The sequence below is a fragment of the Streptomyces sp. NPDC001513 genome (assembly GCF_042894695.1).
Taxonomy (GTDB): Bacteria; Actinomycetota; Actinomycetes; order Streptomycetales; family Streptomycetaceae; genus Streptomyces.
This window is the reverse complement of record NZ_JBIAVU010000014.1, coordinates 56727-281374: the sequence shown is the minus strand read 5'-3', so window position 1 is coordinate 281374 and position 224648 is coordinate 56727. Positions and strand designations below refer to the sequence as shown.

At 71.2% G+C, this 224648-nt stretch carries 207 protein-coding genes, 2 tRNA genes and 5 pseudogenes (2 of these 214 cut by a window edge); 87 read left to right on the top strand and 127 right to left on the bottom strand.

What is annotated here, in order from left to right:
* From ACFYZ4_RS29995 to ACFYZ4_RS29960, 8 genes are all read left to right on the top strand, one after another.
* Positions 1–275: the end of a phosphatase PAP2 family protein gene (locus ACFYZ4_RS29995; RefSeq protein WP_390785319.1), read on the top strand. It extends 367 nt beyond the left edge of the window; 275 of the gene's 642 nt are visible here — the last part of the coding sequence; the start codon falls outside the window, past its left edge; its stop codon occupies positions 273–275.
* Complete coding sequence (locus ACFYZ4_RS29990; protein ID WP_351299082.1) at positions 272–1189, top strand: A/G-specific adenine glycosylase; 918 nt, start codon at positions 272–274, stop codon at positions 1187–1189. Before ACFYZ4_RS29995 ends, ACFYZ4_RS29990 begins: the two co-directional genes overlap by 4 nt.
* Positions 1190–1463: 274 nt before the next feature.
* Positions 1464–2024 carry a SigE family RNA polymerase sigma factor gene (locus ACFYZ4_RS29985; RefSeq protein ID WP_319727094.1) on the top strand — a complete coding sequence of 187 codons (561 nt, stop codon included), beginning with the start codon at positions 1464–1466 and terminating at the stop codon, positions 2022–2024.
* Positions 2012–2707 carry a hypothetical protein gene (locus ACFYZ4_RS29980; RefSeq protein ID WP_390785318.1) on the top strand — a complete coding sequence of 232 codons (696 nt, stop codon included), beginning with the start codon at positions 2012–2014 and terminating at the stop codon, positions 2705–2707. The genes ACFYZ4_RS29985 and ACFYZ4_RS29980 overlap by 13 nt, the downstream gene beginning before the upstream one ends.
* A 29-nt stretch (positions 2708–2736) precedes the next feature.
* Positions 2737–3450: a two-component system response regulator CseB gene (cseB, locus tag ACFYZ4_RS29975; RefSeq protein ID WP_351299085.1), complete on the top strand. Its 714-nt coding sequence runs from the start codon at positions 2737–2739 to the stop codon at positions 3448–3450.
* On the top strand, positions 3447–4763 hold the full coding sequence (cseC, locus tag ACFYZ4_RS29970; RefSeq protein WP_351299087.1) for a two-component system sensor histidine kinase CseC: 1317 nt from the start codon (positions 3447–3449) through the stop codon (positions 4761–4763). Before cseB ends, cseC begins: the two co-directional genes overlap by 4 nt.
* A 177-nt stretch (positions 4764–4940) precedes the next feature.
* Positions 4941–5087 carry a hypothetical protein gene (locus tag ACFYZ4_RS29965; protein ID WP_351299090.1) on the top strand — a complete coding sequence of 49 codons (147 nt, stop codon included), beginning with the start codon at positions 4941–4943 and terminating at the stop codon, positions 5085–5087.
* A gap of 10 nt (positions 5088–5097) precedes the next feature.
* Positions 5098–6288: a LamG-like jellyroll fold domain-containing protein gene (locus tag ACFYZ4_RS29960; RefSeq protein ID WP_390785317.1), complete on the top strand. Its 1191-nt coding sequence runs from the start codon at positions 5098–5100 to the stop codon at positions 6286–6288.
* A gap of 81 nt (positions 6289–6369) precedes the next feature.
* Here ACFYZ4_RS29960 and ACFYZ4_RS29955 read toward each other — a convergent pair whose 3' ends face one another.
* Entirely contained in the window at positions 6370–7023 is a 654-nt protein-coding gene (locus ACFYZ4_RS29955) for a M23 family metallopeptidase (RefSeq protein ID WP_351299096.1), read from the bottom strand.
* A 341-nt stretch (positions 7024–7364) separates the two neighbouring features.
* On the opposite strand from ACFYZ4_RS29955, the gene ACFYZ4_RS29950 reads away from it, so the two are divergent.
* Positions 7365–10391 (top strand): NACHT domain-containing protein, encoded by a 3027-nt coding sequence (locus ACFYZ4_RS29950; protein ID WP_390785316.1) that lies wholly within the window; start codon positions 7365–7367, stop codon positions 10389–10391.
* 74 nt (positions 10392–10465) lie between these two features.
* On the opposite strand, the gene ACFYZ4_RS29945 is transcribed toward ACFYZ4_RS29950, so the two are convergent.
* Positions 10466–12991 (bottom strand): ATP-dependent Clp protease ATP-binding subunit, encoded by a 2526-nt coding sequence (locus tag ACFYZ4_RS29945; protein WP_351587361.1) that lies wholly within the window; start codon positions 12989–12991, stop codon positions 10466–10468.
* 463 nt (positions 12992–13454) lie between these two features.
* On the opposite strand from ACFYZ4_RS29945, the gene ACFYZ4_RS29940 reads away from it, so the two are divergent.
* A complete protein-coding gene (locus tag ACFYZ4_RS29940) occupies positions 13455–14054 on the top strand; it encodes an SCO3374 family protein (protein WP_351302762.1) in 600 nt (199 codons plus the stop codon).
* Here the strand turns inward: ACFYZ4_RS29940 and ACFYZ4_RS29935 are convergent.
* The 7 genes from ACFYZ4_RS29935 to ACFYZ4_RS29905 form a co-directional block, all read right to left on the bottom strand.
* A complete protein-coding gene (locus ACFYZ4_RS29935; protein ID WP_351302760.1) occupies positions 14033–14374 on the bottom strand; it encodes an Lsr2 family protein in 342 nt (113 codons plus the stop codon). The two genes, ACFYZ4_RS29940 and ACFYZ4_RS29935, sit on opposite strands and share 22 nt — an antisense overlap.
* A gap of 164 nt (positions 14375–14538) precedes the next feature.
* Complete coding sequence (locus ACFYZ4_RS29930; protein WP_351302758.1) at positions 14539–15069, bottom strand: amino-acid N-acetyltransferase; 531 nt, start codon at positions 15067–15069, stop codon at positions 14539–14541.
* A gap of 11 nt (positions 15070–15080) precedes the next feature.
* Positions 15081–15593: a BlaI/MecI/CopY family transcriptional regulator gene (locus ACFYZ4_RS29925; RefSeq protein WP_390785315.1), complete on the bottom strand. Its 513-nt coding sequence runs from the start codon at positions 15591–15593 to the stop codon at positions 15081–15083.
* A gap of 108 nt (positions 15594–15701) precedes the next feature.
* Positions 15702–15866, bottom strand: coding sequence for a hypothetical protein (locus ACFYZ4_RS29920; RefSeq protein WP_351302752.1), 165 nt, complete (start codon positions 15864–15866; stop codon positions 15702–15704).
* A gap of 14 nt (positions 15867–15880) precedes the next feature.
* Positions 15881–16480, bottom strand: coding sequence for a hypothetical protein (locus ACFYZ4_RS29915; protein WP_351302749.1), 600 nt, complete (start codon positions 16478–16480; stop codon positions 15881–15883).
* 48 nt (positions 16481–16528) lie between these two features.
* Entirely contained in the window at positions 16529–16720 is a 192-nt protein-coding gene (locus ACFYZ4_RS29910) for a DUF397 domain-containing protein (protein WP_030720495.1), read from the bottom strand.
* Between the two features lie 141 nt (positions 16721–16861).
* Positions 16862–17992 carry a beta-eliminating lyase-related protein gene (locus tag ACFYZ4_RS29905; protein ID WP_351302746.1) on the bottom strand — a complete coding sequence of 377 codons (1131 nt, stop codon included), beginning with the start codon at positions 17990–17992 and terminating at the stop codon, positions 16862–16864.
* Between the two features lie 111 nt (positions 17993–18103).
* Here ACFYZ4_RS29905 and ACFYZ4_RS29900 point away from each other — a divergent pair, with 111 nt between their 5' ends.
* The 5 genes from ACFYZ4_RS29900 to ACFYZ4_RS29880 all read left to right on the top strand — a co-directional run bounded on the left by ACFYZ4_RS29900 (position 18104) and on the right by ACFYZ4_RS29880 (position 23542).
* Positions 18104–19015, top strand: coding sequence for a DUF2520 domain-containing protein (locus tag ACFYZ4_RS29900; RefSeq protein WP_351302743.1), 912 nt, complete (start codon positions 18104–18106; stop codon positions 19013–19015).
* Between the two features lie 65 nt (positions 19016–19080).
* A complete protein-coding gene (gene panC / locus ACFYZ4_RS29895) occupies positions 19081–20001 on the top strand; it encodes a pantoate--beta-alanine ligase (RefSeq protein ID WP_390785327.1) in 921 nt (306 codons plus the stop codon).
* On the top strand, positions 19998–21758 hold the full coding sequence (locus ACFYZ4_RS29890; protein ID WP_351302737.1) for an L-aspartate oxidase: 1761 nt from the start codon (positions 19998–20000) through the stop codon (positions 21756–21758). Before panC ends, ACFYZ4_RS29890 begins: the two co-directional genes overlap by 4 nt.
* A 2-nt stretch (positions 21759–21760) precedes the next feature.
* Positions 21761–22729: a carboxylating nicotinate-nucleotide diphosphorylase gene (gene nadC / locus ACFYZ4_RS29885; protein WP_351302734.1), complete on the top strand. Its 969-nt coding sequence runs from the start codon at positions 21761–21763 to the stop codon at positions 22727–22729.
* Between the two features lie 3 nt (positions 22730–22732).
* On the top strand, positions 22733–23542 hold the full coding sequence (locus tag ACFYZ4_RS29880) for a type III pantothenate kinase (RefSeq protein WP_351302731.1): 810 nt from the start codon (positions 22733–22735) through the stop codon (positions 23540–23542).
* A gap of 505 nt (positions 23543–24047) precedes the next feature.
* On the opposite strand, the gene ACFYZ4_RS29875 is transcribed toward ACFYZ4_RS29880, so the two are convergent.
* On the bottom strand, positions 24048–24257 hold the full coding sequence (locus tag ACFYZ4_RS29875) for a hypothetical protein (protein ID WP_351298321.1): 210 nt from the start codon (positions 24255–24257) through the stop codon (positions 24048–24050).
* 209 nt (positions 24258–24466) lie between these two features.
* On the opposite strand from ACFYZ4_RS29875, the gene ACFYZ4_RS29870 reads away from it, so the two are divergent.
* Together ACFYZ4_RS29870 and ACFYZ4_RS29865 are read left to right on the top strand one after the other, a co-directional pair.
* Positions 24467–25591: a DUF5937 family protein gene (locus tag ACFYZ4_RS29870; RefSeq protein ID WP_390785314.1), complete on the top strand. Its 1125-nt coding sequence runs from the start codon at positions 24467–24469 to the stop codon at positions 25589–25591.
* A 260-nt stretch (positions 25592–25851) separates the two neighbouring features.
* Positions 25852–27402, top strand: coding sequence for a M28 family metallopeptidase (locus tag ACFYZ4_RS29865; protein WP_390785313.1), 1551 nt, complete (start codon positions 25852–25854; stop codon positions 27400–27402).
* 90 nt (positions 27403–27492) lie between these two features.
* Here ACFYZ4_RS29865 and ACFYZ4_RS29860 read toward each other — a convergent pair whose 3' ends face one another.
* On the bottom strand, positions 27493–28476 hold the full coding sequence (locus tag ACFYZ4_RS29860) for an SAM-dependent methyltransferase (protein WP_390785326.1): 984 nt from the start codon (positions 28474–28476) through the stop codon (positions 27493–27495).
* A gap of 154 nt (positions 28477–28630) precedes the next feature.
* On the opposite strand from ACFYZ4_RS29860, the gene ACFYZ4_RS29855 reads away from it, so the two are divergent.
* Positions 28631–29833 (top strand): sensor histidine kinase, encoded by a 1203-nt coding sequence (locus ACFYZ4_RS29855; protein ID WP_351298314.1) that lies wholly within the window; start codon positions 28631–28633, stop codon positions 29831–29833.
* A 17-nt stretch (positions 29834–29850) separates the two neighbouring features.
* A complete protein-coding gene (locus ACFYZ4_RS29850; protein WP_351298311.1) occupies positions 29851–30525 on the top strand; it encodes a response regulator transcription factor in 675 nt (224 codons plus the stop codon).
* 75 nt (positions 30526–30600) lie between these two features.
* On the opposite strand, the gene ACFYZ4_RS29845 is transcribed toward ACFYZ4_RS29850, so the two are convergent.
* From ACFYZ4_RS29845 to ACFYZ4_RS29835, 3 genes are all read right to left on the bottom strand, one after another.
* A complete protein-coding gene (locus ACFYZ4_RS29845; RefSeq protein ID WP_351298308.1) occupies positions 30601–31221 on the bottom strand; it encodes a hypothetical protein in 621 nt (206 codons plus the stop codon).
* Between the two features lie 175 nt (positions 31222–31396).
* Complete coding sequence (locus ACFYZ4_RS29840; protein WP_384349220.1) at positions 31397–32782, bottom strand: PH domain-containing protein; 1386 nt, start codon at positions 32780–32782, stop codon at positions 31397–31399.
* Complete coding sequence (locus tag ACFYZ4_RS29835) at positions 32779–33270, bottom strand: PH domain-containing protein (protein WP_390785312.1); 492 nt, start codon at positions 33268–33270, stop codon at positions 32779–32781. Before ACFYZ4_RS29835 ends, ACFYZ4_RS29840 begins: the two co-directional genes overlap by 4 nt.
* 31 nt (positions 33271–33301) lie before the next feature.
* Between ACFYZ4_RS29835 and ACFYZ4_RS29830 the strand changes: the two genes are divergently transcribed.
* From ACFYZ4_RS29830 to ACFYZ4_RS29815, 4 genes are all read left to right on the top strand, one after another.
* Positions 33302–34444, top strand: coding sequence for an NADH-quinone oxidoreductase subunit D (locus ACFYZ4_RS29830; protein WP_390785311.1), 1143 nt, complete (start codon positions 33302–33304; stop codon positions 34442–34444).
* Positions 34445–34509: 65 nt separating this feature from the next.
* A complete protein-coding gene (locus ACFYZ4_RS29825) occupies positions 34510–35454 on the top strand; it encodes a nucleoside hydrolase (protein ID WP_390785310.1) in 945 nt (314 codons plus the stop codon).
* Between the two features lie 80 nt (positions 35455–35534).
* Positions 35535–36386: an arylamine N-acetyltransferase gene (locus ACFYZ4_RS29820; protein WP_390785309.1), complete on the top strand. Its 852-nt coding sequence runs from the start codon at positions 35535–35537 to the stop codon at positions 36384–36386.
* A 29-nt stretch (positions 36387–36415) separates the two neighbouring features.
* Positions 36416–36631 (top strand): hypothetical protein, encoded by a 216-nt coding sequence (locus ACFYZ4_RS29815; RefSeq protein WP_384349234.1) that lies wholly within the window; start codon positions 36416–36418, stop codon positions 36629–36631.
* A gap of 1 nt (position 36632) precedes the next feature.
* Here ACFYZ4_RS29815 and ACFYZ4_RS29810 read toward each other — a convergent pair whose 3' ends face one another.
* The 4 genes from ACFYZ4_RS29810 to ACFYZ4_RS29795 form a co-directional block, all read right to left on the bottom strand.
* Positions 36633–37664 carry a hypothetical protein gene (locus ACFYZ4_RS29810; RefSeq protein ID WP_390785308.1) on the bottom strand — a complete coding sequence of 344 codons (1032 nt, stop codon included), beginning with the start codon at positions 37662–37664 and terminating at the stop codon, positions 36633–36635.
* A gap of 108 nt (positions 37665–37772) precedes the next feature.
* A complete protein-coding gene (locus ACFYZ4_RS29805; protein ID WP_390785307.1) occupies positions 37773–38750 on the bottom strand; it encodes an ABC transporter substrate-binding protein in 978 nt (325 codons plus the stop codon).
* A 33-nt stretch (positions 38751–38783) separates the two neighbouring features.
* Positions 38784–39452: an ABC transporter permease gene (locus ACFYZ4_RS29800; protein WP_351298291.1), complete on the bottom strand. Its 669-nt coding sequence runs from the start codon at positions 39450–39452 to the stop codon at positions 38784–38786.
* Between the two features lie 3 nt (positions 39453–39455).
* Positions 39456–40154 (bottom strand): ABC transporter permease, encoded by a 699-nt coding sequence (locus ACFYZ4_RS29795; protein ID WP_351298288.1) that lies wholly within the window; start codon positions 40152–40154, stop codon positions 39456–39458.
* 149 nt (positions 40155–40303) lie between these two features.
* Between ACFYZ4_RS29795 and ACFYZ4_RS29790 the strand changes: the two genes are divergently transcribed.
* On the top strand, positions 40304–41266 hold the full coding sequence (locus ACFYZ4_RS29790) for an ABC transporter ATP-binding protein (RefSeq protein WP_390785306.1): 963 nt from the start codon (positions 40304–40306) through the stop codon (positions 41264–41266).
* Between the two features lie 69 nt (positions 41267–41335).
* On the opposite strand, the gene ACFYZ4_RS29785 is transcribed toward ACFYZ4_RS29790, so the two are convergent.
* The gene (locus ACFYZ4_RS29785) at positions 41336–42445 is read right to left on the bottom strand and encodes an alpha/beta hydrolase-fold protein (protein WP_351298283.1); all 1110 of its coding nucleotides are present in this window, start codon (positions 42443–42445) and stop codon (positions 41336–41338) included.
* Positions 42446–42597: 152 nt separating this feature from the next.
* On the opposite strand from ACFYZ4_RS29785, the gene ACFYZ4_RS29780 reads away from it, so the two are divergent.
* From ACFYZ4_RS29780 to ACFYZ4_RS29755, 6 genes are all read left to right on the top strand, one after another.
* Positions 42598–44445 carry a phosphatidylglycerol lysyltransferase domain-containing protein gene (locus ACFYZ4_RS29780; protein ID WP_351587397.1) on the top strand — a complete coding sequence of 616 codons (1848 nt, stop codon included), beginning with the start codon at positions 42598–42600 and terminating at the stop codon, positions 44443–44445.
* A gap of 85 nt (positions 44446–44530) precedes the next feature.
* Positions 44531–45403, top strand: a complete 873-nt coding sequence (folP, locus tag ACFYZ4_RS29775; RefSeq protein WP_351298276.1) for a dihydropteroate synthase — start codon at positions 44531–44533, stop codon at positions 45401–45403.
* 82 nt (positions 45404–45485) lie between these two features.
* Positions 45486–45872 (top strand): nuclear transport factor 2 family protein, encoded by a 387-nt coding sequence (locus ACFYZ4_RS29770; RefSeq protein WP_051837907.1) that lies wholly within the window; start codon positions 45486–45488, stop codon positions 45870–45872.
* Positions 45873–46002: 130 nt separating this feature from the next.
* Complete coding sequence (folB, locus tag ACFYZ4_RS29765) at positions 46003–46362, top strand: dihydroneopterin aldolase (RefSeq protein WP_030010912.1); 360 nt, start codon at positions 46003–46005, stop codon at positions 46360–46362.
* Positions 46359–46967: a 2-amino-4-hydroxy-6-hydroxymethyldihydropteridine diphosphokinase gene (folK, locus tag ACFYZ4_RS29760; protein ID WP_351298273.1), complete on the top strand. Its 609-nt coding sequence runs from the start codon at positions 46359–46361 to the stop codon at positions 46965–46967. The genes folB and folK overlap by 4 nt, the downstream gene beginning before the upstream one ends.
* A gap of 54 nt (positions 46968–47021) precedes the next feature.
* The gene (locus tag ACFYZ4_RS29755) at positions 47022–47510 is read left to right on the top strand and encodes a DUF3180 domain-containing protein (RefSeq protein WP_351298270.1); all 489 of its coding nucleotides are present in this window, start codon (positions 47022–47024) and stop codon (positions 47508–47510) included.
* A 4-nt stretch (positions 47511–47514) separates the two neighbouring features.
* Here the strand turns inward: ACFYZ4_RS29755 and ACFYZ4_RS29750 are convergent, their stop codons facing one another.
* The 7 genes from ACFYZ4_RS29750 to dacB form a co-directional block, all read right to left on the bottom strand.
* Complete coding sequence (locus tag ACFYZ4_RS29750) at positions 47515–48372, bottom strand: hypothetical protein (RefSeq protein WP_390785305.1); 858 nt, start codon at positions 48370–48372, stop codon at positions 47515–47517.
* Positions 48373–48574: 202 nt separating this feature from the next.
* Positions 48575–49183, bottom strand: a complete 609-nt coding sequence (gene folE / locus ACFYZ4_RS29745) for a GTP cyclohydrolase I FolE (RefSeq protein ID WP_351298265.1) — start codon at positions 49181–49183, stop codon at positions 48575–48577.
* Positions 49184–49295: 112 nt separating this feature from the next.
* Positions 49296–51332, bottom strand: a complete 2037-nt coding sequence (ftsH, locus tag ACFYZ4_RS29740) for an ATP-dependent zinc metalloprotease FtsH (RefSeq protein WP_351286450.1) — start codon at positions 51330–51332, stop codon at positions 49296–49298.
* A 225-nt stretch (positions 51333–51557) separates the two neighbouring features.
* Positions 51558–52118: a hypoxanthine phosphoribosyltransferase gene (gene hpt, locus ACFYZ4_RS29735; RefSeq protein ID WP_030010907.1), complete on the bottom strand. Its 561-nt coding sequence runs from the start codon at positions 52116–52118 to the stop codon at positions 51558–51560.
* A gap of 65 nt (positions 52119–52183) precedes the next feature.
* Positions 52184–53218: a tRNA lysidine(34) synthetase TilS gene (gene tilS, locus ACFYZ4_RS29730; RefSeq protein WP_351286448.1), complete on the bottom strand. Its 1035-nt coding sequence runs from the start codon at positions 53216–53218 to the stop codon at positions 52184–52186.
* Positions 53219–53459: 241 nt separating this feature from the next.
* Complete coding sequence (locus ACFYZ4_RS29725) at positions 53460–54596, bottom strand: zinc-dependent metalloprotease (RefSeq protein WP_351286446.1); 1137 nt, start codon at positions 54594–54596, stop codon at positions 53460–53462.
* Positions 54597–54656: 60 nt separating this feature from the next.
* A complete protein-coding gene (dacB, locus tag ACFYZ4_RS29720) occupies positions 54657–56144 on the bottom strand; it encodes a D-alanyl-D-alanine carboxypeptidase/D-alanyl-D-alanine-endopeptidase (protein WP_390785304.1) in 1488 nt (495 codons plus the stop codon).
* Between the two features lie 132 nt (positions 56145–56276).
* Here dacB and ACFYZ4_RS29715 point away from each other — a divergent pair, with 132 nt between their 5' ends.
* Positions 56277–56771, top strand: coding sequence for an inorganic diphosphatase (locus ACFYZ4_RS29715; RefSeq protein WP_214947725.1), 495 nt, complete (start codon positions 56277–56279; stop codon positions 56769–56771).
* Positions 56772–56949: 178 nt separating this feature from the next.
* Complete coding sequence (locus tag ACFYZ4_RS29710; protein WP_351286443.1) at positions 56950–58590, top strand: threonine/serine exporter family protein; 1641 nt, start codon at positions 56950–56952, stop codon at positions 58588–58590.
* Between the two features lie 171 nt (positions 58591–58761).
* On the opposite strand, the gene ACFYZ4_RS29705 is transcribed toward ACFYZ4_RS29710, so the two are convergent.
* From ACFYZ4_RS29705 to ACFYZ4_RS29665, 9 genes and pseudogenes are all read right to left on the bottom strand, one after another.
* On the bottom strand, positions 58762–59472 hold the full coding sequence (locus ACFYZ4_RS29705) for a DedA family protein (protein ID WP_390785303.1): 711 nt from the start codon (positions 59470–59472) through the stop codon (positions 58762–58764).
* 156 nt (positions 59473–59628) lie between these two features.
* Positions 59629–60387: a MerR family transcriptional regulator gene (locus tag ACFYZ4_RS29700; protein ID WP_390785302.1), complete on the bottom strand. Its 759-nt coding sequence runs from the start codon at positions 60385–60387 to the stop codon at positions 59629–59631.
* A gap of 82 nt (positions 60388–60469) precedes the next feature.
* Entirely contained in the window at positions 60470–61270 is an 801-nt protein-coding gene (locus ACFYZ4_RS29695; RefSeq protein ID WP_390785301.1) for an ABC transporter permease, read from the bottom strand.
* Entirely contained in the window at positions 61267–62202 is a 936-nt protein-coding gene (locus ACFYZ4_RS29690) for an ATP-binding cassette domain-containing protein (protein ID WP_390785300.1), read from the bottom strand. Before ACFYZ4_RS29690 ends, ACFYZ4_RS29695 begins: the two co-directional genes overlap by 4 nt.
* Before the next feature lie 102 nt (positions 62203–62304).
* Positions 62305–62919 (bottom strand): PadR family transcriptional regulator, encoded by a 615-nt coding sequence (locus ACFYZ4_RS29685; protein WP_351286435.1) that lies wholly within the window; start codon positions 62917–62919, stop codon positions 62305–62307.
* A gap of 24 nt (positions 62920–62943) precedes the next feature.
* Positions 62944–63456 carry a DinB family protein gene (locus tag ACFYZ4_RS29680; protein WP_390785299.1) on the bottom strand — a complete coding sequence of 171 codons (513 nt, stop codon included), beginning with the start codon at positions 63454–63456 and terminating at the stop codon, positions 62944–62946.
* Between the two features lie 108 nt (positions 63457–63564).
* A pseudogene (gene mrdA, locus ACFYZ4_RS29675) lies at positions 63565–65640 on the bottom strand (penicillin-binding protein 2); the annotation flags it as partial.
* Between the two features lie 41 nt (positions 65641–65681).
* The gene (locus ACFYZ4_RS29670) at positions 65682–67139 is read right to left on the bottom strand and encodes an aldehyde dehydrogenase family protein (RefSeq protein ID WP_351286431.1); all 1458 of its coding nucleotides are present in this window, start codon (positions 67137–67139) and stop codon (positions 65682–65684) included.
* An 89-nt stretch (positions 67140–67228) separates the two neighbouring features.
* Positions 67229–68107, bottom strand: coding sequence for a helix-turn-helix transcriptional regulator (locus ACFYZ4_RS29665; protein ID WP_351286430.1), 879 nt, complete (start codon positions 68105–68107; stop codon positions 67229–67231).
* Between the two features lie 340 nt (positions 68108–68447).
* On the opposite strand from ACFYZ4_RS29665, the gene ACFYZ4_RS29660 reads away from it, so the two are divergent.
* A complete protein-coding gene (locus ACFYZ4_RS29660) occupies positions 68448–68957 on the top strand; it encodes an ATP-binding protein (protein ID WP_351286429.1) in 510 nt (169 codons plus the stop codon).
* Between the two features lie 123 nt (positions 68958–69080).
* Here ACFYZ4_RS29660 and ACFYZ4_RS29655 read toward each other — a convergent pair whose 3' ends face one another.
* Positions 69081–69326 (bottom strand): DUF397 domain-containing protein, encoded by a 246-nt coding sequence (locus ACFYZ4_RS29655; protein WP_069920830.1) that lies wholly within the window; start codon positions 69324–69326, stop codon positions 69081–69083.
* A 305-nt stretch (positions 69327–69631) separates the two neighbouring features.
* On the opposite strand from ACFYZ4_RS29655, the gene tatA reads away from it, so the two are divergent.
* Complete coding sequence (gene tatA / locus ACFYZ4_RS29650; protein WP_351286428.1) at positions 69632–69802, top strand: Sec-independent protein translocase subunit TatA; 171 nt, start codon at positions 69632–69634, stop codon at positions 69800–69802.
* A 30-nt stretch (positions 69803–69832) separates the two neighbouring features.
* Here tatA and ACFYZ4_RS29645 read toward each other — a convergent pair whose 3' ends face one another.
* A complete protein-coding gene (locus ACFYZ4_RS29645; protein ID WP_351286427.1) occupies positions 69833–71011 on the bottom strand; it encodes a DUF2786 domain-containing protein in 1179 nt (392 codons plus the stop codon).
* Between the two features lie 167 nt (positions 71012–71178).
* Here ACFYZ4_RS29645 and ACFYZ4_RS29640 point away from each other — a divergent pair, with 167 nt between their 5' ends.
* Positions 71179–72879: a bifunctional 3'-5' exonuclease/DNA polymerase gene (locus ACFYZ4_RS29640; protein WP_384340855.1), complete on the top strand. Its 1701-nt coding sequence runs from the start codon at positions 71179–71181 to the stop codon at positions 72877–72879.
* Positions 72880–72931: 52 nt separating this feature from the next.
* Here ACFYZ4_RS29640 and ACFYZ4_RS29635 read toward each other — a convergent pair whose 3' ends face one another.
* From ACFYZ4_RS29635 to ACFYZ4_RS29620, 4 genes are all read right to left on the bottom strand, one after another.
* Positions 72932–74227, bottom strand: coding sequence for a hypothetical protein (locus tag ACFYZ4_RS29635; RefSeq protein WP_390785298.1), 1296 nt, complete (start codon positions 74225–74227; stop codon positions 72932–72934).
* Between the two features lie 105 nt (positions 74228–74332).
* Positions 74333–74857, bottom strand: coding sequence for a SigE family RNA polymerase sigma factor (locus ACFYZ4_RS29630; protein ID WP_390785297.1), 525 nt, complete (start codon positions 74855–74857; stop codon positions 74333–74335).
* A gap of 90 nt (positions 74858–74947) precedes the next feature.
* Positions 74948–75469 (bottom strand): GNAT family N-acetyltransferase, encoded by a 522-nt coding sequence (locus tag ACFYZ4_RS29625; protein ID WP_390785296.1) that lies wholly within the window; start codon positions 75467–75469, stop codon positions 74948–74950.
* A gap of 114 nt (positions 75470–75583) precedes the next feature.
* Complete coding sequence (locus tag ACFYZ4_RS29620; protein ID WP_390785295.1) at positions 75584–76852, bottom strand: serine hydrolase domain-containing protein; 1269 nt, start codon at positions 76850–76852, stop codon at positions 75584–75586.
* Positions 76853–76994: 142 nt separating this feature from the next.
* Between ACFYZ4_RS29620 and ACFYZ4_RS29615 the strand changes: the two genes are divergently transcribed.
* The 3 genes and pseudogenes from ACFYZ4_RS29615 to ACFYZ4_RS29605 form a co-directional block, all read left to right on the top strand.
* Positions 76995–78662 (top strand): PQQ-binding-like beta-propeller repeat protein, encoded by a 1668-nt coding sequence (locus ACFYZ4_RS29615; protein WP_390785294.1) that lies wholly within the window; start codon positions 76995–76997, stop codon positions 78660–78662.
* Between the two features lie 25 nt (positions 78663–78687).
* Positions 78688–79515, top strand: a complete 828-nt coding sequence (locus ACFYZ4_RS29610; RefSeq protein WP_390785293.1) for a hypothetical protein — start codon at positions 78688–78690, stop codon at positions 79513–79515.
* A gap of 324 nt (positions 79516–79839) precedes the next feature.
* A pseudogene (locus ACFYZ4_RS29605) lies at positions 79840–80013 on the top strand (integrase); the annotation flags it as partial.
* Between the two features lie 397 nt (positions 80014–80410).
* Here the strand turns inward: ACFYZ4_RS29605 and ACFYZ4_RS29600 are convergent.
* Together ACFYZ4_RS29600 and ACFYZ4_RS29595 are read right to left on the bottom strand one after the other, a co-directional pair.
* Positions 80411–81046 (bottom strand): Eco29kI family restriction endonuclease, encoded by a 636-nt coding sequence (locus ACFYZ4_RS29600; RefSeq protein ID WP_390785292.1) that lies wholly within the window; start codon positions 81044–81046, stop codon positions 80411–80413.
* Between the two features lie 539 nt (positions 81047–81585).
* Entirely contained in the window at positions 81586–82425 is an 840-nt protein-coding gene (locus ACFYZ4_RS29595) for a GIY-YIG nuclease family protein (RefSeq protein ID WP_390785291.1), read from the bottom strand.
* A gap of 116 nt (positions 82426–82541) precedes the next feature.
* Here ACFYZ4_RS29595 and ACFYZ4_RS29590 point away from each other — a divergent pair, with 116 nt between their 5' ends.
* The 3 genes from ACFYZ4_RS29590 to aspS all read left to right on the top strand — a co-directional run bounded on the left by ACFYZ4_RS29590 (position 82542) and on the right by aspS (position 86378).
* Entirely contained in the window at positions 82542–83867 is a 1326-nt protein-coding gene (locus ACFYZ4_RS29590) for a DNA cytosine methyltransferase (protein WP_390785290.1), read from the top strand.
* Between the two features lie 140 nt (positions 83868–84007).
* Positions 84008–84652 (top strand): very short patch repair endonuclease, encoded by a 645-nt coding sequence (locus ACFYZ4_RS29585; RefSeq protein WP_241848041.1) that lies wholly within the window; start codon positions 84008–84010, stop codon positions 84650–84652.
* A 409-nt stretch (positions 84653–85061) separates the two neighbouring features.
* Complete coding sequence (aspS, locus tag ACFYZ4_RS29580; protein ID WP_390785289.1) at positions 85062–86378, top strand: aspartate--tRNA(Asn) ligase; 1317 nt, start codon at positions 85062–85064, stop codon at positions 86376–86378.
* 61 nt (positions 86379–86439) lie between these two features.
* On the opposite strand, the gene ACFYZ4_RS29575 is transcribed toward aspS, so the two are convergent.
* Genes ACFYZ4_RS29575 through ACFYZ4_RS29560 form a run of 4 tightly spaced genes read right to left on the bottom strand, consistent with a single transcriptional unit; the run spans position 86440 to position 89696 of the window.
* On the bottom strand, positions 86440–87222 hold the full coding sequence (locus tag ACFYZ4_RS29575; RefSeq protein ID WP_390785288.1) for a hypothetical protein: 783 nt from the start codon (positions 87220–87222) through the stop codon (positions 86440–86442).
* A gap of 14 nt (positions 87223–87236) precedes the next feature.
* Positions 87237–88115 carry a radical SAM protein gene (locus tag ACFYZ4_RS29570; RefSeq protein ID WP_390785287.1) on the bottom strand — a complete coding sequence of 293 codons (879 nt, stop codon included), beginning with the start codon at positions 88113–88115 and terminating at the stop codon, positions 87237–87239.
* On the bottom strand, positions 88112–89413 hold the full coding sequence (locus tag ACFYZ4_RS29565; RefSeq protein WP_390785286.1) for a radical SAM protein: 1302 nt from the start codon (positions 89411–89413) through the stop codon (positions 88112–88114). Before ACFYZ4_RS29565 ends, ACFYZ4_RS29570 begins: the two co-directional genes overlap by 4 nt.
* A gap of 4 nt (positions 89414–89417) precedes the next feature.
* The gene (locus tag ACFYZ4_RS29560; RefSeq protein WP_390785285.1) at positions 89418–89696 is read right to left on the bottom strand and encodes a hypothetical protein; all 279 of its coding nucleotides are present in this window, start codon (positions 89694–89696) and stop codon (positions 89418–89420) included.
* Positions 89697–89713: 17 nt separating this feature from the next.
* Here ACFYZ4_RS29560 and ACFYZ4_RS29555 point away from each other — a divergent pair, with 17 nt between their 5' ends.
* A complete protein-coding gene (locus tag ACFYZ4_RS29555) occupies positions 89714–90223 on the top strand; it encodes a transcriptional regulator (RefSeq protein WP_390785284.1) in 510 nt (169 codons plus the stop codon).
* Positions 90220–91816 (top strand): annotated as a pseudogene (locus ACFYZ4_RS29550) (tyrosine-type recombinase/integrase). Before ACFYZ4_RS29555 ends, ACFYZ4_RS29550 begins: the two are co-directional and overlap by 4 nt.
* Before the next feature lie 186 nt (positions 91817–92002).
* On the opposite strand, the gene ACFYZ4_RS29545 reads toward ACFYZ4_RS29550, so the two are convergent.
* Positions 92003–94528 carry a hypothetical protein gene (locus ACFYZ4_RS29545; protein WP_390785283.1) on the bottom strand — a complete coding sequence of 842 codons (2526 nt, stop codon included), beginning with the start codon at positions 94526–94528 and terminating at the stop codon, positions 92003–92005.
* Between the two features lie 434 nt (positions 94529–94962).
* Between ACFYZ4_RS29545 and ACFYZ4_RS29540 the strand changes: the two genes are divergently transcribed.
* Entirely contained in the window at positions 94963–95130 is a 168-nt protein-coding gene (locus ACFYZ4_RS29540; protein WP_390785282.1) for a hypothetical protein, read from the top strand.
* Positions 95131–95320: 190 nt separating this feature from the next.
* On the opposite strand, the gene ACFYZ4_RS29535 is transcribed toward ACFYZ4_RS29540, so the two are convergent.
* Positions 95321–95394, bottom strand: a tRNA-Thr gene (locus ACFYZ4_RS29535).
* Between the two features lie 186 nt (positions 95395–95580).
* Between ACFYZ4_RS29535 and ACFYZ4_RS29530 the strand changes: the two genes are divergently transcribed.
* Positions 95581–97074 (top strand): MFS transporter, encoded by a 1494-nt coding sequence (locus tag ACFYZ4_RS29530; RefSeq protein WP_390785281.1) that lies wholly within the window; start codon positions 95581–95583, stop codon positions 97072–97074.
* Between the two features lie 36 nt (positions 97075–97110).
* On the opposite strand, the gene ACFYZ4_RS29525 is transcribed toward ACFYZ4_RS29530, so the two are convergent.
* The 9 genes from ACFYZ4_RS29525 to bldG all read right to left on the bottom strand — a co-directional run bounded on the left by ACFYZ4_RS29525 (position 97111) and on the right by bldG (position 112773).
* Complete coding sequence (locus ACFYZ4_RS29525) at positions 97111–98709, bottom strand: alpha/beta hydrolase (RefSeq protein ID WP_390785280.1); 1599 nt, start codon at positions 98707–98709, stop codon at positions 97111–97113.
* A gap of 164 nt (positions 98710–98873) precedes the next feature.
* Positions 98874–100085: a DNA polymerase III subunit delta' gene (locus tag ACFYZ4_RS29520; protein ID WP_390785279.1), complete on the bottom strand. Its 1212-nt coding sequence runs from the start codon at positions 100083–100085 to the stop codon at positions 98874–98876.
* Between the two features lie 71 nt (positions 100086–100156).
* Complete coding sequence (gene tmk / locus ACFYZ4_RS29515; RefSeq protein ID WP_390785278.1) at positions 100157–103396, bottom strand: dTMP kinase; 3240 nt, start codon at positions 103394–103396, stop codon at positions 100157–100159.
* Positions 103397–103613: 217 nt separating this feature from the next.
* On the bottom strand, positions 103614–106415 hold the full coding sequence (topA, locus tag ACFYZ4_RS29510; RefSeq protein WP_384340812.1) for a type I DNA topoisomerase: 2802 nt from the start codon (positions 106413–106415) through the stop codon (positions 103614–103616).
* A 440-nt stretch (positions 106416–106855) separates the two neighbouring features.
* A complete protein-coding gene (locus ACFYZ4_RS29505) occupies positions 106856–108370 on the bottom strand; it encodes a methyltransferase (protein WP_390785277.1) in 1515 nt (504 codons plus the stop codon).
* 108 nt (positions 108371–108478) lie between these two features.
* Positions 108479–109045: a small secreted protein gene (locus ACFYZ4_RS29500; protein ID WP_351286401.1), complete on the bottom strand. Its 567-nt coding sequence runs from the start codon at positions 109043–109045 to the stop codon at positions 108479–108481.
* A gap of 163 nt (positions 109046–109208) precedes the next feature.
* Positions 109209–111611: a sodium-translocating pyrophosphatase gene (locus tag ACFYZ4_RS29495; RefSeq protein ID WP_351286400.1), complete on the bottom strand. Its 2403-nt coding sequence runs from the start codon at positions 111609–111611 to the stop codon at positions 109209–109211.
* 257 nt (positions 111612–111868) lie between these two features.
* Complete coding sequence (locus tag ACFYZ4_RS29490) at positions 111869–112309, bottom strand: ATP-binding protein (RefSeq protein WP_351286399.1); 441 nt, start codon at positions 112307–112309, stop codon at positions 111869–111871.
* A gap of 122 nt (positions 112310–112431) precedes the next feature.
* Positions 112432–112773 carry an anti-sigma factor antagonist BldG gene (bldG, locus tag ACFYZ4_RS29485; RefSeq protein WP_008743037.1) on the bottom strand — a complete coding sequence of 114 codons (342 nt, stop codon included), beginning with the start codon at positions 112771–112773 and terminating at the stop codon, positions 112432–112434.
* Positions 112774–112854: 81 nt separating this feature from the next.
* On the opposite strand from bldG, the gene ACFYZ4_RS29480 reads away from it, so the two are divergent.
* Positions 112855–115359, top strand: a complete 2505-nt coding sequence (locus ACFYZ4_RS29480; protein WP_351286397.1) for a DEAD/DEAH box helicase — start codon at positions 112855–112857, stop codon at positions 115357–115359.
* A 28-nt stretch (positions 115360–115387) separates the two neighbouring features.
* Here the strand turns inward: ACFYZ4_RS29480 and ACFYZ4_RS29475 are convergent, their stop codons facing one another.
* The 6 genes and pseudogenes from ACFYZ4_RS29475 to ACFYZ4_RS29450 form a co-directional block, all read right to left on the bottom strand.
* The gene (locus ACFYZ4_RS29475; RefSeq protein WP_351286396.1) at positions 115388–115729 is read right to left on the bottom strand and encodes an Rv3654c family TadE-like protein; all 342 of its coding nucleotides are present in this window, start codon (positions 115727–115729) and stop codon (positions 115388–115390) included.
* Positions 115726–116112 carry a TadE family type IV pilus minor pilin gene (locus ACFYZ4_RS29470; RefSeq protein ID WP_390785276.1) on the bottom strand — a complete coding sequence of 129 codons (387 nt, stop codon included), beginning with the start codon at positions 116110–116112 and terminating at the stop codon, positions 115726–115728. The genes ACFYZ4_RS29475 and ACFYZ4_RS29470 overlap by 4 nt, the downstream gene beginning before the upstream one ends.
* Positions 116099–116296 carry a DUF4244 domain-containing protein gene (locus ACFYZ4_RS29465; RefSeq protein WP_351286394.1) on the bottom strand — a complete coding sequence of 66 codons (198 nt, stop codon included), beginning with the start codon at positions 116294–116296 and terminating at the stop codon, positions 116099–116101. Before ACFYZ4_RS29465 ends, ACFYZ4_RS29470 begins: the two co-directional genes overlap by 14 nt.
* Before the next feature lie 50 nt (positions 116297–116346).
* Entirely contained in the window at positions 116347–117126 is a 780-nt protein-coding gene (locus tag ACFYZ4_RS29460; protein WP_351286392.1) for a type II secretion system F family protein, read from the bottom strand.
* Entirely contained in the window at positions 117126–118010 is an 885-nt protein-coding gene (locus ACFYZ4_RS29455; protein WP_390785275.1) for a type II secretion system F family protein, read from the bottom strand. The genes ACFYZ4_RS29460 and ACFYZ4_RS29455 overlap by 1 nt, the downstream gene beginning before the upstream one ends.
* Positions 118007–118438: pseudogene (locus tag ACFYZ4_RS29450) on the bottom strand (ATPase, T2SS/T4P/T4SS family); the annotation flags it as partial. The gene ACFYZ4_RS29455 and the pseudogene ACFYZ4_RS29450, both read right to left, overlap by 4 nt.
* A gap of 773 nt (positions 118439–119211) precedes the next feature.
* Here ACFYZ4_RS29450 and ACFYZ4_RS29445 point away from each other — a divergent pair.
* Positions 119212–119874: a hypothetical protein gene (locus ACFYZ4_RS29445; protein ID WP_390785274.1), complete on the top strand. Its 663-nt coding sequence runs from the start codon at positions 119212–119214 to the stop codon at positions 119872–119874.
* A gap of 143 nt (positions 119875–120017) precedes the next feature.
* On the opposite strand, the gene ACFYZ4_RS29440 is transcribed toward ACFYZ4_RS29445, so the two are convergent.
* The 3 genes from ACFYZ4_RS29440 to ACFYZ4_RS29430 all read right to left on the bottom strand — a co-directional run bounded on the left by ACFYZ4_RS29440 (position 120018) and on the right by ACFYZ4_RS29430 (position 123644).
* Positions 120018–121337: a UDP-glucose dehydrogenase family protein gene (locus ACFYZ4_RS29440; RefSeq protein WP_390785273.1), complete on the bottom strand. Its 1320-nt coding sequence runs from the start codon at positions 121335–121337 to the stop codon at positions 120018–120020.
* Between the two features lie 74 nt (positions 121338–121411).
* A complete protein-coding gene (locus ACFYZ4_RS29435; protein ID WP_390785272.1) occupies positions 121412–121849 on the bottom strand; it encodes an NUDIX domain-containing protein in 438 nt (145 codons plus the stop codon).
* A 28-nt stretch (positions 121850–121877) separates the two neighbouring features.
* Positions 121878–123644 carry an asparagine synthetase B family protein gene (locus ACFYZ4_RS29430; RefSeq protein WP_390785271.1) on the bottom strand — a complete coding sequence of 589 codons (1767 nt, stop codon included), beginning with the start codon at positions 123642–123644 and terminating at the stop codon, positions 121878–121880.
* Positions 123645–123974: 330 nt separating this feature from the next.
* Here ACFYZ4_RS29430 and ACFYZ4_RS29425 point away from each other — a divergent pair, with 330 nt between their 5' ends.
* Positions 123975–125369 (top strand): sporulation protein, encoded by a 1395-nt coding sequence (locus ACFYZ4_RS29425; RefSeq protein ID WP_390785270.1) that lies wholly within the window; start codon positions 123975–123977, stop codon positions 125367–125369.
* A 181-nt stretch (positions 125370–125550) separates the two neighbouring features.
* Here the strand turns inward: ACFYZ4_RS29425 and ACFYZ4_RS29420 are convergent, their stop codons facing one another.
* From ACFYZ4_RS29420 to ssd, 7 genes and pseudogenes are all read right to left on the bottom strand, one after another.
* Positions 125551–126777 (bottom strand): PIN domain-containing protein, encoded by a 1227-nt coding sequence (locus ACFYZ4_RS29420; protein WP_390785269.1) that lies wholly within the window; start codon positions 126775–126777, stop codon positions 125551–125553.
* 65 nt (positions 126778–126842) lie between these two features.
* Positions 126843–127241, bottom strand: a complete 399-nt coding sequence (locus tag ACFYZ4_RS29415) for a hypothetical protein (RefSeq protein ID WP_390785268.1) — start codon at positions 127239–127241, stop codon at positions 126843–126845.
* Entirely contained in the window at positions 127241–129613 is a 2373-nt protein-coding gene (locus ACFYZ4_RS29410; RefSeq protein ID WP_390785267.1) for a hypothetical protein, read from the bottom strand. The genes ACFYZ4_RS29415 and ACFYZ4_RS29410 overlap by 1 nt, the downstream gene beginning before the upstream one ends.
* Positions 129610–131586: a hypothetical protein gene (locus ACFYZ4_RS29405; RefSeq protein WP_390785266.1), complete on the bottom strand. Its 1977-nt coding sequence runs from the start codon at positions 131584–131586 to the stop codon at positions 129610–129612. The genes ACFYZ4_RS29410 and ACFYZ4_RS29405 overlap by 4 nt, the downstream gene beginning before the upstream one ends.
* Positions 131586–133043, bottom strand: a complete 1458-nt coding sequence (locus tag ACFYZ4_RS29400) for a site-specific integrase (protein WP_390785265.1) — start codon at positions 133041–133043, stop codon at positions 131586–131588. Before ACFYZ4_RS29400 ends, ACFYZ4_RS29405 begins: the two co-directional genes overlap by 1 nt.
* Before the next feature lie 97 nt (positions 133044–133140).
* Positions 133141–133863 (bottom strand): annotated as a pseudogene (locus tag ACFYZ4_RS29395) (CpaF family protein); the annotation flags it as partial.
* Positions 133860–135008: a septum site-determining protein Ssd gene (ssd, locus tag ACFYZ4_RS29390; RefSeq protein ID WP_390785325.1), complete on the bottom strand. Its 1149-nt coding sequence runs from the start codon at positions 135006–135008 to the stop codon at positions 133860–133862. The gene ssd and the pseudogene ACFYZ4_RS29395, both read right to left, overlap by 4 nt.
* A gap of 487 nt (positions 135009–135495) precedes the next feature.
* On the opposite strand from ssd, the gene ACFYZ4_RS29385 reads away from it, so the two are divergent.
* Positions 135496–136371, top strand: a complete 876-nt coding sequence (locus ACFYZ4_RS29385; protein ID WP_351286387.1) for an HAD-IB family hydrolase — start codon at positions 135496–135498, stop codon at positions 136369–136371.
* Between the two features lie 405 nt (positions 136372–136776).
* Here ACFYZ4_RS29385 and ACFYZ4_RS29380 read toward each other — a convergent pair whose 3' ends face one another.
* Positions 136777–137598 (bottom strand): oxidoreductase, encoded by an 822-nt coding sequence (locus ACFYZ4_RS29380; protein WP_351286385.1) that lies wholly within the window; start codon positions 137596–137598, stop codon positions 136777–136779.
* A gap of 109 nt (positions 137599–137707) precedes the next feature.
* On the opposite strand from ACFYZ4_RS29380, the gene ACFYZ4_RS29375 reads away from it, so the two are divergent.
* Positions 137708–138748 carry an ATP-binding protein gene (locus ACFYZ4_RS29375; protein WP_390785264.1) on the top strand — a complete coding sequence of 347 codons (1041 nt, stop codon included), beginning with the start codon at positions 137708–137710 and terminating at the stop codon, positions 138746–138748.
* Here the strand turns inward: ACFYZ4_RS29375 and ACFYZ4_RS29370 are convergent.
* Positions 138702–140006 (bottom strand): hypothetical protein, encoded by a 1305-nt coding sequence (locus tag ACFYZ4_RS29370; protein ID WP_390785263.1) that lies wholly within the window; start codon positions 140004–140006, stop codon positions 138702–138704. The two genes, ACFYZ4_RS29375 and ACFYZ4_RS29370, sit on opposite strands and share 47 nt — an antisense overlap.
* A 236-nt stretch (positions 140007–140242) precedes the next feature.
* On the opposite strand from ACFYZ4_RS29370, the gene ACFYZ4_RS29365 reads away from it, so the two are divergent.
* The 6 genes from ACFYZ4_RS29365 to ACFYZ4_RS29340 all read left to right on the top strand — a co-directional run bounded on the left by ACFYZ4_RS29365 (position 140243) and on the right by ACFYZ4_RS29340 (position 148286).
* Complete coding sequence (locus ACFYZ4_RS29365; RefSeq protein ID WP_390785262.1) at positions 140243–142702, top strand: SulP family inorganic anion transporter; 2460 nt, start codon at positions 140243–140245, stop codon at positions 142700–142702.
* A gap of 160 nt (positions 142703–142862) precedes the next feature.
* Positions 142863–144863, top strand: coding sequence for an acetate--CoA ligase (gene acs, locus ACFYZ4_RS29360; RefSeq protein ID WP_351286379.1), 2001 nt, complete (start codon positions 142863–142865; stop codon positions 144861–144863).
* 202 nt (positions 144864–145065) lie between these two features.
* Positions 145066–146499 carry a Na+/H+ antiporter NhaA gene (nhaA, locus tag ACFYZ4_RS29355; RefSeq protein WP_390785261.1) on the top strand — a complete coding sequence of 478 codons (1434 nt, stop codon included), beginning with the start codon at positions 145066–145068 and terminating at the stop codon, positions 146497–146499.
* A gap of 55 nt (positions 146500–146554) precedes the next feature.
* On the top strand, positions 146555–147013 hold the full coding sequence (locus tag ACFYZ4_RS29350; RefSeq protein ID WP_351286376.1) for a phage holin family protein: 459 nt from the start codon (positions 146555–146557) through the stop codon (positions 147011–147013).
* On the top strand, positions 147010–147969 hold the full coding sequence (locus ACFYZ4_RS29345; protein WP_351286374.1) for an alpha/beta hydrolase: 960 nt from the start codon (positions 147010–147012) through the stop codon (positions 147967–147969). Before ACFYZ4_RS29350 ends, ACFYZ4_RS29345 begins: the two co-directional genes overlap by 4 nt.
* Positions 147970–148112: 143 nt before the next feature.
* The gene (locus tag ACFYZ4_RS29340; protein WP_351286372.1) at positions 148113–148286 is read left to right on the top strand and encodes a hypothetical protein; all 174 of its coding nucleotides are present in this window, start codon (positions 148113–148115) and stop codon (positions 148284–148286) included.
* Positions 148287–148307: 21 nt separating this feature from the next.
* Here the strand turns inward: ACFYZ4_RS29340 and ACFYZ4_RS29335 are convergent, their stop codons facing one another.
* The 3 genes from ACFYZ4_RS29335 to nth form a co-directional block, all read right to left on the bottom strand.
* Positions 148308–149510: a MarP family serine protease gene (locus ACFYZ4_RS29335; RefSeq protein WP_351286370.1), complete on the bottom strand. Its 1203-nt coding sequence runs from the start codon at positions 149508–149510 to the stop codon at positions 148308–148310.
* 13 nt (positions 149511–149523) lie between these two features.
* Complete coding sequence (locus ACFYZ4_RS29330; protein ID WP_390785260.1) at positions 149524–150252, bottom strand: NUDIX hydrolase; 729 nt, start codon at positions 150250–150252, stop codon at positions 149524–149526.
* Between the two features lie 90 nt (positions 150253–150342).
* Complete coding sequence (gene nth / locus ACFYZ4_RS29325) at positions 150343–151209, bottom strand: endonuclease III (protein WP_390785259.1); 867 nt, start codon at positions 151207–151209, stop codon at positions 150343–150345.
* Between the two features lie 252 nt (positions 151210–151461).
* On the opposite strand from nth, the gene ACFYZ4_RS29320 reads away from it, so the two are divergent.
* Together ACFYZ4_RS29320 and ACFYZ4_RS29315 are read left to right on the top strand one after the other, a co-directional pair.
* Positions 151462–152136 carry a Crp/Fnr family transcriptional regulator gene (locus tag ACFYZ4_RS29320; RefSeq protein WP_003981529.1) on the top strand — a complete coding sequence of 225 codons (675 nt, stop codon included), beginning with the start codon at positions 151462–151464 and terminating at the stop codon, positions 152134–152136.
* A 121-nt stretch (positions 152137–152257) separates the two neighbouring features.
* Positions 152258–153067, top strand: coding sequence for a nucleotidyltransferase domain-containing protein (locus tag ACFYZ4_RS29315; RefSeq protein WP_390785258.1), 810 nt, complete (start codon positions 152258–152260; stop codon positions 153065–153067).
* Between the two features lie 16 nt (positions 153068–153083).
* On the opposite strand, the gene ACFYZ4_RS29310 is transcribed toward ACFYZ4_RS29315, so the two are convergent.
* The 5 genes from ACFYZ4_RS29310 to ACFYZ4_RS29290 all read right to left on the bottom strand — a co-directional run bounded on the left by ACFYZ4_RS29310 (position 153084) and on the right by ACFYZ4_RS29290 (position 155926).
* Complete coding sequence (locus tag ACFYZ4_RS29310; RefSeq protein ID WP_351286363.1) at positions 153084–153383, bottom strand: hypothetical protein; 300 nt, start codon at positions 153381–153383, stop codon at positions 153084–153086.
* The gene (locus ACFYZ4_RS29305; RefSeq protein ID WP_390785257.1) at positions 153380–154225 is read right to left on the bottom strand and encodes an MBL fold metallo-hydrolase; all 846 of its coding nucleotides are present in this window, start codon (positions 154223–154225) and stop codon (positions 153380–153382) included. Before ACFYZ4_RS29305 ends, ACFYZ4_RS29310 begins: the two co-directional genes overlap by 4 nt.
* Complete coding sequence (locus ACFYZ4_RS29300; RefSeq protein ID WP_351584907.1) at positions 154222–155130, bottom strand: NUDIX hydrolase; 909 nt, start codon at positions 155128–155130, stop codon at positions 154222–154224. The genes ACFYZ4_RS29305 and ACFYZ4_RS29300 overlap by 4 nt, the downstream gene beginning before the upstream one ends.
* Before the next feature lie 164 nt (positions 155131–155294).
* Positions 155295–155768: a RidA family protein gene (locus ACFYZ4_RS29295; protein WP_390785256.1), complete on the bottom strand. Its 474-nt coding sequence runs from the start codon at positions 155766–155768 to the stop codon at positions 155295–155297.
* The gene (locus ACFYZ4_RS29290; protein ID WP_007264966.1) at positions 155765–155926 is read right to left on the bottom strand and encodes a DUF4177 domain-containing protein; all 162 of its coding nucleotides are present in this window, start codon (positions 155924–155926) and stop codon (positions 155765–155767) included. Before ACFYZ4_RS29290 ends, ACFYZ4_RS29295 begins: the two co-directional genes overlap by 4 nt.
* A gap of 100 nt (positions 155927–156026) precedes the next feature.
* Here ACFYZ4_RS29290 and ACFYZ4_RS29285 point away from each other — a divergent pair, with 100 nt between their 5' ends.
* The gene (locus tag ACFYZ4_RS29285; protein WP_351286357.1) at positions 156027–157010 is read left to right on the top strand and encodes an ArsA-related P-loop ATPase; all 984 of its coding nucleotides are present in this window, start codon (positions 156027–156029) and stop codon (positions 157008–157010) included.
* Positions 157007–158386 carry an ArsA family ATPase gene (locus ACFYZ4_RS29280; protein WP_384340791.1) on the top strand — a complete coding sequence of 460 codons (1380 nt, stop codon included), beginning with the start codon at positions 157007–157009 and terminating at the stop codon, positions 158384–158386. The genes ACFYZ4_RS29285 and ACFYZ4_RS29280 overlap by 4 nt, the downstream gene beginning before the upstream one ends.
* 29 nt (positions 158387–158415) lie before the next feature.
* Here ACFYZ4_RS29280 and ACFYZ4_RS29275 read toward each other — a convergent pair whose 3' ends face one another.
* Complete coding sequence (locus ACFYZ4_RS29275) at positions 158416–158766, bottom strand: WhiB family transcriptional regulator (protein WP_030709359.1); 351 nt, start codon at positions 158764–158766, stop codon at positions 158416–158418.
* Positions 158767–159151: 385 nt separating this feature from the next.
* Here ACFYZ4_RS29275 and ACFYZ4_RS29270 point away from each other — a divergent pair, with 385 nt between their 5' ends.
* Positions 159152–161446, top strand: a complete 2295-nt coding sequence (locus ACFYZ4_RS29270; protein ID WP_351286353.1) for a transglycosylase domain-containing protein — start codon at positions 159152–159154, stop codon at positions 161444–161446.
* 91 nt (positions 161447–161537) lie between these two features.
* Here ACFYZ4_RS29270 and ACFYZ4_RS29265 read toward each other — a convergent pair whose 3' ends face one another.
* Positions 161538–161999, bottom strand: coding sequence for a GatB/YqeY domain-containing protein (locus tag ACFYZ4_RS29265; protein WP_351286351.1), 462 nt, complete (start codon positions 161997–161999; stop codon positions 161538–161540).
* Between the two features lie 68 nt (positions 162000–162067).
* Here ACFYZ4_RS29265 and ACFYZ4_RS29260 point away from each other — a divergent pair, with 68 nt between their 5' ends.
* Together ACFYZ4_RS29260 and ACFYZ4_RS29255 are read left to right on the top strand one after the other, a co-directional pair.
* On the top strand, positions 162068–163006 hold the full coding sequence (locus ACFYZ4_RS29260) for a metallophosphoesterase (protein ID WP_351584915.1): 939 nt from the start codon (positions 162068–162070) through the stop codon (positions 163004–163006).
* A 100-nt stretch (positions 163007–163106) separates the two neighbouring features.
* A tRNA-Pro gene (locus tag ACFYZ4_RS29255) sits at positions 163107–163180 on the top strand.
* Positions 163181–163265: 85 nt separating this feature from the next.
* Here the strand turns inward: ACFYZ4_RS29255 and ACFYZ4_RS29250 are convergent.
* Positions 163266–163865 carry an SgcJ/EcaC family oxidoreductase gene (locus ACFYZ4_RS29250; RefSeq protein ID WP_351584938.1) on the bottom strand — a complete coding sequence of 200 codons (600 nt, stop codon included), beginning with the start codon at positions 163863–163865 and terminating at the stop codon, positions 163266–163268.
* A 128-nt stretch (positions 163866–163993) separates the two neighbouring features.
* On the opposite strand from ACFYZ4_RS29250, the gene ACFYZ4_RS29245 reads away from it, so the two are divergent.
* Positions 163994–164470, top strand: coding sequence for a MarR family transcriptional regulator (locus ACFYZ4_RS29245; RefSeq protein ID WP_351584940.1), 477 nt, complete (start codon positions 163994–163996; stop codon positions 164468–164470).
* Between the two features lie 33 nt (positions 164471–164503).
* Here the strand turns inward: ACFYZ4_RS29245 and ACFYZ4_RS29240 are convergent, their stop codons facing one another.
* The 5 genes from ACFYZ4_RS29240 to ACFYZ4_RS29220 all read right to left on the bottom strand — a co-directional run bounded on the left by ACFYZ4_RS29240 (position 164504) and on the right by ACFYZ4_RS29220 (position 167574).
* Complete coding sequence (locus tag ACFYZ4_RS29240; protein ID WP_390785255.1) at positions 164504–164779, bottom strand: hypothetical protein; 276 nt, start codon at positions 164777–164779, stop codon at positions 164504–164506.
* Between the two features lie 76 nt (positions 164780–164855).
* A complete protein-coding gene (locus tag ACFYZ4_RS29235; protein ID WP_390785254.1) occupies positions 164856–165371 on the bottom strand; it encodes a DUF5956 family protein in 516 nt (171 codons plus the stop codon).
* 107 nt (positions 165372–165478) lie between these two features.
* Positions 165479–166063: an HD domain-containing protein gene (locus ACFYZ4_RS29230; RefSeq protein ID WP_390785253.1), complete on the bottom strand. Its 585-nt coding sequence runs from the start codon at positions 166061–166063 to the stop codon at positions 165479–165481.
* A gap of 6 nt (positions 166064–166069) precedes the next feature.
* Positions 166070–167371 carry a cytosine deaminase gene (gene codA, locus ACFYZ4_RS29225; RefSeq protein WP_390785252.1) on the bottom strand — a complete coding sequence of 434 codons (1302 nt, stop codon included), beginning with the start codon at positions 167369–167371 and terminating at the stop codon, positions 166070–166072.
* Positions 167372–167406: 35 nt separating this feature from the next.
* Positions 167407–167574, bottom strand: a complete 168-nt coding sequence (locus ACFYZ4_RS29220) for a hypothetical protein (protein WP_158754341.1) — start codon at positions 167572–167574, stop codon at positions 167407–167409.
* Positions 167575–167662: 88 nt separating this feature from the next.
* Here ACFYZ4_RS29220 and ACFYZ4_RS29215 point away from each other — a divergent pair, with 88 nt between their 5' ends.
* Positions 167663–169468 (top strand): prolyl oligopeptidase family serine peptidase, encoded by a 1806-nt coding sequence (locus tag ACFYZ4_RS29215; RefSeq protein ID WP_390785251.1) that lies wholly within the window; start codon positions 167663–167665, stop codon positions 169466–169468.
* Positions 169469–169502: 34 nt separating this feature from the next.
* Positions 169503–170264 (top strand): SURF1 family protein, encoded by a 762-nt coding sequence (locus ACFYZ4_RS29210; RefSeq protein ID WP_390785250.1) that lies wholly within the window; start codon positions 169503–169505, stop codon positions 170262–170264.
* A gap of 52 nt (positions 170265–170316) precedes the next feature.
* On the opposite strand, the gene ACFYZ4_RS29205 is transcribed toward ACFYZ4_RS29210, so the two are convergent.
* The 7 genes from ACFYZ4_RS29205 to ACFYZ4_RS29175 all read right to left on the bottom strand — a co-directional run bounded on the left by ACFYZ4_RS29205 (position 170317) and on the right by ACFYZ4_RS29175 (position 176518).
* The gene (locus ACFYZ4_RS29205) at positions 170317–171399 is read right to left on the bottom strand and encodes a hypothetical protein (RefSeq protein ID WP_390785249.1); all 1083 of its coding nucleotides are present in this window, start codon (positions 171397–171399) and stop codon (positions 170317–170319) included.
* A complete protein-coding gene (locus tag ACFYZ4_RS29200) occupies positions 171396–172190 on the bottom strand; it encodes a SigE family RNA polymerase sigma factor (protein WP_390785248.1) in 795 nt (264 codons plus the stop codon). The genes ACFYZ4_RS29205 and ACFYZ4_RS29200 overlap by 4 nt, the downstream gene beginning before the upstream one ends.
* A gap of 171 nt (positions 172191–172361) precedes the next feature.
* Positions 172362–173435 carry an aspartate-semialdehyde dehydrogenase gene (locus ACFYZ4_RS29195; RefSeq protein ID WP_384340777.1) on the bottom strand — a complete coding sequence of 358 codons (1074 nt, stop codon included), beginning with the start codon at positions 173433–173435 and terminating at the stop codon, positions 172362–172364.
* Positions 173432–174706, bottom strand: a complete 1275-nt coding sequence (locus ACFYZ4_RS29190) for an aspartate kinase (protein ID WP_351286307.1) — start codon at positions 174704–174706, stop codon at positions 173432–173434. The genes ACFYZ4_RS29195 and ACFYZ4_RS29190 overlap by 4 nt, the downstream gene beginning before the upstream one ends.
* 146 nt (positions 174707–174852) lie before the next feature.
* On the bottom strand, positions 174853–175500 hold the full coding sequence (locus ACFYZ4_RS29185) for a DUF5063 domain-containing protein (protein ID WP_351286305.1): 648 nt from the start codon (positions 175498–175500) through the stop codon (positions 174853–174855).
* Positions 175493–176092 carry a recombination mediator RecR gene (gene recR / locus ACFYZ4_RS29180; protein WP_351286304.1) on the bottom strand — a complete coding sequence of 200 codons (600 nt, stop codon included), beginning with the start codon at positions 176090–176092 and terminating at the stop codon, positions 175493–175495. The genes ACFYZ4_RS29185 and recR overlap by 8 nt, the downstream gene beginning before the upstream one ends.
* A gap of 81 nt (positions 176093–176173) precedes the next feature.
* Positions 176174–176518: a YbaB/EbfC family nucleoid-associated protein gene (locus ACFYZ4_RS29175; RefSeq protein WP_351286302.1), complete on the bottom strand. Its 345-nt coding sequence runs from the start codon at positions 176516–176518 to the stop codon at positions 176174–176176.
* A 279-nt stretch (positions 176519–176797) separates the two neighbouring features.
* Between ACFYZ4_RS29175 and ACFYZ4_RS29170 the strand changes: the two genes are divergently transcribed.
* Positions 176798–177544 (top strand): SLATT domain-containing protein, encoded by a 747-nt coding sequence (locus ACFYZ4_RS29170; RefSeq protein WP_351286301.1) that lies wholly within the window; start codon positions 176798–176800, stop codon positions 177542–177544.
* Between the two features lie 132 nt (positions 177545–177676).
* Here the strand turns inward: ACFYZ4_RS29170 and ACFYZ4_RS29165 are convergent, their stop codons facing one another.
* From ACFYZ4_RS29165 to ACFYZ4_RS29155, 3 genes are all read right to left on the bottom strand, one after another.
* Complete coding sequence (locus ACFYZ4_RS29165) at positions 177677–178327, bottom strand: hypothetical protein (RefSeq protein ID WP_030709288.1); 651 nt, start codon at positions 178325–178327, stop codon at positions 177677–177679.
* Positions 178328–178491: 164 nt separating this feature from the next.
* A complete protein-coding gene (locus ACFYZ4_RS29160; RefSeq protein ID WP_351286297.1) occupies positions 178492–179157 on the bottom strand; it encodes a GntR family transcriptional regulator in 666 nt (221 codons plus the stop codon).
* 158 nt (positions 179158–179315) lie between these two features.
* Positions 179316–180677 (bottom strand): aspartate aminotransferase family protein, encoded by a 1362-nt coding sequence (locus tag ACFYZ4_RS29155; protein WP_390785247.1) that lies wholly within the window; start codon positions 180675–180677, stop codon positions 179316–179318.
* A 223-nt stretch (positions 180678–180900) separates the two neighbouring features.
* Between ACFYZ4_RS29155 and ACFYZ4_RS29150 the strand changes: the two genes are divergently transcribed.
* From ACFYZ4_RS29150 to ACFYZ4_RS29130, 5 genes are all read left to right on the top strand, one after another.
* A complete protein-coding gene (locus ACFYZ4_RS29150) occupies positions 180901–181530 on the top strand; it encodes a DJ-1/PfpI family protein (protein WP_351286293.1) in 630 nt (209 codons plus the stop codon).
* Complete coding sequence (locus ACFYZ4_RS29145; RefSeq protein WP_390785246.1) at positions 181523–182065, top strand: MarR family winged helix-turn-helix transcriptional regulator; 543 nt, start codon at positions 181523–181525, stop codon at positions 182063–182065. Before ACFYZ4_RS29150 ends, ACFYZ4_RS29145 begins: the two co-directional genes overlap by 8 nt.
* 163 nt (positions 182066–182228) lie before the next feature.
* The gene (locus tag ACFYZ4_RS29140) at positions 182229–183815 is read left to right on the top strand and encodes a serine/threonine-protein kinase (RefSeq protein ID WP_390785245.1); all 1587 of its coding nucleotides are present in this window, start codon (positions 182229–182231) and stop codon (positions 183813–183815) included.
* An 80-nt stretch (positions 183816–183895) separates the two neighbouring features.
* Positions 183896–184285, top strand: coding sequence for a nuclear transport factor 2 family protein (locus ACFYZ4_RS29135; RefSeq protein ID WP_351286287.1), 390 nt, complete (start codon positions 183896–183898; stop codon positions 184283–184285).
* A 5-nt stretch (positions 184286–184290) separates the two neighbouring features.
* A complete protein-coding gene (locus ACFYZ4_RS29130; RefSeq protein WP_384340770.1) occupies positions 184291–184914 on the top strand; it encodes a LysE family translocator in 624 nt (207 codons plus the stop codon).
* A gap of 6 nt (positions 184915–184920) precedes the next feature.
* On the opposite strand, the gene ACFYZ4_RS29125 is transcribed toward ACFYZ4_RS29130, so the two are convergent.
* A complete protein-coding gene (locus ACFYZ4_RS29125; RefSeq protein WP_390785244.1) occupies positions 184921–185400 on the bottom strand; it encodes an HIT family protein in 480 nt (159 codons plus the stop codon).
* 203 nt (positions 185401–185603) lie between these two features.
* On the opposite strand from ACFYZ4_RS29125, the gene ACFYZ4_RS29120 reads away from it, so the two are divergent.
* From ACFYZ4_RS29120 to ACFYZ4_RS29090, 7 genes are all read left to right on the top strand, one after another.
* Positions 185604–186659: an alpha/beta hydrolase gene (locus tag ACFYZ4_RS29120; RefSeq protein ID WP_390785243.1), complete on the top strand. Its 1056-nt coding sequence runs from the start codon at positions 185604–185606 to the stop codon at positions 186657–186659.
* Positions 186652–187854 (top strand): acyltransferase, encoded by a 1203-nt coding sequence (locus tag ACFYZ4_RS29115; protein WP_390785242.1) that lies wholly within the window; start codon positions 186652–186654, stop codon positions 187852–187854. Before ACFYZ4_RS29120 ends, ACFYZ4_RS29115 begins: the two co-directional genes overlap by 8 nt.
* Before the next feature lie 10 nt (positions 187855–187864).
* Complete coding sequence (locus ACFYZ4_RS29110) at positions 187865–189202, top strand: sensor histidine kinase (RefSeq protein WP_390785241.1); 1338 nt, start codon at positions 187865–187867, stop codon at positions 189200–189202.
* Entirely contained in the window at positions 189199–189870 is a 672-nt protein-coding gene (locus ACFYZ4_RS29105) for a response regulator (RefSeq protein ID WP_390785240.1), read from the top strand. Before ACFYZ4_RS29110 ends, ACFYZ4_RS29105 begins: the two co-directional genes overlap by 4 nt.
* 106 nt (positions 189871–189976) lie before the next feature.
* Positions 189977–191308, top strand: a complete 1332-nt coding sequence (locus ACFYZ4_RS29100) for a sensor histidine kinase (RefSeq protein WP_390785239.1) — start codon at positions 189977–189979, stop codon at positions 191306–191308.
* Entirely contained in the window at positions 191305–191964 is a 660-nt protein-coding gene (locus ACFYZ4_RS29095; protein ID WP_030709262.1) for a response regulator transcription factor, read from the top strand. The genes ACFYZ4_RS29100 and ACFYZ4_RS29095 overlap by 4 nt, the downstream gene beginning before the upstream one ends.
* A gap of 216 nt (positions 191965–192180) precedes the next feature.
* On the top strand, positions 192181–193389 hold the full coding sequence (locus ACFYZ4_RS29090) for a cytochrome P450 (RefSeq protein ID WP_390785238.1): 1209 nt from the start codon (positions 192181–192183) through the stop codon (positions 193387–193389).
* Between the two features lie 49 nt (positions 193390–193438).
* On the opposite strand, the gene ACFYZ4_RS29085 is transcribed toward ACFYZ4_RS29090, so the two are convergent.
* Complete coding sequence (locus ACFYZ4_RS29085) at positions 193439–195013, bottom strand: ABC transporter permease (RefSeq protein ID WP_390785237.1); 1575 nt, start codon at positions 195011–195013, stop codon at positions 193439–193441.
* Positions 195010–195987, bottom strand: coding sequence for an ATP-binding cassette domain-containing protein (locus tag ACFYZ4_RS29080; RefSeq protein ID WP_390785236.1), 978 nt, complete (start codon positions 195985–195987; stop codon positions 195010–195012). Before ACFYZ4_RS29080 ends, ACFYZ4_RS29085 begins: the two co-directional genes overlap by 4 nt.
* A gap of 84 nt (positions 195988–196071) precedes the next feature.
* Here ACFYZ4_RS29080 and ACFYZ4_RS29075 point away from each other — a divergent pair, with 84 nt between their 5' ends.
* Positions 196072–196590 (top strand): GbsR/MarR family transcriptional regulator, encoded by a 519-nt coding sequence (locus ACFYZ4_RS29075; protein WP_390785324.1) that lies wholly within the window; start codon positions 196072–196074, stop codon positions 196588–196590.
* Here the strand turns inward: ACFYZ4_RS29075 and ACFYZ4_RS29070 are convergent.
* Together ACFYZ4_RS29070 and ACFYZ4_RS29065 are read right to left on the bottom strand one after the other, a co-directional pair.
* The gene (locus tag ACFYZ4_RS29070; RefSeq protein WP_390785235.1) at positions 196587–197147 is read right to left on the bottom strand and encodes a hypothetical protein; all 561 of its coding nucleotides are present in this window, start codon (positions 197145–197147) and stop codon (positions 196587–196589) included. The genes ACFYZ4_RS29075 and ACFYZ4_RS29070 overlap by 4 nt on opposite strands.
* Complete coding sequence (locus tag ACFYZ4_RS29065; protein ID WP_351286455.1) at positions 197123–197992, bottom strand: diacylglycerol kinase; 870 nt, start codon at positions 197990–197992, stop codon at positions 197123–197125. The genes ACFYZ4_RS29070 and ACFYZ4_RS29065 overlap by 25 nt, the downstream gene beginning before the upstream one ends.
* 182 nt (positions 197993–198174) lie before the next feature.
* Between ACFYZ4_RS29065 and ACFYZ4_RS29060 the strand changes: the two genes are divergently transcribed.
* From ACFYZ4_RS29060 to ACFYZ4_RS29050, 3 genes are all read left to right on the top strand, one after another.
* Entirely contained in the window at positions 198175–199458 is a 1284-nt protein-coding gene (locus tag ACFYZ4_RS29060) for an adenylosuccinate synthase (protein WP_052870390.1), read from the top strand.
* 161 nt (positions 199459–199619) lie between these two features.
* Entirely contained in the window at positions 199620–200468 is an 849-nt protein-coding gene (locus ACFYZ4_RS29055) for a PP2C family protein-serine/threonine phosphatase (protein WP_351286265.1), read from the top strand.
* Between the two features lie 4 nt (positions 200469–200472).
* Positions 200473–201429 (top strand): MASE1 domain-containing protein, encoded by a 957-nt coding sequence (locus ACFYZ4_RS29050; RefSeq protein ID WP_351286453.1) that lies wholly within the window; start codon positions 200473–200475, stop codon positions 201427–201429.
* A gap of 43 nt (positions 201430–201472) precedes the next feature.
* Here ACFYZ4_RS29050 and ACFYZ4_RS29045 read toward each other — a convergent pair whose 3' ends face one another.
* The 13 genes from ACFYZ4_RS29045 to ACFYZ4_RS28985 form a co-directional block, all read right to left on the bottom strand.
* Entirely contained in the window at positions 201473–203122 is a 1650-nt protein-coding gene (locus ACFYZ4_RS29045; RefSeq protein WP_390785234.1) for a PKD domain-containing protein, read from the bottom strand.
* A 149-nt stretch (positions 203123–203271) separates the two neighbouring features.
* Positions 203272–203628 (bottom strand): hypothetical protein, encoded by a 357-nt coding sequence (locus ACFYZ4_RS29040; protein WP_390785233.1) that lies wholly within the window; start codon positions 203626–203628, stop codon positions 203272–203274.
* A 57-nt stretch (positions 203629–203685) separates the two neighbouring features.
* The gene (locus ACFYZ4_RS29035; RefSeq protein WP_384343537.1) at positions 203686–204567 is read right to left on the bottom strand and encodes an alpha/beta hydrolase; all 882 of its coding nucleotides are present in this window, start codon (positions 204565–204567) and stop codon (positions 203686–203688) included.
* A gap of 171 nt (positions 204568–204738) precedes the next feature.
* Positions 204739–205944 carry a kynureninase gene (kynU, locus tag ACFYZ4_RS29030; protein WP_351286259.1) on the bottom strand — a complete coding sequence of 402 codons (1206 nt, stop codon included), beginning with the start codon at positions 205942–205944 and terminating at the stop codon, positions 204739–204741.
* Positions 205937–206785: a tryptophan 2,3-dioxygenase family protein gene (locus ACFYZ4_RS29025; protein WP_351286258.1), complete on the bottom strand. Its 849-nt coding sequence runs from the start codon at positions 206783–206785 to the stop codon at positions 205937–205939. The genes kynU and ACFYZ4_RS29025 overlap by 8 nt, the downstream gene beginning before the upstream one ends.
* A 166-nt stretch (positions 206786–206951) precedes the next feature.
* Complete coding sequence (locus tag ACFYZ4_RS29020; protein ID WP_351286256.1) at positions 206952–207365, bottom strand: DUF3151 domain-containing protein; 414 nt, start codon at positions 207363–207365, stop codon at positions 206952–206954.
* Positions 207366–207558: 193 nt separating this feature from the next.
* Positions 207559–208581, bottom strand: a complete 1023-nt coding sequence (gene fbaA, locus ACFYZ4_RS29015; protein ID WP_030012792.1) for a class II fructose-bisphosphate aldolase — start codon at positions 208579–208581, stop codon at positions 207559–207561.
* Between the two features lie 314 nt (positions 208582–208895).
* Positions 208896–209435 carry an orotate phosphoribosyltransferase gene (gene pyrE, locus ACFYZ4_RS29010; RefSeq protein WP_030817422.1) on the bottom strand — a complete coding sequence of 180 codons (540 nt, stop codon included), beginning with the start codon at positions 209433–209435 and terminating at the stop codon, positions 208896–208898.
* 21 nt (positions 209436–209456) lie between these two features.
* Positions 209457–210245: an aldose 1-epimerase gene (locus ACFYZ4_RS29005; protein WP_390785232.1), complete on the bottom strand. Its 789-nt coding sequence runs from the start codon at positions 210243–210245 to the stop codon at positions 209457–209459.
* 32 nt (positions 210246–210277) lie between these two features.
* The gene (locus ACFYZ4_RS29000) at positions 210278–211102 is read right to left on the bottom strand and encodes an SRPBCC family protein (RefSeq protein ID WP_351286252.1); all 825 of its coding nucleotides are present in this window, start codon (positions 211100–211102) and stop codon (positions 210278–210280) included.
* Between the two features lie 32 nt (positions 211103–211134).
* Positions 211135–212778 carry a polyamine aminopropyltransferase gene (locus ACFYZ4_RS28995; RefSeq protein WP_351286251.1) on the bottom strand — a complete coding sequence of 548 codons (1644 nt, stop codon included), beginning with the start codon at positions 212776–212778 and terminating at the stop codon, positions 211135–211137.
* A 133-nt stretch (positions 212779–212911) separates the two neighbouring features.
* Positions 212912–213460, bottom strand: a complete 549-nt coding sequence (locus ACFYZ4_RS28990; RefSeq protein ID WP_351286249.1) for a DUF2617 family protein — start codon at positions 213458–213460, stop codon at positions 212912–212914.
* Positions 213461–213830: 370 nt separating this feature from the next.
* Positions 213831–214037 (bottom strand): hypothetical protein, encoded by a 207-nt coding sequence (locus ACFYZ4_RS28985; RefSeq protein WP_351286247.1) that lies wholly within the window; start codon positions 214035–214037, stop codon positions 213831–213833.
* A gap of 129 nt (positions 214038–214166) precedes the next feature.
* On the opposite strand from ACFYZ4_RS28985, the gene ACFYZ4_RS28980 reads away from it, so the two are divergent.
* Both ACFYZ4_RS28980 and ACFYZ4_RS28975 read left to right on the top strand, forming a co-directional pair.
* Positions 214167–215357: a pyridoxal phosphate-dependent aminotransferase gene (locus ACFYZ4_RS28980; protein ID WP_384343553.1), complete on the top strand. Its 1191-nt coding sequence runs from the start codon at positions 214167–214169 to the stop codon at positions 215355–215357.
* 151 nt (positions 215358–215508) lie between these two features.
* A complete protein-coding gene (locus ACFYZ4_RS28975) occupies positions 215509–216699 on the top strand; it encodes a hypothetical protein (RefSeq protein ID WP_351286244.1) in 1191 nt (396 codons plus the stop codon).
* Here the strand turns inward: ACFYZ4_RS28975 and ACFYZ4_RS28970 are convergent, their stop codons facing one another.
* Complete coding sequence (locus ACFYZ4_RS28970; protein WP_351286242.1) at positions 216700–217251, bottom strand: YbjN domain-containing protein; 552 nt, start codon at positions 217249–217251, stop codon at positions 216700–216702.
* 111 nt (positions 217252–217362) lie between these two features.
* Entirely contained in the window at positions 217363–219948 is a 2586-nt protein-coding gene (gene clpB, locus ACFYZ4_RS28965; protein ID WP_384343558.1) for an ATP-dependent chaperone ClpB, read from the bottom strand.
* A 120-nt stretch (positions 219949–220068) separates the two neighbouring features.
* On the opposite strand from clpB, the gene ACFYZ4_RS28960 reads away from it, so the two are divergent.
* Positions 220069–220473, top strand: coding sequence for a pyridoxamine 5'-phosphate oxidase family protein (locus tag ACFYZ4_RS28960; protein WP_390785231.1), 405 nt, complete (start codon positions 220069–220071; stop codon positions 220471–220473).
* A gap of 134 nt (positions 220474–220607) precedes the next feature.
* Here ACFYZ4_RS28960 and ACFYZ4_RS28955 read toward each other — a convergent pair whose 3' ends face one another.
* Together ACFYZ4_RS28955 and ACFYZ4_RS28950 are read right to left on the bottom strand one after the other, a co-directional pair.
* Entirely contained in the window at positions 220608–220889 is a 282-nt protein-coding gene (locus tag ACFYZ4_RS28955; RefSeq protein ID WP_051762453.1) for a (2Fe-2S)-binding protein, read from the bottom strand.
* A 29-nt stretch (positions 220890–220918) separates the two neighbouring features.
* The gene (locus tag ACFYZ4_RS28950) at positions 220919–221179 is read right to left on the bottom strand and encodes a hypothetical protein (protein WP_351286237.1); all 261 of its coding nucleotides are present in this window, start codon (positions 221177–221179) and stop codon (positions 220919–220921) included.
* A gap of 102 nt (positions 221180–221281) precedes the next feature.
* On the opposite strand from ACFYZ4_RS28950, the gene ACFYZ4_RS28945 reads away from it, so the two are divergent.
* Positions 221282–222355, top strand: coding sequence for a helix-turn-helix transcriptional regulator (locus tag ACFYZ4_RS28945; RefSeq protein ID WP_351286235.1), 1074 nt, complete (start codon positions 221282–221284; stop codon positions 222353–222355).
* 59 nt (positions 222356–222414) lie between these two features.
* On the opposite strand, the gene ACFYZ4_RS28940 is transcribed toward ACFYZ4_RS28945, so the two are convergent.
* The 3 genes in view from ACFYZ4_RS28940 to grpE are tightly spaced (at most 39 nt apart) and all read right to left on the bottom strand, a layout consistent with a single transcriptional unit that may run on beyond the window.
* The gene (locus tag ACFYZ4_RS28940) at positions 222415–222885 is read right to left on the bottom strand and encodes a heat shock protein transcriptional repressor HspR (RefSeq protein ID WP_319725175.1); all 471 of its coding nucleotides are present in this window, start codon (positions 222883–222885) and stop codon (positions 222415–222417) included.
* A 2-nt stretch (positions 222886–222887) separates the two neighbouring features.
* Positions 222888–224072 (bottom strand): molecular chaperone DnaJ, encoded by a 1185-nt coding sequence (gene dnaJ / locus ACFYZ4_RS28935; protein ID WP_351286233.1) that lies wholly within the window; start codon positions 224070–224072, stop codon positions 222888–222890.
* A gap of 39 nt (positions 224073–224111) precedes the next feature.
* Positions 224112–224648, bottom strand: partial view of a nucleotide exchange factor GrpE gene (gene grpE / locus ACFYZ4_RS28930; protein ID WP_351286231.1) — the 3' portion only. 114 nt of this gene lie beyond the right edge of the window; only the last 537 of its 651 coding nucleotides appear in the window; its start codon lies off the right edge, out of view — the gene reads right to left on this strand; it ends in the stop codon at positions 224112–224114.

Sequence of the window (224648 nt, the reverse complement as noted above, 5' to 3'; positions counted from 1 at the left end):
CCCTGGCCGTACGCCGGCTCGCGCTGCTGACCGTGCCGCTCGCGCTGCTGATGGCCTTCTCCCGCGTCTTCGTCGGCGTGCACTACCCGCACGACGTGGCGATCGGCCTGCTGCTGGGCGGTTCGGTCGCCGCCCTCGTCGTCCTCGCGCTCGCCGGTCCGATGAGTACGATCATCGCCGCCCTGCGGGCGAGCGGGGTCCGCGCGGCCGTCTGGTTCACCGGCCCGGGCCCGGCGGCGCGGGCCCGAAACGTGCCAGGATGCCGTCTGTCATGACTGCATCCCCCGCTTCCGCCAAGGCCGTATCCCCCGACTCCTCCCACGCGCTGCACTCCCCCGTCATCGCGTGGTTCGACGAGCACGCCCGCGACCTGCCCTGGCGCCGCCCCGAGGCCGGCCCCTGGGGGGTCATGGTCAGCGAGTTCATGCTCCAGCAGACCCCGGTCAGCCGGGTCCTCCCGGTCTACGAGCAGTGGCTCGCCCGGTGGCCCCGCCCCGCGGACCTGGCCACCGAGGCCCCCGGCGAGGCCGTACGGGCCTGGGGGCGGCTCGGCTACCCGCGCCGCGCCCTGCGGCTGCACGGCGCGGCCGTCGCCATAACGGAGCGGCACGGGGGCGACGTACCGCGGGATCACGCGCAGCTCCTCTCGCTGCCCGGGATCGGCGAGTACACGGCGGCCGCCGTGGCCTCCTTCGCGTACGGGCAGCGCCACGCCGTCCTCGACACGAACGTCCGGCGGGTCTTCGCGCGCACCGCCACCGGGGTCGAGTACCCGCCGAACGCCACCACCGCCGCCGAGCGGCGCCTGGCCCGGGCCCTGCTGCCCGAGGACGAGGCGACGGCGGCGCGCTGGGCGGCGGCCTCGATGGAGCTCGGCGCGCTGGTGTGCACCGCGAAGAGCCCCGACTGCGCGCGCTGCCCGGTGGCCGGGCTGTGCGCGTGGCGCCTCGCGGGGAAGCCGGCGCACGAGGGGCCGCCGCGGCGCGGGCAGACGTACGCCGGGACCGACCGGCAGGTGCGCGGCAAGCTCCTCGCGGTGCTCCGGGAGGCGGTGGGCGCCGTTCCGCAGGCCGTGCTCGACACGGTGTGGGACGAGCCGGTGCAGCGGGCCCGGGCCCTGGACGGGCTCGTCTCCGACGGGCTGGTGGAACCCCTCGACGGCGGCTTCTACCGGCTTCCGCAGACCTGACCGGAACCGCCGCCGGGCGGGGTCCGGGTGACCTTCGGATGGCCATCCGGAGAGCGCTCGGCGACGGCTCCGCGACCACCCGTAGTCGACCTTGAAACTGAGTCGACCATTCCGCTTCTCGCCGGGAAACCGCAGCTCACGGCACTGTTACACAACCTATGGGTGTCCGTGCGCCCACCGAAGGCTGGCTCGCACAGGCCCGTGACAAGCCCTCCGTACCTTCGAATCCGTAAGGCAGCGGATGAGCGGTGGACGGCAGCGGAGGCGGTCTCAGATGGCGCACGGTGAGGTACTCGAATTCGAAGAGTACGTACGCACCCGGCAGGACGCGCTGCTGCGCAGCGCCCGGCGCCTGGTCCCGGACCCCACCGACGCCCAGGACCTCCTGCAGACCGCGCTCGTGCGCACCTACGGCCGCTGGGACGGCATCGCCGACAAGTCCCTGGCCGACGCCTACCTCCGGCGCGTCATGATCAACACCCGTACCGAGTGGTGGCGCGCCCGCAAGCTCGAAGAGGTCCCCACCGAGCAGCTCCCCGACGCCTCCGTCGAGGACGGCTCCGACCAGCGCGCCGACCGCGCCCTGCTGATGGACATCCTCAAGGTGCTCGCGCCCAAGCAGCGCAGCGTGGTCGTGCTGCGACACTGGGAGCAGATGAGCACCGAGGAGACCGCCGCGGCGCTCGGAATGTCTGCGGGTACGGTGAAGAGCACTCTGCACCGCGCGCTGGCCCGCCTGCGGCAGGAACTGGAGAGCCGGGACCTGGACATGCGGGCGCTGGAGCGCGGTGACCACACCATGCGGTACGAGGGGCGTGAGCGGTGCGCGGCCTGAACGGCCAAGTTCTGACCGGCGGAAGATCGCTGGTACTCGTGTCGGCGGGGACGGTCGTCCTCGTCGGCACTGCCGTGTTCGCGGTCGGTTGCGCGACCGGCGGCACCGGCCTGCGCGACGGCGGCCCCGCCCGCTCCGACGCGGTCGCGAAAGCCAGCCCGGTCGCCCCGTCCACCCCCTCCGATCCCTCCCCGGGCGCCGCCTCCGCTTCCGGCCGGCCGTTCAAGAAGGTCGACCCCGTCGCACTGCTCAAGGCGGACCCGAAGGTCAGCGCCGAGATCAAACGGGACCTCAAGCCCTGCGCGGGCAAGGAGTACCCGGTGGACGTGAGCTACGGGAAGGTCACCGGCAGCCCCGCCGTCGACATCGTCGTCAACGTCCTGTCCTGCGCCGACGCCCTGGGCCGCGGCTCGTACGTGTACCGGGCGGACGGCGGCTCGTACGAGAATGTGTTCTCGGACGAACAGCCACCCGTCTACGCGGAGATCGACCGGGGCGACCTGGTGGTCACGAAGCAGGTCTACGGAAAGAGCGACGCGCTCGCCTATCCGTCGGGCGAGGACGTGATCACGTACCGCTGGAACGGAGAGGCGTTCACCGAGCAGGACCGAGTGCACTCGGAGTACAGCAACGTGGTCGACGGCGGTCTCCAGCCCGCCCCGGCCACGAGTCAGAAGAACTGAGCACAGAAGAACCGAGGCGAGGCTTCCGCATGGCCGAGACCCATGTCCTGTTCGTGGAGGACGACGACGTCATCCGTGAGGCCACGACCCTGGCGCTCGAACGCGACGGGTTCGTGGTCACGGCCATGCCCGACGGCCTGTCCGGTCTGGAGTCCTTCCGCGCCGACCGGCCGGACATCGCGCTGCTCGACGTGATGGTCCCCGGCATGGACGGCGTGAGCCTGTGCCGCCGCATCCGCGACGAGTCCACCGTCCCCGTGATCATGCTGTCGGCGCGCGCCGACTCCATCGACGTGGTGCTGGGCCTGGAGGCGGGCGCCGACGACTACGTCACCAAGCCCTTCGACGGCTCCGTGCTCGTGGCCCGGATCCGCGCCGTACTGCGCCGCTTCGACCACTCCGGCGGACCGCAGAACGGCGGACCGGGCTCCGCCCACGACGCGGCGGACCCGGAGCGCGGCGTGCTCTCCTTCGGCGACCTGGAGGTGGACACCGAGGGCATGGAGGTCCGCAGGGCGGGCGCCGCCGTGGCGCTGACGCCGACCGAGATGCGGCTGCTGCTGGAGTTCTCCTCGGCGCCCGGCACCGTACTGTCGCGCGACCGCCTGCTGGAGCGGGTCTGGGACTACGACTGGGGCGGCGACACCCGCGTCGTCGACGTCCACGTACAGCGGCTGCGCACCAAGATCGGCCAGGACCGGATCGAAACGGTCCGAGGCTTCGGATACAAGCTCAAGGCATGAGACGGTTCACCCTCCGTACGGGGATCCGCTGGAAGATCACGCTCGCCATCGCCGCCGTGGGCGCCCTCGTCACGATCGCCCTGAGCCTGGTCGTGCACAGCGCTGCCCGCGTGTCCATGCTGGAGAGCGCGCGCGAGGTCCAGCTGGACCGCGTGCAGTTCATCTCCCGCAACGCCGAGGCCGGGCGCAAGCCGCCGATGGGGGCCAAGCTCAACGACCCCGAGCTCCCCGCCGAGCTGCGGCACAAGGCGCAGTCGGGGCGGCGCGGGACCTACATCCAGGAGCGGCCGCACGGGCTGCCCGAGGTGTGGGCGGCCGTGCCGCTCGGGAACGGGCAGGTGCTGTCGCTGCACACGCAGTTCCGGGAGAGCGCCAACCTGATCCCCGACCTGGACCGGGCGCTGGTCGTCGGCGGGCTCGCCGCCGTGATCGGCGGATCCGCGCTCGGCGTGCTCATCGGCGGACAGATCTCGCGCAGGCTCCGCAAGGCCGCGGCCGCCGCGCAGCGGGTGGCGCACGGTGATCCCGACGTACGGGTGCGGGACGCGGTCGGCGGCGTCGTACGGGACGAGACCGACGACCTGGCGCGGGCCGTGGACGCCATGGCCGACGCCCTGCAGCAGCGGCTGGAGGCCGAGCGGCGGGTGACGGCGGACATCGCGCACGAGCTGCGTACCCCGGTGACGGGCCTGCTCACGGCGGCGGAGCTACTGCCGCCGGGGCGGCCGACCGAGCTGGTCCGGGACCGGGCGCAGGCGCTGCGCGCGCTGGTCGAGGACGTGCTGGAGGTGGCCCGGCTGGACAGCGCCTCGGAGCGGGCGGAGCTGCAGGACGTGGCGCTGGGCGAGTTCGTCAGCCGGCGGGTGACGGCGCTGATGCCGGAGGCGACCGTACGGGTCGTCGCGGACGAGATCGTCAGCACCGACCCGCGACGGCTGGAGCGGATCCTGGGGAACCTGCTGGCCAATGCGGCGCGGTACGGGCAGCCGCCGATCCAGGTCGACGTCGAGGGCCGGGTCGTACGGGTGCGGGACCACGGGCCGGGCTTCCCGGACGCACTGCTGCGCGAGGGGCCGAGCCGCTTCCGCACCGGGTCGACGGATCGCGCGGGCGTGGGGCACGGCCTGGGCCTGACCATCGCGGAGGGCCAGGCCCGGGTCCTGGGCGCCCGGCTGACCTTCCGCAACGTGGCGGCCCCGGGCGGCTTCGACCGCGAGGGCACGGCAGCGGGCGCGGTGGCGGTCCTGTGGCTGCCGGAACACGCGCCGACGGCGACGGGCAGCTTCCCGGTGATCAAGCTGCCGCAGGGCTAGGCCGTCTCTTTCGGATCCTGCCGGGCCGCCGGACTGTCAAGCCCCGAGTTCCCGTGCCGTGACGTGCACGCCGGTTCGGGGCGCAATGGAAGTCCGGGATGACGCTGCAGGAGGCCGGACGGCCCGCCCGCCGCATCCGCAGCCCGCACGCCTCGACGCGCCCAAGGAGCCCCGCCCATGACCGCCCTCAGGACCCGACGCCTCGTCCCCCTCATGATCGTCACCGCGCCGGCCGCCGTAGGCGCCTCCCCCGCCACCACCGCGCACGCCGCAGCGGCTGTCGGACCGGTACCGGGCGGTACGAGCACGGGGGTCGTGTTTTAGCATCCCTGGCATGACCGACGCCGTGAATCCCCCGAGCAACCCGCAGCCCGAGCCCGCCCCCGGGAGCGGCGGATACGGGTTCCCGCCGGGGCCGCCCGCGCAGGGCGGCGGCTACGGCTTCCCGCCCGGCCAGCCCGGGCAGGGCGCCGGCGGCGACCAGGGCGGCTACGGATACCCGGCCGGTGGCGAAGGGTACGGCTACGGCTACCCACAGCAGGGGCAGCAGCCGAACCCGTACCAGCAGCAGGACGCCTCGGCGGGATGGGCCCCGACCCAGCCCGCCCAGCCGCTCATATCCTCGTCCTCGCAGCCCGACTGGGAGGCCATGGCCGACCGGTCCGCCGCCGAGCGGCGCAAGAAGCGGCGGTGGATGCTGGGCGGCGGGGTGACCGTACTGGCGCTGCTGGCCGGCGGCGGAACGTTCTTCCTGCTGGGCGACGGCGGTGACGGGCCGGGCGGGGCCGATGCCCAGCCCTCCACGTCCGCCTCGCCGGAGCCCGTCGATTCGAAGTCCCCCGCGGCCTACACCGCGACCGTCGAGGGCGACGCGACCCTGCTGCGCGACAGCTACGGCAAGACCGGCATCCGGCTCGGCCCCGACTTCCAGGTCGGCCCGCTGGGCAAGCGGTTCCAGATCGTCGGGAAGGGCAACGCGAACTCGTACGCCCAGTCCGCCGAGCCCGTCGTGGACGTGAGCAAGAGCTTCACCGTCACGGCCCGCGTCTACAGCTCCGGCGCCAAGGGCTCGCGGATCGCCATCAGCCAGGGCGACGGGGAGTCGTTCTCCTTCGAGCTGGGCGTGAACGAGGTGGGCGGCAAGCAGGCCTGGATCTTCCGCGTGCAGACCGGCGACAAGGGCGCCGCGGCGACGACGCGGACCGTGACCGCCGAGGGGCCCACCGTGCTCAAGACCCCGACGATGCTGATGGCCACCTACGACGCCGAGAAGAAGACCATCGCCCTCTACGTCGAGGGCAAGAAGGCCGGGGAGACCACCCAGGTCCCGCCCATCTGGCAGGCCCCCGGTCCGCTCCAGCTGGGCCGTTCCAAGCACCACAACATCTGGACCGGCGCCTGGCAGGGCGCCCTGCACAACATCAAGTTCTACGAGACGGCCTTCACTCCGGAGCAGGCCGCCGCGTACAAGGAGGGCAAGCTCGGTCCGGAAACGAAGCCGGCCCACGCCTGGCTGCTCACCTGAGCAGCCGGCCGGGCCGGGTCGTGGGGCCGGTCACGGGGACCGGCCGGGTCAGACGGTGATCAGGCGCTGATCAGGTGGCGATCAGATGCTGACGCCGACGGTGCGCAGGAAGGCCACCGGGTTGACGGCCGAGCCGTAGTTCGGGGTGGTGCGGATCTCGAAGTGCAGGTGCGGGCCGCTGGAGTTGCCGGTGTTGCCGGACAGCGCGATGCGCTGGGAGGCGCCGACCTTCTGGCCGATCTTGACCTGGATCTTCGAGAGGTGCGCGTACTGCGAGTACGTGTTGTTCGCGTGCTTGATCACGATGGCGTTGCCGTACGCGGGGCCGTCGCCGCCGCCGTTCGGGCCGGCCTTGACGACGACGCCGGCGGCCGCGGACTTGACCGAGGTGCCGACCGGAACGGCGAAGTCCTGGCCGGAGTGCTTGTGCGACCACATGCTGCCGCCCTTGCCGAAGGTCGCGGACAGCGTGTACTTCTCCAGCGGCTTGTCCCACAGACCGGTCTTCGAGGCGGTCTTCGCGGCGGGCTTCGCCTGGGCCTTGGCGGCCGCGGCGGCGGCACCGGCCTGGGCGGTGGCCTGCTGGGCGACCAGCTCGGCGGTACCGGTGAGGGCCGTCTGCGCGGTGTCGGCGAACGCGGCGGTCGTCCCGGCCCCCAGGGCCAGCACCGCACCGAGAGCGGTGGTGCCGACGGCGATACGGGTACGACGGGTGCTGACGCGCTTCGCGGACATGTGCAGACCTCCGGGGCCGGGGACAAGGGCGGTTCACACCCGACACGGGCATGAAGTGACCCGGCACGCTGGAACGTGTGCCGGGTTGGCTCACCTTTGGTAACCCGGGGCCGGGGACTTCCCCAAATGTCCCGATTACTACCGGGGCTCGTAGCCGGGTGGGTGTGATGTGGCCGGTTGACGGCCTCCCCGCTGGGGCGAAGGTCCCTCACGAAGGCCTTTTGGATCTACGAATCCACCTAGTACGTCCGTTTTGTTCTGTGCGGCTTGTCACCGGCGGGGGACCTTCGACCGGCCCGTTCGGGACCATCGGCGAGCAACCCGCACTACGCTCCGGCGACGTGGACGCATCGGTGATCGGGATCCGGCTGGCCTCGGGGGTCGTGGGCCCCCTCGTCAAGAAGCTCTTACAGGGGGAGGGGGCGGGCGCGGGGCTGGTGGACCGGCCCGTGCGGATCGCCTCCTACGTGGCCTGGCGCGAGCAGCGCGGCCTGGGCGCGGCCGACCTGCGCAGGCTCGCCGACCGCCTGGTGCGGGAGGCCCTGCGGGCCCCCGGGGAACGGCCGCTCCCGCCCGGCGAGGAGGCCGGCGTGGCCGCGGCCCTCGCCGCGACCCTGCACGCGCTCGGCGACCTCACCCTCTCCGACGTGGAAGCCGTACGCCTCGGCCCGCAGGCCTTCGCCCGCGCGCTCCGGGCCGCCGCCCCGCACCCGGGGCTCTCCCGGGACGCCGAGCTCTTCCACGCCCGCCTGGTGGACCTGGCCTGCCTGCACATCCTGAACTTCTTCACGCAGCGCTCCACCTTCGTGGCCGCGACCCTGGTCGAACAGAGCCGGCTGCACGCCGACACCATCGCCAAGGTCGACGAGCTGCTCACCCGGATCCCCCGCCAGGACGGCCGCGACGCCGCCTTCGAGGCCCGCTACCTGTCCTACCTGGCCCGGCGGCACAGTGCCCTCACCATCTTCGGCCTGGACCTCGCCCCCGGATCCGCCCGCTGGCCGCTGGACGCGGCGTACGTGAGCCTGGAGGTCTCCACCACCCCCGGAGCCGGGGCCGGGGCCTCCGGCGGGGCCGGCGGGCTCCCCGCCCCCTCCTCCCTGCCCACCGCCCGACTGCTGGCCGAGCACCCCCGCGTCCTGCTGCGCGGCGAGGCCGGATCCGGCAAGACCACCCTCATCCAGTGGCTGGCCGTCACCGCCGCCCGGGACCGCGGCGACGGGCTCGTCCCGTACGTCCTCCCGCTGCGCACCCTGACCCGGCACGGCGAGCGGCTCCCCGCCCCCCGCGACTTCCTCGCCGGCTCCCCACTGGCCGGTGAGGCCCCCGAGGGCTGGGAGGGCCGGGTCCTGCGCGACGGGCGCGCCCTGCTGCTGGTCGACGGCATCGACGAGATCCCCGAGGCCGAACGGGAGCCCGCCCGGGACTGGCTCACCGACCTGATCACCGCCTATCCCGGCAACCGCTGGCTGGTGACCTCCCGCCCCTCCGCGGTCCGGCAGGACTGGCTCGCGGGCGAGGAGTTCACCGAGGTGACCCTGGCCCCGATGAGCACGGCGAACGTACGGGCCTTCATCGAGCGCTGGCACCTCGCGGCCGATGACGCCCCGCGGCAGTACGGGGAGCAGCTGCTGGACTCCGTACGCAGGAAGCCGGACCTGGCCCGCCTGGCCACCAATCCGCTGCTCTGCGGCATGATCTGCGCCCTGCACCGGGAGCGCCGGGGCTTCCTCCCCTCGGGCCGCAAGGAGCTGTATGCGGCCGCCCTGTCGATGCTGCTCCACCGCCGCGACCGCGAGCGGGGCCTGCGCGTGCCGGAGCTGGCCGAGGAGCCGCAGCTCCAGCTGCTCCAGCGGCTCGCGTACTGGCTGATCCGCAACGGCCGCACCGAGATGGACCGGCCCCGGGCCGAGGCGCTGATCGCGGCCGCGCTGCCCGCCGTACCGGCCGCCGCCGCCCTCGGCGACGCACCGGCCGTCTTCGGCCACTTCCTGGAGCGCACCGGCCTGCTGCGGGCCCCGACGGCGGACACGGTGGAGTTCGTCCACCGGACCTTCCAGGACTTCCTGGGGGCGCGGGCGGCCCTGGACGAGGGCAGCCTGGGCGAGCTGACCGCGCACGCGGAGGACGACCAGTGGGAGGATGTCATCGCCATGGCGGTGGCCCAGGGCCGCCCCCGCGAACGCAGCGAGATCATCGAGACCCTGCTGGCCCGCGACTCGCACCGGTCGATCCTGCTCGCCCTGGCCTGCCTCGGGTACGCGGCCGAGCTGGCACCCGCGCTGCGCGCCGAGGTCGAGCGGCGGGCCGGCAGGCTGATCCCGCCCACCAGCGTGGGTGCGGCGCGCGAGCTGGGGCGCATCGGGCCACTGGTCCTGGGACTGCTCCCGCCGCCCGAGGAGATCCCCGCCGGCCCGGCGGCCGTGCACACGGTCCAGGCCGCGGGCGGGGTGCTGTCCGAGCTCGCCATCCCCTTCCTCGCCGGCTACAGCGGCCACCCGTCCTACGAGGTCCGCGCGGAGCTGGCCAGGCTCTGGCCGCGCTTCGAGACGCGCCGGTACGCCGCGGAGGTCATCTCGCTGCTTCCCCCGGACCAGAACGTGACGGTCGTGTCGGACGCGGAGCTGGCCGCCCTGGCCGAGTTCTCACCCCGCCGGGACCTGAACGTGGTCGGCGATGTGTCGGGCGAGGCCCTCACGGCCTATCTGGGCGCGGTCCGGGCCGAGTACCTCGCCGTGCGCGGCAACCCCCTGCTCACCCACCTCCGCTTCCTGGAGGGCCAGGACGCGCTGCATTCCCTGGAGGTCTCCCACTGTTCCGGGATCCGGGACCTGGCGGGGTTGACGGGACTGCCGGTCCGGACGGCCGTGCTCGACCTGCGCGGCGACCTCCTGCCCCTCGGGCCCGTCCTCGCCGGCTGGGCCTCCCTGCGCGACCTCGTGCTCCGCGGCGCCCACGCCAACTGGTCTCTGGACGGCTTCGCCCCCGGCGTGGAGCTGGAGAGCGTCAACCTCTACTCGGTGACGCCCGACGCCGCCGGACCCGTCGGGCTGTCCCGGCACCGCCGTCTCCGGTCCGTCTCCCTCGGGGAGTGCTGGGCCCCGCGTCATCCCGCCGAGTGGGAGGAGCTCGCCCTGCTCCCCGGGCTGACCGAGCTGGCCGTACCGGCCGCGGCCCTCGCTCTCGTCCCCGACGGCCTGTGCATGCCCTCGGTGGAACGGCTCCACGTGCCCCGCAGCCCGGGCACGGGCCCGGAGGGCGCCCGACGGATTCCCGCGGTCTTCCCCGGCCTGCGGACCCTGTCCGGGAACTTCGACGAGTCGGCCGTCCGCGCCCTCCCGCCGCACATCGGCGTGACCCACGCGTAGCGAGCACCCACGGAAAAAGGGGCGGCCCCGGGACTTCTCAGTCCCGGGGCCGCCCCTTTGGTGCTCGGTCGCGCCTACGCGCCCTTCGACAGGTCCGGGCCGGAGCCCGTGGCCTCGATCGGCGGGAGGTCCGGCAGCGCCGACTTCTCCTCGCCGCGGAAGGTGAACTTGGCGTCGTCGCCCTCACCCTCCTTGCCGACGACCACGATCTGACCGGGACGCAGCTCGCCGAAGAGGATCTTCTCCGACAGCAGGTCCTCGATCTCGCGCTGGATGGTCCGGCGCAGCGGCCGGGCACCCATGATCGGGTCGTAGCCGCGCTTGGCGAGCAGGAGCTTCGCGTCACCGCTCAGCTCGATGCCCATGTCGCGGTCCTTCAGGCGCTCGTCGACCTTCGCGATCATCAGGTCGACGATCTGGATGATGTCTTCCTCGGTGAGCTGGTGGAAGACGACCGTGTCGTCGACACGGTTGAGGAACTCGGGCCGGAAGTGCTGCTTGAGCTCTTCGTTGACCTTCGCCTTCATCCGCTCGTAGCCGGTCTTGGTGTCACCCTGTGCCGCGAAGCCCAGGTTGAAGCCCTTCGAGATGTCCCGGGTACCCAGGTTGGTCGTCATGATGATGACCGTGTTCTTGAAGTCCACGACCCGGCCCTGGGAGTCGGTCAGACGACCGTCCTCCAGGATCTGGAGAAGGGAATTGAAGATATCCGGGTGGGCCTTCTCGACCTCGTCGAAGAGGACGACGGAGAACGGCTTCCGGCGCACCTTCTCGGTGAGCTGGCCGCCCTCTTCGTAGCCCACGTAGCCGGGGGGCGAACCGAAGAGACGGGAAACCGTGTGCTTCTCGCTGAACTCCGACATGTCGAGGGAGATCAGCGCGTCCTCGTCACCGAAGAGGAATTCGGCGAGCGTCTTCGAGAGCTCGGTCTTACCGACACCGGACGGGCCGGCGAAGATGAACGAGCCACCCGGGCGCTTCGGGTCCTTCAGACCCGCACGGGTACGGCGGATCGCCTGGGAGAGCGCCTTGATGGCGTCCTTCTGGCCGATGACCCGACGGTGGAGCTCGTCCTCCATGCGGAGCAGTCGCGAGGACTCCTCCTCGGTGAGCTTGAAGACGGGAATGCCGGTCGCGGTCGCGAGGACTTCGGCGATGAGCTCGCCGTCGACCTCGGCGACGACGTCCATGTCGCCGGCCTTCCATTCCTTCTCGCGCTTGGTCTTCCCCGCGAGCAGCTGCTTCTCCTTGTCGCGGAGAGAGGCCGCCTTCTCGAAGTCCTGGGAGTCGATGGCCGACTCCTTGTCGCGGCGCACGGCCGCGATCTTCTCGTCGAACTCGCGGAGGTCCGGCGGTGCGGTCATCCGGCGGATGCGCATCCGGGAGCCGGCCTCGTCGATCAGGTCGATCGCCTTGTCCGGGAGGAAGCGGTCCGAGATGTACCGGTCCGCCAGCGTCGCCGCCTGGACGAGGGCCTCGTCCGTGATGGAGACGCGGTGGTGGGCCTCGTAGCGGTCGCGCAGGCCCTTGAGGATCTCGATCGTGTGGGGGAGGGAAGGCTCCGCCACCTGGATCGGCTGGAAGCGGCGCTCGAGGGCCGCGTCCTTCTCGAGGTGCTTGCGGTACTCGTCCAGCGTCGTGGCACCGATGGTCTGGAGCTCACCACGGGCCAGCATGGGCTTGAGGATGCTGGCGGCGTCGATCGCGCCCTCGGCGGCGCCCGCACCCACGAGGGTGTGGAGCTCGTCGATGAACAGGATGATGTCGCCGCGGGTGCGGATCTCCTTGAGCACCTTCTTCAGGCGCTCCTCGAAGTCACCGCGGTAGCGGGAACCGGCGACCAGGGCGCCGAGGTCAAGCGTGTAGAGGTGCTTGTCCTTGAGGGTCTCGGGGACCTCGCCCTTGACGATCGCCTGCGCCAGGCCCTCGACGACGGCGGTCTTGCCGACGCCGGGCTCGCCGATGAGGACCGGGTTGTTCTTCGTACGGCGGGACAGCACCTGCATGACCCGCTCGATCTCCTTCTCGCGCCCGATGACCGGGTCGAGCTTGGATTCGCGGGCCGCCTGGGTGAGGTTGCGGCCGAACTGGTCCAGGACGAGCGAGGTCGAGGGCGTGCCCTCGGCCGGGCCGCCGGCCGTGGCCGACTCCTTGCCCCCGCCGGTGTAGCCGGAGAGCAGCTGGATGACCTGCTGCCGGACTCGGTTGAGATCGGCGCCCAGCTTCACGAGGACCTGGGCGGCGACGCCCTCGCCCTCGCGGATCAGGCCGAGCAGGATGTGCTCGGTGCCGATGTAGTTGTGGCCGAGCTGGAGGGCCTCTCGGAGCGAAAGCTCCAGGACCTTCTTCGCCCGCGGGGTGAAGGGGATGTGGCCGGAAGGGGCCTGCTGCCCCTGTCCGATGATCTCCTCAACCTGCTGGCGAACAGCCTCGAGCGAAATCCCGAGGCTCTCCAGGGCCTTAGCGGCGACACCCTCACCCTCGTGGATCAAGCCCAGGAGGATGTGCTCGGTGCCGATGTAGTTGTGGTTGAGCATCCGGGCTTCTTCCTGAGCCAGGACGACAACCCGCCGCGCGCGGTCGGTGAACCTCTCGAACATCGTTTATCGCTCCTCAGAGCGGTCGGGCAGTTCGGGGTCGGTCCCCGCCCTGTCCTTCCGCATGCTAGTCCCGCGGGGCGGGACAGCTCATTCCAACTGCCGACATCCGTCCTCGGCTCACCCCTGCATCGGCGGGGAAAACCGGCTTGAAGAGCCGACACCTGCTCCAACTCGATGGTGCGAGACGATGTTCCCGCAGGCCAGGCAGATACCCGTCATGCGTGTACGCCGATGGCGAACGGAAGCCCGTCAAATCAGCGTGTCGCCCCGATCCACTAGGAATGTCTTACCCGTAAGGACTGACACTCCATGCCCCCGGCACCGGTCCCCTCAGCTAAGGGCGAACACAGTTCCGTCCCGAATGCGGGACTCCGCCGCCGCGGATGTTTACGTTCCGCATATGAGTGAGTGCGGTGTGTCACGACGACCGTAACCCCGGGGCGTTTCGCGAGTTGCTCCGGGCATGGCCCTCACCGTCGTGCCGACCGTCCCGCCGCCCCGCGTCGCGCCCGAGGAGCGTGCGTACGCCTCCTGGTACGAGCGGGTGCTCGGCTGGACCGTCACGGGCGGGCCGCCCGGCCTGCTCTCGACCGGGATCCGGTTCGACGTGCTGGAGCTGCCGTCCGACGCGGGAGCGGCCCTGCTGCGCAGGCCGGTCGCCACGGGCCCGGTGGCGCTCATGGGACGCCGGATGCGGTTCCTGGTGGCCGCGGGGAGCGCAGACGAGCTGGAGGGGCTGCTCGACTGGCTGGAGTGGGGCGGGGTCGCCCTGGACCTGACCGCCCTGGGTGCGGGTGGCCGGATCACCGCCCCGGCTCCCCCGGGGCAGCCCCTGGGAGAAAGCCCTCGGGGGGCCGCTGTGTGGCTGCGACCCCCCGAGCAGGGGTGTGAGGCACTGCTGCCGGCCCTGCCCGGTCCCGGGCGGGCCGTCGGACCCGGCCCCGGAAGGGGCACCGCCGGGCCCGATCTCGTACGCCTGGTGGCGGCGGCGGCGACGGAATGCCACCGGGCCCGCCTGGGCCGGCGTACGGCGGGGATCCGTCAGCCCTTGGCCTTTTCGTAGGCCTCGCGGATCTCGGCCGGGACGCGGCCGCGGTCGTTCACGTTGTAACCGTTCTCCTTGGCCCACGCGCGGATCTCCGCGGTGTCCGGGTTGCCGGTCGTCGCGGAGGCGCGGCCACCCTTCGCACGTGCCGCGGCGGCACGGCCACCGGTGCGGCGGCCGCCCTTGGTGTACGGGTCGAGCAGACCGCGGAGCTTTTCAGCGTTGGCGGTGGTGAGGTCGATCTCGTAGGTCTTGCCATCCAGAGCGAACGTCACCGTCTCGTCCGCCTCGCCACCGTCGAGGTCGTCGACAAGAAGGACCTGAACCTTCTGTGCCACCGGGATTTCCTTTCATCGAAAAGCAGTACGTGGAAAGGAAACCGCTTTTGCCTGGAAAACACAAACCCCCGGGGAGAGGTTCAGGACCGCAACAGGGCGGGAAACGTACGCGATTCGGACATAGGCCTCAGGTTGCTGATCGACGGAAAAGCGTAGGCCATCGATCAGAGGTGCAGAAGCATCCGACTGTTGCCCAAGGTGTTCGGCTTCACTCGTTCGAGACCGAGGAACTCGGCGACTCCCTCGTCATAGGAACGCAGGAGCTCCATGTAGACATCGGTGTCGACCGGGGTCTCGCCGATCTCGACGAAGCCGTGCTTCGCGAAGAACTCGACTTCGAAGGTCAGGCAGAAAACCCGGCTCACCCCGAGCGTGCGGGCGGTCCGCAACAACTGCTGCAGCACGTTGTGGCCGACGCCGCCGCCCTTCAAGTCGCGGTCCACGGCGAGAGTACGCACTTCGGCAAGGTCTTCCCACATCACGTGGAGAGCGCCGCAGCCGACCACCTGACTGTCGGAGTCGCGTTCCGCGACCCAGAACTCCTGGATGTCCTCGTAAAGGACGACCGGGGCTTTGTCCAGCAGGATCCGCTGCTGCACGTACTGGTCGAGGAGGCGGCGCAGCGCGGGAACATCACCGGTGCGGGCACGGCGGATCGTCACTGATTCTGCATGTGCAGAGGAAAACTCTCCCATGCCTGCGGACGCTATCGCCCCGGCTCCTGCGGGCGCTCGGCGGAGTCCCCTTCGGCTTCCTGCGGAGCGGCGGGTTCGGCGGCGGCTTCAGCGGAGGGTTCGGCGGGAGCTTCAGCGGGTGGTTCGGCGGGGGGTTCGGCCGCGGCCTCGGCGCCGGACTCGCCGTCGTGCTGGACGACCCGTACGGCGTCCCTGAGTGCTTCCCGCTGTTCCGCGGACATCATGCCGAAGAAGGCGACGAGGGCGGCCGCGGGGTTGTCGCTCGTCGACCAGGCTTCGTTCATCAGTGCGGCCGAGTAGGCGGCGCGGGTGGAGACCGCCGTATATCGATAGGCGCGGCCTTCGGCTTCCCGGCGGACCCAGCCCTTCTGATGAAGATTGTCCATAACGGTCATGACCGTGGTGTACGCGATGGACCGTTCCTGCTGGAGGTCTTCCAGAACTTCACGAACGGTGACCGGGCGGTTCCACTGCCACACCCGCGTCATGACGGCGTCTTCGAGTTCTCCCAAGGGGCGAGGCACAACAGCACGATAGTGCTGCTTGTGCGGAATTGCCCGACTATTCGCTCGGCAACGCGCGACAAAATCGGGAGTGCGGCCGGTGCGGCCGCACTCCCGTCGCCCGGAGGGCTACTGCTGCTGGCGCGCCGCCTCGGCCCGGGCGATCACGGCGTCGACCGCGGCGTCTTCCTTGGCCTTGTTGGCGCCGCCCTGGCTCTTCACGATCGTCACCACGAGAGCGATGAAGAACGCGGCCATCACGACGGGGGGCACGAGCGCGGAGACGTAGTCCATGCCCCACAGCGTAGCTACCCGACGGCCCACCCGGCCGCCGGGGGCGGGGTGGGCTTGCGGCGCGGCGGGAACACCTCGCCGGGGGTGGGAACCGGCCGCTCGGGACGCGGCGACTCGGGGCTCGGCGGCTCCTTGGGCCGCGGAGCCGGCTTCGGCTGCTCCTCCCGCCCGCCGGCCAGCGCCAGCAGCCGGGTCCGGGGCGCGGGGGTCGTCGACAGCCGCCGGCGTACGGAGCGCTCCGCGACGACCTGGGCCCGTTCCAGCAGCGCCGCCGCGACCGGATTGGCGCGGAGCGCGCGCAGGGCGGCGAGGTCGTCGGGAGCCGGTTCGTAGCCGGCGGCCAGGGCGTCCTGAAGCAGCTCCAGGTAGCCGGAGAGGCTGCCGGGCAGGGCGCCCCGGTAGCGGGCGAGGTCGTCGAGGAGGAACGCTCTGAGCCGGCCCGCCTCCTGGACCGCGTCGTCCACCGCCTGCGCGAGGTGCAGGCAGTCCTGGACCTCCGCGGCCGCCAGGGGGGCCGGGGAGGACTGAAGGGCGTGGGCGAGGAGACGCCTGAGCACGTGCAGCTCAGCAGCGCTGAACGCCATGCCGCCGCGGGATCCGTAGGGCGTGGGCATGGGCCGAAGATACGCGCTAATCGGACAAAATCCCCTGAGGGTGAGCAATTACGGCGCGGCGGTTTCCTTGACGGCGCGGATGAAATCGGCCCAGGCGGCCTGGGTCGTGGCGAGCACGAGGTGCGCGGGGTCGACGCGGTCGGCGACCTTGACGAGGGCTCCGGGAGCGGTGGCGACGTAGACGCAGGCGTCGCCCTCACTACAGAACGAGGACTTCCGCCACGTGGGCTGAGCGGTCATGGTGTCTCCTCCGGGCAACGGTGGCCGGTAATTGCCGTCGAGGGGACGGTAACTCCGACACCGGCCCGGACCGATGGCTTTCCCGGAATTCGGTGATTCGTGGCGAAGCCGTGCGTAAAGCCGCCGCACCCGCCTGAGGATCTAGATCCGCGCCACGAAGTCGGCGGCGGCCCGCTTCACGTCGGACTCCGTCCACGACAGACCCGGCTCGGCGATCTCCAGTTCCGTCACCGCGAGACCCGGCGGCCCGTCGGGGGACCACCGGCGGAACAGGACCGTGCCCGTCTCCTCCGCGAGCCGCAGGCCCGCCTCCGTCAGGCGGTCCGCCTCGTACGGCAGCCACACCTGGAACTGGTGCGTGTGCGGCTCCTCCGGGTGGATCCGGGCCCACGGGACCGCCGACTCCTCGAACGCCGAGCGCAGCGCCCCGGCGACCATCCGCGCCTGCGCCACGTACGACGGCAGCCGGGGCAGCTCCCGTTCCAGTCCGGCCAGCGCGGACAGGGCCTGCGGGAACTGCCGGAAGATCTGGCCGCCGTACCGGTGGCGCCAGACGCGGGTCTCCTCCACGAACTCCCGCGGCCCGGCCAGGCAGGCCCCGCTGAGGCCGCCCAGCGACTTGTAGAAGGAGACGTACACCGAGTCCGCGAGCCCGGCGATCTCCGGCAGCGGACGCCCGAAGTGGACCGTGGACTCCCACAGGCGGGCCCCGTCGAAGTGGACCACCGCCTCCCGCTCACGGGCCGCCTCGACCAGCGCCTCCAGCTCCTCCCAGGTGGGCAGGAGGAAACCGGCGTCCCGCAGCGGCAGCTCCAGCATCAGCGTGCCGAACGGCTCCCGGACCGCCCCGACCTCCGCGGGCGTCGGCTGGCGGGCCTCCGTCGTCGTGTGCACCACCCGCAGCCCGGAGACGTTCGACAGCGCGTCGCCCTCCCAACGCTCCGGATGGCTCATCGGGTGCAGGGCCACCACCGGGTTCCCGGTACGGCCCGCCCAGCAGCGCAGCGCGATCTGCTGGGCCATCGTCCCGCTGGGGAAGAACGCCGCGTCCTGCGTGCCGAGCAGCTCCGCGACCCGGCGTTCCAGCGTCTCGACGACCCCGTCGCCGTACACGTCGGCCGGTCCGTCCAGGGCGTACGGGGCTTCGGCGAGCGCGGCGAGCAGCTCCCCCACCGTGGGTTCGAGCAGGCTGCGCGACAGCCTGCGCTCCGCTCCGCGCCAGGCCGCCACCTGCCGCTTCGTACGTTCCGTGTCGTCACTGTCGTCGCTCATGGAGCCCGATCCTCACCCACGTCGTCGCCGTCCGGCCAATTGCCCCAGGAGCTAGCATGGCGGCGTATCGTCCGGTACCCCCCGCGGACTGGAACGGAAGGCCCTCCCCGCGTGAATCCATCACAGCAGCCACGCCCTGCCCGGCTCGCCGTCGGCGTCGTCGGAGCCGGCCGTGTCGGTCCGGCGCTGGCCCGCGCGCTCCAGCAGGCCGGGCACCGGCCCGTCGCCGTCTCCGGGGTGTCCGACGCCTCCGTGCGCCGGGCCGGGCGGATGCTGCCCGACGTGCCGCTCCTGCCGCCCGCACAGGTGCTGGAGCGGGCCGAGCTGGTGCTCCTCACCGTCCCCGACGACGTCCTGCCCTCCCTGGTGGAGGGCCTGGCCGAAACCGGCGCGATCCGGCCCGGCCAGCTCGTCGTGCACACCTCCGGCCGGTACGGGACCGCCGTGCTCGACCCGGCGCGCCGCGCGGGCGCCCTGCCGCTGGCCCTGCACCCCGCGATGACCTTCACCGGCACCGAGGTCGACGTGCAGCGCCTGGCCGGCTGCTCCTTCGGCGTCACCGCCCCCGAGGAACTGCGGCTCGCCGCCGAGGCCCTGGTCATCGAGATGGGCGGGGAGCCCGAGTGGATCGCGGAGGAGAACCGTCCGCTCTACCACGCGGCCCTCGCCCTCGGCGCGAACCACCTGGTCACACTGGTCGCCCAGTCGATGGAGCTGCTGGCCAAGGCCGGGGTCGAGCACCCCGACCGGATGCTCGGCCCGCTGCTCGGCGCGGCCCTCGACAACGCCCTGAGCTCCGGCGACGCCGCGCTGACCGGCCCAGTGGCCCGCGGGGACGCCGGTACGGTCGCCGCGCACGTCGCGGAGCTGCGCAGGCACGCGCCGGGCGCGGTCGCCGGGTACCTGGCGATGGCCCGCACCACCGCCGACCGGGCCCTCGCGCACGGTCTACTCAAGCCCGAACTCGCCGAGGACCTGCTCGGCGTGCTCGCCGACACGGACGCCGACGGGGGCCACCAGTGACCCACCTGCTGCACACCGCCGAGGAGCTGCACGGCCTCGCGCGCACCGGCCGCCGGGCCGTGGTGATGACCATGGGCGCCCTCCACGAGGGCCACGCCACCCTGATCCGTACCGCCCGCGAACAGGCCGGGCCGGACGGCCAGGTCGTCGTCACCGTCTTCGTCAACCCGCTGCAGTTCGGCGCGAACGAGGACCTCGACCGCTATCCGCGCACCCTCGACGCCGATCTGCTGATCGCCGAAGGGGCGGGCGCCGACGCGGTGTTCGCCCCGGCCGCCGACGAGGTCTACCCGGGCGGCGACCCGCAGGTGCGGATCACCGCCGGGCCGATGGGCGAGCGCCTCGAAGGGGCCACCCGCCCCGGCCACTTCGACGGGATGCTGACCGTCGTCGCCAAGCTGCTCCACCTCACCCGCCCCGACCTGGCCCTCTTCGGCCAGAAGGACGCCCAGCAACTGGCGCTGATCCGGCGGATGGTGACCGACCTGAACTTCCCCGTCGAGGTGGCCGGCGTTCCGACCGTCCGCGAGGAGGACGGGCTCGCCCTGTCCTCCCGCAACCGCTACCTCTCCCCCGCCGAGCGGCACACCGCCCTGGCCCTGTCCCGCGCCCTGTTCGCCGGCCAGGACCGGCTCGCCGCGCAGGCGGCCCTGCGCGCCCGCGCCGAGGCCTCCCCGGCCAGCGACGAGCGGGCCACCGCCCTGGCCCGGCTGGGCGAGATCCGCGCCTCGGCCGACGCGCACGCCGTCTCGGCCGCGGGCGGGGGGCTGCCGGACGCCGTACGGTCCGCCGCGCTGCACGTCCTGGAGGAGGCGGGCCGCCACGAGCCGCCGCTCGACCTGGACTACCTGGCGCTGGTGGACCCGCAGGACTTCACCGAGGCCGGTCCCGACTTCACCGGGCAGGCCGTGCTGGCCGTCGCCGCGAAGGTGGGCGCGACCCGTCTGATCGACAACATCCCATTGGAATTCGGAGCACACTCGTGAGCACCCCAGGCAGAGGCCCCGCAGGCAGCGACGGCGGAGACACGGCCGCGGGCACCGGCATACGCCTGCACGCGCCCGCCCCCGGCTGGTCCCTCGACGCCGATGTCGTGGTCGTCGGTTCCGGTGTGGCGGGCCTGACCGCCGCACTGCGCTGCGCCGCCGCGGGCCGCCGTACCGTCGTGGTCACCAAGGCCCGGCTCGACGACGGCTCCACCCGCTGGGCCCAGGGCGGCATCGCCGCGGCCCTCGGCGACGGCGACACCCCCGAGCAGCACCTCGACGACACCCTGGTCGCGGGTGCGGGCCTGTGCGACGAGGAGGCCGTACGGCTGCTCGTCACCGAAGGCCCGGACGCGGTACGGCGGTTGATGGCCGCCGGCGCGGTCTTCGACACCTCCGCGGAGACCGGCGAGATAGAACTGACCCGCGAGGGCGGCCACCACCGGCGACGCATCGCGCACGCGGGCGGCGACGCCACCGGCGCCGAGATCTCCCGGGCCCTCGTCGAGGCGGTCCAGGCCGCGGGCATCGAGACCGTCGAGAACGCCCTCGTACTGGACCTGCTGCACGACGCGCAGGGCCGTACGGCCGGAGTCACCCTGCACGTGATGGGCGAGGGCCAGCACGACGGCGTCGGCGCCGTCCACGCGCCCGCCGTGATCCTCGCGACCGGCGGCATGGGCCAGGTCTTCTCGGCCACCACCAACCCGTCGGTGTCCACCGGTGACGGCGTGGCGCTCGCGCTGCGCGCCGGCGCCGAGGTCTCCGACCTGGAGTTCGTGCAGTTCCACCCGACGGTGCTCTTCCTCGGCCCGGACGCCGAGGGACAGCAGCCGCTGGTGTCGGAGGCGGTCCGCGGGGAGGGCGCGTACCTCGTCGACGCGGACGGCGTCCGCTTCATGGTCGGCCAGCACGAGCTCGCCGAACTGGCCCCGCGCGACATCGTCGCCAAGGGCATCATGCGCCGCATGCAGGAGCAGGGCGCGCAGCACATGTACCTGGACGCCCGGCACTTCGGCGCCGAGATGTGGGAGCAGCGCTTCCCGACGATCCTCGCCGCCTGCCGCTCGCACGGCATCGACCCGGTGACGGAGCCGATCCCGGTCGCGCCCGCCGCGCACTACGCGTCCGGCGGCGTACGGACCGACCTGCACGGCCGGACCACCGTCCGCGGCCTGTACGCCTGCGGTGAGGTCGCCTGCACCGGTGTGCACGGCGCGAACCGGCTGGCGTCCAACTCGCTGCTGGAGGGCCTGGTCTTCGCCGAGCGGATCGCCGACGACATCGCCGCGCAGCGCTTCGGCGGCAACGGCCCTGTCGTCCCGGTCCCGGCGACCGGCCCGCTCCAGCCCGCCGCGGCCCGCCACGAGATCCAGCGGATCATGACGGAGGGCGCGGGCGTGCTCCGCTCCGCCGCCTCGCTGGCCACGGCGGCCGAGGCCCTCGAAGCGCTGTACGCGACCGCCCTGAACGACCTCGAAGCGCACGGCAAGACCGCCGAGCCGGGTGTGGACACCTGGGAGGCCACGAACCTGCTGTGCGTGGCCCGGGTCCTGGTCGCCGCCGCGCAGCGGCGCGAGGAGACCCGCGGCTGCCACTGGCGCGAGGACCACCCGGACCGGGACGATGCCGACTGGCGGCGTCATCTCGTCGTCCGGCTCTCGGCGACCGAGAAGCGGGCCCTGGTCGTCGTCCCCACCGACTCCGCGGACTTCCCGTCCGTGCATCCCCTGAGCACCCCGAGCCTGGAGCAGTGACCGTGAGCACCCCCGAACTTCCCCTGATCGACCAGAACGACGGCGGCTGCGGCGACGACTGCGCCTGCGGCGACGGCGAGGAGAGCGGCCTGGACCCGGCGCTGGCCCAGCTGCTGGCCGACGCGGGCCTGGACCCCATCGAGGTCGAGGACATCGCGCACATGGCGCTCTCCGAGGACCTGGACGGCGGCGTGGACGTCACCACCGTCGCCACGGTGCCCGAGGAGGCCGAGGCGATCGCCGACTTCGTCGCGCGCGAGAACGGCGTCGTGGCCGGTCTGCGCATCGCCGAGGCCGTGTTCTCCGTGGTCTGCACGGAAGCCTTCGAGGTCGAGCGGCACGCGGAGGACGGCGACACGGTCAAGGCCGGCGAGGTCCTGCTCTCCGTACGCTCGCGCACCCGCGACCTGCTCACGGCGGAGCGCAGCGCCCTGAACATCCTGTGCCGGCTGTCCGGCATCGCGACGGCCACCCGCCGCTGGGCGGACGTGCTGGAGGGCACCGGGGCGAAGGTCCGCGACACCCGCAAGACCACGCCGGGCCTGCGCGCGCTGGAGAAGTACGCGGTGCGCTGCGGCGGCGGCGTCAACCACCGGATGTCGCTGTCGGACGCCGCGCTGGTCAAGGACAACCACGTGGTGGCGGCGGGCGGGGTCGCGCAGGCCTTCAAGGCCGTACGGGAGGCCTTCCCGGAGCTCCCGATCGAGGTCGAGGTCGACACCCTGGAGCAGATCGGCGAGGTCCTGGAGGCCGGCGCCGACCTGATCCTGCTGGACAACTTCACGGTCGCGCAGACCGCCGAGGCCGTGGCCCTGGTGGGCGGGCGCGCGGTGCTGGAGTCCTCGGGCCGCCTCTCCCTGGACACGGCCCGTGCGTACGCGGAGACCGGCGTGGACTACCTGGCCGTCGGCGGGCTGACCCACTCCTCGCCGATCCTGGACATCGGCCTCGATCTGCGCGAGGCGGTGTAACCCGTGCTCCTCACCATCGACGTCGGCAACACCCACACGGTCCTGGGCCTGTTCGACGGTGACGAGATCGTCGAGCACTGGCGCATCTCGACCGACCCGCGGCGCACGGCCGACGAGATGGCCGTGCTGATGCAGGGCCTGATGGGCATGCACCCGATGCTCGGCAACGAGCTGGGCGACGGCATCCACGGCATCGCGATCTGCTCGACGGTGCCGTCGGTCCTGCACGAGCTGCGCGAGGTCACCCGCCGCTACTACGGCGACGTGCCGGCGGTCCTCGTCGAACCCGGCATCAAGACGGGCGTCCCGATCCTCATGGACAACCCGAAGGAGGTCGGCGCGGACCGCATCATCAACGCGGTCGCGGCGGTCGAGCTCTACGGGGGCCCGGCGATCGTGGTCGACTTCGGTACGGCGACGACGTTCGACGCGGTGTCGGCGAAGGGCGAGTACGTGGGCGGGGTGATCTCCCCGGGCATCGAGATCTCGATGGAGGCGCTCGGCGTACGCGGCGCGCAGCTCCGCAAGATCGAGCTGGCCCGGCCGCGGAACGTGATCGGCAAGTCCACGGTCGAGGCGATGCAGTCGGGCGTGGTCTACGGCTTCGCGGGCCAGGTCGACGGGGTCGTGGCCCGGATGGCGAAGGAACTGGCCGGCCCGAACGGCGACCCGGACGATATCCGCGTCATCGCGACGGGCGGGCTGGCGCCGATGGTTTTGGGCGAGTCCTCGGTGATCGACGACCACGAACCGTGGCTGACCCTGATCGGCCTGCGACTGGTCTACGAACGCAACGCACCGAACTTCGACTAGCCCTGCGTGGCCCCCCTACCGGGGCTCCGCCTCAAACGCCGGCGAGGCCAGATGGTGCGGCGGAGGCTGGAGTGGTGCGGCGCAGCTGAATCGTGCGGCTCAAAGACCGGGGCTCCGCCCCGCACCCCGCTCCTCAAACGCCGGAGGGGCTGGATTGCGCGGCAGAGGCTGAATGTGTGCGGCCAGGCCAGATTGGGGCGGCGCAGGCGAAAGGTCGCCGGGCTGGGTAGCAGCCGGGCCGGTTGGGGCGGGGTCGGGTGTGTGTCGGGGTGATCCCCGCAGGGCGCCGAACGCAACGGGGCCGATCTCTCCGACCCCTCGTCACGTTCGGCGTCCGAGGAGACACCCCGGCGCGCGCCCGGCCCCGGCACAACCGGCCCCCACCCCGCACCCCGCCCGAGCGGCGCAGCCAACCCGCGCCCGGCCCCGGCACAACCGGCCTCCACCCGAAGCCCGGTCCGGCCCGGGCCAGGCCCAGCGGTCGGGTCCATTAGCCGGTGGCGGTTCAGCATGCGCGCGGTCTGCTCAGCATCCGCCGCAAGGCCGCGCGCCACGGGTGGCCGGCCGGGCGGCCCTCCACCACCGCCTTGACCTGCTCGTACGACCGGATCTCGCGCAGCACGGCGACGTCGTCGCGGCCGGGAGGCGGGGGCATCGGGTCCCCGTGCTGGGAGGCCCGCCAGGTGTCTATGAGGTACTGCTCGATCGCGCTCATAGCTCTACCCTCACCCCGTCGGCGGCACCGCGCACGACAGTTGACGTTCCCCGTCAATCGACGGCCCCCCACGGCCGCCCCACCACCGCCCCACACGCAAACGATCACTCGTCCGGCCGCCGCGCCGGACCGCCCGCGGCCACTCGTACGGCGGCCCCGGACGGTCGCCCCGGCGCCACCCTCGGTGAGCGGGACGACAGAATGGCCTGATGAGCGTCACCATCGACATCGCCGGACTCCCCGCAGAGCGGATCACCTTCGCGCCCTCCCCGCTCGCGGAGCTCTGCATGGCGCTGCACGCGCTCTCCCAGCCCGCCCATCACCCCGCGCTCACCTCCTGGACCACGGCCACCGCCGCCTCGCTCGATCCGTGCCTCGCGGACCGGCTGCTGGAGGGCGAGTTCATGTGGCGGAGCTCGTTCTCCGACATCTTCATGGCCTTCGCCGGGATCGCCGGCGGGACCGGGCTGCCCGCCGGGACCCTGGCCGAGGAGCTCGACGTACTCGACCGGCTGGACGACGAGCAGTTCGTCATGGCCGCCCTGGAGCACTGCTGGCTGGCGCTCTACAACGAGGGCGGCGGCCCGTCCCCGCTCACGAACCCGGCGGCCCGGGCCAAGGCGCTGGAGGTGGCCGCCGCCCGCGGCCCCCACCAGCTGGAGTTCTCCCTGCGCCTGCTGGACGACACCGCCGGCGTACGGGTGTGGATGCGCCGGCTCCTGGAGGACTGCGACGAGGCCTTCTTCGCGGAGACCTGGAAGCGCGTGGAGCCGGGGCAGAGCGCCGACACCCGGCACAAGGCCGAACTGCTGCGCCGCAAGGGGCTGCCGGCCGCGCTGCGGGAGGTCTCCACGGCCCTCAGCGTCGACGAGGGCCTCACCACCATCACCGTCGACAAGATGGTCAACGGGGCGGCGACCGCGACGGACCCCCGAATAGGCAGCGGCCTCGTCTTCGTGCCGACCAACTTCGGCTGGCCGCACCTGCTCGTGGTGCACGCACCGGGCTGGCGGCCGGTGGTCCACTATCCGCTCGGCACCCCCGCACCGGTCTCCGCACCGGGCTCGGTGGAGCTGCTCCAGCGGCGGATGGAGGCGCTGGCCCACCCCATGCGGATGCTGCTGTGCCGGAGTCTGGCCCGGGCCCCGTACACGACGAGCGAACTGGCGACCGTGTACGGGATCACCGCGCCGGAGGTGTCACGGCATCTGGCCGTCCTGAAGAAGGCCGGCCTGATGCACACGCGACGGCAAGGCCGCTACGCCCAGCACCAGTTGGACCTGCGTGCGGTCGCCCGCATCGGATCCGACTTCATCGAGGGCGTCCTGCGCTAGGCGGAACCGGCGGGCGGTTGGCCGGATTTGATCGGCGCAGAGTCACCGATATACGGAATTCATAAACCGAAAACAGCGAAAACCCTGGCCTTGGCGGCCACTTGCTGTCTAACGTGCGCTCACTGTTTCCCCACCTGACGCACACCGATTCTGCGTTTCAGTGGCACCACGCTCCACCACGCCGTGCCTTGCCATGCCCGCTGTGCCTTGCTGTGCCCAGTTCCGCCCGCCCTGCTCGCCTTTGTCGTGGAAGGACCTTCATGCCCTCACGCCGTATAGCCGCAGCAACCGCCGCCCTGGCCGCAGCGGCCCTCGTCTCACCGCTGCTGCTCGCCGGACCGGCCGGAGCCACCGGGAGCCCGCAGAGCGACGCCGCCCGCGGTGACGCGCTCGCCAAGAAGCTGGTCAAGGAAGCGACCGGCAAGGGCGCCTACAACCACCTCAAGGTCCTGCAGTCCCTGGCGGACTACAACAACGGCACCCGCGTGGCGGGTTCCAAGGGCCACGAGCAGTCGGCCAAGTACATCGAGGCCGTCCTGAAGGCGGCCGGATACACCGTCACCCGCAACGAGTTCGACTTCGTCTACGTCGAGACCATCGAGCAGAAGCTGACGGTGGGCGGCGCGAACGAGCGCGACGTACCGATCCACCTGATGACCTACACGGCGAACTCCCCGGAGGGCGGTGTCACGGCCCCGGTCGCCGTCGCCCCGGTCGACGCGGACGGGACGAACGGCTGCGAGCCCGGCGACTTCGCCTCGGGCACCTTCACGGGCAAGATCGCCCTGGTCAAGCGCGGAGGCTGCACCTTCGCGGTGAAGCAGCAGAACGCGGCGGCCGCCGGCGCGGTCGGCGCGATCATCTACAACAACACCGCGGGCGCCCTGAACGGCACCATAGGCGACCCTGCGGCGGGCAAGGTCCCGACGGGCGGCATCACCCAGGCGGACGGCGAGAAGCTCGCCGCCGAGGCCGCCGCCGGTCCGGTCGAGGTCACCCTCGACATCCGCGAGCTGCGCGAGAACCGCAAGACCTTCAACGTGATCGCCGAGACCAAGGGCGGAGACGAGAACAACACCGTCTTCCTCGGCGCGCACCTCGACTCGGTCGCGGCCGGCCCGGGCATCAACGACAACGGCTCCGGCTCGGCGGGCATCCTCCAGGTCGCCCAGCGGCTCGCGAGCGAGCAGAAGAAGGTCAAGAACAAGGTCAAGTTCGCCTGGTGGTCGGCGGAGGAGTTCGGCCTGCTCGGCTCGGAGGCGTACGTCGCCGGGCTGACGGACGAGCAGAAGAAGCAGATCAAGCTCTACCTGAACTTCGACATGATCGCCTCGCCGAACTCCGCGTACTTCGTCTACGACGGCGACGACTCGGACGCCACCGGCGCGGGCCCCGGCCCGGCCGGCTCCGCCCAGCTTGAGAAGGGGATCACCGACTTCCTCGACTCCAAGAAGATCCCGCACGAGGGCACGGACTTCTCCGGCCGCTCGGACTACGGCCCGTTCATCGAGGTCGGCATCCCGTCCGGCGGTACCTTCACCGGCGCCGAGGGCATCAAGACCCCGGAGCAGGCCGCGAAGTTCGGCGGCCAGGCGGGCGTCGCCTACGACGTGAACTACCACGGCAAGGGTGACGACATCACGAACATCGACCAGAAGGCGCTCGACATCAACGTCGACGTCATCGCGGACGCGGTCGGCCACTACGCGCACGACCTGGCCCCGCTGTCGAAGCCTGTCGTCTCGACGCCGACCACCGGCTCGGGCAGCGGCGGCGGCCTCCACGACGGCCACGACGAGGTCAACCAGTAGCAAATCCAGCCTCGCCGGCGTTTGAGGCGCGGGGTCCGGGGCGGAGCCCCGGGTCCCGGCGCCAGCCGGGCTCCACACGCCGGGCCCGCGTCAGCCGCCGGCGGGCTCGGGCCAAGCCGCCCGGATCCCGACCGGCTGGCAGAGCCACAAGAAGTCGCCGAGCCCGCCGCGAGCGGTCAGCTCGGCCGCCTCACCCGCGGCGGCCAGCCCCCGTACGTACGCCACCGGATCCGCCGAGGCCAACGCCAGCGCGGGCCGGACGCCCGAGACCCCGAGCCCCGTCAGCGCCTCGCGCTGGGTCCGCAGGACCGCGTCCGGCCCCGCGCAGGAGTCCAGCGCCACGTGCGCGGTGACGTCGCAGCTGCCGTCCGGTACGGGCGGGACCTCCCGGCCCGCGCGGAAGCCCGTCAGCGTGCCGTACGGCGGCCTCGCGTCCCGGGTGTGGCCGTAGTCCACCGCCACCGCCAGCCCCCGCTCCAGGCTCGCCACGGCCGCCGCCCAGGCCTCGTCCCGCGCCCGGCCGATCTCGGCCCGGCCGCGATCGGTCCGGCCGCGATCGGTCCGGCCGCGATCGGCACCGCCACCGCCCGGCCACCACCGCTCCAGCCAGGCCCGGTCCGCGTCGTCCAGCGGGCCGCCGGGGCTTTCCGTACCGTCCGGGGCGACCAGGACGTAGCGCCCGTCCTCCGCGATCTCCAGCGGCACGTTGTCCAGCCACTCGTTGGCGAACAGCAGCCCCGTCGTCCCTTCGGGCGGTGCCTCGACCCAGCGGATCCGCGGGTCGAGCCCCGCGGGCCGCTCCGCCCGCTCCACGGCATACGGACGCACCCGCGCGGCCGTCTCCGGCTCCAGCGCGGCCAGCACCCCGGCCAGCAGCTCCCCGCGCCCGGCCCCCACGTCGACCAGGTCCAGCCCCTGCGGGTGCCCGAGCTCCGCGTCCACCCACCGCAGCAGCCGGGCCACGGCTCCCGCGTACAGCGCGGAGGCGTGCACCGAGGTGCGGAAGTGCCCGGCGGGTCCGGGTCCGCCCGGGCGCACGTAGAAGCCGCCGGGTCCGTACAGGGCGGCGTCCATCGCGTCCCGCCACCGGACCGGAGTCGGATGTCCACCCTGGGTGCTCACCCCACAAAGGCTAAGCTCAACTCCACCTTCGGGAGTACGCCCCCGAGGCCAGGTTCGAACCTCTGGTTGACTCCAGCACCTATCACTGTTCCCTACTCTGGGTGACGTGCAGCGCCTCTACGACTTCCTCCGCAGACACCCGACGGGCGTCGACAGCTTCTGGGCTGTCCTCCTCTTCGGGGTCTCGATGCTGAACGTCGTGGGCGAGCCCGACATCAGCCGACCCCTGAAGTTCGCCGCCGTCCCGGTGGTGATCGCGCTGAGCACGGCCGTGGCCCTGCGCCGCAAGTGGACGCAGGCGATGTTCTGGCTCACCCTCGGAGCGGGCGCCTTCCAGCTCTCCGTGGGGATCATCGCCGGGGTCTGGGACCTCGCCATGTTCGTGATCCTCTACACGGTCGCCGCGAGCGAGGTCCCGCGCTGGGTCTCCCGCACCGCACTGGGCTGGGGGCTGGCGGCCGCGCCGCTCTACTTCGTGCGCTTCGGCGTGGACAAGGGCACCAACGACGTCGACAACCTCCTCTTCGCCATCTTCATGATCATTCCGTTCGTGCTGGCCTGGGTGCTGGGCGACTCCCTGCGCACCCGCCGGGCCTACTACGCCCAGCTGATCGAGCGGAACCAGCGACTGGAGAAGGAGCGCGAGGCCCAGGCCAAGGTGGCCGTGGCCGGCGAGCGCGCCCGGATCGCCCGCGAGCTGCACGACGTCGTCGCGCACAACGTCTCGGTGATGGTGGTCCAGGCGGACGGGGCGGCGTACGTCATGGACGTGGCCCCCGAGCAGGCCAAGGAGGCCCTCCAGACCATCTCCGGCACCGGCCGCCAGGCCCTCGCCGAGATGCGCCGGCTGCTGGGCGTCCTGCGCACCGGCGAGCCCCAGGAGTCCGAGGACTACGTGCCGCAGCCCGACGTCGAGCAGATCGAGGTCCTGGTCGAGCAGGTACGGGCGGCCGGGCTCACGGTGGACTTCGAGGTCGAGGGCGCGCCGCGGCGGCTGCCCAGCGGGGTGGAGCTGACGGCGTACCGGATCGTGCAGGAGGCACTGACCAACACCCGCAAGCACGGCGGCCCGGAGGCGAAGGCCAGCGTCCGGCTGGTCTACTTCGACGACGGGCTCGGCCTGCTGATCGAGGACGACGGCCGGGGCGCGGCCCACGAACTGTACGAGGACGGCGGCGCGGACGGCGCCGGGCACGGACTGATCGGCATGCGCGAGCGGATCGGTATGGTCGGCGGAACCCTGGACGCGGGCCCGCGTCCGGGCGGCGGCTTCCGGATCAGCGCACTGCTTCCCCTGAAGAAGAGATGACGAGGACGAGGTAACTGATGTCCATCCGAGTGATGCTGGTCGACGACCAGGTGCTGCTGCGCACCGGCTTCCGGATGGTGCTCGCCGCCCAGCCGGACATGGAGGTCGTCGCCGAAGCGGGCGACGGCCTGGAGGCGTTGGAGGTGCTGCGGGCCACGAAGGTGGACGTGGTGCTGATGGACGTCCGCATGCCGAGGCTGGACGGTGTCGAGGCGACGCGGCGGATCTGCGAGCCGGACGAGCACCCGAAGGTCATCATCCTGACCACCTTCGACCTGGACGAATACGCCTTCTCGGGCCTGAAGGCCGGGGCGAGCGGCTTCATGCTGAAGGACGTCCCGCCGGCGGAACTGCTGGCGGCCATCCGCTCGGTGCACAGCGGGGACGCGGTGGTCGCCCCGTCCACGACGCGGCGACTGCTGGACCGCTTCGCGCCGATGCTGCCGACGACCACGCAGGAGCCGCGGAACAAGGAGATCGAGCGGCTGACGGAGCGCGAGCGCGAGGTCATGCTGCTGGTGGCCCAGGGGCTGTCGAACGGGGAGATCGCGGCCCGGCTGGTCCTGTCGGAGGCGACCGTGAAGACCCACGTGGGCCGCATCCTGACGAAGCTGGGGCTGCGCGACCGCGTCCAGGTGGTGGTCCTGGCGTACGAGACGGGCCTGGTCCGCGCGGGCGGCGGCGCCGGCTAGCAGTTTCTCCGGGTGTTCCCCCGGGCCGCCCGGCCCGGGGGGAACACGGATCCGCGCTGTGCGGGCGGACAGGGGCTAGCGGATGACGAACTCGCAGCCCGAGCCGGCGGGGACGGTGTCGAGGGCCGCCTGGTCGGCCACGAGGATGTCGAAGCCCGTACCGCAGGTGATCCGGTCGAAGCCGCCGTTCTTGCTGACGAGGGTGTCGTTGCCGCCGCCCCCCTCGAAGGTGGTGGTGGTGCCGGTGTTGGCGTTCCATCCGTCGGAGTCGGTGAGACGGTCGGCGGCGGTGCCGCCGATCAGCCGGTCCTCGCCCGATCCGCCGTCCATGTCGGATGGGACCGGGGTGTTGTTGGTGGCGATGTCGTTCCCGTTGCCCAGGGCGGCCTGGATGCGGGTCAGCCCGGTGAGCACCCCGCAGCGGACGGTGTTGGGGCCCTGCTGGACACAGCCGGGGCCGGCCGTGATCGTGCTCGTCGTGTCGGTGACGGTGACCACGCCGCCGCTCCCGATGCCGAAGGTCACGGTGTTCTGCTCGCCGGGCAGGGCCGCGAAGCGGACCTCGCCGCCCGACCGCATCACGAACGAGGGATCGGCGGCCGCGGGGCCCGCGAAGGCCATCGTCATCGCGAGCGCCGCCGCGGCGGGGGCGGCCAGTCGCGCCAGGCGCACGAGCCGTGAGGTGTTCGGGTTCATCAGTGCTGTCCCTTGGGGTTGCCGACTGCGGATCAGGTCGAGGATCCGTCGCCCCCTTCGCTACCCGGAGTGACCGATAGGCTCTTCCTGTTATCACACAGTTACCTCGTGTGCCGCAGTCGTCCCCCCGTCCGGCTCACGCACCCGGCTCACGCGTCCGACTCACGCGTCCGACTCACGCACCCGGCTGCGTCATCCAGCGGTCCGGGCGGGCCGAGGCCCGGGAGGTGCGGGCGCGGACGGCCTGGGCGGCCAGCAGGGCGGCGGCCTCGTCCGCCGCCCGCAGCCGGGCCGTGACCGTCCCGTTCGCGCCGGTGTCCACGTGTACGTCGGCCAGGCCGCAGGCGCGGGCCCACGGGCCCTGGCCGAGGCGGACGCTCTGCACCTTGGCGTGCGGGACGATCTCCGTACGGCGGCACAGGCGGCCGTGCCGGGCGGCGAACACCTCCGGGGAGACGGCCAGCGCGTAGCCCTTCCACCACACCGGGACCACCCGGCGCGAGCCGGCCCGCGGGGAGCCGGAGAAGGCCAGGGCCGCCAGGTCCACCCCGGGCAGCACCCGGGCGATCACGGCGTACGCGGCGGCCCGCGAGGCCACCGGGACCAGGACCTCGTTCTTCGAGCCCGCCACGGCCAGCTCCACGCGGACCCGGTCGCGCCGCCGCCACAGCAGCGGCTCCACGATCCGTACGGTCTGCACGCGCCCCGGCGGCACGGTCTCGTGGGCCCGGTCCAGCATTCCGTGGTCCAGCCGCAGCCCGTCCGGGGACTCCGCGACCCGCCAGTCGTACTCCGCGAGGAAGCGGCCCGCGGTGGCCGCCCAGACCGCGCCGAGCATCGGGAGCAGGGTGACGACGGCCGCCCACGGGCTGGAGCTGAACCACCACACGGCCACCGGCCCGACGATCCCGGCCGCGAGCGCGCCCAGGACGCCGAGGCTGAGCAGCAGCGACACCACGAGCTCGCGCGGGCTCACGCGCAGCAGCTCCGTGTCGGGGGCCTCGCCCAGGCGCACCGCCTCCTCGGGGGCGAAGCCCGCCGCGCGGGCGAGGAGTTCGGCGCGCAGGGCGACGGCCTCCTGCTCGCCGAGGAAGGACAGCTGGTCCTTGTCGTCGGTGCCGATGACATCGAGGCGCAGGCTGGCGACGCCGGTCAGCCGGGCCAGCAGCGGGCGGGTGACGTCCACGGCCTGGAGGCGGTCGAGGCGGATGTGCGCGGTGCGGCGGAAGAGCAGTCCCGTACGGATGCGCAGTTCGGTGTCGGTCACGGCGTAGTGGGTGAACCACCAGCTCAGGAAGCCGTACACGGCGAACACGAGGATGACGCCGGCCAGAGCCAGCAGCCGGAGCAGGACGGACAGGTCCGCCACCCACTTCTGGGCCTGGTCGCCCTGCTGGGCGACGACGCCGACGGTCGCGGCGATCGGCACCCAGGCGCGGCGCAGCGGCGTGAAGGGGTGCAGCCGCCGTCCGGCTCCGCCGGGCTCGGCGCCGGGGGCTGGGGCGGGGGCAGTGACAGGGGCGGGGGTCAGCGGGTCGCCGTCCGCCGGACCGGCGGTCACAGGCCCGCCGACCTTGCCTCGCCGAGGGCGGTGAGGCGGTCGCGCAGCCGCTCCGCCTCGGCCGGCGCCAGGCCCGGGATCTTGGCGTCGGTGGCCGCCGCCGCCGTGTGCAGCTGGAGGGAGGCCAGCCCGAAGCGCCGCTCCAGCGGGCCCGAGGTCACCTCGACCAGCTGCATCCGCCCGTACGGGACCACGGTCTCCTCCCGCCACAGCACCCCGCGGCTGATCAGCAGGTCGTCCGCCCGCTCGGCGTACCGCCAGGACCGCCAGTTCCGGCCGAGGAGCACCCAGCCCCAGCCCAGGACGGCGAGCCACACCACCCCGAGGGACGCCCACCACGGGCCGGCCGTCAGCCCCAGTACGACGGCGGTCACCACGGCGAACCCCGTGGCCCAGATCACCAGCAGCAGCCGCCGCAGAGTGAGCAGCCCGCCCGGCAGCCCCACCCACACGGGCCCACCCGTCTCACCCTCTGTCCCCGTATCCATCCACCAAGCGTAGGGCTGAGACAATGCCCGCATGACGGAGACCACGGTCGGCATCGGCGGAGCGGCGGAGAGCACCGACATGGTGCTCAACATCGGCCCCCAGCACCCTTCCACGCACGGCGTGCTGCGCCTGCGGCTCGTCCTGGACGGCGAGCGGATCGTCAGCGCCGAGCCCGTGGTCGGCTACATGCACCGCGGCGCCGAGAAGCTCTTCGAGGCCCGTGACTACCGGCAGATCGTGATGCTCGCGAACCGCCACGACTGGCTGTCCGCGTTCTCCAACGAGCTCGGTGTGGTCATGGCCGTCGAGCGGATGCTCGGCATGGAGGTCCCCGAGCGGGCCGTGTGGATGCGGACCCTGCTCGCCGAACTGAACCGGGTGCTGAACCACCTGATGTTCCTCGGCTCGTACCCCCTCGAACTGGGTGGGATCACCCCGATCTTCCACGCGTTCCGCGAGCGCGAGGAGCTCCAGGCCGTCATGGAGGAGATCTCCGGCGGCCGCATGCACTACATGTTCAACCGAGTCGGCGGCCTCAAGGAGGACCTCCCGGCCGGCTGGCTCGGCCGGGCCCGCGCCGCGATCGCCGACGTCAACACCCGCATGCACGTCTACGACGACCTGGTGCGCGGCAACGAGATCTTCCGCGCCCGCACGCGCGGCGTCGGCGTCCTGTCCGCCGAGGCGGTGCACGCGTACGGGGTCTCCGGCCCGATCGCCCGCGCCTCCGGCGTCGACTTCGACCTGCGCCGCGACGAGCCGTACCTGGCCTACGGCGAGCTGCAGGACGTCCTCAAGGTCGTCACCCGCACCGAGGGCGACTGCCTGGCCCGCTTCGAGTGCCTGCTGGACCAGACCCACAACGCGCTCGACCTGGCCGTGGCCTGCCTGGACCGGATGGCGGAGCTGCCGCCGGGGCCGGTCAACCAGCGGCTGCCCAAGGTACTGAAGGCGCCCGAGGGCCACACGTACGCCTGGACCGAGAACCCGCTCGGCATCAACGGCTACTACCTCGTCTCGAAGGGCGAGAAGACCCCGTACCGGCTGAAGCTGCGCAGCGCCTCGTACAACAACATCCAGGCCCTGGCCGTACTGCTGCCGGGGCAGCTCGTCGCGGACATGGTGGCGATCCTGGGCTCGCTGTTCTTCGTGGTCGGCGACATCGACAAGTAGAGACCTCCCGAGCGGCTCTCCGGCGGCAGACTGGACGGGTCCGCAGTCCGACGAGGAGGTCGCCCGTGCCCGTCCCGATCATCATCGACTGCGATCCCGGGCACGACGACGCGCTGGCGATCATGCTGGCGGCGGCGGACCCGGCGGTCGACCTGCTCGCGATCACCACGGTCGCCGGCAACCAGACGCTGGAGAAGACCTCCCTCAACGCCCGTCGGGTGTGCACCGTCGCCGGGATCACGGACGTGCCCATCGCCGCCGGCTGCGACCGGCCGCTGCTCCAGCCGCTGGCCGTGGCGGACGACGTGCACGGCGCATCCGGACTGGACGGACCGCGGTTCCCCGAACCCACGGTCAACCTGGTCCCCGAGCACGCGGTCGAGCTCATCCACCGGATCCTCGTGGACCACCCGGAGCCGGTCACCCTGGTCCCCACCGCCCCGCTGACCAACATCGCCCTGCTGCTGACCCGCTACCCCGACAGCGCCGCCCGCATCCGCGAGATCGTGCTGATGGGAGGCTCCACGGAGCGGGGCAACCGCACCCCGGCGTCCGAGTTCAACATCCACACCGACCCGGAGGCCGCGGACATCGTCTTCCGCAGCGGGGTCCCCGTGACCATGTGCGGGCTCAACGTCACCCACCAGGCCCTGGCCACGCCCGAGGTCCTGGCCCGCTTCGAGGCCCTCGGCACCGAACTCGGCGACATCTGCGCCGAATTGCTGGCCTACTTCGCGTCGACGTACCGCCGGCTGTGGAACATGCCCCATCCCCCGCTGCACGACCCCGTCGCCGTGGCGCGCGTGATCGACCCGGCCCTCGTGGGGTGCGTGCCGGCGAACGTCACCGTGGAGCTGCACGGCCGGTTCACGCGCGGGGCAACCGTCGTGGACCTCCACCGGTACCTGGACCGCCCGGTCAACGCGCAGGTCGCCGTGGACCTCGACACCCCGCGCTTCTGGGACCGGATGGTCGACGCCGTCGCGGCCCTCGGCAGGACCGGACCGTGAGCGCCCGCGGCCCCGGCCCGGGCCCCGGCCCCGCGGGTAATTCCCGGGGGCCGCGCGCGCCCGGCGCCTACGCTGACCGGATGATCTCCGCCATATTCGACGGTTACCTGCGCCGGCTCGGCGTCATCGATCCCGGAGCCCCCAGCGCTGAACGGCTGTTCGCGCTCCAGCGGGCGCATCTGGAGCGCATCGCCTACGACAACATCGACATCCAGCTCGGCCGGCCGCCCGGCATCGACCCCGAGCTGTCGGCCCGCCGGTTCGCCGCCGGGCGCGGCGGCTACTGCTTCCACCTCAACGGCGGCCTCGCGCTCCTCCTGGAGACCCTCGGCTACGAGGTGACCCGGCACATCGGCGGCGTGTGCGGCGAGGCCGCCTCCCGCGAGGTCGGCGGCGGGCACCTCACCCTGACCGTCCGCGTCGACGGGAGCGAGTACTGGGTGGACGCCGGGCTCGGGGACGGCCCGTACGAGCCGCTGCCGCTGCGCGAGGGCGCGTACGAACAGGGCGGCCTGCGGTACCGGCTGGAGCGGCTGGAGCCGCTCCATGGCGAGGGTGCGGGCTGGAGCCTCCTCAGCCCCGACATGCACATGCCCCGGATGAACTTCCGGGACGCCCCGGCGGTGACCGCCGACTTCGATGCCATGCACACCTGGCTGTCCACCGGCGAGGACTCGGTCTTCGTACGGACCTTCGCGCTGTTCCGCCGTGACGCGGAGGGCGCGGACGTGCTGCGGGGCCGGATCCTGACCCGGTTGGACTCCGCGAAGGGGACCAGCGAGCGGGAACTGGCCGACGCGGACGAGCTCTTCGAGGTCATCGGGAGCGTCTTCGGGCGCGACCTGGACGACCTGACCGCCGCGGACCGGGCGGCACTGTGGGCGCGGGTCCAGCAGGGCCACGAGGCCTGGCTCGCCGCCCGGCAGGGCTGATGTCGGCGGGGCAGGGCAGACTGGGCGCCATGTCCCACTCCCCCCGCCGGGCCTGCCCCTCCTGCGGCCGCGACTGCGCCGTCACCGCCGGCCGGATCGCCCGCCACGACCCGCCTGCCGGGCGCGGACGCGGCGACCTGGTGTCCTGCCCCGGATCCCGGGCCCGGGTGGTGCTCGGCGCCTCCGCGCCGACGCTGGACGGTTTCGTGCTGGCCGAACACCCCGGCCAGCTGCCGCTGTTCTGAGCTACGAGATCGCGGTGCGCAGCCGGACCACGTCGATCGGCTCGGTCTCGTCGTGGGCCGTCAGGTCGATGACCTGGCCCACCGCACGGGTCTCGGCGGTCGCCGGCTTGAACTCCGGCCCGGGGGCGGCCTCGGCGGACTCCGCCTTGTGGACCGCGAGGGCCTCGGCGCCGACCACGTCGGCCAGGTCCTCGTTCTGGACCGCCTCGATCACCGCGCGGGCCTGCGCCGCGTTCTTGGTGCCGAAGAAGTCGAAGCCGCCCTCGACGCGCGAGGCCGTACGCCGCTGGGCCGCGTACGGGGCCACCGCCGCGGCCGGGCGCCGCGCGGGGACCGACGACGCGGGGACCGAAGGAGCGGGCACCGCGGGTGCGGGGCGCGAGGGCTCGGGGGCCGCGGACGCCAGGGCCGCCGCGGCGGGGGCCGCGGGCAGGGCCGCCTGCGTCTGCTTCCTGCGGGCCAGCGCCCCCAGGGCCGCGTGGGCCCGGGCGTAGCCGACCGTGGTGGGCGCGCCCGCCGAGGTGCGCTCCTCGGAGACGGCCGGAAGTTCCTTCGGCGCGGCGGCCGGAGCCGCGGAGGAGGCCTCGATGGCCAGCAGCCGGCGGCCCTCCAGGGCGCTGGCGCGCTCGGTCTCGGCGGTCGCGTAGCGCCGCAGCAGCGCCGCGTGCTCGCCCCGCAGCCCGGCCAGTTCGACCCGCTTGGCACGCAGCTTGGCGTCGAGCCGGCCGCGCAGCACGCGGGCCTCTTCGAGATCGGATTCGAGCTCGGCTATCCGCTCGTCCGTCCGCCACTCGTCCTTGACCCGCTCGCGCGCGAGCTCCGCCACGCGGCGGCCCGCCGAACGGTCCCAGGCGCGCATCACGACGGCGCCGCCGACCCCGGCGGCCGCGGTGAGGGCCACGAGGAGCCTCAGCGGCAGGGGTTCCGCGAGCAGCCAGGCCGCTCCGGCACTGATGACGGACACACCTGCGACGGTCGTCGGCGTGAGCAGCCGGTGCAGGGGTTCGGGATTGCGGTGGCGTCCACGGGGCATGGCCCGAAATTTACAGGGCGTGGGGGTCCAGCGGGATACCCGCCCGGCAATCTCTTGACGCTCTTCCCGGGCAGGTACTCCACATTCCTCCATCAACCCCCGTGACTTCTACTTCTTGAGAAGCCCCTTGGACTCCAGGTAGGCCTTCGCGACGTCCGCCGGCTTGGCGCGCTCCGCGTCCACCTTCCGGTTCAGGTCGACCAGATCGGCCGTCGTGAGGACCTTGGTCAGCTTGTCGAGGGCGGCCGCGACCTCGGGGGCGCCGGCGTCCTTGGCATTGACCACCGGGAGCACGTTGTCGGCGTTCTGGAGCTTCTTGTCGTCCTCCAGCAGGACCAGGCCGAAGCTGTCGAGGGTGGCGTCCGTGGTGGTGGTCAGCACGAGCTGGTCGGCGCCGTCCTTGACGGCCTGCTTGGCCTGCGGGGTGCCGACGCCCTTCGGGTCAATACCGGAAACTTGAATTCCGTATGTCTTCGTCAACCCCGGTGCGCAGAAGGGCCGTACGGAGCATTCGTCGCCCGCCGCGATCTTCACCTTCAGGCCGGACTTGCCAAGATCGGAAAGCGTCTTCAGGTTGTTCTTCTGGGCGAATTCCTTGGTCACCGCGAATGCGTTCTGGTCGACGGCCCCGCCCGCGGGCAGCGCCTTCAGCCCGAGCGGGGCGGCGAGCTTCTCCAGGGCCGCCACCGTCGCCGCGACGTCGCTCGACGCCACCGGCTTCTCCTCGGGCGCCTTCGGACCGTTCACCTTGGCGTTGAGGAACTCCGCGAGCGTGGCCGCGTACTCCGGGACGACGTCGATCTCGCCCTTCTCCAGCGAGGGCTCGTACAGCTCGCGGTTGTTGACCGTCTTGACGGACGTGCCGTAGCCCGCGTCCTTGAGGACCTGCGCGTACAGCTCGGCCAGCACGTTCGACTCGGTGAACCCGGCGGCGCCGATCACCAGGCTGCCCTTGCCGTCCGCGGCCGGGGCGGACGAACCGCCGTCCTTGCTCTTCTCCAGGCTGTCGCCGCCGCACGCGGCCAGCGACACCGTCAGGGCCAGGGCGCCCAGGGACGCGCCGAGGACGCGCGTGGTCTTGGTCATGGAGTAACTCCGTTTCGAGGCGATGGACAGGAATCAGCGGTGGCCCGCGGCCCGCGGCAGCAGCCGGTCCGCCGCCACCAGCGCGCCCTCGACCAGCAGGGCGAGCGCCGCCACCAGCAGGGCGCCCGCGACGACCTGCGGGGTGTTGTACGTGTTGAAGCCGGCGGTGATGATCCGGCCGAGGCCGCCCTGGCCGACCATGGCGGCGATCGTGGCCGTGGCGATGACCTGCACCGCTCCCGAGCGCAGCCCGGTCATCACCAGCCCGCGCGCGAGCGGGAGTTCGACGCGCAGGAAGAGCTGGCCGCCGGACATGCCCATGCCCCGGGCGGCCTCCACCACCGAACGGTCCACCTCGCGCATGCCGACGTAGGCGTTCGTCAGCAGCGGCGGGAGGGCGAACAGCACCAGCGCGGCGATGGTCGGCACATAGCCGGCGTTGCGCAGCGGGGAGACCATGAACAGCGCCAGCACCGCGAAGACCGGAACGGCCCGTCCGATGTTGGAGACGTTGATCGCGAGGGCGCCGCCCTTGCCGAGGTGGCCGAGGTACAGGCCGACCGGCAGCGCCAGCGCGCAGGCGATCGCCAGCGCGACCCCGCTCACGTAGACGTGCTCGCCGAGCCGGTGCCAGACCCCGCTCTCCCCCGACCAGTTGGCGCCGTTCGCCAGCCAGTCCCAGGTCTCTCCCAGTACCCCCACGGCCTAGGCCCCCTTCCCCGAAGCCGCCGGCCGGGCTCCGGCCCGGGTCCACGGCGTGAGCAGCCGCTGTACGCCCAGCAGCAGCAGGTCGGCCACGAGCGCGAGCAGCACGCACAGCACCGAGGCGGTCAGCACCTGGGCCTTGAAGGAGCTGTTCACCGCCGGGGCGATGAGGTTGCCGAGGCCCCCCTTGCCGACGATGGAGCCGACCGTGGTCAGCGCGACCGTCGAGACCGTGGCGATCCGTACGCCGGCGAGCAGCGCGGGCAGCGCCAGCGGCAGTTCCACCTGCCACAGCAGCCGGCCCGGGCCGTACCCCATGCCGCGCGCGGCCTCCCGTACCTCCTCGGGCACGGCCTCCAGGCCGGCCAGCACGTTGCGCACCAGGATCGTCAGCGAATACAGCACCAGCCCGGTGACCACCAGCGCCGCCGAGAGTCCGAAGACCGGCAGCAGCAGGGAGAACATGGCCAGCGAGGGGATCGTGTACAGCAGCGTGGTGAGGGCCAGCACGGGCGCCGCCCAGCGGCGGCTGCGGCGGGCCAGCAGGGCGAGCGGCACGGACACGGCTATGCCGATCAGGACGGACACGCCCGTGATCCAGATGTGTTCGAGGGTGGCGTCCGTGAGCTCCTGGGAGCGGGAGGTGACGTAGTCCCAGCAGATCCAGTCGTTCGCCACCAGGCAGTTCCGCCCGGCCATGCACCCCACCCCCCGCCATTCGAACGCACGTCTTCACAGTCACCCTTCACAGCGACCCTAACCCCCACGACCCACAATGGCCGGAATCCTTCGCACGGGGGCAACACGCCCTTCACAAAACAGGGGCGCGGGTGCGGAAAGATGAGCTTGTGATCCGATTCGAGCATGTGACCAAGCGCTACCCCGACGGGACGACAGCCGTCGAGGACCTGTCCTTCGAGGTGGCGGAGGGTGAGCTGGTCACGCTCGTGGGCCCGTCCGGCTGCGGCAAGACCACCACGATGAAGATGGTCAACCGGCTGATCGACCCGACCTCCGGCCGGATCCTGCTGAACGGCGAGGACATCGCGGCCGCCGACCCGGTCGAACTGCGCCGCCGCATCGGGTACGTCATCCAGCAGGTCGGGCTGTTCCCCCACAAGACGGTGCTGGAGAACACGGCGACCGTGCCGCAGCTGATCGGCACCCCGAAGGCCAAGGCCCGCGCCCGGGCGGCCGAACTGCTCGAACTGGTGGGGCTGGATCCGGCCGTGTACGGGGGCCGGTACCCGGAGCAGCTGTCCGGCGGGCAGCGCCAGCGCGTCGGCGTGGCCCGCGCGCTCGCCGCCGACCCGCCGGTGCTGCTGATGGACGAGCCCTTCGGCGCGGTGGACCCCGTGGTGCGCGAACGGCTGCAGAACGAGTTCCTGACCCTGCAGAAAACGGTCCGCAAGACGATCCTGCTGGTCACGCACGACCTGGAGGAAGCCATCCGGCTCGGCGACCGCATAGCCGTCTACGGGACCGGCACCATCGAGCAGTTCGCCCGCCCCGCGACGGTCCTCGGCTCACCCGCCACCCCGTACGTGGCCTCCTTCGTCGGCTCCGACCGCGGCCTGAAGCGGCTCGCCGTCACCACGGTCGAGGCCGCCGACCTGGCAGCGGCCGAGGGCAAGGCCCCCGCGGCGGCCGTGGAGCTGGGCGCGACCCTGCGCGAGGCGCTCGCGGCCCTGCTGCAGGAGGACTCGGGCCGGATCGGGGTCACCGACCCGGACTCCGGCGCCCTGGTCGGCGTACTGACCCCGGAGGGCGTGCACCGGGCCCTGCGCCGGGCCCAGTTGCAGGAGGCGTAGCGCGGTACGGCGGAAGGGCCCGGCTCTCCCGAGCCGGGCCCTTCCGCCGTACCGCACGCGCCCACGGCCTCAGGCCTGGATGCGCCCGCTCATCCACACCAGCATCGGCGGGATCTCGCGGCGCCACGTGTTGAAGTTGTGGCCACCGCTGTCGAGGATGATCGAGGAGACCCGGTCCGGGCCCTGCACCTTCTTGATGAACTTCTTGGTGTCGCCGAGGTTCGGCTCGCCCTTCTCGCTGCTCGTCACGAGGAAGGACGTACCGCTCGGCTTCTTCTTGTCGATGCTGTGCAGCACGTCCGCGCGCTTCTTCAGCTTCTCGTCCCCGTGGAACAGGTCGCCGGTCGTCGGATCGTCCGGGGCGTCGTAGTACGCGGACAGACCGGCGGCGGCGCCGAAGGTCTCCGGGTAGTGCGCGGCGATCTTCAGGGCGCAGTAACCGCCCGTGGAATTGCCGATGAAGCCCATGTTCTGGGGCTTCTTGCCGACCCGGAAGGTGCTCGTGATGGCCTGCGGGAGGTCCTCGCCGAAGAAGGTCTCGGTCTGCGGGCCGCCCGGTATGTCGACGCACTCGGTGTCACGCGGCGGCGCGATGGTCGGGCGCAGCATGACCAGGATCATCGGCTTCATCTTGCCCGACTTGGACAGGCTGAAGGCCTTCATCGGGTAGTCGAGCCCCTTGATCAGGTTCTCGGCGGTGCCCGGGTAGCCCGTCAGGACGATCGAGGCGGGAAAGTTCTGGTCCTTGTGCTGCGGCTGGAAGTATTCCGGCGGGAGCCAGACGTAGCCGGGGCTCGTTATCTTCGACTTCTGCCCGGTTATGGCAACCTTCAGGATCTGACCGCCGACCTGGGGCTTGGCGCCACCGGGGACGTCCAGCTTCTGCTTGTCGACGACCTTGATGTCGTCGCTGCTCATCGAGTGGTCGACGACCTTGCCCATGGACGTCTCCTGGCCGAGCAGGTCGGCCCAGGAACCGTAGAAGAGGAACGACTTGTTGGCCGCGAGACCCACTGCCGAGAACAGCGCCAGCTGCGTCGCCAGCAGCAGCCCGATCCGGCCGGCGAAGGCGCGCCAGGTGCGGCCCGACAGCTTCGGCCACAGCCAGACCGTGGCCGCGAACAGCAGCACACCGGCCAGGATGGCCAACGCCAGAACCGTAGTACTCGTGAGACCCATGAGCAGTCAGTCGACTTTCTGATGGCAGGACTTTATTTTTTCGACGAAAGAGTGAACCCGCTCCTCGTCGATGTCGTCCTAAGGGACGCACCACACACCGGAGGCTGTCGCGGCCTTCGGCCACATGATCTCTCGCGGAGCAACGGGAAGCGATGTCTAGCAGGATAGATGGCGATAAGTCGGGACAGGTTCCGAGCGGGGTCCGCCGAATCCTCCGAGGCCCACAGCCGGAGTCGGTGCCCGGCCTGGTAGGTACGGCCGTCATGATCGTCGGCCTTCTGGACATCGCGGCAGGAGTCTTCCCGCGCTTCCGGCACAGCAGAATCCACGCCGTGGCGGAGGTGCTGCCGGTCTTCGGCCCGTTCGCGGCCGCCCTCGCCATCAGCGCGGGCGTCCTGCTCCTGCTGCTCGCGCACGGCCTCAAGCGCCGCAAGCGCCGGGCCTGGCGAGCGGCGGTAGTCCTGCTGCCGGCCGGCGCCGTGGCGCAGTTCCTGTACCGGCACTCGATCCCCGGCGTGGTCATCGCGGCAGTGCTCTTCGCACTGCTGCTGCGCCACCAGGGTGAATTCAAGGCACTGCCCGACCCGCGCAGCCGCTGGAAGGCGCTCGCGAACTTCGTGCTGATGAGCGCCGGCTCCATCGGACTCGGCCTGCTCATCGTCAACGTCCACCCGAACAAGGTCGTCGGCAACCCGGGCCTGTACGAGCAGATCACCCACGTCGTCTACGGCCTCTTCGGCTTCGAGGGCCCCGTCGACTACGCCGGCCAGGTCTCCTGGACCGTCGGCTACTCCCTCGGCGCGCTCGGCATGCTGACCGCCCTCACCACCATGTACCTGGCCTTCCGCCCCGAGCACCCGGCCGCCCGGCTCACCGCCGACGACGAGGACAAGCTGCGCGAGCTGCTCGCCAAGCACGGCGGCCGAGACTCCCTCGGCCACTTCGCGCTCCGCCGCGACAAGGCCGTCGTCTTCTCCCCCAGCGGCAAGGCCGCCGTCACCTACCGCGTCGTCTCCGGCGTGATGCTCGCCTCCGGCGACCCCATCGGTGACGTCGAGGCCTGGCCCGGCGCCATCGAGCGGTTCATGGAGGAAGCCAAGGCCCACTCCTGGACCCCGGCCGTCATGGGCTGCAGCGAGACCGGCGGCGAGGTCTGGACCCGCGAGACCGGCCTCGACGCCCTGGAACTGGGTGACGAGGCGATTGTCGATGTCAAAGACTTCTCCCTCTCGGGCCGCGCCATGCGCAATGTCCGCCAGATGGTGAAGCGCATCGAGCGCAACGGCTACACCACCAAGGTCCGCCGCGTCAGCGAGCTCACCGAAACGGAACTGGAGCAGGTGCGCGGCGCCGCCGAGGCCTGGCGCGGCACCGACACCGAACGCGGCTTCTCGATGGCGCTGGGCCGGGTCGGCGACCCGGGCGACGGCGACTGCTTCATCGCCACCGCGCACCGCGTCGAGGAGGGCGACACCAGCCCCTTCGGCGACCTCAAGGCCGTCCTGCACTTCGTCCCGTGGGGCAAGGACGGCATGTCGCTGGAACTGATGCGCCGCGACCGCGCCGCCGACCCCGGCATGAACGAACTGCTGATCGTCGCCTCCCTGGAGGCCGCCCCCGGCCTGAAGATCGAGAAGGTCTCGCTGAACTTCGCGATGTTCCGCTCGGCCCTCGCCCGCGGCGAGAAGATCGGCGCCGGCCCGGTCCTGCGCATGTGGCGGGGCCTGCTCGTCTTCCTGTCCCGCTGGTTCCAGATCGAATCGCTGTACAAGTTCAACGCGAAGTTCCGCCCCCGCTGGGAGCCCCGCTTCGTGGTCTTCCGCACCACCCGTGACCTGCCCCGCATCGGCTTCGCCGCGATGCAGGCCGAGGGCTTCGTGACGCTGGCCCTGCCCCGCCTCTTCGCGAGCCGCCGCCGCCCCAAGCCCGTCCGCACCTGCACGCACAACCACATGACGACCGTCCCGAAGCAGACGGAACGCGAGGTCCAGGCGGCGTAGCCGCCCCGTACGCCCCCAGGGGCCCCGGCGTCCGCGAGACCGCCGGGGCCCCTGCCGTATCCAGGTCAGCCCTACCCTTGGACCTATGAACACGAAGCGCGGAGCCATCGGCAGGGGCCGGGTCACAGGTCTGCCGGAGTGGGACCGCTGCGCGGTCATGGGCGTCGTCAACGTCACGCCCGACTCCTTCTCCGACGGCGGCCGCTGGTTCGACACCACCGCGGCCGTCAAGCGCGGCCTCGACCTCGTCAAGCAGGGCGCCGACCTCGTCGACGTCGGCGGCGAGTCCACCCGGCCCGGCGCCTCCCGCGTCGACGAGGAGGAGGAGCTGCGCCGGGTCGTCCCCGTGGTGCGCGGCCTCGCCTCCGAGGGCGTCACCGTCTCCGTCGACACCATGCGCGCGGCCGTCGCCGCCCGGGCCGTCGCCGCGGGCGCCGTACTCGTCAACGACGTCAGCGGCGGGCTCGCCGACCCCGGCATGATCCCGGCCGTCGCCGCCGCCGAGGTGCCCTTCGTGGTGATGCACTGGCGCGGCTTCAGCGCCGGCATGAACAGCCTCGCCGTCTACGAGGACGTGCTCGCCGAGGTCACCGCCGAACTCCGGGACCGGATCGACGCCGTCGTGGCCGGCGGGATCGCCCCCGAGCGGCTCGTCGTCGACCCGGGCCTCGGCTTCGCCAAGAACGCCGAGCACGACCTGGCCCTGGTCGCCCACCTGCCCGAACTGCGTGCGCTGGGCTTCCCGCTGCTGGTCGCCGCATCGAGGAAGCGTTTCCTCGGCCGGGTCCTGGCCGGCGCGCAGGACGCGGCCCCGCCGCCCGCCCGCGAGCGCGACGCGGCCACGGCCGCCGTCTCCGCCATCGCCGCCCACCAGGGCGCCTGGGCCGTACGGGTCCACGAGGTAAGGGCCACCGCGGACGCGGTTCGGGTGGCCCGCGCCGTGGAAGGGGCACTCTGATCCTCAACGACCGACAAGGAGCACTGTGAGCAGAACCGACATCGAAGCGGTCGAAGAGGTCAACACGGCCTTCTACGAGGCAATGGAGCGGGGGGACTTCGACGCTCTGTCGGCGCTCTGGCTGGAGGACGAGATCTCCTGCGTGCACCCCGGCTGGCCCGTGCTCTCCGGCCGCGGCGAGGTGCTCCGCTCGTACGCCCTGATCATGTCCCACACGGACTACATCCAGTTCTTCCTCACCGACACCAAGGTGGCCGTGATAGGCGACACCGCCCTGGTGACGTGCACGGAGAACATCCTCAGCGGCGGACCCGCCGAGGACGGCGGAGAGCTCGGCCCGCTCGTCGGCCAGCTCGTCGTCGCCACGAATGTGTTCCGACGCACATCCGAGGGCTGGCGCCTCTGGTCCCACCACGGTTCTCCCGTGCTCACGGAGTCCGAGGACGAGGACGAGGACGACGCCTCCTGACCCCTACGGCGGGACCCGGACTATTTCGCAGGTAAATTCGAAGACGGACGACGCCGACCGCACTCGGCGTAGGCCCATGGCCCCGGGGAGCCCCGGGACCGGAAGCACTACGAAAGCAGGAGTGATTCGCGTGGATCGTGTCGCGCTGCGCGGCCTCAAGGCTCGCGGGCACCACGGCGTCTTCCCCCGGGAGCGCGAGGAAGGCCAGACCTTCATCGTCGACCTGGTGCTCCATCTCGACACCCGCCCCGCAGCGGCCGGAGACGACTTGGCGAAGACCGTGCATTACGGGGTAGTCGCGGAGGAAGTCGTCGACGTGGTCCAGGGCGAGCCCGTGGACCTGATCGAGACCCTCGCCGAGCGGATCGCCCAGCAGTGCCTCAAGCACGAAGCGGTGGCGCAGGTGGAGGTCGTCGTCCACAAGCCGGACGCGCCCATCACCGTCCCGTTCGACGACGTGACCATCACGATCACCCGGAGCCGCGCATGAACAACGGACTGAACGCACCGAGCGACCCCACCGTCCAGCCGGTACCCGCCTCCGTCGTGGAGACGGTCGACGCGGCGGACGTCACCCTGTCCAACCCGAAATGGGCCGTCATCGCGCTCGGCGCGAACCTCGGCAACCGGCTGGAGACCCTCCAGGGCGCCATCGACGCCCTCGGCGACACCCCGGGCCTGCGGGTCAAGGCCGTCTCCCCCGTCTACGAGACCGAGCCGTGGGGCGTCGATCCCGGCTCGCAGCCCTCGTACCTCAACGCGGTCGTCGCCGTGAAGACCACGCTGCCCCCGTCCTCGCTCCTGGAGCGCGGCCACGCCATCGAAGAGGCCTTCGACCGCGTCCGCGAGGAGCGCTGGGGCCCCCGCACGATCGACGTGGACATCGTCGCGTACGCCGACCGCGTCTCCGACGACCCCGTCCTCACCCTCCCGCACCCGCGCGCCCACCAGCGCGCCTTCGTGCTGGCCCCCTGGCACGACATCGACCCGGAGGCCCAGATCCCCGGCCGCGGCCCGGTCGCCGCGCTCCTGGCCGAAACCGGCCTGAGCGGCGTCACGCCGCGCCCGGACCTGGAACTCCACCTCCCGGAGTAGTCGTTACCCTGTGGACGGCCTGACGGATCGGCGCGGAAAGCGGGGAACGGGCAAGTGAAGCAACTGAGGCCGGCGGTCCTGGCGGGCATCTTCGTGGTCGCCGGGATCCTGTCCTGGGCGGGTGCCCGGCTGTGGAACGCCTACGGCACCCTGCCGGGCGTTCCGCTGGCCGCGCCGATCGTCCTGGGCGTCATCGCGGCCGTACTGCTGGCCACGGCCCTGTCCATGCGGTCCCGGCTCAAGGCCCAGCGCGAGCGCCGGCCGGGGGCCAAGGGCGTGGAGCCCCTGATGGCCGCCCGCGCGGTGGTCTTCGGCCAGGCCAGCGCGCTCGTGGCGGCGCTGGTGGCCGGCATGTACGGCGGGGTCGGCGTCTTCCTGCTCACCGACTCCCTGGACATCCCCGCCCGCCGCGACCAGGCCTGGTACGCCGGCGCCTCGGTCCTGGCCGGGGTGGCCGTCATCGCCGCCGCCCTCTTCCTGGAGCACGTACTCAAACTCCCGGAGGACGACGACCAGACCCCCGAATCCACGGCCCGCGCCTGAGCCGTCACCCGGGCGCACGGACGAGGTGCCCGTTCACCAGGAAGCCGGGATAGGGGTCGAGGCGGTAGGTGTACAGGGTGAAGGGTTTCGCGCCGGTGGCGGTGTGGGTCCGGACCTCCAGCACCGGAACCGATGCCGTCTCGTCGAGCAGCAGGGGATGCTCTTCCGGTCGGAACGTGCCGCGTTGTCGCCAGGTATCCGAGATGTAGACGCGCGACGCCCGCCCGTGGACACCACTCGGCGTGAACCTCGCCCCGACGATCTCCGCCATCTCGCGGAGGAAGGGGACGTTGGCACTCGTCACGACCCGGCACCCCCAGGCTCCTCTGATCCGGTGCCCGTCGCCGTCCACATAGCCGTCGAGGAAACCGTCGAAGGTCACCTCGTCCCGAAGCACGATGCGGGGGAACCGCTGCCGCATGTGGTGGGCGTCCCCGCCCACGTACTGCCGCATCAGATCGGCGAGGTACGAGGCGACGACGCGCACCCGGAAGCCCGGAAGATCCCGCTGAAGGTAACCGGAGGGCCGGGTGACCGGCTCCAGGCGGGCGGTGAGGCCTGTGGCCGCTGTCAGGCACTGCGCATACCGGCTGGCGAAGCCCTCGTCGTTGACGATGAGCGACACGTAGTTCTTGCCGACCGTCCCGTCGGCACACGTCGCGCCCACCCAGTAGCCGAATTCATAGCCGGACCGGATCTCGAGGCGCCGGCGGCGCAGCTTGCGCGGCGGAGTCCAGGCCAAGGCGCTGCCTGCGGCCTCGACCGCAGGCACCCACCCCGCAGAGGTCGCCAGGAGCTGCTCGGGAGCCACGCAGAACGTCTGCCGGTCCGTGACCACATCCACCACTGTGCGGGCTTTCACGGCCCTCACCGCCGTGACGGCCGTCTGCACCGTCCGCGCCCCGGCCAGTGCCCAGAGCCGGTCCCCCACCCTGACGGTTCTCGCCTGGGCCTGCCCGTTCACCCCGTTCACCAACTGCTTGCTCGGCAGCCCGCCCATATCGCCCCCCGATCAGCGTGAATCACCTGATCAACGACGTTATCGGGCGGGTCTGACAATCCGGCTAGCGAGCCATGATCAGGGACATCGCCTCGTTGCGGGTGGCGGGGTCGCGGAGCTGGCCGCGGACCGCCGAGGTGATGGTCTTCGCACCGGGCTTGCGGACGCCGCGCATGGTCATGCACATGTGCTCGCACTCGATGACCACGATGACGCCGCGCGGGTCCAGGATCTCCATCAGGGAGTCCGCGATCTGCGTGGTCAGGCGCTCCTGCACCTGGGGGCGGCGGGCGAACACGTCCACGAGGCGGGCGAGCTTCGACAGGCCGGTGATCTTGCCGTCGATGGACGGGATGTAGCCGACGTGGGCGACACCGTGGAACGGGACAAGATGATGTTCACAGCTTGACATGACCTCGATGTCCTTCACGAGGACCATCTCGTCGTGGCCGATGTCGAACGTCGTGGTCAGGACCTCTTCGGGCCGCTGGTACAGGCCGGCGAATATCTCCCGGTACGACCGCGCCACGCGCGCCGGGGTCTCCAGGAGACCCTCCCGCTCCGGGTCCTCGCCGACCGCGATCAGGAGCTCGCGAATCGCCGCCTCGGCACGCTTCTCGTCGAACTCGCCGATCGTGCCCTCGTCGCCGGTCAGGGTCACTGGGTCGGTCATCTCTTCCTCGTTCCTGTGTGCACAGCGCTCGCGGCCACCCAAGTATGACCAGATGAAAGTGCCGCGCCCCCCAGGCTAGAACCTGGGGGGCGCGGCTTCCATTCCGGGTGGATCAGGCCTCGGGGCGGTCCTCGGGGGCCACCTCAATGCCCTTCTCCGTCGAGACCGGCGAAACGGCGGTCGTCGCCGAAGTGCCGTTCGCCGAGTTCGTCAGCTGGAGCTCCTTGGGAGAGAGCACCGGCGGACGGGTGGAGGGGGTGCGGCGGGAGGAGCCGGTCCACGCGGGGCGGGCCGGACGCTTCACGATCGTCGAGAAGATCTCGGCGATCTGCTCCTTGTTCAGCGTCTCCTTCTCCAGCAGCGCGAGGACCAGGTTGTCGAGAACGTCACGGTTCTCGACGAGGATCTCCCAGGCCTCGTTGTGCGCGGTCTCGATGAGCTTCTTGACCTCTTCGTCGACCAGCGCCGCGACCTCTTCCGAGTAGTCCCGCGGGTGCGACATCTCGCGGCCCAGGAACGGCTCGGTGTTGTCGCCGCCGAACTTGATCGCACCGAGACGCTCGGTCATGCCGTACTGCGTGACCATGGCCCGCGCCGTGGCGGTGGCCTTCTCGATGTCGTTCGCCGCGCCCGTGGTCGGGTCGTGGAAGACCAGCTCCTCGGCCGCGCGCCCGCCCAGCATGTACGCCAGCTGGTCGAGCATCTCGTTGCGCGTGGTCGAGTACTTGTCCTCGTCGGGCAGGACCATGGTGTAACCCAGGGCCCGGCCGCGGGACAGGATCGTGATCTTGTGGACCGGGTCGGAGTTCGGGGAGGCCGCCGCGACCAGGGCGTGTCCGCCCTCGTGGTACGCGGTGATCTTCTTTTCCCGGTCCGACATGATCCGGGTCCGCTTCTGCGGACCCGCCACGACGCGGTCGATCGCCTCGTCCAGCGCGTGGTTGTCGACCAGCTTCTTGTCCGAGCGGGCCGTGAGCAGCGCGGCCTCGTTCAGGACGTTGGAGAGATCGGCACCGGTGAAGCCGGGCGTACGGCGGGCGACTGCGCCCAGGTCGACGTCCGGGGCGACCGGCTTGCCCTTCTGGTGGACCTTGAGGATCTCCAGACGGCCCTGCATGTCCGGACGGTCGACCGCGATCTGCCGGTCGAAGCGGCCCGGGCGCAGCAGCGCCGGGTCGAGGATGTCCGGACGGTTCGTGGCGGCGATCAGGATGACGCCGCCCTTCACGTCGAAGCCGTCCATCTCGACCAGCAGCTGGTTGAGGGTCTGCTCGCGCTCGTCGTGACCGCCGCCGAGACCCGCACCGCGGTGCCGGCCGACGGCGTCGATCTCGTCGACGAAGACGATCGCCGGGGCGTTGGCCTTGGCCTGTTCGAACAGGTCGCGGACACGCGAGGCACCGACACCGACGAACATCTCGACGAAGTCGGATCCGGAGATCGAGTAGAAGGGGACACCGGCCTCGCCCGCGACGGCGCGCGCGAGCAGGGTCTTTCCGGTGCCGGGCGGGCCGTACAGCAGCACGCCCTTGGGGATCTTGGCGCCGACGGCCTGGAACTTCGCCGGCTCCTGGAGGAACTCCTTGATCTCGTGGAGTTCCTCGACGGCCTCGTCCGCGCCCGCGACATCGGCGAACGTCGTCTTAGGGGTGTCCTTGGTGATGAGCTTGGCCTTGGACTTCCCGAAGTTCATGACCCGGGAGCCGCCGCCCTGCATCTGGTTCATCAGGAACAGGAAGACAACGACGATGAGGACGAAGGGCAGGAGCGAGAGGAGAACGCTCAGGAACGGGCTGGTCTTGTCCGGAGTGACGGAGTACCCGTCCGGGATCTGACCGGCGTCGTACTTGGTCTGGAGGCTCTGGGCGAGCTGGACGCCCTGATCCCCGATGTAGTTGGCCTGGAACTTGGTGCCGTCATGCTTGCCGAGCTTCTGGCCGTCGCGCAGCTCGATCTTGATCATCTGGCTGTCGCCGGTGGTCAGCTTCGCTGTTTCCACCTGGCCAGTGTTGATCGCCTTGATGACCTCGCTGGTGTCCACCGACTTGTAGCCGCCGCCGGAGCCGACGACATTCATCAACACGACCACGGCGAGGACGGCCAGCACGATCCACATGACCGGCCCACGGAAGTATCGCTTCACGTCCATCCATACGGGGCGCCAGGCACCCCGTCCCTCCTGCCCGTAGGTAAATGCTGCTGTGAGTAAAGACTGTTCTTCGGAATGTACCCCTGTATTGTCACCCGCGGCCCCGTGGGACGGCTGACAGACCCGCCTTCCCCTGCTCCAACGGCGGGAATCGCCCACAGGTTCCCCGGAACCCGCGGTGCTTTCCCGCAGGGTCCCGGAGACCGGGGGCGACCGGGAGCGGGATCAGCCGCCGTAGACGTGCGGGGCGAGCGTGCCGACGAACGGCAGGTTGCGGTACTTCTCCGCGTAGTCGAGGCCGTAGCCCACCACGAACTCGTTGGGGATGTCGAAGCCGACCCACTTCACGTCGATCGCGACCTTCGCGGCCTCGGGCTTGCGCAGCAGCGTGACGACCTCCAGGGAGGCCGGCTGGCGGGAGCCCAGGTTCGACAGCAGCCAGGACAGCGTCAGACCGGAGTCGATGATGTCCTCGACGATCAGGACGTGCTTGTCCTTGATGTCGGTGTCCAGGTCCTTGAGGATCCGGACCACACCCGAGGACTGGGTCCCGGCGCCGTACGAGGACACCGCCATCCAGTCCATGGTGAGCGGGGTGGACAAGGCGCGCGCCAGGTCCGCCATCACCATCACGGCGCCCTTGAGCACACCGACGATGAGCAGGTCCTTGCCCGCGTACTCCGCGTCGATCTTCGCGGCCAGCTCGGCCAGCTTCGCGTCGATCTCTTCCTTGGTGATGAGCACCGACTGGAGGTCGTTGCCCATGTCCTTCTCGTCCACCCGCATCACTTTCGTTGTCGGCCGGGGCTCCGGGGGTGTCCCCGGAGGACTCAGCCGTGTTTCAGCACCAATCAGCCCTGCCGGATGACAAGTCTGCCACCCTGCCGCTGGGCCTCGACCCGGCCGGGCAGGTTGATGGCGCCCTGGCCGCGCCATCCGGTGATGAGCCGGTCGACTTCCTCGATGTGGCGGGCGAAGAGGGAGCCCGCGGGTGAGCCCGCGGCGACCACGGCCCTGCGCAGCACCCGGCGGCGGACGGCCGGGGGCAGGGCGTACAGCTTGGCGCACTCCAGGCGGCCGTCCGCGTCCCGGACGCCGGTCTCGGCCTCGGCGGCCCAGGCGTCGAGGGCGTCGGCGTCGTCGCGGGAGAGCTGGGCGGTGCGGGCGAGTGCCTCGACGACCCCCTTGCCCAGCGCCTTCTCCAGGGCGGGCAGTCCCTCGTGGCGCAGCCGGGAGCGGGTGTAGGCGGGGTCGATGTTGTGCGGGTCGTCCCAGACGGGGAGGGACTGGACCATGCAGGCCTTGCGGGCGGTCTGCCGGTCGATCTGGAGGAAGGGGCGGCGGTAGCGGTGGCTGCGGCCCGGGCCTCCGGACACTTCGGCCATGCCGGACAGCGAGCGGATCCCGGAGCCGCGGGCGAGGCCCAGCAGGACGGTTTCGGCTTGATCGTCCCGGGTGTGGCCCAGGAGGACGGCGGCGGCCCCGAGGCGGTCTGCGGCCTCGTCCAGGGCCCCGTAGCGGGCGTCGCGGGCGGCGGCCTCGGGTCCGCCGTCACGGCCGACGCGCACGGCGACGGACTCCACCGGGTCGAGGCGGAGTGCGGTCATGCGGGTGACGACCTCCGCGGCGCGCAGGTCGGAGCCGGGCTGCAGTCCGTGGTCGACGGTGATGCCGCCGGCCCGGATGCCGAGTTTGGGGGCCTCGAAGGCGAGGGCCGAGGCGAGTGCCATGGAGTCGGCGCCGCCGGAGCACGCGACGAGGACGAGTGGCCGGGTGCCCGCTGCGGTGCGAGGGTCGGCGGGGGTGTCGGTGAGGTCGGTGAGGACGTCGTGGAGTACGCGGCGGACCGCCAGGCGTATCGCCGCGACCGCAGGATGGGGACCCATGTCCGGTGCCCTTCGATGGAGTTCGGATGCCTCGGAGGCGTTGGGGTGTGGTGCGCTGGGGGTGGTGCCCGGTACCCCCGCGGTGCGGGGGCTGTCGTTCAGGGATGTCACTCAGAGTGCGTCGATGGTGACAGAACCGAGCCGTTCCCCGAGCATCGCACGCCCTTCCACGGCCCACGGTCCCTCGGACGGGTGACGCTGCTTCCCCCAGTGGGACATGTTTACGCCCCTTGAGTCACCCTCATTCGCTCTGTTCGCTCCCCTTGCGGTGGACTCGGGCCACCCACTCGGCTGGCTTGGCGATCTCGGCCTTCGTCGGCAATGTGTTCGGGGAGGTCCAGACCCGGTTGAAGCCGTCCATGCCGACCTGGCCGACGACGGCGCGCACGAAGCGCTCGCCGTCGCGGTACTGGCGCAGTTTGGCGTCGAGGCCGAGGAGCTTGCGCAGGGCGGAGTCGAGGCGGCCGGCTCCGCTGGCCCTGCGCTGCTGGAACTTCTCGCGGATCTCGGCGACCGAGGGCACCACCTGCGGGCCGACGCCGTCCATGACGAAGTCGGCGTGGCCCTCCAGGAGGGACATGACGGCGGTGAGGCGGCCCAGGATCTCGCGCTGCTCGGGGGTCTGCACGAGCTCCACGAGGGAGCGGCCCTCGTCGCCGTGCTCGGCGTCGGGGCGGGCTCCCGCGAAGGACTGGGCGGCCTCCCGGATGCGCTCCAGCACGGTCGCCGGGTCCACCTCGGTGGCGCCCAGGAACGTCTGGATTTCGCCTTCGAGGTGGTCCCGCAGCCACGGGACGGCCGTGAACTGTGTACGGTGCGTCTCCTCGTGCAGGCAGACCCACAGCCGGAAGTCGTGCGGGTTCACCTCGAGCTCGCGCTCGACGTGCACGATGTTGGGGGCGACGAGCAGCAGCCGGCCGCCGCCGGCGGAGGCCGGCAGGTCGCGCGAGACCGGGGCGAAGGTCTCGTACTGGCCGAGGACCCTGGAGGCCAGGAAGCTCAGCAGCATGCCCAGCTCGACGCCGGTGACCTTGCCGCCGACCGCGCCGAGCACGGCTCCGCCGGGGGCGCCCGCGCGGCGGTCCTGCATCTTGCCGAGCAGCGGCTGGAGCAGCTCGCGGAACCCGGCGACGTTGGCCTTGACCCAGCCGGCCCGGTCGACGACCAGGACGGGGGTGTCGGGGACGGCGGACCCTTCCGGGATCATCCTGGTGAACTCGCGCACGTGCCGTTCCGAGATCCTGGCGTGCCCGCGCAGCTCCGCGACGACCGCCCGTGCCTCGTCCCGGGTGACCTCCGGCCCGGGACGCACCAAGCGGGTCGCGGTCGCCACCGCGAGGTTCCAGTCGACCATCTCCGCACCACTGATGCTCGTCATGCGTCAACCGTACGTGGGCGGGGCGCCCTGCGGACCCCCTCGGGCCCGGCCCGGGCGGACCTACGAGGTGGCCGCGACGGCCGCGGCGAGCTTGTCGAGGGCCTTCTCCGCGCCCTCGGGGCCGGGGCTGTTCGCGGTCAGGAAGGCGAAGGCGAGGAGTCGGCCGGAGGAGTCGACGACGGTCCCGGAGAGGGAGTTCACGCCGGTCAGGGTGCCGGTCTTGGCCCGGAGCAGGCCCGCGGCCGGGGAGGTGCCGGCGTTGCGGCCGCGCAGGGTCCCGGTGAAGCCGGCGACGGGCAGTCCGGTCAGGACCGGCCGCAGCTCGGGGCGCTGCGGGTCGGCGGCCTTGGCGAGGAGGCCGGTGAGCAGGCCGGCGCTGACCTTGTCGGCGCGGTTGAGGCCGCTGCCGTCGGCGAAGCGGGAGCCCGCGGTGTCGACTCCGAGGGTGGCGAGCTTGGCGGCGACGGCCTTCTCGGCGCCCTCGAAGCCGGCGGGCTGCCCGGAGGCGAGGGCGGTCTGGCGGGCGAGGGCCTCGGCGATGTCGTTGTCGCTGTTGGTCAGCATCCGCTCGACGAGCCCGGCCACCGGGGTGGAGAGGGTGGTGGCGAGCGGCTGGGCGGAAGCGCCCGTACCGGGAGCGGGGGCCTTCGCCTTGGCGGGTTCGCCGGTGACCTTGATGCCGCGTTCGGTGAGCAGGGTCCGGAAGGCGCGGGCGGCGTCCTTGGACGGGTCCTCGGTCCGGTCGACGGGTCCGGAGGTGGAGTCGTCGGGGCGGCCCTCGTCGGCCGTCAGGGCGGTCACGAGAGCGATGTTGGGGTTGACGCCGATCGGGTGGCGGGCGGGGCCGGTGTAGAGGCTGTCGTCGTATCCGAGGGTCACGGTGTCGGTTCCGGCGGCCTTGAGGGCCTGCGCGGTGTCGGCGGCGAGCGCGACGAGGCTGCCGCCGGATCCGGCGGGCTTCTTCTTCTTCGCGGTGAGGGAGGGGTCGCCGCCGCCGACCAGGACGATCTGTCCGGGGGCGGCTCCGGGGACGACGGTGGTCCTGATCCGGTGCTCGGGCCCGAGCGCGGCCAGCGCGGCGACGGCGGTGACGATCTTGACGGTGGAGGCGGGGGTCATGGCGTCCCGTGCCCCGGATTCGTAGAGCACCTGCTCGGTGGCGGTGTCGACGACGGAGGCGGTACGGACGGTGCCGAGCGCGGGGTCGGCGAGCAGCGGCTTGAGGGCGGCGGCGAGCTTCGCGGAGGCGGCGGGGGCGGCCGCCTGGCCCTGGGGGACGCCGGGGCCGATCGCGCCGAGCACCCCGGGGGCGCTGGGCGCGGCCTCCGGCAGGAGCCCGGAGCCGGGCTCGCGGCCGTGATCTGCGCCACCCGTGAGGCTCCAGGAGGCGGCCCTGTCCCGCTCGGCCTTACGCTGGCCGGAGTCCCAGGGACCGGCGGCGGCCACCGCTGCCACCGACAGGGCGAGGCCGGCGACGGCCGCACCCGCGATGAGCTGCCACGACTTGACCAATGGCACCTCGGACCAGCCCCTTTCGCGATCACACATATGCGTGAGGGACACTTAACCATTGCGTCTTGCCGCGAGCATGGCACCCCACCCGGCAGGGCTGGGTCGGCCGCGCACGCAGGTGAATCGCGCAGCCCCGAAGCAATGAAGCTGATCATGGAGGAGCAGGACGTGGAGTTCGACGTCACCATCGAGATCCCCAAGGGTTCGCGGAACAAGTACGAGGTGGACCACGAGACCGGCCGGATCCGCCTGGACCGTCGCCTCTTCACCTCGACCAGCTACCCGGCCGACTACGGCTTCGTCGAGAACACCCTCGGCGAGGACGGCGACCCGCTGGACGCGCTCGTCATCCTCGACGAGCCGACCTTCCCGGGCTGCCTGATCAAGTGCCGCGCGATCGGCATGTTCAACATGACGGACGAGGCGGGCGGCGACGCCAAGCTGCTGTGCGTGCCGGCCTCGGACCCGCGGGTGGAGCACCTGCGCGACATCCACCACGTGTCCGAGTTCGACCGCCTGGAGATCCAGCACTTCTTCGAGGTCTACAAGGACCTGGAGCCGGGCAAGTCGGTCGAGGGCGCGAACTGGGTCGGCCGCACCGAGGCCGAGGCCGAGATCGAGGCCTCGTACAAGCGCCTCGAGGCGCAGGGCGGTCACCACTGAGCTCGCGCTCGGCGGTAACCGGCCGGGGGACTCCCCCGCGCCCTTTGTGACATGGCGGGCGGTACCCCTGGCGGGGTGCCGCCCGCTGTCGCGTGTCCGGGCGGGTGCTCCCTGGCTTCGCCAGGGAGCGAAGGGTTCCGCATACTGATACGGCAGGTGATCACGGACTGGAGGACGCGTGGCGGAGGCCGACGGGGCAGAGGACAGGAAGCCCCAGTCCGACGAGGCGCACAGCGCCTTCACGCCGCCGCCCGGGATGGAGCCGGAGGCCCTCGAAGACGACCAGCCCACCTCGGAGTTCGCCCGTCCGGCCGGCGCCGGGCCGGTGCCGCCCGAGCCCGAGGGATCGGCCTTCGCCACCCCGGCCACCTACAGCGCCGCGCACTCCCCGCCCGCCTACACCCCCGGCCAGGACTTCCACGTCGTCCAGCTGAAGGAATCCCCCTGGCAGGACCGCATGCGCACGATGCTGCGCATGCCGGTCGACGTGCGTCCCGTACCGGATCCCGTGCAGCGGCCGAGCGAGGCCGGGCCCGCCGTGGGCCGCGTGCTCGACCTGACGCTGCGCATCGGCGAGCTGCTGCTCGCGGGCGGCGAGGGCGCCGAGGACGTGGAGGCCGCCATGTTCGCGGTGACCCGCTCCTACGGGCTGGACCGCTGCGAGCCCACCGTCACCTTCACCCTGCTGTCGATCACCCACCAGCCCTCGCTGGTGGACCACCCGGTCTCGGCGAACCGGACCGTGCGCCGCCGCGGCACCGACTACAACCGGCTGTCGGCCGTCTACCGGCTGGTGGACGACATCAGCGCCCCCGAGATCGACATCTCGCTGGAGGAGGCCTACCGGCGCCTCGCCGAGATCCGCCGCAACCGCCACCCATACCCCGGCTGGATGCTCACGTGCTCCGCCGGGCTGCTGGCCGGCGCCGCCTCCACCCTGGTCGGCGGCGGGGTGCTGGTGTTCATCGCGGCGGCGCTCGGCGCGATCCTCGGTGACCGGCTGGCCTGGCTGTGCGCCGGCCGCGGGCTGCCGGAGTTCTACCAGTTCGTGGTCGCGGCCATGCCGCCGGCCGCGATCGGGGTGGCGCTGAACATGACCGCGATCGACGTGAAGGCGTCCGCGGTGATCACCGGCGGGCTCTTCGCGCTGCTGCCCGGGCGGGCCCTGGTCGCGGCCGTGCAGGACGGTCTGACCGGCTTCTACATCACCGCCTCCGCCCGGCTGCTGGAGGTCATGTACCTCTTCATCGGCATCATCATGGGCGTGCTGGTCGTGCTCTACGTCGGCCTGCAGTTCGACGCCTCGCCCCGGCCGGAGGAGGTACTGGAGATCCAGGAGCGGCCGCTGATCCAGATCGCGGCCTCGATGGTGCTGGTCTTCACCTTCGCGATCCTGCTCCAGCAGGAACGTTCCACCGTGCTGATCGTGACCCTCAACGGCGGGGTCGCCTGGGTCACCTTCGGCGCCCTGCACTACGCGGGCGAGATCCCGCCCGTGCCGTCCACCGCCATCGCCGCCGGGCTGGTCGGCCTCTTCGGGCAGCTCTTCTCCCGCTACCGCTTCGCCTCCGCCCTGCCGTACACCACGGCCGCCATCGGCCCGCTGCTGCCCGGCTCGGCGACGTACTACGGGCTGCTGCTGATCGCCGAGAACCGGCTGAACGAGGGGCTGGGCTCGCTGGTGAACGCGGCGGCCATCGCGCTGGCCATCGCCATCGGGGTCAACCTGGGGTCGGAGACGTCCCGGCTGTTCATGCGGATCCCGGGGGCGGCGAGTGCGGCGAAGCGCCGTGCGGCGAAGCGGACCAGGGGGTTCTAGCCCCGGCTGGGTACACGTACGCCCCCACAGGCTCTTGCGTGCCTGTGGGGGCGTACGTGACGGCTCACCGATTCGGGGCTCCGCCCCGGACCCTCCCCCAGACTCCGTCCGGGGGGACCCCCACCCCTCAAACGCCGGAGGGGCTGGATGTGGCGGCGGGGCTGGAGTGGGCTAGCGCTTCGCGTGGCGGCCGCGGGTGCCCGGGGCCTGGGGGCCCGAGCCGTCGACTGCGGCGGCCTCGGGCTGCGCCTCGGCGGCGTTCGCCTTGTTCTCCTTGCGGGCCTTGAGCACCTCGAAGATCACCGGGATGACCGAGATGAGGACGATGGCCACCAGGATCGGCTCGACGTTCGTCTTGATGAACTCGATCTGGCCGAGCCAGTACCCCGCCATCGTGACGCCCGCGCCCCAGCCGATGCCGCCGATGATGTTGTACGTGAGGAAGGTGCGGTACTTCATCGAACCGGCGCCGGCGACCATCGGCGCGAAGGTACGGATGATCGGCACGAAGCGGGCGAGCACGATGGCCTTCGGACCGTGCCGGTCCATGAACTCGTGCGCCTTGTCGAGGTTCTCCCGCTTGAAGAGCTTGGACTTCGGCCGGTTGAAGATCTTCGGCCCGAAGAACTTGCCGATCATGTAGCCGACCTGGTCACCGATGATCGCGGCGGCCACGATCAGGGTGCAGACCAGCCACAGCGGCTGCTTGATGTACTGCCCGTCCGCGACCAGCAGGCCCGCCGTGAACAGCAGGGAGTCGCCGGGCAGGAACGCGAAGAGTCCCGACTCGGCGAAGACGATGACCAGGATGCCGATCAGGCCGAAGTGCGAGATCAGGTAGTCCGGGGACAGCCACTCAGGGCCGAGCGCAATCGTGTACACGGGTTCCGGACTCTCCTGGATCGGGGGGCGTGCCGGGGGCAGCAGGCGGTTGCGGGCAGGGTAAGGACAGGAAGGTAAAGGCAGTCTCAATTATCAACGCACACGACCCCCTCCCGGTTCCAGGTACCGGAGGGGGTCGGATGCGTGACGTTCCGCTTACACCTTGCGCACCGCGTTCGCCAGGATCGCGTCCCGCAGGTGCTCGGCGAGACCGGGCTTCATGGAATCGTAGAACTCCTTGAACCGCTCGTCCGCCACGTACATCTCACCGAGGCCCGTGTGGATCTCGTACGAGCAGTCGTAGTACCAGGTGCCGATGTGCCGGCGGTGCTCCTCGGCCAGGTCCATCGCCGCCTCGCCGTCGGCGGGCTCGCCGGCGTCCATCAGGGCCGCGTACCGGACGCTCCACCCGGCGGTCTCGTCCTGGATCCGCCGCCAGTCGTCCTTGGTGTAGGTGGCGACCCGCCGCTGCGACTCCGCGTAGGCCTCGGTGTCGCCCCAGCGCTGCTCCGCCTCCTGCGCGTACTGCTCGGGGTCCTTGTCCCCGAAGACCTCGAACCGCTCCTCGGGCGTGAGGTTGATGCCCATCTTCTTCGCCTCCATGGCGTGCTCAACGGCCTTGGCCATCTGCTGGAGCCGGGCGATCCGGTCGGTCAGCAGGGCGTGCTGCCGGCGCAGATGCTCCCGCGGATCCGATTCCGGGTCGTCCAGCAGGACCGCGACCTCGTCGAGGGGGAAGCCGAGCTCCCGGTAGAACAGGATCCGCTGCAGCCGGTCCAGGTCGGCGTCGTCGTACCGCCGGTGACCCGCGTGGCTGCGGCCGCTCGGGGAGAGCAGACCGATCTCGTCGTAGTGGTGCAGGGTGCGCACCGTGACTCCGGCGAATCCGGCGACCTGGCCCACGGAGTAGCCCATCGTCCCGCCCCTCTCCTCTGGTTGGGTACGCCCTTCACTGTGGCTCCTCACGTGGCGTGAGGTGCAAGTCCCCGCCCCGGGCCTACCGGCTCAGGCCGCGGAACCTCGCCACCGCCAGCGGGAAGAAGACCGCCAGCAGCAGCACCGGCCAGCCGACGGCGAGCAGGGCGGCATGGTCGGCGGCCCAGGACGGGGAGGCCGCCGCCGGGTTGCCGAACAGGTCGCGGACGGCCGTGGCCGTCGCCGACATCGGGTTCCATTCCACCACCGTCCCCAGCCAGCCCGGCATGGCCTCCGGCGTGGCGAAGGCGTTGGAGAGGAAACCCACCGGCCACACGAGGATCTGCACCGCCTGCACCATCTCCGGCCGGCCCGCGACCATGCCCAGGAAGATCCCGATCCACAGCATCGCGAAGCGCAGCAGCAGGAGCAGGGCGAAGGCCAGCAGCGCGGCGGCCGGGGAGCCGTGCCAGCGCCAGCCGAGCAGCAGGCCGACGCCCGCCAGGACCGCGAGCCCCACGGCCGACTGGAGCATGTCCGCCGCGCTGCGGCCGACCAGGACCGCCGCGGAGGACATCGGCATGGCACGGAACCGGTCGATCACCCCCTTGCCCAGGTCCTGGGTGACCGCCGTCATCGTCGCCTCCAGCCCGAAGGCCATGGTCAGCGCGAGCAGGCCGGGCACGAGGAACTCGACGTACTCGCCGTCGATCCCGCGTCCGCCGCCGACCAGGAAGCCGAACATCAGCAGCAGCATCACGGGGAAGACGAGTCCGACGACCATCTGCACCGGCTGCCGCGCCCAGTGCGCGAGCTCGCGCCGGGTCATCGTCCAGGAGTCCACGGCCACCCAGCCCGCCGCGGTCATCGTGTGCTGCGTCATGCGGCCACCTCCGTGGTGTTCGTACGGTCCGTCAGGTGGAGGAAGACCTCGTCGAGCGTGGGCCGCCGCACCGAGAGGTCCGCCGCCTCGATCCCCGCCCCCTCCAGCGCGCGCAGGGTCAGGGCCAGGCCCGCCATGCGGTCCTCCACCGGGAAGCCCAGGGTGAGGGAGTCCGGGTCCACGGTCGGGTCCGGCAGCAGCGCCGCCGCCTGCGCGAGGCGCGCCGCGTCCCGCAGGACGACGACGATCCGGTCCGGCCCGACGCGGGACTTCAGCTCGTCGGCCGTGCCCTCGGCCGCCACCCGCCCGGCGTCGATCAGCGCGATGCGGTCGGCCAGCTGGTCGGCCTCCTCCAGGTACTGCGTGGTCAGCAGGACCGTCGTGCCGCCGCCCACCAGGGAGCGGACCGCGCTCCACACCTCGGCGCGGCCGCGCGGGTCGAGCCCGGTGGTCGGCTCGTCGAGGAAGAGCACCTCGGGTTCGGTGATCAGGGACGCCGCGAGGTCGAGCCGGCGCCGCATGCCGCCGCTGTACTGCTTCACCGGCTTGCGGCCGGTGTCCGCGAGGTCGAAGCGGTCCAGCAGCGCGTCGGCCCGCTGCCCGGCCCGGCGCGCGCCCAGGTGGTGGAGGCGGCCGAACATCTCCAGGTTCTGCCGCCCGGACAGTTCCTCGTCGAGCGCCGCGTGCTGGCCGAGCAGGCCGATCCGGGCGCGGACGGCCGCCGGGTCCTTCCGTACGTCGTGGCCGGCCACCCGGACCACGCCCTCGTCGTGGCGGAGCAGGGTGCTCATGATGCGGACCGCCGTGGTCTTCCCGGCTCCGTTGGGGCCGAGCACGGCGTGCACCGTGCCGCGTGTCACCTCCAGGTTCAGCCCGGCCAGGGCGGGCCGGTCCGCGTACCGCTTGTGGACACCTTCGACGAAGATCGCCAACGCGCTTCCAACTCCTCGGTTCCGCTTATTAGTCAAATTTGAGTAGCAGGGGGCGCCAAGGTACTGCCCGAAACCGGGCTAGTCAAACTTGATTAGACGTGCTCAGGCGTAGGGGTTCTCCTGGCCGTCCGCCAGGACCCCCACGAAGGGGTCGCCGCCCTCGCCCGCGAAGGAGTACGCGCCCGCCTCGATCCGGGCGATCAGCCCACGGGTCCACTCCGCCTCGGCGTCCGCGGAATGGACCCAGCGGTGCATGATCTCGCCGATGTGCCCCAGCGCCTGGGGGCCTTCCTCGGGCGTGTAGTAGTCCGTCACCGACGTCCGCCAGGCCGCCAGCTTCGCCAGCCGCTCCCCCAGCAGGGCCAGCACCTCCGCCCGGGGCAGGTCGACCATGAAGCCGATCGCCGCCGAGAGGAGGTCCGTCTTCTGGTCGAACGCCGCCAGGGCCTCGCGGAGCAGCTTGAAGTACTCCTCACGGCCCGCGTCCGTCACCTCGTACTCCGTGCGCGGCGGACCGCCCGCCGCGCTCGGCGCCACCTCGTGGGCGAGCAGGACGCCCTGCTTCGCCATCTGCTTGAGCGCGTGGTAGATCGAGCCGGGCTTGGTGTTGGACCACTCGTGGGCGCCCCAGTACTCCAGGTCGTTGCGCACCTGGTACCCGTGCGCCCGCCCGTGCTGGCGGACCGCGCCGAGGACGAGAAGCCTGATCGCTGACATGCGGCCAGGCTAGTGGCCGGGCCCTCAGCCCATGGCGCGGGTGCCGTCCAGGGACTCCCGGATGATGTCCGCGTGGCCCGCGTGCCGGGCGAACTCCTCCACCAGGTGCAGGAGCATCCAGCGCATCGAGACCTTGGCGTCCTTGGGGAACCAGGGCGCCGGCGGGAGCGGGAAGGTGTCGTCGAGGCTGGGCACGGCCGCGATGAAGGCCTCCGTCTCCTTCACCACCCCGTCCCAGAAGGCCAGGACGCCCGGCATGGTCTCGCCCTCGACCAGCCGGAAGGCCTCGCCCCAGCTCTCCTCGCTGCGCTCCCCCTGGTCCGGAGCCTGCCGGGCCAGCCGCAGCCAGTTCAGCTCGCAGTCCGCGGCGTGCTTGAGCAGCCCCGACAGGGAGAGCTCGCTGACGCTGGGGCGGCTCGCCGCCTGCTCCTCGGTCAGTCCCTGCGCCGCCTCGCGCAGCGCGGCCCGCTGGGCCTCGACGAAGGAGAGGAGCGTGCCGCGCTCGTCGCCGAGCACCTCGGTGGAAATCTGGGCCATGACCGGACCGCCTCTTCGTGTGGGGTGCCGGGGGCCCTCCCCCCGACACCTCACACGCTACGGAGCCTTCAGGTCAGCTCCTGTCCTAGATCCCCCTCAGTTCGGGGAAATCTCCCCGTCCGGCCGGATCGCGGGCAGCGCGCCGGCGGGCTCCGGGAGCAGGGCCTTGGAGAGGTCCTGCCGGCCCGTCGGGTCCAGCCCGTACATCGCCTCGTAGATGCTGCGGACCGCCGGTCCCGAGGCACCCGATCCGGTGCCGCCCTGGGAGATCGTCATGACGATCGCGTAGTCCTCGGTGTAGGAGGCGAACCACGAGGTGGTCTGCTTGCCCTGGACCTCGGCCGTACCCGTCTTGGCGTGCATCGGGATCTGCTTCTGCGGCCAACCGCCGAAGCGCCAGGCGGCGCTGCCGTTGGTGGCCACGCCCGCGAGGGCCTCGTCGATGTTGTCGCGGGTCTTGCGGTCCATCGGCAGCTTGCCCTGCTCCTTCGGCGCGATCTCCTGGACCGACTTCCCGTCGGCGCTGACGATCGCCTTGCCGACGCTGGGCTGGTGGAGGGTGCCGCCGTTGGCGATGGCCGCGTAGACGGACGCCATCTGGACCGGGGTGACGAGGGTGTCGCCCTGGCCGATCGAGTAGTTGATGGCGTCGCCCTCGCGCATCTGGTTGCCCTGCCGGCAGTTCTCGTAGGCGATCTTCTCGGCGAAGCTGCCGTTCTTCTTGCCGTCCCGGCACCAGGCGTCCTTGTTCGCCTCGAAGAAGTCCTGCTTCCACTTGCGGTCGGGGACCCGGCCGGGCACCTCGTTCGGCAGGTCGATGCCGGTGCGCTTGCCCAGCCCGAACTCGTGCGCGGTCTTGAGGAACCAGTCGTTCGGGTCCTTCTTCGGCTTGATGCCGCCGTCCTTCTTCCACTCCTGGTCCGCGAGGGCGTAGTAGACCGTGTCGCAGGAGACCTCCAGGGCCCGGCCGATGGTGATGTCACCGTGGCCCTGCGACTCGAAGTTCGTGAAGGTCTGGCTGCCGACCGAGTAGGAGCTGGGGCAGGGGTAGCGGTTGTTGAACGGGTACCCGGCGTTGACCGCGGCGGTCGAGGTGACCACCTTGAAGATGGAGCCCGGCGCCGCCTGGCCCTGGATGGCCCGGTTCAGCAGCGGATAGTTGGACTCCTTGTCGGTGAGGCCGGCGTAGTCCTTGGCGGAGATCCCGCCCACCCAGGCGTTCGGGTCGTAGGTCGGGTTCGAGGCCATCGCGACGATGCGGCCCGTCTTGGTCTCCATCACCACGACTGCCCCCGAGTCGGCCTCGTAGTTCCTGCGGGTGTTCTTGTCGTACGTCTTGCGCGCCTCGATCATCGCGTTGTTCAGCTCGCGCTCGGCCACCGCCTGCACCCGCGAGTCGATCGAGGTCACGATGTTCGAGCCGGGCTGCGCCGGGTCGGTCTCGCCCTGCCCGATGACCCGGCCGAGGTTGTCCACCTCGTAGCGGGTGATGCCCGCCTTCCCGCGCAGCTCCTTGTCGTACGTGCGCTCCAGGCCGGAGCGGCCCACCTGGTCCGAGCGCAGGTACGGCGAGTCCGACTTCTTGGCCTTGGCGATCTCCTCGTCGGTGACCGGCGAGAGGTAGCCCAGCACCTGGGAGGTGTTGGCCTCGTCCGGGGCCGCGTAGCGCCGCAGGGCGGTCGCCTCGGCGGTGATGCCCGGGAAGTCCTCGGGGTGCTCGCGGATCTGCAGGGCCTGTTCGGTGGTCGCCTCGTCACTGACCGGGATCGGCTGGTACGGGGATCCGTTCCAGCAGGGCTGCTTCGTCTTGGAGTCGCACAGCCGGACCTTGTCGACGACCTCCTGGGCGTCCATGCCGAGGACCCCGGCGAGCCGGGTCAGCACGGACTTGCCCCTGTCCTTCATGGTCAGCAGCTCGGTGCGGCTGGCGGAGACCACGAGGTGGGTGGCGTTGTCGGCGAGCGGGACCCCGCGCGAGTCGAGGATCGAGCCGCGCACGGCGGGCTGGACCACCTGCTGGACGTGGTTGTTCTTCGCCTCGTCCGTGTACTCCTGGCCATTGCGTATCTGGAGGTACCAGAGCCGCCCGCCCAGGGTGAGCAGCAGCGAGAAGACCACGATCTGGATGACGACGAGCCGGTTCTGGACCCGAGGGGTCCGGCCGGTCTCCGGTATGTTGCTCAACGCTGATCTCCCCCGGACGCATGCCGTACGCCCGGCTGAGTCTAGAACGGGAAGCGGCTCCGCCCGTGCTGCACCGAGATCCACTTTTGGGTGGTGAAGGCCTCGACGGTGGCCTCGCCGTTGAGTCTGCCCAGGCCGGAGGCTTTCTCACCGCCGAATGCGGCCAGCGGTTCGTCCCCGATCGTGGAGTCGTTGACGTGCATCATGCCCGTCTCGATGCGCTGCGCGAAGCGGACGCCCCGCTCCACGTCCCGGGTGTGGACGGCGCCGCTCAGGCCGTACGGGGTCGCGTTGGTCAGCCGTACGGCCTCGTCCTCGCCGTCGAAGACCACGAGGAGGGCCACCGGGCCGAAGATCTCCTGGCCCAGCAGCGGGGAGTCCTCGGGGAGCCCGGCGAGCACCGTCGGTTCGACGAGGTTGCCGCGCGTAGACCCCCGTACGAGTGCCTCGGCGCCGGATTCCACGGCCTGGTCCACGAGTGCGGTCAGGGCGTCGGCCTGGAAGGAGTTGATCAGCGGGCCGATGTGGGTGTCGGCCTCGTGCGGGTCGCCGGTCTTCAGGCCGCGCACGCGGGCGACGAACTTCTCCGTGAACTCCTCGGCGACGGAGGAGTCCACGAGGATGCGGTTGGCGGCCATGCAGACCTGGCCCTGGTAGACGAAGCGGCTGAAGACGGCCGCGTCCACCGCGTAGTCGAGGTCGGCGTCGTCGAGGACGACGAGCGCGCTGTTGCCGCTGAGCTCCAGGACCGTGCGCTTGAAGTGGCGGGCGGCGACCGCCCCGACGTGCCGGCCGACCCGGTCCGACCCCGCGAAGGAGATGACCTTGGGGACGGGGTGGGTCAGGAGCGCGTCGCCTATCTCGGCTATGTCGGTGACCAGGACGTTCAGCAGACCGGCCGGCAGTCCCGCGTCCTCGAAGATCTTGGCGATGAGCCCGCCGCCGACGACCGGGGCGTTCTGGTTCGGTTTGATGACGACCGCGTTGCCCAGCGCCAGGGCCGGGGCGATCGACTTCAGGGTCACCAGGAAGGGGAAGTTGAAGGGGCTGATCACGGTGACGACGCCGACGGGGAGCCGCTGGACGCGGTTCTCCTTGCCCTCGACGGGCGAGGCGAGGATCCTGCCCTCGGGCCGGACGGCCAGCTGGATCGACTCGCGGATGAACTCCTTGGCGAGGTACACCTCGTACTCGGCCTTGGGACGGGTCCCGCCGAGCTCGTCGATCATCGCCTCGACGATCTCCTTCTCGCGCTCCTCGGTGATCCGAAGGGCGCGCTCCAGGACCGCGCGTCTGATGTACGGGCTCGTGGCCGCCCACTCCGCCTGGGCGCGCTCGGCGCCGCGGTAGGCCTGGTCCACCTGCTCGACGGTGGCCACGGTGATGGCCGCGAGCTTCTCCCCGTTGTACGGGTTGACGTCGATGATGTCCCACGAACCGGTACCGGCCAGCCATTCGCCGTCGATGTACTGGTGAGCCAGGTCGCTGAATATGGACATGCCATCCCTTACTGCGAGCGCGCACCCGTGCGCTGCACCGGAGACCGATCGGTCATCATGCACTGATCAGACGTCATACTACGTGCGAATCAAGACAGTTGAAGCAGGCCACGGAGAAGATCCCTGGTCCGGTCGGGATCGGGGCAGTCGGCCTGGAGCCGCTCCATCGCCCGCCCGTACTGGCCCACTTCCTCGTCTTTGTCCAGGTAGAGGGCACTGGTGAGCTGTTCCAGATAGACGATGTCCTGGAGGTCGGACTCGGGAAAGCGCAGCAGGGTGAAGGCTCCGCTCTCGCCCGCGTGGCCGCCGAAGGAGAAGGGCATCACCTGGAGCTGCACGTTGGGCCGCTGGGAGACCTCGATGAGGTGCTCCAGCTGGCCGCGCATGACGTCGCGGTCGCCGTACGGGCGGCGCAGCGCGGCCTCGTCGAGGACGGCGTGGAAGACCGGGGCGTTCTCGGAGACGAGGACCTTCTGCCGCTCCAGGCGCAGGGCCACGCGGCGGTCGATCTCGGCGGCGGTGGCACCCGGCATGCCGCGGCTGACGACGGCGTGGGCGTAGGCCTCCGTCTGCAGCAGGCCGTGGACGAACTGGACCTCGTAGATCCGGATGAGCGAGGCGGCACCCTCCAGGCCGATGTACGTCTGGAACCAGCCCGGCAGCACGTCGCCGTAACTGTGCCACCAGCCCGTCGCGTTGGCCTCGCGCACCAATCCCAGCAGGGACTCGCGCTCCGTGGTGTCCGTGACCCCGTAGAGCGTCAGGAGGTCCTCTACGTCCCGTGCCTTGAAGCTCACCCTTCCCAACTCCAAGCGGCTGATCTTCGATTCGGATGCGCGGATCGAGTAGCCGGCCGCCTCACGGGTGATGCCGCGGGATTCTCGGAGTCGCCTGAGCTGGGAGCCCAGGAGGATGCGGCGCACCACAGAACCGCTTGCTTCTGCGGTCACTAGTACTGCCCTCCCCATCGCATTGGCGTGCGCGTGGTGTGCGCGTGCGTCGCGGGGCCCCCGTACCCCAGGGCCCGCAGTCTGCCACCAAAACGCATCGGCCCGTACTCGTTCTGTAACGGAATCCCGCCTCCGGGAAAAGAAGTCCGTAAGTATGCGTAGGAAGAAATGAGCAAGAACCGTCACGGGAGTGGACAGGTCCGGCGCGTGCACGTGCATCTGCCCTTGCATCCGGCTCACGCATTCGGAACGATGGTCCCCGCGCACCTGCGTGCTCTTCGCGCCGGCGCCGGACCCACCCCGCAGTTCTCTTTGGACAAAGCCGCCGCTTCGTCCGCGAATCCCGGGAGTGCCTCGCATGGGGACGAATGGATCGACCATGCTCGAGCCGTTACGGCAGGGGCTTCCCCCGGTCGACCCCACGGCTGTCTCCGGGTCCGCCTCCTGCGCTCTGCCCGCACGGTTCGACGCGGTGCGGGGCGCGCGCACTTTCACCCGGTCGACGCTCTCCCAGTGGGGCCTCGACGACCGCTTCGACGATGTGGCCCTCGTCGTCTCCGAGCTCGTCACCAACGCGCTGCGCCATGCCCTGCCCGAGGACGCGCGGTGCGCGGACGCCGAGCCGGAGCCTCCGGTACGGCTGCACCTGATGCGGTGGAGCACCCGGCTGGTGTGCGCGGTGCGCGACCCCAGCGAGGACCGGCCCGGCGGGGCCTTCTCACCGGAGCGCACGGAGGAGAACTTCGACCTGGAGTCCGGGCGCGGGCTGTTCCTCGTGGACTCGTACAGCGACAGCTGGGGCTGGCACCCGCTCGCGGGGCGGCTCACCGGCAAGGTGGTCTGGGCGCTGTTCCTGCTCCAGGACTGACCCGCCGGCCCGGGAGGCGTCGGGCGCGGCACAAGGCACGGACACAAGACAACTGGCCGGGATCGATCACTGCGATCGGTCCCGGCCAGTGCACGTGCATGGCTTGATGAATGCGCCGTTCCGTCAGCCGATCAAGTGATCGAACTCGCCGTCCTTGACGCCCAGGAGCAGGGCCTCTATCTCGGCCGGCGTGTAGACGAGCGCCGGTCCGTCCGGAAAGCGCGAATTGCGCATGGCGACGTCGCCGCCCGGCAGCCTCGCGAACTCCACGCAGGAACCCTGCGAGTTGCTGTGTCTGCTCTTCTGCCACGTCAGCTCAAACAAGGAAGCGAGTTCTGCAGCTGCCATCCCGTTGTACGCGTGGTCCACAGGAAGCCCCCGATAGTGCAGATGTCAACTCCTCCGGATCATAGCTGTGTTCAATGGCTCCTGCACGGGCAGATGCACGTGCACGCGGGGTGGTCCGTTGATCACAGACAGGTCCGTTCTCACGGCCGGAGGGCCCCCGACACCTCGTCCGGCGAGTCCGGCGGCTGCTCGGCGGCCCCGCGCAGCGCCTGCGGCTCCGGGGCGGCTCATGGCGCCAAAGGTGACGGCTTTCAGGACTTCTTCAGATTTGTCCGGACCGCCTGTCTGCCTGTTCCATGGGCCGATCGTCCGAAAGGGGAACGCCTGTGTTCCACAACGCCGTCCAGCCCTGGCACCTGCTGATCGTCCTCGTGGTCTGCCTGCTGGTGTTCGGTTCCAAGAGGCTGCCCGACATGGCCCGCTCGCTGGGCAGATCGGTGCGCATCCTGAAGTCGGAGGCCCGGGCGCTGCGGGCGGAGGACGACCCGAGGCCCTGACGCCCTGCCGCCCTGCCGCCCGGACAGGGCCTAGCGGGGCAGCGGCTTGCGCCTGCCGCCCATGTGGGCGCGGTCGGCGGCGGCCGTGCCGTCCTCCCAGCCCGCGTGGTCGGTGGCGCCGCGCAGCCGGGTGGTCGTGGTGCGGGGGAACATCTCGTCCGCCCGCGAGGTGACGGCGACGTCCCGCGCCACGAGCGCGGGGAGGTTGTCCGGGGCCTCGCTCGCCGCGTGTTCGGCCGTCTCGGCGAGCCGGTGGCCGAGCCGGCTGGCGTAGGCGAGCAGGAAGGACTGCCGGAAGGTCTTCGTCCGCTTGCGCCCGCCCGAACGCTGCGCGGCCTCGGCGCGGGTCATCGCCGCCGTGCCCTGGACGAGCAGCGAGGTGTACAGCAGCTCGACCGCCTCCAGGTCGCTCTCGAAGCCGACCACCGTGGAGAACTCGAAGCCGCTGTTCCACACCGCCCGGCAGCGGTTGGCGGTGGCCACCGCGTCGAGCAGCACCGCCTTCGCCTCCTCGTACGGCGGCTCCACGCCGATCCGGCAGGCCCCCGGCACCTGGGCCGGTCCCTTGCCGCTCGCCGCGAGCAGCGCCTCGTCGACGGTGTGCCGGGCCATCAGCTCCTGGGCCTTGGCACTGAGCGCCTCCGCCTCCTCCGGGAAGGTGGTCGCCTCGGCCTTGGCGAGCAGCGCCCGGATCCGGCCCAGCATGCGCGGCTCGATGTGCGCGTGCTCCAGGGCGTCGGCGGCCGGATCTCCGGGAACCGGACCCACCGGTTCGATGGAGGGCAGCCGGATCAGCAGCCGCAGGACCTCCAGGAAGGCGGTGGCCAGCGTGAACCGGTCCGCCCGCTCCCGCTGCGCGAGCTGGTCGGCGTACGCGTCGTCGCCCGTCCACCACACCTCGGCGTCGGTCCACCGCTCGGGAAGCCGCGCGTAGCGGCGCGCCTCGGCGGCGATCAGGTCCCCGGTGATCCGCAGGTGCCGCTCGTCGAGGTCCCGCCGGACCAGCCGCAGCACGTCCGCCGGCTGCCACCCACGCTCCCACCCCTGCCGTACGTACGCCTCCCCGCGCGCCAGCAACTCCCGCCCGACCCCGCCCCACTGCCCCTGATCGGCAACGAGCAACGAGGCCCCGGTGTCCAGCCCGGCATCGTCCTGGGCATAGAGGGCGGCGGCAAAGGCCCGATCAACGGCAGCGGCAAGGTCTCTCACACCTCCCAGCTTGGCATGTCCCCAGCCCAGCCCCGCCGGCGTTTGAGGCGCGGGGGCCCGGGGGCAGCGTCGCCGCGCCCGGCCCGGCATCCTCGGCCCGGCCCGGCAGCCCCGGCCCCGGCCCGGCCGCCCCACCCCTGTCAGACCCCGGTGGGACACTCGCACCCATGAGCGACCGCGACCCCACCCCCCGCTGGGCCCTCGCCGAGGCCGCCGACGGCTGGTGGCACGCGGCCCCCGTACCCCCCGCGGAGGGGACCCGGCTCCGCGTCCGCGACCCCGCCGACGCGGTCCGCGCCGCCCCGCCCGGCACCCGCTGGGTCTGGCGGTCCACCGCCGCCGTGTACCCCCGCCTGCTCGCGGCCGGCGCCCGCGTCGAGCGCTGCCACGACATCGAGGACGCCGAGCTGCTGCTCCTCGGCCACGAGGGCCGCTTCGGCGAGCCCCGCTCGGCGGCCGCCGCCTGGGCCCGCCTCACCAACGCCCCCGTACCGCCCGATCCGCGCCCGCGCGCCGCCGAGCCCCGCACCCAGGACTCCCTCTTCGAGCCGCAGCCGACCCCCGTCGCCCTGGACGCGCTCCTCGCCGTCCACGCCGACCAGGCGAAACGGCTCGGCGCCACCGCCCACCCCGACCGGATGCGGCTGCTCACCGCCGCCGAGTCCGCGGCCTTCCTCGTCGCCGCCGAGATGAACCGCGCGGGCCTGCCCTGGCGGGCCGACGTGCACCGCGCCCTGCTGACCGAACTGCTCGGCGAGCGGTACGCGGGCGGCGGCGAGCCCCGGCGCCTCGCCGAGCTGGCCGACCGCGTCTCGGCCGCCTTCGGCAGGCGGGTGCGCCCCGAGCTGCCGGCCGACGTCATCAAGGCCTTCGCCGAGGCCGGGATCAAGCTCAAGTCCACCCGCCGGTGGGAGATCCAGGAGCTGGACCACCCCGCCGTGGAGCCGTTGCTCGCGTACAAGAAGCTGTACCGGATCTACACCGCCCACGGCTGGAGCTGGCTCGCGGACTGGGTGCACGACGGCCGCTTCCGCCCGGAGTTCATCCCCGGCGGCACCCTGACCGGCCGCTGGGTCACCAACGGCGGCGGCGCCCTGCAGATCCCCAAGGTGATCCGCCGGGCCGTGGTCGCCGACCCCGGCTGGCGGCTCGTCGTGGCCGACGCCGACCAGATGGAACCGCGCGTGCTCGCCGCGATCTCCCGCGACCCCGCCTTCATGGAGGTGGCGGGGCGGCCGGAGGACCTCTACACCGCCGTCTCCCGGCAGGGCTTCTCCGGCGACCGGGACAAGGCCAAGATCGCCGTCCTCGGCGCCGTCTACGGCCAGACCTCCGGGGACGGCCTGAAGAACCTGGCCGCGCTCCGCCGCCGCTTCCCGCGGGCCGTCGCGTACGTGGACGACGCCGCGAAGGCGGGCGAGGAGGGCCGGCTCGTACGGACCTGGCTCGGCCGGACGTGTCCGCCGCCCGTCTCCGCCCGCGACGACGACGGGGACGGCGACCCGGGCGGGGGCGAGGCCGGGATCCCCCAGGACGGGGACGGGGACAGCTGGACCCCGAGCTACGCCTCCACCAACTCCCGGGCCCGCGGCCGGTTCACCCGTAACTTCGTGGTCCAGGGAAGCGCCGCCGACTGGGCCCTGCTGCTGCTCGCGGCCCTGCGGCAGGCGACCGCCGGGATGCGTGCCGAGCTGGTGTTCTTCCAGCACGACGAGGTGATCGTGCACTGCCCGGCCGAGGAGGCCGAGGCCGTCGTGGAGGCGATCCGCGCCGCCGGCGACCGGGCCGGCCGGATCGCCTTCGGCGACACCCCGGTCCGGTTCCCGTTCACCACGGCGGTCGTGGAGTGCTACGCCGACGCCAAATAGCGACCGGCCCGGGCCCGCGTCGCAGGGTCTGGTTCCGGGGCTGGTTCCGGGTCTAGTTCCGGGTCCGGTTCCACCCCGGGGCGAGCGCGAGCGTCTTCAGCTGGTCGAGCGTCAGCGCGGGCTCCTTGCGGGTGGACGTGCCGCTCTGGTCTGCGGTGTTGAAGGCGGAGACCACCACCCGCAGCCCGTCCGTGCGGATCGTGTCCACCTTCCACTCGGTCACGCCCCGGCCCTTCTCGCCGGGGCCCTGCGTGACCCGTACCAGGGTGCCGTCCGGCAGCGGGGGCAGGTTGGGGCCCGCGAAGCCGGCGTGGCCGGAGCCGGCGGAGTCGCCCTTGTTGTCGCTCACGTTGAGCTGGAGCAGGGACTTTCCCTTGCCGTCGTCGAACACGACGTAGCCGTAGCGGCCCTCCCCGCCCTGGGAGCTGACCGGGGTCTTGATCCCCGCCCCGGCCAGCAGGTCTTCCAGTGCTTCCACGGCCGGCCGGTCCCGCAGCGCGGTCGGCGACCCGGTCCGGATCTCCGCCCCCGTCGCGGGCTCGGCTCCCGGCTGCGCCTCCGGTTCGACCGCCGGCAGGTCGTTCAGCGCCGGGTACCAGATCTCCGAGGTGGCCACGGACTTCAACTGGTCGATGGGCAGGGGCGGGTTGGTCCGGGAGACGGCCGCGCCCTTCTCGGCGGGGGCGTTCCACTCGTTCGCCTCGATCATGAACCCCTGCGGGGTCACGCGCACGGCCCGCCAGACCTTCGTGTCCTCCCGCCGGTCCGTGTACTCGTACCCCTTGTGGAGCATTACCGTCGAGCCGTCCGCCAACTGCTCGGTCCGGCAGTAGTCGTACTGCTCCAGGTTCTTGTCCCCGCACTCGGTCCCCCCGCGGGCCTGGCTGCCGGCCGGGTCCACCCGGCTGAGGCTGATGCTGACGGCGGCCTTGCCCTTCCCGTCGTCGTACACGCCGGAGGCCGCCGGCATCTGGTCCTCCGTGCCCCGCCCCACCGGCCCGGTCAGCCGCCCGTCGGGCAGGAGCGCCCGCAGGTTCGCGATCATCTGCTCGGCCGTGACGCTGCCGGAGCCGGCCCGCGGCCCCTTGTCGTCGCCGTGCGGGGTCGGCGGCGCCGCGACGTAGACGGAGGTGTTGCCTCCGGTGTCGTCGAGGAGGCCGCCGGAGTAGGCGCCCGCCGCCGCGATCAGGGCCAGGGCCACCACCGATCCGCCGGCCAGGGCGGCCCGGCGGCGCACCACCAGCCGTCGGCCACGCTGTTCGCCGGCTTCCGCGAGGGCGTCCCGGTCGGCCGTGAAACCGTCCCCCGCACGCCGGAGGGCTACGCCGAGTTCATCTTCGAAGGGCATGAGGAAGTAGACCTTCCGTTTCAAGGGTGGGGTGAGGAAAGAGAAGGGAACGAGACGCGGGGACGCGGGGGCCCGGTCCGGCCCCGCCCGGCCGGACCGGCGCCCTCAGAGGTCCGCGAACGCGGTGAGGCTCCCGCCCAGTTGCTCCCGCAGCCGGGCCAGCGCCCGCGAGGTCCGGGTGCGGACCGCCGCCGAGCTGGCGTTCATCGCGTCCGCGGTCTCCTCGACGCTGCGGTCCTCCCAATACCGCAGCACCAGTACCGCCCGGTCCTTGGGAGCCAGCCGCCCCAGCGCCTCCAGCAGCGTCAGCCGCAGCTCCGGATCGGCGGCGCCACCGGCCGCGGCGGCCGGCGCACCCGCGTCGGGGAACTCCCCGACCGGGCGCTCCCCCGCCGACCGGCGGCGCTGGTGCGTGAGGAAGGCCCGTACCAGCACCGTCTGCGCGTAGGCCGCCGGATTGTCGATACGGGAGATCCGCCCCCAGTGCAGGTACATCCGGCCCAGGGTCTCCTGCACCAGGTCCTCCGCGAGATGGGTGTCCCCGCTCGCCAGCAGACAGGCCGACCGGTACAGATGGCCCGACCGGCCCGCCGCGAACTCACGGAACCCGTCTCTGCGACCGTGCCGCATTCGTTCCCCCTCGCGTCCGTCTCACCCCATTGACGCAGCGACCGTGCGGGAATGTTTCATCCCGCGGCCGGAGTCGGTCATGCCAGGTCGTCATCCCAGGTCGTGGAAGTACACGTGGAACTCCTCACGGACGAAGCCCTCCGCCTCGTACAGCCCCTGCGCGACCGTGTTGTCGTACGCGGTCTCCAGCTGTACGCCGGACACCCCGGCCTCGCGGGCCCGGCGCAGCACCTCGCGCAGCAACGCCCGGCCGGCGCCGGTGCGGCGGCCGGCGGGGGCGACGTAGAGGTCGTTGAGCACCCAGGCGGTGCTCAGGGAGAGGGACGAGAAGGCGCGGTAGACCTGTGCGAAGCCGACCGTGCCGAGCCCGGGGACCTCGGCGAGCAGGACGAGCGACTCGTCCTTCGCGATCCGCTCGGCGAGGAAGGCCCGCGGGCCGTCCGGGTCTTCGACGTCCACCTCGTAGAAGTCGAGGTAGCCGCGGAACAGCGCGGCCGCCGTGTCGATGTCCGCCTCGCCGGCGGCCCGTACGGCCACCGCGCCGGCGCCCGCCGCCGAACCCTCCCCCTGCGGGGGCTGGATGTCCTGCCGTGCTGCTGCCTGACCGCTCATGTACGTCTCACATCTCCCTGGAGGGTGTCTCGCGCGCCGTGACCATGGTGCACGCGCGGTGCGGATCCGCACCAGCGGTCGCGGGGCAGCCCGTCGGGTCGACAGGGCGCCCGTTCAGTGCCCGGTGACGGGCTGGGCGGGCAGGGTGAAGACGTGCTCGGGGGTCACGATCTCGGTGATCGCCCGGCCGAACAGGGTGCTGGGCTCGCTGCCCTGGTACGCGATGTCGGTGTTGAGCAGCACGACCAGCGTGGCCTGCGCCTGCGGCAGGTACACGGTCAGCGACTGGTATCCGGGCAGTGAGCCGTTGTGCCCGATCCAGCCGTGGATGTTGAAGATGCCCAGGCCGTAGCCGGCGCCCGGGAGCGCGTCGATCACCTTCAGCCGCTCGGCCTGGGTGGCGGGGGTCAGCAGGGTCCCGGTCGCCAGGGTCTTCGCCCAGCTCCGCAGGTCGGTGAGGTCGGAGATCATCGCGCCGGCCGCCCAGCCCCAGGAGGGGTTCCAGTCGGTGGAGTTCGCGGTCTTGCCGGTGGCCGTCTGGTCCGTGTAGCCCTGGGCGTGCGGTTCGGGGAACTCCGCGCCCGTCGGGAACAGCGTGTGCTTCAGCCCGGCCGGTTTGACGACCTCCCGGTTGATGTAGTCGGCGAGAGGGATCCCGCTGACCTTCTCCACCACCAGCCCGAGGAGGATCAGGTTGGTGTTGTCGTAGTAGAACTTCGCGCCCGGCTCGAAGAGCACCGGGTGCTTGAAGGAGTACGCGAGCAGTTCCTGCGGAGTGAAGGGCCGCCGGGGATCGCTGGTCAGCGCCTTGAAGAAATCCTCGTCCTCGGAGTAGTTGAACAGCCCGCTGCGCATCTCGGCCAGCTGGCGCAGGGTGATGCGGTCACCGTTCGGGACCCCCGCGACGTACTTGCCGATCGGGTCGTCCAGCCCGACCTTGCCGTCGTCCACCAGCTGCAGCAGGGCGGTCACGGTGAAGGTCTTCGTCTCGCTGCCGATCCGCATGTTCAGGCCGGGGGTCATCGGCGCGCCCGTCGCCTTGTCGGCGACGCCGAAGGCCCGTACGTACTCGCCCTTGCCCGGCGCCGACAGGGCCACGATCACCCCGGGCACCTTCGCCTCGGTCATGACCTTGCGGATGGCGTCGTCCAACTGCCGGGCCACGGCGGGGCTCAGCCGCGGGAACTCGTCGGAGACGGGGGTGGGGGACGGAACCGGGACGGTCGCCGCCGGAGCGGGCGCGGGCGGTGCCGCGTCCCGCGCGTACGCCGTCATGTCCCGCGCGTACGCCGCCGCCGGTCCGGCCCCGGCCGCGACGGGCAGTGCCAGGAGGCCGGCCGCTACCGCCGCCACGGCTGCTGACCTGCGCCGATGCGTAGTCATACCGGGCCTCCTCGCACGCCGGGACAGGAGCCCACACCATCCAACGTAGCCCTGCGCCCCCGGCCGGGCGACCCGAAGGGAATCCGCGAAGTAGTCTAAAAATCTATTCTAGAAAGGGTCCTGAACCGGCCACACTCTCCCCATGAGCGATGAGCAGTGGCGCGGCGGCTTCGGACCCCCGCCCGAACCGTTCGAACCGCAGCCGGGGCCGCAGCCGTCCGCGGAGGCACAGCCACCGGCGCAGCCACAGCCCCCGGCGACGCCGCCACAGCCACAGCCACAGCCGGTCCCGGCGCCGGGCGGCACCGCGGGGGGCGGCGGCACCGCGGTCGCCGGCCGCGACGGCCGGTTCAAGAGCGGGTTCACGGGCGGGTTCAAGGGCGGGTTCAAGGGGCGGCCGGCCGTCCTGACGGCGCTGGCCGTGGCCGTCCTGCTCACCGTCGGCGGCGGCGTGTACCTCGCGGCCGGCGGCGGCCGCGGCGAGCCGTCCGATGCCAAGCCCTCGGCCTCGCCCTCGATCGACAAGGGCGACGGCAAGGGCCCCGGCGTCGGCCCCGACACCTACGACCCCAACGCCGGCATCCAGCCCGGTGAGGCCAAGGTCTGGCTGCGCGACAACGAGATCGAGGTCGCCGGCTCGGGGACCTCCCAGTACGGCCCGTGGCGGGTGGGCGACGTGGTGGTCAAGGCGATCGCCACCGAGCTCACGGCCTACGGGGCGGCCGACGGCCAGGACAAGTGGAAGATCCCGCTCCCGACCCGGCTGTGCGCGGTTCCGCGGACCCCGACCGCGGACGGAAAACTGGTCGTCGGGCTGAAGGAGAGCACCTCGGACAGCTCGCACTGCACGCACCTCCAGCTGATCGACCTCGCCACGGGCAAGGCCGGATGGAAGGTGGCGGTGCCGGCGGAGAACGCGTACGACTCCTCGTCGGAGTTCGAGATCGCGATCAGCGGCGACACCGTGGCCCTCGCCCGGTCGGCGGTCATGAGCGGCTTCTCGGTCACCGACGGCAGGAAGCTCTTCGGCACGTCGAAGACGGAGGGCTGCACTCCTTCCGGGTTCGCCGGGGGATCCCGGCTGATCGGCCTGCGCAACTGCTTCGACCCGAAGGACGCCACCGCACGCGGGCAGGCGATGGTCGAGGAACTGGATCCGGCCACGGGCGCCTCCAAGTGGAGCTACAAGTACGACAAGGGCTGGACCGTCGGCCGGGTGCTCTCCGTGGACCCGCTGGTGGTCACCGCGCACCACGAGGACCGCAAGACCTGGAACATCACGGCGTTCGCGGCCGACGGCAAGGTCCGCTCGCAGACCGCGGCCGGGTTCGGGGTCAGCGGCCGGTGCAACGGCTTCGGCAACGCGGGCGGGTTCCAGGAGTGCTACGCCGCCGTGGCCGACGCCGACACCCTCTACGTCGGCGCGGGCAAGCCCGCCACCACCCTCGACACCGAGGACACCAACCAGGTCGTCGCCGTCGACCTGAACACGGGCAAGGAGCGGTGGCGCACCGCGGAGCAGCCCAAGGGCCGCGCCGTGTGGCCGCTGGCGATCGAGGAGGGCCGGGTCCTCGTGTACGTCTCCCCCGGCAGCGGCGCGGCGGGCTCGGTCGTCTCCCTGGCCCCGGCGGACGGCTCCTCGCAGCCCGTCCTGCAGAGCCCGGCCGTGTCGGCCGGAGCCGCGAGCGTCTTCTTCTCCCACAGCATCCGCACGACCTGGGCGGGCGGACGGCTGTTCCTGGTCAACGGCCGGGTCTACGGCCCGGAGCCGAAGAAGAAGAGCCGCGCGGTCCTCTCGTTCGGCAAGTAGCGTCCCGCAACCCCAGGAGGGGCACGTGCAGAACCCATACCAGCAGCCGAACCAGTCGGGCGCCCTGTACCAGCCGCCCCTCCACCAGCCTCCGCAACCCCCGCAACCGCCGCAGCCCCCGCGGAAGCGCACCAGTCGGCTCATGCCGGCGCTCACGGCACTGATGGCTGTCGGTGCCATCGCCGCGGTGACCGCCGTCATCATGACCAGGGACGACCAGAACGGCCCTCCGGACCCCTCGAAACCGCTCGTCGCGGGCTGGAAGACGGTGACCAACCCCAAGTACGGCACCTCGTTCGACGTCCCGCCGGACTGGGAGGTCCTCTCGCCCGACGTCTTCAGCGGCCACGCGGACGACAAGGACCCGGACAAGATCCTCATCGGACACACGGCGCCCGCCTTCTACAAGTCCGAGTGGTGCAGCATCGACGCCAACGGCGACGGCACGGTCTCCGACTTCCCGCTCGGCAGCGTCGGCACCAAGGGCGCCGAGGGCGCCAAGGACACCACCGAGATCGCCGAGAAGAACGCCCCGACCTGGGTCTACGCCGCCTTCACCCAGCCCGACAAGAGCGTCGTGAAGTGGGACAAGCCCGTGGAGTACACGACGAAGTTCGGCCTCAAGGGCACCTACGTCAAAGCCCGCTCCGAGGGCGCCAAACAACCCAACCGCTGCGCCGGCGACGGCCAGGCGATCGTCTTCGGCTTCAAGAACTCCGAAGGCGCCTTCGCCGCCTGGGACTTCTACGGCCGCACCAACGTCCCCGGCACCATCCCCGACTCCCTCATCATGCGCATCCTCAGCACAGTCCGCTTCACCCCCACCACTGCAACCCCCACCCCCACCCCCTGACCCAGCACGACGGTTACGGGTGGTCAGCACACCCATCCGTTGATCACTCTTCGTAGTGGACTACCACCCTGGGCAGAACCTCCGGGCACACAAGAGGAGTTCGTATCAACAGCCGACACCTCGACATCAACGACGTGCGCCGGTTCAGCCAGTGCCACCACGTCACGAAGTGAGCCACACATGACCACCCGGCCCTCACCCGAAGACCCCACCTGGGAAGCCAAGCGCCGACGCGTTGTGTGGTCCGAGTCTGCTGTCCTTGCTGCGGATCTTCGTGTTGCGGCGCAGCACGGATGCCGATGTGCGTGAGGCCGGTCGGTCGGCACGCAGATCAGCCAGACGCGGCGGTACGTGAAGGGGCGATCGGAGCTCTCGCGGGAGGCGATGCGCCGGATGGGTGTGGCGTTCATGCCTGGCCCCCATCCGGTGTCTGAGACCAGGACTGGGAGCGAGAGCAACCGGGCGGCCCGTGCGCGGCGGCGGCGCAAGATCCGGTGAATAGCAAAAGCCCCAGGTCACGGCGAGTGAGTCCTGGGGCTTCTACAGAGCCGCCTTCGGGATTCGAACCCGAGACCTACGCATTACGAGGCCCCACAAGATCATCCCACCTGGTGCGGGGCGGTGCCACAGAATCCCGTTTCCCCAGGTCAGACACCTACGTCCCGCAACCCACGTGCCGCCCAATCCACCCCGTGCCACCCAGTCCGCTCACGCACCGCTCACGCAAGGGACTGAATGAGAGAAGGGTGCTCCGCACTGTCGGCACGCTACCGGGCTGACCCAAAGATCGACGTCGACTACGGCTTCACCGAAGCTTCGAGACCAGCTTCTGCTGGACGCCGCCGCTATCTGAAGACTGGTGGCGCTTCGCAAGAGTGAGTGACACCCGATGTCACTACACGTTGGTGCTGGCACGACGCCATGGGAGGTCGTCGTAGGCCGCTATACGTTCGAGGATGTGCTGCTCGACCTCCGTCACGAGCTTTGCCCGATCGTGTGGCTCGCTACCGTAGGTGCGCTTTCTGCCATCGTGAATTGTGTCCCATTTACTCTTGGCGCTAGCCCGAGTCGCGCTCCCCTGTTCATTGCTGCCGAAGCCGCTGAGGATCGCGTTCCACGCCGGCCGATAGCCGCGAATCAATCCCTTCTCGCCAAGGTTGGCGTGCACATCAGGCATACGCAAGGCGCGGAAGAAAAACTCACCAAGAGGGAGTCCGGCATCACCGACAGATCGCCGATGCTGCGACATTCGCCCATGCAGCGGAGTTCTGGATTTAACACCTTTGCCCGTAGTGCTGTTATTTGAGACCGCTTGACCCACATACACCGGCATCTCATAATTCTTGAGCGGTGCATAGAGCTCAATCGAAGCCCCGCGGTAATAGATCGCGTAAAGCCCAGAGCCGCCGAATTTCTCCATCTCAAGCGTCATGGGCACGAGGGGCTGATACTCGAAGACCTCGCAGATGATATTAGTCAGTCGATCAGTCGACAGGGGATCGAAGTAGCTGGGCTCGTAGGGCGTCGTCACAGGCTCTCCCATCTAGTCAGGTCATGCGTTGACCGTGGTCCGAAGATCATAGTGACGGGGCCCGGCAGAGGTTCACCCAGGACCGCCACCTACAGGACCGGCGTTCTTCCGGCGAATTCAGCAAGGCTTGTGGGCCTGCGGGGCCTGGCCAGGCGCCTACTAACTCGCCGGCCACCCTCTCGAATGAGCCCTGGATTCGCGCCTGGAGCTCCCTGTCGCCTACGTAACGGGGCGCGGAGATCCGACAGGTGAAGGCGGGCTCCGTCCGTAGACCGGCCGGGGTCCACGAGTGCCCCAATCGCAACGCAACTGGGTTTCGGGACGAAGGTATTCCCGTTATGAGGGAACCCCGAACTCTCTCTAGCTTCGCGCGTGGACTGCTTGATCGCGAGATTGACGAATATACTCTTCCAACCTCACGCCAATTCGGGCTCTCCGAGCGTGTCTACATCTAAGACCGAAGGCGGACTCCACCACCACAGAACGCTATTCCGGCCACACCCTGACGCCTATGGGGGCGCGTCAATTACCCCAGTCGATCAATCGTCCGCTCCGGACTCATCGACCTCGACGTCCCCTGCCGGCTCCGCTTCGGGCATCGCATCGATTGACTGACCGTCGCGGTAGTAGCGCCAGGCGCTCCTGTAAGACATGGGACTGTCGTCGTACATGATCACGTAACCCATGAGCGCCGCGACCTGCCACCTGTCCGGTATCTCGACGGCGATCAGTCGGAAGACCTGGTCCGCTGTCATCTCCGCTGCGGGGATGGATACGCGGCGGGTCTTGAACGCTGCGGACTTCCCGTACCGGAAGTTGTACGGGAGGCCGGCCTTGACCTTCTCCAAGAGCTCCTGCAGGGTGATCTCGCCCGGCGTCAGGCCCTCGACCGGTCGGTCAAGGTCGATGGGGAACTCTACGTCGAAGTGGTTCTGCTTGAGGACCGTGCTGTCCCGCTGGCGCCCGGGATCCTTGTTGCCAAAGCCGTTGTTGTTCCAAGGGATGTTGCCCATCTCCTTGTGGTGGCTGATGAGCAACCGCTCCGGGGCCAGAGCGGAGAAGTCCTCCGCCACATACAGACAGGAGAAGGCCACTTCGTCCAGCGAGATCCTTCGGCGCCCCGAGATCTTGCTCAGGTGGTTGCGTAGGCGGGCCGGCAACGACTTATCGGCCTTCCCGACGTAAACGAACTCGTCGTTCAGGTAGAGCTGGTAGACCCCGGGCTTCTCCTTGAGCCGGGCGATGTTCTCCTCGTGGAGGGGAACCCTGCCCATCCCGTCGAGCGCGTCCGCCAGCTGGTCTCCGAGCGCCTTGGTGATGCTCAGGGTGAAGTCCTTGTGGTACTGCGTCCCATCGTCGGACCCCACTACCGGCGCCATTCGCCCACTCCTTTGGTCAACGTGATCTCGGAAACCCTATCGGCGGCCTGTAGACGCGGACGAATCTTCGTCTCAAAATGGCTTGAAGATCGCCAACTCCGCGGTATGCTTTTGGAATGGCTGAGCTGCAAGAAGGATCCAAGAAAGATCGCACGGGTGTCGAACTCTTCGCCGGCGCCGGCGGCCTAGCCATGGCCGTGCATCGCGCGGGTTTCCGCCCCCTGCTCTTCAACGAGTTCGCCAAGCGGGCCTGCGAGACGCTTGAGGCCAACGGGGCCGACCGACTCCCAGACGATCAGAAGCCCACCCAAGCCCCCGGACCCCACGAGAAGGTTCCCCTCGTGGCTGGCGATGTTCAGGAGCTCGATTTGAGCTACCTGGCAGGCAAGGTCGATGTACTCGCCGGTGGCCCTCCTTGCCAGCCGTTCAGCCTCGGCGGCGTCGCCAAGGGCGACGAGGATAAGCGGAACATGTTCCCGCAGATGTTCAGAGCTGTTCGCGAGATCCAGCCGAAGGCCGTCATCTGCGAGAACGTTCGAGGCTTGCTCAGGCCGTCCTTCAAGCCCTACTTCGACTACATCCAACGCGAGTTGGAGCTCCCGTTTGAGGAGCGCGGCGAAGGTACCGACTGGCAGCAGCACGACGAGTACCTGCTGGAGCGCCTGAAGGCGGAGCCGGACGACCTGAAGAAGCGGTACGAGGTCGTCATGATGGAGGTGAACGCGGCGGACTACGGGGTGCCTCAAATCAGAAACCGCGTGATCCTTGTCGCGTTCCGCCGCGACCTGGCCGTCGACAAGAAGCTCTTCGAAAAGCTCGTGCAGCCGACACACTCCGACAAGGCGCTCATCCGATCCATGAAGGACGGCAGCTACTGGGTTCGGCACTCAGCCGACCCGAAGCGTGCCGTTCCGGAACACGTGCGCGAGCGAGTCATGGCCCGCCTCCCGAAGGACATGCCCGAGGACGACGGACGCTTGCCCTGGTACACCCTCCGGGACGCGATCGCGGGCATCGGCGAGAACAAGCCCCTGCCTGAGGTCGAGGATCTCGATCGCACCGAGCACCTGCTTGGCGGATTCACGGAGCACATCGGCTGGCCCGGAGCCCGTATCTATGACGGTCACACCCCGAACGAGCTCGACCGCCCTGCGAAGACGGTCAAGGCCGGCGTGCATGGAGTACCAGGTGGCGAGTCGGTCATGCTGCTTGACGACTTGGTGGAGGACGAGACCGCTGAGGGCGGCGTCAGGTACGCGCACCGGTATATGACAGTCCGAGAGACCGCTCGCGTCATGACCTTTCCCGACACCTGGGAGCTCATGGGCCCGCGCGGAGAGAAGATGCGCCAGCTGGGCAACGCCGTCCCCGTCGTCCTTGGCGAGGTCTTCGCCAAGGCTGTCGCAGCGGTCCTGGACGAGGCGGAGGAGCGTCAGAAGTGACCCAGCCCGCCAGCAGGGCACAGCGCGGCTGGAAGCATGACTCGCCGCCCGACCGAGCGTGGAAAGGGCGGCCCGGCAGAAGCCGGGACGCTCTCGCGGCGGAACAGGATCGCGCGGCTGGCGGTCGCCATAGGCGTTCGGTGGATCTCGGCAACGGCCGATTCGCCCGAGCCTCGGTGGAACTGAAGGTACTTCCGGACACACGCCGCATCCGCGCCTATCTCCGCTGGTCCGACGCCGGAAAGTCCCCTGCCCGATACCTCGGGCAGGTGGATCACGACAGACGAGCCGCGAATCTCGTCGCGGGGTGGAAGGTGGCTTGGGAGAAGGGCCTCCTCACCGAAGAACCTCCAGTGGAGGGCTCGTGGGCGTCCTCTCCCGCTGTACGCGCCTCAATGCGGGGCAACCGGAACAAGGACACCAAGCCGGAGCTTCGGCTCCGGTCGTTGCTGCATAAGCAGGGGCTCCGCTACCGCGTGGCATCGCGTCCCTTGCCCGAGCTACGGCGCACCGCCGACGTGCTCTTCTCCAAGCAGAAGGTCGCCGTCTTCATCGACGGTTGTTACTGGCATGGATGCCCCGAGCATCTTCGGGAGTCAACCAAGAACGCCGGTTTCTGGCACAGCAAGATCGAAGGCAACCGTGCCCGCGACGCCGAGACTGATCACCTACTGCGTGAAGCGGGGTGGACCGTCATCCGTGTTTGGGAGCACGAAGATCCTGAAGCCGCCTGTGCCCGAATCTCGGAGGTCATACGCACGGCTGCTGCGAATTCACCTCGCTGAGGGCGGCACGCTCCAACGGTGAAGCGTGCCGCACTCAGCGCTGGTGTACCGAGCTGGCCTCTGCAGTGAGTGCCATGCGGCCACGTCGTTCGCAAACATCGTGATTCCGTTGCGAGGGCCTTGCCGTGTCCGTATTCTTTGCGCAACGCGTCGACGGAGACGAGTAGCCACGGATCACGCGAGCAGAGAGAGCCGCCGGCAGCTGTGAAGGCGGACTCGCACCCATGGTGAAGACCCTCCCGAGCGCGGGGAGGAAAGGCCTTCGGGCCCAATGCCCCGCCGGTTTGCCCCCGTCATCGGGCTGAATGAGGCCGCCGCTGTCTGGCGGTGGCAAAGGCGTGGTGGCACCGCGAGTACCCTTCTCGCCCACGCTTCCAAGGGATCATGACGACGCCCCTGGAGGGCTGCGATGATCCACACCACTAGCCGCGTACTGGTTTCCGACCTACGCGCACACGTCGACCAGACCGTGACCGTCTCCGGCTGGGTGAACGCGCTCCGTCTGCAGCGCAAGATGCAGTTCGTCATCCTGCGGGACCACTCCGGCATGGCCCAGGTCACCTACAAGCGCGACGGCGGCTCGCTTGAAGCCGTCATCGAGTCGCTTACCCCCGAGTCCGCCGTCCGGATCACCGGCCGCGTCGTAGAGGCGGCCCAGGTCAACCTGGGTGGCCTGGAGATCGTCCCCGAGACGATCGAGGTGCTGAACCGGGCGGAGACGCCGCTGCCGATCGACGAGCACACCGGCCCCGAGCACCGGCTCGACTGGCGCTTCCTCGACGTACGCAAGCGGGCCACCGCGCAGATGGTGTTCGCCGCGCAGACGACCCTGGAGCAGGGGCTGCGCGAGTACGCCATGCAGAACGGCTGCACCGAGATGCACACGCCGAAGTTGATGGGCACTGCCTCGGAGTCCGGAGCGGAGGTGTTCAAGCTCGGGTACTTCGACCGGTCGGCCTACCTCGCGCAGTCGCCGCAGTTCTACAAGCAGATGGCCGTGGCCGCCGGCATCGACCGAGTCTTCGAGATCGGCCCCGTCTTCAGGGCCGAGCCGTCGTACACCTCGCGGCACGCGACCGAGTTCACCGGCGTGGACGTCGAGCTGTCGTGGATCGACGACGTCGAGGACGTGATGGCGTTCGAGGAGCGGATGCTCGCTCATGCCATCGCGAAGGTCGCCGAGGTCCACGGTGAGGCGATCCGGGAGGTCTTCGGTATCGAGGTCGTGGTGCCGGAGGCTCCGTTCCCCAGGATCACGATGGCCGAGGCGCAGGAGATCCTGCGGGCCGGCGGCTGGGACCCCGAAGGGGTCAAGGAGGACCTGGACCCGGAAGGTGAGCGCACCATCGCCGCCCACATGAAGGAGCTCACGGGCCACGAGTTCGTGTTCATCACGCACTACCCGGCCAGCATCCGGCCCTTCTACCACATGCGTCCGGCGGACCGGCCGGACCTGACGCTCAGCTTCGACCTGCTCTGGAAGGGCCTGGAGATCACCACCGGGGCCCAGCGTGAGCACCGCTCCGACGTGCTACTCAAGCAGGCGGAGGAGAAGAGCATGGACACCGAGCCGATGCAGGACTACATGAACATCTTCCGGTTCGGGTGCCCGCCCCACGGCGGCCTCGGCGCCGGCCTGGGCCGGATCCTCATGGTCATGCTCGGCCTGGACTCGATCCGCGAGGCTGCGTTCCTGTTCCGGGGGCCGAACCGCCTCACCCCCTGAGCCAGGGGTAGACGCACCGCTGCCCCACCGCCTGTCTGGCGGTGGGGCAGCCGGGTCTTGCTCAGTACCGGGTGTGGCCGAGGTCGAGGGTCCACGCCTCGGCGGGGTTCTTGTCCCAGTGGCCGCGCAGGGCCAGCTCGCGGTCGGCGTATCGGCCGCGGCGGGACAGGCCGCCGTGGGAGAGGGTGACGCTTAGCGCGAGCGGCGATTCGGTGGTGACCCAGTGCGGGGTCAGGGCGTGGCTCCACAGCTGGTCGCCTGGCTGCATCGTCACCGACTGCCGCTGCGCCTCGTCGTGCGGTGGGGGATCCTCGGCTGTGGTCTCACCGAGGACCGCGGCTTCGGGGGACAGGTGCTTGTCGGGGTTGTGGTAGCTGTGGAAGGTCTTGACCCCTTGGACCTGCCACACCAGACCATGCGAGTTGTCGTTGTGGTAGGTCGAGGCCGCGCCTTCGGTGGACAGGAACAGGATGGGCGCGCACCGCTGCCACGTGAATCCCTGCGACGACAGATGGGTGCGCCAAGGCACCATGACCTCGTCCTGGAAGCCGGCCAGGATCTCGCCGTAGAACCGGGCGAGGTTGAAGTGCACCAGGCGGAACGGCCATGTGGCGATCTCCTCGACCGGGGCCGTCCGAAACGCGGCGGTGCGGTCCATGCGCACCTTCCAATCGTCCTCGCCGAGGATCGTGAACCGCACCTCCTCGTCCCGGCGGACTTGGTCGAGGATGTCGATCGCGGGCAGGAACAGGTAGTCGAATGGGACCTGTATGCGGAAGTTCGGCAGCTGCCTCCAGTGGGTGCTGAAGTCGTGAGGGTCGGTAACGGAGACCGACGGTTGCACGTGAACCCCCAAGGTCAGGCCGCCGCGCAGTCGCGGGACGCGGGGCGGCATATGGCGGCACAGTCGGGTACGACGCGGTCTGTGGCCTGCGCGTCGAGGAAAGCTCTGATCTCGGTACGTGGGGCATGAACACTGATCTCGGATGCGCCGTAGGGGCAGCGCCGCACCTCACCCTGGGCGGACATATAGAGGGTTGCCGACCGGCATGGGTGGCTCTCCTCCTTGGACAGCTGCGTCCTCCGAAGATCGTCGAGGTAGGACCGGTATCCGTTCGACAGGAGGAAGTACTGACCGAGGGCCGCCGTGTCTCGCGCCCTCTGCATCAGGGAGTCCTGAACCGATCGGCTGTCCCGGCTTAGGGCGTCTTCAGAGAGGAGGACGGGGCTCAGCTGGACGTCGATCCCCGTTCCCGCGACGAGGCTGGCGAGCTGGGCGACTTCCTCGTCGTCCACATCCCAGTAGGTCAGGTGCAGGACTTTCGACGGGGTGTCCACGGCATCCAGTGTCGCGACAGCCGAGGCCGCGCTCCGGGTGGTGCGGCCGAGCTTCATCGCGCCCTGTGAGTCCGCTGAGACGGTCACGTTGGTCAGTAGGTGACCAACCTCCGCGAGGGCGGTGACCTCAGCCTCCGAGCGTGCTGAGGTCACCATGGACACCGTCATGCCGAACTGGAGGGCGAGCCGGACGAGCTGCCTGAGGTCCGGGTGGTGGGTCGGCTCACCACCTGTCAGGCACACGCCCTCCACCCCGGCCTCCTTCAGGCGCGACAGGGCACGCATGTACGTGGCGGTGGTGAGGAACCCGCGGGCGCGGTCGGCCCGGAAGCAGAAGCTGCACGCGACCTCGCAGTGGCCGGCCGTCGAGATCAGCGCCGTACGGGCGGGGGTGCTCATTGCACCCCCGTGTTGTCCCAGACCGCGATGGCCACGGTGCTGGTGTAGAAGGCGCACATCTGCGGGTCGGGGGTGCTGCCGCCGATGAGGGCCTGTTCGTTGCGGGACGGGCCGCCGCAGATGGCCAGCGCCGGGCAGTCGCCGCACGCGGGGATCGGCGCGACTTTCTTCGTCGCCCTTGTGAGGCGGCTGGGGTCCGACCGTAGCTCGTCGAGTGTGTGGAGGAACTCGGGTTCGGTGAAGTTGATGTCGCACACGCTGACGCGGTTGCCGGGCAGGAGGGCGGCGTTGAGGCTGCGGTCGCCCTGCATGTGGTCGAACAGCATCGGCCGGCGGGTGTCGAGTGCCTGGAAGTCCCGGTCGAGGACGGAGAAGAGCATCCCGCCCTTGCCGAGTGCGGTCAGGCGGGCTTCGTAGAGCTCCCGTGCCAGGTCGGCGCCATTCACCCGCCACTTGCCCCCGGTGGGGATGGGCGTGTTGACGTAGATGAACTTGAGGCCGAGGTCGTCGATGATCCACTGCACGCTCTCGGCCAGGCGCCCGATGTTCGACGCCGTCGGGGTGAGGTTGCAGCCGACGTGCAGGCCCTTCGCCTCGACCAGGCGCCGGACGTTGCGGCGGATACGGTCGTCGGCGGGCTGCCCGCCGAGGAGGAGTCGGTTCGCCGAGTTGATCCCCGGAGGGCCGTCGATGGAGATGCCCACCCCGTACTCGCGCTGTACGAAGTGGTCGAGGGCCTCGTCCGTCAGGCGAGCGCCGTTGGTGACGACTGTGCGCCGGACCCGCTCGACGCCGTAGCGGGCAGCGAGGGTGTCGGCGAGTTCGTCGCCGTACTGCATGAGGTCGAAACGGATGGTCGGCTCGCCGCCGAACCACTGGATCGAGACCTCCTCCTGCCCCGCGTTCTGCTCGAACAGGAATTCCAGGCCGGCGGCGAGCTCCTGCTCCGTCATGTCCGGCTTGCCGCTGTTGGTGTCGACGAAGCAGTACGTGCAGGCCATGTTGCAGCGGTCGGTGAGCACCACCCGGAGGCCGCTGATCCTGCGCGGCGTCGGGTCGATGCCCAGGGTGTGGAGGCGGTGGTGGAGTGCTTCACGGCGGTCGGCCTCGGGGCCGTCCTGGGTGAAGCCGAGCCCGGCAAGGGCTAAGTGTGTCGCGGTCGGGGGGACCCCGGCGAGGTCAGAGACCTCGCCGGAGTCGAGAAGCACACTCTCCAGCGTGACCGGGTCGAGGAGGACAGCCTCCCCGTCCCGGTCGTACTGGAAGTATTTCCCCCACAGCAGCTGGGGAGTGGCCACTGGGTCAGGCCGCCGTTTCCTCTTCGGCGATGCCCAGCTCGGCCATGACGGCGCGGACCTTGTCCTCGGCGTCGGCCTGGAGCCGAGCGGAGGCCGCCGGGGAACCGCCGTCGGAGAGGACGATCACACCCGGGAGCGTCGGGTTCGGCGCGATGACCGTGAGACCGGCCGGCTCGGTGCTGATGACCATGACCGCGCCCTCCAGGCTGACCCAGTCGGTGCGGTCCTTCAGGGCCTCCAGGATGCGGCCCTGCTTGTCGCGGAAGGAAGCACGCTCACCCATCCACACGCCCGCCTTGCGTGATCGCCAACCTGGAATCAGGCCGCAGGGCCAACCTGCCGCTGGTCGACGTCATGATCCTGGCCGCAGCCCTCTACACGTCCCCGATCTGCCTGATCTTCCCGGTCGGCTACGTCGAGGAGACGCAGGAGCTTCCCTTCCACGAGCTCATCCCGACCTGGGAGGCCATGCGGAAGTTCACCGCCGAGGAGCCCAGCCACGACGCCCTCGACTCCGGGCTGATCCCCGACTTCAACCGCCACGCCAGCCTGGTCCGCACTGTCGAAGCCGCCCTACGCGAGACAGAGCGGGCTGAGTTCGCGGTGAAGACGGCGACCACACCCACCCAGTGCGAGGAAGCCGAACGCAGGAAGGACGACTACGCCAAGCGTGCCGAAGAGGCCAAGTGGAGCCTCCTTGGTCTACGCGAGGACATCCGCGAAGAGGGCGCCACTCCGCCAGAACTGCCACCGGCACTCACCGACATCGACCTACCCGACACCGACGACGAGGACGAGGACGACATTTGAAGGGCTCCACCTACCGCCGCTGCTCCTGCCGCGACTCCAAGACCGGCAAGGAACTCGGCACTTCCTGTCCCAAGCGCAACAGCAGGAACCACTGCACCTACTCCATACGCCAGGAGCTGCCGCCCCATGAGGACGGCAGCCGGCGATCCTTCGCCCGTGGCGGGTACAGCAGCCTCAAGGCGGCCCAGGCCGACCTCGACCACGTACGAGCTCTCCTGGGACTCGTAGACGCCGACGACCCCGAAGGCATACAGCTGGTCGCCGTGATGCTCGCCGAAGTCAGCGGCGAGAAACTGCCCCTGCCCGAGGTGGAGGAGACCCGGCGGCGGCTCAAGGCCGGCCAGGATCTTGTCGGCAGCCTGACCGTCGCCGAGTGGCTGGACCGCTGGCTGGCGGGCAAGCGGATCCGGAAGTCGGGCATCAGCCGGTACGAGACCGACATCCGCGTGCACCTCAAGCCGCGGATCGGGCACCGGCGCCTTGACCGGCTGCGGGTCAGCCACCTGAGCGAGATGTTCACGGCCATCGCCGACGGCAACGCCGAGGTCTTGGAGCAGAACGCCCAGCGACGTGCTGCCGTAGAGGAGTTGGCGACGATCCCGTGGAAGAGCGGCGAGAACCGTGCTCGCCGGAAGGCGCTGAAGGCTGCGCTCGACGCGATGCCGGCCTTCCGCCGGGTGACAGGTCCGGCGACGCGCCAGCACGTGAAGGCGACGCTCCGCGCGTCCCTGAACGATGCGATCGGGCAGCAGATCATCATGTTCAACCCGGCGGCCCACGTCGAGATCGATCCGGTGCGCAAGCCGAAGGCGCTGGTGTGGACGGACGAGCGGGTCGCCAAGTGGGAGCAGACCGGCGAGAAGCCATCCCCGGTGATGGTCTGGACGCCGGAACAGACAGGCGCTTTCCTCGACTTCGTCGCCGACGACCGGCTGTACGCGATGTGGCACCTGATCGCGTTCCGCGGCCTGCGGCGAGGTGAGGCGTGCGGACAGCCGTGGTCGGAGACCAATCTCGACCGGCACTCCCTCACCGTGACGGGGCAGCTCGTCCAGGACGGCTGGGAGGTCGAGGCGTCCGAGCCGAAGACGGATAGCGGCTTCCGTGTCGTCGCACTCGACGACGACACAGTCGGCGTCCTGGAGCGGCACCGCAAGCAACAGGAGGCCGACCGCGCCGAGTGGAGGTCGGCCTGGGGGGAACACCGGGCTCGTCTTCACGCAGGAGGACGGCTCCTGGCTGCACCCGGGCAAGGTGACCGACCTCTTCGAGCGGCTCGTGGCGGCCTCCGGGCTGCCGCCGATCCGGCTGCACGATCTGCGGCACGGGGCGGCCACGCTCATGCTGGCCGCCGACATCGACATCAAGATCGTGTCGGACACGCTCGGGCACAGCGACACCCGGATCACGCGCGACATCTACCAGAGCGTGCTCCCCCAAGTCGGCAAGAGCGCCGCCGAGGCCACAGCCCAGCTCGTGCCCCTCCAGCGCAAGGCCGAGCAAGAGGAACTGGCCCGCAAGGCCGCCAAGAAAGCCAGGCAGGCCTTGAAGGCGAAGGCCAAAGGGAAGAAGAGCAAGGCCAAGAAGGGCTGACAGCCAATGTGTTCACGCTTCTGGGTTGCCTGGATTCACGACGAGAACGCAAAGGGCCAGGTCAGAGGATAGTGACCTGGCCCCTCGATGCGGCCGTCTCTGGTTCTCGAACCCGGGGCTACACATCACGGGGCGCCGAGCTCACCCCAGCCGTGCGCCACGCCCTGAGCGCGAGCGGCTACCCGTCTACAGCTGCAGGATCAGCCCTTCAACCTGCGCAAGAGCGGAGACGCTGGCTTCTGCCGCGCCTCGGGCCTTCGTCAGCCTTTCCATCATCTCGATCCGCCGGTCGGCAGGGAGCGGTTCTTCTCCCAGCTCCTTGCGGAGCCGTTGGGCGGTCTCGAAATCGCTGAGAAGCGTGTCAGCAGCCCCGACCGCGCGCTCGTATGCGCCTTCGACCAGCTCGATTCGAGCGGACAGTTCGTTGCGAAGAGCACTTAGCCTGGCGCGGGGATCCTGCGATACGCCTCCCACGACACGAGCGGTGTCGGCGGTGCTTTCGTCAGCACTGCCGGCCTCGCTGTCTGAAGTGTTCGTTCCAGCCTGGATGCCACCAGCCGACGCAGAACGGTCCCAGTCCGACGGAAAGAGTTCGTCGAACCAAGCCTTGTCAGCCACGAATGCTGTCGGTTGCCCGTCGGTGCCCGGGGCAAGGACCATGCCGGGGACAATCGGGCTCTTGCTGCTCCACGTCTGCTCGCCGTAGCAGACGGGCATGCTGCCATCGGCAGCCAGCGGCGCCTGCGTGGCATCAGGTTGGCCGAGCGCTGCTACCGCGAACGCCAGCAGCAGTTCACGGGTAACACTCAGAGATTCCCGGGTGTAGGCGACCGTTAGTGCGGCGACTGCGTTCGAAGGTGTGCGGCGCACGCCCTTTCGCTGGGCACTCACCTCACTGCCCTGACCGGGCGTGATCATCGGCTCGGGGGCGTGAATCAGATTGGGCACGATCCGCCGGACGAGAGCCGCCCAAGCCGTAGCGTCTCCCGCCTGTGCCCCTAGGAACAGGTCCTTCAACGATCGAGGGTCCTGGCGAGCACCCTCCTTGGTGTCCGCGACCGTGAAGAGTCCCTGGGCGGACAAAATGTTGCCGCGCTGCATGTAGAGCTGGGCGACGGCAGCCGACCAGAGTCGCGTGCGGGCCTCGCCCGTCTTACCTCCGACCTGGCTCCAGGCCGGTTCCTGCAACGAGGCGCGTACGATCGGCCAGTACCGCCCAGTATCGCGGACCTGTCGCCGTCCCGACCCGGCAGGCGCCGGCGGCACGTCCGGGAAGACGAGCGCGGTGATGGACCGCAGCGCCAAGTCGCGAAGGGCGGCCGAAGTGGCCTCCTCGTCCACGGGCAGCAGGGGGGTCAGCGGGTCGAACGGGCCGTTGCCAGTGAGCGCCGATCGCACGCCATCCAGATCGAGGCGATCGGCACCCCGGGCGCTGGGGAAAGCATCGGCGAGAGCCATGGCGAGCAGGCCGTCCCTGGCATAGGCATCAACGAGGGTGGCGAACAAGGCGATGAGGCGCGCGTCCTCGTCGTACGGCTGGATCCCGCGCAGATGGTCGTTGACGTTCAGCGCCCGCAGCAGGTGCTCCAGGGCATCCGGGTTGCTGCAGCCGACCACAATCTCCGTCGGCACGGTAGTGACCTTGGCTGCCCGGTGGGCCGGGTGCTCCTGGTCGGTGTCCTCCTTGGCGCGGGCCTCGTTGAGATGCCATGAGACGCGGTTTAGTACCTCCCTCTGGTTGAGCAGCAGGAGGCTGGAGTCGCTGCTCTCCCTCGGGAGCGGATAGCGGGACTGCGGCATGCCAGTCACCAAGTGCTCTACCTGAAGCCCAAAGATGTCGAGGCGGGCGAGCGCCCGGTTGTTCGCGGTCACCGCGACCATCCGCCACAGCCTGGAGTTCTCGCCGTTTCGACCCTCGACCTGCCACTGCTGAAGGACGCACATACCGCGCGACAGCTGCCCTGCTGCTACCAAGGACTCGACAAGGTCGTAGCCACGAGTACGGCCCGCGCGTCGGAGGTTCTCGACCGCGTAGCGCTGCATGTGTACCGCGACCTCGTACGGCTGGGCCGCAAGCACCAGCGCAGCCTTGGGCTCTCCGCTCTCTTCCACAGACCTCACGACAGGGCGCGGCCGGCGGCTGCCGAGGGAGGCGAGCAAAGCGTCCCGGCTGCGTTGCGCATCACCCTCCAGCGCGCTGGCCGTGCTGAGCTTGTCCTCCGCGGCGGCGAGCGCAGCGGCCGCGTAAGTGTCGTCCCCGACCGCACGACGGTGGGCGTCGCGCTCCTTCATCGCCAGCCGAACGGCCTTCTGCGCCTCCTCCAGTGCGTACTCAGCATCCACCAGCGCCTTGACGCGGTCCATGGCCTCCGGGCTGGGGGGTGTCCAGAAGCTGACGGTCCGGTCGTTAAGGTCCCAGGGGACGACGGCCGCACCGTGGACATCGCAGGTCAGCAGGAGGACTCGGTCATCCCCCGCTTTAACAACCCGGTACGCGTGGGGCGCCAGCACTTTCTGACCGCGCAGGGACGTCACGAGCTTCTTGATCTCGGTGTCACCGAGGGCGGACCCCAGGCCCTCGACGATTGCCGCACGCGGAGCTGGGACAAGTCCCTCCTGGTGGCATGTGTTCTCCACCGCTTCCGCTAGGCGCTCCGACCACGCCTCTGTGCTGGTGTAGGGATAGATACCTTCGGGTCGTTTGGCAGCCATGGCTTGTTCAGCCTTCTCCCGGCCAAGCCGGGCGACGCACGCCTTCGACTATCGAGAGCGTGACACGCACTCGAAGACCGAAGCCTCGCGCCAGCGGCGAAGATCTGCTGGCCGTGGCCATGATCTTGCACGCTCCGTACGATCCAACTGCCGACGCCCGCAGAAGATCAGCCCCAACAGCACCCTTTGCGGTGCTTGGGCATCTCTCGACTGACTCCTGCTCCGCCGTCGGCGGCATGAGGCGGGCGCCGGTGGAGGACCACCGACGTGTACCCGCAACGCTGCCAGTGGTCCCCTCGGGTCCGGGCTGCGAACGGCCTGATGAGGCCCGAAGAGGTGAATTGGCCGCGAATGCCACGCTGCACTCAATTGATCATGGTAAGGAATGCGCCCGCATACCTACACCGCCCCGCTGCGGCAACCTGCGCATCGGCGTGAAGACCTCGCCGAACACGCTCAGGCACAACGACAGCCAGCTCACGCGACACATCAGAGGTCCCGTCACGTCGGGAGGACGCCTCCGAGGCCACGGCCAAGCCGGCCCCCTCCAGCGCAAGGCCGAGGAGGACAAGACCCGCAAGGCCGCCAAGAAGGCCAAGTAAGCCGCGAAGGCGAAGGCCAAGGGGAAGAAGAAGGGTAAGGCCGAGAAGGCCGCTAAGAAGGGCTGACGGCCCCTCCGCTCACGCATCGCTCACGCACGGGGTTTCGGGCCCCAGCCTCCGCACGCGCCGAGCGACCCCGGAAATAGCAAAAGCCCCAGGTCACGGCGAGTGAGTCCTGGGGCTTCTACAGAGCCGCCTTCGGGATTCGAACCCGAGACCTACGCATTACGAGTGCGTTGCTCTGGCCAACTGAGCTAAGGCGGCACCGCTGGTCAGACAAGTATTCCCTCGAAGAGGGGCGCTCATCAGCAGCGGCGCCAAGTCTACAGGGTGTGAACGGGTGCCCTGAACCGGGTTCTGCGGGGGTGAGGCGGAGGTCACATACTGGGACGGGTGCACCGCATTCGGGGCATCGTCTGCTGTGCGTCCCACGAAGGGATGAGATGTCCCGTGGCCCTTGCCGGGCGTTGGGCGATGCTCGCCGTGCTGTGCGCCAGCCTGCTGCTCGTCGCGATGGACGCCACCATCCTGAACGTCGCGCTCCCCTCCCTCATCGACGACCTGCGCCCCAGCGCCGTGCAGCAGCTGTGGATCATCGACATCTACGGACTGGTCCTCGGCGGGCTGCTCGTCACCACCGCCGCCGTCGGTGACCGGTACGGGCGGCGGAAGCTGTTCCTGATCGGCTTCGTGCTCTTCGGCGTGGCCTCCGTGGTCGCCGCGACCGCCGGGAACTCTGCGCAGCTCATCGCCGGGCGGGTGCTGCTCGGCGTCGGCGGGGCCATGGTCATGCCGTCCACCCTGTCCCTGATCCGGAACATCTTCACCGACGCCCACGAGCGGGCCCTGGCCATCGGGATCTGGGCCGCCGTCGCCGGCGCCGGCGCCGCGATCGGGCCGGTCGTCGGCGGGCTGCTCGTCGAGCGGTACGGCTGGTCCGCCGCCTTCTGGGTCAACGTCCCCGTCGTGGTCGTCACCGTCGTCGCCGGCCTGTGGCTGCTGCCCGAGTTCAAGGACCCCGGCCAGCACGCCCTCGACCTGCTCAGCGCCGTACTCTCCGTCACCGGCATCGTCGCCCTCGCCTGGGGCATCAAGCACGTGGCGAAGGGCCGCCCCGCGGCGGCGGACCTGCTGGTCCTGGCGGCCGGAATCGGGCTGCTCGCCTGGTTCGCCCGCCGCCAGCTGCGGCTGAAGGATCCGCTCCTCGACGTACGGCTCTTCCGGAACCGCCCCTTCACCGCCGCCGCGCTCGTGACCCTCATGGCCATGCTCGCCGCCGGCGCCGCGCTGTTCCTGGTCTCGCTGTGGCTCCAGTACGTCCACGGCTACTCCCCCTTCGAAGCCGGCCTGCGCACCCTCCCCACCGCCCTCGCCATGCTCGCCGGCTCGCTCCTGACGCCGACGCTGATGCACCGGATCGGCGTACGGGCCTGCATGGCGATCGGCCTGGCCGGGCTGGTGGCCGGGTTCACCCTGCTGGCCCTGGCCCCGCAGCCGACCTCGTACGCCTACATCGCCGTCTTCCTGGTCACCCTCGGCTTCAGCGACGGCCTCGCCGTCACCACCGCCGCCTCGGTGCTCGTCTCGGCGGTACCGGCGGAGCGGGCCGGACAGGCCGGAGCCGTGTCCGAGACCTCGTACGAGCTGGGCGTGGGCCTCGGCGTGGCGCTCCTCGGTTCCGTCCACGGAGCCGCGTACGCCGCACGGATGGCCGGTGCGCCGGCTCAGGCGGCGGAGTCGATCGGCGGGGCGAAGGAGTACGCCGAGAGCCTGCCGGCCGCGCGGGCGGCGGAGGCCGCCGGGCTGGTGGAGCGGGCCCGCGACGCCTTCGACAGCGCCCTGGCCACGACCTCGTACGTCTCGATCGGCATCGCGGCCGTCGTCCTGGTGCTGGTGGTGTGGATGGTGCCCGGATCCTTCAAGACCACCGGATCCGCGCACTGACCGGGGCCCGACCACCCGTTCACCCCGTCGGCAGCCTCAGCACTTCTTGCCGTCCGCCGGTGCCTTGCCGTCCAGCAGGTAGCGGTTGATCGCCGTGTCGATGCAGTCGCTGCCGCGCCCGTACGCCGTGTGGCCGTCGCCATCGTAGGTGAGGAGGGTGCCCGAATCGAGCTGGCCGGCCAGCGCCCGCGCCCACTTGTACGGGGTCGCCGGGTCCCTCGTGGTGCCCACCACCACGATCGGCGAGGCGCCCTTCGCGGTCAGCTTCTCCGCCTTGCCCGTGGCCGCCACCGGCCAGTACCCGCAGTTCAGCGAGGCCCAGGCCAGCCCCGCGCCGAAGACCGGGGAGGCCTTCTCGAAGGAGGGCAGCGCGGCATCGACCGCCGCCGGGTCCTTGAAGGCCGGCGGCTGGTCGAGGCAGTTGACGGCGGCGTTCGCGAACATCAGGTTGGCGTACTTGCCGTCCGCGTCGCGCTCGTAGTAGCTGTCGGCCAGGCTCAGCAGGCCCGATCCGTCGCCGTTCATCGCCGAGGTGAGCGCCTCGCGCAGCTGCGGCCAGGCGCTCTCGTCGTACAGCGCCGCGATCACCCCGGTCGTGGCGAGGGCCTCGCCGAGCGGGCGGTCCGCGTCCCCGCTGGGCACGGTCTGGGCGTCGACCTTGCGGAAGAACTCCTTCAGGCGCGCCGCCACCGCGTCCGGGTCGCCCTTGCCGAGGGGACAGTCGGGCTGTTTCGCGCAGTCCTTGGCGAAGGAGGTGAAGGCCGTCTCGAAGCCCGCCGTCTGATCCCGGTTCAGATCGATCGCGGACCGGGTGGGGTCCATCGCACCGTCCAGGACCATCCGGCCGACCCGGTCCGGGAAGAGGTCCGCGTACGTGGCTCCGAGGAGGGTGCCGTACGAGGCCCCGACGTACGTGAGCTTCTTGTCGCCGAGCACGGCGCGCAGCAGGTCCATGTCGCGGGCGGCCTCGACGGTGGAGACGTGCGGCAGCACCCGCTGCGAGCGCTCCTGGCAGCCGGCCGCGAACTTCTTGAAGGCGGCCACCAGCTCGGCCCGCTCCGCCGGGTCGTCCGGCGTCTGGTCCACCTGCGTGTACGCGTCCATGGCCGGCCCGGTCAGGCACTCGACGGGGCTGCTGCGGTCCACCCCGCGCGGGTCGAAGGAGACCATGTCGTACCGGGCGCGGACCGGCGCGGGGTAGCCGATGCCCGCGTACGCCTGCAGATAGCCGATGCCCGAGCCGCCCGGGCCGCCCGGATTGACCACGAGCGAACCGAGCCGCTTGCCGGGGCCGGTGGCCGCACGGCGCGCCACCGCGATGTCGATGTCCTGGCCGGAGCGGGGGTTCGCGTAGTCCAGGGGGGCCTTCATGGTGGAGCACTGGAATCCGGGGACGCCGCACTCGCGCCAGGTCAGCTTCTGCTCGTAGTACGGGCGCAGCGCGGCCGCGTCGGGGGACAGCCGCGCGACGGACGTGCCGGACTCCGCTCCGGGGGACTCGGCGGCGTGCGGGGCGTCCGATCCGCCCGGGGCGGCGCGGGGGGCCTCCAGACCGCCCGAGGTGCACCCGGAGAGCAGCAGCCCGGCGGCTGCGATCACGGTCCCGGTCGTACGCAGCACGCGCCTGGTGTCCATCCCCGGAGCGTACGGCCGCCGGAGGAAGCCGGGAGGCTCTTCCGCGGCGGACGGCTGCGGGCCTTCCGTGGCCCCCGCCGGGCGGGGCACGGACCGGGCCCATCGCGACCGCGGCGGCCGGTCCGCCCGTTCGGGTGAATCCGTCAACCTGGTGTGGACCCGGGTCAGCCCGCGCGCAGCGCCATCGTCATCGCCTCGACCGCGAGGAGGGGGGCCACGTTGCGGTCGAGGGCCTCCCGGCAGGCGATGATCGCCTCGATGCGGCGCAGGGTCCGCTTGGGACCCGAGGCCCGCGCGATCCTGTCGAGGTCCTGCCGTATCTCCTCATTGGCGATGGCCACGGACGAGCCGAGCTGCAGGGCCAGGACGTCCCGGTAGAAGCCGGTGAGGTCGGTCAGCGCGAGGTCGAGGGTGTCGCGCTGGGTCCTGGTACGGCGGCGCTTCTGCCGGTCCTCCAGGTCTTTCATCACGCCCGCCGTGCCGCGCGGCATCCGGCTGCCGGCGCCCGCTCCGGCGCCGAGCGCGGTCCGCAGCTCCTCGGTCTCCTTGGTGTCGACCTCCTCCGCGACCTGCTTGGCGTCCTCGGCGGCGGTGTCGCAGAGCTCCTGCGCGGCCTTGAGGCAGGCTCCGACGTCGTCCACCCGGAGCGGGAGCTTCAGGACCGTCGACCTGCGCTCCCGGGCCTCCTGGTCGGTGGCCAGCCGGCGGGCCCGGTCCACGTGTCCCTGCGTGGCCCTGGCGGCGGCGAGGGCCACCGTCGGCTCGACGCCGTCCCGCCGCACCAGCATGTCGGCGACGGCCGCGACCGAGGGGGTGCTGAGGTTGATGTGGCGGCAGCGGGAGCGGATGGTGGGCAGCACGTCCTCCACGGAGGGCGAGCACAGCAGCCAGACCGTACGGGGCGCGGGCTCCTCCACGGCCTTGAGGACCGCGTTGGCGGACCTCTCGTTCAGCCGCTCGGCGTCCTCGACCAGGATGACCTGCCAGCGGCCCGTGGCGGGGGACGTGTAGGACTTGCGGACGGTGTCCCGCATGTCGGCGACGAGAACCTGGCTGCCGACCGCGACGACGGTGGAGACGTCCGCGTGCGTGCCGACCATCGTGGTGTGGCAGCCGTCGCAGAACCCGCAGCCGGGCTCACCCCCGAGGGCGCGGTCGGGGCTGGTGCACTGCAGGGTGGCCGCGAAGGCCCGGGCGGCGGTGGCCCGCCCGGATCCGGGCGGGCCGGTGAACAGCCAGGCGTGGGTCATCTTGGACGCCTCGGGCGGGGCGGTCCCGTTCGTGATGGCCGTGACCAGGGCGTCGGCGTCGCGGGCGGCGGCGGACAGCTGCGTCTTGACCCGCTCCTGTCCCACCAGGTCGTCCCATACGGGCATCCCGCCCACCACCTTTCACTCTCCGTGCACCCATTGTGGCGGGCGCCACTGACAATCCGGTCCCGTCGAGGTCAGCGGCGGCGCCGCGGTCCCCGTTCGCCCTCGTCGTCCTCGTCGTCCCGGTGGCGGCCCAGCAGTTCGTCCGCCAGCGTGGGCAGATCGTCCAGCGGGGTCTCCTCGGCCCAGTCCGGGCGCGGCCGCTGCGGCCGGCCGTCCTCGCCGAGCACGGGGAGCTCCCGCGTCCGGTCGTTGGTCGCGTCCCGGAAGATGCCCGACGGCACCCGGTCGGCCGGGTTCTCCTCGGGGCGCCGGGCCGTCGGCCGCGAAGCGGACCGGGCCCGACCGGTACCGGCGCCGGCGCCGCTGCCGCCCTGCGGGGCGGCCCCCGGACGGACCGGCGGCAGCACGGCCGTCTCGTCGGCCTGGCGTACGGGCGGCAGTACGGCCGTCTCGTCGGCGGACGCCCGGTCCACCTTCGGCACCGGGACGGTCTGGGTGACGTCGTCCGGCTGGACGACCCGCTTGACCACGGGGGTCTCGACCGTCACCGCGTCGTCCGGGTGCGGCTCCTTCGTCATGGGCACCTTGGGCGCCGGAGCAGGCGCAGGTGCGGGAGCCGGTGCCGGAGCCGGTGCGGGAGCCTGAGCCGGTGCGGGTGCGGGCGCCGGAGCAGCCGCCGAAGCCGCAGCGGCCTCCGCCGCGGCAGCAGCGGCCGCGGCCTTCGCCGCCGCCTCGGCCGAAGCCGCCTCCACCAGCCGGCGTGCCTCCTCGGCCTTCAGCAGGGCCTCCTCGGCCCGCCGCTGCTTCTCCAGCCGCCGCTCCTCGGCCTCGGCCCGCAGCCGGGCCTCTTCCTCGGCCTGCCGGCGCAGCCGCTCGGCCTCCGCCGCACGGGCCTTCTCCTCGGCCTCCGCGCGCAGCCGCTCGGCCTCGGCCCTGGCCCGGGCCTCCTCCTCGGCGCGCTGCCGCTCCTCGGCGGCCTTGCGCGCGGCCTCGGCCTCCGCCTTGATCCGTGCTTCCTCGGCCTCGCGGGCCAGCCGGGCCTCTTCCTCGGCCCGGAGCCGCGCTTCCTCCGCCTTGCGGGCCGCCTCTTCCTCGGCCTTGCGCCGGGCCTCCTCCTCGGCGAGGCGCCGGGCCTCCGCCTGGGCGGCCACCTCGGCCTCGGAGAGCGGGAGCATCCGGTCCAGGCGGTGGCGTACGACGGTGGTCACCGAGTCCGGGTCCTGGCCCGCGTCGACCACCAGGTAGCGACCGGGGTCGGACGCGGCGAGCGTCAGGAACCCGGACCGCACCCGCTGGTGGAACTCCGCCGGCTCCGACTCCAGCCGGTCCGGCGCCTCCGTGAACCGCTCCCGCGCCGCCTCCGGCGACACGTCGAGCAGGACGGTCAGGTTCGGCACGAGCCCGTCGGTCGCCCAGCGCGAGATCCGCGCGATCTCCGTCGGGGAGAGGTCGCGGCCGGCGCCCTGGTAGGCCACCGAGGAGTCGATGTAGCGGTCCGAGATGACGACCGCGCCGCGTTCCAGGGCCGGGCGCACCACGGTGTCCACGTGTTCCGCCCTGTCGGCGGCGTACAGCAGCGCCTCGGCGCGGTTCGAGAGTCCGGCGGAGGACACGTCGAGCAGGATCGAGCGGAGCCGCTTGCCCACGGGCGTCGCCCCGGGCTCGCGGGTCACGACGACCTCGTGGCCCTTGTCCCGTATCCAGGCGGCCAGCGCCTCGACCTGAGTGGACTTGCCGGCTCCGTCGCCGCCCTCCAGGGCGATGAAGAACCCGGTGTCGGACGCGGCCTGCACCGGCTCCCCGCCGCGCAGTGCCTCGCGCAGGTCGCGCCGCAGGGGTACGCCGCTGCGGTCGTCGGCCTTGGTGAGCACCACCACGGCGACCGGCAGCAGCAGAGCGCCGACCAGCATCAGGGTGAAGGCGGCGCCGCCATGCGCGAAGACGACCTCGGCGCCGGTCAGCCGGTGCGGGCCGATCAGGGCGGCCAGAGCCGGGGCGCCGACGGCGCCGAGCGCCACGGCCACCCGTACGACCGCCTGGAGGTGCTCGGTGACCCGGGCCCGGCGGAATTCCTCGGTCTCCTGGTCCAGCAGCGTGTGGCCGGCGTTGGCCGCGACGCCCGCGGCGATGCCGGCGAGCAGCGAGAGGAAGAGCACGGTCGCGGTGTCCGGGACGAGCCCGGTCAGCAGCAGCGCGAGCCCGGTCACCGCTATGGCGAGGGCGAGCAGCCGGCGCCGGGACAGGCCGGGCAGCACCTTGCCGGCCTGGGTGGCGCGGATGCCGACGGCGGTGCCGCCGACCAGCGCGAGCACGAACAGGGCGAAGGCGGCCGGCCCGCCGCCCAGGTCGAAGGCGTGCAGGACGGCCACGGCCACGGCGCAGGACACCGCTCCGGCGACCGCGGCGCAGCTCAGGACCAGCAGGGGGATGGCGCCCGTACGGCCCTTGTCGGGCAGGTCGCCCGCCTTGGGGGCGCGCAGGCCCTCCAGCGGCGAACGCGGGCGCGGGGTCGCCCCGGTGGGCAGGACCAGCGGGAGCAGCAGCGAGACCGACGCGGCGAACAGGCCTGCGGCCACGTACGAACCGAGGGCGGCCTGGTTCGCGGCGAACCAGTCCACGCCGAGGCCGAGCGCCTTGCCCACCAGGGTCGCGGCGAGCAGCGCGGCCGCCGCGACGGGGAGCGCCGCGAAGGCCGTACGCAGGGTCAGCCGCCGCAGCGCGTCCAGGTGGTCCGGGAGCGGCCGTACGGTCGCCCCCTCCGGCGGCGGCGCGGGCAGCAGGGCGGGCGCCGCGCTCTCCTTGGCCAGGGTCCACAGCCGCTCGGCGGCGCCGGAGACGAAGACGGTGGCCAGCAGCGCGGTGAGCGCGTGGGCCGGGATCCAGTCGAGCCAGAGCGGGGCGACGACGAAGAGGCCGATGCGGACTCCGTCGGCGCCGACCATCGTCCAGCGGCGGTCCAGCTTGCCGCCGGATCCGAGGAGCCCGGCGAACGGGCCGAGGAGGACCGCGCCGAAGAGCAGGGTGGCGAGGATCCGGACCCCGAAGACGGCGGCGACGGCGAGGGCCGCGCCGCGGTATCCGCCGCCGAACGCCCCTTCCGTGGCCGCGGCCTGGAGGGCCAGCAGCACCAGCACCAGCAGGGCGAGGGCGTCTCCGATGCCGCTCACCAGCTGGGCGCTCCACAGCCGGCGCAGCCTGGGGGTGCGCAGCAGTGCGCGCACCGCACGCTCGCGGGAATCCGCGGCTAGGGCTTCGTCGTAGGTGGGGTTCGCCGGGGCGGTCACGACCGTTGGCTGCTCGGCTCGCGTCATCCGCCCAGCCTATCCGCTGCGCTTGGCGGGTGCGGAAGCCTGTGGACAAGGCCGGGTGTGACTCCGGACCCACCTTCCGGGAATCAGCCCGGCGCCGTCGCGGGGCTCTGCCCCGGACCCCGGGCTGCAAACGCCGACGAGGCTGAATGTGGCGGGGCGGAATGTGGCGGGGCGGACGCACAAGAGCCCCACGCGAAGCGTGGGGCTCTTGTCGCGCCTACTCGTCCGCAGCCGGGGCCGCGGCCGTCTTCTTGGCGGCCGTCTTCTTCGCGGTCGTCTTCTTGGCCGCCGTCGTCTTCTTCGCGGCGGCGGTCTTCGTCGCCGTCGCCTTCTTCGCCGGGGCCTTCTTGGCGGGAGCCTTCTTCGCCGTCTTCTTGGCCGGGCCCTTCGCACGCTTCTCCGCGAGCAGCTCGTAGCCCCGCTCCGGCGTGATCGTCTCGACGTCGTCGTCCCGCCGCAGCGTCGCGTTCGTCTCGCCGTCCGTCACGTACGGCCCGAAGCGGCCGTCCTTGACGACCACCGGCTTCTCGCTCACCGGGTCCGTGCCCAGTTCCTTCAGCGGCGGCTTGGCCGCAGCGCGGCCCCGCTGCTTCGGCTGCGCGTAGATCGCGAGCGCCTCGTCGAGCGTGATCGAGAAGAGCTGGTCCTCGGTCTCCAGGGACCGCGAGTCCGTGCCCTTCTTCAGGTACGGGCCGTAGCGGCCGTTCTGGGCCGTGATCTCCACGCCCTCCGCGTCCGCGCCGACCACGCGCGGCAGCGACATCAGCTTGAGCGCTTCGTCCAGGGTCACCGTGTCGAGGGACATGGACTTGAAGAGGGAGGCCGTGCGCGGCTTGACCGCGTTCTTGCCCGTCTTCGGGGTGCCCTCGGGCAGGATCTCCGTCACGTACGGCCCGTAGCGGCCGTCCTTGGCGACGATCTCGTTGCCGCTGACCGGGTCCTTGCCGAGCTCGAACTCGCCGCTCGGCTTCGCGAACAGCTCCTCCGCGTACTCGACCGTCAGCTCGTCCGGAGCCATGTCGTCGGGCACGTCGGCCCGCTGGTGGCCCTCCGCGTCCTTCTCGCCGCGCTCCACGTACGGCCCGTAGCGGCCGACGCGCAGCACGATGCCCTCGCCGACCGGGAAGGAGGAGATCTCCCGGGCGTCGATCGCGCCCAGGTCCGTGACCAGCTCCTTCAGACCGCCGAGGTGGTCCCCGTCGGCCGGCACGACCTCGGTCGCGTCCTCCGAGCCGAAGTAGAACCGCTTCAGCCACGGCACGGACTGGGCCTCGCCCCGCGCGATGCGGTCGAGGTCGTCCTCCATCTTCGCGGTGAAGTCGTAGTCGACGAGCCGGCCGAAGTGCGTCTCCAGCAGGTTGACCACGGCGAACGACAGGAAGGACGGCACGAGCGCCGTGCCCTTCTTGAAGACGTATCCGCGGTCGAGGATCGTGCCGATGATCGACGCGTAGGTCGACGGGCGGCCGATCTCGCGCTCTTCGAGCTCCTTGACCAGCGAGGCCTCGGTGTAGCGGGCCGGCGGCTTGGTCGAGTGCCCGTCCGCCGTGATCTCCTCGGCGGCGAGCGCGTCGCCCTCCGCGACCTGCGGCAGCCGCTTCTCGCGGTCGTCGAGCTCGGCGTTCGGGTCGTCCGCGCCCTCGACGTACGCCTTCATGAAGCCGTGGAAGGTGATCGTCTTGCCGGAGGCGGAGAACTCGGCGTCCCGGCCGTCCGAGGCCCGGCCGCCGATCTTCACGGTGACGCTGTTTCCGACCGCGTCCTTCATCTGGGAGGCGACGGTCCGCTTCCAGATCAGCTCGTACAGGCGGAACTGGTCGCCCGTCAGACCCGTCTCGGCCGGCGTGCGGAAACGATCACCCGAAGGACGGATCGCCTCGTGCGCCTCCTGGGCGTTCTTGACCTTGCCGGCGTAGACGCGCGGCTTCTCCGGCAGGTAGTCGGCCCCGTACAGCTGGGTGACCTGCGCCCGCGCCGCCGACACCGCGGTGTCGGACAGCGTGGTGGAGTCGGTACGCATGTAGGTGATGAAGCCGTTCTCGTACAGCTTCTGTGCCACCTGCATCGTCGCCTTCGCACCGAAGCCGAGCTTGCGCGAGGCCTCCTGCTGGAGCGTCGTCGTACGGAAGGGGGCGTACGGGGAACGGCGGTACGGCTTGGACTCGACCGACCGGACGGCGAACGCGGTGTCGGCCAGGGCGGCGGCCAGCGCCCGGGCGTTCGCCTCGTCGAGGTGCAGCACCTCGCTCTTGAGCTGCCCGTTCGAGCCGAAGTCACGGCCCTGCGCGATGCGCTTGCCGTCCACCGTGTTCAGGCGGGCGACCAGCGTCGAGGGGTCGGACGGGTCACCCGCACGCCCGGTGGAGAAGGTTCCGGTCAGGTCCCAGTACTCGGCGGAGCGGAAGGCGATGCGCTCGCGCTCCCTCTCGACGACCATGCGCGTGGCGACCGACTGGACACGGCCCGCCGACAGCTTCGGCATGACCTTCTTCCACAGGACCGGCGAGACCTCGTAGCCGTAGAGGCGGTCGAGGATGCGGCGGGTCTCCTGGGCGTCGACCATGCGCTGGTTGAGCTCGCGCGGGTTGGCGACGGCGTCGCGGATCGCGTCCTTGGTGATCTCGTGGAAGACCATCCGGTGGACAGGGACCTTGGGCTTGAGGACTTCCTGCAGGTGCCACGCGATGGCTTCGCCCTCGCGGTCCTCATCGGTGGCGAGGAAGAGTTCGTCGGACTCGGCCAGCAGCTCCTTGAGCTTCCTGACCTGGGACTTCTTGTCCGCGTTGACGACGTAGATCGGCGCGAAGTCGTGCTCGACGTCCACGCCGAGGCGGCGGACCTCACCGGTGTACTTGTCGGGAACCTCGGCCGCGCCGTTCGGGAGGTCGCGGATGTGCCCGACGCTCGCCTCGACGACGTATCCGGGGCCGAGGTAGCCCTTGATCGTCTTCGCCTTGGCTGGGGACTCGACGATGACGAGTCGGCGGCCGCCCTTTGCGGTCTCGCTAGTCGGGGACAACTTGGCTCTTCTCTCCGGTCGGCACTCGGTCGCAGTACGGCGACGCTGCGGAGTGTGACGGTACAACCCGCCCCCGTGTCAAACGGCAGAAGCCCGCAACGGCCACTCGAACGGTAACCCGACAAGTGCCGTTTCTGCCGCCCGGATGCCGCGCCGGGGCGTTCCCGATCACCGGGCCGGGTGGCCGCGGGGCCGTCTGGCCCCGCTCCCGCACCCCGTCCCACGTCGGCTTTCGCACCCGGATCCGGGCCGGACCGGACCCTCGTACGGACCCTCGCACTCCGGTGTCGGAGCCGGGCGAGGCAGCACGCCCCGAGGGCCGGCGGCGCCGTTCCGCTTACCCCCGGGCCATCCTCCGGATTTCCCCCGGAGCCCGCTGCGCAGGAGGCCGCCGGCCCCCGGGGCACGGCGGGCGGACCCCGGGTTACATCCCGGCGCCGCTACCGCGCGGGGCCCTTCCCCGGCTCCAGGAAACCCTGCTCGACGAGCGTCCGGATCGACTCGGGCGTCCGGTCCCGCAGCACCACCGGATCCTCCTGGACCAGCTGCGCGATCGCGTCCAGGATCCGGCCCGCGGTGAGTGAGCCGTCACACACTCCGGCGAAGCCCGCGCCGACCGTGTCGACCTTGGTGGCGCGCCGCATCCCGCGGTTCTGCCGGAGCACGACGTGCTCGGGATCCTCCGCGCCGGGCGCGCCGACCTGCTCCTGCACGACTTCCTCGGCCAGCACGAAATAGGCCTCCAGCAGGGCCGCGTCATCGTGTTCCCGCAGGTAGTCCTGGCGGGCGAAGTGGGCGAGCACCGCCTCGCCGAGCGGCTGCTCCACCGTGTGCGGCCACTCCTCGACCACGATCGAGGGCTCGGCGGCGTCCGACCGGCGCAAGGTGATCCAGCCGAAGCCGACGGACTTCGTCTTGCGGGCCTCGAACTCGTCCAGCCAGTCCTCGTACCGCCGCGCGTACTCCTCGGGGTCGGTGCGGTGGTCGCCCGCGTCACGCAGCCACAGCTCCGCGTACTGCGTCACGTCCTGCACGTCACGCTGCACGATCCAGGCGTCGCAGCCGCGCGGCACCCAGGAGCGCAGCCGGTCGTGCCAGTCCTCGCCCTCGACGTGCTGCCAGTTGCCGAGGAACTGCGCGTACCCGCCCGGGTTGAGCCGCGCTCCGGCCTGCTGGACCAGGGTCCGGCACAGGTCGTCGCCGCCCATTCCGCCGTCCCGGTACGTCAGCCGGGCGCCCGGGGAGATCACGAACGGCGGGTTCGACACGATCAGGTCGTACGTCGCCTCGCCGACCGGTTCGAAGAGGGACCCGGTGAGCAGCTCGGCCTCCGGGGCGCCCGACAGGGCCAGCGTCAGACGGGTGAAGTCCAGGGCGCGCGGGTTGACGTCGGTGGCGGTGACCCGGGTGGCGTGGCGGGAGGCGTGCAGCGCCTGGATGCCCGATCCGGTGCCGACGTCGAGGGCCGAGCCGACGGGGGTGCGGACGGTGATCCCGGCCAGCGTGGTGGAGGCACCGCCGACACCGAGGACCACCCCCTCCTCGCGGCTGCCGATCCCGCCGGCCCCGCCGACGGCGCAGCCGAGGTCGGACACGATGAACCAGTCCTCGCCGTCCGGACCGCCGTACGGACGCACGTCGACGGTCGCGTGCACCTCATCGCCTTCCTGCCGGAGCCAGCCGTCGGCCAGGGCCGCGTCGGCGGGCAGTGCGGCGGCGGCGTGCACGTACGGCTCGGGCTGCTGGAGCAGGAACAGCCGGACCAGGCTCGCGAGCGGGCCGTCGCCGGCGCCACGGGTGGCCCGCAGGGCGGGGACCGTCTCGCTGCGGGCCAGGGCGGCGTAGGCGGGGGCGCCGAGCAGGTCGAGCAGGCCGTCGGCGGTGAAACCGGCGGCCAGCAGGGCACTGCGGAGTTCGGCGGCGTGGTCGGACGTGGGAAGGCTGCTGGTACTCACGCGTCCATTGTGTCCGGTGGGACCCGTCCTGCCGATCAGCCGGGGCCCGTGCGTACGAAAGGGCGGCCGCGGCCCCTTCCGGGACCCCGGCCGCCCTGATCGGACGCCCTACTTCGCCGAGGGCGACGGCGCCGCGACCTGACAGCCCTTCTGGCCGTTGATCGCCTTGTCCAGGCCTCCCGCATTGAGCGTGGCGAGGGCGTCCTGGCCGCCCTTCGTCGCCTCCTGAAGGCCGCCCGCGACCTCCTTCAGGCCGTCGGCGAACTTCGTCTGCTCCTTGGGGTCGAGGGCGTCCATCTTCGTCTTCAGGTCGGCGTACCCCTTGGACGTCGCCTCGAAGCCCTTGGCGGCCGCTTCCTGGGTCGCCGCACCGTCCTTGACCGGCGGAACTCCCGCCGACTGCAGGGCGGCCCCCATGGTCTTGTACGACTCCGACATGGTCGCGAAAGCCGCGGAATCGGTCTGCTGGACCTCCTCGGGCTTGCTGCTCTCCGTCGCCACGCGCTTGATGTCCGCGTTGGCGGTCTCGATCTTCTTCAGTTCGGGCTGCCACTTGTCGCAGACCTTCTTGGCCCAGGCGCTGGCCTTCTCGTCGGTCTCGTCCCCGCCGCAGCCGGACAGGACGAGCATCATCACCGCACCGCCCGACAATGCGGCCGCAAGCTTCTTGTTCACCGGATTGGTCCCTTCGAAGGCTCTCGGCCCGGAAGATACACGTCTGCCATCCGGGGACGCACAAAGGCGGACAGACGGCGCGTCAGTCCGCGCTGCCTGTCCGCCCTTCGGGCGTACGGCCGGCCCTGCCCGGCCCTGCCCGTCCTGCCGCCGGGACCTCGGGTCAGGAGACCGTCGCGGGGTCGGCCGGCTGGGCCACCCGCTCGGCGGCTCCGCCCTCGGTCTCGTCGCCGACCGCGATGCCGCGGCGCTTGGAGATGTACACCGCGCCGATGATGACGGCGATCGCGAGGACCGCGACGATCGCCCGCACCGTCGGGTTGGTGTCCGGGCCGTAGCTGAACTGCACGACGGCTGGGGCGATCAGCAGCGCCACCAGGTTCATGACCTTGAGCAGCGGGTTGATCGCGGGACCGGCGGTGTCCTTGAACGGGTCGCCGACCGTGTCGCCGATGACGACCGCGGCGTGGGCCTCGCTGCCCTTGCCGCCGTGGTGGCCGTCCTCGACGAGCTTCTTCGCGTTGTCCCACGCGCCACCGGAGTTGGCGAGGAAGACCGCCATCAGGGTGCCCGTGCCGATGGCGCCGGCGAGGAAGGAGCCGAGCGCGCCCACGCCGAGGGAGAAGCCCACGGCGATCGGGGTGAGGACGGCGAGCAGGCCGGGCGTGGCGAGCTCGCGCAGCGCGTCCTTGGTGCAGATGTCGACGACGCGCCCGTACTCGGGCTTCTCGGTGTAGTCCATGATCCCGGGGTGCTCGCGGAACTGGCGGCGCACCTCGTAGACCACGGCGCCCGCGGAGCGGGAGACCGCGTTGATGGCGAGGCCGGAGAACAGGAACACGACCGCCGCGCCCAGGATCAGCCCGACCAGGTTGTTGGGCTGCGCGATGTCCAGGCTGAGGTTCATCTCCCCGGCCTTGGCTCCGACCTCCTTGACCGCGGTGGCGATCGCGTCGTTGTACGAGCCGAAGAGCGCGGCCGCGGCGAGCACGGCCGTGGCGATGGCGATGCCCTTGGTGATGGCCTTGGTGGTGTTGCCGACGGCGTCCAGGTCGGTCAGGACCTGCGCACCGGCGCCCTCGACGTCGCCGGACATCTCGGCGATGCCCTGGGCGTTGTCGGAGACGGGCCCGAAGGTGTCCATGGCGACGATGACGCCGACGGTGGTGAGCAGGCCGGTGCCGGCCAGGGCCACCGCGAACAGCGCGAGCATGATCGACGTACCGCCGAGCAGGAACGCGCCGTAGACGCCGAGGCCGATGAGCAGCGCCGTGTAGACGGCGGACTCCAGGCCGACGGAGATGCCGGCGAGGACGACGGTGGCCGCGCCGGTCAGGGAGGACTTGCCGATGTCCCGGACGGGACGGCGGCTGGTCTCGGTGAAGTAGCCGGTCAGCTGCTGGATCAGGGCCGCCAGCACGATGCCGATGGCGACGGCGACGACGGCCAGGATCCGCGGGTCACCGGAGTGGTTGGAGATCGCCGGGTCCTCGACGCCGACGAGCTCCTTGTAGGTGGCCGGCAGGTAGGCGTAGACGGCGATCGCGACCAGCACCAGGGAGATCACGGCGGAGATGAAGAAGCCGCGGTTGATGGCGGTCATGCCGCTGCGGTCGGAGCGTCGCGGGGAGACCGCGAAGATGCCGATCATGGCGGTGACGACGCCGATCGCGGGGACGATCAGCGGGAAGGCGAGGCCCAGGTCGCCGAAGGCGGCCTTGCCGAGGATGAGCGCGGCCACGAGGGTGACGGCGTAGGACTCGAAGAGGTCGGCCGCCATTCCGGCGCAGTCTCCGACGTTGTCGCCCACGTTGTCGGCGATGGTCGCGGCATTGCGCGGGTCGTCCTCCGGAATGCCCTGCTCGACCTTGCCGACCAGGTCGGCGCCGACGTCGGCGGCCTTGGTGAAGATGCCGCCGCCCACGCGCATGAACATCGCGATCAGGGCGGCGCCGAGACCGAAGCCCTCCAGGACCTTGGGGGCGTCGGCGGCGTAGACCAGCACGACGCAGGAGGCGCCGAACAGGCCGAGGCCGACGGTGAACATGCCGACCACGCCGCCCGTGCGGAAGGCGATCTTCATCGCCTTGTGGGAGACCTCGGTCAGGTCCTTGGCGGGCTCGCCCTCGGCGGGGGTCGCCTCCCGCGCGGCGGCGGCGACGCGGACGTTGGCGCGGACCGCGAGGCGCATGCCGATGTAGCCGGTGGCCGCCGAGAAGATGGCGCCCACCAGGAAGAAGGCGGAACGTCCCGCCCGCTGCGTCCAGTCGTCTGCCGGGAGCAGGAAGAGCAGGAAGAAGACCACGACGGCGAAGATGCCGAGGGTGCGCAGCTGCCGGCCGAGGTAGGCGTTGGCGCCTTCCTGGACGGCCGCGGCGATCTCCTTCATGCTGTCGGTTCCCTCGTCGGCGGCGAGGACCTGGCGGACCAGGATCTGCGCGACGACGAGTGCGGCCAGTGCCACGACCGCAATGACGATCACGATGAGCCGATTGTCATCGGTGAGTACTGCGGATGCCAGATCTGTGGTGCGATCCGGCGCGATAGGGGTGAAGAGCCCCGTCATTCGTCCTCCTTGACGTGATGAGCTCAAGATGTGGACGGATTGTAGGGAGCGCGCCCCGATCAAAACAGTGCGCAGGAAACGCAATTGGCGTGCTCTTGCTCCTCAGCAATAGATCGCGTCACTCCATTACCCTCGAAAGTGGTAATGGGGCAAAGGCATTGACGGCCGGTCATTGATCTAGGGAAATGAAAAAGGCCCTGCTCAGCAGGGCCTTGATAAAGATCGGAAGATATGACGGACCGTGCGCCCGGTGGATCTTACGGAAGGTCGGAGGACCCCGAGACGGGCCAGCTCATCCGGATCGTCCCGCCCGATTCCCCACTGGTCACCTCGACGTCGTCGACGAGCCCGCTGATCACGGCGAGACCCATCTCGTCCTCCGTGTCGGCGTCGGGGTCCAGGGCGGCGTCGAGTCCGGACACGGCCTCGCCGGCGCCGCCGCCCGGCCCCGGCACCTCGTCGCCGACCTCGATGGAGAACGTCTTGTCCTCCTCGGTCAGGACCACCCGGACGGGCCCGGTCAGTCCGTAGCTGCGATGGAGTCCGACGGCACGCGAGCAGGCCTCGCCCACGGCGAGGCGGACCTCGTCGAGGACGGCTTCCTCCACACCGGCCCGGCGCGCCACGGCGGCCGCGACGAGGCGGGCCGTACGGACGTGTTCGGGCTGGGCGCTGAAGCGCAGTTCAACGGTGGCCATGCGCGTCCCCCTCGGACTACGGGCGTGCCTTGACAGGGGCCCTGGCCATCCATGGCCGGGTACCCCTGCTCTCCTTGCCGGCTCCCGGCCGCCCGAAGGCTGCCGGAAGCCGCCTGGAGACGTCAGTCGGTGGCGTTGACGGCGTCTTCCACCGTGGTGTGGATCGGGAACACCTTGGTCAGACCGGTGATGCGGAAGATCTTCAGGATGCGCTCCTGGTTGCACACCAGGCGCAGCGAACCCTCGTGCGCACGGACGCGCTTGAGACCTCCCACGAGCACACCAAGTCCGGTGGAGTCGAGGAAGTCCACTCGCTCCATGTCGACAACCAGGTGGTAGCTGCCGTCGTTCACCAACTCGACCAACTGCTCGCGCAGCTTGGGCGCGGTATACACATCAATCTCGCCACCGACCTCCACGACCGTACGGTCGCCGACAGTGCGAGTCGACAGGGACAGGTCCACGGATCCTCCAGCACCTTGCTATCGAGCGGCGCCCCCTAGGGGCCTCCCCACCCGAAGGTAGGCGAGGGATTGGCTGCCGCGATGGCATTCAATCACTTACCGGCAGGCGCGCACGACGCCTTCGGACCATTGTCCCGCACGCCGGTGACACACTCGGTTCCAATGGCCAATACTCACGGTCCCGGACGGCCCAAGCCACCCGTGGACCCAAGACCCACTCCCGGCACGGTCCTGGACCGCCTGTCACGGGGACCTTCCCGAGCTGCGCGCATCACCCATACGGAGCACTTGCCCCCTCGGGCGGGTCGTCATGCAGTCTGGCCCGATCGCATCCGAACGGATGTCGTAGCCGCGATCCAGGCCGCCGGCATCGACCATCCGTGGGAGCATCAGGCCGCGGCGGCCGAGCACGCCCTGGACGGCGAGTCCGTGGTCGTCGCCACCGGCACCGCCTCGGGCAAGTCCCTGGCCTACCTCGCGCCCGTGCTCTCCGCCCTCGCGGACGGCGCCGAGGCCGCGAACGGCCGGGGCGCCACGGCCCTGTACCTGGCCCCCACCAAGGCCCTGGCGGCCGACCAGCGGCGCGCCGTACGGGAACTGGCCGCCCCGCTGGGCAACGCCGTCCGCCCCGCGGTCTACGACGGGGACACGCCCGTCGAGGAACGCGAATGGGTGCGCCAGTACGCGAACTACGTCCTCACCAACCCCGACATGCTGCACCGCGGGATCCTCCCGGCCCACCCGCGCTGGTCCTCCTTCCTGCGCGCCCTGCGCTACGTCGTGATCGACGAGTGCCACACCTACCGCGGGGTATTCGGCTCCCACGTGGCCCAGGTCCTGCGCCGGCTGCGGCGGCTGTGCGCCCGCTACGGCTCCGAACCGGTCTTCCTGCTGGCCTCCGCCACGGCCAGCGACCCCGCGGCCGCCGCGTCCCGGCTGACCGGCGTACGGGTGATCGAGATCACCGACGACGCCTCTCCGCGCGGCGAGGTGGTCTTCGCCCTGTGGGAGCCGCCGCTGCTCACCGAGCTGCGCGGCGAGAAGGGCGCTCCCGTCCGCCGTACGGCCACCGCGGAGACCGCCGACCTGCTGACCGACCTGGTGGTCCAGGGGGTCCGCACGGTCGCCTTCGTCCGCTCCCGGCGCGGCGCGGAGCTGATCTCCGTGATCGCCCAGGAGCGGCTCGCCGAGGTGGACCGTTCGCTGGCCCGGCGGGTCGCGGCCTACCGGGGCGGCTACCTGCCCGAGGAGCGCCGGGCCCTGGAGCGGGCCCTGCACTCCGGCGAGCTGCTGGGACTGGCCGCGACGACGGCCCTGGAGCTGGGCGTGGACGTCTCCGGGCTGGACGCCGTACTGATCACCGGGTACCCCGGCACGAGGGCCTCCCTGTGGCAGCAGGCCGGCCGCGCCGGGCGGGCCGGCCAGGGCGCCCTGGCCGTGCTGATCGCCCGCGACGACCCGCTGGACACCTATCTCGTCCACCATCCGGAGGCGCTGTTCCGCCAACCGGTGGAAGCCACCGTCCTGGACCCCGACAACCCGTACGTCCTCGCCCCCCACCTGTGCGCGGCGGCGGCCGAGCTGCCGCTGACGGACGCCGACCTGGACCTGTTCGGCCCGGCGACCAAGGAACTCCTCCCCCAGCTGGAAGCGGCGAAGCTGCTGCGCCGCCGGGCGACCGCCTGGCACTGGACCCGCCGGGAACGGGCCTCGGACCTGACCGACATCCGGGGCGGCGGCGGCCGCCCGGTGCAGATCGTCGAGGCCGCCACCGGCCGGCTGCTGGGCACGGTCGACGAGTCGGCCGCCCACACCGCCGTCCACGACGGGGCCGTCCACCTCCACCAGGGCCGCACGTATCTCGTGAAGCACCTGGACCTGGAGGATTCGGCAGCCCTCGTGGAGGAGGCCGATCCGCCCTTCTCCACCACCGCCCGCGACACCACCTCCATCTCCATCCTCGAGACCGAGACCGAGATCCCGTGGGGCTCGGCCCGGCTCTGCTTCGGCTCCGTCGAGGTCACCAACCAGGTCGTCTCCTATCTGCGGCGCAAACTGATCACCGGCGAGGTCCTCGGCGAGGCCAAACTGGACCTGCCGCCCCGCACCCTGCGCACCCGGGCCGTGTGGTGGACGGTGACCGAGGACCAGCTCGACGAGGCCCGGATCAACCCGGAGATCCTCGGCGGAGCCCTGCACGCCGCCGAGCACGCCTCCATCGGCATGCTCCCGCTGTTCGCCACCTGCGACCGCTGGGACATCGGCGGCGTCTCCGTGCCGCTGCATCCCGACACCCTCCTCCCCACGGTCTTCGTCTACGACGGCCACCCTGGCGGCGCCGGCTTCGCGGAGCGCGCCTTCCACACCGCCGCCGCCTGGCTGACGGCGACCCGTGACGCGATCGCCGCCTGTGAGTGCGAGGCCGGCTGCCCTTCCTGCATCCAGTCCCCCAAATGCGGCAACGGCAACGACCCCCTCCACAAACGCGGTGCCATCCGCCTCCTCACCCGTCTCCTCGCCGAATCCCCACCGACCCCGCCCACCGGCCCCGACCCGGGCCCTGAAGCGGGCCCTGGCACGTCCTGAGCCCCGGCCCGGCCCCCTGGGCCCGGCCTCAGTCCGGCGACGCCCGAGGCGGGCCCGCACGGGCCGCGACGGCGGGGGTGAAGGGGCCCGCCGCCACCCGGGCCGTCACCTCGGCGACCTCGCCGTGCAGACGGCACCCGGCGAGCGCCGCCCCTTGCGCCCGGGCCACCCGCAGCGCCGTGGCACAGGCGGTCTCCGGTCCGTGCGCCCAGGTCGCCGCCGCCGCGAGCGCCGCCAGGTCGGCGGCCGAAGCCGCCCGGTGCCGGGCCACCACGGCCTGACCGAGCAGCAGCACCCCGCCGAACACCGCGCCCAGGACCGTGGCCACCAGAGCCGCCCAGACCGTGGCCGAGCCCCGGTCCCGGCTCACGGCGGCGGCCCCACGGTGTCCTCCGCCAAGGCCACCGCCTGCGCCCCGAGCCGTACGGGCAGCCCACCCGGCCCCGGCGCCGGCGCCGCCACCCGGACCCGCCAGAGGTCGCCCACCCGCTCCAGCTCCACCCGCGCCCCCTGCGGCGCGGCCGCCAGGGCCGCCGCCACGGCCACCTCGGCCGGCTCCGAGCGGGACGCCGCCCGGGCGCCGGCCCGGGCCGCGTCCACACACCGGATCTGCGCGGCCGCCGCCATCAGAGCCCACACCAGCAGCGCCGCGAACAGCACCAGCGCCGGGATCACCAGGGCGGCCTCCGCCGTCACATATCCCCGGTCACCCCTTTTCCAGGCCCCCGGCGACTTCCCCTCAGAACGGCACATCGAGCGCCTTCCCGATGGTCGACTGAAGGGCCGTCGCGACGACTTCGCTCGTCACCACCTTGTAGAGAACGGCCGCGAATGCACAGGCCGCGATCGTGCCCATGGCGTATTCCGAGGTGGACATCCCCGCGTCGCCCCCGCGACCGCTCAGTGCCGTCCGCAGCCGAAACCAGATGATCCTCATGGCAAACCTCCTGTGGATTCCCGTTGTTGATGTGTGTGGTCAATGCGACGTCAGGTGTTCGAGAGAAGTCCCGAGGCCATTCCGATCACCACCGGCGCCACCCCGATCGCGAGAAAAGCGGGGAGGAAACACAGCCCCACCGGCGCGGTGACGAGTACCGCCGCCCGCTGCGCCCTGGCTCCCGCCCGGCGGGCCCGGTCCTCCCGGAGGCCCGACGCGAGCCGGGAGACCGGTTCCGCCGCGGGCGCCCCCGTACGGGCGGCCCGTTCCAGGCATTCCGCGAGCGCCCGGGCGCCCGGTATCTCCGCCAACCTCCCCCACCCGGCGCCCGGTTCGCCGCCGAGCCGCAGCTCCGCCCCGGCCCGTGCCAGCCGCTCCCCCACCGGGCCGCCCAGTGACTCCCCGACCACCTCCGCGGCCTCCACCGGCCCGGCCCCGGCCGCCAGACACGCGGCCAGCAGATCCGCGGCGAACGGCAGCTGGCGCTCCGCCTCCCCCGGATCCACCGCGGCCGGCGGCCGCGCCCTGGCCCGCCACCGCCACACGCCGAGCGCGGCGAGCCCGCCGACCACCACGCCCACCGGCCCGCCGACGAGCACCCAGCCCGCCAGCAGCGCCCCGGCCGGCGGGGCCCACGCCGCCAGTACGCCCCGCGCGGCGGAGGCGAACGCCGGCCCGCGAGGACCCTGTTCCACCCCGAGCAGCGCCGCGATCCTGCGCCGGGCCGCCCGCTCCCGGACCCGCGCCACCACCGCCGACCCCACCACCCAGAGGGCCGCCACCGCGAGGCACAGCGCGATCCCCAGCCTGTGGACGAGGACGCCGCCCATCACCGCTCCCCCGCCCGTACGATCCGCCGGCACCACAGCAGCCCCAGCGCCTCCAGCAGCGCGCCCGCCAGCAGGCACCCCCAGCCCATCGGGGTGTGCAGCAGCACCCGCAACGGATCCGCCCCCAGTCCGGTGCCGATCAGCAGGCCCACCAGCGGCAGCAGGGCGAGCACCAGCACCGTCGAACGCGCCCCCGCCAACTGGGCCCGCAGCGATGCCTGTCGGTCCCGCTCCGCCCGCAGGGCCCCCTCCAGCCGGTCCAGCCCGGCGGCCAGCCCCGCACCGCCGTCCACCGACACCCGCCAGCAGGCGGCCATCCCGGCCAGACCCTGCGCGCCGGGCTCCTTCGCCGCCTGACGCAGCGCTCCCGGCACGTCCCCGCCGAACGCCGCGGCGGCCAGCACCCCTGCCTCCGCCGCACCGGGCCCGCCCGGAACCGCGACGGTGCGCCGCATCGCCGCCGTCAGCGCCTGCCCGGGCTGGGCGCCCGCCCGCAGCTCGCCGACCACCGCCCCGCACAGGGCCACCACCTCGGCGGCCCGCGCCGCCCGGGCCCGCTCCCGCTCCCGTACCCGCAGCCACCGCCGTAGCAGCGGCAGGGCGGCCGCGCCCGCCAGCAACGGGATCACCGACCCGCCGAGCACCGCGACCAGGAGACCGGCCCCGAGGCAGGCCCACTCCCGCCACCGCCCCGCCCGCACCCGTACCGTGATCAGCAGCCGCTCCCAGCGCAGCGGCCCGCCCGGAACCGCCGGAGCGCCCGCGGCCAGCACCAACCGGGCCCGCCGGGCCACGCGGTCGCCCCCGGACAGCCCCCAGGCGGCCGCCCCGGCACAGAGCACCCCGGCGAACACCGGCACCGGCAGCCCCGCCGCGGCGCTCACCGGACACCTCGCAGCAGCGGACGCAGCCGGTCCCAGCCCCGCTCCCGCACGAAGCCGCGGGCGGCCCAGCGCAGCGCCGGTACGGTGACCACCAGTCCGGCGGCGTCCCGCTCCAGCACGTGCACCTCGGCCAGCCGGCGGCGCCCCTCACGGTCCCGGACCAGGTGGAGCACCAGGGTCAGCGCGGCGGCCAGTTGGCTGTGCAAGGCGGCCCGGTCGAGCCCGGCGGCCGTCCCGAGCGCCTCCAGCCGGGCCGGGACGTGGGCGGCGGCGTTCGCATGGACCGTGCCGCAGCCCCCCTCGTGTCCGGTGTTCAGCGCGGCGAGCAGATCCGCCACCTCGGCGCCCCGCACCTCGCCGACCACCAGCCGGTCGGGCCGCATCCGCAGCGCCTGCCGGACCAGATCCGCCAGGGTGACCAGACTCGACTTAGGAACAGTTCGGCTGTCTCAGTGCCTGTGCTGTCTCAACTGGATGCCTCAAGCTAGCCCACGCGCGCCTCCTTGGATCAGCGGCCAACCGTCTCACCCTTTTTGCCATTTCTTTACAAACTGGCCGAAGGAGCCTCGCCGCCCTTAGAGCATTCAAGCGACATGTGGCACTGAGCAGCCGAATCACCCTGAATGTGCGAATCAGCCCAATGGAGTGCACCCTGGGATGGTGAACCCGAGGCACCAGGGAGCGGTGAGCCGGGAGTTGCTATGGATGATGGTCCGCTTGCCCTATACCGAGGGCAGAAAATGTGGAACCCGGACATGGTGATAACAGCGCCGTCTCTGCGTAATGGATACGGCCACAACGCCGCCATGCTCACCGATCTACACTTGCAGATGATAAGAGGGATGATAGAGAGCGCCGATCTAGGGATCGCGCACGCTCGAAACCATCTCGAGAACCAGCTACTCCTGATCCAGACATCTCGACCCGATAGCCCGTACGTATCATGCACCTACGAATGGTCTATCGCGCAAAGCTTTGCCACCAAGGGGGATACTCCCGGTTACATACTAACCGTGAATGGAGACGGGCCAGACGATGGGTTGGATTTCGATGCCCTTCGCTCAAGACACCACCTCTGGGGTGACACAGTCGACCACCTTCGAGAGTTCGGCATTCCCCGTCACCTTGGCACCGGATTTTTCGTCTCTAAAGTCACGTTGATCCCCCCATTTTCCAGCGAATGCAAGGTGGTGTGGGAATCATGAGGGCCCAAGTGTATGACCGAAGCGAGGAGGTCGGATACTTCGCCTGGGCGTTGGAAAACTCGGCTTTCACGCAGCGAGTAGCCGAGTCGCTCCAGTTCATGCCATGGGATACCTACGAGGCAAGGGAAGCAGTGATTGACACGGTTAGCGGCTCCATAAGGAACGGATTCTCTGCCGAAACAGGGTCTGCCGCTGATGCCAAAAGTTATTTGAGCAGGCTGGACGGGCCTGCATTCGCTTCAGCTCTCGGGCCAAGGTATGTAGACCTGACACCGGCAGGCCATTGGCAGACTCTTCACTACCCTGAGCAAGCCTATGCAGTCGAGGACATCATTTCCGAGCCGGAGATTGAACGGGCGGCTTACCGACTGATGCTCATCAGCTTTCTGGCTACCTTCACCCCTTACGCGAAGCAGTCTCTTCCTATGCTTGGCATGCTTATGGTGCGTGGGCCGCAAAATAGACAGCTGACCATTTCCCGCTTTTTGGCGATAGCCACAGACGGCCTAGTCGGCCGGACTCATTCCGCCTTGCCCTCACGAGCCGAAATCTTGGAATGGGCGCCAGCAATCCCTGAGCGAAGTGAACTTTCTCTTGTCGATACCGTCGGCGAGTACATCGCCGCCAGTCGAGACAACGGGCGGCCATTCGCCGCCTAGAAGCGGAACATCATCCACTCGAGTTGCGGGAACCGCTGGCCTGGGAGGTGTATTCCCTCAGGTATCGGCTGCATTCGCTTTACTACCCTCAACTCATTGCGCCGGGCGCGGACCAATGTCCGCGCCCGGCGCAATGAGTTGCGTCAGATGCGTCCCAAGCCTCGGGTAATCCATCCGGCTTCGCGCCACTGGCCGGTGTTGAGGGTGCCGCGGGCGTCGATGACCTTGGGGGTGGTGGTGCGGGTGGCGAGCCGCTTGGGATCGATGGTGGTGAAGTGGTGCCACTCGGTGAGGTGGAGGAGGAGGTCGGCGTCGTCGACGGCGGCGATGGGGTCTTCGACGTAGTCGAGCTCGGGGTGAAGCTTGCGGGCGTTGTCGAGGGCCTTGGGGTCGGTGACGGTGACGGCGGCGCCGAGGTCGTGGAGGGCCTGGGCGACGGCGAGGGCGGGCGAGTCGCGGATGTCGTCGGTCTCGGGCTTGAAGGCGGCGCCCCAGACGGTGATCCGCTTGCCTCGCAGGTCGGCGCCGAGTTCTTCGTGGGCGAGGTCGATGACGCGCTGGCGGCGGCGGGCGTTGACGGCGGCGGCTTCACGGAGGATGCCGACGGCCTGGCCGGAGTCGAGTTCGTCGGCGCGGGTGACGAAGCCCGCGAGGTCCTTGGGCAGGCAGCCGCCGCCGAAGCCGAGGCCGGGCCGCATGCCGTGGCGGCCGATGCGGTGGTCGTGGCCGAGGATGTCGGCGAGTTCGGCGACGTTGGCGCCGGAGGCTTCGCAGACCTCGGCCATCGCGTTGATGAAGGAGATCTTGGTGCCGAGGAAGGAGTTCGCGGCGCCCTTGGCGAGCTCGGCGGTGGCCCAGTCCGTGACGATCGTCGGCGTCCCCGACTCGATGATCTTCTCGAACGCCTGCCGCAGCAGGGCCTCGGCCCAGGAGTGGGTGGTGTTGAAGCCGAGGACGAGGCGGTCGGGGCGGAGGGTGTCGTCGACCGCGAAGGACTCGCGGAGGAACTCGGGGTTCCAGGCCACCTCGACGAGCTCACCGGCGGGCGCGTACTCGCGCAGGATCTCGGCAACGCGGGGTGCGGTGCCGACCGGGACGGTGGACTTGACCGCGACGACGGCCGGGGTGGTCAGGCCGGGGGCCAGGCGGCGGACGGCGTCGAACAGATGGGTGAGGTCGTAGGCATCGCTGCCGGTCTGCGGTGGGGTGCCCACTCCGATGAAGTGCAGGTCGGCGAAGTCGGCGGCCTCGCCGTAGGAGGCGGTGAACTTCAGCCGGCCGGTCGCGGTGTGCTTGGCGAGGAGGCCGTCGAGGTCGCGTTCGAAGAACGGGGCTCGGCCGGAGTTGAGGGTGTGGACCTTGTCGATGTCGGAGTCCATGCCCAGGACCTCGTGGCCGAGCTCGGCCATGCAGGCGGCGTGGGTGGCGCCGAGGTAGCCGCATCCGATGACGGTCATCTTCATGCTCGGGGTCGTCCCTTCGGGTGGGGCCGCCGCTGGCGGCCCCACCCTTGCCCCGCCCGGAAAGGGTGGGGTGATCAGGAGGGCCTGGCGGCCAGATAGCGGTAGATCCCGTCCCGGATGAACGGCGGGATCGTGAGGATGTCGAGGTAGTCGGGGGCGAAGAACTGGAGCTTGACGCCCTCGGCGAGAAGGAGGTCCGTCTCGTCGCCGTCCCAGAAGCCGGAGAAGAAGGTGATGATCTGGCCGGAGCCGCGGTTGTCGGTGATCTCGAACAGCTCGGTCAGGTTCTCGGGGGTCAGGCCCGCTTCTTCGTCGAGCTCGCGGACGATCGCGTCGGCAGGGGACTCTCCGGGGTCGCAGCCGCCGCCCAGGACGGACCAGTGGGCGGGCCAGGCGATCTCGGGGAGGTCGTCGCGGAGGTGGAGGAGGAGTTCGCCGCGGCGGTTGGTGATGACCGCGACGGCTCCGCGGGCGGCGGCCGGCTCCTCGATGGGGGTGTTCTCGGAGTGCATTCCCTCACCGTAGTAACGGAGTTAGGGATCACGCGGCAGCCCTCACCGTCTGGTCCGAAAACCAGGCGGCTGCCATGAGGGCCTGCATCCGGGTGCGGTCGAACCGGCCGCCGGGCTTCAGACCCCCCTCGAGGAGGGGGCGGAATCCAGGCGGGGCATCGGTGAGGGCCATGCGGATCTGGGAGTCGGCCCAGGCCGCGAGGTTGTCGTTGAGCCAGGACGGGACCGGGGAGGCGAAGCCGAGCTTGTCCCGGCTGGCCCAGACCTCGCGGGGCAGGCCCATGGCCTTGGCCGCGTCCCGCAGGATCCGCTTGCCCTGGGCCGGGTCGGTGATCTTGTGCTCGACCGGGAGGCGGTAGGACAGCTCGACCAGGTCGCGGGCGAGGTAGGGGGACCGGCGTTCGAGCGCGTAGGCGGAGGCGAGTTTGTCGCTGGTCATCACCAGCGGCCTCCAGGCCGTCGCCAGGTCCGCCAGGGTCAGGCCGCGGGCCAGGTCCCCGCCCGCGCGGGCCATCGCGTCGGCCACCAGGTCCCGGAGGCGGCCGTCGGGGTCGGGGCCGCGAAGGATGAGCCGGGTGACGGCCTCCGCCGGGTCGAGGGGTTCGTCGGCGGTGTGCATGAGCTTGGCGGCCAGCGGCCGGTATGCCTCCAGCCCGGCGCTCAGGACAGCATCGGGGCTGAAGAGGACCAGGGCCTGGCGGACGTAGCCCATCAGGAACTCGTCCGGTCCGAGCCCGCCGATCACGACCCGAAGGCCCATGTCGGCGATCTTCCGGTAGGCCATGTGCTCCGAGAAGGTGCTGGCGTTGCCCATTGGGTAGTCCAGGGCCCGCATCATGTGCGGCAGGGCCCGGGTGAAGTCCCGGTGATCCGGTTCGACCACGACCAGCTCTGCCCCGATGTCCCGGGCGATCACGGCGGCCGTGGAGGACTCGTCCAGGCGGTCCTGGCCCGGATAGCGGACCGTGACGCAGACCGGGGGCCGCATCAGGTAGGCCAGCACCGCTGAGTCCAGCCCGCCCGAGAGGAGGAGGGCGAAGTCGCAGGCCGGCGACCTGAGCGGGATCTGCTCGGCCAGGATCGTGGAGAACCTGGCCAGGGCCTCGTCGTAGGTGCCGGTGAAAGGGGCCCGGTCCTCCAGATGCCACCAGGTCATCTGGTCGATCGACCCGGTCGTGACGTCGAACGTCAGCAGCGTGGCCGGGGCCAGCAGCTGGATGCCCTGGAACGGAGTGTCCACTCCGACGGGGGTTTCGATCGCGGTGACCTCGGGCCGTAAGACCAGCGGGGCCGGCCCGTAGCCGGTCAGGGTGGTGACTTCGGAGGCGAACGCGAGCCGGCCGCCGTCCAGGCGCCAGTAGAGCGGCTTCTCCCCGAGCCGGTCGCGGGCCAGGAACAGCTTCGCGGCCCGCGGGTCATAGACGGAGATGGCGAACATGCCGTCCAGGCCGTCCAGGCAGGACGGGCCGATCTTGGCCCAGGCCCGCAGCAGGAAGTGGGCGTCCGACTCCCGCTCGCTGATCTCGATGCCCCAGGCGGCGGCCTGCTGCCGCCAGTTGTAGATCTCTCCGTTGAAGGCCAGCAGGATCCCGGTGTCCCGGTCCAGGTAGGGGCCGGGCATGGCCTGCGGGTCGACGATCAGGAGGGTGTTCATGGCCAGCACCGCCCGCCCGTCCCGGGCGGCGGCGTGCATGGTGCCGTCCGGGCCGCGGTAGTGCTGCGAGTCGCCCATCGCGGCGACGGTCTTCTCGTGCCGGAGAGCATCCCCTCCGGCCAGTCCTGCGATTCCGCACATCTGGTTCACCCCCGAGCGTGAAGTCGTGGTGCCTGGCGGCGGCCGGCGCCGGAAGCCCTTCCTGGCGTCCCGGCGGCGGCCTGTGCCCTCATCACACCGGCCGGGCCCTCATGCCTGGCAGGGCTCGCAGGGGGGCTCACAACTCGCAAAGCAGGTTCACCCAGGGTCCGCAGGGCAATACCCTCGGTGGCTCCAGACGCGGAGAGGCGAACAGCCTCCCCGTGCCCTGCCGGAATGCGTACGACTGAAAATGCCCAGTCGACAGGCCCGGCCTCGTGGCGTTTCCTCGTCAGCAGCCCTGCTGCTGACCTGGTGGAAAAGGGGATTCGGGTGGCGTCGACCAGCCGCCGGAAGCGTCCGCCGAACGCGGACCTGGACCGGCTCATCGAGACATGCGGCGCGAGCCACAAGTCTCTGGCCCTGCGGGTCAACCAGCTCGCCCAGCAGGCCGGGCTGGAGACGGACTACTCGCATACCTCCATCGCGAACTGGTGCCAGCGAGGCATGATCCCCAAGTGGCCGGTGCCCACATTCCTCGCGCAGGCGATCTCCGAACGGCTCGGCCGTCCGGTGGCACTTGGCGAAATCGGTATGGGCGATGCGGAGACACCGGACACGGATGTGGGGTTGGATTTCCCGCGGGACCGTGCTGACGCGGTCCGAGTGGCCACCTCGTTCTGGAGCTTCGTGAACCGCCGCGACTTCTTAACCGGATCCGGCTTCGCCGTCTCCGCGTTCACCACCCCCGTGACCCGCTGGCTGGTCACCCCCGCCGACGAGGCGGCCGACGTAGCCGGCGGCAAGAAGCAGGTCGGCCGGGCCGACCTGGAAGAACTCCGCGACGCAGCCGACGAGGCTCGCCGCTGGGACTCCAAATACGGCGGCGGGAACTGGAAGGCCAACTCCGTCACCGTCTGCCTCCAGGAACGGGCCGCCCCGCTGCTGCGGGGCTCCTTCACCGACGCAGTCGGCCGCGACCTGTTCTCCGTCACCAGCGAGCTGTCCCGCCTGGCCGGGTGGACGGCCTTCGACGTGGGCCAGCACGACGTCGCCCAGCGGCACTTCATCCAGGCCCTCCGCCTGGCCCGCGCGGGCGGAGACGTCCAGCTCGGCTGCTATGTCCTGACCACCATGGCCATGCAGTCCCTGCTGCGGGGCTTCGGCTCCGAGGCAGTCGACATGGCCCAGGGAGCCTTCGAACGCGCGAAGGGCCAGGCCGCCCCGCGGGTTCTCGCGTTCACCAAGCTCATCGAGGCCCGTGCCCATGCCCGCGAGAGGGACGCCAGGGCCGCCTCACGGGCCCTCGCGGCCTCCGAGGACCTCCTGGTCCAGGCAGACACTGCCAGCGGCTCAGAGCCCGCCTGGATCGACTTCTATCACCACGCCAGGCTGTCGGCGGACGCCGCCGAGGTCTTCCGGGACCTGAAAAACCCCAAGGCAGCCCTCGCCTGGAACCAGCGGGCGGCCGCAATGCCGTCCGGAGTGTTCACCCGCTCCGTCGGGATGCGGCTGGCGATCGTGGGGACCGCCCACCTCCAGGCCCGCGACCTCGACCACGGCCTCGAGCTGGGCAACAGGTCCGTGGACATCCTCGCCCGCGTCCAGTCCTCCCGGGCCAAGGACTACGTCCGCGAGTTCAACACCGCCCTCGGCCCCTGGCGGCGCGAGCCGGCCGTCCGCGAGTTCATCCACCGCACCCGCACCGAACTCGGAATCGCCGCCTGAACGCGCTCGGCCGTACTTCCCCACCTCCTCGAGGGGAAAGTACGGCCGAACGTCCCCGGTCGCGTTACGACTTCGTCGTGCACCACCGCGTACGGATATCTGTGCTCAGTTCTCCGCCGCTTCGGCTTGCACCGCCACGGCCTCCTTGTGACTGCCGCAATAGGCCAGGGCCACTGACCAATCACTCACCTGATCCGTGGCCGCCGTAGAAGTATCGGGGCAGCCGTTCTGCCAGGTAGCCGTAGTCCTCATCCGCAATAGGCGCCGAGATGACGGGCACGAGCGGGTGGCGGTTGTTCACAGCTCGCTCGTCCATGGCACTCCGCAGCACAGCGACTGCAGTCGCGGTCCAGTCTCCCGAAGAGTCGACCGCTTCGTCCGTCAGCCGACGGGGAGGCTCGCCCCGCAGGACTACCAAACGCGGATCGTCACCGACGCTCAGCAGCAGACGCGTGTCCCACCAGCACGAAGCGAACTGGAAGTGGTCTCCTCGACCGCCATCCGACGGGAAAGCCAGCCCGCTCAGACGCCACCGAACGCTGACTGTGCACCATACGTGATCCTTGATCTTGTATGCCTGGGGATCAGTCATGGATACGAACTCGGCGACCGGCGACGACAGCCACCCGTCTGCCCAGATCCCGTATGGGCCTTCGCCAGGACGTCCGCGGAACGCAGTCGCCGCGAACCCTGCGTCACGGGACACGCTGCCGTCCCGCGTATTGATGTGCTGAGAGATCTCCGGAGAGACCTCGTTGCCGGTCAAAACGGTCCGAAGGTACTCCTCGTCCGCATCCGTCGCTTCGGTGAACCGTGCCAGGACCTGATCGAGCGAGGTGAGATGAACAAACTCACCCTTCAGGCGGCGTAGGTCATCGCTCATCGGGGACCCGTGAGTGGTTCCGTCCCCGAAGTCGTCGGTGTTGGAGCTGACGAAGTAGACCGTCTCGTCAGGGTGGCTCTCGGCGTAGTTGATCGCCGACATCCAGACAGCCACGTCTCGGTAGCCCGTCTTCACCGACCGCTTGCCGTTCAGCACGATCTTGGCGGGAGCGAGGCCATTCGCCTCCCGGAACGCAGCCTCACGCAGGGCCTGCTCAGTGGTAGGGATCACCTCCACCAGCTCGCCGTACTTCTTGCGCCAGTGCTCGCGGACCTTATCGGGATTGGGCCACTCGACATCGGTGTCCAGCGGCCAGGGAGTCGCTCGTTCCAACTGCTCGATGGCCTGCTTGACCGAATCGTGTGCCGCCTTGTGCTTGACGGCTTTCTGGGCGACAAGCTCTTCCATCACGACCCAGGGAACAGCCACCTGCTCCGTTCCAGACTCCCTGATGGTCCGCAAGAGCTCGGCACTACTACTGCTCAGGCCGCAGCCGTAGAGGATGCAGGTATCCAGAATGATCACGTGATGCTCCGTCTCTCCAGCTGCCGCCGTCGCGGCCCAAATACGGCTCTTTGGTGGGCCAGCTGTCAATCTTGCGATGGAATGACAGCCAGCCGCTGTCGGCCGCCGAGCTTCTTCTTCAGGGCAAGGTTCTCGTGGTAGAGGTTCGCGGTCACCGCCGCAAGCGCGTCCAGCTTGCCGTTCACCTCGGTGACCTGGGCTTTCGCCTCTCGTAGCTGCTTGCGGAGCTCCGCGATCGTTTCGTCCCGCTGCACTTCGCCGGGGCTGCGGAGGACCGGTCTGGCGACCTTGGCGTCCCATTCGGCCAGGATCTCCTCGGCGCGGTGGACGGTCGCGTGGCTGACCTGGGCCTCGCGCGCGAGGGTCTCCTTGGTCAGGGCGCCGTTGGTGTGGAGGGGCTGACCGGCCAGCAGCCGGGCCATGGCCTCACGAAGCTTCGTTGCGGTCGCGGCGGATACCGGCATCAGCGGTCACCTTCCAGGTTGGCGAATTGTGCGGTGACCGACTGGACCTCGGCGAGACGGATCCCTATGGATTCGCGCCGTGGCGGGGACAGCCGTTCGCGTCGCAGGGTGTCTTGCAAGTCGTCCTCTTCGGCGATCCAGTAGGGGGCGTTCTTCAAGGTCAGTACCGAGTTGCGGCACTTTCCGGGCTGGCAGGCACCGAGCAACGGCTGCTTGCCCCGTTGCTCGGCCGGCAGCTGGTTTTGGCACTCGGCGGTCGATGCCTGCCACATGCAGTGGTTGATCGTGCCGAAGTGGAGCTGGGCGAACTCGTCCCGCAGCAAGCTCACCTGCATGCGTTCGTCCGCGATCTGTGCTTGGAGGTGCGGGTCGCTGTCCATGGTCTTGAGGACCTTGTCCAGGCCGGCGTGGAACTTGGCGGCGCCGGGGCCGACGGCGACCGGGCCGCCCTGCCGGCGGGCTTTGAGGAGGTCGACGAGCTTGCGGGCAGCGGCCAGCTCGAGCTGGTTGTCGAACTCCTTGCTCCAGTTCTTGTCCATCCTGCCGTAGCCGGCGGTGACCCGGTTGGCGAGGGCTCGGCGGGCAGCGTGCTTGAGCTGGATTCCGAGCGCGATCTCGCCGTCGGGCTGCTGGGCGGTGATGATCGCCATGGTCTTGCGGAACATGTGCGGCCGCACCAGCCCTTCAGGGATGGGCTCCAGTCCGGTCCGGTCCAGCGTCTTGTTGATGCTCTCGATGAAGAAGTCGATGTCGCGGAAGGCGTCGAAGCCCGCGCGGCCTCGTGTTCCCTCCGGTAGGAACCCGCTGGGTGGGGCAAGGGTCGCGAAGATGTGGCTGTCGTGCCAGGAAAGTCGTTCGGCGACGGCCACAGCCTGCGCGACCGGCTCGATGATCCACCACTTCAGGCGGGGGCGGGATGCGTCGTGCTTGGTCTTCGTCGAGGCGATCGCGGGAGATCCGTAGTGCTGGACGATGGACTTCCTCTCGATCTCCTGCAGTTCACTGTCGCGCATCAGTGAAAATGCGGCGATGAAGACGTAGCAGGCCGCTCTGACCATTCGCAGGGCGTGCTCGAGGTCGCCTTCCTCGATGAAGTCGGTGCGGTCTTCGGTGATCGCCTCACGCACCCACTGCTGTCGCTGCCGGGTGCGGGCGGTGCCGCTCGTGAAGACGTTCGCCCTGGTCACGGTGCCGAATACGCGGCCTTCCAGGGTCAGCCAGACCGGCTCCCCGGCCGGCCCGTGGACGCTGGTCTCCCGGCGGACCGGGATGAGGTTGGCCGGGTCGGCCAGCCACTTCTTGACCTCTGCATCGAGGTCATCGGGCCGCCGGTTGCGGCCGCGGACGGGCCGGTCAACGACGCCCATCGCACTCCGGCCGTCCTTGGCCGTGACGGGCCGGACCCGGCCCGCATCGACCAGCTGCTGCACCATCCTCCGCCTCATCTGGTGGCGGTCTGATTCCCGGCCGGCCTTGAACACGCCCTGGCTAACGCCGCCCGTCAGCCACAGGCTCAGCGTTGACCACATCACCGCGCCAGCCGGGTATCCGCGGAAGGTCCTGGCGTGGACCGGCACCAGGGAGGCGGGGTCCCGCACCCAGGCGGCGAGTTTCACGTCGGTGTCCTGAGCACGATGGGTCTGGCGCCGTTTCCCCTCAAAGGCCGCCAAGGCTGCGGCCTGCTGGTCGCGGCGTTCAAGGATCTGCGGGGCCATCTCGTCGATGTAGAACCAGGCGGCCCGCAGGAGCGGCCACCAGATGGCCGGGGGGATGGAGGGCGTGGACAGCTCGCCGGTAAATGTCCGGTCGGCCACCTCCGCGGCTGTCTTCCCAGGCCACGGGTCCTCCAGCAGGCCGCCTCCGGTCAGCAGCGGGGCGAAGTCCAGCAGGCGGCGAATGGTCAGGACATCGTTGGCCAGGGTCGATGTTCCGGACGTCTCGGCGTGGTGGTCGAGGTAGTCCTGCCAGTCCTCCGTCGCCCAGGCCGCCAGATCGTGGGGCATCTCCTGCTCGACCGCCCATTTGGCAATGAGCCGCATCTTGTTGCACATCTCCTTGACCGAGGACAGGCCCCAGTTCTCGGCCCGGAAGAACAGACCGGCATCCCGAAGGATCTTGTGGCTGGAGTTGAGCATCCCGAAGGCGAGCTCGCGGGTCCGCAGGTTCCAGAGCGGATCGGCCGGGAACGACACCTGCCAGGCGCTCTTCACCCGGTTCGCCGGGCGTCGAAGGCAGTCACCGGGCCAGAACCCGGCCTGCCCGAAGAGCGGGACCTCCACTCCAGGTATGAGGTTGCGGCGACCACCGAGGACGGGTGTGTCGTCGGGGATGGTCTGCGAGGGCAGGGCCTGGAAGGCGGCGGCGGTGGTCATCGGTCGTACTCCGTTCGCATTCCGAGCGGCAGGTCGAGTCGGAACTTGCCGTCCTCGATCTGCTGGCGGGCATCGGGAAGCTGGTCCGCGCACTCGGCGAACACTTCCTTCAGCGCGGCCGCCTGAACGGCCCAGGTGGCCTGCCAGACCGGTGGGGCCAGCACGTTACGCATGTGGGCGATGTGGTCGTCGAGCATCAGGAGCCGGGGCAGCTGCGAGGTGAACACCACCGCGTTCGGGCAGATCATGCACATCGCCGGCGCGACGTGGCAGAGCCTGCCCTTGGGCGTGTGCGGGGAATCGTGGGGATCACGGCAGTTGACGACACCCATGTCGAGTTCTCCGTGCTGCAAGGCTTTCCCCTGCTCAGGCGAGATGCCCAGCTCCGCGGCCGCCTCCGGCTCCGCGAGCATGGCCTCGGCTCCCTCGGTGACCAGCACTGGCTTTCCAGGCTTGATCTTGCTGAAGACTCCCCGCTGGGCCCGGTTGACCGCTCGGCCTGCCAGGACGTGCGCCGTCGTGCCGTGCGCGTAGTGGCCTCGGAACACCTCGATGTGGTGGTCGTCCCCGGCCAGGTCGCTCAGGCTGCCGCCCAGAGCGGCGACGCGTGTGGTCTTCGACGTCTTCCGCAGCCGACGCACATCGTGCGGCTCGGAGATCTTCACCGGGTCGCCTTCCATGTCCGGATGGGTGGCGATCCAGTCGGTGAACCGGCGCCCGGAGCGCTTGAACAGCGCCCGCCCCACGGCCATGCGCTGGCGGTAGTCGGCGGACTCGACGGCAGTGAACAGCCACGGATCGGTCTCGAATGCCTCCCGGGTCAGGGTGTTCACCGCGATCAGGCGACGCAGCAGTCCGGGAACGTCCCAGTTGCCGGTGCCGGGGTAGGCGGACTCGCCGGGGGCCTCGCCCTCGTCCAGGGGCCGATCGCTCTCCCGCGGCCCGTCGTTGCCGTGCAGATGCGGGCGGACCCGCTGAGCCCGCAGCTTCGTCTGCAGCACTCGGACTCCCTCGTCGCTGAAATCCAGGTCATCCAGCCGGAGATCGTGAACCTCCTCGGATGTGGCGTCACCCATAGTCAGCAGGAGCAGGACCCGGAACGGCTGCAGATCGAGTTCGCTGGGGAACAGCAGTCCACTGACGGCGGTCATCACGCCGTACTTCCCGCCGAAGCGGGCCATGTAGAGGGGGTCGGCCACTGCCTCCCTCAACGGCTCCGGCCACCATTTGAACTGTGCCGGAAGGTTAGTCAGCAGCGCGGGCATGTCGAGTACGCCGTGGCGGGCCGCCCAGACCAGATTGGGCAGCGACCGCCAGCCTCCACTGCGCGGGTCCTGGCCCTCGGCCAGAAGCCTCCGGCCAACGGCGAGCCTCTTCTCCAGAGCCCGGACGTCAGCCTGGGCGCCATCCCGGATGAGCAGACGTTCGTGGTTGGCGAACTCGTCCAGCGGCTCGTTCGTGCCACCCCGGTATGTCGGCGGTCCTTCCGCCCGCCGCCGCAGACGCTCGGGGACCTTCGCGTCCCGGACCGCTCTGTGCTCCACCAGGGTCAGCAGTGCACCGGCCAACGTATTCGGCTGATTCGAGGTCGGCTTGTAGCGGGTAACAAGATCTTCCTCCCACTGGCAGATGACCTCGGCCAAGTCGATGGGGCCGCCGTCCAACCGGGCTTCATCCGGGTCGACGCCGGCGGCCGCCAGATGCGTGCCGGCGAACGTCAGAAAGCTGCGGATCGCGGCGATGTAGTTGCCGCTCGAGGCCAGAGCTGCCTTGCGGTGATAGTCCAGCCAGACATCAGCCAGCTGGCCCGCCAGCTCCGAGCACTGGAACTCCGCCGGATCGATCCGGTGGTTCATCGGCTGGTGCCGGTAGACATAGGCGAGTTCCCGGATGCCGATCCGACCAGGCGGCGCGGGCGGCTTGGCGGCAACGGTGGGACGCGGTCGGCTCTTGCGCTCTCCCCGGCGCGGCATCAGGCGGCCCTCCCCTGCGCCAGCCGGGCCGCGTAGTCGGCGTAGGTGGTGTCCTGGGCATTCCAGTCCGCGATCGCCCGGGCGACCAGCAGGTTCGTCTTGCGGATGTAGCGCAGGTAACGCATGGTCGACGTCGCCTGACGATGGCCGAGCAAACGCTGAACCGTCAGCTGCGGCGACTTGCTGATGTGATCGGCGAGGTAGGCGGTGTGCCCGCCCAGCCGCCGCAACTCCGACTCTTGCTCGGCTACCAGCTCAGTCAGCAGCTGGAGCATGAAGATCGCGAATGTGTGACGCAGATCGTGGATCTTGAAGGCCCGCGGCACCACCGTCTCGAGCTTGTGCTCCTTGCTGATCCGCAGGGCCCGCACGTGAACGTCCTCGAAGATCTGATGCCAGCGCTGTGCGGAGAGCATGCGCCCGCCGCGGCCGACGAACAGCGCCATCGGCTCCAGACCCCGGTCGCCTTCGATGACCGCGATCCGGCGGGTGGCCACGTCCATGTCCTTGATCGTGAAGGTCCGCCGGCGGCCGTGCAGGACCCCGCTGACCTTGCCCTGCCGGGAGTTGATGTCGTCGACGACAAACAGCTCCGCCCGGCGGCGGTGCAGTGTGCGGGCGGCGGCATTCACGATCTTGGCCCGCTCAGTGCGCCGGTAGAAGTCGATCTCCCTCAACGTGGCGTGCTGGATCTCCACCGTGCGGGGCAGCTTGTACTTGGCCATCGCCCTCAGGTCCACCAGGGCGGCCGAGCCGTCCCGGTGCGGCGTCCCCACCTCGATGTCGAGGAGGGTGCTGAACTCCCGCAGGCGCATCCCGGTCGTCACCGCCAGCTCCGCCGCCGCGCTGTTGCGCAACGGTGCCGCCCCGCGGAACGACCGGTCCGCCCTCTCGTCCGGCAACAGGCCACGGAGCCCGACCTGCTTCAGGAACCGCCACTGCGAATAGGTCAGATGGCGGACATCGAGATCGTTGACGACGCTCACGGACAGCACATCCCTGCCGTTCCTGCGGCGGTGATACGGGCGTCGGTCCAGCAGGTTCGCGTCCTCGACAGCCCAGTCGTAGAAGTTGTTGATCGCTGCCCGCCGGCGCATCCACGTGGCCGCCGACACCGGCTCGTCCCGGTACTCCATGAGCTCGTCCCTGTACGCGACGAGGTCGTCCTCCGTCGCTGAGAGCAGATCCGTCGGCGGATCCAACTGCTCGAGGAAGTCGACCAGGTCCATCACGTCGTAGGTGTAGTCCTGGAGCGACCCCGCATCCAGGCGCTTGGCCAGATCGAAGAAGAACGAGGTCAACGGCTCCAGCGGGCGCATGTCCGCCCCCAGGAAGAACGGTGTGCCCTCCTTGAGCGCCCCCTTGCGGGTCACGTACTCGACCCCGTCCAGATCCACGCCATCCACGGCACCCGCGTACCGGCGCACCTTGGCGTGCGACACGAAGAAGTGCTCCACGAAGCCCTCAACTCTGAGACATCAGCAGTCACTTGAACCTAACAGTCACCCGTGGTGTACCGCTGAGACAGAGAGACATCCATCAACTCTTGTCCTAACCCGCCCCCTCCTGATTGGCCGGCCGGGTCTCCAGCCGCACCACGTGCGGATGGTCGGGGCGCAGCTCGGCCGAGTCCTCGGCCAGCACGATCCGCTCACCGGGCCCGACCAGCCCCAACAGGGCGCTGAGCAGGGTGGTCTTGCCGGTGCCGGTGCCCCCGGAGACGAGGAACGACAGCCGGGCCTCGACCATGTCCCGGAGCAGCCGCTGTCCGCCGGGCGGCAGCGTGCCCGCCACGACGAGCTCCTCCAGCGTGAACGCCCGGGGCCGTACCACTCGCAGCGAGAGGCAGGCCGAGCCGACCGCCACGGGCGGCAGCACGGCGTGCAGCCGGGTGCCGTCCGGCATCCGGGCGTCCACCCAGGGCCGGGCGTCGTCGAGGCGCCGCCCCGCCACGGCGGCCAGCCGCTGGGCGAGCCTGCGCACGGCCTCGGGGTCGGCGAAGGTCACCCCGGTCAGTTCCAGCCCGCCACCGCGGTCCACCCACACCCGGTCGGGGGCGGCCACCAGCACATCGGTGACCTCCGGGTCGGCCAGCAGCGCCTCCAGCGGGCCCGCGCCGACCAGCTCGGACCGTAACTCGGCCGCCACACCCAGCACTTCGGCATCCCCGAGCAGCCGGCCCTGGGCCCTCAGGGCCGCCGCGACCCGCGCCGGGGTCGGCTCCGCCCCGCTCTCGGCGAGCCGCCGGCGCACCGCGTCCAGCAGTACCGCGCTCATGCCGGCACCCCCTGGGCCGGACCGAGCGCCCGCTGCCAGAAGCCGTCGCAGAAGCGGGCCAACGCGCCCCGCCCCTGCGCTCCCGGCGGTTCCCCCTCGGCCACCCGCCCCGGCAGCCCCACCTCGACCGGCACCTCACCGGCCAGCGGCGCCCCCAGCAGCCCCGCCACGGCCTCCGGCTCCAGACCGCCCGGGCAGCGGCCCCGTACGACCACGCGCACGTCCCGGGCCACCATCCGCACTCCGGCCGCCACCCGGCCCGCGGCGGCCACCGACCGCAGCTCGCCCGGCACCACCATCAGCACCAGGTCGAGCTGGGCGAGCACCTCGGCCACGGCTTCGTCCACCCGCCGCGGAAGGTCGACCACCACGACCCCGCCCCGGCGGCGCGCGGCGGCCACCACCGACCGCATCGCGGCGGGCGGCACCACCACCCGGTCCCCGCGGTCCCAGCTGAGCACCCGCAGGGCGTGCAGCTCGGGCAGGGACTCCTCCAGGGCTCCGGCGCCGACCCGCCCCCGCGAGGCCGCGAAGTCCGGCCAGCGCAGCCCTTCGGCGCTCTCGCCGCCGAGCAGCACGTCCATGCCCCCGCCCAGCGGATCACCGTCGATGAGGATGGTCCGCTCCCCGGCGCGGGCGGCCCGGACGGCGAGCGCGCAGGCGAGGGTGGAGGCTCCGGCCCCGCCGGCACCGCCGATCACCCCGACGGCGAGGGCGGGCCGTCCGGCCCCCTCCACGACGTCGGCGATGCGGTCGACGAGCAGGCTCTCGGCTTCGGGAAGGCGCAGCACCTCCTCGGCGCCGATCTCCACCGCGCGCTGCCACACGAGGGGGTCGTCCAGGTCCCGGCCGACGAGGAACACCCCGGTCCTGCGCGGCGCCCCTCGCACCCGCCTCGCGGCGTCGTCCCCGACGAGCACGAGCGGGGCGGAATCCCAGCCAACGCCGCCGGTGGTCCCGTCACTTGCGCGGTCCGAGCCGCCCGCTCCGCCCTGCTCGGGCACCGCGTGGTGCACGTGCGGCTCGGCGCCCGCGGCGGCGCACAGCCTCAGCAGGTCGTCGAGGAGCACAGGGTCCTCGGTGATGATCAGCGGCCGCCCGCCGCCGGGCACGGCCACGGCCCCCGCTCCGGCCCCCGCCACCACGGACTCCGGCGTTTCACACGACTTCGATCGAGCCACGATCTCCGCCCCCTTCTCACTGCAAATCCAGCACCGCGGACTTCGCGGCTGGAATCACCGTGCAGCGATCAGGAAAAAGAAGTGGATCTTGCTCGATAACTGTGGACAACCCGCCGATTGTGAATAACCCGGTCACCCTCCCAGGTGAGTTCCGGAGCGCGGCGGAACCACTACGCACCGTCACGAGTCTGATGGGGTGAGGGCCTTCGCCGCGTCGGCCCGGGAGAAGAGGAGGGCCGCAGGGATGGTCACTTGGGGCCGAAGGCAGGGACGCAAACCGCGTCCGGACATGCGACGACCCCCGCCGGGGGGGAGAGCGGGGGTCGTCCCCACGGTCCGACTCGGGGGGGGAGGAGCCAGACCGGGTTAGCACGGTCGCGAACGATCCGTGACTTCCATGGTGTACCCGAGAGCCTTCTCAGGCAAACCCACGCGCCACACCTTACGCCGAATGGTGGGCGCATATGCTCGAGGCGTGGAAAATCAGCCCTTGCCGCACTCCTCGCCTCGCACCGCAGCCTTCTTCGACCTGGACAAGACGGTCATTGCGAAGTCGAGCACCCTGACGTTCAGCAAGTCCTTCTACCAAGGCGGCCTGATCAACCGGCGAGCCGTGTTGCGCACCGCGTACACGCAGTTCATCTTCCTGGCCGGCGGAGCCGACCACGACCAGATGGAACGGATGCGGGAGTACCTGTCCGGCCTCTGCAAGGGGTGGAACGTGCAGCAGGTACGGGAGATCGTCGCGGAGACCCTGCACGACCTCATCGACCCGATCATCTACGACGAGGCCGCCTCCCTGATCGAGGCCCACCACACCGCGGGCCGCGACGTGGTGATCGTGTCGACCTCCGGCGCGGAAGTCGTCGAGCCCATCGGCGAGATGCTCGGTGCGGACCGGGTCGTCGCCACGCGCATGGTCGTGGGCGAGGACGGCTGCTTCACCGGCGAGATCGAGTACTACGCCTACGGGCCCACCAAGGCGGAAGCCGTGCGCGAACTCGCGGAGTCCGAGGGGTACGACCTCGCCCGCTGCTACGCCTACAGCGACTCGGCCACCGACATCCCGATGCTGGAGGCCGTGGGGCACCCGCACGCGGTCAATCCCGACCGGGCGCTGCGGCGGGAAGCCGTGGCCCGCGAGTGGCCGGTCCTGGTGTTCAACCGGCCGGTGCGGCTCAAGCAGCGGCTGCCCGGGCTGTCGATGCCCGCGCGCCCGGCCCTCGTCGCGGCTGCCGCCGTGGGCGCGGCCGCCGCCACGGCAGGGCTGGTCTGGTACGCGAGCCGACGCCGGGCCAATGCGCTCGCCGCCGCCACATCTGCCTGAATGTCCTGACCTGCACCAATACGGGCTGTCCGGTTCACCCGAACTCGTCCCGGATAGTAAAAAGTGGAGCAAGGGGTTTCGCATGGCTCCGAAGCGGAGTACAAATAAAGCAACGGCCCGCGAGACCAAAGAACATCCGAGAGGATCATCTTTAAAACGCAGTAAGGCCCACGGACCGAAGCATGAACGCCGAGCACCCACGCGACGTCGACCCGTCGATTACGGGCCAGCCGCACCAGGTAACGGGCAAAGTCCCCGACCTGATGGGCAACCATCGAGGACGCTTGGTAACTGGGCGTAAATGCCAGCGGCGACACCAAAGCAAGACGGTGTCGCCGCAACCCATGTCCGGGGCCGATCCGCCTCCCGGCGTCCGGCCCCGCTTCCGCGCGGGGTCAGGCCGGGTCAGGCCGCGCCGCGCTGCAGGGCTTCGCAGACCGCCGTCGACTCGCGCACCCCGAGCTCGATCGCCCGCCCGCAGTGGGCGATCCACGCGGACATTCCCTCCGCGGTGCCGGAGACGTAGCCCTCGAAAGCGGCCAGGTACGCCTCCCGCCCCTGCTCCGCGTGACCGGCCTCCGCCGGACAGATCGCCTTGGGGTCCAGACCGCTGTTGATCAGGACGATGCGCTCGGCCGCCCGCGCGACCAGCCCGTTGTACGAGGCGAACGGGCGCAGTGCGAGCAGCTCGCCGTGCACCACCGCCGCCGTGACCAGGGCCGGGGCGGAACCACCCGCGATGATCAGGCGGGACAGCCCGTCCAGCCGGCCCGCGACCTCCTCGGCACTCGGCAGCGGAAGGTCCACCAGGGGCTCCACCACCTGCTCGCCCGCCAGACGGGGGCGGCCGACCACGTCACCCTCGGCCGTCGACCCCGATGCCACCAGGTGCAGCCGCGCGAGGACCCGCAGCGGCGACTGGCGCCAGATGCTCAGCAGCTGCCCGGCCTCCGCGGTGAGCCGCAGGGCGGCACCCACGGTCAGCGCCTCCGGCTCCGATCCGAAGTCGGTGCGGCGCCGCACCTCTTCCAGCGCCCAGTCCGCACCGGAGAGCGCCGCGCTCCCGCGGGCCCCGCGCAGCGCGGCTTCCGAGGTGATCTCACCGCTGCGGCGACGCATTACCCGGTGCCCGTAGACCCGGTCCACGGCCTTGCGTACGGAATCCACGGACTCGGCAACACCCGGCAGCCCGACCAGGGCGACCAGCGGGTCAGAAGCGCTACTCATAAGTAGGGAGCCTACGCACTGCGCACCCATAGCACCGACCCCTCCTTGGAGTGGTCTTCTTCACTCACCTTGACAACACAGTGCTACTTACCCACTACGCTTGGTGAACATGAAGATCGCTTTCGTGGGAAAGGGCGGCAGCGGCAAGACGACGCTGTCCTCCCTCTTCATCCGCCACCTCGCCGCCAATGAAGCCCCCGTCGTCGCGGTGGACGCCGACATCAACCAGCACCTGGGCGCCGCGCTCGGTCTCGGCGAGGACGAGGCCGCCGAACTGCCCGCCCTGGGCGCGCACCTCCCCCTGATCAAGGAGTACCTGCGGGGCTCCAACCCGCGCATCGCGTCCGCCGACACGATGATCAAGACCACCCCGCCCGGCCGTGGCTCGCGCCTGCTGCGGGTCACCGAGGACAACCCGGTGTACGAGGCCTGCGCGCGCACGCTCCTGCTGGACGGGGAGCCCGTACGGCTCATGGCCACCGGGCCGTTCACCGAGGCCGACCTCGGCGTGGCCTGCTACCACTCCAAGGTCGGGGCGGTCGAGCTGTGCCTCAACCACCTGGTCGACGGCCGGGACGAGTACGTGGTCGTCGACATGACGGCCGGATCCGACTCCTTCGCCTCGGGCATGTTCACCCGCTTCGACATGACCTTCCTGGTGGCCGAGCCGACCCGCAAGGGCGTCTCCGTCTACCGCCAGTACAAGGAGTACGCGCGGGACTTCGGGGTCACGCTGAAGGTCATCGGCAACAAGGTGCAGGGCCCCGAGGACATCGAGTTCCTCCAGGACGAGGTGGGCGAGGACCTGCTGGTCACCGTCGGGCACTCCGACTGGGTACGGGCGATGGAGAAGGGCCGTCCGGCCGCCTTCGAGCTGCTGGAGGCGACCAACCGGTTCGCCCTCCAGGCGCTCCAGGACGCCTCCGACGACTCGTACGCCCACCGCGACTGGGACCGGTACACCGAGCAGATGGTGCGGTTCCACCTCAAGAACGCGGAGAGCTGGGGCAACGCCAAGACTGGGGTCGACCTGGCGGACCAGGTCGACCCCGATTTCACCCTGCGGGAGGGCGTCGCGGGGACCGCCGCGGGCGAGTCCTTCGTCAGCCCTCGTCCGCACTCTCATCAGCCGGCTCCGCAGCCGGCTTGACGCCCGCGGGGGCGGCCGGCCGCGCCGGCGGCCCCGCGGTCAGGAACTTCGCCCAGCCCTGCTTCGGCGCCTCGCCGACGTCGAGGGTGCGCATCCACTCCAGGGCCTTCGGGTCCTGGGCGTCCAGCCAGTCCACGAGCTCGCGGAACGGTACGCAGCGGACCTCGGGCTTGGTGCACATGGTCTTGATGGACTCCTCGACGGCACGCATGTAGGTGCCGCCGTTCCAGGACTCGAAGTGGTTGCCGATGATCAGCGGCGCGCGGTTGCCCTGGTAGACGCGGTCGAAGGCCTCCTGCAGGCCGTCGCGCATCTGGTCGCCCCAGTACGCGTGCTGCGAGGGGTCTCCCTGGGAGGTCGTCCCGGACTGGTTGACCATGTAGTTGTAGTCCATGCTCAGGGTGTCGAAGGCACGGCCCGGCATGGGCACCAACTGGAGCGGGACGTCCCAGAGCCCGTCCGTCTTCTTGGGCCAGATCTGCTTGCTGATGCCGCTGGAGTCGTAGCGGAATCCCATGGTCTTCGCCGCCAGCATGAAGTTCTTCTGGCCTTCGAGGCAGGGGGTGCGGGCGCCGATGAGCTCCTTGTCGTAGTCGAAGGGGAGCGCCTCCATGGCCTTCAGGCCCGCGTTGGTCTTCCAGTTCTTGACGAAGGACTTGGCCTGGTTGATCTCGCTCTTCCACTCGTCCACGGACCAGGTGCCGACGCCGCCGTCGGGCCCGCAGAAGTGCCCGTTGAAGTGGGTGCCGATCTCGTTGCCCTCCAGCCAGGCGGCGCGGACCTGGGTGGCGGTGTCCTTGATGCCCTGGAGGTCGCCGAAGCCGATGTCGGAGCGGCCGGGCGAGTGCTGCGGCGCCGTATAGAGGGAACGCTTCTCCTCCGGGAGCAGGTAGACGCCGCTGAGGAAGTACGTCATGCGGGCGTTGTACTGCTTGCCGACCTCGCGGAAATGCGAGAAGAGCTTCTGGCTGTCCTCGCCGGCCCCGTCCCACGAGAACACCACGAACTGCGGCGGCTTTTCGCCGGGCTTCAGCTTCTGCGGCTTCTGCACGTTCGGCTGGGGGCCGGTGTACGCGGTCGAACCGTCGCCGATGGGCCGGTTGACGCTGCCGGGGGCCTCCGCCTCGGCGCCCTTCCGTGCGTTCGGCGCCCCGGGAGCCGGTGACTTGGCGGGCCCCGAGGCGCTGCACCCGGCGACTCCCAGGACCAGTGCCGTGGCGACCAGCCCACCGGCGATCTTCTTCGTGGCGGCGATCATCCGCCCCACCTCTCCCTCGCAGTTCCATCGCAGGACTTCCGCGCCGCAACGTCCCACGCGGTCAGCTTTGAGGAAGGTATGACAAGCCGTACAAAATGCTTAATCACTCTTGAGTGCTAATTTATAGGCCATTTGCCCGTATTATTCACCGCTCACCTTTACTCTCCATTACCATCCATTTACCGAGTGTTGAGACTCCCGCCGCTTCATCCCTCCCCCAGAGGAGACGGGAACCCATGACAGCCACCTCCCCCACCCGCACGACCCGGGAGGCCCGCAAGGACCTCCCGGCGGACTTCTCCGCCTCCATCGCCGTCTTCCTGATCGCTCTGCCGCTCTCGCTCGGCATCGCCCTGGCCACCGGCGCCCCGCTCCAGGCCGGGCTGGTGGCCGCCGCGGTCGGCGGGATCGTCGCCGGCCGGCTGGGAGGCGCCCCGCTCCAGGTCAGCGGGCCCGCCGCCGGACTCACCGTGGTCACCGCCGAGTTGATCCAGCACTACGGCTGGCGCACCACCTGCGCCATCACCGTGCTCGCCGGCTGCTGCCAACTCGGGCTCGCCGCCCTGCGCACCGCCCGGTCCGCGCTCATGGTCAGCCCCGCCATCGTGCACGGCCTGCTCGCCGGGATCGGCGTGACGATCGCCCTCGCCCAGCTCCACATCGTGCTCGGCGGCAACCCCCAGAGCTCTGCCGTGGCCAACGTCCTCGGGCTGCCCGCCCAATTGGCCGATCTGCATCCCGCGGCACTCGGTGTCAGCGCCCTGACCCTGACCGTCCTGCTGGCCTGGCCGTGGCTGCCCGGACGGGCCGGCCGGGTCCTGCGCAAGGCCCCCGCCGCGCTGGCCGCCGTGGCCGCGGCCACCGCCGCCGCCGCACTGTCCGGGCTCGCCCTGCCCAGGGTGGACCTGCCGTCCTGGCGCAGCCACGCCCTGCCCGAGCTGCCCGAGGGCCCGGTCCTCGGCATCCTCGCCGCCGTCCTCACCATCGCCCTGGTCGGCAGTGTGCAGTCCCTGCTCTCCGCGGTCGCGACCGACAAGCTGATCGCCTCCGAGCGGCGAACGGACACCCGCCCGCCGCGCACCGACCTCAACCGCGAGCTGTGGGGGCAGGGCGCGGCGAACATCGTCTCCGGCGCGCTCGGCGGACTGCCCGTCTCGGGTGTGGCCGTCCGGAGCGTGGCCAACGTCAAGTCCGGTGCGGTCAGCCGGAGATCGACCATGCTGCACGGCCTCTGGGTGGTACTGGCGGCCGGCCTTCTCGTCCCCGTCCTCGACCTGATCCCGCTCGCCGCACTCGCCGCCCTGGTGATGGCGGTCGGCGTGCAGATGGTCAGCATCACGCACCTGCGCAGCGTCACCCGGCACCGGGAGATCGTGGTCTACGGCACGACCATCGTGGCCGTGGTCCTGGGCGGGGTCCTGGAGGGCGTGGCCATCGGTATCGCGGTGGCCGTCGCGCTGGCCCTGCACCGGCTCGCCCGGACCAGGATCACCGTGGAGCGGCAGGATGACGGGACCCACCGGGTGCGGGCGCGCGGGCAGTTGACCTTCCTCGCCGTGCCCCGGCTGAGCCGGGTGCTGAACCAGATTCCGCACGACGGGCACGTGGTGATCGAGCTGGACGGCTCGTTCATGGATCACGCCGCCTACGAGACGCTGCAGGACTGGCAGGATTCCCATCTGGCGCACGGGGGCACGCTGGAGGTGACCGGCCGGGCCGGATCCTCGGCGCGGCTGCCCGGAGCCACCTCCGCCGACGAACCCGACGGGTCCGGGGGCTTCGGGGGGCCCGGGGAAGCCGGGGGAGCCACCGCAGCCGGTGCCACCGGCGCTGGCGTCCCGCACAGCGGAAACCACCACGCGGACCGGTCCCGACGCGGGACTCACCACTGCTGCCGGCCCTGGACCCCCTGGCAGAACCACTGCGACCACCGCCCCGCAGGGACCCGTACGCCCACGGCCGCGGCCATGGCGGCAGCGGCCGCCGAGACCCGTGCGGACGAGGCCCCGCCGGCGCCCCGGCGGCGCGGCGCCGGCCAACTGGCCAGCGGGATCGGCGCCTTCCAGCGGGACACCGCACCGCACGTGCGGGACGAGCTGGCCCGGCTGGCCCGCGAGGGGCAGCGGCCCTCCCAGCTCTTCCTCACCTGCGCGGACTCCCGCCTGGTGACCAGCATGATCACGGCCAGCGGACCGGGCGACCTGTTCACGGTCCGCAATGTCGGCAATCTCGTCCCGCTGCCCGGCGCGGAGTCCACGGACGACTCCGTCGCCGCGGCCATCGAGTACGCCGTGGACGTGCTGAAGGTCGACAGCATCACGGTGTGCGGGCACTCGGGCTGCGGGGCCATGCAGGCCCTGCTCAGCTCCGCGCCCGGGATTCCGATGACGCCGCTGCGCCGCTGGCTGCGGCACGGGCTGCCCAGCCTGGAGCGGATGGCCAGTCGCCACCACGCCTGGGCGCGGATCTCCGGCCGGCTCCCGGCGGACGCGGTGGAGCAGTTGTGCCTGACCAATGTGGTCCAGCAGCTGGAGCACCTGCGGGCCCACGAATCGGTGGCCAGGCGGCTCGCCGAGGGCACCCTGGAGCTGCATGGGATGTACTTCCACGTGGGCGAGGCGCAGGCGTATCTCCTGTCCGAGGGCGAGGACTTCTTCGACTGCCGGGTCTTCGACAGCGTGGGCCAGCACGCCTGAACCGATACCCTCCCGTATTCGTGCAATCGTTTGGCCCCTTCCCGCCCCCTGCGGCGGGGAGGGGCCATTCGCACTCCGTTCTCGCGCGGGCCAGGTCGTGATATAGGTCTAAACCAATTCTCGGCTACCCCTTGTCACCTGGGCCGCTGACTGATGAGCTATGCCCGGGGACACAACGGACACCCTGGGAAAGGGAGATGTCGTGAGCAATGAGAGCCTGGCCAATCTGCTCAAGGAGGAGCGGCGGTTCGCACCGCCCGCCGATCTGGCCGCCGCCGCCAATGTGACCGAGGCTGCGTACGCACAGGCCGACGCGGACCGGCTGGGCTTCTGGGCCGAGCAGGCCCGGCGGCTGACCTGGGCCACCGAGCCGACCGAGACGCTCGACTGGACGAACCCGCCCTTCGCGAAGTGGTTCGCGGACGGCAGCCTGAACGTCGCGTACAACTGCGTGGACCGCCACGTCGAGGCCGGCAACGGCGACCGCGTCGCCATCCACTTCGAGGGCGAGCCCGGCGACAGCCGCGCGATCACCTACGCCGAGCTCAAGGACGAGGTCTCCAAGGCCGCGAACGCCCTGACCGAGCTGGGTGTCGAGGCGGGCGACCGCGTCGCCGTCTACCTGCCGATGATCCCCGAGGCGGTCGTCGCGATGCTCGCGTGCGCCCGCGTCGGCGCCGCGCACTCCGTGGTCTTCGGCGGCTTCTCCGCCGACGCCGTCGCCTCCCGCATCCAGGACGCCGACGCCAAGCTGGTCATCACCGCCGACGGCGGCTACCGCCGCGGCAAGCCCAGTGCCCTGAAGCCCGCCATCGACGAGGCCGTCGCCAAGTGTCCGCAGGTCGAGCACGTGCTCGTCGTGCGCCGCACCGGCCAGGACACCGCCTTCACCGAGGGCCGCGACGTCTGGTGGCACGAGGTGGTCGGCCGCCAGTCCGCCGAGCACGCCCCGCAGCCCTTCGACGCCGAGCACCCGCTCTTCATCCTCTACACCTCGGGCACCACGGGTAAGCCGAAGGGCATCCTGCACACCTCCGGCGGCTACCTCACCCAGGCCGCGTACACCCACCACGCGGTCTTCGACCTGAAGCCCGAGACCGACGTCTACTGGTGCACCGCCGACATCGGCTGGGTGACCGGGCACTCCTACATCGTCTACGGGCCGCTCGCGAACGGCGCCACCCAGGTGATGTACGAGGGCACGCCGGACACCCCGCACCAGGGCCGGTTCTGGGAGGTCGTGCAGAAGTACGGCGTCACCATCCTCTACACGGCGCCGACGGCCATCCGTACGTTCATGAAGTGGGGCGACGACATCCCCGCGAAGTTCGACCTGTCGAGCCTGCGCGTGCTGGGCTCGGTCGGCGAGCCGATCAACCCCGAGGCCTGGATCTGGTACCGCAAGCACATCGGCGGCGACCGCTGCCCGATCGTGGACACCTGGTGGCAGACCGAGACCGGCGCGATGATGATCTCCCCGCTGCCGGGCGTCACGCACACCAAGCCGGGCTCCGCGCAGCGCGCCCTGCCCGGAATCTCCGCCACCGTCGTGGACGACGAGGCGCGCGAGGTCCCGAACGGCGGAGGCGGCTACCTGGTCCTCACCGAGCCGTGGCCGTCGATGCTGCGCACCATCTGGGGTGACGACCAGCGGTTCATCGACACCTACTGGTCGCGCTTCGAGGGCAAGTACTTCGCGGGCGACGGCGCCAAGAAGGACGACGACGGCGACATCTGGCTGCTCGGCCGGGTGGACGACGTGATGCTCGTGTCCGGCCACAACATCTCGACCACCGAGGTGGAGTCGGCGCTCGTCTCGCACCCCTCGGTCGCCGAGGCGGCCGTGGTCGGCGCCAACGACGAGACCACCGGCCAGGCCATCGTGGCCTTCGTCATCCTGCGCGGCAGCGCCTCCGAGACCGATGGCCTGGTCGCGGACCTGCGCAACCACGTGGGCGCCACGCTCGGCCCGATCGCCAAGCCGAAGCGGATCCTGCCGGTCCAGGAGCTGCCGAAGACCCGCTCGGGCAAGATCATGCGCCGTCTGCTGCGCGACGTGGCGGAGAACCGCGCGGTCGGTGACGTCACCACGCTCGCCGACTCCTCGGTCATGGACCTGATCCAGAGCAAGCTCCCGGCCGCCGCCGGCAGCGAGGACTGACACGGGCCGGAACACATCGAAACGGGCACTCGGCGCGGCGCGCCGAGTGCCCGTTTCGCACATAAAGTGATGATCACCGGATTCGCCCTCGCGTGCACCCTGTAAAATATTGAAAGCGTAAAGAAATACACAGGGTGCGCCGGGAAGTCTGGTCGGCAATGAGCTTCGCCATGCCGTCCAACGACCCCGGAGGTGTCACCTCGTGGCCGCGCCCAGCCCCACCGACCACCAGGGCCGCAAGCTGCTCGGCCGGCTCTCGCTGCCCGAGCGCCGCTTCGTCGCCGACGCCCTGCGCACCGAGACCGTCGGCGGCGTGCTCCTGCTCGTGGCCGCCGTCGCCGCGCTGATCTGGGCGAACACCCCGCCACTGGCCGAGAGCTACCAGGCGGTCCGGGACTTCCACATCGGCCCCAGCTCCCTCGGCCTGGACCTGTCGATCCAGCACTGGGCGGCCGACGGACTCCTCGCGATCTTCTTCTTCGTCGCCGGCATCGAGCTCAAGCGCGAGCTCGTCGCGGGCGACCTGCGCGACGCCAAGGCGGCCGCCCTCCCGGTGATCGCCGCCCTATGCGGCATGGCCGTGCCCGCGCTGGTCTACGTCGTGGTCAACACCCTCGGCAACGGCGCGATGGACGGCTGGGCGGTCCCGACCGCCACCGACATCGCCTTCGCGCTCGCCGTTCTCGCCGTCCTCGGCACTTCCCTGCCCTCGGCCCTGCGCGCCTTCCTGCTGACGCTCGCGGTCGTCGACGACCTCTTCGCCATCATGATCATCGCGGTGTTCTTCACCAGCGAGATCGACTTCCTTGCGCTCGGCGGCGCGCTCGTGGGCCTGGCCCTCTTCTGGTTCCTGCTCCGCCGGGGAGTCCGCGGCTGGTACATCTACGTCCCCCTCGCCCTGGTCATCTGGGGCCTGATGTACAACAGCGGCGTCCACGCCACCATCGCCGGCGTCGCCATGGGCCTGATGCTCCGCTGCACCCGCCGGGACGGCGAGGAGCAGTCCCCCGGCGAGCACATCGAGCACCTGGTCCGGCCCATCTCGGCCGGTCTCGCCGTGCCCCTCTTCGCACTGTTCTCCGCCGGGGTCTCGCTCTCCGACGAGGCCATCACGCAGGTCTTCACCCGGCCCGAGACCCTCGGCGTCGTCCTCGGCCTCGTCGTCGGCAAGGCCGTGGGCATCTTCGGCGGCACCTGGCTGGCCGCCCGCTTCACCAAGGCCGAACTGAGCGACGACCTCGCCTGGCCCGACGTACTGGCCGTGGCCTCGCTCGCCGGCATCGGCTTCACCGTCTCCCTCCTGATCGGCGAGCTCGCGTTCGCCGGCGACCCGGTCCTCACCGACGAGATCAAGGCCGCCGTCCTGATCGGCTCGCTCATCGCCGCCGTGATCGCGGGCGTCATGCTCAAGCTCCGCAACCGCAAGTACCTGGCGCTCACCGAGGCCGAGGAGCGGGACGAGGACCTCGACGGCATCCCGGACATCTACGAGGAGCACAACCCCGAGTACCACCTGAGGATGGCGAGGATCTACGAGGAGCGGGCCGCGGAACACCGCCGCAAGGCCGAGAGCGCGGCTGCCGCGGCGCTCCAAAGCGCAGCCGGGTCCACCACCGAGGGCGACCGTCCGGCATGATCTGACTGACGACGCAGGACAGCCGCACGGCAGCAGACGACAGAGGGAGAGAGCGATGAGCGCAGTGGACCAAGAGGCGCAGGGAGCCGAGCGCACACTCGGCCAACTGGTCGCCTCGGCCACCGCCGAGATGTCCGCCCTGGTTCACGACGAGATCGCCCTGGCGAAGGCGGAGATCCGCGAGGACGTCAAGCGCGTGGGCAGCGGCTCCGCCTCCCTCGCCGTCGCAGGTGTGCTCGCGGTCTTCTCGCTCCCGGTGCTGACCTTCGCCGCGGCGTACGGGATCCACAACCTCGGGCTCGGACTCGCCTGGTCCTTCCTCATCGTGGGCAGTGCGTTCCTGCTCATCGCGGGTGTGCTCGTGCTGATCGCGGTGCGGAAGTTCAAGAAGGTCAAGCCGCCGGAGAAGTCCATCGCCTCCGTCAAGCAGACCGCCGCGCTGGTCGGGACCGTCAAGCCGCACCCGCGGCCGGTGAGTGACAAGGCTGTGGGTGTGGCACGCTCGTCCTCATGACAGCGCCCACGCCGGACTCCAGCGTTCCCCCCACGGCTGCCACGGCGGTACGGCTCGACCTCCCCGGCGGGCAGGCGGTGACGCACCGGGACGTCGCCGCCAACGGCGCCCGCTTCCACGTCGCCGAACTCGGTGACGGGCCGCTCGTGCTGCTGCTCCACGGCTTCCCGCAGTTCTGGTGGACCTGGCGGCACCAGCTGACCGCGCTCGCCGACGCCGGGTACCGGGCGGTCGCGATGGACCTGCGCGGGGTGGGCGGCAGCGACCGCACCCCGCGCGGCTACGACCCGGCCAATCTGGCCCTCGACATCACCGGGGTCGTACGGTCCCTCGGCGAGCCGGACGCCGCCCTCGTCGGGCACGACCTGGGCGGGTACCTCGCCTGGACGGCGGCCGTGATGCGGCCCAAGCTGGTGCGCCGGCTCGTCGTCTCCTCCATGCCGCACCCGCGCCGCTGGCGCTCGGCGATGCTGTCGGACTTCGGTCAGACGCGGGCCAGTTCGCACATCTGGGGCTTCCAGCGGCCGTTCGTGCCGGAGCGTCAGCTCGTCGCCGACGGCGGGGCCCTCGTGGGGGACCTGATCCGGGACTGGTCGGGGCCGCGGCCGCCCGAGGAGGAGGACCTCGCCGTGTACCGGCGGGCCATGTGCATCCCGTCCACCGCGCACTGCTCGATCGAGCCGTACCGCTGGATGATGCGGTCCATGGCGCGGCCAGACGGGCTGCAGTTCAACCGGCGGATGAAGCGCCCGGTGCGCGTTCCGACGCTGCACCTGCACGGCTCGCTCGATCCGGTGATGCGGACGCGGAGCGCGGCGGGATCCGGGGAGTACGTCGAAGCCCCGTACCGCTGGCGGCTGTTCGACGGGCTCGGGCACTTCCCGCACGAGGAGGACCCGGTGGCCTTCTCGACGGAGCTGGTGAACTGGCTCAAGGATCCCGAACCGGACCGCTGAGCCGGGCGGCCCCCGACCCCCCTGTGAAAGTCGGGCAGTTCGCTCATACGCTCGTCTTACGAGCATTCAATTGCCTGGCGCATAGGCCAATTGGCCGCCCCTGACGGGGTTACCGACCTTGGGGCACGGGCACAGCTCGGAGTATGAGCTGGACGCACGACTACGGTGACACCGCGCACGAACGCCGCTCGGCAGCTACGCCGGGCACCCACGAGAGGGCCGGCCGGCACGGCCACGACCTCCACCTCGGGATTCCGCGCATCCTGCGCCGCCGGGCCCGCTGGGTCTCGGCGCGCCTGCGCCATCCACGGACGTAGGGCCCCGGCGGGCGCGGTTGTTCAGAGGGCGCAGCCCTGGCTGTGGACCCGCTGGGTGGCGACCTTGCCGGTCTGGATGTCGTCGCGGATCTCGTCCACCGTCAGCGCGTAGCCGGTGTTCGGGTCGTCGAGGGACTTCGCGAAGACGACCCCGTACACCTTGCCCTCGGGCGTCAGCAGCGGGCCGCCGGAGTTGCCCTGCCGGACGGTCGCGTACAGCGAGTAGACGTCCCGTCGGACAGTACCGCGGTGGTAGATGTCCGGTCCGTTGGCATTGATCCGGCCGCGGACGCGGGCGGCGCGGACGTCGTACGCGCCGTTCTCCGGGAAGCCGGCGACGATCGCGTCGACACCGCTCGTCGCGTCCTTGTCGGTGAACTCCAGCGCCGGCGCCTTCAGCTTGGGCACGTCCAGTACGGCGATGTCGCGCTCCCAGTCGTAGAGCACGACCTTGCCGTCGTAGAGCTTGCCCTCGCCGCCGACCTGCACGGTCGGCTCGCCGACGCCGCCGACGACGTGCGCGTTGGTCATCACCTTGCCGGGCGCGAAGACGAAGCCCGTGCCCTCCAGCACCTTGCTGCAGCTGGGCGCGGTGCCGACGACCTTCACGATCGAACGCTTGGCCTGCTCGGCGACCGGGCTGATCGCGAGCGCCGGGTCGGGCGCCCGGACCTCGGTGATCGGCTCGTTGGAGAACGGGGTGAAGACCTGCGGGAAGCCGTTGCGCGCGAGGGTGGAGCTGAAGTCCATGAACCAGCTGTTCGCCTGGTCGGGCAGCACCCGCGACACGCCGAGGAGCACCTTGGAGTTGCGGACCTCCTTGCCCAGGGTGGGTATCGCGGTCCCGGCGAGCAGCAGTCCGATCAGCCAGGCCACCAGCAGCATCGCGACCACGTTGACCAGGGCGCCGCCGGTCGCGTCGAGGGCGCGCGCCGGTGACCAGGTGATCTGGCGGCGGACGCGGTTGCCCAGGTGGGTGGTCAGGGCCTGGCCGATCGAGGCGCAGACGATGATCACGACGACGGCGATGACGACCACGGTGGTGGACACCTGGGTGCCGTTGTCCGTCACCCGGTCCCAGATCAGCGGGATGAGGGACACGGCGATGAGGCCACCGCCGAGGAATCCGATCACCGACAGGATGCCGACGACGAACCCCTGGCGGTAGCCGACGATCGCGAACCACACGGCGGCGAGCAACAACAGGATGTCCAGCACGTTCACGTGGGCCACCGTCTCATGCGCGCCAGTCGAGCGGGACCTGGCGCGTGCGGTCCCAGGGCCGCTCCCAGCCCGCGAAGTGCAGGATCCTGTCGATCACCCCGGCGGTGAATCCCCAGACCAGAGCCGATTCGACGGTGAATCCGGGCCCCTGGTGGCCGGCCGGGTGAACGGCCATGACCCGGTGCTCGGGATCCGTGAGATCGGCCACGGGAACCGTGAAGACCCGGGCCGTCTCGGCCGGGTCCACGGCGCCGAACGGGCTGGGGGTGCGCCACCAGCCGAGGACCGGGGTCACCACGAACTCGCTGACCGGGATGTAGAGCCGGGGCAGCACCCCGAAGAGCTGCACGCCGGAAGGATCAAGTCCGGTTTCCTCCTCGGCCTCGCGCAGCGCGGCGCGCAGCGGGCCGGTGGTCTGCGGATCGCCGTCCTCCGGATCCAGCGCGCCACCGGGGAAGGACGGCTGCCCCGCGTGCGAGCGCAGGGTGCCGGCGCGTTCCATGAGGAGCAGCTCGGGGCCCCGGAGGCCCTCCCCGAAGAGGACGAGCACGGCGGACTGCCGCCCGCGGCCGTCCTCGGGCGGCAGGAACCGGCTCAGCTGCCGCGGCTGCACGGTCCGGGCGGCCTCGACGACGGGGTCGAGCCAGGCGGGAAGGCCGTGCGTGCTCAGCGCGATGTCATCGCCCTCGCGGGCTCCCACCGCCGTCTCGTCCCGTGTACCGCTACCGCGCGTCATAGGCATCCCCGTCCGTGATCTCCCACATCGCCAAACGCGGTGCGGGTACCGATTGGTTCCTCAGGTGCGGCGCCGCCGCGGGTCCGCCCGGACCGCTCAGGACGGCGCCGGAGCACCGCCCAGCGGCAGCGCGGGGAGGCCCGGATAGTCCGGGGGCGGGGTCAGCCGCTGGCCCGGCTGGCCGCCCTTCTCGTACTTGAGCAGCTTCCGCGCCTTCTCCGGGTCCGTCTCGCCCTCCCCGTACGCCGGGCAGAGCGGGGCGATCGGGCAGGCCCCGCAAGCCGGCCGCTGCGAGTGGCAGATGCGGCGGCCGTGGAAGACGACGCGGTGCGAGAGCATCGTCCACTCGCTCTTGGGGAAGATCGCGCAGATCTCCGCCTCGACCTTCTCCGGGTCCTGCTGCTCGGTCCACTTCCAGCGGCGCACGAGCCGGCCGAAGTGGGTGTCGACGGTGATCCCGGGGACGCCGAACGCGTTGCCGAGGACCACGTTCGCCGTCTTGCGGCCCACTCCGGGCAGGGTCACCAGGTCGTCGAGCCGGCCCGGCACCTCCCCGCCGAAGTTGTCCCGCAGGGCCTGCGAGAGGCCGAGCAGGGACTTGGCCTTCATCCGGAAGAACCCGGTCGGCCGGATCAGCTCCTCCAGGTGCTCGGGAGCGGCCGCGGCCATGTCCTCGGGGGTCGGGTAGGCGGCGAAGAGGGCCGGGGTCGTCTGGTTCACCCTCAGGTCGGTCGTCTGCGCGGAGAGCACCGTCGCGACGAGCAGCTCGAAGGGATTCCGGAAGTCGAGTTCCGGATGGGCGTACGGATAGATCTCGGCCAGCTCACGGTTGATGCGCCGCGCCCTGCGCACCATGGCCAGGCGCGATTCCGGCTTGGCCGCCTTCGGTTTCTTGGCCGAAACTTTGCCCTGGAGGGTGGCTGCCCCCTTCACGGACGCCGCCTTGGAGGCTTGTTCGCCCACGGCTGAATTTTGGGGCGCCGTCACTCCTGCGGACCCCTTGGCCTGTGCTCTCACCGGCTTATTGGACACCCGGCCAGCCTAAGGCCGGCCGCTGACACCCGCCCGGACCTCAGGTAACACCACTCCGATTGACCTCTCGCCGCACAGCACGCCCATCCGTCCGGCATCCTTGTGATTGATCGCACTGTTTGAGCCGTCCGGCAAAATGGGGAGCACGGTCCCCGTGAGCTGGTCGACATAGGAGAGAGACTCGTGGACGACGTTCTGCGGCGCGCCCCGCTCTTCGCGGCGCTCGATGACGAGCAGGCCGCGGAGCTCCGCGCCTCCATGGGCGAGGTGACCCTCGCACGCGGTGACGCCCTGTTCCACGAGGGCGACCCCGGCGACCGGCTGTACGTGGTGACCGAGGGCAAGGTGAAGCTGCACCGCACCTCCCCCGACGGCCGCGAGAACATGCTGGCCGTCCTCGGCCCCGGCGAGCTGATCGGTGAGCTGTCGCTCTTCGACCCCGGCCCGCGCACCGCCACCGCCACCGCCCTGACCGAGGTCAAGCTGCTCGGCCTCGGCCACGGCGACCTCCAGCCCTGGCTCAACGCCCGGCCCGAGGTCGCGACCGCGCTGCTGCGCGCCGTCGCCCGACGCCTGCGCAAGACCAACGACCAGATGTCCGACCTGGTCTTCTCCGACGTTCCCGGCCGCGTGGCGCGGGCGCTCCTCGACCTGTCGCGCCGCTTCGGCGTGCAGTCGGAGGAGGGCATCCACGTGGTGCACGACCTCACGCAGGAGGAGCTCGCGCAGCTCGTCGGCGCCTCCCGCGAGACCGTGAACAAGGCCCTGGCCGACTTCGCGGGCCGCGGCTGGCTCCGCCTGGAGGCGCGCGCGGTGATCCTGCTCGACGTGGAGCGCCTGGCGAAGCGCTCGCGCTGACCGCCGCTCCCGGCTGTTTCGGAGGGGGTCCTGCCCGAGAGGGCGGGGCCCCTTTCGCATGTCCGGGACAAGCCCCCCGCGCCTCGGACACCGGCGGGGCCGCACGAGGCACAGTGGAAGCATGGAGCACAGAGGGCTGGACACGGACGGCTGCTTCGAGCGCGAGGGCTCCCTCGGGCAGGTCCCGGGCGCGTTCGCGGGCGTCGTCGCGGCCGCCCGGGGGCGGATCCGCGACGCGTACGGGCGACGGCTGCACAGCGCCTACCTGTACGGGTCCGTGCCGCGCGGGACGGCCCGCCCCGGACGCTCGGACCTCGACCTCCTGCTGGCCCTGCACCACGAGCCCGCCGACGAGGACCGCGACGCCGCCGAGGTGCTGGCGCGCGGGCTCGACGAGGACTTCCCCGAGGTCGACGGCGTCGGCATCCTGCTGCACGGCAAGGACACCCTGCTGAGCGAGGCGGAACGATTCGACCTGGGCTGGTTCCTCGCCTGCCGGTGCACGCCGCTGCTCGGCGCGGATCTGGCCGAGCACCTGCCGCGCTACCGTCCGGACAGCCTGCTCGCGCGCGAGACCAACGGCGACCTGGCCGACGTACTGCCCCGGTGGCGCCGGCAGATGCGGGAGGCGTCGGGCCCGGACGAGTACCGGAGGCTGTGCCGGCTCTTCTCACGACGCCTGGTGCGCACCGGCTTCACGCTGGTCATGCCGCGGTGGGGCGGCTGGACCAGCGACCTCACCGAGTCCGCGGAGGTCTTCGGCGAGTACTACCCGCAGCGCGCGGACCAGATGCGCGCCGCGGCCGCCGCGGCACTGGACCCGGTGGCCGACCCGGCCATGCTGCGCGCGTACGTCGAGGACCTCGGGCCCTGGCTCGCGGACGAGTACACGGCCCGGCACGGCACGAAGACCCCGCGGGTGGCGGGATAGGGGAAGCCGGAGAGGGCTAGGGCTTCCGGGCTTCGGCCAGGGCCTCTACGGCCAGCTTGGCCTCGGCCAGGCCCGCGCCGGTGATCCGGCGGTAGGCCTTGATCGCCGAGATCTGCCGGTCCTCCCCGAGCAGGGCGCGCACCTCGTCCAGGCCGGCCGGCTCCGGCTCCTCGATGCCGAAGTGGTCCAGCAGGAGGGCCATGCGGCGCTCCATCCGGTCCGCCTGCAGCTGGAGGCTCTTCACCCGCAGCGACACCGTCGACGTGATCCATCCGGCTGTGCCTATCAGCATGACGAGCAGGAACACGGTGTTCATTCGGGCCCTCCAGGGATCAGTCCGTGATCTTGAAGGTACTCGAGCTGCGCCCGGACGGACCATTCCGCCGCCGGCCACAGGGAGCGGTCCACCTCCGCGTAGACCTGGGCCACGACCGCCTCGGGGGTCGTGAAGCCGTTCTCGACGGCGGTCTCGACCTGGGCGAGCCGGTGCGCGCGGTGGGCCAGGTAGTACTCGACGGCCCCCTGCGCGTCCTCCAGGACCGGACCGTGCCCCGGAAGGACGGTGTGCACCCCGTCGTCCACGGTCAGCGAGCGCAGACGGCGCAGGGAGTCCAGGTAGTCGCCGAGCCGGCCGTCGGGGTGGGCGACGACGGTGGTGCCCCGGCCGAGGATGGTGTCGCCGGTCAGCACGGCCCGGTCGGCGGGCAGGTGGAAGCAGAGCGAGTCGCTGGTGTGGCCCGGGGTCGGGACCACCCGCAGCTCCAGCCCGCCGGTGCGGATCACGTCCCCGGCGGCCAGGCCCTCGTCGCCGAGCCGCAGGGCCCTGTCCAGGGCGCGGACCTTGGTCCGGGTGAGCTCGGCGAAGCGGCCCGCGCCCTCGGCGTGGTCGGGGTGGCCGTGGGTGAGCAGGGTGAGGGCGATCCGCTTGCCGGCCTGTTCGGCGGTGGCGATGACCGCCCGCAGGTGTACCTCGTCCAGCGGGCCGGGATCGATGACGACGGCGAGATCGGAGCCGGGCTCGGACACGAGCCAGGTGTTGGTGCCGTCCAGGGTCATCGCGGAGGGGTTGGGGGCCAGGACGTTCACCGCGCGGGCCGTCGCCGGCCCGGAGGTGACGACTCCGCGGGGGTGTCCGGGCAGTGCCACGGCGTCGCTCATGCGGTGCCTCCCGGACGGCCGAGGCGGACCCGCTTGGTGAACTCGTCGTGGCCCGGCCAGCTGAGCACCACCTCGCCGTCCTCCAGCACGGCCTCGGCCAGCACCGGGGTGAGGTCCTGGGCGGCGGCCGCGGTGAGCGCGTCGGCGGCGCTCCCGTACGGCTCCAGGGAGCGCAGGGTGGAGATCGTGGGCGGCATCATCAGCAGCTCGCCCTTGTCGTAGCCGGCGGCCGCGTCGGCCGGGCGGATCCAGACGGTCCGGTCGGCCTCGGTGGAGGCGTTGCGGGTGCGCTGGCCCTCGGGGAGGGCGGCGACGAAGAACCAGGTGTCGTAGCGGCGCGGCTCGAACTCGGGGGTGATCCAGCGGGCCCACGCCCCGAGCAGGTCGGAGCGCAGCCGCAGGCCGCGGCGGTCGAGGAAGTCCGCGAAGGACAGCTCGCGGGCGACCAGGGCCTGCCGGTCGGCCTCCCAGTCGTCGCCGGTGGTGTCCCCTACGACGGTGTCCGGGGTCTCCCCGGCGAGCAGGACGCCCGCCTCCTCGAAGGTCTCCCGTACGGCGCCGCAGACGATGGCCTGGGCGGTCAGGACGTCCGTTCCGAGCCGGTCCGCCCAGTCCTGCTGCGAGGGGCCCGCCCAGCCCACCTGGTGCTCCTCGTCGCGGGGATCGACCCCGCCGCCCGGATAGGCGTACGCGCCCCCGGCGAAGGCCATGGAGGCCCGTCTGCGCAGCATGTGCACGGCGGGACCGGCGGGGGTGTCGCGCAGGAGCATGACGGTGGCGGCGCGGCGTGGTGGCACCGGGGTGAGGGAGCCGTCCGCGAGCGCGCGGATGCGGTCGGGCCACTCCGGCGGGTACCACTGGCCTCCGGCGGGAGGCTGCTGCTGACCATGCTGACCATTCGGCATGGCCGGATGCTACGGCCATCCGGCCCGATGTTCGAGGGTCACCCGTCGCCGAGGCCGCGTCCCGGCCTGTGGCCGGCTTCACGGGGCTCCGCCCCGTACCCCGCTCCTCAATCGCCGGAGGGGCTGACCTTGCCCTGCGGCAGTCCAGCCCCTCCGAAGACGAGTCAGGCTCCTGCGACCAGTTCGACCTGGATCTCGATCTCGACCGGGGCGTCCAGCGGCAGGACCGCCACGCCGACCGCGCTGCGGGCGTGGACGCCCTTGTCGCCGAGGACGGCGCCCAGGAGCTCGCTCGCCCCGTTCAGCACGCCCGGCTGGCCCGTGAAGTCGGGGGCCGAGGCGACGAAGCCGACGACCTTCACGACACGCGCGATCTGGTCGAGGTCGCCGACGACCGACTTGACGGCGGCCAGGGCGTTCAGCGCGCACGTGGCGGCCAGCTCCTTGGCCTGCTCCGGCGAGACCTCGGCGCCGACCTTGCCGGTGACCGGCAGGTTGCCCTTCACCATCGGGAGCTGGCCCGCGGTGTAGACGTACACGCCCGAGCGCACGGCCGGCTGGTACGTGGCCAGCGGCGGAACGACCTCGGGCAGGGTCAGGCCGAGCTCGGCCAGCTTCGCGTCGACAACGCCGCTCATGCCTTCTCCCGCTTCAGGTAGGCCACGAGCTGCTCGGGGTTGTTCGGGCCGGGCACGACCTGGACGAGCTCCCAGCCGTCCTCGCCCCAGGTGTCCAGGATCTGCTTGGTGGCGTGAACCAGCAGCGGGACCGTCGCATATTCGAACTTCTTGGTCATGGGAGCGAGGGTAGTGCCTGCGGTGCCGCGCCTCCCCCAGGGCCGGGTCCGGGGGAGGCTCATGCGTGTTCCGGGAGGCGAGTGGTTAGGCTCGGACGCTGTGAGCAGGCTCCAGGTGGTCAGCGGCAAGGGCGGCACCGGCAAGACCACGGTCGCCGCGGCACTCGCGCTTGCCCTCGCACGCGAGGGCAAGCGGACTCTTCTGGTGGAGGTCGAGGGCAGGCAGGGGCTCGCGCAGCTCTTCGGTGCCGAGGCGCTCCCGTACGAGGAGCGGAAGATCGCCGTCGCGCCCGGCGGGGGCGGCGAGGTCTTCGCGCTCGCCATCGACGCCGAACGGGCGCTGCTGGACTACCTCCAGATGTTCTACAAGCTCGGCTCGGCCGGCCGTGCGCTCAAGAAGCTCGGCGCCATCGACTTCGCCACGACCATCGCCCCCGGACTGCGCGACGTCCTGCTGACCGGCAAGGCGTGCGAGGCGGTGCGGCGCAAGGACAAGGCGGGCCGGTACGTCTACGACCACGTGATCATGGACGCGCCGCCGACCGGGCGGATCACCCGGTTCCTGAACGTGAACGACGAGGTGGCGGGTCTGGCCCGGTTCGGGCCGATCCACAACCAGGCGCAGGCCGTCATGAAGGTGCTCAAGTCCCCCGAGACGGCCGTCCACCTGGTCACCCTCCTGGAGGAGATGCCCGTCCAGGAGACCGCCGACGGCATCGAGGAACTGCGGCAGGCCGGGCTGCCCGTCGGCCGCGTCGTCGTCAACATGGTGCGGCCGCACCACCTGGACGAGGACACCCTGCGCACCGCGGCCGGCGACCACCGCGCCGAGGTGGCCAGGGCGCTGTCCCGGGCGGGCCTCGGCGGCGCGCGCCGCGGCGGGCTGGCCGAGCGGCTGGTGGACCCGCTGCTCACGCAGGCCGCCGAGCACGCGGGCCGGGTGGAGCTGGAGCGCGCGCAGCGCACCGTACTGACGGACCTGGACCTGCCGACGTACGAACTCCCCCTGCTCGGCGCGGGGGTGGATCTGGCCGGGTTGTACGAGCTGGCCAAGGATCTGCGGAAGCAGACGGTGGCCGAATGAGCGAGGGGGTGGACACCGTGGGGCTGGACACTCCGCCGCGGCTGGCGGTCGACCGGCTGCTGGACGACCCGGAGACCCGGATCGTCGTGTGCTGCGGGGCGGGCGGGGTCGGCAAGACCACCACGGCCGCGGCACTGGGCGTACGGGCGGCCGGGCGCGGGCGGAAGGCGGTCGTGCTCACCATCGACCCCGCACGCCGGCTCGCGCAGTCGATGGGCATCGACTCGCTGGACAACACCCCGCGCAGGGTGGCGGGCGTGGGCGCCGACGGCGGCGAACTGCACGCGATGATGCTGGACATGAAGCGGACCTTCGACGAGATCGTCGAGGCGCACGCGGACGGCGAGCGGGCCCGGGCCATCCTCGCCAACCCCTTCTACCAGTCCCTGTCGGCCGGCTTCGCGGGCACGCAGGAGTACATGGCGATGGAGAAGCTGGGCCAGCTGCGGGCCAAGGACGACTGGGACCTGATCATCGTCGACACCCCGCCGAGCCGGTCCGCGCTGGACTTCCTGGACGCGCCGAAGCGCCTCGGGTCCTTCCTGGACGGGAAGTTCATCCGGGTGCTGATGGCTCCGGCGAAGGTGGGCGGCCGGGCGGGGATGAAGTTCCTCAATGTCGGCATGTCGATGATGACCGGGACCCTCAGCAAGCTGATGGGGGCCTCGCTGCTGAAGGACGTGCAGACCTTCGTGGCCGCGATGGACACGATGTTCGGCGGCTTCCGCACGCGCGCCGACGCGACCTTCCGGCTGCTCCAGGCGCCCGGTACGGCCTTCCTGGTGGTCGCTGCGCCCGAACCGGACGCCCTGCGCGAGGCGGCGTACTTCGTGGAGCGGCTGGCCGCGGAGAGCATGCCGCTGGCCGGGCTGGTACTGAACCGGGTGCACGGCAGCGGCGCCGACCAGCTGTCCGCCGAACGGGCGTTGGCCGCCGCAGAGAATCTTGAAGAAGGCGGCATTGTCGATCAGGAGTCCGGGAAAGCTGGACTTCGTGACACGGCCGCGGGACCGACCGAGGCGGCCGGGACCACAGGGACGACGACCACACGGACGACGACCACATCGACGGCAGACGCGACAGACACGGCACGCACCGCAGACACGGCACCGACCGCGAACCCTCCCGAGACAGGCTCCCCCGGCACCGAAGGCGATACCGCGGTCGTCGACCGGATCACGGCAGGACTGCTGCGCCTGCATGCCGAACGGATGCAGGTGATCGCGCGTGAACAGCGCACACGCGATCGCTTCACCTCATTGCACCCCGAGGTGGCGGTGGCCGAAGTGGCCGCCCTGCCCGGCGATGTGCACGACCTCGCCGGGCTTCGGGCCATCGGAGAACGACTCGCGGCCGGGGTTCCGGCCGGAGCGTAGGCGTTCGTACGTCGTGGCGTCCGCGGGGTCTACCCGACTGCCGCGTATGTCTCGTACGGAACGTCGATCTCCGCGTCTGCATCCATGGTGAGGATGCCCGTGCTGCGCTCGTACTCCGTACGGGCGGTTTCGAGCAGCCGTCGCCACGAGGTGACGGTGGGACGCCGGCGCAGCAGCGCACGTCGTTCCCGCTCGGTCATTCCGCCCCACACGCCGAACTCGACGCGATTGTCGAGCGCATCGGCCAGGCATTCGGTCCGCACCGGACATCCGGTGCACACCGCCTTGGCCCTGTTCTGTGCCGCTCCTTGAACGAACAGTTCATCCGGATCGGTAGTGCGGCAGGCTGCCTGCGCACTCCAGTCGGTAACCCAGCCCATCCCGGCGCCGTCCTCTCCCGAATCGAGGCTCCCCCACGGCGGTAGCGGCATATTCACCGCTGCCAGTTGAGGACGTTACGGAAGGCGGGCACAGTGCAACACCCCCGTCGGGCCCAATCTTGAATGGTCCGAACGGACTATGGGTAAGCGGCAGATCACCCGACGGAGTGATCCGACGACATGCCCGACCATTCCGGCAATTCGGGTGGAATCGGCGGATGAGCTTCAGCCGAGGGGCGAGATTCGGACATGCGTCCACCCCATTCGGGAAGGGTGAAAATCAAGCCGAGGGGTTGATGTCGCACCACACTGCTGTGACAGTTGGGGACAGCTTAGGCCAAGGCATTCGCGTGTGTCCGGCGAATGAGAACGTAGGCTGCCCTCTATGGGAAAGAAGCGCTCGGGCGGCGGGCTCACGGGGAGCCAGCAGGCCGCCAAGTTCCTCGGGGTGTCCGTTCTCTCCGGAGTTGTGCTGGCCGGCATGGCGATTCCGGCTGCAGGCGCCCTGGGGCTGGCGGCCAAGGGCACGGTCGAGGGATTCGATGAGATCCCGGCCAATCTCAAGACTCCGCCGCTCAGCCAGCGGACCACGATTCTGGACGCCGAGGGTGGCTTGATCGCCACCGTCTATTCACGCGACCGTCAAGTGGTCCCGCTCACGGCGATCTCCCCGTACATGCAGAAGGCGATCGTCGCCATCGAGGACTCCCGTTTCTACGAACACGGAGCCGTCGACCTCAAGGGCATCCTGCGCGCGGTCAACCGCAACGCGCAGGAGGGCGGCGCCGCACAGGGCGCGTCCACGCTCACCCAGCAGTACGTGAAGAACGTGTTCGTCGAAGAGGCCGGCGACGACGAGACCAAGGTGCGCGAGGCCCAGGAGAAGAGCCTCGGCCGCAAGATCCGCGAGCTGAAGTACGCGATCCAGGTCGAGGAGGAACTCGGGAAGAAGAAGATCCTCGAGAACTACCTCAACATCACGTACTTCGGCCAGCAGGCGTACGGAATCGAATCCGCGGCCCAGCGCTACTTCAGCAAGCCGGCCAAGGACCTGACCCTGGAGGAGTCCGCGATGCTCGCGGGCATCGTGCAGTCGCCGAGCCGGTACGACCCGGTGAACGACACCCAGGAGGCGACGAAGCGCCGCAACATCGTCCTCCAGCGGATGGCCGACACCAAGGACGTCTCGCAGGCGGAGGCGGACGCGGCGAAGGCGAAGCCGGTCACGCTGAAGGTGACCAAGCCGAAGAACGGCTGCATCACCGCGGTCAAGGGCGCGGGCTTCTTCTGCGACTACGTGCGCAACACCTTCCTGACCGACGCCGTCTTCGGCAAGACGCGCGAGGAGCGCGCGAAGGTCTGGAACCAGGGCGGTCTGACCGTGCGCACGACCCTGGACCCGCAGTCGCAGGACGCGGCCAACGAGTCGATCAAGGACCACGTCTACCAGGAGGACTCGATCGCCACGGCGGTGACCATGGTCCAGCCGGGCACCGGCCGGGTGCTGGCGATGGGTCAGTCCAAGCCGTACGGCTTCGGGAAGAACGAGACGCAGATCAACTACTCCGTGGACAAGCGGATGGGCGGCTCGAACTTCGGCTTCCAGGTCGGCTCGACCTTCAAGCCGTTCATCGCGGCGGCCGCGCTGGAGCGGGGCCTGCCGCCGACGAAGGTGTACCCGGCGCCGAACAAGATGGACTACCCGAGCGGGATCCCCCGCTGCGACGGGTCCCAGTACGTCAACGTCAACAAGGAGTCGGCGGAGAACGAGACCGAGGACGAGATCGGCCCCTACGCGCTGCGGACGGCGATGGAGAAGTCGATCAACACCTACTTCGTCGACATGATCTCCGAGATCGGGCTGTGCCCGGTGTCGGAGATGGCGGCGAAGCTCGGTGTGGTCCCGGCGAGCGGGGCGAAGCTGGCCGACGGCCCCGCCATCGCGCTCGGCTCGGAGGAGATGTCCCCGCTGACGATGGCCAACGCGTACGCGACCTTCGCCAACCGCGGCGTCTACTGCACCCCCGTCGCCATCGAGTCGATCACCGACGCGCACAACAAGGCCCTCTCGGTGCCGAAGAGCAAGTGCGACCGGGCGATGTCGGAGTCGACCGCCGACACCATCAACACCCTGCTGGGCGGAGTGGTCGACTCCGGCACCGGTGAGCGGGCCGGTCTGACCGACCGCGACAGCGCGGGCAAGACGGGTACGACGGACAACCGCTACAACGCCTGGTTCGTGGGCTACACCCCGAACATCTCCGGCGCGGTGTGGGTCGGCTCGGGTGGGGCGAAGAAGATCACGATGGAGAACATCGTGATCGGCGGCAAGCCCTACCTGAAGGTCTTCGGCGGCGGTCTGCCCGGCCCGATCTGGAAGGACGCGGTCACGGGCGCGCTGGACGGCCGCGAAGCCCTGCGCTTCGTCACCGTCAGCATCCCGGAATCGAATGTTCCGTCCGGCGGCCCCCGCGGCAACAAGCCGCCCACCACCACCCCGAGCAGGCCCGGCAAGCCGGGCGGCGACGGAAAGCCCGGCGGGCGGCCCGGCGGTCAGACCGCCGGAGCCACCGGGGGCGCCACGGGCGCGGCCACGGGCGGCGGCGATCCGCAGCAGCCCCCCTTCCCCGGGATCTCGATCGACCCGGGCGCCGTGATCGGCGGCCGCGACGACCAGTAGCGGTCGGCGCACCACGCAAGGGAGGGCCCCAGCCGGAACCGGCTGGGGCCCTCCCTTTTCTCTGTTCCCGGATCTACCGGCTCTACCGGATCTAGGAGAGCTGCTGCTTGACGACGGCGGCGACGCGCCCGCCCTCCGCCAGCCCGGCGACCTTCGGGTTCACGATCTTCATGACGGCACCCATGGCCCGCGGCCCCTCGGCACCCGCGGCCTTGGCCTCCTCGACGGCCTGCGCCACGATCGCGACGAGCTCGTCGTCGCTGAGCTGCTTGGGCAGGTACGTGTCGAGGAACTCGCCCTCCGCGGTCTCCCGCGCGGCCTGCTCGGCACGGCCGCCCTGGGCGAAGGCCTCCGCCGCCTCACGGCGCTTCTTCGCCTCCTTGGCGATCACCTTGAGGACTTCCTCGTCGGAGAGCACACGTGCCACCTTGCCCGCGACCTCCTCCTTGGTGATGGCGGAGAGGGTCAGGCGCAGCGTGGACGAGTGCAGCTCGTCACGCGCCTTGATGGCGGTCGTGAGGTCTTCCTGGAGCTTGGCCTTGAGCGTGGTCATGGAGGTGAGTCTGCCAGGTACGGGGGCAGTGGCGCTCACCGGTTTTCCGGGTCTGCGACGATGGGTCCATGCGTGCGCGTTACGGAGTACCCCTGAAAGCGGCTGCCGGAATCGCTGCGGTGGGGGCCGCGGGTGTGGCCTATGCCGCCGGTTTCGAGGCGAGGTCCTTCCGCCTGCGCCGGATCACGGTGCCGGTCCTTCCCCGGGGGATGCGCCCGCTGCGCGTACTCCAGGTGTCCGACATCCACATGGTGGGCGGACAGCGCAAGAAGCGCGCCTGGCTGCAGTCCCTCGCCGGCCTGCGCCCCGACTTCGTCGTCAACACGGGCGACAACCTCTCCGACACCGAGGGCATCCCCGAGGTGCTCGACGCGCTGGGCCCCCTGATGTCCTTCCCGGGCGTGTACGTCTTCGGGTCGAACGACTACTACGGGCCGCGGCTGCGCAACCCCGGGCGCTACCTGCTGGAGAAGGCCCAGGGCCGGCACGGGCTGAACGGCAACAAGCCGGTCGTCGGCGCCGTCCACAACCCGTGGGAGGAGCTGCGGGACGCCTTCGACGCGGCGGGCTGGCTGAACCTCACCAACACCCGGGGGCGGCTCAAGCTGGAAGGCCTGGAACTGGCCTTCACCGGGCTCGACGACCCGCACATCAAGCGGGACCGCTACGAGATGGTCGCCGGCGGCCCGGAGGAGGACGCGGACTTCTCGATGGCCGTGGTGCACGCCCCGTACCTGCGCGTCCTGGAGTCCTTCACCGCGGACCGGTACCCGCTGATCCTCGCGGGCCACACCCACGGCGGGCAGCTGTGCATCCCCTTCTACGGGGCGCTCGTCACCAACTGCGACCTCGACACCAAGCGGGTGAAGGGCCTGTCCACGCACGAGGCGGCGGGGCAGCAGGCGTACCTGCACGTCTCGGCGGGCTGCGGCACCAACCGCTTCACCCCGGTCCGCTTCGCGTGCCCGCCGGAGGCGACCCTCCTGACGCTGACCCCGCAGGCCTAGCGCCGCGGGACGGCTCCGCGAAAACCGGATTTCGTCTCCGGCGTGCGGTCCGCTAAAGTAATCGATGTCGCCAGGACAGCAAGCGCTGCAAGGCGGCGATCGGGGTGTAGCGCAGCTTGGCAGCGCGCTTCGTTCGGGACGAAGAGGTCGTGGGTTCAAATCCCGCCACCCCGACTTCGTAAGACAGGAAGGGCCTGATCCGCATTGCGGATCGGGTCCTTTTTGCGTTTCCGGCTGTGCGTGGCCGGGCGCAGGGGCGTCACTTCTCCGCCTCGGGGGTCGTCGCGGGTGAGTAGAGGAAGGAGAAGCGTTCCATCACGTTCTGGCGCTGCGTGTTGTGGAAGGCCGCGATGCGCCAGGCGCCGTCGGTGTCACGGACCAGGGTGTACGTCTGGACCTTGGACAGCTCGGCGAGGGCGGGCTTGGTGCCCGTGTAGTCGTCGCCGCGGCCGGTCAGGATCGCGGCGTCCTTCCCGAGGAAGCGCAGGTCGAGGTAGCTCGCGGCGAGCTTGCTGCCCTTGACGAAGTCCTTGAAGAGAGCGCGGTGGCCTTCGGTGATGTCGGCGCGGCCCTCGTAGTGGCTGCCGACGTAGGTGGTGTAGGTGCCGTCCTCGGTGAACTGGCGGCCGTACGCGTCCGCGTCGCCGCGGGCCCAGGCGTCGGTGAGGGCGTCGAGGGTGGCGCAGATGGCCTCGCCGTCGGCGCGGTCGGCGCCGGCCGGAATGACGTCGGCGCAGTTCTCGGAGCCGGTGCGCCGGATGCCGGAGGTGGTGTCGAGGTAGAGGTAGGCGCCGGCGGCGCCGAGTGCGAGCACGGCGGCGGTGGCGAGAGCGGCGCGCTTGACGGTCTTCCTGTTCACGGGAGGGCCTCTCGATCGGCGGAACGGGCGGATGACGGCAGCCGGCGCGTTGACTACACTGGCGCAACAACTGCACACGTGCATTATCTGCATGCATGCAGATAAATGGCAAGGGGAAGGGTTTCGCGATGACGGAGCAGGACGACCGCCGGGCGGTCTTCCGGGACTACATCGATGCCGTGGGGCTGCACGGCATGGCGGGCGCGGAGGCCGCGGGCCTCCAGGCGTCCGAGTGGTACGCGCTCAGCCGCATCACCCTGGCGGGCGGGCTCACCTCGGGCGAACTCGCGGCCGGGACGGGGCTCACCACCGGGGCGACGACGCGGCTGATCGACAGGCTGGAGCGGGCGGGGTACGTACGCCGTACCGCCGACCCGGCCGACCGGCGCAAGGTCGTGGTCGAGGCGGTGCCGGACGCGCTGGCAGGGGTGGAGGCGGCCGTGGGCCCGGCCCGCAAGCGGATCGGCGAAGTGCTCGCCGGCTACACCCCGGACCAACTGGACCTGCTCTTCGACTACTTCTCCCGCGCGGCCCCCGCGTTCCGTGAGGCCACGGAGGAGATCCGGGCGGCGACGCAGGAGCGCAAAGGCGGCCGGCAGCCGTAGGAGGGAGGACGGCGGAGCACGCGGGCGGGGCCGTCAGTACGGGCGGGGGGCCATCGGCTGGGGGGCGGCGGACGGGCTTTCGAAGACGCACGCGGGCTCCGGGCGGGCGGTCGCGCGCACCGACACGGGTGTGGGCGGCTCCGTCGGCAGCTCGACGTGGACGGTCACGGGGTGGTCGGCGTGGGTCGTGGCGTAGCCCGTCTCCTTGCCGTCGACGAGCACCTCGACGACGGCCGTGTGGCCGGTCTGGACCGTGGCACTGACCGAGTGCCCGGCGTGGTCGATGTGGAAGTGATGGCGCCGCCTCATGAGACCGCCTCCCGCGGTGACCCCCTCACGTCAAGCGTAGCCACGAGAGCCGGGCACGGCCCGGGAGAGTCAGGGGCTAAGGGGCCTCGGCCGCGGGGAGTGCCGAGAGTTCGGTGCGTACCAGGGCGAGGAAGGCCGGGGAGGGGAAGGCCTCCACGGCGTGTTGTGCGGCCAGGGCGTCGAGGTGGTCGAGGACCGCGCCGACGGTGGTGAAGGGGCCGATCGGGCGGAGCAGCCAGAGGCGTCCGCCGGGGCGGGGCGGGAGGCCGAGGCCGGCGAGGGCCGCGTCGGCTTCCTCGTCGAGGCCGCGCACGTCGGGCTCGGTGAGCGGGGCGCACTCCACGCCGGTGATGTGGCCGTGCCCGTCGAGCGAGGTGTCCACCGCCCAGTGGGTGGAGCGGTCGGGGATCCAGGTCCGGGCCGCCGGGGGCCAGACGTACGGGAGGAACACCCAGCGCAGGTCCTCGGGCGCGGGCTCCCAGCCGAGCACCTCCAGCTCCCGGATCTCGGGCAGCCGGTCCGGCTCCAGTTCGCTGCGGCCGGTGCGGCGCAGTGCGAGCGGGTGCGGTGTTCCGTCCTCGTCCCACGACATGCGGGCACGCTATCCGACGCGGTGGCGGATGTGGCGGATGTGGCGGATGTGCGTGACCTCGGCCCCGACCCCGACCCCGACACCGCCCCCGGCCTGGCCCCCGGCCTTCACGCCCCCAGTGGGTTGGCCGCGATGCGGGTCGCCGCGCCGCTCGCGACGTAGGCGGCGGCCGCGCAGTCCGGCTTGCGCTTCGCCTGGTCCTCGACGAGGGCGGTGAAGGCGGCGCCGAAGCCGGCCCGCGGGTGGGCGGCGAGCAGGGCGGTCGTGAAGGCCGGGTCGAACTCGGACAGGCGCAGGCCCGAGACGTCGGCGCTCGTGCCGACCTGCAGGAGGTGGCTCTCGACGTCCTCGGCGGCCGTCACGTCGTCCCGCATGTGCAGGACGATCACCTCTTCGGCGCGGGCCCGGCGGGCCGCCGGCCAGCCCAGGCCCGCCGTCAGGACGCGCGCGACATGGCCGCCGGCCTCCTCGAACGGGAGGGTGTGGCTGTCGAAGGGCGCGGTCAGGCCCAGGTCGTGGAGGAGGGCCGCCACGTAGAAGAGCTCCTCGTCGTACGCGAGGCCGTGCCGGTCCGCGTACTGCGCGCCGAAGGCGTAGGAGCGTACGGAGTGGTTCAGCAGCGCCGGATCCGCGTACTCCGAGGCGATCTGCAGGGCGGTACGGGCCGAGTTGGTGTCAAGAGTCCACGTCATGGGGCGTCAGCGTAGGCGGCGGCTGAAGTCCACCTCGGACGGGGCCTCCCCCGGCCAGTTCAGCCTGGCCGGGGCGGGCGGGGTCTCGGCGAGGACGGTGCCGCGCGAGACGACGTACCGGGGGCGGACCTGACGGCGGATCGCCTCCTCCGGCGACGGGACCGGGAGCAGGACGAAGGAGGCGGGGGCGCCCTCCGTGATGCCGTACTCCGTGTCCGAGAGGCCGAGGACGCGCGCCGCACGGTCCGTCACCATCGAGAAGGCCACCGGGATCTCGTCCGCGCCGGTGAGCTGGGCGGCGTACAGCCCGACGAGGGCGGTCTGGAGCGGGTTCGCGGTACCGAGGGCGTTCCAGGGGTCCATGACGTCGTCGTGGCCGAAGGCCACGTTGACCCCGGCCGCCAGCATCTCCTTGACCTGGGTGAGGCCACGGCGCCTGGGGTAGGCGTCGAAGCGGCCCTGGAGGTTGAGGTTGGCGAAGGGGTTGGCGACCAGGTTGATGCCCGAACGGGACAGCAGCCGCTGGAGTTTGAAGCTGTACGCGCCGTTGTAGGAGCCCATGGCCGTCGTGTGCGAGGCGGTGGCGCGTTCGCGCAGCCCCGAGCGCAGGGCCAGCGTGGCCAGCACCTCCACGAACCGGGACTGCTCGTCGTCGATCTCGTCGCAGTGCGCGTCCACCCGCAGCCCGTGCTCCTCGGCCAGCGCGAAGGCCGTCTTCAGGGAGGCCACCCCGTCCTCGCGGGTGTCCTCGAAGTGCGGGATCGCGCCGACGACGTCGGCCCCGCGGGCGATCGCCTCCCGCAGGAGCGCCTCGCCGTCCGGGAAGGAGACGATGCCCTCCTGCGGGAACGCCACGATCTGCAGGGTCATGACGTCCCGCACCCGGTCGCGCACTTCGAGCAGCGCGTCCATGGCGGTGAGGGCCGGGTCGGTGATGTCGCAGTGCGTCCGCACGTGCAGCACCCCCTGGGCCGCCTGCCAGCGCAGCACCTCGCTCGCCCGCGCGATCACGTCCTCGCGGGTCAGGGTCCGCTTGCGCTCGCTCCAGCAGGCGATGCCCTCCCACAGGGTGCCGGAGACGTTGGGCCGCGGCTCCCCGGCGGTCAGCGCCGTGTCGAGGTGGATGTGCGGCTCGACGAAGGGCGCGCTCAGCAGGGCGCCATGGGCCTCGACGAGGATGCCGGTGGCCGGCGGTTCCTTCTGGTCGTCGTGCGGGACCACGCGCGCGATCCGGCCGTCCTCCGCGACCTCGACGTCGGACAGGCCTGAGGTGTGCAGCAGCCGGGCGCCCCGGACGATCATCCGCATGGCGCCAGCCTACGGACCGGCGCGGAGCCGCGGCCTCAGCCGCGCTTGGCCTGGGCCTTCTGCTGCATCCCGCGCGTCTTCGCGGCGGACGACTGCACGTCCCTGGTCGCGGCCTTGGCCCGGGCCTCGGCGGCCGTGTTCTTCGCCAGCGCGCGCTCGGAGTCCTGGTGGATGTGGTGGCCGGTGTGCGCCTTCTTGGCCATGATCGTTCCTCCTTGGGCTACGGGTTCCACTCTGCGCCCGTTCGGAGCAGTCGGCATCCCGGGGGCCACTGCGGCCACAATGGGGCGCATGACCAGCGACAGCGAGATCACCCCCGAGACGCCCGACTGGGAGAAGCGGTTCCGGGCACCGCGCGTCGGACTGCCCGACTGGGCCGAGGACGCCCCGGACCGTTCCCTCTTCGTCTCCAACGCGACCGGAACCTTCGAGCTCTACGCCTGGGACCGCGCCACCGGCGCCCAGCGGCAGGCCACCGACCGCCCGAACGGCACCACCGACGGCGCCCTCTCCCCCGACGGCGCGTGGATCTGGTGGTTCTCCGACACCGACGGCGACGAGTTCGGCACCTGGGTGCGCCAGCCCTTCGGGGGCGGCCCGGACGAACCGGCCACCCCCGGCCTGGAGCCCTCGTACCCCGCCGGTCTGGCCATCGGCCGCGACGGCACCGCCGTCGTCGGACGCTCCACGGACGAGGACGGATCCACGGTCCACGTGGTCCGCCCGGACGGCTCCGCGCCCACCGTGATCTACCGGCACCGGGAGTCGGCGGGCGTCGGCGACCTGTCCCACGACGGGACGCTCGTGGCCGTCGAGCACACCGAGCACGGCGACGCGATGCACTCCTCCCTGCGCGTGCTGACCCTCGACGGGTCCACCGTCGCCGAGCTGGACGACTCCCGCGGCGGCACCGAGGAGCTCGGCCTGGAGGTCCTCGGCTTCGCGCCCGTTCCGGGCGACACCCGCCTCCTCGTCGGCCACCAGCGGCGCGGCCGCTGGGAGCCGATGGTGTGGGACGTGGCCACGGGCGCCGAGGAGGAGCTCGCGGTCGACCTGCCGGGCGACGTCAGCGCCGAGTGGTACCCGGACGGATCCGCGCTGCTGATCGCGCACAGCTTCGAGGCGCGCAGCGAGCTGTGGCGCTACGACCTGGCCGTGCGGGAGCTCGTACGGGTGGACACGCCGCCGGGTTCGGTGTCGGGGGCCGGGGCGCGGCCCGACGGGACCGTGGAGTACCTGTGGTCCTCGGCGGCCGAGCCCTCGACCGTACGGTCCACGGCGGGCGGGGTCGTCCTGGACCCGCCCGGTTTCAAGGCACCCGGGTCGGTGCCGGTGGAGGACGTGTGGGTGGAGGGTCCGGGCGGACGGATCCACGCGCTCGCGCAGCGGCCGGCCGGCCACGGCGAGGGCCCCTTCCCGACGATCTTCGAGATCCACGGCGGGCCCACCTGGCACGACAGCGACGCCTTCGCGGCGACCCCGGCGGCCTGGCTGGACCACGGCTTCGCCGTCGTGCGGGTCAACTACCGCGGCTCGACCGGCTACGGCCGCGCCTGGACGGACGCCCTCAAGCACCGGGTCGGCCTGATCGAGCTGGAGGACATCGCGGCGGTCCGGGAGTGGGCGGTGGCTTCCGGCCTCGCGGACCCGGCGCGCCTCGTGCTGTCGGGCGGTTCCTGGGGCGGGTACCTGACGCTGCTGGGCCTGGGCACGCAGCCCGACGCCTGGGCGGTGGGCCTGGCCGCCGTACCGGTCGCGGACTACGTGACGGCCTACCACGACGAGATGGAGGCGCTGAAGGCCCTGGACCGCACCCTCTTCGGCGGTACGCCGGAGGAGGTCCCGGACCGTTTCGAGGTCTCCTCGCCGCTCACCTACGTCGACGCGGTGAAGGCACCCGTCCACATCGCGGCGGGCGTCAACGACCCGCGCTGCCCGATCCGGCAGATCGACAACTACGTGGACCGGCTGGTGGCGCGCGGCGCGGAGCACGAGGTGTACCGGTACGACGCCGGGCACGGCTCGCTGGTCGTGGAGGAGCGGATCAAGCAGGTCCGGATGGAGCTGGAGTTCGCGCTGAAGCACCTGCCCCGCTAGTCCCGCTCCGGTGCACCCCCCGTACGGTGGTGGGGTGCACCGGTTTCTCCTGACCCCGCGCTGGTGGGGGATCAACGTCTTCGTCGCGCTCGCCGTCCCCTTCTGTCTGTTCATGGGGTCCTGGCAGCTCGGCCGGTTCGAGGACCGTGTCGACAGCCACCGGGAGGCGACGGCCGAGCAGCCCGCCGACCAGGCGGCCGCCCCCCTGGACTCGCTGCTTCCGGTGGACACGAAGACCTCCGGACGGATGGCTTCCACGGCCGGGGAGTACGCCGATCAGATGCTGGTGCCCGAGCGGCGGCTCGACGGCGCGTCCGGCTTCTACGTGCTGACCCTGCTGAAGACCGACTCCGGCAAGACCGTCCCGGTGGTCCGGGGCTGGCTGCCTGGGGTGGCGGACCCGGCGAAGGCCCCGGCCCCGCCGAGCGGCCGGGTCGAGGTCACGGGCGCCCTGCAGGCCCCGGAGAACTCCGGTACGAAGGGGGTCCACTCCCAGGGCGGCCTGCCGGCCGGGCAGCTCGGCGTGATCGGGGCGGCCTCGCTGGTCAACATCGTCCCGTACGACCTGTACGACGCCTGGCTGACCGTGCAGACCCCGGCGGACGGGATGGTTCCGGTGCCCGCGCAGGCGCCGGCCAACACCGGGCTCGACCTGAAGGCCTTCCAGAACCTCGGCTACACCGGCGAGTGGTTCGTCTTCGTCGCCTTCGTGCTCTTCATGTGGTTCCGGCTCTACCGCCGCGAGGTGGAGACCCTGCGCGACGCCGAGGCGGGACTGCTCGAACCCGCCGCGTAGGGCGGGCTCGCCGACCCCTGCTCGACGCTCGCTCGACGGACTGCCGGCCGGCCTACTTGTCGAGCGGGATCGCACCCGTCCGGTAGACCGTTCCGCCGCAGGCCTCGGGAAGCGTCGTCCGCGTGGTCGCGGATCCCGGCTGCGGGGTGTGGGACACCGAGACGCCCGCCGTCGCCGGGGGCGTCCCCGTCTGCGGCTCGGTGACCGCGCCGTTCGCCGGAGCGCCCGCGCTGCCCGCGGAGTCCGTCTGCGGCGGCTTGCCGCCCGCGTCCGGGTTGGTCGCCGTACAGGACTCCTTCGAAGGCACCCAGGCGAAGCGGACCTCGTACGCCGTGTTCGGCGGGAGCACCAGCACCGGCGCCTCCGCCGACGGATCGGGCAGCAGCCCGCTCGCCGGGTCCCCCGCCGTGTGGCCGACCACCGCGACCGAGGGGCCCTGGCCGGCCGACGCACCGGGCGCCGGGGCCGCCGAGACGGCGTCCTGGCCGGTGACGGCGCAGCCCTGCGCCGAGACGTTGGTGACCCGGAAACTGCCGTACACCCGGCCGTCGGTCTCCGGGGCGCGGGCCGAGCCCACCACCCCGAGCTGGTCCGCGCCGCATCCGGGCACGCCCGGCGCGGCCACCGGCGGCATCGGGCCGGAGCCCGGCACCGAACCGGCCGTACCGGCGGACGCGCCCGCGGTGCCGGTGGGGCCGGCCGTCAGACCGCCCACCGGGGAACCGCCCAGCGTGGCGTCCGGCTGCCCGGTGGCGCCGCCCACGGCCGGGGAGCCTCCGGAGGAGCGGGTGGACCTGGGCTGGTTCCCGTATCCGTTCTGGTGCGGGTCGGAGCCGACCGCGCCCGGCTTGTCGCCAGCGCGCTCGCCGTGCCCGGCCATCGCCGGGTGGTCCGTGGCCGCGCCCTCGCCGCCCGCCAGGTGCATGAGGGCCGGGATGGCGGTGCCCGCGAGCAGGGCCACCGCGGCGGCCCCGACCAGGGCCTGGCGCTTGCGGGCCCGACGGGCGGGAACGGCGTGCCGCAGCCGCTCCAGGGCGCCCTCGGAGGGCTGCAGGCCCTCGACGGCCCCGTGCAGCAGGCCCCGGAGCGCCTCTTCCTCGCTCGCTCCGCCCGGCGGAGTGTGGTCGTCCATCATGACTGCGCAGCCTCCATCGCCACCCGCAGCGCGGCAATGCCCCGCGATCCGTACGCCTTGACCGAGCCGAGCGATATCCCGAGCGTCTCGGCGACCTGGGCCTCCGTCATGTCCGCGAAGTAGCGCAGCACCAGCACCTCGCGCTGGCGGCGCTGGAGTCCGCGCATCGCCTTGATCAGATCGTCCCGTTCGAGCTGGTCGTACGCGCCCTCTTCGGCGCTCGCCATGTCCGGCATCGGCTTCGACAGCAGCTTGAGGCCGAGGATGCGCCGGCGCAGGGCGGAGCGCGAGAGGTTCACGACGGTCTGGCGCAGGTACGCCAGGGTCTTCTCCCGGTCGCGCACCCGGTTCCGCGCCGAGTGCACGCGGATGAACGCCTCCTGGACCACGTCCTCGCAGGAGGCGGTGTCGTCGAGGAGCAGGGCGGCCAGGCCGAGCAGGGAGCGGTAGTGCGCCTGGTAGGTCGCCGTCAGGTGGTCGACGGTGGTCCCCGCCACCACTTCGACCGTCACCTCGGCCGTCGCCTCGGACGTCGTCTCGTCCGTCGCCTCGGCCGTGACCTCGGATGGCTCGGTCCGGCTGCTCCCCGCCGCCTCAGCGCTGTCGCGCGGCGGGGGCACGAGACCGCCCGGGATCGGTGCGGCAGTGAGTACGGGCGCCTCGGACGGCCCCGCCGGCGGAACGGGCACGATCACGGGGAGACCGCCGCCGGACGCACGGAAACCCCGGCGCGACGGGATGATCCCGAGGTGCGCCGGGAGGATGGTCGATTCGAGCAGTGCCTCTGCCACGCCTGTAGGACACGCGTCCCCCCGTCAGGGTTGTACGCGCGAGGCAGCCTCACCAGCCATATCCCCATTGCCCTCATGCGTACCCGCTCTTCCCGATTTGCCCCGTCTTATCGAGACGGCAGTCGGGCCATCACCTTGATCAAGGGATCAGCACCGATCCTACAAAGCGAATTACGCAAATTCACCTGCGATCAGTTCCGCGATCAGCGTGGCATTCAGCGCGGCACCCCTGCGGAGATTGTCGGCGCACACGAAGAACTCCAGGGCGCAGGGGTCGTCGAGCGAGGCCCGCAGCCGCCCCACCCAGGCCGGATCCGTTCCGGCGGCGTCCGCGGGGGTGGGGAACTCCCCCGCCGCGGGATCGTCCACGAGCACCACGCCCGGCGCGGCCTCCAGGACATCCCGGGCGTGCCGGGCGGTCACTTCGTTCTCGAACCGGGCCCGCACGGTCAGCGAGTGCCCGGTCAGCACCGGCACCTGGACGCAGGTCACCGACACCGGGAGCCGCTCCAGCTGGAGGATCCGGCGCGTCTCGGCCCGTACCGCCAGCTCGTGCGAGGACCAGCCGTCCTCGCGCAGCTCTCCGGACCAGGGCAGGACGTTGAGGGCGAGGGGACCGGCGAAGGGGCCGGTGTCCTCGCCCACGGCACGGCGGACGTCACCGGTCTGCTCCCCGAGGGAGGTCCCCGCGACCAGCGACAGCTGGCGGCGCAGCGCCTCGGAGCCGGGCCGGCCGGCCGCGCTCGCGGCCTGGTACGAGGAGACCACCAGCCCGGTGAGGGAGTACTCGGCGTGCAGCGCGCCCAGGGCCGCGATCATGGCGGCGGTCACGCAGTCCGGGCCGGCGACGATCCCGCGCGGCCGGATCCGTACGGCGTGCCCGTTGACCTCGGGCGCCACCAGCGGGACCTCGGGGTCCGCCCGGAAGGCGGCGGACTGGTCGACGACGACCGCGCCGCGCGCGGTGACGACGGGCGCCCACCGGGCCGAGACCTCGGCCGGGGTGAGGAAGAGTGCGACGTCGCCCGGACCGAGGCCGTCGAAGGCGTCCTCGGTGAGGGCGAGCACCTCGGTCTCCTCCGCGCGGACGGCCAGCCTGCGGCCGGCCGAGCGCGCGGAGGCGATCAGGCGGATGTCGCCCCAGATGTCCGCTCGCTGGGACAGGATCTGGAGCAGGACCGAACCGACTGCTCCGGTCGCCCCGACCACGGCGAGTGCCGGGGCGGAGGACCGGGTCGCGGTCATCGTCCGGTGCCTCCGTAGACGACGGCTTCGTCGCTGTCGGAGTCGAGGCCGAAGGCCGTGTGCACGGCGCGGACGGCCTCGTTGACGTCGTCCTGGCGGGTGACGACCGAGATGCGGATCTCGGAGGTGGAGATCAGCTCGATGTTGACGCCCGCGTCGGACAGCGCCTGGAAGAACGAGGCGGTGACGCCCGGGTTCGTCTTCATGCCGGCGCCGACCAGGGAGATCTTGCCGATCTGGTCGTCGTAGCGCAGGGAGTCGAAGCCGATCTGGCCCTTCGCCTTCTCCAGCGCGTCGATGGCCTTGTGGCCCTCGGCCTTCGGGAGCGTGAACGAGATGTCGGTGAGGCCCGTGGAGGCCGCCGAGACGTTCTGCACGATCATGTCGATGTTGATCTCGGCGTCCGCGATGGCGCGGAAGATCGCCGCGGCCTCACCCGGCTTGTCCGGGACGCCGACGACCGTGATCTTGGCTTCGGAGACGTCGTGAGCGACTCCGGAGATGATGGCGTGCTCCACCTGCTCGTCCCCTTGCGGATTCTCGTTGCTGACCCAGGTGCCCGGCAGTCCCGAGAAGGACGAGCGGACGTGGATCGGGATGTTGTATCGGCGTGCGTACTCGACACAGCGGTGCAGCAGCACCTTGGAACCGGAAGCGGCGAGCTCCAGCATGTCCTCGGAGGAGATCCAGTCGAGCTTCTTCGCCTTCTTCACGACGCGGGGGTCCGCGGTGAAGACGCCGTCGACGTCGGTGTAGATCTCGCAGACCTCGGCGTCCAGGGCAGCCGCGAGCGCGACCGCCGTGGTGTCCGAGCCGCCCCGGCCGAGGGTGGTGATGTCCTTGGAGTCCGCGGACACGCCCTGGAAGCCGGCGACGATGGCGATGTTGCCCTCGTCCAGCGCGGTGCGGATACGGCCCGGCGTGACATCGATGATGCGCGCTTTGTTGTGGACCGAGTCGGTGATCACGCCTGCCTGGCTACCGGTGAACGACTGGGCCTCGTGGCCCAGGTTTTTGATCGCCATGGCCAGCAGGGCCATGGAGATCCGCTCTCCGGCGGTCAACAGCATGTCGAATTCGCGCCCGGCAGGCATCGGCGAAACCTGCTCGGCGAGATCGATCAGCTCGTCCGTCGTGTCGCCCATCGCGGAAACCACGACGACCACCTGGTGGCCGTTCTTCTTGGCGTCCACGATCCGCTTGGCGACACGCTTGATGCCTTCGGCATCGGCTACGGAGGAGCCTCCGTACTTCTGCACGACAAGGCCCACGTGCGCTCCTCGCTCAGTCCGTCTCATTGCTGGTGCAGTGTAACGAGCGACCGGGATCCGACCGCTTCGTACCACATCATGAGACGAAAAGATCAAAGACAAGGTTCCCGCGCCGAGGGTCTACTTGCCGTGGACTTGCCGTGGCCTCACTTGCGGCCGAGGCCGCCCAGCTCCTCGGCCATGACCTGCCCGGCCTGCTCCGCGAGGTCCTCTTCCGTCAGGTCCTCGTCCGTGTCCAGGCCGTCCAGGGCGGCCAGCGGCTGGTTCAGCCGCACGTGCGCGATCAGCGACTGGAGGGCACGCAGGGTGGCCGAGGCCGTCGGTCCCCAGTTGGTGAAGTACGAGAACTGCCACCACCACAGGGCCTCCGTGATGCGGCCCGACTGGTGGTGGATGAGCCCGTGCCGCAGGTCGGCGACCACATCGGCCAGGTCGTCGGAGATCCGGTGCGCCACCGGGGTCTTGCGCGGCTCGTACGGGTCGAAGACCTCGGAGTAGACGTCGACCGGCTCCAGCATGATCGCGAACCGCTCGCGCAGGTCGTCCACGTCCGGCTCCGGGCCGAGGTCGGGCTCGTAGCGCTCGTCCGGCATCACGTCCTGGTACGCGCCCAGCCGGCCGCCCGCGAGCAGCAGCTGCGAGACCTCCAGCAGGAGGAACGGCACCGCACTGTCCGGGTCCTCGCCCTTGGCCACCTCGGTGACCGCAACGATGAACGACTCGATCTGGTCCGCGATCGAGGCGGCGAAGTCGTCCGGATCCTGGCCGAGAGCGTGCAGTGTTGCGTCAGACATCGAGAAGTCGCCTTCCTTCAAAGGCCCGCCCGAGCGTGACCTCGTCCGCGTACTCCAGATCTCCCCCGACGGGGAGCCCGCTGGCCAGGCGGGTGACCTTCAGGCCCATGGGCTTGATCATGCGGGCGAGGTAGGTGGCGGTCGCCTCGCCCTCCAGGTTCGGGTCGGTGGCGAGGATCAGCTCGGTCACCTCTCCGTCCGCCAGCCGCGCCAGCAGCTCGCGGATGCGCAGGTCGTCGGGGCCGACGCCCTCGATCGGGCTGATCGCGCCGCCGAGGACGTGGTACCTGCCCCGGAACTCACGCGTCCGCTCGATCGCGACGACGTCCTTCGGCTCCTCGACGACACAGATGACCGTGAGGTCGCGGCGCGGATCGCGGCAGATGTTGCACCGCTCCTCCTGCGCCACATTCCCGCACACCGCGCAGAACCGGACCTTGTCCTTGACCTCCAGCAGCGCGTGCGCGAGGCGGCGGACGTCGGTGGGCTCGGCCTGCAGGATGTGGAAGGCGATCCGCTGCGCGCTCTTGGGCCCGACGCCGGGCAGCCTGCCCAGTTCGTCGATCAGGTCCTGAACCACGCCTTCGTACAACGGACTGCCTTCTCTCTCTGCGTCTGACTGTGGGTACTGCGGGTCTGCGCGGTACTACGGGTCCTGCGGGGTACTGCGGTACTAGAACGGAAGACCGGGAATGCCGCTTCCGCCGCCCAGTCCCTGGGCCAGGGGGCCCAGCTTCTGCTGCTGGAGCGCCTGTGCATTCTCGTTGGCCGCCTGGACCGCCGCCACCACCAGGTCGGCGAGCGTCTCCGTGTCCTCGGGATCCACGGCCTTCGGGTCGATCACCAGTGCGCGCAGCTCGCCGGAGCCCGTGACGGTCGCCTTCACCAGGCCGCCGCCGGCCTGGCCCTCGACCTCGGCCTGCGCGAGTTCCTCCTGGGCAGCCGCGAGATCCTGCTGCATCTTCTGGGCCTGCTGGAGCAGCTGCTGCATGTCGGGCTGGCCACCACCGGGAATCACAGGACACTCACTCCGTTCGTCGGGGCCATCCGGCCTTCGGGACCTCGCAACGCTTGGTCAATCCGAGCCTACGTGCTCCCCGCGCGCCGCGCCCTACGCCGTGAGGACCAACTCTTTCGAGTGAGAGACGGGGCGTACGCGTACCTGCTGGAGACCTCCTTGCGGGCGGAAATCCCGGGATTCGGCGCCCATCGCCCGTCATTCGAAGGTAGGAAGAGCATGCGCATCATTGCGCACACGCGCACCACCACACGTCAGCGCAGGCAGAGGGAGTGCCGGGTGAGCCAGCCGGAGATGCAGCCCGAGGGGCCACCCCGGGATCCCCGGGAGGAAGGCGGCGGACCGATGGCGGCGGGCGATCTGACCGGCCGGCCGTTCCCCCTCGGGGACTGGGGCGAACCCGCGGAGCGGCTCGACGAGCTCTACCGGCGGGTCGAGGCCGATGCGCTGCGCACTGCCGAGTGGTACCTGTCCGACCGGGCGTGGAAGCGCCGGGGTGCGCGGGCGCTGCGCGTCGGCGCGGCCGTGGGCGCCGTCACGGGCGCCGCGATGCCGCTGCTGGAGCTGACGGGCTCGGCGCCGGGCGCCTCGACGTACGGGTACCTGGCGCTGCTGCTGGGCGCGGCCGCGCTGGCCTGCGACCGGTTCTTCGGGCTGACGTCCGGCTGGATGCGGGACGTGGCCACGGCGCAGGCGGTGCAGCGGCGACTCCAGACCCTCCAGTTCGACTGGGCGTCGGAGAACGTGCGCGAGGTGCTCGGACCCACCGAGGGCACGGCGAGCGAGGCCGCCGAGCGGTGCCTGACCGTGCTGCGGCGCTTCTCGGAGGACGTGACGGAGCTGGTGCGCTCCGAGACGGCGGAGTGGATGGTGGAGTTCAGCTCCGGCCCCGCCCCCCTGGTGATGCAGTCCCTGGGCGCCGCCGGAGCCCGCGCGGACACGAGCATCCCCCCGGCCCGCTTCCCCCTCCCCCCGGGCACCCGCCCGAACATGCCGCGCCAACGCCCCCCGGAACAACCCCGCTGACGGCCGGCCGTCACGAGTCCGGCCCCGCCGGCTTGTGAGGCGTGGGGCTTGGGGCGGGAGGCGTGAGGCTTGGGGCGGGAGGCTTGGGGCGGGAGGCCCCGATCCGCCGGCCCCGCGCCTCACACGCCGGCGTCAGCTGAAGATGATCATCGAGCCCTGGCCCAGACTGCGGGTCGCCGCCGCGTGCAACCCGAGCCACACGTGCCGCTCCCGCGCGAAGGGACTGTCGTCGTACGGAATCGGCCCCGCCGGCTCCTCCAGCAACGTCGGCCGCCCCGGCGGAGCCGGCGCCGCCGGCGGGTTCCCCGGGTCTATCCCGATCGCGGGAGCCACGAACGCCAGCTCCCGCAGCAACCCCTGGGCGGACCCCAGCGGACCGCCCCCGGCCAGCAGCTCCTCGTTCGCCAGCGGAGCCGCGAAGTCCACCGGCACGTACGCGCCCGCGTGGTCGTAGTGCCACACCAGGTGCGACTGCTGCGCCGTAGGCTCGAACATCTCCAGCAGCTGCTCGTAGTCCCCGCCCAGCTCGTCCACCGGGGTCACCGGCAGCCCGCAGAGTTGGAGCAGGTACGCCCGCCTCAGGAAATGCAGGGCGTCGTAGTCGAAGCCGGCGACCGGGGCGACGTCCCCGCTCAGGCCCGGCATGTAGGCGAACACGGGCACGGACGGCAGTCCGGCCGCGCTCAGCGCCTTGTCGTACGAGGCGATCTCTTCCGCGAAGGGGTTGTCGGGGCTGTGGCACAGCACGTCGACAAGGGGGACCAGCCACAGGTCACAGGCCACTCGGCCTCCGATCAGTCGTTGCCGCCGATCCGGCCAGCGTAGTGCGCCGAACACCCTCCGCGAAGGGGTGCGCAGAACCTGCGGTCACACCCGCGTCACACCCGCGGTCACACCCGCGGTCAGAGTGCAGGCGTCTCGGGACGTCTCCGGGCACGTCGGGGCCCTCAGATGCGGGACGCCCAGTCCAGCGCGTGCTCGTTGTAGCCCTGCACGATCCGCCGCACCGCGTCGGCGTCCGCCAGCGTCACCGCGTCGACCAGATCGCCGTGCCCGTCCCACAGCGCCTCCCGCAGCTCCGGCTCGCGCTGGAGGTGGGGAACGGCGAAGACCCAGCACTGCACGCGGATGCGGTGCAGGAACTCGGAGATGTACGTGTTGGCGACCAGCTCGCTCAGCTCGCGCCAGAAGCGCAGGTCGTAGCCGATCAGCACTTCGAGCGAACCGCTCTGCGCGGCCCTGCGCGCCTCTTCGCCGCGGCGCCGCACCGACACCAGCATCTCGCCGGATCCGGGCGCGGTGCCGCGCTCGGCGAGCCGGCGGAAGATCCCGTCCACGACCAGCGAGCGGGCCTCGATCATTCCCCTGAAGTCGTCGACGGAGAAGATCCGGACCCGGAAGCCCCGGTGCTGGACCAGTTCGAGCAGCCCCTGGGCCGAGAGGTCCACGAGCGCCTCGCGCACCGGGGTCGCGGAGACCTCGTACTGCTCGGCTATCTGCTTGACGGTGAACTCGGTCCCCGGAGGCAGGCGTCCCGCGAGCACCTCGTCACGCAGCGCGTCCGCGATCTGCTGGCGAAGTGTGTTGCGGGTGACAGCTCCGCTGCCTGGCATAGGGGTCCGTCTCCTGTCGTAGAGCTCCGGACACCATAGGCCAGACAGCGCGGCCGAAACCGAACGGTTAACGGCCGGTATGCGGATCTACACCAACCCGTCATACGTCCGCGAACCGGCCACCATCGCGTTCGCCGGGGCCCGCGGGCCCCGCGGGCCTATCCGGCCGTGGTGTGGCGGTCGGCGACCGTCAGCGCCTCGTCCAGCAGGGCCAGCCCCTCCTTCGCCTCCGCTTCCGTGATGGTGCACGGGGGGACGACGTGGGTGCGGTTCATGTTGACGAACGGCCACAGGCCGGACGCCTTGCAGGCCGCCGCGAATTCGGCCATCGGCGCGTTGTCCGCGCCGGCCGCGTTGTACGGGACGAGCGGCTCGCGCGTCTCCTTGTCCCGTACGAGTTCCAGCGCCCAGAAGGCGCCCAGGCCGCGGACCTCGCCGACCGACGGGTGCCGCTCGGCGATCTCGGCGAGCGCCGGGCCGATCACGTTCGCACCGAGGTGGGCGGCGTGCTCGACGATGCCCTCCTCCTCCATGGCGTTGATCGTCGCGACGGCCGCGGCGCAGGCCAGGGGGTGCCCGGAGTACGTCAGTCCGCCCGGGTAGGGGCGGGTGGCGAAGGTCTCGGCGATGGCGGCCGAGATCGCGACGCCGCCGAGCGGCACGTAGCCGCTGTTCACGCCCTTGGCGAAGGTGATGAGGTCGGGGGTGACGTCCCAGTGCTCCGCGGCGAACCACTTGCCGGTGCGGCCGAAGCCCGCCATGACCTCGTCGAGGATGAAGACGATGCCGTGGCGGTCGCAGAGCTCGCGCACGCCCGCGAGGTAGCCGGGCGGCGGGGTCATGATCCCGGCGGTGCCGGGCACGCTCTCCAGGATGATCGCCGCGATGGTCTGCGGCCCCTCGAAGGCGATGGTGTCGGCGAGGTGGGCGAGGGCTCGGGCGCACTCCTCGGCCTCGGTGGTGGCGTGGAAGGCGGAGCGGTAGAGGTACGGGCCCCAGAAGTGCACGACGCCGGCGGCGGCCGTGTCGGAGGGCCAGCGGCGCGGGTCGCCGGTCAGGTTGATCGCGGCGGCGGTGGCCCCGTGGTAGGAGCGGTAGGTGGAGAGCACCTTCTGCCGGCCCGTGTGCAGACGGGCCATGCGGACGGCGTTCTCGACGGCCTCGGCGCCACCGTTGGTGAAGAAGATCTTGTCCAGGTCGCCGGGGGTCCGCTCGGCGATGAGGCGTGCGGCCTCGGAGCGGACGTCGACGGCGAAGCCGGGCGCGAGGGTGCAGAGCCGGGCGGCCTGCTCCTGGATCGCGGCGACGACCTTGGGGTGCTGGTGGCCGATGTTCGTGTTGACCAGCTGGGAGGAGAAATCGAGGTAGCGCTTGCCTTCGTAGTCCCAGAAGTACGACCCCTCGGCCCCGGCGACGGCGAGCGGGTCGATCAGGGCCTGGGCGGACCAGGAGTGGAAGACGTGCTTCCGATCTGCGTCCTTCACTGCGGCAAGGGTGTGCGAGGTGACATGAGGGGTCATGACCTCACGCTAGAAGTGCGCAGGTGGGGAGGGATATCGGCGGACTGTATGGGGGTGGGGGGCCGGTCTCGGCAGTCTGTCGGCCCGTCCGCCCGCACGAATGCGCCGACCACGTTCATTGACAGCATCCTGTCGACATGACAGTCTCTTGTCATGAGGGTTCGCCGGACGAGCCCTTGTGACACGAGCAGCCGGATCCGATTCGACGCTGGAGGCGACCACCATGAGCGAGACCCCGCGCAAGCCCGTCCACCTCGCGGTCTACGACACGTACGCGGACTGGGAGACCGGACACACCACCGCGCACCTCACCCAGCGCGGCCACGTCGTGCGCACGGTCGGCCTCGCCGCCGACCAGCCGGTCACCACCATGGGCGGCGTCCGCGTCCTGCCCGACCAGGCCCTGGCCGACCTGCGGCCGGAGGACTCCTCGCTGCTGATCCTCACCGGCGCCGCGCTGTGGGACACGGGCGAGGAGCTGGCGCCGTTCGCGGCGAAGGCGAAGGAGTTCCTGGCCGCCGGGGTACCGGTTGCGGCGATCTGCGGGGCCACCGCCGGCCTCGCCCGCGCGGGCCTGCTGGACGGCCGGGCCCACACCAGCGGAGCCTCCTTCTACCTGGCCTCGCAGCCGGGCTACGGGGGCGCCGAGAGCTACGTCGAGGCCGACGCGGTCACCGACGGCGACCTGATCACGGCGGGGCCGACGGAACCGGTGGCCTTCGCCCGCGAGGTCTTCGCCCGCCTCGACGTCTACAAGCCGGACGTGCTGGACGCGTGGTACCGGCTCTTCCACGACTCCGACGCGAGCGCGTACCCCGTCCTGATGGCGGCGGCGGAGGCCGGCGATGCCTGAACCGCAGCCGGCCGCACCGCAGCCCGCCGAACCGCAGCCGGCCGGCTCCACCCGGGCCCGCCAGGACCTGCTGAGCCGCACCGCGCTCGGGGTGTTCCGGCTGAACGGCCAGTTCCTCTCCGTCTCGGAGGAGCTGGCCCGGCCGGCCGGGCTCACGGCCGCCTGGTGGCAGGTCCTGGGGGCAGTACTGCGGGAGCCGCTGCCCGTCGCGGGCATCGCCCGGACCATGGGCATCACCCGGCAGAGCGTGCAGCGCATCGCGGACCTGCTCGTCGCCAAGGGCCTGGCCGAATACGCCCCGAACCCCGCCCACCGCCGGGCGAAGCTGCTGCGCCCGACCCAGGAGGGACGCGCGGCGGTGGCCCGCATCGGCCCGGGCCACGCCTCCCTGGCCACCCGCCTCGCGGCAGAACTGGGCGACACCGCCTTCGCGGAAACGGTCCAGGTCCTCGAACGCCTGGCCAAGGCCTTGGACACCTTGGCGGCGCCCGATGACTCCAGCCCCGCCGCACCCTCCAGCCCCGCCGGCGTTTGAGGCGCGGGGTCCGGGGCGGAGCCCCGATCTCTGAGCCCCGCCGGCCGAGGCGCGGGGCCGGCGGGGCGGACCCGGGCCCAGGCGGTGGCAACCGCCCGGCACCCCCAACCGTCCTTCCCTGCGGAGCCGTTCGGCCAGTGCTCGGCACGGGAGGGACCCCGGCATGGAACACCTGTATCCGCACGATCCCCACCACATCGGCCCCTACCGCCTGCTCTCCCGCCTGGGCGCCGGCGGCATGGGCCAGGTCTACCTCGCCCGCTCCGACCGCGGCCGCACCGTCGCCGTGAAGCTGGTCCACCACGAGCTCGCCACCCGCGAGGAATTCCGCATCCGGTTCCGCCACGAGGTCGCCGCCGCCCGGCGGGTCGGCGGCGAGTGGACCGCCCCGGTCCTCGACGCCGACACCGAGGCCGCGACGCCCTGGGTCGCCACCGGCTACGTCGCCGGGCCCAGCCTGCGCGAGGTCGTGGCCCACGACTTCGGGCCGCTGCCGGCCCGTTCCGTACGGATCCTGGCCGCGGGCCTTGCGTACGCCCTCCAGGACATCCACCGCGCCGGCATCGTCCACCGCGACCTGAAACCGTCGAACGTCCTTGTCACCCTCGACGGCCCGCGCGTCATCGACTTCGGCATCGCCCGCGCCCCGGCGGAGCCCGGCGACACGGCCGGAGGCGGCCTGACCCGCGTCGGCGAACTCATCGGCTCCCCCGGTTTCATGGCGCCCGAGCAGATCCGCGGCGAGCCCGTGACCGCCGCCTGCGACATCTTCTGCCTCGGCGTGGTCCTCGCGTACGCCGCCACCGGCCGGCTGCCCTTCGGCGACGCGGAGCAGCCCGGCGGCCTGGCGGGACTCCTGCTCCGCAGCACCGAGGCGCCGCCGGACCTGGCCGGCGTACCGGCCGAACTGCGCGACCTCGTACGGGACTGCCTGCACCGGGATCCCACCGCGCGGCCGGGGCCCGCCGAGGTGCTGGCACGGGTCGGCGCGGGCGACACCGTGGCCGACGGCAGGGCCCTGGAGCCCTGGCTTCCGGGCCCGCTGGTGGCCCGGCTCGGACGGCACGCCGTACAGCTGCTGGACCGTGAGGACGCAGGTCCGGACCGGCCGACGCCCACCGCCCCGGCGCAGCCGCCGATGGCGGTGCCCATGCCGCCCGCCTACTCCGCGTACGCGCCGGTGGCGGCGGAGCCCGCGCCCCGCCCCTGGACGGCGTCGACCGCCCTGCTCCTGGCGGTGGCCGCGGTCGTCGCCACCCTGTCCGCCGGCACGGTGTATGCGGTGATGAGCGGGGCCGATGATCCCCGACCGCCCGTCGGCAGCACCCGTACGCCGACCGCGCCGGCGCCCGGCACCCCGTCCGCCCCCACTCCGGCTTCCGCCTCCGCTTCTACTTCCGCTTCGGGTTCCGGTTCCGGTTCTGCGGCCGGCGGACTGCCCGAGGCGTACCTCGGCACCTGGTACGCCACCCACGGCAGCCAGACCTGGCGGCTCACCCTCACGCGCGGCACGGTCGGCGACCCGGTGATGTCCCTCGCCGTCGATGCCCCGGGCTTCGCCTGCGCCTGGACGGCGCCCCTGCGCTCCGCCCCCGATCCCGTGGAACTCGACGCCTCCACCGTCACCTCCGGCGCCCCGCCGACCTGCACGGCGGGCACCTGGAGCCGGCTCCGGCTGCTGCCCGACGGCATCCTGCAACGGGAGCTGGCGGGCAGCGACAACCCTCCGCTCAGCTACCACCGGCAGTGACCGGGAACGATTGTGTCGAGGTCAATAAGCCTGCAAGCAAAGCTTGTTACGTATAACGGGGCTGTCGGACACTGCGGCACATGGAGCCGTTGAAGGTAGTGGCACAGCTGTGGGAGCGGATCGAGGCGCGCGACTGGGACGGCGTGGGCGGGCTCATCGCCGAGGACGCGGTCATCGAGTGGCCCGTGAGCGGTGAACGCATCGTGGGGCGCGCCAACTTCATCGCCGTGAACAGCGACGACGGCTACGCGGACGAGAGATCCGTGGAACTGATCCGGATCCTGGCCGACGGCGACCTCGTCGTCACCGAGGTGGAGATACCTCAGGACCACGTCGTCTACCGGGCCGTCTCCCTGTGGACCGTACGGGACGGGGAGATCGTGGAGGCGAGGGAGTACTGGACCTGCCCCGGCCAGGACCCCGCCCCCCGCTGGCGGGCAGGCTACGTCGAACCCCTGGTGGCAGACTGAGCCGCGTGCTCACCGCTCTTCTCGGCGCGACCGGGGTACTGGCGCTCCTCACCCTCGTCCCCGGCCCGGACATGGCGATCGTCACCAGGCGGGCCGTCACCCGCGGGCGCGGCGACGGCCTGCGGACCGTCGCCGGCATCGCCGTCGGGCTGCTGATCTGGGGCGCCCTGACCGTGGCGGGGCTCGCGGCGCTGCTCGCCGCCTCGGCCGAGGTGTACCTGGCGGTCAAGGTCGCGGGCGCCGCGTACCTCTGCTGGCTCGGGATCCGCTGCCTGTGGCGACCAGGCGCGGAACCGGAGGCCGAACTCCCGGAGGGTGATCGGCCGGGGGCGCGTCGCATCGGCGGGGCCTGGCGGACCGGTCTCGTCGCCAACGTCCTGAACCCCAAGATTGCCGTTTTCTACACGGGTCTGCTGCCCGCCCTCGCCCCGCCCGGCCTGCGCCCGGCGGCCGGGATGGCGCTGCTGGTCCTGGTCCACGTACTGCTGACGCTCGTCTGGCTGGGCACGTACGTGTACGTCCTCTCGCGTGCCCGGCGGTTCTTCGCCCGGCCGCGCGTGCGGCGGGCACTCGACCGGGCGACGGGGGTCGTCCTGATCGGCTTCGGAGTGCGGGTGGCGACGACCTGACGGCCCTCAGGCCTCGCCCAGCCGGTCCAGCTCCGCCCCGATGTCGGCCCGCAGGGCGTCGTGGCGGGGGCCCAGCGCGTGCTGCTCGGCGCGCCGGTGCTCCTCTTCGTACAGCCACACGGGCAGCCGGACGCGATCGGCGGGCTCCCAGTCGTAGCGGGGCCAGATGTGGGCGTGGAGATACGGATCGGTGTTGCCGAGGATCTCGATGTTCACGCGGCGGAAGGCCGGGTCGAGGCGTGCGCAGGCCCGTTCGACGGCCTCGGCGAGCCGTTCCAGGTCGCCGAGGTACGCGGTCCTGCGCGCCCGGGGCAGGTCGGAGAGCCGGGTCACGGCCGGGTCGTCCGTCAGGAGCACCGAGTACCCGGGCAGGAACTGCCGGTCGCCGATGACGGCGAAGCCGGAGTCGAGGCGGCGGAGGACGGTCGGGTTCTCGCCGCGGTGCGCGCTGCCGATGCGGTCGTCGCGCCAGTCGTCGTCGGTCACGTACGGACCCTAACCGAGCGTCGTTGCGGGGCTGTTCGCTGTGCTCCTCGTCTCTCAAGTAACCCAGCAAGTAACCCATGTCATACCTGAGAGCTACGTGCGGATACGGCTCCATGGCGTGACGCCGACCATGGGCTCGGATTTCTAACTTCGGTAACAGAGAAGAGCGCTGACGGCTCTTCCGGATACCGGGGGAACGCACCATGAAGACGGGGACGGCGGGCACGGCAGGTACGGCGGGGACGGGCGGCGCGGCTGGCACGGGCGGCGCGGCGGGGACGGCTCTCGCCACCGGGGCGGCCGGGGCGGGGGGCGGGGGTGGTGGCGGCCGGTTGCGCCGCACCCTGCTGGCGGCCCTGGTCGCGGCGGCCGTGGTGTTCCCCATATCCGCAGCCGCCTCCGCCCAGGCCCCTGCCCCCGCGCCCGTCACGTTCGCGGAGGGGGCCACGCCCCAGGTCCGGTACGCCGCCAACCGCGCCAATCTCGCCGAGGCGGCCCGCATGGCCCAGGAAGGCGACCGCACCGGCCGGGCCGCCCGGCTCCGCACCATGGACGCTGCCGGAGCGGCACAGTTCCTCGCCTTCGACGGCCGCGGCAAGGGCCGGGCGGTCGAGGTGTTCGGCGAGCTGGAGACCGCCGACCGCGTCACCGTCCTGGTGCCCGGCTCCGACACCACGCTCGACACCTATGAGCGGTTCCGCGCCGGGGCCGTCGCCCTGCGGCAGCGCCTCCAGGCCGAGCATCCGCACTCCGCCGTGGTCGCCTGGCTCGGGTACGACACGCCCGGCACGGTCAGCACGACCGTCCTGACCGCCGCCCGCGCCGACGCGGCCGCCGGCGAACTGGCGCCCTTCCTCGAACGGTTGGGGGCCATGGCGGCGCCCGGCGCCCGGCTCTCCCTGCTCTGCCACTCCTACGGTTCCGTGGTCTGCGCCCGGACCACGACCGGGACCGCGGTCAGTGACATGGCCCTCTTCGGCAGCCCCGGCACGGGCGCCTCGGCCGCGCGGGACCTGCCGACCGGCGCCCGCGTCTGGGCGGGTCGGGGCAGCGGTGACTGGGTGGCGAACGTCCCGCACGTCCGGCTCGGCCGGCTCGGCTTCGGCACCGACCCCGTCGACCCGGCCTTCGGGGCGCGGCCCTTCGCCGCCGGCTCCGCCGGCCACAGCGACTACCTCAAGCCCGGCACCGAGTCCCTGGAGAGCCTGGCCGCCATCGTCCTCGGCACCACCCCCGCTTCGGAGGCCCCCCATGCGTAAGCTCCGTGCCCGCTGGTCCGCGCTCGCTGCGGGCATCGACGCGGCCACCCCGGCCGGCCGGGACCGGACCGTGGACGCGCTGCGGGCCTTCGCGATCCTCGGCGTGGTCCTCGGGCACTGGCTGGTCACCGCCCTCACCGCCACCGACGGCCGGCTGAGCACCACCAGCCCGCTGGCGTACATGCCCTGGCTGGCCCCGGTGTCCTGGGTGTTCCAGACCCTCGCCGTCTTCTTCCTCGTCGGCGGGCACGTGGCCGCCCGCGGCTATGCCACGGCGCGCGAGCGGCAGGTCTCGTACGGCACGTGGGTCCGGCAGCGGCTGGGCCGGCTGTTCCGGCCGGTGGCCGCGGTGCTCGTCCTGTGGGCCGTCGTGGCGGGCGGGATGCTGGTCGGCGGGGCGGAGCTGGACACCGTCCGGGCGCTGGTCAAGCTGGTGCTGTCGCCGATGTGGTTCCTGCTGGTGTTCGCCGCGCTCACCGCCGCGACCCCGCTCGTGGCCCGGCTCAACCCGCTGTGGCCGCTGGCCGTGGTGGCCGGCGTCGACGTGTGGCGCTTCGGCCTCGACGGGCCCGAGTGGATCGGCTGGGTCAATGTGGCGGCCGGCTGGCTCGTTCCCTTCACCCTGGGCGCCGCCTGGTCCCGCGGGGCCTTCGCCCGGCGGCGGCCCGCGCTGCTCCTGCTCGGCGCGGGGACCGTGGCCACGGTCGTGCTGGTCCTGTGGGGCGGGTACCCGGCGTCCATGGTGGGTGTCCCCGGGGCCACGGTCTCGAATCTGAACCCGCCGACACTGGCCGCGGCCGCGTTCGGACTGGCCCAGTGCGGGCTGGCCCTGCTGGTGCGCGAACCGCTGGCCCGGGTCATGCGGCGGCCTTCGGCCTGGGCGAAGGTGGCCCTGGTCAACCTGTCCGCCATGACGGTCTTCCTGTGGCACCAGACCGCCATGATGGCCGTCACCGCGCTCGGGCTGCTGCTCTCGGCCGATCTGCCCGGGCTGCACACCGTGCCCGACTCCGTGGGCTGGATAGCGGCGCGGTTGCTGTGGCTGCCGGTGTTCGCCGCCGCGCTGGCGGTGTGTTGGGCCGCGTTCCGCACGTACGAGCGGGGCTCCCGCCGTCCGAAGTCCGAGGGCACCGCCCGCATCGTCGTCGGCTCCCAGCCGACGACTGCCCCCGGCAAGGAGATCACCCATGCCTAGGCTGGAGCCCGTGAGCGATCCGAGCGAGTCCCCGGTACCCGACACCAGAGAAGGCCGCAACGGTCGTCCCGCGCAGCGCGGCCTGGCCCAGGAGCTGTTCACCCTCAGGCGGGATCCCCTCCCGAAAATGTCCCGGCCGCGCTGGCTGGCCTGGCTGCCGCATGTGGTCCTCGGCTACGCGGCCATTCCCTGCGGTGTCCTGACGGGCATGCAGCTGAACGACCACTACAAAGTCTTCGGCGGCGCCGTGCTGGGACTGTCGCTGCTGACGTCCGCGTCCGTCCTGCTCAGCATGTTCCGGCCGATCGCTGCCTGGTGGCTCGGCCTCGTCACCACGGGCCTCATCGCCTGGGTCATCCACGACCACGTCGGTCAGGGACAGTCATGGCACTGGACGCCCGCCGGGCCGTTCACCTTCGCGCCCCTCATCCTGATGGTCGCGCTGCGGGTGCCACCCCGGGTGACCGTCTGGGTCATCGGCATCACGCTCAGCCTCTCCGCGCTGACCGACGTCGTCCTCAGGCCGCCCCAGAGCCAGACGATCATCGGGGGCGTCGCCATCCTCTTCGGCTTCGTCGGCGTCCTCGGCTACGCGCTCCGCGCGACGCGACTGGCCCGCGGCAAGCTCGTCGAACAGGAGACCCTCACCGAGGAGGAGCGGGCCCGGCGCACCCTCCTGGAGGAGCGCAGCCGGATCGCCCGCGAGCTGCACGACGTCGTCGCGCACCACATGTCGGTGATCTCCATCCAGGCGCAGGTCGCCCCGCACCTGGTGGAGAACCCGTCCGAGGAGCTCAAGGAGAATCTGGCCGGCATCCGGGCCAACGCGCTGGAAGCCCTGACGGAGCTGCGGCGGGTCCTGGGGGTCCTGCGCTCCGAACAGCCCGACGATCCGGCGACGCTGCAACATCCGCAGCCGACCCTGGCCGAGCTGGACGGCCTCGTGGACAACGTGCGGGGGGCCGGGCTGGAGGTGACCACCGAGACGGCGGGCATCCGGCGGCCGTTGACGCCGGGCGTGGAGCTCACCGCGTACCGGATCGTGCAGGAGGCGCTGAGCAACTGTCTGCGCCACGCGCCCGGTTCCCGGGTCGAGGTCGGCATAGCCTACGGACCGCGCGAGCTGCACCTGTGCATCGCCAACTCCGCGCCGACCCGGCCGGCCCCGCCGTCCCCGGGTGCGGGACACGGGCTGCTGGGGATGCGGGAGCGAGCAGGCATGCTGGGAGGTGAACTGGCCGCCGGCCCGCGCCCCGACGGCGGGTACGAGGTCAGCGCCGTACTGCCGATGGACCCCCAGCATCCGCCCGCCGGCACCGCCGCCCCCGAGACGAAGAAGGCCTCATGAGCACCCCGATCAAGGTGATGATCGCCGACGACCAGATGATGGTGCGGCAGGGCTTCACCGTGCTCCTCAACGCGCAGCCCGACATCGAGGTCGTGGGACAGGCGGTGGACGGGGCCGACGCCGTGGCGAAGGTCTCCGAGCTGGATCCGGACGTGGTGCTGATGGACATCCGCATGCCGGGGATGGGCGGCATCGAGGCCACGTCCGTCATCACCAGCGTCCCCGACGCCACCGTGAAGGTGCTGGTGCTCACCACCTTCGATCTCGACGAGTACGTGTACGAGGCGCTGCGGGCCGGGGCCTCCGGGTTCCTGCTCAAGGACGCCTCGGCCGACCAGCTCGCCGAGGCGGTGCGGGTGGTGGCGGCCGGTGAGGCGCTGCTCTCGCCGAACATCACCAAGCGGCTGATCACGGAGTTCTCCCGGCTGGGGGCGCCGCGGGCGCCGTCGCGGGCCCGGATCGACGAACTGACCGAGCGGGAGACCGAGGTCCTGTCGCTCGTGGCCCAGGGCCTGTCGAACGCGGAGATCGCGGCCCATCTGACGGTGGCGGAGCAGACGGTGAAGACGCATGTCGGACGGATCCTGGTGAAGCTGGGCCTGCGCGACCGCACGCAGGCGGCGGTGTTCGCGTACGAGACGGGGCTGGTCCGGCCGGCCGGATACTGAGGCGGCCTGGTCGGTCTTCGCGGCCCTCGTAGTACTTGAGGGGGATGCCTGGATATCCCCTTCAGCGGCGACGCGGACGACGGGACCGCCGCCCTACGGTGGGGGTATGACCGAGACGACCACCGGGGGGACAGCCCGGCCGCCTGAGTTCCGACTCGCTTCGGGGCTCTTCAAGAGCCTCCGCGACGACCTGATCACCGATGCCTTCGCCTACCGGCCACTGCCGCCGATCCGTACGGACGGGCGGCTCGCCCGGTGGTTTCCGCGGGCGCTGCGCCCCAGGACGGCGTTCCTGCCGCATGCCGTGGTGGTCCTGCTGTCCGTGATCACGGTGTTCGTCACCATCGTCAACAACAGGATGGTCCCTTCCGGGCTGTCGCTGCTGTTGGGGCTGCTGGCTGCGACACCGGTGCTGATGACGCTGGTGCGGCCGATCGGCGCCGTGTGGGTGCTGCTCGGTGTGACCCTGCCGCTGGCCATGGTGGAGAGCACGGGCATGACCTGGCCGTGGTCTCCGGGCACCTTCTTCGCCCACCTCGTCGTGATCACCATCGTGGCGTTGCGGAGCCGGCCGCGGGTGGCCGGCTGGCTGTGGCTGATCACCGTGGCGACCGGGTCCTTCCTGCCCTCGCTGATAGGCCAGCCCCTGGAACCCGGACCGATGGCCTTCCTGTCCGCGGTCTCCCTCCTCGCGGTGACCGTCCGCAACACCCGCAAGGAGGCACGGCAGGAGGTCACGGCGCAGCAGGAGGTCACGGCCGTCGAGCGGGACAGGCGGACCCTGCTGGAGGAGCGGACGACGATCGCGCGGGAGCTGCACGACGTGGTGGCCCACCACATGTCGGTGGTGGCGATCCAGGCGGAGGCCGCGCCGTACCGGGTGAAGAACCCGCCGCCGGAGCTGGAGGCGGCGTTCGTCACCATCCGGGAGAACGCCGTGGCGGCCCTGACGGAGCTGCGGCGGGTGCTGGGTGTGGTGCGCTCCGCGGACTACGAGGCTCCGGACGCCCCGCAGCCGACGCTGGCCACGCTGGACGGGCTGCTGGGCAATGTGCGGGAAGCCGGGCTGAGCGTGGAGAAGACGATCACAGGCGCGGTGCGGGAGCTGCCGCAGGGCGTGGAGCTGTCGGCGTACCGGATCATCCAGGAGGCCCTGAGCAACACGCTGCGGCACGCGCCGGGCGCGGCGGCCGGGGTGGAGGTCTCGTACGTGCTGGGCGGCCTGGGGGTACGGATCGTCAATGAGGCGGCGACCGGGGACGCGCGGCCCTCGGCGGGGGCCGGGCACGGGATCACCGGAATGCGGGAGCGGGTGGCCATGCTGGAGGGGGAGATGACGGCCGGACCGACGGCCGCGGGCGGGTACGAGGTGGCGGTGTTCATACCGGTGCGCAATCGCCAGGAGGCGGAGCCGGTGGCGGCGGAGGGGGCGGCATGACGATCAGAGTGCTGATCGTCGACGACCAGATGATGGTGCGGGAGGGGTTCTCCGTCCTGCTGAACGCCATGGACGGCATCGAGGTCGTGGGCGAGGCGGTGGACGGCCGGGAGGCCATCGCGCAGGTGGCGGCGTTGCGGCCGGACGTGGTGCTGATGGACATCCGGATGCCGCAGATGAACGGTCTGGAGGCGACGCGGGAGATCGTCGCCGCGGACACGGACGCGAAGGTGCTGGTCCTGACGACCTTCGACCTCGACGAGTACGTGTACCAGGCGCTGCGGGCCGGGGCCTCCGGGTTCCTCCTGAAGGACGCCTCGGCCCGTCAGCTGGCGGACGGGGTACGGGTGGTGGCGGCCGGGGAGGCTCTTCTGGCGCCTTCGGTGACGAAGCGGCTGATCGCGGAGTTCTCGAAGATCTCCGAGACGCGCAAGCTGGCGGATCCGGCGGGCGTGGGTGAGCTGACGGAGCGGGAGACGGAGGTGCTGGTGCTGATCGCACAGGGGCTGTCCAATGCGGAGATAGCGTCCCGGCTGATCGTCGCGGAGTCCACGATCAAGACCCATGTGAGCCGGATCCTGGTGAAGCTGGGCCTGCGCGACCGCACCCAGGCGGCGGTGTTCGCCTACGAGACCCGGCTGGTGACACCGGCGTAGGGGACGGCGAAGCCTAGGGGGTGTCTTGTCGATCGGGCCGGATCAGGGAGCGGCGTCTGGTGCCGTGCATCGCAAGGCGGACGAGGGAGGCGACGCGGTGGGGGCACCTCCCAGCGGTAGCTGGGGGACGTCGTCGAGTGAGGACAACGCGGCGAGGTGCGGCACCAGACGCCGCGAGCCCGGCCTGATCGGCAAGACACCCCCTAAGGTGCGGGGATGGGCTTTGATCCGTGGGATGCCGCGTTCGTCGCCGATCCGTATCCGGCGTACCGGGAGTTGCGGGAGCAGGGGCGGGCCGTGTGGTGGGAGGCCACCGGGCAGTGGCTGGTGCCGCATTACGCCGATGTGAGTGCGCTCCTGCGGGACCGGCGGCTGGGGCGGACCTATCTGCACCGGTTCTCGCACGAGGAGTTCGGGCGGGAGGCGCCGCCGCCGGAGCACGAGCCCTTCCACGTGCTCAACGGCAACGGCCTGCTGGACCTGGAGGATCCTGCGCACGCGCGGGTGCGCCGGCTGGTGGCGAAGGCCTTCACTCCGCGGACGGTGGAGCGGCTCGTGCCCGCCGTGGAGCGGATGGCTCGGGGGCTGGTGGGGCAGCTGCGCGCGGACGGGGGCGGGGATCTGCTCGCGACCGTCGCCGAGCCCCTGCCGGTGGCCGTGATCGCGGAGCTGCTGGGCGTGCCGGAGGCGGACCGGGGGCTCCTGCGGCCGTGGTCGGCGGACATCTGCGGGATGTTCGAGCTCCGGCCGGACGAGGAGACGGCGCGACGCGCGGTGCGGGCGAGCGTCGAGTTCAGCGCCTACCTGCGGGAGCTGATCACCGAGCGCCGCACGCGCCCCGGCGAGGATCTGATCTCCGGCCTGATCGCCGCCCACGACGAGGAGGGCCGGCTCAGCGAGCAGGAGATGATCTCCACCTGCGTGCTCCTGCTGAACGCCGGACACGAGGCCACCGTCAACACCACCGTGAACGGGTGGTGGGCGCTGTTCCGCAATCCCGCGCAGCTCGCCGCGCTCCGCGAGAGCCGCGATCCCGAAAAGTTGTCCACAGCTGTGGATGAACTCATGCGGTACGACACACCTCTGCAGATGTTCGAGCGCTGGGTGCTCGACGACATCCGGATCGGGGACACCGACATCCCGCGCGGCGCCGAGGTCGCGCTGCTCTTCGGGTCCGCGAACCGGGATCCCGCGCGGTTCGAGGAGCCCGACGCGCTGGACCTCGTACGGGCCGACAATCCGCACCTGAGCTTCGGGGCGGGGATCCACTACTGCCTGGGGGCTCCGCTGGCGCGGCGGGAGCTGGAGGCCTCGTTCGGGGCGCTGCTGGCGGACGGAGTCCCGCCACTGCGCCTCGTCGAGGAGCCGCAGTGGCGGGACGGGTACGTCATCCGGGGGCTGGAGCAGTTGCTCGTGGAGTTCTAGCCCGGAGAACGGAGCACGGAGCACGGAGCCCACGCTTACGGTCATGCGCTCACGCCGTCATGTCGCGGCGGCGCAGGGCCGCGAGGCCGGCAGCGGTCAGGGCCCCCGCCAGGGCGGTCAGGGTCAGCAGCGGGGCCCAGGCCAGGGCCTCCGCGCCCGGCAGTTTGGGCAGGTGGGCGAAGGGCGAGAGGTCCAGGACGGCCTGCGGGAGGTTCAGCGCCGGGCCGACCCAGCCCAGGGCCAGCGCGGTCCCGGCCACCGCCCAGGCGGCCGTCGCGTACGCGGGCGCCACGCCGTACAGCAGCGCCGCCAGCGCCCCGATCAGCCACACCGCCGGGAGCTGGGCGAGCGTGGCGCCGACCGTGGCCCCCACGTCGCGGCCGTGCCCGATGCCGAGGCCCAGCCCCGCCAGCAGCAGGATCAGCGCCGAGCCGCCGAAGGCCACGGCCAGGTGGCCGCCGGCCCAGCGCAGCCGGCCGACCGCGTTCGCCAGCAGCGGCTCCGCTCGCTGCCCGGACTCCTCACCGGGCAGGCGCAGCACCGACGAGACCACGTACAGGCCGGCGATCAGGCCGAACATCCCGGCCAGCGTGGCGAGGAAGGCGTCGGTGATCCCGCTCTGCCCGCCCATCCGCTCGATGATCTCGCGGGTCTTCTCGTTGCCGCCGACCAGGTCCGCGGCGCCGTCCGCCATCCCGCCGAAGACGACGCCGGCGAGCAGGAATCCGGCGCTCCATCCGGCGACGCTGCCGCGCTGGAGCCGCCAGGCCAGCGCGCCGGCCGTGCCCAGGCGCCCCTCGGCCGGCCCCGGCCGGGTCGGCAGGAAGCTCATGCCCAGGTCGCGCCGTCCGGCCAGCGCGTACGCCGCGACCGCCTGCACCGCGACGGCGGCGGCGAGCAGCAGGAGCACCCACCAGCGTTCGGTGGCGAAGGCCCGTACGTACTCGACCCAGCCGAGCGGCGAGGCCCAGGTCAGGGCCGAACTCCCCCCGGCGGTGCCCGAGTCGCCCGCGGCCTTCAGGACGAAGGCCGCGCCGAGCACGGCGGCCGTGATCCCCTTGGCGGCGCGGGCGCTCTCGGTCAGCTGGGCGGCGATGGCCGCCAGGGAGGCGAAGACCATGCCGCTGCCGGCCATGGCCAGGCCGAGGGCGAGTGCTCCCGGCGCGCCCTGCCGCGCGAGGCCGCCCGCGACGACGAGGGCGACGCACGCGTTGGCCACGAGGGCGGCGAGCAGGGCGGCGGTCAGCGGGGCGCGCCGCCCCACCATCGCTGCGGAGAGCAGTTCCTGACGGCCCGTCTCCTCTTCCTCGCGGGTGTGCCGGACGACGATGACCAGGCTCATCACGGCCGCGAGCAGCGCGCCGTAGACGCCGGCCCGCCAGGCGGTCAGGCCGCCGAGGGAGTCGCTGAAGACGGGCCCGTACAGGGCGCGCATCGAGCTGTTGGCGTTCATGGAGGCCGCGACCTGGGCGCGTTCGGCGGCGGTGCCATACACGCCGGCCAGCGAGCCGGGCATGCTCACCACCAGGAGGGAGGTGACGAGGACCCAGACCGGCATCATCACGCGGTCGCGGCGCAGGGCCAGCCGGAGCAGGACGCCGGTGCCCGCCAGTTGTCGCCTCATCGCCCGCCCACCCGACTCGCCTCGGCCGCGTGGGTCGCCTCGGCCGCCTCGTTCGCCGCGTTCGCCGCGTTCGCCTCGGTCGGCTCGTTCGCCTCGCCCGCGTAGTGGCGCAGGAAGAGCTCTTCGAGGGTGGGCGGCGTCGCGGTCAGCGACCGCACCCCTGAGGTGACGAGGGAGCGCAGTACGGCGTCCAGCTTGTCGGTGTCGGCCTGCAGCCGGACCTTGAGCCCCTGCACCTGCACGTCGTGGACACCCGGCAGGTGCGCGATCCCGTTCGGCGGCCCGGCGAGCTCGGCGCTGATGGACGTACGGGTGAGGTGGCGCAGTTCGGCGAGGGTCCCCGTCTCCACGGTGAAGCCCTTGCGGATGATGCTGACCCGGTCGCAGAGGGCCTCGACCTCGCTCAGGATGTGCGAGCTGAGCAGGATGGTGCGCCCGGCCGCGCGGGCATCGGCGACGCAGCTCTGGAACACCTCCTCCATCAGCGGGTCGAGGCCGGAGGTGGGCTCGTCGAGGATGAGGAGTTCGACGTCGGAGGCGAAGGCGGCGACGAGCGCGACCTTCTGCCGGTTGCCCTTGGAGTACGTACGCCCCTTCTTGGTGGGGTCGAGCTCGAACCGCTCGACGAGCTCGGCGCGGCGGGTCCGGTTGAGGCCGCCGCGGAGCCGCCCGTAGAGGTCGATGACCTCACCGCCCGAGAGGTTGCGCCACAGGGTGACGTCTCCGGGGACGTACGCGACCCGGCGGTGGAGGGAGACCGCGTCGGCCCAGGGGTCGCCGCCGAGGAGCTCGGCGGTGCCGGAGTCGGCGCGCAGCAGCCCCAGCAGGACCCGGATGGTGGTGGACTTGCCGGCTCCGTTGGGGCCGAGGAAGCCGTGGACCTCGCCGGTGGCGACCGAGAGGTCGAGTCCGTCCAGTGCGCGGGTGCGGCCGAACGCCTTGTGGAGTCCGGCGACGCTGATTGCCTTCGTCATGTTTCCGAACGTACGCTACTTTCACAAGTTTGCGAATATTGGGAACATCAAGAATCGCGTAAAGTCGGGGAGGTGGCGGACGACATGGTGGACACGGACGTGGGCGCGAACGCGCGGGACCGGCAGGACGACAGGAACGGCGAAGCGGTCTCGCGCTTCGTGGAGCGGTTCGCCGCGCAGCTGACCGACGCGGGCATGCAGCGGATGGCCGCGCGGGTCTTCGCGCAGCTGCTGGCGAGCGACGGGGGCGCGATGACCTCGGCCGAGCTGGGCGAGGCACTGCGGATCAGCCCGGCGGCGGTGTCGGGGGCCGTGTCCTACCTGACCCAGGTCAACATGGTCAGCCGCGAACGCGAACCGGGCTCACGGCGCGACCGGTACGTCCTGCACAACGAGCTCTGGTACGAGACCTTCACCCGGCGCGACCAGGTCCTGACCCTGTGGGAGAAGACCCTGCGCGAGGGCGCCGCCACTCTCGGCGCGGACTCGCCGGCCGGCGCGCGGATCGCGGAGACCGCGGCCTTCTTCGAGTTCCTGCAGGGCGAGATGCTGGCCATGATGGACCGCTGGCGGGACCACAGGAAGAAGCTGGGCCTCGACTAGGGCCTGTCCGGGGGCCGCCTGGTGCGGCGTACGGGACGGGCGAGTCCCAGGCCGCCGGAGAGCGGGGCCCACAGGATTCCGCCCGCGGCCGGGTCCCCCACGAGCTGCACCACCTGCACCACCCGCCCCGCACCGCCCGACGCGCCCGGCCCGGCCGGTGCGGCCGGAGCGGCCGGCTGTTCCGGCGCCGTACGGGGCCACGGGCGCTGCGGCAGCACCCGCCGACCCAGCACGCCCAGGGTGAGCGCGTGCCGCCCGTCCGCCAGGACCAGCACCGGCGGGCGCCACCGCGCGCGGACCACCACGGCCTCGTACGGGATCCAGCGCACCGCCGGGTCCCGCAGCGCGCGCCGGGCCCGCCGGGCGGCGTGGAGTTCCCGCACCCCCAGCAGCACCGGGCTCAGCAGCACCACCAGCACCAGCGGCCGGGTGAGCACGGCCGCGACCACCGCCGGCCACCAGAACACCGGCAGCAGGCAGAGCAGCAGCCCGTCCCGCCGCCAGTCGCCCAGGGCGTCGTCCGTCGCCCCCGTCAGCGGGGCAGGGTGAGCGTCCATGCCCCGGGTCTCAGGGTCCACGTACGACGGCGGACCGGCCCGGTCATCGCCGCGTCGGCGCGGTAGCGGAAGTCCGCGCCCGACACCGTCACCGTCATGGCCCGGGCCGTCACCGTGGAGCCGGAACCGGAGCCCGAACCGGAACCGGAGCCGGCCGGGCCGCCGCCGCCCGTGCGGACCACGACCTCCGCCGGACCTCCGTCGTCGCACGTGCGCACCGACACGTCCTCCACGGGCTGGTCCACATCCGCCAGGAGCACCCCGTCGGCCTCGACCCGCAGCCGGTGGTACCCCTCGTTCCCGCTCCCGCCGCCGCCCGCCGCCACCGGGCGGACCAGCGTCCGGACCAGCGAGCGGTACGCGCTCCACACCGACGGCCCGGCCGGCCGCGGGATCCCCCGCACCGGCGGGATCCGCAGCGCGCCCAGCACCACCCCGTCGCTCTCGTCGACCAGCAGGTCGCACGTCCGCACCGCCCCGTCGAGCACCGCCCGGGCTGCGGAAACGGCCGAAAGCGGAACGCCGAGGGAACCCGCCAGCCCGAGGGACCCCACGGGTCCCACCGGAACCAGCGCGAGGGCGCCCTCGCCCAGCGCCCGCTCCCGGTACAGCAGCCCCACGGCCCGGACCAGAGCCCGGTCGTCGCCCACGATCACCGGCTGCCGATGACCCCGGCGGGCGAGAGCCCGCGCAAATTCCTCCTGCGAGTCCGGGAGGCAGATTTTCGCCGCCGCGCCCGCTGACAACACATCCTTCGCGATCCGCACGGACTCGCCGTCAAGACGGCGGGCGACCGGGTCGACGAGCACGAGCAGGCCGCCTACCGGCGCGCCCGCATGGCTCATGGTGGGCTCTGGAGCCGACACCTCGGTCCTTCCTCGGGTAGCATCTTTGTGCAAGAGGCCCTTGCGCTATTGCGCCAGGGCCTTCGTCTATTCCGGGGCACCGGTCCGACGGCTCAGCCTGCGTACATCGTCGTACGCCCCCCTGACCTTGGACATGCCCCATCCGGAAGAGGTGTACGCCTGTGCCCGCTCTTGTGCTGCTCGGAGCTCAGTGGGGTGACGAGGGCAAGGGAAAGGCCACCGACCTGCTCGGTGGATCCGTTGACTATGTAGTGCGCTACCAGGGTGGCAACAACGCCGGCCACACGGTCGTCGTAGGCGACCAGAAGTACGCGCTGCACCTTCTCCCGTCCGGCATCCTCTCCCCCGGATGCACCCCGGTCATCGGTAACGGCGTCGTCGTCGACCCGGCCGTCCTGCTCTCCGAGCTGCGCGGTCTGAACGAGCGCGGCATCGACACCTCCAAGCTGCTCATCAGCGGCAACGCGCACCTGATCACGCCGTACAACGTCACCCTCGACAAGGTCGGCGAGCGCTTCCTCGGCAAGCGCAAGATCGGTACGACCGGCCGCGGCATCGGACCGACCTACGCGGACAAGATCAACCGCATCGGCATCCGCGTCCAGGACCTCTACGACGAGTCGATCCTCATCCAGAAGGTCGAAGCGGCGCTGGAGGGCAAGAACCAGCTGCTGGCGAAGCTCTACAACCGCCGCGCGATCGACGCCGCGCAGATCGTCGAGGAGATGCTCCAGTACGCGGAGCAGATCAAGCCGTTCGTCGCCGACACCACCCTGATCCTCAACAACGCGCTGGACGAGGACAAGGTCGTGCTGTTCGAGGGCGGCCAGGGCACCCTGCTCGACGTCGACCACGGCACCTATCCCTTCGTCACCTCGTCGAACCCGACCGCGGGCGGCGCCTGCACCGGCACCGGCGTGGGCCCGACGAAGATCAGCCGGGTCATCGGCATCCTCAAGGCCTACACGACCCGCGTCGGCGCGGGCCCGTTCCCGACCGAGCTGTTCGACCAGGACGGCGAGGACCTGCGCCGCATCGGCGGCGAGCGCGGTGTGACCACCGGCCGTGACCGTCGCTGCGGCTGGTTCGACGCGCCGATCGCACGTTACGCCACCCGGGTGAACGGTCTGACGGACTTCTTCCTCACCAAGCTGGACGTGCTGACCGGCTGGGAGCAGATCCCGGTGTGCGTCGCGTACGAGATCGACGGCAAGCGCGTCGAGGAGCTCCCCTACTCGCAGACCGACTTCCACCACGCGAAGCCGATCTACGAATACCTCCCCGGCTGGTCCGAGGACATCACCAAGGCCAAGACCTTCGAGGACCTGCCGGCGAACGCCCAGGCCTACGTCAAGGCCCTGGAGGAGATGTCGGGCGCCCCGATCTCCGCGATCGGCGTCGGCCCCGGCCGCACCGAGACGATCGAGATCAACTCCTTCCTGTAGGCAGGAGGGGCACCACCGAGCGAGGGTCCTGCCCGGACGGAAGTCCGGGCAGGACCCTCCGCGTTTTCGGGGGGCGCGTTCCCGGTGCCCGGAAATATGATGTCCACGGGCTCGTGAGCGGAGCGGAAGCAGGGACGAATGGATGCACCTCGGAGCGTTCCATGAGTCCGCGCCGCCCCCCGCGCGTGGCCAGCGCCGACCTGCTCAGCATGCTCGGACGACTCACCGCCCAGGCGCGGCAAGGGGTCGAGCTGCAGCAGGCCCGGGTCGAGCTGGCCGAGGCGCTGCAGCGCGAGATGCTGCCCACCACCCTGCCCGTGCTGCCCGGACTGCGCGCCGCGGCCCGGTACGCGCCCGCCCGGCACGGCCTGGACATCGGCGGCGACTGGTACGACGGCTTCCAGCTCCCCGAGGGCGCCCTCGCCTTCTGCATCGGCGACGTCCAGGGACACGACGTGGACGCGGCCGCCTTCATGGGGCAGATCCGGATCTGCCTGCGGGCGGTGTCGGCCGTCGTCGCCGATCCGGGCGAGGTGCTGAGCCGGGCCAACGAGGTGCTGCTCTCCATGGACCGCGATCTCTTCGCGACCTGCAGTCTGCTCCGCTTCGATCCGCGGACGTGGGAGCTGGAGAGCGCCCGGGCCGGCCACGTGCCCTCGGTCTGGGCCACCGTCGACGGCCAGTACGGGATCACCGAGGACGACGGCGGACTGCCGCTGAACCTGCAGTCCGGATCGGCGTACGGCGTGACCCGGCGCCGGCTGACGACGGCGGGATCGATCGTCCTGCTGACCGACGGCGTCGTCGAGGGCCCGAGGTTCCCCATCGAGGTGGGGCTGGAGCGCGTCGTCCGTGTCGTACGGGACGCGGCGGGCGCCGATCCCGACGAGCTGGCCGCCGAGGTGATGAAGGTGGCCGACTCCACCGGCCATGCCGATGACGCCGCAGTGCTCGTCCTGACCCACGACGCGGCGCGTCACGCCCCGCCCGGACGCGGGCCTGTTGTCTGATGCTGTGGTGCGCACCGAGGAATGGCGACGTCTGTCCACAGCTGTCCTGCTGATCCTCGTCGTCGCCGTCGCCTACTACGCGGGCGGCCGGATCGGCCTGCACCAGTCCGTGGTCGTCAACGGAGCCGAGGTCACTCCCCTGTGGCCGCCCACCGGCATCGCCCTCGCCGCCCTGCTCTGGCTGGGCCTGCGGACATGGCCGGGGATCGCCCTCGGCACGTACCTCGCGATCGAGCGGATCAGCGACTTCAACCTCTCCGGTCTCGGCATCGTCGCGGGAAACACCCTGGCGCCCGTGTGCGCGTACCTGATGCTCCGCCGGGTGGGCTTCCGCAGCGAGATCGACCGGCTGCGGGACGCCCTGGCGCTGGTCTTCCTGGGCGGTCTGCTGCCGACGCTCCTCAGCGCCACCATCGGGACGTGGACGCTGGTGCTCAGCGGCGACCTGCCCTCGGACCGGTTCTGGCCCGTGTGGTCGGCCTGGTGGGCCGGGGACGCAATGGGCGTGCTCGTGGTGACGCCGCTGCTGCTCGTCCTGCGGCGGGTCCGCCGCCCCGGGGAGGGCAGCTACCGGGTGCCCGAGGTGACGGCCCTGGTGCTCACGTCCGTCGTCGTCACCGTCGTGGCCACCCGGAGCTCGCTGTCCCTGCTGTTCCTGGTCTTCCCGCTGATCATCTGGGCGGCCGTACGCTTCCAGCTCGCCGGGAGCGCCCCGTGCATCCTGTTCGTGTCCGTCCTCGCGATCTCGGCGGCGAGCGACCGCACCGGACCGTTCGACGGGCAGACCCTCCTGGGGACCATGATCAACCTCCAGGCCCTCAACGGGGCGGCGGCCCTGACCGGGCTGCTGCTGTCGGCGATGGTCACCGAGCAGAACAACGTCCGCCTGAAGATCGAGCAGGTCTGCGAGGACCTGGCCGAACTGGTGGAGCACCTCGCCCGGGGCAGACCGGAACGCTGAGCGCCCGGGGACGGCGGACCGTCCCCGGGGGCTCAGCGGTGGATCACTTGGACTCGTAGTAGCCGAAGATGTCGACGACGAGGTCGACGTCCTCCCAGCCCTGGTTCCAGTAGTCGACGATGCCGTTCTTGCCGGCGCTCGCCTGGACCAGGTTCGGGACGGTCTTGCCGGCCGTCCAGTTCAGGGTCGAGGCGCTGGGGCGCTCCGGGAAGACCGCGGTGTTGTCCTTGTACTGCTGGACCGTGTTCGGGTCCGGCGCGACCGACAGGAAGCCGGTGCCCTTCGTGTTGGTCACCGTGGTGTTCAGCACGTACCCGTCGACGCCCACCTCGCCGGGCGACTTCCCGTTGTAGGTGTAGATGTAGTTCCGGGCGCGCAGCGGGCCGTAGGGCCAGGCCGGGTCACGGGTGTCGAGGATGCGGCCCGGCGCGAGCGGCATGAAGGACGCCTTGCTGTCCTTGCTGTAGAAGCCCACGACGTCGACGATCACGTCGGTGCCCGCCCAGGCGCCGTTGAAGACGCTGATCTTCCCGTCCGCCCCGACGGGCACGATCACCGAGTTGGCGATCGTCTGGCCGGGGGTGAAGTTCAGGTTGGACGCGGTCGGGGTGGCGCCGCCGCCCGGGAAGACCGACAGGTGGCCGGCCTCCTTCGGGTTGGTGACCGTCACGTTGAGCGCCACGGCGGTGATGCCCTCGGGCACGCCGCGCAGGCCGCCGATCCGGGTGGAGAAGGTCTTCCGCCCGCCGAGCTGGCCCTTGTTCGTGCCGAGGCCGTCACGGGTGTCGACGAACCGGACCGGGGTCATCGGCGCGTAGCCGCTCGCCTCGGTCCGGGTGAAGTAGCCGGTCACGTCCGCGATCAGGTCGACGGACTGCTCGCCGCGGTTGGCCAGCTCGACGTAGCCGTTCTTGCCGACCGGCACGATCACCAGGTTCGGGACGGTCTGGCCCGCCTCGAAGTTGACGTTCGACGTGGTCGGACGGTCGGTGCCCTCGGGGAACGCCGTGACGTGCCCGCCGGCGGTGGTGTTCGTGACGGTCAGGTTGAGGGCCACGGCGGTGACCCCGGCGGGGATCGCGCCGTTGCCGCCGACCTTCACGCGGGTGGAGCCGTACGGGGCGACCTTGCCCTTGGCGGCGCCGGTCCCGTCACGGGTGTCGAGGAGGCGGGTGGGCGCGTACGGGACGAAGTCCGAGCCTGCGGTCATGACCTGGAACTCGTTGACGACCTCGGCCTGGTTCGCCGGGTCCGTCACGGTGACCTTGACGGTGTACTCGCCCAGCTCGGCGTAGGTGTGGCTGCTCTTGAGGACGGTCGAGCCGTAGGCGTCCATCCCGTCCGTGTTGCCGTCGCCCCAGTCGACGGTGACCTTCAGCGTGGAGTCCGCGCTGATGACGGTGGTCTCCAGGTCCAGTGCGTGCGCGGAGGTGCTCGCCGCGTTCAGCACGATGGCCAGGTCCGGGTTGCCGGCGGCCCGCGCGGCACCGGCCGCGGCCTTCCCGCCGGGCAGGCCCTTGCGGACCGAGCGCTCGGCGGGGCTCTTGAAGGTCTTGAAGTTCGACGCCGCGGCCTTCCCCAGATCCACGGCGGGAGCGGCCACGCCCTGCGCGCCCGGTGCGACCGGAGCGCCGGGACCGGCCGCGTGGGCCATCCCCGGGACGAGACCGACCGTGGCCGCTATGACGGCCACGGAAATTACGAGACGGCGACTGCGCACCGTTCCCCCCATTTTTTTGAACATGCTCAGGAACTGTCTGGGCCACAGTACATAGATCCTCGTCGCATGATCAGCCGATATCCCCTCGAAGAGGGGGAGTTGGCGAGATCCCGCCCCGCTCGTCAGACCGCGCTGTCGTACAGCTGCTCCGCCACCATGAACCGGCAGTGGAAGACCTGCCAGCTCCCGTCCTGGACCAGCAGGAAGGAATCGCCGTCCCGGTACAGGGCCCGCCGCTTCGGCCGGAGCGGATGCTGTGGCTTGTACTTCTCGGCGTGTTCCCGCAGGGCGGCGACCGCCTCCTCGCGCGTCCCCTCGACGTGGCCCAGGACCTTGATGGACCAGTCCCGGCCCTCGCCCGTGCCTATGTGCTGCTCGGCGAGCAACGCCCACCGGGCCATTACGCGCGCCCCCCGGACCACCGCGGTGTGCTGCTGCCCATATCCGCTCTCTCCCGCCAACCGCTCGATGAGCCCCACGACTTCACGGGGAATCAGTTCCTGCGCGGATCCTCGCACACCGCCGGATCGCGGCCGCTACCAGGCCAGTTGGGCGATCTCCTCCGACACCACCGCGCACGCGTCCGCCGCCGGGTCGATGAGCGGGAAGTGCCCGACGCCGTCGAGGAGCGTCAGCCCCACCATCTCGCCCGCCTTCGCCGCGGCCGCCACGTACGCCTCGGCCACCTGCTGCGGGACCACGACGTCGGACCGCCCCTGCACCACCGCCGTGGCGATCCCCGTCGGCAGCAGCGCCGCCGGGTCCGCGTACGGCAGGCGGTCCGCGAAGTACTCCTCGCCGCCCAGCAGCTGCGCGCTCGCGCCGCCGCACACGCCCAGCTCCTCCGCCACCGTGAAGTCCGCGATCGGCGCCAGCGCCACCACGCCGCGCAGCACCGGCGGGGAGGACAGCCTCCACGGGGAGTCGTACGGGAGCACGTGCCGGGCCGCGGCCCACAGTGCGAGGTGCCCGCCCGCCGAGTGGCCGGTGACGACCAGGCGGCGCACGTCGGCCTGCGGGAGCGCGGTGGCGGCCAGCTCCGGGAGGGCGTCCATCGCGGCGGCGACGTCGTCGAAGGTCTCCGGCCAGCGCCCGGCGACCGGCCCGTCGGCGTGCTGGTGCGGGAGGGAACTCCCCCGCCGGTACTCGACGTTCGCGACGGCGAAACCCCGCCGGGCCAGGAAGTCCGCGAAGGGGGTGATGTGCCGCCTGTCGTACGGGGCCCGCCACGCGCCGCCGTGCAGGACGGCCACCAGCGGCACCGGGCCGTCGGGGGCCTCGGCGCGCGGGGCGTAGAAGTCGACGACCTGGTCGGGGTGTTCCCCGTACGCGCCGGTCGCGTCCGGCGCGACGGCCGGGTGGGAGAAGGCCGAGGCAGCCTCGGCGGCGTCCCGTTCCACGGCGGCGGGGTCCGTCATCGGCTCAACCTCTCGGTAACGCGTGGGACAGCGGGGACAGATGTTCCGGTGTTCCGGCAGAGCGGGACCGTATCAGTCTGGAACGAGGGCTTCCGTGCAGGGTCCGGGATGTGACCGGGCGGACGGAGCCGTAGCCCCGCCCGCCCGGTGATGTGACGTTTCGCTACCGAGTCACCCGAAAATGTGACCCAGTGTGCGTGCGGCGCGCTCGGCATCGGCGAAACCGACGTAGAGCGGGGTGAAGCCGAAGCGCAGGACGTCGGGCGCCCGGAAGTCGCCGATGACGCCCCGCGAGATGAGTTCCCGCATGACCTCACGGGCGTTCTCGGTGCGCAGCGAGATCTGGCTGCCGCGGTGCCCGTGCTCGTCCGGGGTGACCGACTCGACCCGGCCCTGCGGGACGTACGCCGCCACGCACGCGAGGAAGAAGTCGGTCAGGGCGAGCGACTTGGCCCGTACGGCCTCGACGGAGACGCCTTCCCAGGCGTCGAGCGCCGACTCCAGCGCCAGCATGGACAGGATGTCCGGGGTGCCGACGCGGCCCCGGGTCGCGCCCTCGGCCGCCTCGAAGGCCGGGGTCATCGCGAAGGGGTCCGCGTGACCGTTCCAGCCGGGGAGCGGGGAGTCGAAGCCGGCCTGGTGGCGCGCGGCGATGTACAGGTACGCGGGGGAGCCGGGGCCGCCGTTGAGGTACTTGTAGGTGCAGCCGACCGCGAGGTCGACGGCGTGCGCGTCGAGGCCGACGGGGAGCGCCCCGGCGGAGTGGCAGAGGTCCCAGACCGTGATCGCCCCGGCGGCCCGGGCCGCCGCGGTGAGCGCGGGCAGGTCGTGGAGCCGCCCGGTGCGGTAGTCGACGTGGTTGAGGAGGACCACGGCGGTCTCCTCGTCCATCGCCTCGGCCGCGTGCGAGGGGTCCACCGGGGTGACGGTCAGGCCCGTCATCCGGGCCGCCGACTCCGCTATGTAGCCGTCGGTCGGGAAGGTGGCCGCGTCGACCAGCATCCGTGTCCGGCCGGGGGCGGCGAGGCGGGCCGCGCCGACCAGGGCCTTGAAGAGGTTGACGCTGGTGGAGTCGCCGACGACGACCTGGCCGGGGGCCGCGCCGACCAGCGGGGCGATCTTGTCGCCGATCCGCTCGGGCGCGGTCCACCAGCCGCTCTCGTCCCAGGACCGGATGAGGAGCTCGCCCCACTGCCGGGAGACGACGTCCGCGGTGGTGTCGGCGACGCCCGCCGGGAGCGCGCCGAGGGAGTTGCCGTCCAGGTAGACGACGCCGTCGGGGAGGGTGAAGCGCCCGCGGAGCTTGGCCAGCTCGTCGGCGGCGTCCAGGGATGCCGCGCGGGCCGCCAGGTCGGCGGGGCCGGAGGTCTCAGACATGGCTGCGGGCCGTCCAGAGCTCCGGGAAGACGTTCTTCGTGGCGCGCTTCTCCAGCCAGGTCACGCCGGCCGAGCCGCCCGTGCCCGTCTTCGCGCCCATCGCGCGGCGGGTGGCGACCAGGTGGTCGTTGCGCCAGCGCCAGACGAGCTCGGCGACGTCGGTGAGGACCTCGCCGAGGCGGTGCAGGTCCAGGTGCTCGTCCGGGGTGGCGTACAGGCCCGTCCAGACGGCCTCGACCTCGGCCGAGGGCTCGTAGCGCCGCGAGAGGTCGCGGTCGAGGACGGCGGCCGGGACCGGGAGGCCGCGGCGGGCGAGCAGGCGCAGGACCTCGTCGTAGAGGCTCGGCTCGTGGAGGGCCTTCTCCAGCTCCGCGTGGACGCGCGGCGCGCCGCGGTGCGGGACCAGCATGGAGGAGGACTTCTCGCCGAGCAGGAACTCCATCCGGCGGTACATCGCCGACTGGAAACCGGAACCTTCGCCGAGCGCCGAGCGGTAGGCGTTGAACTGTCCCGGGGTGAGCTGGGCGAGCGGGCGCCAGGAGGCGTTGAGGGCTTCGAGTTCGCGGAGGGAACGTTTCAGCGCATCCATCGCGACCGGGATGCGGTCCTCGCCCAGGGCCTTCGCGGCGGTTTCCCACTCGTGGACGATGACCGTGAACCACAGCTCCATGACCTGGGTCGTGACCAGGAAGACCATCTCGCCCGGGTCGTCCGAGCGGAGGTGCTGGAGGTGGGTGAGAACGTCCGCCTGGACGTAGTCCTCGTAGGGGGTGGTGCCGTCGAAGTCGAGGTTCGGGGTGTCCGACCCGCCGACTCCGGAGGCATCAAGGGTGTTCGACATTTCTGTCTCCTCGACACGTGCTTCCGGGTAGCGGTCCGCTCCTTCCGTGAGGTGAGTGGAGCCCCGGTCCCCTGCCCGCAGCATAGGACACCCTCGCGCCGGCGCTCCAGCGGGGAGTGACGCAGACCACACAAATGCGGACCGCGTCACTCCGCGCCGTACGGGATCAGGCGCTCAGCGTGTCCGCCGCCGTCGGGGAGGAGTCGCGCAGGAAGGTCGAGCAGCGCTCGTACTCCTCCTTCTCGCCGATCGTCCCGGCCGCGCGGGCCAGGGCGTGCAGGGCCCGCAGGAAGCCGCGGTTGGGCTCGTGCTCCCACGGCACCGGGCCGTGGCCCTTCCAGCCGGCACGGCGCAGGGCGTCGAGGCCGCGGTGGTAGCCCGTGCGGGCGTAGGCGTACGACTCGACCGTGCTGCCGGCGGCGAAGGCCTCGTCGGCAAGGATCGCCCAGGCGAGGGAGGACGTCGGGTGCGCGGCGGCCACCTCGACGGCGGGGGTGCCGGCGGCGATGGCCTCGCGGCCCGGCTCGTCGGGGAGGTGGGTGGGGGCGGGGCCCCCGAGCAGGTTCTGGTGAATGGACATGCCCCCAGTCTGCCGGGCCGCTGCCGCCGGGCCGCGCAGTGGTGGTCGCGCTCCGGTGCGGGAGTTGCGCCGTACGGCGCCCCGGCACGTGCACAGGCGCCGTACGGCGCCCCCGCACGTGCACGAAGGGCCCGACCTCCGTCGCTGGACGGGGGCCGGGCCCTCCGGTGGTGCGGGTGACCGCTGGGGCCGACTACTTCAGCTTGGTACCGGTGGAACGCAGGTTCGCGCACGCCTCGGCGACACGCGCGGCCATGCCCGCCTCGGCGGCCTTGCCCCAGGTGCGGGGGTCGTACTTCGACTTGGTGCCGACCTCGCCGTCGACCTTCAGGACACCGGCGTAGTTGCTGAACATGTGGTCCACGACCGGGCGGGTGAAGGCGTACTGGGTGTCGGTGTCGAGGTTCATCTTCACGACGCCGTTCTCCAGCGCGGTGGCGATCTCCTCGGCCGTGGAGCCCGAACCGCCGTGGAAAACGAAGTCGAACGGTGAGGCCTTGCCGTACTTCTCGGCGACACCGGCCTGGAGGTCCTTGAGGAGCTCGGGGCGCAGGACGACGTTGCCCGGCTTGTAGACGCCGTGGACGTTGCCGAAGGACGCGGCCAGCAGGTAGCGGCCCTTCTCGCCCAGGCCCAGGGCCTCGGCGGTGCGGATGGCGTCGTCGACGGTGGTGTACAGCTCGTCGTTGATCTCGTGGCTGACGCCGTCCTCCTCGCCGCCGGTCGGGGTGATCTCGACCTCAAGGATGATCTTCGCGGCGACGGCCTTGGCGAGCAGCTCCTGGCCGATGGCCAGGTTGTCGGCCAGGGTCTCGGCGGAGCCGTCCCACATGTGCGACTGGAAGAGCGGGTTCAGACCGCGAGCCACGCGCTCGGCGGAGATGTCGAGCAGCGGGCGGACGTAGCCGTCCAGCTTGTCCTTGGGGCAGTGGTCCGTGTGCAGCGCGACCGTGATGTCGTACTTGGCGGCCACGATGTGGGCGAACTCGGCCAGGGCTACCGCACCGGTGACCATGTCCTTGTTGTGCTGGCCACCCAGGAACTCCGCACCACCGGTGGAGATCTGGATGATGCCGTCGCTCTCGGCCTCCGCGAAGCCGCGCAGTGCAGCGTGCAGGGTCTGGGAGGAGGTCACGTTGATGGCCGGGTAGGCGAACTTGCCTGCCTTCGCCCGGTCGAGCATCTCGTTGTAGACCTCGGGGGTTGCGATGGGCATCTGCCGGCTCCTTGGATGTGCGGGGAGTGTGCTTATTGCGGGCCCTGACCTGGGGGCGACGTCATCGTCGCGCCTATCTTTCCAGACTCAGCGCGAGGGTCCAGCCTGCCGGTCTCACGTGCTGGGCGAACGGCCCGGGATGTTTCACGTGAAACATCCCGGGCGTGCACGAAAGGGCAGGTCAGGGCCGCCTCAGAGGTCGGCGAGGACCTTCGTCACCAGTTGTCGTGGTGGCCGGTCCGGCGCCCCGGGGTCCCGAAAGGAGACCCGGAAGAGGCCTGGAGGGGACCCCGAAGAGGCCCGGAAGAGGCCCCCTAGGACAGGCCCAGGTCCTCGAGGCGGTAGCCGGTGAGGTACGGGAGACCGGCCTCGGCGATGGCGTCGGCCGCACCGCGGTCGACGATCGTGGCGACGGCGACGACCTCGCCGCCGGCCTCGCGGACCGCCTCGACGGCGGTCAGCGGGGAACCGCCGGTGGTCGAGGTGTCCTCGACGACCAGGCAGCGCTTGCCCTTCACGTCGGTGCCCTCGATGCGGCGCTGCATGCCGTGGGCCTTCTGCGCCTTGCGGACGACGAAGGCGTCCAGGCGCTGGCCGCGCGCGGCGGAGGCGTGCAGCATCGAAGTCGCGACCGGGTCGGCGCCCAGGGTCAGACCGCCGACGCAGTCGAAGTCGAGCTCGGCGGTCAGGTCGAGCATGACCTGGCCGACCAGCGGGGCCGCCTCGCCGTCGAGGGTGATCCGGCGGAGGTCGATGTAGTAGTCGGCCTCCCGGCCGGAGGAGAGGATCACCTTGCCGTGCACGACGGCCTTGTCCTTGATCTGCTGCAGAAGCGCATCCCGTACGTCACTCATGGCCCTGAGCTTAATTGCGCCCTAGCGCAGCCGCCGCCACGTCCACGTCGTGGAGACCTCCAGCGGATCCACGGGGGTGACCAAGCGCGGCAGGGTGTTCAGCCCGTTCGGCGGACCGGACTGCGGCTCCACGCAGACCGCCTCGGCCTCCTCGTCGTAGACGACCACCCATTCGGCCCGGCTGGTGAGCCGCAGTTCCAGGGCGCCGGGCCAGGTGAGGGTGACGTCGACGCCGTGCGGCATGCCGAAGCAGTCGTCCCAGGGGCCGGGCTTCGGGTCGATGCGGTGGCCGGTGGGGAGGTGGTCGGCGCCTCGCTCCTCCTGCCAGGCGGGCTCGAAGGAGAGCTCCGCCGCTCCGCCGCCGGTCCCGAGGTCGCGCCGGAACCAGGGGTGCCAGCCGGCCTGGGCCGGGAAGGAGTCCCCGTAGGTCTCGACACCCAGGGAGAGGGTGAGCGCGTTCTCGGTGAGCGCGAAGACCTGGGTGACGCGGCCGGGGTAGGGCCACGGCTCGGCGAGGTCGTAGGTGAACGCCGCCTCGGTGGCGGTGGCCCCCGCCGGGCGCCAGGGGGCGTCGCGGCCGAACCCGTGGAGGGCGTGCGGCGGGTGGTTGACCGGCATCTGGTGGACGGTGCCGCCGTCGCGGAACCGCCCGTCCTCGATCCGCCCGCACCACGGGACCATCGGGAACGCCCCGTACCGCGGGCTCTGGCGCAGCAGCTCCGTCCCGTCGATGCGCAGGCTGCTGATGCGGCAGCCGTTCTCCTGGTCGACCGTCACCTCGGCGCCGCCGGCGCTCAGTTGCGTACTCATGCGGTCGACCCTAATGCGGGCGCGGCCGCAGGTCAGCGACGGCGGCGCAGCGCCCGGCCGATGACGACCGCCGAGGCCAGCGCGAGGGCGGCGGCGGGGGCGATCCAGCGCAGGCTGTCTCCGGCGGTGGTGGCGGCGGGCGCGGGGACCGGGGCGTACCGGCCGCGCGGCGGCGCGTGGTCCACCTCCTCCGCACTGCGGCCGATCATGGTGCGGCGGGCGTGGGCGGCCTCGGCGGGGGGCCGCGGGGCCCCGTCCAGCTCCTCGAACCCGCCGGCCAGGAACGGGTCCAGCGACGGGGGCGGCACCTCGGCATCGAAGAGGGAGGCGCTGACCTCGGTGACGTCGTCCTCGACGAACCCCGGGCCGGCCTCGGCGGTCTTCTCCGCCTCCTCGGCCTCCTCCGCCTCGGCGACGGGGTCACCGAGGGCGGATCCGGCGCTCAGCTGGCCGGCGGCCCGGTCCAGCAGCCGCTGTACGGCGGCGGCCGCGGCCTCGGGGGTGAAGGCGGCGGCGCGCCCGTCGGCGGTGGCCCCGGCCGTGAAGTCCAGCCGGGTCCCGTCCTCGGCGGGGGAAAGCCGCAGGTCCACGGAGAACTTCACCGTCCCGCTGCCGCGGACCTCCGTGCCCTCACCCTCGAAGGTGAAGTGGCCGGGGTCCCGCTCGATGACGGCCAGGGCCCCCCGGTAGGTCACGGTGCTCCCGCCGACGCGGACCTTCAGCCGGCCGGAGACCGGCCCGGCGTCGGTGTCGGCGTCCTGCTGGAGTCCCGGCACGCACCGGGCGACCCGGGCGGGGTCGCGCAGCACGGCGCGGAGATCGTCTGCCGGTACCGGGACGAACACCTGATGCTCCATGCGGTCGAGCCTACCGACGACAGCGCACCGGGTCACGAATACCGCGGGTGCGGAAGGGTCGACGGCGGGAGACCGGGCACCCGGGTGCGTTCCGCGTCGCGCGCGGCATCCTGCAGCGAGCGCGTCGACAGCGAGCGCAGGGCGGGCGTGTCGCGGTCCACGTGCAGCGGGGGGATCCCGTCGCGGGAGGCCAGGACGAAGCCCCAGTCCTGCGGCGGTGCGTCGGCCACGCCGAGGGGGGTGCGGTCGGGTCCGGCGGCGAAGCCCGACAGGCGGCCGCCCGCGCTGTACGGGGCGGTCCGCAGGCCGGCCGCGCGCAGGGTGGAGTCGACGGTCCAGTACGTCCGCGGGCGCGTGGCCAGCGGCCCGGCGTGCACGGCGATCCGGCCCCCGGGGCGCAGGGCCCGCGCGGCCAGCCCGTAGAACTCCTGCGAGTACAGCTTCGTGCTGGGGGTGATGCCCGGGTCCGGGAGGTCGGAGACGATGACGTCGAAGCGGCTGGAGGCGGCCGGCCCGCGCAGCCAGCGGAAGGCGTCCTGTGTGACCACGGCCAGGCGGGGGTCCTCGTACGCCCGGGCGTTGAGCGCGGAGAGCATCGGATCGGTGCGGGCGAGCCCGACCACGCCGGGGTCGAGCTCGACGACGGTGACGGAGGCGACGTCCCGGTAGCGGAGCACCTCGCGGGCGGCGAGCCCGTCGCCGCCGCCGAGGACCAGGACGCGGGCGTGCGGGCCGGTCATCGCGGGGTGGACCAGGGCCTCGTGGTAGCGGTACTCGTCGTAGCCGCTGACCCGCAGCCGTCCGTCGAGGTACAGGTCGAGGGAGCGCGGGGAGCCGGTCGGGGGGCCGGTGAGCACCAGTTCCTGCACCCCGGTCTGGACGGCGACGCGCACCTCCCCGCCGTAGACGGCGCGTCGGGCCACCCGCTCGAAGTCGTCGGCGAGGACGGTCGCCGAGGCGAGCACGGCCAGCACGGTCACGTTGGCGGCGATCAGCAGCCAGCGGCAGCGGCGGCTCAGGTCGCGGCGGAACAGCCACAGGACCAGCCCGCCGCCGACGGCCGCGTTGACGGTGCCGGTGAGCATGGCGCCGGTGAGCTGGCCGAGCATCGGGAGCAGCAGGAACGGGAAGGCGAGGCCGCCGACGAGGGCGCCGACGTAATCGGCGGCGAACAGGTCGGCGACGGCCCCGCCCGCGTCCTGTCTGCGGATGCGCTGGATGAGGACCATCAGCAGCGGGATCTCCGCGCCGATGAGCACCCCGATGGCGAAGGAGAAGGCGACGAGGGCGGGGCGGGACTCCCCCAGCCAGGCGAAGCTCGCGTAGAGCGCCATGGCCGAGAGCCCGCCCAGGAGGGCGAGGCCGGCCTCGATGGCGCCGAAGCCGAAGGCGGGCCGGTGGCGCAGGCGCTTGGCGAGCAGGGAGCCGACGCCCATGGCGAAGACCATGACGGACAGCACGACCGACGCCTGGGTGACGGAGTCGCCGATGAGGTAGGTGCCCAGGGCGAGCAGCTCCAGTTCGTACACGAGCCCGCAGGCGGCGCAGACGAACACGGTGGCCAGGACGAGGAGTCGGCCGGTCCGGGGCCGTACGGGCAGGGCGGCCGGGACGGTCGCGGCGCCCCGCGGCTCCGGAGCCGGGAGCACCCGGCGCGGCACGGAACGGTCGATCATGAAGCGAACCGTACGTCACCGCTCACCTACATCCGGTCACCCACATGGGTGCAAGTGGCGCATCGATCCAGCCAGTTGGCGTAATGGCGATGGGCCTTCCGCGCCCCGGAGGCGCCCGTCGGTCCCGCGGCCGCTACAGCAGCGCCGGTGATTCCAGCGCCGCGGCCGCCGGGGCCCCCGCCCGTACGCCCACCCGGGTCCGGGTGGCCACCAGCTGGCCCTCCTGCGGGTACGCGTGCCAGGTCCGCCAGCGCACCTGGCCCTCGTAGCGCTGCGCGAGCATGGCCGTGAAGGCGTGCGGACTTCCGGGAAAGGTCCCCGCTAGCCCGTTCGGGTGGTCAGCCACCAGTGCGAGCAGCTCCTGCGCCCGCCCCGCGAAGGACCCGCGGGACAGCGTCTCGACCCGCGCGGCGAACTCGTACTCCCAGTCACCCACCCGCTTGGCCACGCCGAGCGGCAGCGGCGTACTGCTGCCGGGCATACAGGCGACCGTCTCCGAGCAGAGCACCTCGGCCTCTTCCAGAAGAACCTGGTGGGAGGCCCCGAGCAGGCGCAGTTCCACCTTGGCTCCGGACAGTTCGAGGTTCAGTACGGCCAGGGCGGGCAGCCGCTCCCGACCCAGGGCCCAGGCGAGATCGGCGGCACGCGTGTCGGTGTAGGAGGTCTGGAGGGTCGTGAGCATGAGTCGGCTCCGCAAACGCGCGAGGGAGATGGGCCGGGGCCCGCCAGCGGTAGTCAACGGGTGGGGGACACCGGCACGGGTCCACTGGGGGTCCCCCCAGCGGTAGCTGGGGGAGAAGTCCAGGGAGGTCCGAGGACTGGTCTACTCAACCGAGGGAATCATGAAAGGCACGGCACTCACAGCGTTTTTACCCAACTTGCTGGGGTTTACATCCCCCCGGGGGCTCCACAGTTCACGTGTTCAACGGGTTGCGTCCCGCGCGTCGTCATGCATCGACGAACGAGTCGTCACGCAGGGGCGAACGACGAGGACGCCCGACGGAAACGGAACCGTCGAACGCCCTCCCCCACGCGGTGCCGGCTGCCCCGTGTCAGCTGGAACCGCACCCCCCGCCGCCACACGAGGACGACGAGCCGCAGGACGAGGAAGAGCCACAGCCGGAGCTGCCGCCCCCGTCCACCCACGAGCTGCCGCGGCTCTTGCGGCGGCCACCGGTCTGCCCGCTCTTGGCCGAGCGGGCCGCGATCACCACGACGAACGCGACGATCAGAAATGCGCCAACGATGAAGACGAACATGCGGTCCGCCCTTCTCTCACGCCCCGGTCTTCCCGGGGAGCGGGATCCCCTCGTCCCGCGTGAAGGGGGGATGCCCCCGCGCCGCACGGCCCAAAGCACACTTGAGGAACTCCAGAGGTTGACCCCAGGATGACGCCCATGAGCGCACCCGTGAGCAGCGACCGCCCCTTCCTGAACCGCCGGCTGGCGGCCTTCGGCACGACGATCTTCGCGGAGATGTCGGCGCTGGCCGCCCGCACCGGCTCGATCAACCTCGGCCAGGGCTTCCCCGACACCGACGGCCCGGCCGAGATCGCCGAGGCGGCCTCCCGCGCGGTCCTCACGGGCCGGGGCAACCAGTACCCGCCCGGCCCCGGCGTCCCCGAGCTGCGCACCGCGATCGCCGCACACCAGCAGCGCTTCTACGGCCTGTCCTACGACCCCGACACCGAGGTCCTCGTCACGGCGGGCGCCACCGAGGCCATCGCCGCGTCCCTCCTCGCCCTCCTGGAGCCGGGTGACGAGGTCATCGCCCTGGAGCCGTACTACGACTCGTACGCGGCCTGCATCGCGATGGCCGGCGCCGTACGCGTCCCGGTCACCCTGCGCCCGCACGCCGGGGCCTTCACCCTCGACCTGGACGAACTGCGCGCCGCCGTCACCCCGCGCACCCGGCTGCTCCTGCTGAACACCCCGCACAACCCGACGGGCACCGTCCTGACCGCGGCCGAGCTCGCCGCGATCGCCGAACTGGCGGTCGAGCGCGACCTGCTGGTCGTCACAGACGAGGTGTACGAGCACCTGGTCTTCGAGGGCGCCCACATCCCCCTGGCGGGCCTCCCGGGCATGCGCGAGCGCACGGTCACCATCAGCTCGGCCGGCAAGACCTTCTCCTTCACGGGCTGGAAGGTCGGCTGGGTCACGGCGCCCCCGGCGCTGGTCTCGGCGGTCCGCTCGGCGAAGCAGTTCCTCACCTACGTCTCCTCGGGCCCCTTCCAGTACGCGATCGCCGAGGCCCTCGCCCTCCCCGACACGTACTACGACGCCTTCCGCGCCGACCTGGCCGCCAAGCGCGACATCCTCGCCGACGGGCTCACAGCGGCCGGCTTCGAGGTCTTCCGCCCGCAGGGGACGTACTTCATCACCACCGACATCACCCCCCTCGGCGAGAAGGACGGCCTCGCCTTCTGCCGCGCCCTGCCCGAGCGCTGCGGCGTGGTCGCCATCCCGAACCAGGTCTTCTACGACGACAAGTCCGCCGGAGCCACCCAGGTCCGCTGGGCCTTCTGCAAGCGCGAGGACGTGCTGCGGGAGGCCGCCTCCCGGCTTCGCGGGCTCTGACACCCGGGCCCCGGGCGCCTGGCGGGCGGCGCCGGCCGAGCGGGGTGCTTGCGGGCCGGCCGAGGGCGGTGTGAAGCTGTCGCCCGCACAAGTGCCCGAAGCCCTCACCTCCCGGTGAGCGGACCTCACCGAGAGACGGAAGTCGGGATTCATGGCAACGGGCAGAGCGACCGTGTCCGCGTCGCCCCTGGAGATGCGCGCGGTCCGGGCCATCCGGTCGGCCGCGCCGACCACGGTGATCGCGCTCGGCGTGTTCGCCGCCGTACGCGGGGCCGGGGTGCTGGTGCTCGCCCTCGGGTCCTGGTGGGCCGGGCGGGATCCGCTGCGGGTGCTCGGCCGGTCCTGGGACGCGGACTGGTACCTCCGGATAGCCACCAACGGCTACGGGCGCACCCTGATGTTTCCCGACGCCGTCACCGGCACCGGCCCCGTCCAGAGCGACCAGGCCTTCTTCCCGCTCTACCCGGCACTGATACGGGCCGTCTCCGGCATCCTGCCCGGCGGGCCCGTCCCCGCCGCGCTCCTCGTCACCTGGACCGCCGCCGCCGTCGCCGCCGTCGGGATCTACCGGGTCGGGGAACGGGTCATCGGGCCGCGCGCCGGACTGCTGCTCGTGGGGCTGTGGGCGGCCCTGCCGCACTCGGTGGTCCTCACCCTCGCCTACACCGAGGCACTGCTCGCCGCCTTCGCCGCCTGGGCCCTGCACGCCCTGCTGCGCGGCCGCTGGCTGTGGGCCGCCGGCCTCGCCGTACTCGCCGGGCTGACCCGGCCCACCGGGCTCGCCGTCGCGGCCGCCGTGTCGGCCATGGCCCTCCACGCGATCCTCGTCCGAAGATCCCGGGCACCCGAGGTGTGGGTGGCCGGGCTGGTGGCGCCGGCGGGCTGGGCGGCGTACGTCCTGGCCGTCGGGGTGAAGGTGCGCGACCCCTTCGGCGGCTATTTCGCCGTGCAGCGCAGCTGGGGCTCCCGCTTCGACTTCGGCGCCGGGGCGCTGCGCTCGGCGGAGCGGGTGCTGACCGGCGGGCACGTGGCCCTCGCGACCACGGTGACGGTGGTCCTGCTGGCCGCGGCCGGGCTGCTGGCGGTGCTGCTGGTCCTGGACCGCACCCCGCTCGCGCTCCTCGTGTACACGGCGGTCCTGCTGGTGATGGCCTTCGGCGGGGCCGGGTTCTTCGAGTCCAAGCCGCGCTTCCTGCTGCCGGCCTTCCCGCTGCTCCTGCCGGTGGCCGCCGTCATGGCACGAGCCCGGCCCCGCACCGCGGTCGTGGTGACCGCGGTGGTGGCCGGGCTCGGTTACGGCTACGGGCTGTACCTGCTTCTGGTGGCCCGGGTACCGCTCTAGTCAGTTGCTGCTGTCGGCGTCGCCTTCGCCGTCGTTCTCGCCGTCGGTGGAGTCGATGTCCTTCTCCAGACCGAGCTGCTCGACGAGCCACTTGTCGAACTCGATGGAGGCGCGGACCCAGCTGACCGTGGAGGACACGAAGTGCTCCAGGTTGACGCCGGTGCCGATCAGCATCTGCGCCTCACCGATCAGGCGGACCGAGCCGTCGTCGTGCGTGTGGCTGTAGACCTTCGGCCACAGGGTGCGGCGGTTCCAGTCGTCGATCGACTCGAGAAGCTGCGGCTTCTCGTCGATCTTGTGCGGACGGTCGTAGAAGGTCCGCACCGAGAAAACCTGCTGCTCGTCCTCGCCGCGGAACATGAAGTACGTGCGGAACTCCTCCCACGGCGCCGCGAGGTCACCCTCGTCGTCGACGACGTACTTGAGCTCCATCTGCTCCAGCAGCTGCTTGACCAGATCCTGGTCGGGGACGACGGGGCCCGCCGGTCCTGTGGCCTGCGGATCGGGCTGCTGCCCTCCGAAGTTCGGAATCGAGGCCGGGTCGATGCTCACCGTGTTTTTCCCTTCGTGCGGATACATGCATCCTCCCCCATCCCGCCTACCCCGTGTCCAGCCCCGCAGCGCCGATCCGCTGCGGGCGGACACGGGGTCCGCCCGGCCGGGTCAGAGCACCTTGCCGACCAGCAGGTCCTCGCCCGCCACGTCGACCCGCACGGTGTCGCCGTCGCGGACCTCGCCCGAGAGGATCTCCTTGGCCAGCCGGTCGCCGATCGCCGTCTGGATGAGGCGGCGCAGCGGGCGTGCGCCGTACGCCGGGTCGTTGCCCTTGTCGGCCAGCCAGGCCAGGGCCTCGGGCGTGACGTCCAGGGTGAGGCGCCGGTCGGCCAGGCGCTTGGCCAGGCGGCCGATCTGGAGCTCGGCGATGTGCGCGAGCTCGTCGCCGGACAGGGCGGAGAACACCACCAGGTCGTCCAGGCGGTTCAGGAACTCCGGCTTGAAGGAGCTCCTGACCACGTCCAGGACCTGCTGCTTCTTCTGTTCCGCCGGGGTGGTGGGATCCATCAGGAACTGGCTGCCCAGGTTCGAGGTCAGGATCAGGATGGTGTTGCGGAAGTCCACGGTCCGGCCCTGGCCGTCCGTGAGGCGGCCGTCGTCCAGGACCTGGAGCAGGATGTCGAAGACCTCGGGGTGAGCCTTCTCGACCTCGTCCAGGAGCACCACGCTGTACGGGCGGCGGCGGACGGCCTCCGTGAGCTGGCCGCCCTCCTCGTAGCCGACGTAGCCGGGCGGGGCGCCGACGAGGCGGGACACGCTGTGCTTCTCGCCGTACTCCGACATGTCGATGCGGATCATGGCCCGCTCGTCGTCGAAGAGGAAGTCGGCGAGGGCCTTGGCCAGCTCCGTCTTGCCCACGCCCGTCGGGCCGAGGAAGAGGAACGAGCCGGTCGGGCGGTCGGGGTCGGCGATGCCGGCGCGGGTGCGGCGCACGGCGTCCGAGACGGCCCGTACGGCCTCGCCCTGGCCGATCAGGCGGCGGCCCAGCTCGTCCTCCATGCGCAGGAGCTTCTGGGTCTCGCCCTCCAGCAGGCGGCCCGCCGGGATGCCCGTCCAGGCGCCCACCACGTCCGCGATGTCGTCGGGGCCGACCTCGTCCTTGACCATCGTCCCCTTGGACGCCTCGGCCTCGGCCTCGGTGGCCTCCGCCAGCTCGCGCTCCAGGCTCGGGATCTCCCCGTAGAGCAGCTTGGAGGCGGTGTCGAAGTCGCCGTCGCGCTGGGCGCGCTCGGCCTGGCCGCGCAGGTCGTCCAGGCGCTCCTTGAGCTCGCCGACGCGGTTGAGGGACTGCTTCTCCTTCTCCCAGCGGGCGGTCAGGCCGCGCAGGTCCTCCTCCTTGTCTGCGAGGTCCTTGCGGATCTTCTCCAGGCGCTCCATCGAGGCCGGGTCGGACTCGTTCTTCAGCGCCAGTTCCTCCATGCGCAGCCGGTCCACGGAGCGCTGGAGCTCGTCGATCTCCAGGGGGGAGGAGTCGATCTCCATGCGCAGCCGGGAGGCGGCCTCGTCGACGAGGTCGATGGCCTTGTCGGGGAGGAAGCGGGAGGTGATGTAGCGGTCGGAGAGGGTCGCGGCGGCGACGAGCGCGCTGTCGTTGATGACGACCTTGTGGTGGGCCTCGTAGCGGCCCTTGAGCCCGCGCAGGATGGCGATGGTGTCCTCGACGGACGGCTCGGCGACCAGCACCTGCTGGAAGCGGCGCTCCAGCGCCGGGTCCTTCTCGATGCGCTCGCGGTACTCGTCGAGGGTGGTCGCGCCGACCATGCGCAGTTCGCCGCGGGCCAGCATGGGCTTGAGCATGTTGCCCGCGTCCATGGCGGAGTCCCCGCCGGCGCCCGCGCCGACGACCGTGTGCAGCTCGTCGATGAAGGTGATGATCTGCCCGTCGCTGGACTTGATCTCGGCGAGTACGGTCTTCAGCCGCTCCTCGAACTCGCCGCGGTACTTGGCGCCCGCGACCATCGCGCCGAGGTCCAGGGAGACCAGGCGCTTGTTCTTCAGGGACTCGGGGACGTCGCCCTTCACGATGCGCTGGGCCAGGCCCTCGACGACGGCCGTCTTGCCGACGCCGGGCTCGCCGATGAGCACCGGGTTGTTCTTGGTGCGGCGCGAGAGCACCTGCACGACGCGGCGGATCTCGTGGTCGCGGCCGATCACCGGGTCGAGCTTGCCCTCGCGCGCGGCCGCCGTGAAGTCGGTGCCGAACTTCTCCAGGGCCTTGTACTGACCCTCGGGGTCGGGGGTGGTCACCCGCCGTCCTCCTCGTGCGTTCTCGAAGGCGGCCAGCAGCTTCTTCGCGCTCGCGCCCTGGGCGGAAAGGACCTCACCCGCCGCGCCGCCCTTGGCGGCGATGGCGATGAGCAGGTGTTCGGTGGAGAGGTACTCGTCGCCGAGCTTGCCGGCCCGGGCGTCCGCCTCGGCGAGTACGGCGAGCAGGTCGCGGGTGGGCTGCGGGGGCGCGACCGTGGAGCCGGTGACGCTGGGGAGGGCGGCCAGCAGCCGCTCCGCGCCGGCCCGCACCTCGGCCTGGTCGGCATCGGTGGCGGCGAGCAGGTCGGTGATGTTCTCGTTGTCCTCGCCGGCGAGCAGGGCCAGCAGCAGGTGCGCGGGGGTCAGATCGGCGTGACCGTCCTTGACGGCCCTGCCGGTGGCCGCGTTCAGCGCGTCCCGGCTCTTGTTGGTCAGCTCGGCGTCCACTGCGTCTTCTCCTCTCCCCGAGGGGTAAATCCGACGAATCTGACAGGGTCAACCTATGCAAAGTTGAGTCTATTCCACTCAAGGCAAGTGAGGGCACCATCGGCCCGTACCCTTCGGCGCATGTCCCATGACGTACTCAACCCGACGCCCGAGTACCTCGCCTTCTGGCGGGAGCGGCACGTCTGCACGCTGACCACCCCGCGCCCCGACGGCACGCCCCACGTGGTGCCGGTGGGCGTGACGTACGACCCGGAGGCGGGGCTGGCACGGGTGATCAGCAACAAGCACAGCAAGAAGGTGCGCAACGTCCTGGCGGCGCAGGCGGGCGGGGCCCGGGTCGCGGTCTGCCAGATGGAAGGGCGCCGCTGGGCCACCCTCGAAGGGCGCGCGGTGATCCGTACGGACGAGGCGTCGGTCGCCGACGCCGTGGCGCGCTACGCGGTGCGGTACGGCCGCACGCCGTCGCCCAATCCCGACCGCGTGGTCATCGAGATCACCCTGGACCGGGCCATGGGGCGCGCGTGAGCCGTTGATTCTTCATCTTGTCCGGTTCAGGCACTGGACGCGGGCATCACAACGGCGCCATCGTGGTCAGGTCCACGATGGCGCCGTTGTGTGGGGGTAGCGCCTGAGCGATCTGCAACGACGGGGGAATCGCTTCAGGCACTGCGGGGGGTGGCGGTGGTGATATCGGGTTCGAAGAGCTGGTGGTCGCGCTGATCGAGATTGACGAAGACCATTCCGTAGCGCACCTCGCAGCGGACGGGCTGCGGCGCGCCCCGCGGGCGGCGCAGGCACCGGTAGGCACGTACGTCCTCGTCCTCCTCGCGCACGACGACGATCGGTTGGCCGAACAGGGTGACCATCAACGAGTCGCCAGGGTGGGGGATGGCCGTGGCGAGATCGATGAACTGCCAGCCCGAGCGGTATGCGGATGCCATCTCGCGGCGGAAGCCGCGGTCGTCGGGGGTCACGCGGACACCGTCACAGGAACCTCGGTCCACCCCGTATCGCCGCCGTTACCGCCCAGCTGGCCGCTGGTCCAGCCGGTGTCCGCGTACTTGCGCACGGGCGCCGTGGTCCAGCCGGTGTCGAACTCCGTGCTCGTCAGGTTGGTGCCCTGACCGCCCCTAGCGCTCCCCGCGTCACTTTCGACGGCGCTGACTGCCCCAAAAACCGCAACGGCGGAGAAACCTATGGCAAGCACCGAGCGAAGCATTCTCTTGAACATGGTCGGCTTCGTCCTCACTTGATGGAATCCTCTCCCCCGCGTGTCAGACGATGGCTCATTCAGGCACGTCAATGCCACAGGGACGATGCATCATGTTCTTGCATGTTCAGGACCCTGGGGGGTGGAGATTTGACGCGAAACGAGACAAAGGCGACACATCCCCACCCCGTCACGTCCATGTGCACCGAGGGAACGCGGCTCTACGCCACCGCACTGAGTACCGGCCGGATCGCCCGGGGCGAGATCCAGAACGCCCCCTGCCTGCTTGAATTCGCCCTTCTGCAGCCCGACCCGGATGACGCGAACCAACTACGCCCGGTTCCCCCGTCCGTCGCATTGGCTCAACGGCTCCACCCGATTGAACGCGAGATCCAAGACCGCCGACGCAGCGCTGTAGATCTCACCGACACTTTCGAGCCTTTCCTCGCCATCAGCGCGCAAAGCCCGGCCAACACCCATGCCATCACCGTGCTGGAGGGCTTCGAGCGGATCAACGCCGCCCTCAACCTCGCGACGGCCGAATGCCACACCGAGGTGCTGACGGTACAGCCGGGCGGGGCCCGCCCCTCCGAGGCCCTGACCCAGGCCCTGGAGCGCGACCAGCCGCTGATCGACCGCGGGGTCAGCATACGGACCCTCTACCAGCACACCGCCCGGCACAGCCAGGGCACGCTCGCCTACGTGGACCGCATCTCCACGGGCAAGGTGGAGATCCGCACGCTCGAAGAGCTGATAGAGCGGCTCATCATCTTCGACCGCACGGTCGCCTTCATCCCGGTGAGCGACGACCGCCGGGTCGCACTGGAGCTGCGCCACCCGGGCCTCGTCGACTACCTCATCAAGGTGTTCGAGCAGCTGTGGCACCGCGCCGTGCCCCTGCAGGAGGAGGTGACCTACCGGAGGACCCCCGGCGGGATCACCGGCGTGCAGCGGACCATCGCCCAGCTCCTCATCGAGGGCCACGTCGACGAGGCCATCGCCCGCCGCCTCGGCATGAACGTCCGCACCTGCCGGGCCCACATCGCCAAGCTCGCCACGACCCTCGGCAGCGGCAGCCGCGCCCAGCTCGGCTACCTCATCGCCCAGTCGGGCATCCTGGGCCGGCCCTCCGCCCCTGACCCGGACTGCGACGAGGAGCTGGGCCGGCACCCCGACGAGGACCCGGAAGGCCTCTAGAAAGCCGTCAGGCCCCGCCCTGGAGGGCGGAGCCTGACGATGTGGAACGGGGGACCGGGTCAGTCCATCGGGCGCTTGGGGCTGGGCCGCCAGACGACCAGGGCACTGCCCGGCTGCGGGGGCTGGTACTTGACCAGGTCGCGCCGGTACGAGGCGTGCACCTGGGCCTCGCGGGCCTGCAGCGTGGCCGCCGCGCCGTCCACCGCCGCGGAGAGCTCGGCCACGCGCTGCTGGAGCGCGGCGACCTGGTTCTCCAGTTCGATGATCCGCTTGATGCCGGCCAGGTTGATGCCCTCGTCCTGGGACAGCGCCTGCACCGTGCGGAGCAGTTCGATGTCACGGGCCGAGTAGCGCCGGCCGCGGCCGGCCGTACGGTCCGGGGAGACCAGGCCGAGACGGTCGTACTGACGCAGGGTCTGCGGATGCAGACCCGAGAGCTGGGCGGCCACCGAGATCACGTAGACCGGGGTCTCGTCGGTGAGCTGGTAGCCCCCGCCCAGGCGGGAGGACTGTCGTCGGCGGCCGTCCATGGTCATGCTCCCTTCGCGGACTCGAACAGCGCGGAGCGCGGGTCCTCGGACTCCGTCGCCTCGCGGTAGATCTCCAGCGCCTCACGGGCCTTGTCCGACAGCTCGGTCGGGACCGCGACCTCCACTGTCACCAGCAGGTCGCCGCGGGTGCCGTCCTTGCGGACCGCTCCCTTGCCGCGGGCCCGCATGGTCCGTCCGTTGGGGGTGCCCGGCGGCAGCTTCAGCGTCACCGAGGGGCCGTTCAGGGTCGGGACCTTGACGTCGGCGCCCAGCGCCGCCTCCGCGAACGTCACCGGCACGGTCACCGTCAGGTTGTCGTCCTTGCGGCCGAACACCGGGTGCGAATCGACGTGCACGACCACGTAGAGGTCACCGGCGGGACCGCCGCGCTCGCCCGGCGCGCCCTTGCCGCGCAGCCGGATCCGCTGGCCGTTGGAGACGCCCGCCGGGATCCGGACCTGCATGGTGCGCGAGGAACGGGCCCGGCCGCTGCCCTTGCAGACGTCGCAGGGGGTCTCCGCGATCAGGCCGCGGCCCTTGCAGTCCGCGCAGGGGTCGGTCAGCGAGAAGCCGCCGCCGCTGCCGCGCGAGACCTGGCCGGTGCCGACGCAGGTCGGGCAAACACGGGGCGTGCCGTTCTTGTCGCCGGTGCCCGAACAGGCCTTGCAGGGTGCCTGGGAGGACATCCGGAGCGGGACCGTGGCCCCGTCCACCGCCTCCGTGAAGGAGAGGGTGACCTCCGACTCGATGTCCTGGCCGCGGCGCGGCTGGGTACGGGTGCCCGTACCCGGGCCGGCGCCGCGGTTGAAGAGGCCGCCGAAGACGTCGCCCAGGCCGCCGCCGAAGCCGCCGGCCTGACCGCCGCCCTGCTGGGTACCGCCGAAGAGGTCGCCCAGGTCGAAGTTGAACGAGCCGCCGCCCCCGCCCGGCCCGGGGCGGAAGCCACCGTTGCCGAACAGGGCGCGCGCCTCGTCGTACTCCTTGCGCTTCTTGGCGTCGCCGAGGATGTCGTTCGCCTCGGAGATCTCCTTGAAGCGCTCCTCGGCGGAGGCGTCGCCCTTGTTGGCGTCCGGATGGAACTCGCGCGCGAGCTTCCGGTACGCCTTCTTGATCTCGGCCTCGGTGGCGTCCTTCGGGACACCGAGGACCTTGTAGTAGTCCTTCTCGACGAAGTCCTTCGTGCTCATCCCCGGTGTCCCTCCTCTCGTGCCTCTACGTGTACTGCGTCAGCCCTGGTCGGCTGCATCCGCGTCCTCGCCGGACGGCTTGTCGCCCTCGGCGGACTCGGACTTGGGGGCCGCGCCCGGCTGGGGCTCGGCCACCGCGACCCGCGCGGGACGGATCGTACGCTCGCCGATCCGGTACCCCGGCTGCAGGATCGCCACGCAGGTGTCCTCGGTGATGTCCGGCGCGTACGAGTGCATCAGGGCCTCGTGGATCGTCGGGTCGAAGGGCTCGCCCTCCTTGCCGAACTGCTGCAGCCCCATCTTGGCGGCCACCGTCTCCAGCGACTCGGCCACCGACTTGAAGCCGCCGACCAGCTCGCCATGCTCCCGCGCCCGGCCGATGTCGTCCAGGGTCGGGAGGAGCTCCGTCAGGAGGGACGCGACCGCGATCTCCTTGACGGTGATCCGGTCCCGCTCCACCCGGCGGCGGTAGTTCTGGTACTCCGCCTGGAGCCGCTGGAGGTCCGCGGTGCGCTCGGAGAGCGCCGTACGGGCCTGGTCCAGCTGCGCGAGCAGCGCCACATCCTGTGCTGCGTC

Excerpts from the sequence above, each read along its gene's own strand:
- ACFYZ4_RS29275 (WP_030709359.1), bottom strand. The coding sequence starts at position 158,766 with ATGGGCTGGGTTACCGACTGGAGTGCGCAGGCAGCCTGCCGCACTACC.
- hpt (WP_030010907.1), bottom strand. The coding sequence starts at position 52,118 with ATGCGGGTGGACGAGAAGGACATGGGCAACGACCTCCAGTCGGTGCTC.
- acs (WP_351286379.1), top strand. The coding sequence starts at position 142,863 with ATGCCCGGGGACACAACGGACACCCTGGGAAAGGGAGATGTCGTGAGC.
- ACFYZ4_RS29665 (WP_351286430.1), bottom strand. The coding sequence starts at position 68,107 with ATGGGGAGGGCAGTACTAGTGACCGCAGAAGCAAGCGGTTCTGTGGTG.
- ACFYZ4_RS29445 (WP_390785274.1), top strand. The coding sequence starts at position 119,212 with ATGAGGGCCCAAGTGTATGACCGAAGCGAGGAGGTCGGATACTTCGCC.
- ACFYZ4_RS29635 (WP_390785298.1), bottom strand. The coding sequence starts at position 74,227 with ATGCCCTTCGAAGATGAACTCGGCGTAGCCCTCCGGCGTGCGGGGGAC.
- ACFYZ4_RS29990 (WP_351299082.1), top strand. The coding sequence starts at position 272 with ATGACTGCATCCCCCGCTTCCGCCAAGGCCGTATCCCCCGACTCCTCC.
- ACFYZ4_RS29795 (WP_351298288.1), bottom strand. The coding sequence starts at position 40,154 with ATGGCCGGGCGGAACTGCCTGGTGGCGAACGACTGGATCTGCTGGGAC.
- ACFYZ4_RS29375 (WP_390785264.1), top strand. The coding sequence starts at position 137,708 with ATGAAGATCGCTTTCGTGGGAAAGGGCGGCAGCGGCAAGACGACGCTG.
- ACFYZ4_RS29370 (WP_390785263.1), bottom strand. The coding sequence starts at position 140,006 with ATGATCGCCGCCACGAAGAAGATCGCCGGTGGGCTGGTCGCCACGGCA.
- ACFYZ4_RS29020 (WP_351286256.1), bottom strand. The coding sequence starts at position 207,365 with ATGTCCATTCACCAGAACCTGCTCGGGGGCCCCGCCCCCACCCACCTC.
- ACFYZ4_RS29595 (WP_390785291.1), bottom strand. The coding sequence starts at position 82,425 with ATGGCGCCGGTAGTGGGGTCCGACGATGGGACGCAGTACCACAAGGAC.
- ACFYZ4_RS29415 (WP_390785268.1), bottom strand. The coding sequence starts at position 127,241 with ATGCCGGTATCCGCCGCGACCGCAACGAAGCTTCGTGAGGCCATGGCC.
- folK (WP_351298273.1), top strand. The coding sequence starts at position 46,359 with ATGAACAACGGACTGAACGCACCGAGCGACCCCACCGTCCAGCCGGTA.
- ACFYZ4_RS29590 (WP_390785290.1), top strand. The coding sequence starts at position 82,542 with ATGGCTGAGCTGCAAGAAGGATCCAAGAAAGATCGCACGGGTGTCGAA.
- tilS (WP_351286448.1), bottom strand. The coding sequence starts at position 53,218 with ATGGGTCCCCATCCTGCGGTCGCGGCGATACGCCTGGCGGTCCGCCGC.
- ACFYZ4_RS29000 (WP_351286252.1), bottom strand. The coding sequence starts at position 211,102 with ATGGAGCATCAGGTGTTCGTCCCGGTACCGGCAGACGATCTCCGCGCC.
- ACFYZ4_RS29055 (WP_351286265.1), top strand. The coding sequence starts at position 199,620 with ATGAGTCCGCGCCGCCCCCCGCGCGTGGCCAGCGCCGACCTGCTCAGC.
- ACFYZ4_RS29490 (WP_351286399.1), bottom strand. The coding sequence starts at position 112,309 with ATGGCCACCGTTGAACTGCGCTTCAGCGCCCAGCCCGAACACGTCCGT.
- ACFYZ4_RS29155 (WP_390785247.1), bottom strand. The coding sequence starts at position 180,677 with ATGACCCCTCATGTCACCTCGCACACCCTTGCCGCAGTGAAGGACGCA.
- ACFYZ4_RS29120 (WP_390785243.1), top strand. The coding sequence starts at position 185,604 with ATGAAGACGGGGACGGCGGGCACGGCAGGTACGGCGGGGACGGGCGGC.
- ACFYZ4_RS29815 (WP_384349234.1), top strand. The coding sequence starts at position 36,416 with ATGTCCCACTCCCCCCGCCGGGCCTGCCCCTCCTGCGGCCGCGACTGC.
- ACFYZ4_RS28985 (WP_351286247.1), bottom strand. The coding sequence starts at position 214,037 with ATGTTCGTCTTCATCGTTGGCGCATTTCTGATCGTCGCGTTCGTCGTG.
- ACFYZ4_RS29495 (WP_351286400.1), bottom strand. The coding sequence starts at position 111,611 with ATGACGGGGCTCTTCACCCCTATCGCGCCGGATCGCACCACAGATCTG.
- ACFYZ4_RS29230 (WP_390785253.1), bottom strand. The coding sequence starts at position 166,063 with ATGACGTGGACTCTTGACACCAACTCGGCCCGTACCGCCCTGCAGATC.
- ACFYZ4_RS29960 (WP_390785317.1), top strand. The coding sequence starts at position 5,098 with ATGACCGACGCCGTGAATCCCCCGAGCAACCCGCAGCCCGAGCCCGCC.
- dnaJ (WP_351286233.1), bottom strand. The coding sequence starts at position 224,072 with ATGAGCACGAAGGACTTCGTCGAGAAGGACTACTACAAGGTCCTCGGT.
- ACFYZ4_RS29240 (WP_390785255.1), bottom strand. The coding sequence starts at position 164,779 with ATGAGGCGGCGCCATCACTTCCACATCGACCACGCCGGGCACTCGGTC.
- ACFYZ4_RS29620 (WP_390785295.1), bottom strand. The coding sequence starts at position 76,852 with ATGACTACGCATCGGCGCAGGTCAGCAGCCGTGGCGGCGGTAGCGGCC.
- ACFYZ4_RS28940 (WP_319725175.1), bottom strand. The coding sequence starts at position 222,885 with ATGGACGGCCGCCGACGACAGTCCTCCCGCCTGGGCGGGGGCTACCAG.
- ACFYZ4_RS29260 (WP_351584915.1), top strand. The coding sequence starts at position 162,068 with ATGCGTGCGCGTTACGGAGTACCCCTGAAAGCGGCTGCCGGAATCGCT.
- ACFYZ4_RS29385 (WP_351286387.1), top strand. The coding sequence starts at position 135,496 with ATGGTGGGCGCATATGCTCGAGGCGTGGAAAATCAGCCCTTGCCGCAC.
- ACFYZ4_RS29380 (WP_351286385.1), bottom strand. The coding sequence starts at position 137,598 with ATGAGTAGCGCTTCTGACCCGCTGGTCGCCCTGGTCGGGCTGCCGGGT.
- ACFYZ4_RS29660 (WP_351286429.1), top strand. The coding sequence starts at position 68,448 with ATGGGGACGAATGGATCGACCATGCTCGAGCCGTTACGGCAGGGGCTT.
- folP (WP_351298276.1), top strand. The coding sequence starts at position 44,531 with ATGAACACGAAGCGCGGAGCCATCGGCAGGGGCCGGGTCACAGGTCTG.
- ftsH (WP_351286450.1), bottom strand. The coding sequence starts at position 51,332 with ATGGACGTGAAGCGATACTTCCGTGGGCCGGTCATGTGGATCGTGCTG.
- ACFYZ4_RS29080 (WP_390785236.1), bottom strand. The coding sequence starts at position 195,987 with ATGACGAAGGCAATCAGCGTCGCCGGACTCCACAAGGCGTTCGGCCGC.
- ACFYZ4_RS29945 (WP_351587361.1), bottom strand. The coding sequence starts at position 12,991 with ATGTTCGAGAGGTTCACCGACCGCGCGCGGCGGGTTGTCGTCCTGGCT.
- ACFYZ4_RS29480 (WP_351286397.1), top strand. The coding sequence starts at position 112,855 with ATGGCATTCAATCACTTACCGGCAGGCGCGCACGACGCCTTCGGACCA.
- ACFYZ4_RS29465 (WP_351286394.1), bottom strand. The coding sequence starts at position 116,296 with ATGAGGATCATCTGGTTTCGGCTGCGGACGGCACTGAGCGGTCGCGGG.
- ACFYZ4_RS29140 (WP_390785245.1), top strand. The coding sequence starts at position 182,229 with ATGGAACACCTGTATCCGCACGATCCCCACCACATCGGCCCCTACCGC.
- ACFYZ4_RS29570 (WP_390785287.1), bottom strand. The coding sequence starts at position 88,115 with ATGAGCACCCCCGCCCGTACGGCGCTGATCTCGACGGCCGGCCACTGC.
- pyrE (WP_030817422.1), bottom strand. The coding sequence starts at position 209,435 with ATGAGTGACGTACGGGATGCGCTTCTGCAGCAGATCAAGGACAAGGCC.
- ACFYZ4_RS29770 (WP_051837907.1), top strand. The coding sequence starts at position 45,486 with ATGGAGCGGGGGGACTTCGACGCTCTGTCGGCGCTCTGGCTGGAGGAC.
- ACFYZ4_RS29820 (WP_390785309.1), top strand. The coding sequence starts at position 35,535 with ATGATCTCCGCCATATTCGACGGTTACCTGCGCCGGCTCGGCGTCATC.
- ACFYZ4_RS29270 (WP_351286353.1), top strand. The coding sequence starts at position 159,152 with ATGGGAAAGAAGCGCTCGGGCGGCGGGCTCACGGGGAGCCAGCAGGCC.
- ACFYZ4_RS29105 (WP_390785240.1), top strand. The coding sequence starts at position 189,199 with ATGAGCACCCCGATCAAGGTGATGATCGCCGACGACCAGATGATGGTG.
- ACFYZ4_RS29330 (WP_390785260.1), bottom strand. The coding sequence starts at position 150,252 with ATGCCTATGACGCGCGGTAGCGGTACACGGGACGAGACGGCGGTGGGA.
- ACFYZ4_RS29910 (WP_030720495.1), bottom strand. The coding sequence starts at position 16,720 with ATGACCGCTCAGCCCACGTGGCGGAAGTCCTCGTTCTGTAGTGAGGGC.
- ACFYZ4_RS28990 (WP_351286249.1), bottom strand. The coding sequence starts at position 213,460 with ATGCTCACGACCCTCCAGACCTCCTACACCGACACGCGTGCCGCCGAT.
- ACFYZ4_RS29560 (WP_390785285.1), bottom strand. The coding sequence starts at position 89,696 with ATGGGTGAGCGTGCTTCCTTCCGCGACAAGCAGGGCCGCATCCTGGAG.
- ACFYZ4_RS29085 (WP_390785237.1), bottom strand. The coding sequence starts at position 195,013 with ATGAGGCGACAACTGGCGGGCACCGGCGTCCTGCTCCGGCTGGCCCTG.
- ACFYZ4_RS29780 (WP_351587397.1), top strand. The coding sequence starts at position 42,598 with ATGTCTAGCAGGATAGATGGCGATAAGTCGGGACAGGTTCCGAGCGGG.
- ACFYZ4_RS29520 (WP_390785279.1), bottom strand. The coding sequence starts at position 100,085 with ATGCCCGTATGGGACGACCTGGTGGGACAGGAGCGGGTCAAGACGCAG.
- ACFYZ4_RS29310 (WP_351286363.1), bottom strand. The coding sequence starts at position 153,383 with ATGAACACCGTGTTCCTGCTCGTCATGCTGATAGGCACAGCCGGATGG.
- ACFYZ4_RS29295 (WP_390785256.1), bottom strand. The coding sequence starts at position 155,768 with ATGAGCGGCGTTGTCGACGCGAAGCTGGCCGAGCTCGGCCTGACCCTG.
- ACFYZ4_RS29095 (WP_030709262.1), top strand. The coding sequence starts at position 191,305 with ATGACGATCAGAGTGCTGATCGTCGACGACCAGATGATGGTGCGGGAG.
- ACFYZ4_RS29115 (WP_390785242.1), top strand. The coding sequence starts at position 186,652 with ATGCGTAAGCTCCGTGCCCGCTGGTCCGCGCTCGCTGCGGGCATCGAC.
- ACFYZ4_RS29090 (WP_390785238.1), top strand. The coding sequence starts at position 192,181 with ATGGGCTTTGATCCGTGGGATGCCGCGTTCGTCGCCGATCCGTATCCG.
- ACFYZ4_RS29160 (WP_351286297.1), bottom strand. The coding sequence starts at position 179,157 with ATGCCAGGCAGCGGAGCTGTCACCCGCAACACACTTCGCCAGCAGATC.
- ACFYZ4_RS28960 (WP_390785231.1), top strand. The coding sequence starts at position 220,069 with ATGTCCCATGACGTACTCAACCCGACGCCCGAGTACCTCGCCTTCTGG.
- ACFYZ4_RS29025 (WP_351286258.1), bottom strand. The coding sequence starts at position 206,785 with ATGTCGAACACCCTTGATGCCTCCGGAGTCGGCGGGTCGGACACCCCG.
- ACFYZ4_RS29830 (WP_390785311.1), top strand. The coding sequence starts at position 33,302 with ATGACGGAGACCACGGTCGGCATCGGCGGAGCGGCGGAGAGCACCGAC.
- ACFYZ4_RS29955 (WP_351299096.1), bottom strand. The coding sequence starts at position 7,023 with ATGTCCGCGAAGCGCGTCAGCACCCGTCGTACCCGTATCGCCGTCGGC.
- cseC (WP_351299087.1), top strand. The coding sequence starts at position 3,447 with ATGAGACGGTTCACCCTCCGTACGGGGATCCGCTGGAAGATCACGCTC.
- ACFYZ4_RS29345 (WP_351286374.1), top strand. The coding sequence starts at position 147,010 with ATGACAGCGCCCACGCCGGACTCCAGCGTTCCCCCCACGGCTGCCACG.
- ACFYZ4_RS29410 (WP_390785267.1), bottom strand. The coding sequence starts at position 129,613 with ATGACCACCGCCGCCGCCTTCCAGGCCCTGCCCTCGCAGACCATCCCC.
- ACFYZ4_RS29695 (WP_390785301.1), bottom strand. The coding sequence starts at position 61,270 with ATGACGCAGCACACGATGACCGCGGCGGGCTGGGTGGCCGTGGACTCC.
- ACFYZ4_RS29810 (WP_390785308.1), bottom strand. The coding sequence starts at position 37,664 with ATGCCCCGTGGACGCCACCGCAATCCCGAACCCCTGCACCGGCTGCTC.
- ACFYZ4_RS29235 (WP_390785254.1), bottom strand. The coding sequence starts at position 165,371 with ATGTCGTGGGACGAGGACGGAACACCGCACCCGCTCGCACTGCGCCGC.
- kynU (WP_351286259.1), bottom strand. The coding sequence starts at position 205,944 with ATGTCTGAGACCTCCGGCCCCGCCGACCTGGCGGCCCGCGCGGCATCC.
- ACFYZ4_RS29845 (WP_351298308.1), bottom strand. The coding sequence starts at position 31,221 with ATGAACCCGAACACCTCACGGCTCGTGCGCCTGGCGCGACTGGCCGCC.
- ACFYZ4_RS29195 (WP_384340777.1), bottom strand. The coding sequence starts at position 173,435 with ATGACCGCGACCCGGTCCTCCGCCCCGGCACTCGCCGTGGTCGGGGCG.
- ACFYZ4_RS29100 (WP_390785239.1), top strand. The coding sequence starts at position 189,977 with ATGACCGAGACGACCACCGGGGGGACAGCCCGGCCGCCTGAGTTCCGA.
- ACFYZ4_RS29670 (WP_351286431.1), bottom strand. The coding sequence starts at position 67,139 with ATGTCCATATTCAGCGACCTGGCTCACCAGTACATCGACGGCGAATGG.
- ACFYZ4_RS28950 (WP_351286237.1), bottom strand. The coding sequence starts at position 221,179 with ATGTTCAAGAGAATGCTTCGCTCGGTGCTTGCCATAGGTTTCTCCGCC.
- ACFYZ4_RS29145 (WP_390785246.1), top strand. The coding sequence starts at position 181,523 with ATGCCTGAACCGCAGCCGGCCGCACCGCAGCCCGCCGAACCGCAGCCG.
- ACFYZ4_RS29640 (WP_384340855.1), top strand. The coding sequence starts at position 71,179 with ATGAGCGACCGCGACCCCACCCCCCGCTGGGCCCTCGCCGAGGCCGCC.
- ACFYZ4_RS29625 (WP_390785296.1), bottom strand. The coding sequence starts at position 75,469 with ATGAGCGGTCAGGCAGCAGCACGGCAGGACATCCAGCCCCCGCAGGGG.
- ACFYZ4_RS29525 (WP_390785280.1), bottom strand. The coding sequence starts at position 98,709 with ATGGACACCAGGCGCGTGCTGCGTACGACCGGGACCGTGATCGCAGCC.
- ACFYZ4_RS29435 (WP_390785272.1), bottom strand. The coding sequence starts at position 121,849 with ATGCACTCCGAGAACACCCCCATCGAGGAGCCGGCCGCCGCCCGCGGA.
- tmk (WP_390785278.1), bottom strand. The coding sequence starts at position 103,396 with ATGACGCGAGCCGAGCAGCCAACGGTCGTGACCGCCCCGGCGAACCCC.
- ACFYZ4_RS29075 (WP_390785324.1), top strand. The coding sequence starts at position 196,072 with ATGGTGGACACGGACGTGGGCGCGAACGCGCGGGACCGGCAGGACGAC.
- aspS (WP_390785289.1), top strand. The coding sequence starts at position 85,062 with ATGATCCACACCACTAGCCGCGTACTGGTTTCCGACCTACGCGCACAC.
- ACFYZ4_RS29680 (WP_390785299.1), bottom strand. The coding sequence starts at position 63,456 with ATGGCCCAGATTTCCACCGAGGTGCTCGGCGACGAGCGCGGCACGCTC.
- ACFYZ4_RS29430 (WP_390785271.1), bottom strand. The coding sequence starts at position 123,644 with ATGTGCGGAATCGCAGGACTGGCCGGAGGGGATGCTCTCCGGCACGAG.
- ACFYZ4_RS29545 (WP_390785283.1), bottom strand. The coding sequence starts at position 94,528 with ATGGCTGCCAAACGACCCGAAGGTATCTATCCCTACACCAGCACAGAG.
- ACFYZ4_RS29350 (WP_351286376.1), top strand. The coding sequence starts at position 146,555 with ATGAGCGCAGTGGACCAAGAGGCGCAGGGAGCCGAGCGCACACTCGGC.
- ACFYZ4_RS29305 (WP_390785257.1), bottom strand. The coding sequence starts at position 154,225 with ATGAGCGACGCCGTGGCACTGCCCGGACACCCCCGCGGAGTCGTCACC.
- ACFYZ4_RS29460 (WP_351286392.1), bottom strand. The coding sequence starts at position 117,126 with ATGGGCGGCGTCCTCGTCCACAGGCTGGGGATCGCGCTGTGCCTCGCG.
- ACFYZ4_RS29280 (WP_384340791.1), top strand. The coding sequence starts at position 157,007 with ATGAGCGAGGGGGTGGACACCGTGGGGCTGGACACTCCGCCGCGGCTG.
- ACFYZ4_RS29245 (WP_351584940.1), top strand. The coding sequence starts at position 163,994 with ATGACGGAGCAGGACGACCGCCGGGCGGTCTTCCGGGACTACATCGAT.
- fbaA (WP_030012792.1), bottom strand. The coding sequence starts at position 208,581 with ATGCCCATCGCAACCCCCGAGGTCTACAACGAGATGCTCGACCGGGCG.
- ACFYZ4_RS29905 (WP_351302746.1), bottom strand. The coding sequence starts at position 17,992 with ATGAGCGACGACAGTGACGACACGGAACGTACGAAGCGGCAGGTGGCG.
- ACFYZ4_RS29725 (WP_351286446.1), bottom strand. The coding sequence starts at position 54,596 with ATGACGAGCATCAGTGGTGCGGAGATGGTCGACTGGAACCTCGCGGTG.
- ACFYZ4_RS29405 (WP_390785266.1), bottom strand. The coding sequence starts at position 131,586 with ATGCCGCGCCGGGGAGAGCGCAAGAGCCGACCGCGTCCCACCGTTGCC.
- ACFYZ4_RS29985 (WP_319727094.1), top strand. The coding sequence starts at position 1,464 with ATGGCGCACGGTGAGGTACTCGAATTCGAAGAGTACGTACGCACCCGG.
- codA (WP_390785252.1), bottom strand. The coding sequence starts at position 167,371 with ATGCGGATGATCGTCCGGGGCGCCCGGCTGCTGCACACCTCAGGCCTG.
- dacB (WP_390785304.1), bottom strand. The coding sequence starts at position 56,144 with ATGTGTGATCGCGAAAGGGGCTGGTCCGAGGTGCCATTGGTCAAGTCG.
- ACFYZ4_RS29965 (WP_351299090.1), top strand. The coding sequence starts at position 4,941 with ATGACCGCCCTCAGGACCCGACGCCTCGTCCCCCTCATGATCGTCACC.
- ACFYZ4_RS29315 (WP_390785258.1), top strand. The coding sequence starts at position 152,258 with ATGGAGCACAGAGGGCTGGACACGGACGGCTGCTTCGAGCGCGAGGGC.
- ACFYZ4_RS29205 (WP_390785249.1), bottom strand. The coding sequence starts at position 171,399 with ATGATGGACGACCACACTCCGCCGGGCGGAGCGAGCGAGGAAGAGGCG.
- ACFYZ4_RS29915 (WP_351302749.1), bottom strand. The coding sequence starts at position 16,480 with ATGCCCACGCCCTACGGATCCCGCGGCGGCATGGCGTTCAGCGCTGCT.
- ACFYZ4_RS29135 (WP_351286287.1), top strand. The coding sequence starts at position 183,896 with ATGGAGCCGTTGAAGGTAGTGGCACAGCTGTGGGAGCGGATCGAGGCG.
- ACFYZ4_RS29785 (WP_351298283.1), bottom strand. The coding sequence starts at position 42,445 with ATGGGTCTCACGAGTACTACGGTTCTGGCGTTGGCCATCCTGGCCGGT.
- ACFYZ4_RS29365 (WP_390785262.1), top strand. The coding sequence starts at position 140,243 with ATGACAGCCACCTCCCCCACCCGCACGACCCGGGAGGCCCGCAAGGAC.
- ACFYZ4_RS28980 (WP_384343553.1), top strand. The coding sequence starts at position 214,167 with ATGACGCCCATGAGCGCACCCGTGAGCAGCGACCGCCCCTTCCTGAAC.
- ACFYZ4_RS29835 (WP_390785312.1), bottom strand. The coding sequence starts at position 33,270 with ATGGATACGGGGACAGAGGGTGAGACGGGTGGGCCCGTGTGGGTGGGG.
- ACFYZ4_RS29185 (WP_351286305.1), bottom strand. The coding sequence starts at position 175,500 with ATGTCTGACGCAACACTGCACGCTCTCGGCCAGGATCCGGACGACTTC.
- ACFYZ4_RS29860 (WP_390785326.1), bottom strand. The coding sequence starts at position 28,476 with ATGGACGCCGCCCTGTACGGACCCGGCGGCTTCTACGTGCGCCCGGGC.
- ACFYZ4_RS29700 (WP_390785302.1), bottom strand. The coding sequence starts at position 60,387 with ATGGGCTACTCCGTGGGCCAGGTCGCCGGATTCGCCGGAGTCACGGTG.
- ACFYZ4_RS29005 (WP_390785232.1), bottom strand. The coding sequence starts at position 210,245 with ATGAGTACGCAACTGAGCGCCGGCGGCGCCGAGGTGACGGTCGACCAG.
- panC (WP_390785327.1), top strand. The coding sequence starts at position 19,081 with ATGACCATGGGCGCCCTCCACGAGGGCCACGCCACCCTGATCCGTACC.
- ACFYZ4_RS29340 (WP_351286372.1), top strand. The coding sequence starts at position 148,113 with ATGAGCTGGACGCACGACTACGGTGACACCGCGCACGAACGCCGCTCG.
- ACFYZ4_RS29615 (WP_390785294.1), top strand. The coding sequence starts at position 76,995 with ATGAGCGATGAGCAGTGGCGCGGCGGCTTCGGACCCCCGCCCGAACCG.
- ACFYZ4_RS29215 (WP_390785251.1), top strand. The coding sequence starts at position 167,663 with ATGACCAGCGACAGCGAGATCACCCCCGAGACGCCCGACTGGGAGAAG.
- ACFYZ4_RS28945 (WP_351286235.1), top strand. The coding sequence starts at position 221,282 with ATGTTCAGGACCCTGGGGGGTGGAGATTTGACGCGAAACGAGACAAAG.
- ACFYZ4_RS29470 (WP_390785276.1), bottom strand. The coding sequence starts at position 116,112 with ATGTGCCGTTCTGAGGGGAAGTCGCCGGGGGCCTGGAAAAGGGGTGAC.
- ACFYZ4_RS29940 (WP_351302762.1), top strand. The coding sequence starts at position 13,455 with ATGGCCCTCACCGTCGTGCCGACCGTCCCGCCGCCCCGCGTCGCGCCC.
- ACFYZ4_RS28975 (WP_351286244.1), top strand. The coding sequence starts at position 215,509 with ATGGCAACGGGCAGAGCGACCGTGTCCGCGTCGCCCCTGGAGATGCGC.
- ACFYZ4_RS29265 (WP_351286351.1), bottom strand. The coding sequence starts at position 161,999 with ATGACCACGCTCAAGGCCAAGCTCCAGGAAGACCTCACGACCGCCATC.
- ACFYZ4_RS29930 (WP_351302758.1), bottom strand. The coding sequence starts at position 15,069 with ATGGGAGAGTTTTCCTCTGCACATGCAGAATCAGTGACGATCCGCCGT.
- ACFYZ4_RS29805 (WP_390785307.1), bottom strand. The coding sequence starts at position 38,750 with ATGACCAAGACCACGCGCGTCCTCGGCGCGTCCCTGGGCGCCCTGGCC.
- ACFYZ4_RS29630 (WP_390785297.1), bottom strand. The coding sequence starts at position 74,857 with ATGCGGCACGGTCGCAGAGACGGGTTCCGTGAGTTCGCGGCGGGCCGG.
- cseB (WP_351299085.1), top strand. The coding sequence starts at position 2,737 with ATGGCCGAGACCCATGTCCTGTTCGTGGAGGACGACGACGTCATCCGT.
- ACFYZ4_RS29150 (WP_351286293.1), top strand. The coding sequence starts at position 180,901 with ATGAGCGAGACCCCGCGCAAGCCCGTCCACCTCGCGGTCTACGACACG.
- ACFYZ4_RS28955 (WP_051762453.1), bottom strand. The coding sequence starts at position 220,889 with ATGGCATCCGCATACCGCTCGGGCTGGCAGTTCATCGATCTCGCCACG.
- ACFYZ4_RS28995 (WP_351286251.1), bottom strand. The coding sequence starts at position 212,778 with ATGATCGACCGTTCCGTGCCGCGCCGGGTGCTCCCGGCTCCGGAGCCG.
- ACFYZ4_RS29440 (WP_390785273.1), bottom strand. The coding sequence starts at position 121,337 with ATGAAGATGACCGTCATCGGATGCGGCTACCTCGGCGCCACCCACGCC.
- ACFYZ4_RS29300 (WP_351584907.1), bottom strand. The coding sequence starts at position 155,130 with ATGCCGAATGGTCAGCATGGTCAGCAGCAGCCTCCCGCCGGAGGCCAG.
- ACFYZ4_RS29685 (WP_351286435.1), bottom strand. The coding sequence starts at position 62,919 with ATGTCAGCGATCAGGCTTCTCGTCCTCGGCGCGGTCCGCCAGCACGGG.
- ACFYZ4_RS29875 (WP_351298321.1), bottom strand. The coding sequence starts at position 24,257 with ATGAGCGCGATCGAGCAGTACCTCATAGACACCTGGCGGGCCTCCCAG.
- ACFYZ4_RS29035 (WP_384343537.1), bottom strand. The coding sequence starts at position 204,567 with ATGACGGACCCCGCCGCCGTGGAACGGGACGCCGCCGAGGCTGCCTCG.
- folE (WP_351298265.1), bottom strand. The coding sequence starts at position 49,183 with ATGACCGACCCAGTGACCCTGACCGGCGACGAGGGCACGATCGGCGAG.
- ACFYZ4_RS29290 (WP_007264966.1), bottom strand. The coding sequence starts at position 155,926 with ATGACCAAGAAGTTCGAATATGCGACGGTCCCGCTGCTGGTTCACGCC.
- ACFYZ4_RS29065 (WP_351286455.1), bottom strand. The coding sequence starts at position 197,992 with ATGAGCCATGCGGGCGCGCCGGTAGGCGGCCTGCTCGTGCTCGTCGAC.
- ACFYZ4_RS29070 (WP_390785235.1), bottom strand. The coding sequence starts at position 197,147 with ATGGACGCTCACCCTGCCCCGCTGACGGGGGCGACGGACGACGCCCTG.
- ACFYZ4_RS29920 (WP_351302752.1), bottom strand. The coding sequence starts at position 15,866 with ATGGACTACGTCTCCGCGCTCGTGCCCCCCGTCGTGATGGCCGCGTTC.
- ACFYZ4_RS29865 (WP_390785313.1), top strand. The coding sequence starts at position 25,852 with ATGCCCTCACGCCGTATAGCCGCAGCAACCGCCGCCCTGGCCGCAGCG.
- ACFYZ4_RS29870 (WP_390785314.1), top strand. The coding sequence starts at position 24,467 with ATGAGCGTCACCATCGACATCGCCGGACTCCCCGCAGAGCGGATCACC.
- ACFYZ4_RS29850 (WP_351298311.1), top strand. The coding sequence starts at position 29,851 with ATGTCCATCCGAGTGATGCTGGTCGACGACCAGGTGCTGCTGCGCACC.
- ACFYZ4_RS29220 (WP_158754341.1), bottom strand. The coding sequence starts at position 167,574 with ATGGCCAAGAAGGCGCACACCGGCCACCACATCCACCAGGACTCCGAG.